We start from the raw sequence: 206,583 nt of genomic DNA on the forward strand, positions 1-206,583 counted from the left end.
CGGGCCGACCGAGACCACGGTGTGGTCGGCACGCCATCGGCTCGATGCCGCCGATCCGTCGCCGGTGATCGGCCGCCCGATCGGCAACACGACGCTGTATGTGCTCGACGCGGATCTCAACCTTGCGCCGGTCGGCGTGGTCGGCGAGCTCTTCATCGGCGGCGAAGGTCTCGCTCGCGGTTACTGGCGTCGCGCGGCGCTGAGCGCGGAGCGGTTCATCCCGGATCCGTTCGGCCCTGCCGGCGCGCGGCTTTACCGGACCGGGGACCTGGCGCGCTGGCGCCCCGATGGCGTGCTCGACCACGTCGGCCGTGCCGATCACCAGGTGAAGATCCGCGGCCATCGCATCGAGCTCGGCGAGATCGAGGCGCGGCTGCGCGAGCAGCCGGGGGTGCGCGATAGCGTCGTGGTGGCTCAGGAGGTCGGCGGCGCCCGGCAACTGATCGGTTATGTCAGCGGCGATGATGTCGACGGTGCAGCGCTGCGCGCGGCGCTTGCCGCTTCACTGCCCGACTACATGGTGCCGTCGCGGTTGATGGTGCTGCCGCAGCTGCCGCTGACGCCGAACGGCAAGGTCGACCGCAACGCGCTGCCGTTGCCCGACGCACGGCCGACCGAGACGCAACGCGTTGCGCCGCGCAATCCGACGGAGGTGGCGCTCGCCGCGATCTGGGCCGAGCTGCTGCACCGGGACGATGTCGGCGTCACCGACAATTTCTTCGAGCTCGGCGGCGACTCCATCATCTCGCTGCAAGTGGTCAGCCGCGCACGAAGGGCCGGGCTCCTGCTGGAGCCGAGAGATGTATTCCGGCACCAGACGATCGAGCAGCTTGCGTCCGTCAGCCGCGAAGCGCGGGAGGATCGGCAGAGCACGGTCGTGCCCCGTGGCGCACTGGCCGGCCTCTCCGACGATGAGCTCGCGCGGCTCGGTCTCGACTGGGACCGCATCGAGGACATCTACCCAATGTCGCCGATGCAGCAGGGCATGCTGTTCCACAGCCTGCGTGACGCCGGCAGCGGCGTCTATGTCAACCAGATCAGCGTCGAGATCCGCGGGCTCGACCCCGAGCGCCTGCGCGCGGCATGGCAGAACGTCTCTGCGCGGCATCCGATGCTGCGGACAGGCTTCCTCTGGCGCGAGCTGTCCGGCTCGCCGCTGCAGGCCGTCCATCACCACGCGGCCGTGCCGTGCCAGATCGACGATTGGCGCGGGCAGGCGATCGACGAGGCCCGGCTGTCGGTGGCCTTGGCGGGCGAGCGCGATGCGGAGTTCGACCTTGCGAGGCCGCCCCTGCAGCGCGTGCGTCTGCTGCGGGTCGACGATGACTGCCACCGCCTGATCTGGACCTATCACCACATCCTGATGGACGGCTGGAGCTCGGCGCGCTTTCTCGGTGAAGTCCTGGAAAGCTATGCCGGACGACAGCTCGCGCCCGCGCCGTCGCACTATCGGGACTACATGGCCTGGCTTGCGACGCGCAATCCGGCAGAAGCTGAAGGCTTCTGGCGCGATCAGTTGGCCGCATTCGAACAGCCAACGCAGCTGGCTGACGCATTCGGCGCCCGCCGGAACGATGCGCATGGCCACCGTCGCTGCTACGTCAGGCGCGACGAGAGCGAAACCGCGGCCTTGAAGGCGTTTGCCCGCCGCGAGCGGGTCACCCTCAATACCCTGATCCAGGGCGTCTGGGCGTTGCTGCTGCAGCGTTACACCGGCCAGAGCACCGTGACCTTTGGCGTCACCGTCGCCGGCCGTCCTGCGAGCCTCAATGGCGCCGAGCAGATGATCGGCCTCTTCATCAATACGCTGCCGATGATCGAGACGCCGCCGTCGGCCGCCACGATCGGCGACTGGCTGCGCGCGATGCAGGCTCGCAACGCCGCGATCCGCAATCATGAGCAGACGCCGCTCTACGACATCCAGGGCTGGGCCGGCCGGCCCGGCGAGGCGATGTTCGACAGCATCATCGTGTTCGAGAACTATCCCGTCGATCGCGGCCTGGTCGGCGACGGCTCACTGCGCTTTTCAGGCCTGCGCCATGTCGACGTGACCAACTACCCGATGGACCTGTCCGTCATGGTCGAGGACACGCTCCAGGTCGAATTCACCTACATGCCGAGCCACTTCACGCCGGATCAGGCGGAACTGATCCGGGCGCAGTTCGAGCATCTGCTCGCGGCTCTGACGCGCGACTCCGCGATGATAGTCGGCGCGATCGATGCGGCCAGCGCCCAGGATTCGGCGCGTGCGTATGCCTGTAACGCCCATGCCGTGTTCGCGCCATCGGTTCCGCTCGTGCATGAGGCGATCCGCCGGCATGCGCTGATCGCCCCCCAGCGAACGGCGCTCAAGATCGGTGCGAGCAGCCTGTCCTACGGGATGCTCGAGCGTCGCGCCAATCGGCTCGCACAGCATTTGATCGCGCAAGGACTCCGGCCTGAGCAGCGCGTCGGCGTGGTGGTCGAGCGCACCGAGGCGACGATGCTGGCGCTGCTCGCGGTGCTCAAGGCAGGCGGCGCCTATGTCCCGCTCGATCCCGAGTTGCCGCCCGAACGCATCGCCTATGTGCTGCATGACAGCGGCGTTGCCTTCCTGCTGTGTGGGGCGCGTGACGTTGCCGCGCCGGATGGGGTGACGCGCATCGATCTTGCGGGATTCGATTTCGAGGCTGGACCGGATCATTCGCCGCAACTGCGCCTGCATGCGGAGAATCTCGCTTATGTGATCTACACGTCCGGTTCGACCGGACGACCGAAGGGCGTTGCGGTCGCGCATGGACCTCTGGCCATGCACTGTCACGCCACCGCTGCGCTCTACGAGATCGACGCCCAATCCTGCGAGCTGCACTTCCTGTCGCTCGCCTTCGACGGCGCGCATGAGCGTTGGCTCACGGTGCTGTCGCAGGGGGCGCGGCTCGTCATGCGCGATGCGGAGTTGTGGACGCCGGAGCAGACGGTCGAGGCCACGCGCGAACACGGCGTCACCCATCTCGGTCTGCCGCCGGCCTATCTGCAGCAGGTCGCCGACTGGGTCGAGCAGACCGGCCATCCGCCGCCGGTGAAGCTGTATTCGTTCGGTGGCGAGGCGATGCCGAAAGCGGGCTTCGACAAGGTGAAGCGCACGCTCAAGCCGCAGATCCTGATCAACGGATATGGCCCGACCGAGACGGTGGTGACGCCGTTGGTCTGGAAGGTCGATGGAAATGCCGACTGCGACAAGGCCTATGCGCCGATCGGCGTCCCCGTCGGCAATCGCACGGCCTACATCCTCGATGGCCAGCTGAATCTGGTGCCAGCCGGTGCGGCGGGAGAACTTTATATCGGCGGCGTCGGTCTTGCGCGCGGCTATCATGCCGGGCCCGGGCTGACCGGCGAACGCTTCGTGCCGGACCCGTTCTCGTCCGCTTCCGGCGCTCGCCTGTATCGCACCGGCGATCTCGCGCGTTGGGACGCGAACGGCGTCATCGAGTATCTCGGGCGCAGCGATGATCAGGTCAAGGTCAGCGGCTTCCGCATCGAGCTCGGCGAGATCCAGTCGGCGCTGCTCTCGGAGCAGGCGGTGGCGCAGGCTGCGGTGCTCGCCGTGCCCGGCCTCGGAGGCAATCAGCTCATCGCTTATGTGGCGCCGAGAAATGCGCGCAATGCCGCTGGTTCATCGGCCGAGCGGCTGTCTGCAAGTCTTGCGGCCTCGCTGCGCCGGAGCCTGCCGGCCTACATGGTGCCAGCCAGGATCATCGTGCTCGACCGTCTGCCGACGCTGTCGAGCGGCAAGGTCGATCGCAAGGCGCTGCCGGCGCCCGAGGCCGCAATGGCACGCAGCTTCGTCGCGCCCGAAAGTCCCGCGGAGATCGCGATGGCCGGGCTGTGGGCCGATGTTCTCGGCGTCGCCCGGGTCGGCGTCACCGACAACTTCTTCGAGCTCGGCGGCAATTCGATCCTGAGCCTGAAGGTGATCGCACGGCTTCGTCGCGAGCCGATCCTCGGCACCGAGATCAAGCTGCGCGATCTCCTGCAGAAGCCGACCATCCGGGCGCTCCTCGGCATGGCTGCGAGCCCAGCGGCGCGGCCGTCGGCCCTGCTGCCGCTGAATGCGCCGGTTGCAGGTCCAGAACCTGTCTTCTGCTTCCACGGCGGCTTCGGCACGGTGTTCGACTATGCGCCGTTGGCGCGCCGCATGGAGGGGCAGCGCCAGCTGGTCGGGCTGCAATGCCGGAGCTTGATCGATCCGTCGTTTGCCGATGGATCGTTGACGGCCATGGCCACCGACTACGCCGATGAGATCCTGAAGGTCCAGAACACGGGGCCTTACCACCTGATCGGCTGGTCCCTCGGCGGGCTGATCGCATCTCTGGTCGCGGCAGAACTGGAACGTCGCGGCCAGGAGGTTGCGAGCCTCGGGCTGATCGACTGCTTTGTTCCAGATCCGCGGCGTCATGTGGAGAAAAGTGGCGATCGGCGCTGGACCGACGAGTTGTTGGGACTTCTCTCGGTGGCAGCGCCCGGCGTGGAATTGGCGGCGATCAGATCGCAGGCTGCCGCGATGCGCGACGCCGGCGAGCCCGCGACGGATGAGACCATCCGGCGCCTGGTCGCGAGCGCGATCGGAACGACGCCGGTGCAGACGCGCGATCGTTTGCTCAGCGCAGATGACATCGTCAGTGCGTTCAACGTTGGCCGTCAGCTCGCGCGGCTGGCCTACGAGGCTGACTGGCCCGCCGATCTCGCTGCCGAACCCGCCTGCTGGTGGACATCCGGGCGCCTGGCGCAGCGCGCTTCGCTGGAGGCGCGGCTGACGGCGGCGGTGGATCTCGGCGTGATCGGAGACGACCACTTCTCGATCCTGGCCAACGACGCCTTCCTGTCGTCGATCTGGTCATGGCTGGAGCCGAACGACGCTGTGCAAGCAGCGCAAGCTCTGCAATCCGAACCGGCAGAATGAGGTGGTCATGGGCCTTCATCCCGATATCGCGGCGTTACTCGACATGATTCAGCTCGGAACGGAATCCGGCGCGCGCATTCCCTTTCCACAGCTCACACCAGAGCAGGCGCGCGCTGATTTTGACGCCTCGTCGCCGCTGCTGGACGTCGATCCGCCGCCGCTCCCGCATGAGAGGCAATTGTCCCTGCCGATGCGCGGCGGCGCGGCGATCGCGGCACGTCTCTATGCGCCACGGACGCCCGACTGCGCCGAGCCGCTGCCCGTGCTGCTCTACATGCATGGCGGAGGATTCGTCGTCGGCAGCCTGGAGTCGCACCAGCCGCTCTGTCGCGGGCTTGCAAGCGACAGCAATGCGGCCGTGCTGTCGATCGGCTACCGGCTCGCGCCAGAGCATCGATTTCCCACAGCGTTCGAGGATTGCGTCGATGCGCTCGCCTGGATCGGACGCGAGGGGCCTGCCGCCGGCCTCGATCCCCGTCGCATCGCGGTCGGTGGCGACAGTGCGGGCGGCACGCTGGCGGCGGCGTTGGCGATCGCCGCACGCGACGATCGAACCCTGCCGCAGCCTTTGCTTCAAGTGCTCGCTTATCCCGGCCTCAGTCCGCAGCAGATCACCGAGTCCTACGCGAAATACGGCTCCGGATTCTTGCTCGAGCGCGAGACCGTGGACTGGTTCTTCAATCACTATCTGCGCAACGACGGCGACCGAATGGATTGGCGCTTTGCGCCACTCGCTGCGCCGGATCTGGCCGGCGTTGCGCCCGCGATGCTGCTGCTGCCCGAGTTCGATCCCTTGGTCGCGGAGGGACGTGACTATGCCGCGCGGCTTCTCGCGGCGGGCGTACAGGTCGATCTGAAGATCTATCCCGGCATGATCCACGAGTTCCTGCGGATGGGCAACGTCGTGCCGGACGCGCTGCAGGCGCGCGGCGACATCGGCGCCCGGCTCGCGCACGCCTTTGCCCAGCAAACCGGAGTTGGCCGCTCATGACGACCTCATCCAATCCCGGGATCGTGCATGCCGGCAGCCTGCTGCGGCCGTACTGGAAGCTCGTGCTCTGCGGAATCCTGCTCGGCTTGGTCGGAGGCGCCAGCGTCGCCAGCCTGCTCGCCGTGGTGAACAGGGGCCTCTATGCCGGCTCCGACGATGTCGGCAGCCTGGTCGCCTCGTTTGCCGGGCTGTGTGTCCTGATCGTGGTCGGATCGGTTGGCTCCGACATCAGCGCCAACGTGGTCGGGCAGCGCATCATCGCCTCGCTGCGCAAATCCTTGGCCGCCAAGATCCTGATGGCGCCGATCGATCAGCTGGAATCCTACCGGACGCACCGGCTGATCCCCGTCCTGACGAAGGACGTCGATGCGATCAGCGATTTCGCCTTCTTCTTCCCGGCGTTCCTGGTCTCCGGCGTCATCGTGGCCGGCTGCCTCGTCTATCTCGCCGTGCTGTCCTGGCCGCTGTTCCTGGTCGTGGCGGCACTGATTGCACTCGGATCGTTTGCGCATTTTCTGGCACGCCGGCGCGGCATGTCCGGGTTCAATCTCGCGCGCCAATATGAGGACGATCTCCAGAAGCACTATCGGACCATCGCCGAGGGCGCCAAGGAACTGCGTCTGCACCGGCCGCGGCGGCATCACGTGCATGTCGACCTGATCCAGCGTACGGTCGAACGGATCAGTGACGTTCAGATCAGCGCCATCAACCTCCTGGTCACCGCGCGCGCGCTCGGGACGGTCCTTTTGTTCCTGGTGATCGGCACCGCGCTCGTGCTGCGGCCGTTGCTATGGCCCGACAGCCCGCCATCGGTCTCCAGCGGCTTCGTCCTGGTGCTGCTGTTCATGCGCGGCCCGATCGATCAGCTGATCGGCATGCTGCCCTCGCTCGGACGTGCGCAGGTCGCGATGCGTCGCATCGCCGAATTGTCCGAGCGCTTCGCAACCGCCGAGCAGGACCTGCTCGCCGAGCCTGTGCAAGACGCCGGTGAACGGATCGACTCCATCGAGCTGCGCGGCGTCTCCTACGCCTTCGCGCCGGCTGCCGGTGGCAAGCCGTTCGTGCTCGGGCCGATGGATCTGCGCATCAGCCGCGGCGAGATCGTCTTCATCGTCGGCGAGAACGGCAGCGGCAAGACGACGCTGATCAAGCTGCTACTCGGGCTCTACGTCCCCGATGGCGGCGTTCTGCTGCGTGACGGCGTACCCGTCGTCAGCGAGACGCGGGACGACTATCGTCAGCTCTTCACCACGGTGTTTTCCGACTATTACCTGTTCGACACCCTGCTGCAGCAGAGTGGCCCCGCGCCCGATTTCGCGCAGCGCTATCTCGATCGTCTCGAACTCGGGCACAAGGTCTCGGTCGAGAACGGAGCGTTCTCGACCACGGACCTGTCGACCGGCCAACGCAAGCGCCTCGCGCTGATCAATGCCTGGATCGAGGGGCGCCCGGTGCTCGTCTTCGACGAATGGGCCGCTGATCAGGATCCGGCATTCCGTCACGTCTTCTATACCGAGCTGCTCGCCGACCTGAAGCGGCTCGGAAAGACGATCATCGTGATCTCGCACGACGACCGCTACTTCCATTGCGCCGACCGGATCGTTCGGCTGCGCAATGGACGGATCGAAGAGGATGAGCCTGCGCAACGCGGCGAAGTGCCGCGGGCAAGGCGTTCGCGGAGGTCACGAGTCAAAGACGACGTCGCGTCGCACGAGCCGACGCGGGCGTGAGCTCGCAGCTTTGTAACTAATCTAGATCGTGAGAGCGCCGGCCGGCTTGTCTTGGACGCTTCGACAAATTTACATCCTGAACGGGAGCGAACGGTGATGAAGCTCGCGCAGGGCAACAGAGTGAGGGGCAGATGACGGTAAGCGCGCGCTTCGATGCAAGAGTTGACGCAAGAGATGATGTAACGGTCGATCCACGAGAAGAGGCCTTTCGGGCCGGTGCCGGCCTCGCGCTGTCGGTCGTCCGCGACAATGCAAGCATCCGCGTGATGGCCGACGGTGAAGCGCTGCTGTCGTTTCGGTTCGATGGTGAGCGGGGCGTGCTGACTGTCTCGAGCGATCCCGGCGATCCCCGGCAGATGGGAAGCGCGCTGTCCGCTGCGGCCGAAGCATCGTTTGCCTGGCATCCGTCGCTTGAAAGGCTCGTGCTCGATCTCGGGGAGCGGCCGGCGGCCGCATCGGAGTTGGCCCGCGACGGCCTCGTGGTGATGGTGGACGGCACACCGGTGCTGCTGCCGGAGATGCTGATGCAGCGGCGCGAGAGCTGGTTGACGGATGCGGCCCGGCCGCCGTTTCCGCTGTCCTACGTGATGACCGACGGCAAACGGCATCCACGACGCCCGCCGAAGCCGGTCGGCCGCGTCTACGGCCGCTTCATCCCATGGCTCTCGGAAGTCGTCAGTTTTCGCGTCGTCGACGTGGAGCGGGACCTCGCGCTCGTCCATCGCTGGCTCAATGATCCCAGGGTGGATGCATTCTGGAACGAGGCGGGAGACCTCGACAAGCACCGCCAGTATCTCTCCAAAATCCTGGCGGACCCGCACATGCTGCCGCTGATCGGCTGCTTCGGCGACCGGCCATTCGGCTATTTCGAGCTTTATTGGGCAAAGGAAAACCGGATCGCGCCGTTCTACGATGCCGGCGACCATGATCGCGGCTGGCACGTCATCGTCGGCGAAGACGCATTTCGTGGCCGGGAGTTCATCACCGCGTGGCTTCCCTCGCTCATGCACTACATGTTCCTCGACGATCCCCGCACCATGCGTATCGTCGGCGAGCCGGCGGCCGCCCACGTCCAGCAGCTGCGCAATCTCGATCGCGCCGGCTTCGCCCAGATCAAGACCTTCGACTTCCCGCACAAGCGAGCAACCCTGGTCATGTTGCTTCGTGAACGTTTCTTCGGCGACCGGCTGTGGCAGCCGGCAGCCAAGGCCGCTGTCCTCGAGACCCAACGCTGACGGAGCATCACCTCATGTCCTACCAACTTGCACCGGAATATGATGTCGTCGGTGTCGGCTTCGGGCCGTCAAATCTGGCGCTGGCGATCGCGCTCGACGATTGCGCCAGGCATCAGCGGCACAGCTGCCGCGCGCTGTTCGTGGAGCGGCAGCCCAAATTCAAATGGCATGGCGGCATGCTGCTCCCCGGCAGCAATATGCAGATCTCGTTCCTGAAGGATCTCGTGTCGCTGCGTGATCCGACCAGCCCGTTCACCTTCATCAACTATCTGCACAAGTCGGGACGGCTGCTCGACTTCACCAACTGCAAGACGTTCTATCCGAGCCGCATCGAATTCAACGACTATCTGGGCTGGGTCGCAGGCCAGTTCAGCAGCATGGTCGCGTATGGCGAGACGGTGGTCGCCGTCGAGCCGGTCGGCGCCGGCCAGTCGGTCGTCGCGCTCCGGGTGGTGACCCGGACGCAGGATGGAACGGAGCGGTCGCGAGTCGCGCGGAATCTGGTGGCTGCCGTCGGTGGCGTGCCGCATGTGCCTGCCATGTTCCGGGCGATCGCCGGGGATCGGAGGATGGTGCATACGAGCGGCTATCTCGAGTCACCGGTCATCGCTGAGATCAAGGGCCGGGCGCCGCGCGTCGCGGTCATTGGCGGCGGCCAGAGCGCTGCGGAGGTCACGCTCGATCTCAGCGAGCGGCATCCGGATGTCCGGATCGATCTCGTGTTCCGCGGGCATGCGCTCAAGCCGTCCGACAGCAGTCCGTTCGTCAACGAGATCTTCAATCCGGATTACACCGATTATTTCCATTCACGCGAGCAGAGCCAGCGCGCCGCGATCATCAGCAGCTTCCGCAATACCAACTATGCCGTGGTCGATCCGGATCTGCTCGATCAGCTCTACCGCATGACCTATCAGCAGCGTGTCTCCGGAGAGCGGAAGCTCGCGCTCCATCCCCGCAGCGAGATTGTCGGCGCCGAAGCCGGCTCCGACGGAATTACGCTCGAGCTTCTGAACAAGGATGAGGATGTCCGGCACCGGGACACCTATGACGTTGTCGTGCTGGCGACCGGTTATGAGCGCTCGCCGATCCCGTCCTTTCTCGATCCGATCAGCCGCTACATCGAGGCCAGCGCGCTGGAGCGCGACTATCGCCTCCAGACCAGCCCGGGCTTTCGTCCGCAGGTCTATCTGCAGGGCTGCTCGGAGATCTCGCACGGCCTGAGCGACACGCTGCTGTCGGTGCTGCCGATGCGCGCCCAGGAGATCACAGCGTCGCTCGTGCCAGGCATGGCCGGCCGACGCAGCCCGGAGCAGGGGCCGCACATGGTCGAGCCGGCCTATTCGTAAGGGGCGGGGGGCGTCGTCCGGGATCGAGCCGGTACGCCCCGCCTTGGTGATGACCGTGGCGCTCCGGGGAGCGGCACGGCGGATGAACATCGGTGGTCGTCGTGATTGCGCATGTTGGAAGGCCGGAAATCCGGATCGGCAAGCAGGCACGGCGAAGGTTGGGAATGGGAAATGGCTGAGCCGCATTTGCCTGAGCGGGTCGTGACTTTATTGATAGCGAGTGACTATGCCCGGCTGGTGGGCCGGACCATGACCGAGCAGCTCGACTACATCGTCGATATCGCGTCATTGCATACGCGCGACGAACTGCTGCGGCGTCTCGGACATGATCGCAATCTGATGCGTCAGGTCGAGAAATGGCTCGGGTTTCACGACCGCCGTTTGCGGCGGCCGGCCGAGAGCATCGACGTTGCGATGTGCGGATTGGAGTTCCGCAAGCGGCGCATCCGGCGGTCGCGGCTTGGCGCACGCCGGCGCCGGCTGGATCCGAAGACCACTCCCAAGGAGCGGGGCTGACCGTCCAGCGGCTGATGAACCACTCACAGGATCGCCGCGTCGGACGCCGACCGGACGCCCCGATCGGCCGTCCGGATTTTCGGACGAGCCTGGAGGCCGCTTTCCGAAAGTTCGGACGGGCTGACTGGGCTGTGGCCCGGTCCGCTCGTTAGTGCTTTGTAAACGCTGGCATATCCGATCGCATGCGGCGGTCGTGCATCGCCGGTCCCCTGGCACGGATGCTGCTTGAAGAGCCGCCAAACGAGCGCCAGCTCGACAACAACAGATGCGAGGGGACGTCCGGATGCCAGCCCACATCCCCATCAGTTTTTGAGGCAGCGAGCAGGCGATTGCGCCTGCGCGGTGTTCGCGCGCGTGCCCTTGCGGCCGCGGCGCGTTCGGACGTGCGGGTCGACGCGGCCGCCACGCTGCCTGGAGAGCATCGCGGACCCCGCCGCAGACGCTGATGTCGGCGGCTGAACGAGACGTAGACCGAACAGGACCAGGGAGAGAAGAGACGATGTCTGCAACCACCACGGCGGCTCCGGCCCCGAAGAAGCCGTTCTACCGGGTCCTCTATGTTCAGGTCCTGGTCGCGATCGTGCTCGGCGTCATCGTCGGCTGGGTGTGGCCGGAGGTCGGCAAGAACGAGTGGATCAAGGCGCTCGGCGACGGCTTCGTCAAGCTGATCAAGATGGTCATCGCGCCGGTGATCTTCTGCACCGTCGTGTCCGGCATCGCGCACGTCTCCGAGGTCAAGAAGGTCGGCCGCGTGGCGGTCAAGGCGCTGATCTATTTCGAGATCGTCTCGACCTTCGCGCTCGCGCTGGGTCTCATCGTCGGCAATTTCATCCAGCCGGGAGCCGGGTTCCAGGGCCAGCAGAGCAACGCAGCGGCGGTCGCCAGCTACGCCAAGCAGGCGAGCGAGATGAAGTCGGTCGACTTCGTTCTCCACATCATTCCGGACACGGTGGTGGGAGCCTTCGCGCAGGGCGAGATCCTGCAGGTGCTGCTGTTCTCGATCCTGTTCGGCATCGCGCTGATGAGCCTCGGTGAGCGCGGGCATACGATGCGCGCCTTCATCGACGACGCGGCGCATGCGATCTTCGGTGTTATCGCAATCGTGGTAAAGGCCGCCCCGATCGGCGCGTTCGGCGCCATGGCCTTCACCATCGGCCGCTATGGCCCGCAGGCGCTCGGCAACCTCGCCGGCCTGATCGCGACCTTCTATCTCACCGCGCTCGCCTTCGTCGTCATCGTGCTCGGCATCATCGCCCGCATTGCCGGATTCTCGATCTTCAAGTTCCTGAAATACATCAAGGACGAGCTCCTGATCGTGCTCGGCACCTCGTCGTCGGAGAGCGCGCTGCCGCAAATGATGGAAAAGCTGGAACGACTCGGCTGCTCCAAGCCGGTCGTCGGCCTGGTCGTTCCGACCGGCTATTCCTTCAATCTCGACGGCACCAACATCTACATGACGCTGGCGACCTTGTTCATCGCGCAGGCGATGAACGTGCATCTCTCCTTCGGCGAGCAGATCACCATCCTGCTCGTGGCCATGCTGACCTCGAAGGGGGCGTCGGGCATCACCGGCGCAGGCTTCATCACCCTGGCCGGCACGCTGGCGGCCGTCCGGCCGGAGCTCGTTCCCGGCATGGCGATCGTGCTCGGCATCGACAAGTTCATGAGCGAGTGCCGCGCGCTGACCAATCTCTGCGGCAATGGCGTCGCCTGCGTGATCGTCGCCTGGTGGGAGGGCGAGCTCGACCGCGACAAGCTCCGCGCCGCGCTCGATCGCGACATCGATCCGTCCGACGTCGAGGTTGCCGTCACGACCGGCTGAGCAACGCGACCGTGCATGCGTCGCCGTTGCTCGCGCGGCGACGCGATGCCGTGCGGCGGCTATCTCGCGGCCCGTCCGGAGCAGAACCGGCGAGCGTGCCGGCGATGCCCAATCGTGATGCGGCCAACATCAAATGATCTGCTAAGGTATCGAGGACATCTAAGTCATCGAGGACTTGGCGCTGACGGTGTGACACCGGCGGCGCCACGGTCACCCTTGGGGAGAGTTGGTGATGGCCGTTGTGGAGTCAGGCGTCCCTCGTGTCGTGATCGTCGGCGGTGGCGCCGGCGGCCTGGAGCTCGCTACCCGGCTCGGCGACAAATATGGCCGCAAGGGCCGGCTCGACGTCACGCTGGTCGAGCGCAACCGCACCCATGTCTGGAAGCCGAAGCTGCACGAGATCGCCGCCGGCAGCATGGACATCTCGGCGCACGAGGTGGACTATCTCGCGCAGGCCTATTGGCACGGCTTTCACTACCGTATCGGCAACATGATCGGGCTCGACCGCGACAAGCGCGAGGTGCTGGTCGCGCCCTATCTCGACGCCGAGGGGCGCGAGGTCACGCCGCAGCGGACCATCCCCTATGACGTGCTCGTCATCGCCATCGGCAGCCAGAACAATGATTTCGGCACGCCGGGGGTGGTCGACCACGCGATCAAGCTGGAGTCGCAACGCGACGCCCGACTCTTCCACGAGCGCATGATCAATGCCTGCATCCGCGCCCATTCGCAATCCTCACCGATCGCCGCGCATCAACTGAAGGTCGCGATCATCGGCGCCGGCGCGACCGGCGTCGAATTGGCGGCGGAACTGCACCGCACGACGCGCGAGGTCGTGGCTTACGGTCTCGACCAAGTCGACGCCGAGAAGGACATCAAGATCACGCTGATCGAGGCCGCGCCCCGCGTGCTCCCAGCGTTGCCCGAGCGGGTGTCGAGCGAGACCGGCAAGCTGCTCGAAAAGCTCGGTGTCGAGGTGCTGGTCGGCGCCAAGGTCGCCGAGGTCGGGGCCGACCGCGTCAGCCTCGCCGACGGCCGCGTCATCCCGGCCGAGCTGATCGTCTGGGCCGCCGGCGTCAAGGCGCCGGACTTCCTCAAGGACATCGCCGGACTCGAGACCAACCGCATCAACCAGCTGGTGGTCAAGCAGACCCTGCAGACCACGCGGGACGAGCGCATCTTCGCGATCGGCGACTGCTCGGCCTGTGCGTGGGGCGAGCGCGGCAATGTGCCCCCGCGAGCCCAGGCCGCGCACCAGCAGGCGTCGCATCTCTACAAGCAGATCCCCCGCTTCATCCGGGGCGAAGCGCTCACCGACTACCGCTACCACGATTTCGGCTCGCTGGTGTCGCTCGGCGAGTTCTCGACCGTCGGCTCGATGATGGGGGCGCTGGTCGGCGGCAATCTGGTGTTCGAGGGCTTGTTCGCCCGCATGATGTATCTGGCGCTGTACAAGATGCACGAATATGCGCTGCACGGCCTCGCCAAGGTCTCGCTCGATACGCTGGCGCGCCTGATCACCCGCCGCACCGAGCCGCATGTGAAGCTGCATTGAGGGGCGAGACCGTTGCGGTGGTGCCGCGGTCCGGCCGCCGCAGGCCCCCACGACGTCCTCGCCGGCCGATTTTGCTGTCGCAAATTCCGGAGCAAGACCTTAGACTTAGGGCCTGATGCGGGCGCGATGGGCGCGGCCCGCCATGCGCTGGATTTGCCTGGCTCAGGAGATGACGGACCTTCCCATCCGGATCGGCCTCGAGGGACATCCCGACGCCGCAACGGTCCGGGGGCGCGCGGGTTGGCGCGTGCGCGGGCTGCTGGCGGTTGCGCTGGTCGGCGCGGCGGCTTGGCTCGGCTATGCCATCGCCTTCTCCCGCGGGCTCGACCAGCGCCACGCGGCGGCCCAGCAGCGGCTGGCGGTCGAGGCCGCGCAGCTGGACGGCTATCTCTCGCGCTTCGAATATCTGCCCTCGCTGCTGGAGACCTCGCCTGACGTCTTCAGGCTGCTCGGCACGCCCGATGATCGCACCCTGCAGCAGACCGTCAGCCTGTACCTGAAGTCGATCAATCTGCTGGCCGGCGCCGACAATCTCTATGTCCTCACCGTCGACGGCGACGCGATCGCCGCCGCCGATTTCGACCAGCCTGGCACGCCGGTCGGCAGCAATCTGTCGTATCGGCCCTATATGCGTCAGGCGCTCGCGACCGGCCGCGGCGCGTTCTTCGGCATCGGCATCACCAGTGCCCGCGCCGGCTATTACCTGTCCTATGCGGTCAAGCGCGAGGGGCGGACGATCGGCGTCGCCGTGGTCAAGGTCAATCTCGACGCGTTCGAGCGCGAGTGGCGCAACCGCGGTGCCGACATGCTGCTGGTCGACGCCCGCGGCGTCACCATTCTCGCCTCGCGCGACGAATGGCGCTTCCGTCCGCTGACGCCGCTCGCCATCGATGCGCTGGAGGAGATCGCGACCTCCAAGCCTTATGGCAGCTCCAGCCTCGCGCCGCTCGGCTGGACCTTCAGGGAGCGCGGGGATCGCGGCGGCCGGGTGACGGCCGAGCGCGGCGCGGTCTACAGCATCGATGAACGGCCGCTGCACGAGCGGCAATGGCAGCTGATGCTGCTCGACGACGAGGCGCCGATCCGGCGTACGGCCTATGTGATCGGCACGTTGTCGGGGCTCGCCTGCATCGTGGCGCTGCTGCTGCTCGGCCTGCTCGCACAGCGACGCAACGAGATCCGGCAGCGGCTCGCGAGCCAGGCCGCGCTGCAGGCCGCCAATGACCGGCTGGAGATCCGGGTGCAGGAGCGTACCGCCGAATTGCGCGCCGCGCAGGACGAGCTCGTGCATGCCGGCAAGCTCGCCGTGCTTGGCCAGATGTCGGCCGGCATGGTGCACGAGATCAATCAGCCGCTGGCGGCGCTGCAGACCGCGTCCGACAACGCGGTGCAATTCATCGATCGCGGAATGATCAGCGAGGCCCGCGGCAATCTCGTCCGCATCGGCGAGCTGGTGCGCCGCTTGGCACGCCTGACCGGCCAGTTGCGCGTGTTCGCCTACAAATCCAATGCGCCTCTCGAGGCTGTCGCGGTCGAGCAGGCGGTGTCGGAGACGCTGAAGATCCTCGGCGCGCGGGTGAAGGATGGCGGCGTCGAGGTGAGCATCGATCTCGCGCCGGACCTGCATGTCCGCGCCGAACAGATCCGGCTTGAGCAATTGCTCTGCAACATCGTTGCGAACGCGCTCGATGCCGTCGAGGGCGCGGCGCAGAAGTCGATCTCCATCCGCGCCGAGCGCGAGGAGGGGCAGTGCCGCATCGCCATCGGCAACAGCGGTCCCGCCATCGCCGCGGACGTTCTGCAGCGCATGTTCGAGCCGTTCGTGACCACCAAACCGGCCGGGAAGGGTCTTGGCCTCGGTCTCGTCATCGCCAACCACATCGCGCGCTCGTTCGGCGGCGAGCTGCGGGCGCGCAACCTCGATCCGTCCGGCGCCGAGTTCGTCCTGCTGGTGCCGCTTGCCGCGTGAGAAGGTCCGCTCATGAGTTCTGAACAGCCTGTTGGCGTGATCTATGTCGAGGACGACGAGGACGTGCGCATCGGCGCCGTGCAGGCGCTGCAACTCGCCGGCCTCTCGGTGACGCCGTTCGCCTCGGTCGAAGCCGCGAGCGCAACCGTCCGCGCCGACATGCCGTTCGTGGTCGTCTCCGACGTGCAGCTGCGCGGCAAGAGCGGCACCGCGTGGCTGTCCGAGCTGCACCGCCTGGATCCGGACCTGCCGGTCATCCTGGTCACCGGCCATGGCGACATCTCGATGGCCGTGGAGGCGATGCGCAACGGCGCCTATGACTTCATCGAGAAGCCGTGCTCGTCGGAGCAACTCGTCTCGGTCGTGCGCCGCGCGCTCGACAAGCGCAGGCTCACGCTCGAGGTGCGCACCTTGCGCTCGGCGCTTGCCGACCGTCAGGGCATCGAGGCGAGCCTGCTCGGACGCTCGCCGCAGATCCAGGAGGTGCGTCGGCTCGTCGCCAATCTCGCGTCGACCAATGTCGACGTCACGATTTACGGCGAGACCGGCACCGGCAAGGATGTCGTGGCGCGCTGCCTGCATAATCACAGCGCGCGGCGTGGCGGCAACTACGTCGCGGTCAATTGCGGCGGCCTGCCGGAATCGCTGGTCGAGAGCGAATTGTTCGGCCACGAAGCCGGCGCCTTCACCGGCGCCACCAAGCAGCGCATCGGCAAGATCGAGTACGCCCATGGCGGCACGCTGTTCCTCGACGAGATCGAAAGCATGCCGCTCAGCGTGCAGGTCAAGCTGCTGCGCGCCTTGCAGGACCGTTCGGTCGAGCGCGTCGGCTCCAACAAGCCTGTGGCGGTGGATTGCCGTGTCGTCGCCGCCAGCAAGGCCAATCTCTACGAGCTCAGCGAGAGCAAGCAGTTCCGGGCCGATCTATATTACCGCCTCGGCGTTGCCTTCATCGAGCTGCCTCCCTTACGCGAGCGGCGCGAGGACATCCCGATCTTGTTCGAACACTTCACGCTGGATGCCGCCAAGCGCTTCGAGCGCGACGCGCCGATCGTGGACGATGCGACCATGTCGCTGCTGCTCGGCTATGCCTGGCCGGGCAATGTCCGCGAGCTGCGCAACGTCGCCGATCGCTTCGTGCTCGGCGTGCTCGACCGGCGCGTGCTGAGCCGATCCGCTGCTGCGTCGTCCGAGCTGTCGCTGCCGCGGCAGTTGGAGAATATCGAGCGGTCGATCATCGAAGATGCGCTCCGCCGCAAGCTCGGCGACGTGCAGGCAACGGCGGCGATGCTGGGCGTCCCCAAGCAGACACTGTACGACAAGATCAAGCGGCTCGCCGTCAATGTCGATGGCATCCGCGAAGGCGCGCCTGCAAGGCCGCAATCCTGATCACGAGCGCGACGATCGGTCACGCGCGCAGGCGCGGCGGCGCTAACCTGGATTAGGACGCCGCAGCTTTAGAGTCGTTTTAAACCGGCGATCCGCGTGCGTTAGGAACGGCCGCACAGGACATCATTGCCGCGAGGTCACTTCGAACAGGAGACCTTTGCATGTACTACTTTGACAAGCGGCTGCAGTATCCGGTGGCGGTGGAGAGTCCTGATCCGATCTTCGCCCGTCAGCTGCAGCAGGCGATCGGCGGCGTCGAAGGCGAGATCCGCGTCTGCCTGCAATATTTCTTCCAGGCTTGGGGCGCGCGCGGTCCCGCCAAATATCGCGATGTGCTGCTCAATACCGCGACCGAGGAGATCAGCCACATCGAGATGCTGGCGACCGCAGTCGCGCTCAATCTCGAGAATGCCCCGGCGACGATGCAGGAGACGACCTTGCAGGCCAATCCGGTGGTCGGCGCCGTGATGGGCGGCGGCGAACGGCCGCGTCACGTCATCGAAGGCATGCTGCACCGGCATCTTCTCTCCACAGGCATGGCGGCTTTCCCGGCGAATTGCGACGGCGTGCCGTTCGACTGCTCGCACATCTATGCCAGCGGCAATCTCGCGGCCGACATGTATTGCAACGTGGCTGCCGAATCGACCGGACGGACGCTCGCGGTGCGGCTTTACAACTCCACCGCCGACCGCGGCATGCAGGACATGCTGAGCTATCTGATCGCGCGCGACACCATGCATCAGCAGCAATGGCTCGCGGTGATCGAAGAACTGGGGCCGGATCAGCTGCCGATCCCGAACAGCTTCGACCGCAGCAAGGAGGCGACCGAGTTCGCCTACATGTTCATGGGCACTGAGCGGAACGGCACGGCCCCCGCGCCCGGCCGCTACAGCGAGGGACCTTCGCTCGACGGGCAGGGCCAGTTCTCGCTGCGTCCCGGCTTCGAGCCGCTCGGGGAGGCGCCCAATCTCGGCCCGGCCCGGCCGGACAGCGCCGCGCAGCGCGAGCAGATGAGCGGGACGCCGAAGACGAACGCGCTCAGCTGATCAGGCGTGACGCGACCGGCGTCGGGCGCCGGTCGTGACAACGCTCAGGAACGAATGCGGCGCGATGCCGGTTGGGAGATGATGACAGGCAGAGACACGAGAGACCTGCGCTCCGGCGCCTACGACCCCGTCAGCAAGGATGGGTTGCCGCAGCCGCAGCAGGTCAAGGACGAAACGACGCCCCGCCAGCAGGAGCAGTGGGGCGCCGACGTCCGCGCCGAGCCGCTTCCGGGGACCGAGCCGGTCTTGCCGGAAGGCCTCACGCGCGAGCGGCGTGCGCCGCTCAATCGCAATACCGGTCGTCGCGACACCGAATAGCGTCGCGACGGCCGCGCGGCTTACTTCGCCGCGATCACCATGATCTCGACGGTGTATTGCGGCGCCGCGAGGCCTGCCTCGACGGTGGCGCGCGCGGGCGTGTTGCCGGCGGAGACCCAGCCGTCCCACACCGCGTTCATTTCGCCGAAGGTCTTGATGTCGGTGAGGTAGATCGTCGCGGACAACAGCTTGGTCTTGTCGGTGCCCGCCTTGGCGAGGTGACCGTCGATGATCGAGAGGATTTCCTCGGTCTGCTTGGTCACGCTCTCGCCCGCGGTCTTCTGCGCGACGACGCCGGCGAGATAGACGGTATTGCCGTGGACGACGACCTGGCTCATGCGCGGGCCGACTTCAAAACGCTGGATGGACATCGAGAGAACTCCTTGGAAAGTCAATTCGGGGCCTCTCCCTAGCGCGTGCGGCGCGGCAGCGCCAGCCGGCTGAGCAGAGCAGGGACGGCAATTGAGCTTCTCTCCGGTCAGCTGGACAACGCCTGGCCGGCAATGTGCCCTCCATCGTCCTTCGAGACGCCCGCCTTTGGCGGGCTCCTCGGGACGAGACCGGGCTTCGTGACGGAGTCCATCGACCTTGTGGCGCGATCCATCCCCTCATGGCGAGGAGCGCCGCTCGCGGCGCGTCTCGAACCATGAGGCCTCAGCACACGACCTTGCGTTGCCGGGGCAACTACAGCACACGGACCGCGGCAATCCGGCATGGCGGCGCCTCGCCGCGCTGCACAGCGGCTTGCCCATGGGGCAGGCAAGCACGGAGCGTTTTCCGCGCTTGCACCGATATTTGAGACATGAAACATTCCCACGCGAGGTTCCTTTTAAACGATTTCGGAGGGGCGTGATGCGGAAACGGTTAATGCTGGCGGCGTTGTCGGCGGTCGCTTTGGCGACGAGTGCAGGGTCGAGCTTCGCGCAGCAGACGATCCGCGTCGGCTGGACCATTCCGGCGGAAGAATCCAAATACTGGATGATGAAGCGCCCGACCGAATTTCCGGATCTCGGCAAGACCTACAACATCGAGTGGACCCAGTTCCAGGGCACGGCACCGATGACCCAGGCGCTGGCGGCCGGCGCGCTCGACTGCGCGACCCAGGCGCCGCTGTCGCTGTCGAACGGCGTGGTCGGCGGCGGTCTCAAGGCCTACATCGTCGCCCAGCATGTCTATGAAAAGCCCGGCGGGTTCTCCGTGTATTGGGCGGTCAAGGACGATTCGCCGATCAAGACCATCGCCGATCTCAAGGGCAAGACGGTCGGCATCTCCGTCATCGGCGGCGGCACGCAGGGGCCGTTCAACCTGCTGCTGAAGCAGGCCGGGCTCGATCCGGCCAAGGACATCAAGCTGGTCGAGGTCGGCTTCGCCGTCGCCGAGGACGCGCTGCGCCAGGGCCGCGTCGACGCCGTCAACATGAACCAGCCGTTCGCCGCGCGCGCCGAGGCCAAGGGCGGCACCCGCAAGCTGTTCCAGCTCTCGGAGGCGATGCCGAACATCGTCCACATCCTCGAGGCCTGCCGCGCCGACTTCGTCGACAAGAATCCGGATCTCGTGAAGGCCTATGTCCGCGACATCACCACCGGCATGAAGAAGGCGCTCGCCAACCGCGACGAGACGCTGAAGGTCGTCTCCGAAGTGATGAAGGTGCCGGTGCCAGTGATCGAGACCTATCTGCTCAAGGACAATGATTTCGGCCGCGATCCGGTCGCCGCGCCGAACTTCCCCGCGATCCAGAAGATGCTCGATATCTACGCCGAGACCGGCATGCTGCCGAAGCTCGACGTCGCCCAGTTCAAGCATCCCACCATCGTCGCGCCGATCCAGTAGGGCGCCTGCGGAGCCTGTATCGATGAGGAAGCTGCGCTCGCGCGTGACGGTGGAGGGGCTCGACCGCGCCCCGCACCGCGCCTTCATGCGCGCCATGGGCCTGGATGATTCCGACATCGCCAAGCCGATGATCGGCGTCGTCAGCCAGAAGGGCGAGCAGACGCCCTGCAACATGACGCACGACTTCCAGGTCGACGCGGCGAAGACGGGCATCTCGGAGGCCGGCGGCACGCCGCGCGAGTTCGCCACCGTCTCGGTGTCCGACGGCATCAGCATGAACCATGAGGGAATGAAGTTCTCTCTGTTCTCGCGCGAGCTGATCGCCGACTCGATCGAGGCCGTGGTGCACGGCCTCGCCTATGACGCGCTGATCGGCTTCGGCGGCTGCGACAAGACCTTGCCCGGCGTCATGATGGGCATGGTCCGCTGCAACGTGCCGTCGATCTTCATCTATGGCGGCAGCGCGCTGCCGGGGAAGTACCAGGGCAAAACGCTCACAGTGCTCGACTCGTACGAGGCTGTCGGCAGCTACATGACCGGCGAGATCGACGCGGCCACGCTCGAGGGCATCGAGCGCTCCTGCCTGCCGACCATCGGCGCATGCGCCGGACAGTTCACCGCCAACACGATGGGCATGGTGTCGGAGGCGATGGGCCTGTCGATGCCCAACGTGTCGATGATCCCCGGCGTCTATGCCGAGCGCGCCCATGTCGCGCGGCAGGCCGGGCGTCTGATCATGCAGATGCTCGCCCGCGGCGGGCCGCTGCCGCGTGACATCGTCACCCGCAAATCCCTGGAGAACGGCGCGGCGATCGTCGCGGCCACCGGCGGCTCGACCAACGCGGCGCTGCACCTGCCGGCGATCGCCAACGAGGCCGGCATCCGCTTCACGCTCGACGATGTCGGCGAGGTGTTTTCGCGCACGCCGCTGATCGGCAATCTCCGGCCCGGCGGCAAGTACACCGCCAAGGACGTCTACGACATCGGCGGCGCGGCTGTCGTGATCCGCGCGCTGATCGAGAGCGGGCATATCGACGGCTCCTGCATCACGGTGACCGGCCGCACGCTTGCCGAGGAATACGGCGCGGCCAATGCGCCGGACGGCGAGGTCGTCTTCGCGCCGGCGAAGCCGATCATGGCGGATGGCGGCGTCGCGGTGCTCAAGGGCAACCTCGCGCCCGATGGCGCCGTCATCAAGGTCGCCGGGCTCAAGAACCTGGTGTTCGAGGGCCGCGCGCGCGTGTTCGAGGACGAGGAGGCCTGCGTCGCCGCGGTGCGCGCGCGCAACTATCAGGCGGGCGAGGTGCTGATCATCCGCAACGAGGGCCCGGTCGGGGGTCCCGGCATGCGCGAGATGCTCGGCGTCACCGCGCTGATCTACGGCCAGGGCATGGGTGAAAAGGTCGCCCTCATCACCGACGGCCGCTTCTCCGGCGCCACCCGCGGCATGTGCATCGGCTATGTCTCGCCGGAAGCTTTCGTCGGCGGTCCGCTGGCGTTGTTGAAGGATGGAGATCCGATCCGCATCGATGCCAAGGCGCGGACGCTCGACGTTCTGCTCGATGAGCGCGAACTCGCCGCGCGCCGTACCGCCTGGACGCAGCGGCCGCCGCGGCATCGCGCCGGAGCGCTGGCCAAATACGCCAAGCTGGTCGGACAGGCGCCGCTCGGCGCCGTCACGCATGAAGGGCCGGCCGAATGGCCCTGGTTCGACCAGGAGCAGCAATGAGCCGTGATGGGGCGACGATTGGCAGGCTTCTTGCTAATCTTTCCGCACCCCGTCATTCCGGGGCAATCGTCGAGGCGCAGACGCGAAGCGGCTGCGTCGCGATGATTGAACCCGAAATCTCGAAATCGTTGAGCATGAACGCGCAAGCCAATCTCGAGATTCCGGGTTCAAGGCCTGCGGCCTTGCCCCGGAATGACGGTGAATGTGGTTTAGATGATTCAGCTGTCCGTCATGCCTGACAACTTGGAGCCTCTCAGCGTGCTGCATCGGAAAGAGAAGCCGACATGGGCGTGACCCCGATCCGACCCGGCCAGCTCGCGGGCGTCCCGCTCGGCCGCCGCGCGGCCACGCCGATCATCGAGATTGATCACGTCTCGCAGGTGTTCAAGACCTCGTCACGTCGTGACCACATCGCGCTGTCCGACATCTCGCTGACGGTGGGCGAGGGCGCTTTCGTCTCGATCCTCGGGCCTTCCGGCTGCGGCAAGTCGACCCTGCTCTACATCGTCGGCGGCTTCGTCAGCCCGACCAGCGGCATCGCGAAGATGAAGGGCAAGCCGATCACCGGGCCGGGCACGGATCGTGGCCCGGTGTTCCAGGAGTTCGCGCTGTTTCCGTGGAAGAGCGTGCTCGGCAACGTCATGTACGGCCCGCTGCAGCAGGGCATGAAGGCCTCCAAGGCCGAGGCGCTGGCGCGAACCTTGCTCGCGATGGTCGGCCTCACCGGCTTCGAGAAGTTCTACCCGAAGGAGCTTTCGGGCGGCATGAAGCAGCGCGTCGCGCTGGCGCGCACGCTCGCCTACGGCCCGGAGGTGCTGCTGATGGACGAGCCGTTCGGCGCGCTCGATGCGCACACCCGCACGCGGCTGCAGAACGATCTTCTCGACATCTGGGAGCGCGACCGCAAGACCGTGCTGTTCGTGACGCACTCGGTCGAGGAGGCGGTCTTCCTGTCGGATAAAGTGGTGATGATGTCGCGCTCGCCGGGCCGCATCCGCGAGGTCATCGACATCGACCTGCCGCGGCCGCGCCGCCGCGAGGAGCTGCTGCTCGATCCGAACTATCAGAGATACATCGTCGAGATCGAGCGCATGTTCGATGCCTCCGGCGACAACGAGCTGCCCTCATGAACGGCATGTTGAAGCCGCTCGCGCCGGTGCTGGCCTGCTGCGGCCTGCTGCTGGCTTGGCAACTCGCCTCGCTCGGATTGAAGAACGACAGCTTTCCGACGGCGTTGGAATCACTGCGCGCGATCCCGCCGATCCTCACCGACAAGGAATCGCTGATCAACATCCTGGCGTCGCTGCGGCGGATGGCGGTCGGCTTTTCGCTGGCGCTGGCGTTCTCGATTCCGCTGGGATTGCTGATGGGCCGCAGCCGTGCCACCGCCGCGTTCTTCAATCCGCTGCTGATGCTGATCTACCCGGTGCCGAAGGCGGCGCTGATGCCGATCATCATGCTGTGGCTCGGCGTCGGCGACGTCTCCAAGACGCTGGTCATCTTCCTGGGTGTCAGCCTGCCCGTGATCTATCACAGCTTCGAGGGCGCCAAGGCGGTCGAGGAGAAGATGCTGTGGTCGGGCGCGGCCATGGGGCTGTCGCCGTCCGAGCGCCTGCTGCGCATCGTTCTGCCGGCCGCACTGCCGGAAATCCTCACCGGCTGCCGCACCGGCCTCGTGCTGGCGCTGATCACGATGGTGACGAGCGAGATGATCGCGCGGCAGTCCGGCGCCGGCAACATCCTGTTCAATGCGCTCGACATGGGACAGTACGATACGGTGTTCGCGATGATCATCATCGTCGGCGCGATGGGGATCTGCCTCGATGCGGCGTTCGAGATCGTGAGGCGCTGGCTGGTGCGCTGGTCGGAGCCGCAATTCGACATGCCCCTGAGCTTCTCATGACGCGCACCTCGAACGATATCCTGCTGGGCGCCGCGCCGATCGCGCTGGTCCTGCTGCTGTGGCAAGGTCTCGTGTCGTTCGGCTATGCGCCGCCGACCCTGCTGCCGCCGCCGGGCCAGGTGTTCCTGCGCATGGCGCAACAGCTGTCGAGCGTGACGTTCCAGCAGGATATCGCCGCGACCTTGTTCCGGCTGTTCGCGGGCTTCGCCATCGCCGTCATCATCGGCGTGTCCCTCGGCATTGCCGCAGCCGTCAGTCCGCCGATCAACGCCGCGGTCAAGCCGATCGTGCGCGTGCTGGCGCCGCTGCCCAAGGTCGCGCTCTATCCGGCCTTCCTGCTGCTGCTCGGCTTCGGCCACGAATCCAAGATCATGCTGGTCGCCGCCGACGCGCTGTTTCCGATCCTGCTGTCGACCTATTACGGCGCCACCACGATCGAGCAGAAGCTGATCTGGTCGGCGCTTGCCGCCGGCACGCCGCCGCGCGACGTGCTGTGGAAGGTGGTGCTGCCGGCCGCCATGCCGTCGATCCTGACCGGCTGCCGCATCGGCCTCGTGATCTCCTGCATCGTCGTGTTCCTCGCGGAGATGATCACCTCGACCGACGGGCTCGGCCACGTGCTCGTCACCGCCGCGCGCACCTTCCAGGCGGTCGACATGTTCGTGCCGCTGATCACGATCTCGCTGCTGGGTCTCATTCTCAACGCCCTGCTGCAGGGTTTGCGCGCTTATCTGCTGCGCGGCTTCCCTTCAGTCTGATAGAACGACAAACAACAATCGGGAGAACGACCATGCTTGCGGATCGCATCGAGGCGAAATGGATCGACGCATTCTGCGAGATCTTCGAGCGCTGTGCCGTGAAGGCCGGCGACACCGCCGCCATCCTGTCGGAGACGCAGTCGCGCCCGCTCAATGTGCACATCGCCGAACTGGCGCTCTTGCGCATGGGCGCGCGGCCGTTCCATGTGGTGGTGCCGACGCCACGCAATCCCCATCCGGTGCCGGTGCGCTCGACCGGCGCTTCGGAAGCCATCGGCAAGCTCGGGCCCGTCGTGACCGCGCTTCAGCAGGCGGGCTTCGTCGTCGACTGCACCATCGAAGGCCTGATGCACGCGGTGGAGACGCCTGAGATCCTGAAAGCCGGCGCGCGCATTCTCGTCATCTCCAACGAGCATCCGGAAGCACTCGAGCGCATGCGCCCCGATGCGGCTCTGGAAAAGCGCGTGCGCGCCGCCGCCAAGATGCTGCGCGGCACGAAACGGATGCGCGTGACCTCGAAGGCCGGGACCGATCTCGACGTCATCATGGAAGGCGCCTCGACGGTCGGCGTCTGGGGCTGGACCGATCGTCCGGGCACCTTGGCGCATTGGCCGGGCGGCATCGTCGTCAGCTTCCCCAAGAGCAAGTCGGTCAACGGCACCATCGTGATGGCGCCCGGCGACATCAATCTCACCTTCAAGCGCTATCTGTCCTCGCCCGTGACGATGACCATGCGGGACGACTACATCACGAACCTGGAAGGCGAGGGCGCCGACGCCGCGATGATGCGCGCCTATCTCGCCTCCTGGGGCGACCGCGAAGCCTATGCCGTCTCGCATGTCGGCTGGGGCATGAACCCCGGTGCGCGCTACGAGGCGCTGACCATGTACGACCAGCGCGACACCAACGGCACCGAGCTGCGCGCCGTCTCCGGCAACTTCCTGTTCTCCACCGGCGCCAACGAATTCGCCGGCCGCTATACGGCGGGGCATTTCGATCTGCCGATGATGGGCACGACGATCGCGCTGGACGGCGTGGCCGTGATCAAGGACGGCGTGCTGCAGGATGTGTTCGGGTAGGTGAGGGGCAGACGCCAACGACAAACCCTCCGTCGTCATCCCTGACGAGCGCGCAACGCGCGCGAACATCCGGGATCCATAACCACGGGGAGAAGTCTGGGGCACGACCGGAGCGACTTGCGTGCCTCTCACGACCGACGGTGGTTATGGGTCCCGGCTCGAGGCCGGGACGACAGAGGTGCGTGCCGATGTCGTCGATCAACACCGGTGAGCGGCCCCGCCGCAGCCCCTGTAGGGAAAGGCAAAGCGGCCGCCCGCAGGGCGGTTGCGTGCCCACCGTGCATCCACGTCATCGGTGCGCATGGTGGGCACGGCGCGTGAGGGGCGTCACGATGCGGCAATAGCGTGCCGCGCCTTTGCCCACCCTACGGCTCGACAATGCTCGCCGTCCTCAATCCACCACCGGCGGCCGGGCCAGCTTGAAATGACGGAGCATGTCGACCAGCGCGCTCAGCCGCTGCTCGCGATACGCCGCGACATCCATGCCGGAATAGTCGAGAAATCCCGAGCCTGTGCGCAGCCCGATGCGTCCCTCCGCCATGTTGCGCTCAATCACCTCGGGTGCGCGGTAGCGGTCGCTTCCGAGCGCGCCTTCGAGATAGCGGCTGGCGTAGTAGAGGATGTCGCCGCCGCCCCAGTCGATGAACTCCAAGAGGCCGAGCACCGCGTAGCGGAAGCCGAAGCCGTAGCGGATCGCCTTGTCGATCTCCTCGGCGCTCGCGACGCCTTCGCCGACCATGCGCGCCGCTTCGTTCATGGCGAGTGCCTGGATGCGCGGCACGATGAAGCCCGGCGTCGCTGCGCACACCACCGGCACCTTGCCGATGCCTTCGAGCAGCGCCTTCAGTCGCGTGGTGACATCGGGATCGGTGAGCTTCCCGGGCGAGATCTCGACCAGCGGGATCAGATAGGCCGGATTGAGCCAATGCGCATTGAGGAAGCGCTCGGGCCTGTTAATCGCGCCGGACAGATCATCCACCAGGATGGTCGACGTCGTGGAAGCGATGATCACGTCCGGCGCCACGGCGCGGGACGCCGCGCCGAGCACCTCGCGCTTGAGATCGACGATCTCCGGCACGCCCTCGAACACCAGCGTCGTCTGCGCCAGCACATCATTGCTCGCTGCCGCTGGAGCGACGGTGACCTTGCCCATCAGCTTGTCCACATCGGGAGGCTCGAGCATCCCGAGCCGCGCCAAGGTCGCGAACGTCGCGCCGATCTCGCCGAGCGCTTCGCGCTCCAGCTTGGCGAATTCCTCGACCGTGCGCGGCTTGATGTCGATCATCGTGACGGGATGGCCGGCATAGGCAAACGCGACGGCAATGCCGCGGCCCATGCGGCCGGCGCCGAGACAGGCGATGTGACCGCGCGCGCTCATGCCGCAAACCCCTCGCGCAGCAGCGCCTGCAATGCATTCCGATCGAGGCTGCCGAGGCCGAGGCTGCCCAGCGTGCGCCCCGTGGCTATGAAATCCTCGCCGCAGATCGCGCCGCCGATTGCCAGGAAGGCGCGGGCGAGCGGCGTTGCGGTGCCGGTCAGCTCCGCCGCCGAGATCAGGAATGACAGTCCGAGCCGAAGATCCTCGCGCATGTAGCGATGTTGCGTCAGCACCAGCTGCTCGCGCCAGTCGCCGGAGTCGGTGAGCCGGTCATGCGAGCCGCGGCCGTACATCCAGATCTCGCCCTCCTTGGCGTAGTGATGCGCCAGTGGGAAATGCGGCGCGCCATAGCCCAGTGCCTCGCGCACCGCGATCCGCTCCGCGTCGAGCGCATCGGTGACCCGGCGGATCGAGGCTTGCGTGCCTTCCTTGTGGATGTCCCAGCGCTCGAAATGCTCGATCGGACCGGCATTCATCACGATCAGCGGCGGATGAATGATGCAGCCGGCATTCATCAGCGCGCCCGACAGCGCGTCGCCGCACGGCTCGATCACGCCCGGAAAGGCCTTGCTGATCACCGCAAGCGCATGCTCAGCCGTCTTCAGCGGGAATACACCCACGGGCAGTCGCTTGGCCCGGATGGTGATCGCTACCTCGAAAGGTCCGTGCTTGCGCGTCAGCCAGGGCAGGGTGCCGGTCTCGGCGTAGCTGACTTGAGCTTTGTTGCCGGCATCGCGCGCCGCCGCCGCGAAGATCATTGTGCCGAACGTCGCCGGTGGCAGGAACACGACCTGCCCGTCGGTCAGATGCGGTGCCAACTGTTTCGCGATATCGGCTTGCGCGAACGCCGGCGCCGGGCAGAGGATCAGCTCCGCGCCCCGGACGGCTTCGCCGATCTCGGTCGTGACCAGCGCGAGCCTGGCCTCATGCCGGCCGTTGACGTCCTTCACGATGATCGTCGAGCCGGCCGCCTTATGCTGCGCCACAGCTTCCGCATCACGGCGCCAGAACCGGACCTCGTGACCTGCGAGCGCGAAATCGGCCGCGGCCGCAAACGAGCCATTGCCGCCGCCGAGCACTGCTATTTTCAAGACTGCATCTCCGATTCGCTAAGTGGGGCCGTCGATCTTGCGCAGCAGATGATGCTGCACCTTGCCGAGCGCAGTGCGCGGCAGGTCGTCGACGAAGACGATGTCGCGCGGCACCTTGAAGCGCGCGAGCTGCGCCTGCAGATGCGCGCGCAACGTCTCGGCGTCGAGCGTGCAGTCCTTGCGCTTGACGACGAAGGCCACTGGGACCTCGTCCCAGCGCGGATCGGGCCGGCCGATCACGCCGCAATCGACGACGTCGGGATGCTCGCCGAGCACACGCTCGATCTCGGCCGGGTAGACGTTCTCGCCGCCCGAGATGATCATGTTGTTCTTGCGCTCGAGCACGAAGAAGTATCCGTCCGTGTCGCGCTGCGCGATGTCGCCGGTGCGGTACCAGCCGTCGTGGATCGCCTGCTGCGTGGCTTTGGCGTTGCCCCAATATTCGAACAACACGTTGGGCCCGCGCACCGCGATCTCGCCGGCCTTGCCCGCTGGCAGCTCATCGCCATCGCGGTCGATGATCTTGGCCTCGCAGCACAGCCCGGGCAGGCCGGTCGAGCCCTCGCGTGAGAGATCGCCGCCGAGCCGGGTGTAGACCGCGATCGGGCAGGTCTCGGTCGAACCATAGACCTGCAGCACCGGCACGCCGCGCGCGGTGATGCGCGCGATCAGTGCCGGCGGCACGATGCTCGAGCCGGTCGAGACCGCCTTGAGTGAGGACAAGTCCGCGTCGGCCCATGCCGGATGCTCGGTGACGGCCTGGATAGTCGCGGGCACCAGGACCGTCAATGTCGGCCGCTCGTCGACGATTGCCGCCAGCGTCGTATCAGGCGTGAAGCGTGCGTGCAGCGTCACCGTGGCGCCGTGGTGCAGCGCCGGCGTGGTCTGGATGTTGAGGCCGCCGACATGAAACAGCGGCAGCACCGTCAGCACGTGATCGTCAGAGGTGAGGCCGTGCATGTGCTGGCTCATCACCCCGTTCCACAGCAGCGCTTCCTGCCGCAGCACGGCGCCCTTCGGCCGGCCCGTGGTGCCCGACGTGTAGACGATCAGCAGCGGGCAGGAGAGATCAATGTGCGGGTTGCGATCGTCGCCCTGGCCGCGGACGAGCAGTTCGTCGAACGTCAGTCCGTTCGCCGGCGTGAAGTCGACGCCGACCGGCACCGTCTCCGGATGCTGCTCCGCCAGCGCCGGCAGCACCGGCGCAAACGCCTGCTCCAGCACGAGCACCTTGGCGGCGGCATCCGAGAGAATGAAGATCTGCTCGGCCACCGCCAGCCGCCAGTTGAGCGGCACCAGGATCGCGCCGAGCCGGGCGCAGGCATAGAGGAGGACCAGATAGTCCGGCCGGTTCAGGCTCAGGATCGCGACGCGGTCGCCGCGCCCGACGCCAAACTCGGACTTCAGCGCTCGCGCTGTCAGCGCAATGCGCTTGCTGAACGCGGCATAGGTCAGTGTCGCGCCTTCGAAACGGATCGCCGGCTTGTCCGGCGTGAACGCGGCGTTGCGTTCGATCAGGCTGCAGAGGTCCACGCTCAATCGTCCGTCTCGCCGGGCTCGTACAAAGCCTCGCGGCCGATGCGGTCGAGGCAGAGCTCGGCGGTCCAAGGCAGCATCAGCGAGCCGCAGCGGCTGTCGCGATAGATGCGCTCCAGCGGCAACGTCTTGAGCATCGACTGGCCGCCGCAGGTGCGGATCGCGAGCGCCGCGAGCTCGTTGGCGCCTTCCATGACCGAGTATTGCGCGGCATAGGCGCGCAGCACCTGCTCCTTGGTCGGGTTGGCGCGGGCTTCGGTGACCGCCTGGAACCAGATGCCCTTGATCTGCTCCAGCTTTATCTGCATCTGCGCCACCGCGATCTGCTTGGTCGGATACATCCGCCGCTTGACAGGCGGCATGCCCGGGACCTCACCGCGCAGATATTTGAGGGTGAAGTCGTAGGCGGCCTGCGCGAGACCCATATAGGTCGGCGACAACGTCATGAACATGTGCGGCCAGCGCATCGCCGCCTGGAAGTAGACGCCGCGCGGCATCAGCGCGGCATCCTCGTCGACGAACACGTCCTTGAAGATCAGCGTGCGCGAGACCGTGCCGCGCATGCCCAGGGGATCCCAGTCGCCGACCACCGAGACGCCCTCGCTCTGCGCAGGAATCGCCAAATACAGCGTGTTGCGCCGTGACGCCTTCTCGCCCTCGCTGATCTCCGTGCATAGCACGCCGTAGTAGTCGGCGTGCCCGGACAGCGAGGCGAAGATCTTCTTGCCGCTAACCAGCCAGCCGCCCTTGACCGGCTTCGCTTCGGTACCGAACGCGACACCGCCCGCCGCAGCCGCGCCGCCCTCGGAGAACGGCTGCGAGTAGATCGCGCCGTCCTCGACGATGCGCTTGTAGTGGATCGCGCGCCGCCGCTGGTGCTCGGCACGGACATCGTCGTCCATGTCGAGATCATCGGCGAGCGGTCCCGACCACAGGGTCGAACAGACATGCATGTTCCAGGTCAGCGCCGTGGCGCCACAATAGCGGCCGATCTCGGCCGCCGCGAGCGCGTAGGTCTGATAGCCGGCACCAAGGCCACCCAGAGCCTTCGGAACGGAGATGCCTAGGAGACCGGCGTGATGCAGGTCCTTGTAGTTCTCGGTGGGGAACGTCGCCTCGCGGTCCCAGATGGCGGCGCGGCCAGCCAGCACGCTCTGCCCAAGCTGCCGGGCTCGGCTGATGATGTCGGCCTGCTCAGATGTGAGCCGATACGCGGCCGGATCGAACATCGGCGCATCGAGCGCTGCACCGGATGCCGTTGCCGTCTTTTGGACCTGGATGGTCATCGTGCCTCCGCAGTGATCGTCGCGTGTGCGTTCAGAAAGGAGTCGAGCGCGGCGTTGAATTCGCCGGGCCGTTCGAGATTGACGAGATGGCCGGCACCTTGAAGCTCGACATACCGAGCGCCAGGAATGAAGCTCGCCATCTTCTCCATCATCGGCGCCGGTGCATTGCGATCTTTTGAGCCCGACAGCACCAGCGTCGGCACATTGAGGTCCTGCAGGGCCTGCCGCCGGTCGAAGCCGAGCAGCGCCAGCATGCTGGCGCGGTAGCTGGCCTCGGGGACGCTCGCCATGCACGACCTCGCGACGTCCATGCCTGCGAGATCCGGATCTTCGCCGACCAGCTCCTTGACCAGATCCGGCGCCAGCAACGCCATGGTCGCGCCGCGATCGAGCGGGCCGAGCCGTGCATCGATGAAGGATTTCTGCCAGTCGCCGTCGGCCTTGCCGAACGCCGGGCTGGTCTGCGCCAGCACCACGGCAGCGGCGGCCTGCGGGTGCTTGGTCAGCCAGTCCTGCACGATCATGCCGCCGATCGAATGGCCGACGAGGATCGGTTGCTTCGCTTCGATCGCTGTCAAGAAATCCTGAAGTGCGTCCGCGAGCGTCGCGATGCTGACCGCGTCCAGCCGCGCCGAATGACCATAGCCGGGCATGTCCCACGCGACCGCATGAAAGTGGACGCCGAAATGGTCGAGCTGGCCGCGCCAGGCGCGCGCAGCGCCACCGATCCCGTGCAGGAAAACCAGGGCCTGCCGATCAGGTGCGCCCGATGCCTCGTAACCGAAGCGCCCGTCTTTCGTGGTCAGGATTTGCGACGCAGGCACGCAGACCTCCGGAGATGAGCCGGAGGCCGCAACGCTGCGTGCTCCAGGCCTTCGAACGCTAGTCGCGGCAACAGAGGTGTCAAGCCGCTTCGGGCGTGTTGTTGCAAAAATTTGAAGTTTAAAATAATCTGGAAGCTGCGACCGTATTGCAGAAGATGAGGAGACGCGCGCATGTCCGGACTGCCTGCAGCAGCGCATGCGATGGTGACAGGCGGCGGCCGCGGGATCGGACGCGAGATCGCGCGTGCCCTGAAGCTCGCCGGCGCAACCGTGACGATCGTCGGGCGCAATCGCGCAACGCTCGATGAGGCCATCGCGGCCGGATGTGCCGACGCCGCCGCCGTAGCCGACGTCGCCGACCAGTCTGCACTGAGCGATGCAGTCGCCGCTGCAGCCGCGCGGCAGCCGATCACCATTCTCGTGGCCAATGCCGGAAGCGCGGAGTCCGCACCCTTCCTGAAGTCCGACGCCGCGCTGTTCCGTCGCATGATGGACATCAACTTGATGGGCGTCGTGCACGCCGTGCAGGCGGTGTTGCCCGCGATGAGAGGCGGTCCTTATGGCCGCATCGTTGCTGTTGCGTCGACGGCTGGCCTCAAGGGCTATCCCTATGTCAGTGCGTATACGGCCGCGAAGCATGCGGTCGTCGGCTTGACGCGGTCGTTGGCCCTGGAGCTGGCTATGACGGGCGTGACCGTGAACGCCGTATGCCCCGGTTTCACCGATACCGACCTCGTTGCCGACAGCGTCGACAACATCATGAAGAAGACCGGCCGCAGCCGCGAGCAGGCGATCGCCGAACTGGCCAAGCACAATCCGCAAGGGCGGCTGATCATGCCGCAGGAGGTTGCCGATACCGTGCTGTGGCTGTGTGGCACCGGCGCCAGGGCGATCACGGGACAGGCGATCGCGGTTGCCGGCGGCGAAGTCTAGGCCGCGTCGTCCAATCAGAACAATCGAACGAAGGGAGCTCACATGTCGAAACCCGCCAATCCCGTTACCGTGCCTCTGGCGGACTATAGGCCGACCCATTTCCTGCTCACCGTGAAGGATCGCGTCGCGACGGTGACGCTGAACCGTCCGGAGCGCAAGAACCCGCTGACGTTCGAGAGCTATCGCGAGCTGACCGACTTCTTCCGAGCCTGTGCGTTCGACGATGACGTCAAGGTGGTGGTCGTGACCGGCGCCGGCGGTAACTTTTCGTCGGGTGGTGACGTGTTCGAGATCATCGGCCCGCTGGTGAAGATGGACACCAAAGGCCTTACTGCGTTCACACGGATGACCGGCGACCTCGTCAAGGCCATGCGCGCCTGTCCGCAACCGGTCGTGGCAGCGGTCGAGGGCATTTGTGCCGGTGCCGGCGCGATCGTCGCGATGGCCTCTGACATCCGGCTCGCCGCGACGGGCGCCAAGGTCGCCTTCCTGTTCAACAAGGTCGGTCTGGCCGGCTGCGACATGGGCGCCTGCGCGATCCTGCCGCGCATCATCGGCCAGTCCCGTGCCTCCGAACTGCTCTACACCGGCCGCTTCATGAGCGCGGACGAGGGCGAGCGGTGGGGCTTCTTCAGCCGCATCGTCGCGCCGACGGATGTGCTGGCGCAGGCCGTCGCGCTGGCCACGGAGATCGCGAATGGTCCGACCTTCGCCAACACCATGACCAAGCGCATGCTGGCGATGGAATGGGCGATGTCGGTCGAGGAAGCGATCGAGGCGGAGGCAGTTGCCCAGGCCTTGTGCATGACGACGGAAGATTTCAATCGCGCATTCGAGGCCTTCGCCGCGAAGTCCAAGCCTGTCTTCCAGGGCAATTGAGCGACCTCGGGAACTGAAGGGGCTTGCCAGGAAATATTTTAGGTCTAAAATAATTTCCATTGGCTCGGCTCTCCAGTGGAGGCGCTCATGAAGATCGCGATCATCGGCGGCGGACCTGCCGGTCTCTATGCGGCGATATTGCTCAAGAAGCAGCGGCCCAAGGCCGACATCGCGGTCTACGAACGCAACCGCGCCGACGACACGTTCGGCTTCGGCGTGGTGTTCTCCGACGCCACGCTCGACAATTTCGAAAAGCACGACCTGCCGAGCTACCAGCGCATCACCCAGGAGTTCGCCTACTGGGATGACATCGCCGTGCACTTCCGCGGCACGGTACACCGCGTCGGCGGCAACGGCTTCTGCGGCTGCTCGCGTCGGACATTGTTGCGAATCCTGCAGGAGCGCGCGCGAGAGCTCGGTGTCACCCTGCACTTCGAGGTCGATCTCGAGGACGAGACGCAGTTCGCGGACGCCGATCTGATGATCCTGTCGGACGGGATCAACAGCCGCTTCCGGCAGAAATACGTCGATCACTTCCAGCCCGAGGTCGACCTGCGCGCCAACAAATTCGCCTGGATGGGCTCGACCAAGCCGCTCGACGCCTTCACCTTCATCTTCCAGGAGACGGAGTGGGGCCCGTTCATCGCCCATGCCTATCAGTACGAGGCGGGGCATTCGACCTGGATCTTCGAGACCGACCCGGAGACCTTCGAAAAGGCCGGCCTGACCGGGCTCGACGAGCGGCAATCCGCCGACCGCATGAAGGATATCTTCGGCTGGTTCCTCGGCGATCATCCGCTGCTGATCAACCGCTCGATGTGGCGCAATTTCCCGATGATCCGCAACAAGCGCTGGGTCAAGGACAACATGGTGCTGCTCGGCGACGCCAAGTCGACGGCGCATTTCTCGATCGGCTCGGGCACCAAGCTCGCGATGGAGGATGCGATCGCGCTGGCTGACGCCATGCAGCGCGCGCCGACCATTCCTGCGGCGCTCGATCTCTACGAGCACGGCCGCCGCGAGGAGGTCGAGAAGACCCAGCACGCGGCCGACGTCTCGCTGGTCTGGTTCGAGCATGTCGATCGTTTCTGGGATTTCGATCCGGTGCAGTTCGCCTTCGGCGTGATGACCCGCTCGAAGGCGATCACCTACGACAATCTCACCTTGCGCGCGCCGGATTTCGTCGCCGAGGTCGACAAGGCCTTTGCGCGCCAGGTTCGGGCCAAGGGCTTCGATGTCGATGTCGACAAGCCGTTGGCGCCGATGTTCCAGCCGCTCAAGCTGCGCGAGATGACGCTCGCCAATCGCGCGGTGCTGTCGCCGATGTGCATGTACTCGGCCGATGAGGGCGTCGCCGGCGATTTCCACCTCGTGCATTACGGCTCGCGTGCGATCGGCGGCGCCGGGCTGCTGTTCACCGAGATGACCTGCGTCAGCCGTGATGCGCGCATCACCCCCGGCTGTGCCGGTCTGTGGAACGACGCACAGGAAGCCGCCTGGACGCGCATCGTCGATTTCGTCCATGCCAACTCGCAGGCCAAATTCGCGCTGCAGCTCGGCCATGCCGGTCGCAAGGGCGCGACCAAGCTGATGTGGGACGGCATTGACCGTCCGCTGGAGCAGGGCGGCTGGGACGTCGTCTCGGCGTCGCCGCTGCCGTATTTCCCCGATAGCCAGGTGCCGCGCGAGCTCGATCGCGCGGCGATGGATGCGATCAAGGCCGATTTCGTCGCAGCGGCCGAGCGCGGCCATCGTTGTGGCTTCGACATGCTCGAGCTGCATTGCGCCCATGGCTATCTGCTCGCGAGCTTCATCTCTCCGCTGACCAACAAGCGGACAGATGAGTACGGCGGCTCGCTCGACAACCGGCTGCGCTTCCCGCTCGAAGTGTTCGCGGCCATGCGTGCCGCGTGGCCGGCGCACAAGCCGATGTCGGTGCGCATCTCCGCGACCGACTGGGCCGAGGGTGGCGTCACCGGTGACGATGCTGTGCTGATCGCGCGCGCGTTCGGCGAGGCCGGTGTCGATCTCGTCGACGTCTCGACGGGTCAGACCGTCCGCGAGGCGAGGCCGATCTACGGACGGATGTTCCAGACGCCGTTCTCCGACCAGGTCCGCAACGAGGCTCATGTCGCGACCATGTGCGTCGGCAACATCACGACAGCCGATCAGGTCAACACCATCCTCGCCGCCGGCCGCGCCGATCTCGTCGCGCTCGGCCGTCCGCATCTCGTCGACCCCGCGTTCACCATGAAGGCCGCGGCCTGGTATGGCGCCGACATGTTCTGCCCGCCGCAATATCTCCCAGGCAAGGAGCAGATCTTCCGCAATAGCGTGCGCGAGCGGCAGGATTTCGAGGAGCTGAAGATTAAGGCTAAACCGAAGACACGGGCGGAGCTGAAGGCCGAGGCTGCGAAGCCGCTTGCGGCGGAGTAAGCCGCTGTGCAACGCTGCCGCCCGGTACGTCCAATGTAGGTGGAGTAGGGGACGATGAAGGCGATCATCGTAGGCGGCGGTATCGGCGGATTGACCACGGCCTTGATGCTGCGGGCGCGCGGCATCGATTGCGAGGTGTTTGAGCAGGCAGAGGCGATCCGCGAGCTCGGTGTCGGCATCAACACCCTGCCGCACGCGATCCGCGAGCTTGCCCAGCTCGGGCTGCTCGACCGGCTCGATGAGGTCGCCATCCGCACCTATGAGCTGTTCTACCTGACCCGGCGTGGGCAGGAGGTCTGGCACGAGACCCGCGGCGTCGATGGCGGCCATGATGTGCCGCAATTCTCGATCCATCGCGGCCGGCTGCAGAGCGTGATCCATGAGGCCGTGATGCAGCGGCTCGGACCGGAGAAGGTCCATACCGGCTGCCGGCTCGGCTCCTTCACGCAGGACGAGGGCGGGGTGACCGCCTATTTCTTCGACCGCAGCGGGTCTCATGTTCACACCGTCCGTGGCGACGTGTTGATCGGCGCGGACGGGATCCATTCCAAGGTCCGGCAGACGCTGTTCCCGAATGAGGGGGCGCCGTGCTGGAACGGCCTGATGCTGTGGCGCGGCGCCACGGACTGGCCGGTGTACCTCAGCGGGCGATCGATGATCATCGCCGGCGGCCTCAACGCCAAGGCGGTGATCTATCCGATCGCGGAGGGCTCGAGCCCCGCGACCCGGCTCACCAACTGGGCCGTGCTGGTGCGCATCGGCGATGCCAACACCGCGCCGCCGCGGCGCGAGGACTGGTCGCGGCTCGGCAAGGCGGACGAGCTGATGCCGCATGTCAACGGCTTCTCCATTCCCCAGGTCGACTTCGCCGCGATGGTGCGGGCGACGCCGGAGTTCTGGGAATATCCCTGCTGCGACCGCGATCCGCTGCCGTACTGGTCGAGTGGCCGCGTCACCTTGCTGGGCGATGCCGCGCATCCGATGTACCCGGTCGGCTCCAACGGCGCCTCGCAGGCCATCCTCGATGCCCGTGCGCTGGCCGATGCCCTGGCCCGCTCCGAGCATCCGCGCCAGGCGCTGATGGCCTATGAGCAGAAGCGGCTGCCGATGACCGCGGAGATCGTGGCGTCGAACCGCCGTGGCGGGCCGGAGGGTGTCATCGATGCGGTCGAGCAGCTCGCGCCGCAGGGGTTCACCGATATCAACACCATCCTGAACTACGAGGCTCGCGAGGGCATCGTGCGGGGCTATGCCAGCCGGGCCGGGTTTGCCGCGCGGATGGTGACGCGGCAGGCGTCGTAAGTCAGCGTCAAACACCGTTCTCCGGGCTGCCCCTCACCCCAGCCCTCTCCCCGTGAAGGACGGGGAGAGGGGGCGCAGTGTCTGCTGCGCGATAGTCTGCAATCAAACTCGCAGTCGACTCACGCCCCCGGAGGGGGCGGGAGGAAGTGGATGTTGTGCTCGGCGGCGAGCTTCACGACGTCGTCGGGGTTCTGCTCGCGCATGTTGTGGATGCCCCAGAACAGCTCGTAGAGGCGCCGCGTCGGCGATACCCAGAACAGCGTCTTCGCGGTCTGCTGCGACTTGTTGAAGATGCCGTGCGGCTTGCCCATCGGCAGCCGCACCGTGTCGCCGGCGGTGGCGTATTCCTCGGCGCCGTCGAGGAAGAAGTCGAGCCGGCCTTCGAGGATGTAGAGATACTCGTCCTGGTCGGGATGGATGTGCGGCGGCACGAAGGTGCCGACCGGGAACGTCGCATGCCAGGAGAAGCTGTGCTCGGTGCGGCTCTTCGGCACGTAGACCTGGCCGAGGATGTTCCAGGAAATGCCCTGGATGCCCTCATTGGCCCGGGTGATGCCGGCGATTTCCGGATGGCTCATGTTGGTTTCTCTCCCTGTCGTTACTTGGCCACGCAATCCTTGGCGTAGCGGTCGGCGTAGTTCTCGAACACCTTCTGCACGATCTCGGTCTGGAACTTGCCGTCCGGGCGCTTGGCGACCTTGGTCAGATAGAAGTCCTGGATCGGATAGCCGTTGGTGTTGAACTTGAAGTTGCCGCGCAGCGAGGCGAAATCGGCTTTCTTCAGCGCGGCCGCGACGGCGTCCTTGTTGCTGAGGTCGCCGTTGACCGCCTTCACGGCGCTGTCGATCAGCAGCGCGGCATCATAGGCCTGCATGGCATAGGTCCCGGGGACGATGTTGTAAGCCGCCTCATAGCCGGCGACGAACTTCTTGCTCTGCGGATTGTCGAAGTTGGGGGCCCAGTTGGCGCCGCCGAACATGCCGACAGCGGCATCCTGCTGCGCCGGCAGCGTGGATTCGTCGACCGTGAAGGCCGAGAGCACCGGCACGGTGTCGGCGAGGCCGGCCTGCTTGAACTGCTTGACCAGGTTCACGCCCATGCCGCCGGGCATGAAGGTGAACACGGCGTCGGGCTTCTGCGAGGAGATTTTTGACAGCTCCGGCTGGAAGTCGAGCGTGTTGAGCGGAACGTAGGATTCCTCGACGATCTCGCCCTTGTAGTCGAGCTTGAAGCCGGCGACGCTGTCGCGTCCCGCCTGGTAGTTCGGAACCAGCAGATACATCTTCTTGTAGCCGCGATCCTGCGCGACCTTGCCGAGCACGGCATGCACCTGGTCGTTCTGATACGAGGTCACGTAGAAATAGGGGCTGCACTCCTTGCCGGCGTAGCTCGACGGGCCGGCATTCGGGCTCACCAGGAAGGTCTTGTTCTCGGTGACCGGCCGGTGGATCGCCTGCAGCATGTTGGAGAAGATCGGGCCGACGACGAAGTCGACCTTGTCGCGCTCGAGCAGGCCCTTGACCTTGGTGATGGCGGCGTCAGGCTTCAGCTCGTCGTCGGCGACGACGACTTCGACGTCCTTGCCGCCCATCTTGCCGCCGAGGTCCTTGATGGCTAGGTTGAAGCCGTCGCGGACCTGTCCGCCGAGCGCGGCCGCGGGGCCGGACAGGGTGACGATGACGCCGATCTTGATCTTGTCGGCGGCCAGCGCCGGCTGCGCCAGCAGGCACGCCGCGACGCCGAGACCGGCCAGCTTCGAACTCACTTTCATGACAACTCCCCCGGGATGCGGAAATTCAGGTCTTGTTTTTGGCACCTGACCGAATGATGGGTCAGACCGCAGCTTGGGACCAAGCCTAGTCTGATGATGCCCCGAGCCGCAAGCGAGCTGCTTGCGGAAAGGGCAGTTTCGGCCGTATGCAAGCGGCGCGCCAATTGCTTGAAGGTTAAAGGAATTGCCTTGCTGATCGTCTGGCGCAAATGACGGTACGTTTTTCCTTGCTCCCACGAGCTCCTGAAGGTCAAACTCACAAGCCGCGCCGACCAGGCTGAGCATACCTCAAATGATTCCGTCCCAACTGAATCCGTCCCCAGTGACTCCGTCCAAGTGAATCCGTCATGACGCTTGATTCCGAGACCAAGGCCGTCGAGCTGCCCGAGGACCACGCGGAGGAGCTGCGGCTGTGGCTGCGCCTGCTCACCTGTACGACCTTGATCGAGGGCGAGATCCGCGGCCGCCTGCGCGAGCGTTTCGACGTGACCCTGCCGCGTTTCGACCTGATGGCGCAGCTCGACAAGGCCCCCGACGGCATGACCCTGTCCGACGTGTCCAAGCGCATGATGGTGTCGAACGGCAATGTCACCGGGCTGGTCGAGCGCCTGGTCGAATCCGGCCATCTCGATCGCCGCACCTCCGACACCGACCGCCGAGTCCAGGTGATCCGGCTGACCAAGCTCGGTCGTGCGGAATTCCGAAAGATGGCCACCGAGCATGAGACCTGGATCGCCGACATCTTCGGTGATCTCACGGAGAAGGACGTGCGCGAACTGATGCGGCTGCTGGCCAAGACCAAGGGCTCCGCGCAGAAGGCCGTGCAGCGCCGGCAGGACTGAAGCCGGCCTGACAAGACGCCGCAGGCCAGCCGCCGCATACGGCAAACGCTCAAACAATTTGCGGGCAGTGCACAATCTTCGGCTCTCTTCCGCTCTTGCGCCAAGATGTTTTAAGTCTAAAATGTTTAGGACTGAAACGTGCCGGGCGTTCTTCCCCTCAGACAGGAGCGTATGATGGCCACTGCCGCCAAGGTTCAGCCCGAAAGCGCCGGGGCGCCGGCGCATAGCGCCCATGTCGACACCTTTGCTCAGGACAATCTGCCGCCGCGCGAGCTGTGGCCCGACTTCGTCTTCAGCCGGCCCGAATTTCAGTACCCGCCGCGATTGAACTGCGTGACGCATTTCCTCGACCGCTGGGTCGAGGAGGGGCGGGGCGATGCCCCTTGCATCATCAGCACCGAGACGAGCTACACCTATCGCGAGCTCCAGGCGCTGGTGAACAAAATCGCCAATGTGCTGGTCGACAAGCTCGGGCTCGTGCCCGGCGGCCGTGTGCTGCTGCGCTCGGCGAACAACCCGATGATGGTCGCGACCTATCTCGCCGCGATCAAGGCGGGCGGCATCGTCGTGGCGACTATGCCGCTGCTGCGGGCCAAGGAGCTGTCCTATCCGATCCAGAAGGCGCAGATCGCGCTTGCCTTGTGCGACGGCAAGCTGGCCGACGAGATGGAAAAGACCCGCGCGGTCGCGCCTGCACTGAAGCAGGTCGTGTATTGGGGCAGTGGACAGCCCGACTCGCTCGAGGCGCTGATCGCCGATGCGAGTCCGGACTTCACTGCGGTCGATACGGCGTCCGACGACCTCTGCCTGATCGCCTTCACGTCGGGCACGACCGGCGATCCCAAGGGCACGATGCACTTCCACCGCGACATGCTCGCGGTATGCGACGGCTATGCCCGCAACGTGCTGCGCGCCAGCCCAACCGACCGCTTCATCGGCACCGCGCCGCTCGCCTTCACTTTCGGTTTCGGCGGCGTACTGTTCCCGATGCATATCGGTGCGTCCTACGTGGTGCTGGAGAGGACGTCGCCCGACGATCTGCTCGCCGCCATCGAGCGCTATAAGGCGACGGTTTGCTTCACAGCGCCGACTGCCTACCGTGCGATGATTGGAAAGCTCGCCGGCCGCGATATTTCCTCGCTGCGCAAATGCGTCTCCGCCGGCGAAACCTTGCCGAAGCCGACCTTCGATGCCTGGCTCAAGGCCACCGGTCTCAAGCTGATGGACGGCATCGGCTCGACCGAGATGCTGCACATCTTCATCAGCGCCGTCGAGGACGAGATCCGTCCCGGCGCCACCGGCAAGCCGGTGCCGGGCTACGAGGCCAAGATCGTCGACGACGAAGGCCGCGACGTGCCGCCGGGCACGATGGGGCGGCTCGCGGTGCGCGGGCCCACCGGCTGCCGCTATCTCGCCGACGAGCGCCAGCGCAAATACGTCCAGAACGGCTGGAACGTCACCGGCGATACCTATGTGATGGATGAGGACGGCTACTTCTGGTACCAGTCGCGCTCCGACGACATGATCGTGTCGTCGGGCTACAACATTGCCGGGACCGACGTCGAGGCGGCGCTGCTGACTCATCCAGCCGTCGCCGAATGCGGCGTCGTCGGCGCTCCCGACGACGCCCGCGGCATGGTGGTGAAAGCTTACGTCGTGCTCGCGCCAGGAGCGCAAGGCACGCCGGCCCTGGTGACCGAACTGCAGGAGCATGTCAAACGCGAGATCGCGCCGTACAAATATCCACGCGCGATCGAGTTCGTGACGCAGCTGCCCAAGACCGAGACCGGCAAGCTGAAGCGGTTCGCCCTTCGGCAGATCGCCCAGGCAGCCGCCGCTTCGGGCACGGCCGCGTAGCAGAGACAAGGAGAGACGTTCGTGAGCACGACCAAAGCGCCCACGCTCGCCGTGGTGAAGCAGGATGATGCGAGCCTGCGCGTGCTGCAGCCGAGCGGCTGGCCGATGCCCAAGGGCTACGCCAACGGCATCAGCGCCGAAGGCCGTATCGTCGTCACCGGCGGCGTGATCGGCTGGGATGCGACCGAGACGCTGGCCGACGGCTTCGTCGCACAAGTGCGTCAGGCGCTGCAGAACATTGCGGCGATCCTGGCCGCAGGGGACGCGCGACCGGAGCATCTGGTGCGGCTCACCTGGTACGTCGTCGACATGGACGAGTATCTCGGCAACCTGAAGGAGCTCGGCCGGATCTACCGCGAGATCTTCGGCAGCCACTATCCGGCGATGGCGCTGGTGCAGGTCGTCAGGCTGGTCGAGAAGGCGGCGAGGGTCGAGATCGAAGCCACTGCGGTCGTGCCGCGCTGATCGCAGCGTCCCTGGCTTCATCCGCATCGATCCGACAAGCCTCATCCGCATTGTTGTCTGCCATGCGATGATGTCACGGAAAGGCACGCGTACTCGTTCTCGCGGCGCTGATGCGCCCGGGCTGTGACGATCGTTCGCCCCTGAGATCGAGGGCGCAGGGAAGGCCGGGTGTCCACCACACCCGCGGCCCCCGTGCGACAGAAAATGCACGGGGCAGGAACCACAGGTGGGCCGAACATGCCGGCCTTCCCTGCGCGATGTTTTGACGGCTTATACGTGGTCTCCCTGGTGCGCCGGGCGTTTTGGCCACCTCCGCGCGAGGCGAAGCCTCGTCGCGTTCGCGACAACGCGCGTAGCGCGTTGCGCGGGTGACACCAGCTTCGGGGTGTCAGGACATCACGACTTCACCGGGCGTGCTGCATCACTCGTCCGCGCAACAAGCGCATGATGCAACGACGTCCACCGCAGCCTGCCTCACGTATCGTGACGACGCGTACGCCCCTCTTCGACGAGGCAGGTTGGGCGCAAGCATCGTGCTGATTTGCCCGACGACACAAGCTCAGCGTGCTGCGACATGGTAACGCGACGGGCAGTCACACAAGACGTCACAGTTCGCGGGCGCCGGTTTCGTTAGTCGAACAATTGTGGCCGCCTGATGAGCCTGCCGCCGAAAGACCGACGTTGGATCGCCATGTCGCAGCCACGAACCTGTTCGAGCGTGGCAGCCCAGTGGCTGGTGAGAGCAGGGGGCAGACTTGGACTGGAAACTCGTGGTGACGACGGCGCTGGCCGCCGGCATCGGTGCGGCGGCCGGAGTGTTCGCATTGACGAGCACCGCAGGCGGCGGCATCGAGCATCAGGCCGACGCCAAGATGCTGGAGATCGGCATCGCCATCCTGCGCGAGCCGGCGCGGGTGGATGATGATCCGATGCGGTCGTGGGCGGTGCGGGTGGTGGAGAAGAAGTCGGGCGTGAGTTTTTCGGACCAGCAGCGCGCGGTGTTGTTGAAGCGTGCGGCGGGAGGACGGTAGCTCCGGGGACGATACGTAGGGTGGGCAAAGGCGCGCCCGAAACCCGATTGTTTGTCCGCGATGTCTGATCGCGACGTGCCCACCCTACGGTTTCGAACTCTCGTCATTGCGAGGAGCGCATCGACGAAGCAATCCAGGGTCGTGGACGGGACTTCGTATTGCCTCGCTTCGCTCGCAATGACGGGGTGAGGGGGGCTTACTGATACGCCGACACGATGTCGCTCACCGCCCGCTCGAGCTGCTGCGCTGTCGCACACGGGCGCACCACGTTGCAGAAGGTCTGATAGCGCGGCATCTCTGAATCGCCCCAGCCCCAGGTGACGCGTCCCTCTGGATTGAGCCAGACGACGCGCTTGGCGCGCTCCGAGATCGCCTTGAGAATGTCGGCGCGTGGATCGAGCTTGTTGCTGCGGGCATCGCCCAGCACGATCACGGTGGTCTGCGGCGTCACCGAGGCCATGAACTGCTTCTCGAAATCGACCAGCGAGGAGCCGTAGTCGGACGAGCCGAAGCCGACCTTGTGCATGATCTCGGCCATGGCCTCCTCGGCCGATTTCTGCTCTAAGATCTCGCTGACCTCGATCAGATGGCCGGAAAAGGCGAACGAGCGGACGTCGCTGACGACGTCGTGCAGGCTATGAATCAACAGCAGGAAGAAATCCGAGACGCGGGCAACCGAGCCTGAGACGTCGCACAGCGCGACGATCTTCGGACGGTCGCGATGCCGGCGTTTCCAGGCGGTGAGGAACGGCACGCTGCCCCAGGCGGCGTTGCGGCGGAGCGTGCGGCGGACGTCGAGATGGCCGCGGCGCTGGCGCTTGCGCGGCTTGCTGTAGCGCTCGCGCAGGCGGCGGGCGATCTGCCGGATCAGGGCGCGCATCGCCGCGACCTGGCGCGGCTCGATGCGCGACAGCTGGGCATTGCGCAGGATCTCGTGGCGCAGGTTCTCGGTTTCCTCGCGGCCGTAGAGCGCGAGCGCTTGCGCGACCGTGTCGCGCACGGTGTCGCGCAAACCGTCGAGCCCGGTCTGCAGCCGCTCGGCCAGCGCCGGATTGGTCTCGGTGAGGGTATCCAGATCGTCGCGGAGCCGCTGAATGCCCATCGTCTCCAGCATGCGGCTGGAGAACAGGCCGCGTTGGGTGAAGTAGCGAATCTCCGACAGGCCGACGGCGCTGGAGGCGTTGGCAATCGCGGCGGAGATGTCGGCCGTGTTCTGCGCGAGCAACATCTGGGCGAGGGGGCCGAGCTCCGCGTTCGTCTCGCCACCCGCCGGTTGTCCGGATGGCGGCGCCGCCTGCGCCGCGTTCGAGGCCGTATCCTGCGCCGCGTCGTCCTTCTCCTCTGCCTGGGCCGGATCGACATGGGCGAAGAACAGGTCGAAGCAGGCGCCGAGCGCCTTCTTCTCGTCCTCGCTCTTGGCGAGCGTCAGCAGCATTGTGTCGCGGAGCACGGTGCGATCGGCGACACCGATGCTCGCCACCGCGCGCATCGCGTCGATGCTCTCGGCCGGTGAAACGTGCACGCCGGCGCCGCGCGCCGCCCGGAAGAACCGATGCAGGTTCTCCTGCATGGCGGCTACCCGAAGATGTTCTGGCGCTGCGCCTTGGCGACGAAGGTCGTCACCTGCGGCAGCGCCACCTCGATGTCGGACTCGTATTTCAGGAGTACGTTGAGCGTGTCCTTCACCACCTCGTGGCCGAGTTCGGCGGCCTGCAAGAGCACCAGCACGCGCGCCCAGTCGATGGTCTCGCTGACCGACGGCTGCTTCTTCAGGTCGAGCGTGCGGATGTCGTGGATGAAGGCGACAAGCTGCCGCCGCAGGGTCTGCGAGATGCCGGGCACGCGGCTCTCGACGATGCGCTCCTCCAGCCGCTGCTCGGGGAAGCCGATGTGCAGATGCAGGCAGCGCCGCTTCAAGGCGTCGCCGAGATTGCGCTCGGAGTTGGAGGTCAGGATCACGGTCGGCGGCTTGGCGGCGGCGATGCTGCCGAGCTCGGGGATCGTGACCTGGAAGTCGGACAGGATTTCCAGGAGCAGCGATTCGAACTCGGCATCCGACTTGTCGATCTCGTCGATCAGCAGCACGCAGCCATTAGGCTCGAGCAGCGCCTGCAACAGCGGCCGCGGCTCGACGAATTCCTTCGAGAAGAACACGTCGCCGAAATCATGCAACTGGCCGAGCGCCGCGTGCAGGGTCTGCGCGCCGCCGAGCACCTCGCCGAGCTTGTCTTTCAGGATCTGGGTGTAGAGCAGCTGCTTGGCGTATTTCCACTCGTAGAGCGCCTTGGCCTCGTCGAGGCCCTCATAGCATTGCAGCCGGATCATCTTCAGCCCGCGCCAGGCGGCGATCGCTTTCGCAAGCTCGGTCTTGCCGACGCCTGCCGGGCCCTCGACCAGGATCGGCTTGTCGATCGCCTGCGACAGATAGACCGCGGTCGCGATCTGGCGGCTGGCGATATAGCCCTGCGCGGCGAGGCCGGCTTCGACGGCCGCGATCGAGGCGATGGCTGAGGAGGGGGCCGGGGAATCAGCCACTGAGACAGCTCCGTTTCCTGGTATCAGGACCCCGGCGCTGAATTGATCGGCGTTCCCGGTCCCTGGACGTTGGCGTCAGGGGAAAACCCTGACTTTTCCTCGCATTGTGTTATGTCCTGGCTACGCGCAGAGAGCGGCCCTGTCCAGTGCGCGGGTGGGTGCCTCAGTCGCATGGCTGCCGGTCGCCAGCGGACCAGCCGAGAACCTTCTCCTGAAAATCACGCCGAGCGGAATATGAACCGATCCATCCTGCATCTCCTCGTCCTGCTGGTCCTCGTGGTCGGAGGCGGCTGGATCATCGGCGCCTCCAACATGCCCGGCGCGTGGTACGGCTCGCTCAACAAGCCCTGGTTCACCCCGCCCGGCTGGCTGTTTCCGATCGCCTGGACGGTGATCTACATCCTGGTCGCGGTGGCCGGCTGGCGCACCTATGAGCAGGTCGAAAGCGGCGCCGTCATGCAGGTGTGGTGGGGCCAGCTGGTGCTGAACTTCGCCTGGTCGCCGGTGTTCTTCACGGCGCATCTGATGTGGGTCGCGTTCGCGATCATCGCCAGCATGTTCGTGCTGATCGTGACGTTCATCGTGATGCAATGGCGCGAGGACCGCACCGCGGCACTGCTGTTCGTGCCCTATGCCTGCTGGGTGGGGTTCGCGTCGGTGCTGAATTTTTCGGTGAATGTGTTGAATTGAGATGGGGCGGCTGATGGGGCGCGGGTGTGGATTGCAGGCCTTTCGCGGGCGCGATGAAGGCCAGTGCCGCAGGCTATCCTCAATGTCGCGTCACACTCCGCTGTCGTCCCTGCGAACGCAGGGACCCATAACCACCGGCCCTCGTTGTTTGCAAAGGAAGGCGACGCAGAGTCTTCTCCAACAATCGGCCGTCCGCGGTATGGGTCCCTGCGTTCGCAGGGACGACAGCGGTGGGTGGGAGAGGCGGCGGGGCGGCCTGACGCCTGCTGGTCGAGCCATCCGCCCATGAACCTCAAGCAGCTCGAATATTTCGTCCAGGTCGCCGAGCTCGGCTCGTTCAGCAAGGCGGCCGCCGTGCTTGATGTCGCACAGCCGGCGCTGTCGCGGCAGGTGCGGGCGCTGGAATCCGAATTGAAGCAGCAGCTGTTTGCGCGCAACGGCCGCGGTGTCGAACTGACCGAAGCGGGCAAGCGGCTGCTCGATCACAGCGTCGGCGTGCTGCAATTGGTGGCGCATGCGCGCGAGGATCTCGGCGCCAGCCGCGACGCGCCGGTCGGCCGCGTCACCATCGGCCTGCCGCCGAGTATCGCGCGGCAATTGACCTTGCCGCTGATCGATCGCTTCCGGAAGGAATATCCGGCGGCGCGCCTTGCCGTCGTCGAGGGCCTGTCGACCCATGTGGTCGAGTGGATCACGTCGGGGCGCATCGATGTCGGCATGGTCTACAATCCGGATGCACAGGCGGGCATCGAGATCACGCCGGTGCTGCAGGAGCCGCTGGCGCTGGTGAGCCACGCGCCGAAGGGCAAGCGCCGCGTCACCGCGCCGCTGCCGATGGCCGAACTGTCGCGTTATAGCCTGATCATGCCCGAGCGCGTGCACGCGATGCGGCGGCTGCTGGAGACCCAGGCGGCGCTGGCCGGCATTAAGCTCGACATCGCCTGGGAGGTGTCGAGCGTGCCGTCGATCATCGATCTCGTCTGCGCGGGCTACGGCCATGCGGTGCTGACGCCGAGCGGCGTTGCGGCTTCAGGGCGCGCCGCTGAGCTGTCCATCCGCCCGCTGACCGAGCCGGCGCCGACCAGCGTGCTGTGCTTCGTGACCTCGGCGCACAAGCGACCGACGCCGCTGGCGCGGCAGACGATGAAGCTGGCCACGGCGCTGATCAGGAAATTGCCGCGGTAGTCGGCTTAGCTCGAGTGCCCCGCATTTTTGACGAGTTACTCGCGGCGAAGACGGTGCGCTCCCTCTCCCCGTTCTTCACGGGGAGAGGGTTGGGGTGAGGGGCAAACGCACGGGAAGTGGGCGTGGTCAGACCTGTACCCCCTCACCCGGATTGCATCTGGCGATGCAATCCGACCTCTCCCCGCAAGCGGGGCGAGGTGCGCCGAGCAAGCCGCACGAGTCTACGTTCCACTCTCCCAGACCCATTCTAAAATCAGCATGGCTCACCCGATATCATATTCCGTTTCAGAATAGCTGATAGAAGCCCTCCGGCGCTGGCGCGGGCCGCCGCGCTCGGTCACATAGCCGGTCAAGCTGCCGAAGCTGCAGGACCCGATCGCGCCGAGAACGCGCGCCTGCGGACCTCGGTTGAAACGCCAGAACAGCACCCCAAGGAAAGCAGAAGCGATGCCCACGACCACCCGCGTCGACGTCCAGGCCTTTCTCGACGACCACCCGTTTTCCGGCTTCCAGTGGCTGATCTTCGCGCTCGGCTTCGTCATCGTGCTGCTCGACGGCTTCGACACCGCCGCGATCGGCTTCATCGCGCCGTCGCTGCTGAAGGAGTGGGGCATCGAGAAGTCGGCGCTCGGGCCGGTGCTGAGCGCGGCGCTGTTCGGGCTTGCCGCCGGCGCGCTGTTCGCGGGTCCCGTCGCCGACCGTCTCGGCCGCAAGCTGGTGCTGGTGGGGTCGGTGCTGATCTTCGGCATCGCCTGTCTCGCCTCGGCCTTTGCGACCAACCTGACCGAGCTCACCGTGCTTCGCTGCGTCACCGGCATCGGCCTCGGCGCGGCCATGCCCAACGCAGTGACGCTGCTCAGTGAGTATTGCCCGGGCCGGCTGCGGGCGACCATGACCAATTTGATGTTCTGCGGCTTCCCGCTGGGCGCGGCCTGCGGCGGCTTCCTCGCGGCCTGGATGATCCCGCAATGGGGCTGGCCCAGCGTGCTGGTGCTCGGCGGCGTCACGCCGCTGGTGCTGACCGTGCTGCTGATCGTGATCCTGCCGGAATCCGTGCACTATCTGCTGTCGCGTGGCGCCTCGATCGAGCGCGTCCGCAAGGTGATGCGCCGGGTCTCGGCGGCGGCCGCCGACGTCGGCCAGTTCGTGATGCTGGAGCCGGAGCATGCCGAGACCACCCGGCGCGTCAATGCGACCGGCATCGGCATGGTGCTGTCGCCGGTGCTGCGCATCGGCTCGCTGATGCTGTGGATCACCTATTTCATGGGGCTGGTGATCTTCTACTCGCTGATCAACTGGATGCCGATCCTGTTCAAGGATGTCGGGCTCAATCCGCAGACGGCGACCTTGATCTCGGCGCTGTTCCCGCTCGGCGGCGTCGGCGCTGTGTTCTTCGGTGTCCTGATGGACCGCTTCAACGCCAACCGCATCGTTGCGGTCGGCTACGCGCTGACGGCGGTGACGATCTTCCTGATCGGGCAGGCGGCCGGCAACATGGGCTTCCTGGTGGTGATCGTGTTCGTCGCCGGCGTCGTCATGAACACAGCGCAGTCGTCGCTGCCGGCGCTGGCGGCCGCCTTCTATCCGACCCAGGGCCGCGCGACCGGCGTCGCCTGGATGATGGGCATCGGCCGCTTCGGCGGTATTGCCGGCTCCTTCCTGGTCGCCGAATTGACCGCACGGCACCTGACCTTCAGCGAGATTTTCACCGTGATCGCAGTTCCCGGCTTGATCGCGGCGCTCGCCCTTGTGGTAAAGCAGGTCGTGGGACCGGGAGGCCGCGCCAGCGGCAAGGATGTCGGCGCCCCCGTGGCGGCGCATTGAACGAATTGTCGCCCGGCTCGCGAGAAAATCTGAGGGAGAGACTGACGTGATCATCGACGTGCACGGCCATTACACGACGGCTCCGAAGGCGCTCGAAGAGTGGCGCAACCGGCAGATCGCGGGCATCAAGGACGCTTCCGTGATGCCGAAGGTCTCCGAGCTCAAGATCAGCGACGATGAGCTGCGCGAGAGCATCGAGAGCAACCAGCTCAAGAAGATGAAGGAGCGCGGCAGCGATCTCACCGTGTTCTCGCCGCGCGCGAGCTTCATGGCCCACCACATCGGCGACTTCCAGGTGTCCTCGACCTGGGCCGGCATCTGCAACGAGCTGTGCTATCGCGTCAGCAAGCTGTTCCCCGACCATTTCATCGGCGTCGCGATGCTGCCGCAGTCGCCGGGCGTCGATCCGAAAACGTGCATTCCCGAGCTGGAGAAGTGCATCAAGGAGTACGGCTTCGTCGGCATCAATCTGAACCCGGACCCCTCGGGCGGCCACTGGACCTCGCCGCCGCTGTCTGACCGGCACTGGTATCCGATCTACGAGAAGATGGTCGAGCTCGACATCCCCGCGATGATCCACGTCTCGACCAGCTGCAACGCCTGCTTCCACACCACGGGCAGCCACTATCTCAACGCCGACACCACGGCGTTCATGCAGTGCCTGACCTCTGATCTGTTCAAGGACTTCCCGACCCTGAAGTTCCTGATCCCGCATGGCGGCGGCGCGGTGCCGTATCACTGGGGCCGGTTCCGCGGCCTCGCTCAGGAAATGAAGAAGCCGCTGTTGAAGGATCACCTGCTCAACAACATCTTCTTCGATACCTGCGTCTATCACCAGCCGGGCATCGACCTGCTGACCGGCGTGATCCCGATCGACAACATCCTGTTCGCGTCCGAGATGATCGGCGCCGTCCGCGGCATCGATCCGGAGACCGGCTTCTACTATGACGACACCAAGCGCTATATCGAGGCCGCCAAGCTGACCCCCGAGCAGCGCCACCAGATCTACGAAGGCAACGCAAGGCGCGTGTTCCCGCGTCTCGACGCCGCGTTGAAGGCCAAGGGCAAGTAATCTAGGACGATTGCGATGAGCACCCCCATGAACAATCTCGGCGTCGTGAAGACGAAAATCACCCGCGCTGACAAGGCGGCGGTGGAGAAGCTGTCGAAGTTCGGCGTCGCCACCATCCACGAGGCGATGGGCCGCGTCGGCCTGATGCAGTGCTATATCAGGCCGATCTATCCGACCGCGAAGATGTGCGGCACGGCCGTCACCGTGCTGCTGCAGCCCGGCGACAACTGGATGCTGCATGTCGCGGCCGAGCAGATCCAGCCCGGCGACGTCGTCGTCGCCGCCTGCACGGTCGAGAACACCGACGGCTTCTTCGGCGATCTCCTGGCCACCAGCTTCCGGGCCCGCGGCGCCCAGGGCCTCGTCATCGACGGCGGCGTGCGCGACGTCGCCGATCTCACCGAGATGCAGTTCCCGGTGTTCTCGCGCGCCATCAGCGCCCGCGGCACGGTCAAGGCGACGCTCGGCTCGGTCAACATTCCGATCGTCTGCGCCGGTGTTGCCGTCAACCCGGGTGACGTGATCGTCGCCGATGTCGACGGTATCGTCGTGGTCCCGGCCGCTGTCGCCCATCAGGCTGCGGATGCAGCTGCGGCGCGCGAGGCCAACGAGGCGGACAAGCGCGAGAAGTTGGCGTCGGGCGTGCTCGGCCTCGACATGTACAAGATGCGCGAGCCCTTGGCGAAGGCCGGGCTCAAATACATCGATTGAGCATGACCGCCGCCTCCAATCAGTGGCATGTCGGGCTGATCGGCTACGGCGAGGTCGGCAAGATCCTCGCCGAGGATCTGCGCAAAGACGGCGTGCGTGTCTCGGCCTATGATTTGAAGCTGGCAGACAGCCGCGGCGACGCGATGCGCAGCCATGCTGACAGCATCGGCGTGACGCTCGCAGCCTCGCATGCCGAGCTGGCCGCGCAGGCCGACTTCATCGTTTCGGCCGTCACCGCGAGCCAGGACGTGGCGGTCGCGGAAGCCTGCGCGCCGGCGATCAAGCCGGGTGCATGGTTCCTCGACTTCAACTCGGCCTCGCCCGGCGCCAAGCAGCGCGCAGCCGCGCTGATCGACGGGGCTGGGGGCCGCTATGTCGAGGGCGCGGTGATGACCTCGGTGCCGCCCTATCGCATCAAGGTGCCGCTGCTGCTCGGCGGTGCCGGTGCGCGCGAGCTGGCGCCGCTGCTCAACGAACTCGGCTTTGCCGCCAAGCCCGCCAGCGACAAGCTCGGCGTGGCCTCGGCGACCAAGATGTGCCGCAGCATCATGATCAAGGGCCTCGAGGCCATGGTGATCGAGAGCTTCACCACCGCCCGTGCCTATGGCGTCGAGGATGCGGTGCTGGCCTCGCTGAAGGAGACCTTCCCAGGCATCGACTGGGAGAAGCAGGGCGCCTATTTCTTTCAGCGCGTGATCGAGCATGGCCGCCGCCGTGCCGAGGAGGTGCGGGAGGTGGCTGAGACCGTGCGCGACATCGGGCTGACGCCGTGGTCGGCGGAAGGCACCGCCGAGCGCCAGGCCTGGGTCGCCGATCTCGCCGATGACGGCCTGTTCGGCACGCGCGGCACCAAGGAGTTTGCGCGTAGCGCAGACTGGCGCACCGAGGCCGATCGCATTCTCAATAAGATCAAATCCAAGGAGTAGGGAACCTCATGGAGTTCCAGAAGACCCCGGGATGGCTGGACTGGTACGACGGCCCGTCGAAGCCGCGCTTCAAGGTGCCGGCCGGCAGCGTCGACGCGCATTGCCACGTGTTCGGCCCCGGTGCCGAATTCCCCTATGCGCCCGAGCGCAAGTACACGCCGTGCGATGCCTCCAAGCACCAGCTTTACGCGCTGCGCGACCATCTCGGCTTCGCCCGCAATGTCGTGGTGCAGGCGACCTGCCACGGCGCCGACAACCGCGCGATGGTCGATGCCCTCGTGCATTCCAACGGCAAGGCCCGCGGCGTCGCGACCGTCAAGCGCAGCGTCACCGATGCCGAGCTACAGGCGATGCACGATGCCGGCGTGCGCGGCGTCCGCTTCAACTTCGTCAAGCGCCTCGTCGACTTCACGCCGAAGGACGAGCTGGTCGAGATCGCCAACCGCATCAACAAGCTCGGCTGGCATGTCGTGATCTATTTCGAGGCCGTCGACCTGCCGGAGCTGTGGGATTTCTTCACCTCGCTGCCGACCACCGTCGTCGTCGACCACATGGGTCGCCCCGATGTGACCAAGCCGGTCGATGGCCCCGAGTTCGAGCTGTTCGTGAAGTTCATGCGCGAGCACAGCAACGTCTGGTCCAAGGTCAGCTGCCCGGAGCGGCTGTCGGTCGCCGGCCCGCGGGCGCTCAACGGCGAGCAGAACGCCTATCGCGACGTGGTGCCGTTCGCAAAACGTATCGTCGAGACCTTCCCGAATCGCGTGCTGTGGGGCACCGACTGGCCGCATCCGAACCTCAAGGACCACATGCCCGACGACGGCCTGCTGGTCGATTTCATTCCCCACATCGCCGTCACCGCGGAGCTGCAGCGAAAACTCCTGGTCGACAATCCGATGCGGCTGTACTGGCCCGAAGAATCCTAAGAGGAGGGAAGCGATGTCGCTCGACAAACCCTATACCGACGTTCCCGGCACGACCATCTTCGACGCGGACATGTCGCGGATGGGCTATCACCTCAACCAGTTCTGCATGTCGTTGATGAAGGCCGAGAACCGCGCCCGCTTCAAAGCCAATGAGCGCGCTTATCTCGACGAATGGCCGATGAGCGAGGAGCAGAAGCAGGCCGTGCTCGACCGCGATCTCAACCGCTGCATCGCGCTCGGCGGCAACATCTACTTCCTTGCCAAGATCGGTGCGACCGACGGCAAGAGCTTTCAGCAGATGGCCGGCAGCATGACCGGCATGACCGAAGACCAGTATCGCGAGATGATGATCAAGGGCGGCCGCTCGGTCGAGGGCAACCGCTACACCGGGGAGAAGAAGTAAATGGCAAAAATCTCCGCAAGCGTCTTCACCTCGCACGTTCCGGCGATCGGCGCGGCCCTCGACCTCGGCAAGACCGACGAGGACTATTGGAAGCCGGTGTTCGCCGGCTACGACTTCGCCAAGCAGTGGGAGAAGGAGCAGAAGCCGGATGTCGTGTTCCTGGTCTTCAACGACCACGCGACCGCCTTCAGCCTGGACATGATCCCGACGTTCGCGATCGGCACGGCGGCCGAGTATCAGCCGGCCGATGAGGGCTGGGGCCCGCGCCCCGTGCCCAAGGTGATCGGACATCCGAAGCTCGCTGCGCACATCGCGCAGTCGGTGATCCAGGATGATTTCGATCTCACCATCGTCAACAAGATGGACGTCGACCACGGCCTCACCGTGCCGCTCAGCCTGATCTTCGGCCAGGTCGATGCCTGGCCGTGCCCGGTGATCCCGTTCGCCGTCAACGTCGTGCAATATCCGGTGCCGTCGGGCCGCCGCTGCTTCATGCTGGGCAAGGCGATCCGCAAGGCGATCGAGAGCTATGACGAGCCGCTCAATGTGCAGATCTGGGGCACCGGCGGCATGAGCCATCAGCTGCAGGGCCCGCGCGCCGGCCTGATCAACCGCGAATGGGACAACGCCTTCCTGGACAAGCTGATCAACGATCCGGAAGCCCTGTCCAAGGTGCCGCATATCGACTACGTCCGCGAGGCCGGCAGCGAGGGCATCGAGCTCGTGATGTGGCTGATCGCGCGCGGCGCCATGAGCGACGTCAACGAGACCAAGAAGGGCAACGCGCCGACCGTGCGTCACCGCTTCTATCATGTGCCGGCCAGCAACACCGCCGTCGGCCATGTGATCCTGGAGAACAACTAAATGGCCAACACGATCAAGGTCGCGCTTGCCGGCGCGGGCGCCTTCGGCATCAAGCATCTGGACGGCATCAAGAACATCGACGGCGTCGAGGTGGTGTCGCTGGTCGGCCGCCGCTTCGACCAGACCAAGGAAGTCGCCGACAAATATGGCATCAAGCACGTCTCGACCGAGCTTGCCGACAGCCTCAAGCTGCCGGAGGTCGATGCCGTCATCCTCTGCACGCCGACGCAGATGCACGCGGCGCAGGCGATCGACTGTCTCAAGGCCGGCAAGCACGTCCAGGTCGAGATTCCGCTCGCCGACTCGCTGAAGGACGCGCAGCAGGTGGTCGAGTTGCAGAAGGAGACGGGCCTGGTCGCGATGTGCGGCCACACCCGCCGCTTCAATCCCAGCCATCAGTTCGTGCACAAGAAGATCAAGGCCGGCGAGTTCCACATCCAGCAGATGGACGTGCAGACCTACTTCTTCCGCCGCACCAACATGAACGCGCTGGGCCAGCCGCGCAGCTGGACCGACCATCTGCTTTGGCACCACGCCGCGCACACGGTCGATCTGTTCGCCTATCAGGCAGGCTCGCCGATCGTGAAGGCCAATGCGGTGCAGGGACCGATCCATCCCAACCTCGGCATCGCGATGGACATGTCGATCCAGCTCAAGGCCGCCAATGGCGCGATCTGCACCTTGTCGCTGTCGTTCAACAATGACGGCCCGCTCGGCACCTTCTTCCGCTACATCGGCGACACCGGCACCTATATCGCCCGCTACGACGATCTGGTGAACGGCAAGGAGGAGAAGATCGACGTCTCCAAGGTCGATGTCTCCATGAATGGCATCGAGCTGCAGGACCGCGAGTTCTTCGCCGCGATCCGCGAGGGCCGCGAGCCGAACGCGTCCGTCGCCCAGGTGCTGCCCTGCTACCAGGTGCTGCACGATCTCGACGAGCAGCTTGCCAAGGGCTGAGCGGAGAGCTGATGCGTTTGCCTCCTCGCGCCTCGCGCGGGGAGGCTGCCTCCGGCGCGTTCTGGAAGAAGCGCGGACGAGCGTTGCGCTTGAATGGCGGCTTCGCTTAACCTTTGGCCTTAGCAAGATGAGGCCGCCCTTGACCGTTCAGTCGCCGCAACCGTTCCCGACCGAGACCTTCACCGACGCCGCGGCTGCGGTGGCCAGGCTCGAGGAAATCTACGAGCGCAACACCGCGTTTCTGCGCGGTCATTTCGAGGCCTATGCCAACGGCGTCGTGCCGGCGACGCGCATCCGCGCAACCTATCCGTTCGTGCGCCTGACGACCGCGAGCCACGCGCGGCTCGACTCGCGCCTTGCCTATGGCTTCGTCGCCGGTCCCGGCGTGCACGAGACCAGCATCACGCGACCGGACCTGTTCCGCGCATATCTCACCGAGCAGATCCGGCTGCTGGTCGAGAACCACGGCGTCCCGGTCGAGATCGGGGAATCCGCCGAGCCGATCCCGGTGCATTTCGCCTACCGCCGCGACATCAATATCGAGACGTCGCTGCCGCGCCACGAGAGCCCGCTGGTGACGCGCTCGCTGCGCGACGTGTTCGATGCGCCTGACCTCGCGACCATGGACGATGCCATCGCCGATGGCACACTCGAGCTCAAGCCGGGCATGCCCGAGCCGTTGTCGCTGTTCCGCGCGGCGCGCGTCGATTACTCGCTGCGGCGGCTCTATCACTACACCGGGACTGATCCGGACCACTTCCAGAACTTCGTGATCTTCACGAACTACCAGTTCTATGTCGACGCCTTCGCCGACTGGGGCCGCCAGCAGCTCGCGGCCGGGGAGGGCGCGGCCGAGGCCTTCGTCGAGCCGGGCAACGTGATCACCCGCAATGTTCGTCTCGGCGGTGGCACGACGGGCTCCGCGCCCGCGCGCACGCCGCAGATGCCGGCGCTGCATCTGGTCGAGCCGGGACACCAGGGCATCACGCTGATCAACATCGGCACCGGGCCGTCGAACGCCCGCAACGTTACCGACCACATCGCGGTGCTCAGGCCGCATGCCTGGCTGATGGTCGGCCATTGCGCGGGCCTGCGCAACACGCAGCGGCTCGGCGACTACGTGCTCGCCCACGGCTATGTCCGCGAGGACCACGTGCTCGACCAGGAGTTGCCGCCGTGGGTGCCGATCCCCGCGCTGGCCGAGGTGCAGGTCGCGCTGGAGGAGGCCGTGGAGACGGTCACCGGCTATTCCGGCTTCGAGCTGAAGCGGGTGATGCGCACCGGCACGGTCGCAAGCGTCGACAACCGCAACTGGGAGATCTCCGGCCCCGCCGTGATCCGCCGGCTGTCGCAGTCGCGCGCCGTCGCGCTCGACATGGAGTCGGCCGCGATCGCCGCCAATGGCTACCGCTTCCGCGTGCCCTACGGCACCTTGCTCTGCGTCTCCGACAAGCCGCTGCATGGCGAGATCAAGCTCGCCGGCATGGCCAGCGACTTCTACCGCCAGCGGGTCGGACAGCATCTCCAGATCGGCCTCAAGGCGCTCGAGCTGTTGAAGCACCAGGAGTCCGAGCGGCTGCATTCGCGCAAGCTGCGCAGCTTCGCCGAGGTCGCGTTTCAGTAGCGGCCGGAGGCCGCTCAGCGGCTCCAGCGCTCGTCGAACGCCTGCCGCGCCTGTTCGACCTCGGGCATCTTCGCGATCGTCCAGGCATAGAGCGCGCGGAACGGTGGCTGCAGAGTGCGGCCGAGCGGCGTGATCTCGTACTGCACCGCGACCGGCGAGTCCGCGATCACCTCGCGTGCGACGAGGCCGTTGCGCTCGAGCCGGCGCAGGCATTGCGTCAGCGCCTTCTGGGTGACGCCCTCGAGCTGCTTCTTGATCGCGTTGAAGCGCAGCGGGCCGCCGTCGAGCACCGCCAGCACCATCATCGACCATTTGTCGGCGATCTGGTCGATCAGCACCCGGCTCGGGCATTCCGAGGAGAAGTGCTGCGGCTTGCAGCGGAGCGGGGCGGTCTCGGACGTCGACGCAACGGTCACGATGGTGGTTTCCTCGGGTATACCTAAGCGACTTGGGGTGCCTGATTGACTTCAGGTTTACGAAGTATACTGGAGCGGTTCCGAACGCAATGGAGCCTTCTGAATGTCCGATCTCGATACCAGCGTGCTGTTTCGTCCGTTTCGCCTGAAGTCGCTGGAGCTGAAGAACCGCATCGTCATGGCGCCGATGACGCGCAACGCCGCGCCGAACGGCATTCCCGGCGAGGCCAATGCCGCCTATTACCGCCGTCGCGCCGAAGGCGGCGTGGGGCTGATTCTCACCGAGGGCACGGTCATCAACCGTCCGGCCTCGCGCAACGAGCCCCAGATTCCCTTCTTCCATGGCGAGGCCGCGCTGGCCGGCTGGCAGAGCGTCGCCAGCGCCGTGCACGCCGCCGGCGGCCGCATCGCGCCGCAGATCTGGCACACCGGTTCGACCAAGGGCATGAGCCGCTGGGAGCCGGATGCGCCGGTCGAGAGCCCGTCGGGCCTGGTGGCGCCGGACAAGCCGCGCGGCAACGTGATGACCGAGAACGACATCGCCGACACCGTCGCCGCCTTCGCGCAGGCTGCTGTTGACGCCAAGCGTACCGGCTTCGACACCGTCGAGATCCATGGTGCGCATGGCTACCTCGTCGACCAGTTCTTCTGGTCGGGCACCAATAAGCGCGAGGACCGTTATGGCGGCCCGACCATCAAGGAGCGCTCGCGCTTCGCCGGCGAGATCGTTGCTGCGATCCGCAAGGCGGTCGGCCCCGACTTCCCGATCATCCTGCGCGTCAGCCAGTGGAAGCAGCAGGACTACGCAGCGCGTCTCGCCGAGACGCCGGCGCTGATGGGCGACTGGCTGCAGCCGCTGGTCGATGCCGGCGTCGATATCCTGCACTGCTCGCAGCGCCGCTTCTGGGAGCCGGAATTCCCTGAGATCGACGGCGAGAAGGGGCTCAACTTCGCCGGCTGGGCGAAGAAGATCACGGGTGCGGCGACGATCAGCGTCGGCTCGGTCGGCCTCGCCGGTGACTTCTTCTCGGCCTTTGCGGGCAAGCCGTCGACGACGGCGGACCTCGATGCGCTGCTCGAGCGCATGGCGAAAGACGAGTTCGATCTCATCGCCGTCGGCCGCGCGCTGATCAGCGATGCCGACTGGGTCGCCAAGATCAAGGCCGGCGACAAGGCTGGGCTGAAGGGCTTCAACGCGGCGGATCTCGGCGCGCTGGTGTGAGCCGCATCGCGGCTGGCTTGCCGCGTTCATTCGCGTCCTCGTCTGGCGGTGTACGTCGCCTTCGCGCTCTTAGTTGAACGCGAGTAGGAGCCAAGAACTCGGTGCACCCTCTCCCCTTGTGGGAGAGGGTGCCGGAGATGCGTAGCATCGGAGGCGGGTGAGGGGTCTCTCTCCGCACGGGAGCTCGCGGAGAGAGACCCCTCACCCGGCTCGCATTCGCTGCGCTCATGCGATCCACCCTCTCCCACAAGGGGAGAGGGTGCACCGCCGTTGTCGCGAAGTAATCGTTCCCCTCCACGAAGTGGAGCGGATGTTGTTGTAGGGTGAGAGACCATCATCTTAGCCGCGCCTTGCACCAGCGTCTCTCACTCCTGCAACTAATGCACCGTCAGCTCCAGATACAGCGGGCTGCGGAAGGTCGAGGACGGCATCCAGGGCAATTGCTCCTGCGTACGGCGATACTCGGGGACGACCTTGTGCAGCTCGTCGAACGCGATTTTGATCGCCATGCGGGCGATCGCGGAGCCCAGGCAGGCATGCACGCCGCCGCCGAAGCCGAGATGGCCGCGCGGCTTCCGCGTGATGTCGTAGACATCGGGATTGGCAAACTGCCGCTCGTCGCGGTTGGCGGAGCCGTAGGCGAGGCAGACGAAATCGCCTTCGCGCATCGTTTGGCCATGCAGCGTGAGATCCTTCTGCAGGCAGCGGCGGAAGCGCTGGGCTGAGGTGTTGAAGCGTAGCGACTCCTCGACCGCGTCGGCCAGCAGATCGGGATTGGCGACCACTGCGCGGCGGGCGTCGGGGTGGTCCGCGAGGTTGTAGGCGAGCATGCTCATGAAGCCGCCGAGCGACTCGATGCCGGCCATGATCAGGGTCGTCGTGGTCAGCAGCACCTCGCGCTCGTCGAGCCGGTCGCCGTCGATCTCGGCCGTGCTGAAATGCGAGATCAGGTCGTTCTGCGGCCGCGCGCGGCGCTCGGCGATGACGCCGGCCGCGTAGTCCTGCATCCAGTTATAGGCGGCGATGTGCTGCGGGCCCTTGGCGCGGCTCACCGGATCGCTCTGCACCATCAGCACCGCCTTGTCGCGCACCGTCTGCTCGTCGCCGAGGGGCAGACCGAGCGCGGCGAACAGCACGCGCACGGTGAACTTCGAGGAGAACGCCTCGATGAAGTCGAAGCGCTCCTGGCCGCGCAGCGCCTCGGCGCTGGTGCGCGCGATGTCGCGGATCGGGCCGGACAGGCTTTCGAGGTTGCGCTTCATGAAGGCGTGCTGGACGAGGCCGCGCAGCCGGTCGTGGCGCGGCGGATCGGTGGTGCCGAGCGTGGCGCCGGCCCGGTTCGGCAGCTCGGTCATCAGGTTGCCCTTGGCCGAGGAATAGGTCTGCCAGTTGGTGCCGGCCGCGGCGACATCGGCGTAGCGCGTGAGTATCCAGACCTGGGCCTGCGGGCTCCAGAAGCAGGGGTGCTCGTCGCGCAGCGTCTTGTAGAACGGGAACGGGTCGGCATCGACCGCAGGCGAATACGGGTCGAACGTGAACATCATGGGCCTCCTCTCCATTGAGTATGGTCGTTGTTGTTCTTTTCGCGATCCTAATCGCGCTCGGGGCGCGGCGCGAGACACGAACGCCGGTCAAGACTTGTACTTTTCCGGCATTCCAGGTTAGCTCCCGACTATGCCTCGCTTTCGCACCAAGCCCTCGATCCCCGCCTTCGCGCTGTATGGCGAAGCGTCCGCGGCGCAGCCGGATATGCTGCATGTCGAGCCGATCCAGGTGCGCAGCAAGCTGTACCGCTGGGAGATCGAGGCGCATACGCATCAGGGACTGCATCAGATCCTCTGGGTCGCCTCCGGTCCGGCCGAAATCGCCTTGGACGAACGCCGCGAGCGTTGCACCGGCCCGGTCGCGGTGATCATCCCACCCGGTGTGGTCCATGCCTTTCGTTTCTCGCGCGAGACCGATGGCTACGTGCTCACCTTCAATCCACGCGCCGTTGTGGAAGGCGACGTGCCGGCGACCGGCGAGGCGCTGCGCGACCTGTTTGCAACCGCACAGATCCTGCACCTCGATCCGCAGGCGGTCGCGACGCGTCGCATCGCCGCGCTGTTCGTCGATCTCGCCGATGAGTTCGCAGCCGCCGACTCGGCGGCCTCGCCGGTGCCGCATTGGCTGGGACGCTCCATCGTGTGGCGGCTGGCGCAGCAGAGCGCGCGGCTGTCGGAGGGCGCGCGGCGCGGCAGCGGGCACGCCGCGCTGTTCACCCGCTTCATCGTGCTGGTCGAGGCGCATCACCGCGATCACTGGTCTGTCGCGCGCTATGCGGACGAACTCGGCATGACGCCGGAGCGGCTGAACCGGCTGACCCGGGCGGAGACCGGACAGTCTGCGCTCGACATCGTGCATGCGCGGCTCGCCCGCGAGGCCTGCCGCCGGCTCACTTATATTGCGGCGCCGGTGTCGAAGCTGGCGTTCGAGCTCGGCTTCAAGGATCCGGCCTATTTCTGCCGCTTCTTCAAACGCCACACTGGCGCCAGCCCGCGCGACTACCGTCGTGCGATGGGCGTTGCCGAAGCCGGGGGCTGAGGCGGCGGGAGCAGGATACCGGCGGCTTGTTCCACCGATGTGCCGGAAAAGTGCAAGAGAATGCAGCGTCCATCCAAGTGAAGCCGCGTGTTCCTTGCTAAAATCCGCGACTGACAAGCAAAGCTAACAAACCTGTTGTCGCGAATCCGGGAGAAGAGGCCCATGAAAGTCCAAGTCTGCATCATCGGCGGCGGCCCGTCGGGCCTGATGCTGTCGCAGCTCCTGCATCTGCAGGGCATCGATACGATCATCCTGGAGAAGTCCAGCCGCGACTACGTGCTGTCGCGCATCCGCGCCGGCGTGCTCGAGCACGGCTTCGCCGAGCTGATGCGCGAGGCGCAGTGCGGCGAGCGCATGGACCGCGAAGGCGAGATCCATCACGGCTTCTACATCGCCCATGACGGCAAGCTCGACCGCGTCGACCTGCACAAATATTCCGGCGGCAACTCGGTGATGGTCTATGGCCAGACCGAGCTGACGCGCGATCTGTACGAGGCCCGCGACAAGCTCGGCGGCAAGGTGGTGCACAATGCGGCCGACGTGACGCCGCACGACATCGCCTCCGACAAGCCTTACGTCACCTATCGCAGCGGTGACGAGGTGATCCGCGTCGACTGCGACTACATCATCGGCGCCGACGGCTTCCATGGCGTCAGCCGCAAGTCGATCCCGCAGGACAAGATCAAGGAATATGAGCGCGTTTATCCGTTCGGCTGGCTCGGCGTGCTCTCGCGCACCAAGCCGGTGTCGCCGGAGCTGATCTATGCCAAGCACGAGCGCGGCTTCGCGCTATGCTCGCTGCGCTCACAGGTGCTGAGCCGCTACTACGTCCAGGTGCCGCTGACCGACAAGGTCGAGGACTGGAGCGACGATGCGTTCTGGGAGGAGCTGAAGCGCCGGCTGCCCGAGGAGATCGCCGCCAAGCTGATCACCGGCCCCTCGATCGAGAAGAGCATCGCGCCGCTGCGCAGCTTCGTCTGCGAGCCGATGCGCTACGGCCGGCTGTTCCTCGCCGGCGACGCGGCCCATATCGTGCCGCCGACCGGCGCGCGCGGGCTGAACTCGGCCGCGTCCGACATCTACTATCTCTATCACGCGCTGCTCGATCATTACAAAAAGGGCGACGACACCGGCATCGACGGCTACTCGCAGCGGGCGCTGGCGCGGATCTGGAAGGCGCAACGCTTCTCCTGGTGGATGACGACGCTGCTGCATCGCTTCCCCGATCGCCTGCCGTACGAGGACAGGCTGCAGGACACCGAGTTCGAATATCTGTTCTCCTCCGACGCCGCGCAGCGGTCGCTGGCCGAGAACTATGTCGGGCTGCCGTTCTAACGGCCGGTCTGCTACAACACCTGTCGCGAATCCGCGCCGGCTTGGCGCGGATCGGGGATTCCGAGCCAACGGGACCTGACAGGGAAGGAATGCCTCATGAGAGGAAGAAGTTTGCCATGCGCGAGCGCGATCGTCGTTCTGACGTCGCTCGCGATTGCCCCGGCTGCTGATGCCGCGGCCTTGATCGGTGACGCCGCCGCAACCTGCGGCGGGCTTGCCGGCACCGCCGACGGCGCGGTGCAGATCGACACCGCCGCGATGCAGACGCCGGCGCCGTTGTCGGTGGCCGAGAAGGCGGGATCGCCCGCCGCCCGCGTCGTGCCGGCCACGCCGGCCTACTGCAAGGTGCTGGGTCATATCGCGCCTGGGGATCCCAACGCGCCGCCGATCAAGTTCGAGGTGAACCTCCCGGCCGATTGGAACGGCCGGTCGCTGCAATATGGCGGCGGCGGCTTCAACGGCGTGCTGATCACCGGGCTCGGGTTGCCGCCGGCCTATCCGTTCGACAAGGACTCGCCGCTGGCGCGCGGCTTCGTGACCTACGGCACCGATTCGGGCCATGAGTCCAAGCAAGGCGAGCCGCCGCAGGCCTTTGCGCTGAACGACGAGGCGTTCGAGAATTTCTCCCATGTCGCCTACAAGAAGGTGCGGGATGCCGCGGTGGGGCTCATCAAGCGCGCCTACGGCAAGGCGCCCGACAAGATGTACTTCATGGGCTCGTCCGAAGGCGGCCGCGAGGCGCTGACCATGGCGCAGCGCTACCCCGAGGATTTCGACGGCATCTTCGCCCGCGTGCCCGTGATCAATTGGGTCGGCCTGCAGCATGCCGGCACGCGCGGCGGGCTGGTGACGATGGGCGAGGGGTGGATCAGCCCGGTGCAGGTCAAGCTGGTGGCGGACGCTGTCCGCGCCAGCTGCGACAAGGCTGACGGCGTCGCCGATAACCTGATCGCCAACCCGGTCGGCTGCAAGGCGAGCTTCAAGCTGGACGGCCTGCGCTGCCTCGACGGCAAGAGCAGCGATGCCTGCCTGAGCGAGGCGCAAATCAAGGCGATTGCCACCTTGCACGCGCCTTACAAGTTCTCGTTCCCGCTGGCCAATGGGCTCGACGACTATCCGGGCTGGGGCATCTCGGGCGAGGATACCGAAGGCTTCGCGTCCGCGGGCGGCTGGATCTCGTGGTGGCTCGGCAAGGCCGCGCCGACGCAGCCTCCGACGCCGGCCAACGGCATCGCGTGGGTGTTCGGCGCGGGCGGCACGCAATATGTGTTCGCGCGCGATCCGAAGCTCGACGTCACCAAATATCGTCCGGAGGACTACAAGGAGCGCCTGCTGCAGGTCTCGCAGCTGATGGACTCCACCGATCCGGATCTCAGCCGCTTCCGCGCCCATGGCGGCAAGCTCGTCATGCTGGAGCACATGGCCGACTATGCGCAGAGCCCCTATGCCGGCATCCGCTATTTCGAGAGCGTCGAGCGCAAGCTCGGCAAGACGGAGACGGCGGAGTTCGCGCGGCTCTACACCGCGCCCGGCGTCGACCACGTCGGCAACGGCGCGCCAGCCAATGTCGACATGCTGAGCGTGCTGGTCGACTGGGTGGAGAGCGGCAAGGCGCCGGGTGATCTCGAAGTCGTCGAGCAGAAGATCGAGGCGCCCGCTTTCGCCGTGACGCGCAGCCTGCCGCTGTGCCGCTGGCCGTCCTGGCCGCGCTACAAGACGGGGCCCGTCGAGCAGGCCGCGAGCTTCGGCTGCTCGGAGTAGTCGCGGGGTCGTGCGCCGACAATCACCGCCGTCGTCCCGGCGAACGCCGGGACGACGACTGAGTGTGACGTGGCGTAGGGTGGGCAAAGCAGCCGCCCGCAGGGCGGTTGCGTGCCCACCGTGTGTCCGAGCAAGCGGAGAAAATGGTGGGCACGGCGCGCGAGCGAGCGTCGCTCGTGGCGCGCAGTGTCGCGTGCGCGCCTTTGCCCACCCTACGGCACCGCCGCTCGGGACAGGTCCGATTCACGGTTCAAACAGCACGGGATCAGCCGACAACAAACATGTCATCGCGGTCTCGCGGCGCATGGCGTCCGAGTTGGTGCAGCGACATCGTCCCTCCAAGTGAGAGGGCGCAGGGAATGCCGGGTGACAGCCTCACCCATGGCCCGCCTGCGAGAAAAATGCAGGCGGCAGGTACCACAGGTGCAGCCGAGCATCCGGCATTCCCTGCGCGGTGTCTTCACGCTTATACGCAGTCGCCCTGGTGCGCCGGCGTGTTGGCCACCTCCGCGCGAGGCGAAGCCTCGTCGCGCTCGCGACAATGCGCTTGCGCGCATTGCGCGGATGACACCAGCTTCGGGGTGTCGGGCCGCTGCGACTTCGCGTCCGCAAGCGATCGTTCGTCCGCACCCTCGTTGCCGAGCATGCTGCGATCTCCCGCGGCCACCGCATCCCCGCCTCGCGTGTCGTGACGATCGCGCGCAACGCCCCTCTCGTTGAGGCGGGATGGCCGGGAGATAAGCACATCTTCCGATAAGGCGAAAGAGAAATCTTCTTGAAATCGGAATTTTTATTCGGCCGATCGGCGGTGGCTCACCGACGGGGGAGGCGTGATCGACACCTGGTTCCAGCGGCGACGCGCGCGTCCTGTTAGGAGTTCCCTCATTCTCCTCGTCAATGACGCGTTAAGCCGCGCGCGCCATGGTCGGCGGGGGAGGAGTTGCCAATGTCTGCCGAACACCACGATGATGCGCGCCGCCTGGAAGCCCTGGCGGAACTCGATATTCTGGACACGCCGCGCGAGCTCGCCTTCGATCGCCTGACCGGACTGTGCCGGAAGATGTTCGACGTGCCGATGTCGACGCTGACCTTCATCGACGGTCATCGCCAATGGTTCAAGGCCGCTGAGGGCATGGCCGAGCAGGAGGGCGATCGTCGGCCGGCGCTGTGCAACTACGCAATCCGGCAGTCCGAGCCCCTCGTCATCCCCGACACCCATCAGGACCCGCGCCTCGACGGCAACGTGCTGGTCTACGGCAAGCCTTTCATTCGGTTTTACGCCGGTGCGCAGCTCCGCATCTCCGGCGCCAATGTCGGTACGCTCTGTGTCATGGACACCAGGCCGCGCGCATTCGGTGCGCTCGAGGTCGAGATGCTCCAGGATCTCGCCGCGATCGCCGTCGACGAGCTGATGCTGCGCAACCTCAGCCTGCGCGACAGTCTGACCGGCGCGCTGTCGCGCCGCGCCTTCCGCTCCGAAGGGGAGCGTCTGCGCGCGCTCGCCGAGCGGCACGGCCATGCGCTCACCTGCGCCTTGCTCGACGTCGACCATTTCAAGTCGGTGAACGACACTCACGGCCATGGCGTCGGCGATGTGGTGCTGACGAAGGTCGTGGAGGCCTGCCAGAACGTCCTGCGCGCCTCCGACGTGATCGGCCGGCTCGGCGGCGAGGAGTTCGGCATCGTCCTGCCGCATACGAGGCTGGGCGATGCGATGGCCGTGCTGGAGAAGATGCGCTCGGCCGTCGCCGCGCTGTCGATCGACAGTCCGTCCGGACCGATCCGGGTCACGGCCAGCTTCGGCGTCGTGGATTTCACCCCCGGTCAGCCGTTCGACGCCATGCTCGAGCGCGCCGACCAGGCGATGTATGCGGCGAAGACCAACGGCCGCAACCAGGTCATCGCGTGGGTCGACGCCGCGCCGTCGCTTGCGCCCACGCTGCGCCGCGTGTTCAAGGCCGGGCAGATCGCCTTCAATGCCGGACGCTCCACCTTCGACTGCACGGTGCGGGCGTTGTCCGAGACCGCCGCGGCGCTGGACGTGATCGCGACCGCGGACGTCCCCGAGCAGTTCAAGCTCGCGATCGCCAACGACGGCTTTTCGCGCGCCTGCCGCATGACCGCGCGCTCGGACAAGCGCGTCGAGGTCGTTTTCGTGTAGATGATCGGCTCGGCTGGGCCGGTCTCATCTGTCTTCTTGCAGAGTGGGAGCGCGGCCAGACCGCGCAACGCAGCAGCAGGACGCAGCATGTTGATCGAGCACGAGACCTTCACCGCCGAAACCGGTCCGCCCCGCGGCCGCTTGTGGAATGAGGGCATATTTCGCTGGTGCAATTTCGTTCAGCTCGAGATCGAGTTGCCGATGGTCGGCGGCGCGATGATCGGATGTGCGCTACGCGAGGTCGACTGGTATTGGGGGCTGTTCAATACGGTGCTGCTGTCGCACACCACCTTCAAGAGCTGCGTCTTCCGCGGCATGTCGTTCGCCGAATGCGAGTTCATCGCCTGCCGGTTCGAAGATTGCAGGTTCGTGCTCAACAATCTGCAGGGACCGTGCAGGTTCAGCAACTGCATCGTCGTCGAGACCGCATTCGACCGATGTGAGTTCGTCGTCGACAATCCGCGTTGCACGCCGGTCTTCGTCGAGACACGCTTTTACGGCTGCACACAGGCCGAGTGCTCCGGGCTCGCAGGCGTGGTCTGAGCCGTCCGATGGCCCGCAACTGCGTTTGACAATCTCCTCCGAGGTCAGTTTACTTGATCGCATAAGTTGACAGGAGGCGACCATGCATCTTCGTCACTTGATGGCTGCGGCGGCGTTCGTGCTCGCCTCGGCGCTTGCAGCGCCCGCTCTGGCGAACGACTTCTTCGCCACCGACATCGACCGTCCCGGCGGGGACTACCGCAGCTTCGACATGTTCGACGACGCACAAGCCTGCCGGCAGACCTGCAATCGCGAGATGCCGCGGTGTCGCGCCTGGACCTATGTCAAGGCGCCGATGTTCTGGCACGGGCCGCGGCAGCCGCCGGCGCGGTGCTGGCTGAAGCGGGTGGTGCCACGGGCGCGCGCCAATCCGTGTTGCATCTCCGGCATTTCGGGCGGCCAGAGGATCGATTAGGGCGCTTCGCAGTGATGCCGATCCTTGTCGAATTGTTCGCCGATCATCGCTGCACATCAAAAATGAGTTGCGTACCTCAAAAATCGCGCTAAGTTCCTCAACCCGAAGGGGAGGAGCATGAACGCACCGCTGACATTGCGGGACATCGCGCGGCAGGCCGGCGTCAGCTTGGCCACGGTCGACCGCGTGCTGCACAACCGGCCCGGCGTGCGCCCGGATACGGTGCGGCGCGTCAAGGACGCGATGGCGCGCAGCGCGTTCCAGCCGCATGCGGCGGCCTCCGAGCTGGCGCGCGCGCGGTCGCGGCGCTTTGCCTTCGTGATGCCGCTCGGCGGCAATCCCTTCATGCAGCAGATTCAGGCGCATCTCGGCGAGCTCGCGAACTGGATGGCCGCGCGGCGGCTGACCGCCGATGTCGTCACCACCGACGTGTTCGATCCGGCCGTGCTGGCCGGCAAGCTCGAAGATCTGGTCGGGCGCGTCGACGGCGTCGCGGTGGTGGCGCTCGATCATCCGAGCGTGCGTGCCGCGATCAACGATCTCGTCGAGTCCGGCGCCAAGGTGGTGACCCTCGTCTCCGACGTGCCGTCGTCGCGGCGGCATCATTATGTCGGGATCGACAACATCGCCGCCGGCCGCACCGCGGGCGCGCTGGTTGGACGTTTCGCCGGCGGCAAGACCGGACGGGTCGCGATCATGGCCGGCTCGCAGGGCCTGCGCGATCACGCCGAGCGCATCTTCGGCTTCAGCCAGGTGCTGGCGGCGGAGTTTCGACAACTCGAGGTTTTGCCCGTCGCTGAGGGGCATGATGCGGACGATCGCTCAGAACACCTCATGCGCAAGCTGCTGGCCGAGCATCACGACATCATCGGGCTCTACAATGTCGGCGCCGGCACCGCCGGCGTCGCCAAGGCGCTGACCGAGTCCGGGCGCGCCGGTGACATCGTGTTCGTCGGCCACGACGTCACCGCGCTGACGCGGAAGCTGCTGCTGTCGGGCGTGATGCATGCGGCGATCTCGCAGAATCCGGGGCATGAGGCCCGTTCCGCGGTGCGTGTGCTGCTGGCGCTGGCGCGCGGCGAGCCGATCCTGAGCGAACAGGAAGCGATCCGCATCGACATCGTGATGCGGGACAATCTGCCGTGACACGGCGACCGCGGCTGGCGCGGTCGGATGGTTCACGGAACGAAGAGAAGAGCAGGCCACTGGTTTCGAGGCGCCGCAGAGCGCTGATGACCGGTGACCCGTGTGGGAGGAGTGGACAGTGTTTCTCGGACTGGATGTCGGCACATCCGGCGTAAAGGCCGTGCTGGAGGACGAGACGGGCGCGCTGGTCGCGAGCGCCGGCCGTCCGCTGTCGCTGTCGCATCCGCAGCCATTGTGGTCCGAGCAGAATCCCGATCACTGGGTCGAGGCCGTCATCGGCGCGGTCGATGATCTCGCCGCGAGCCATCCGCGGCAGATGTCGGCCGTGCGCGGCATCGGCCTGTCCGGCCAGATGCACGGCGCCACTCTGCTGGGGCGCGACGGCCGGCCGCTGCGCCCCGCCATCCTGTGGAACGACGGCCGCTCGCAGGCCGAATGCGCCGAACTCGAGCAGCGCTGTCCGGAACTGCACGCGATCGCCGGCAATCTGGCGATGCCGGGCTTCACCGCGCCGAAGCTGGTGTGGGTGGCGAAGCACGAGCCCGAGATTTTCGCTGACATCACGAAGGTGCTGCTGCCGAAGGCCTATGTGCGCTACCGGCTGTCCGGTGAGATGGCCGAGGACATGTCGGACGCCGCCGGCACCTTGTGGCTCGATGTCGGCGCGCGGCGCTGGTCTGAAAAGCTGCTGGCGGCGACGGGCCTCGGTCTCGATCACATGCCGCGGCTGGTCGAAGGCAATGAGCGCAGCGCGGTGCTGTCGCGCGCGCTGGCGCAACGCTGGGGCATGAGCGGCGAGGTCGTGATCGCCGGCGGCGCCGGTGACAATGCCGCGAGCGCGATCGGGCTCGGCGCGATCACGCCGGGCGATGCGTTCCTGTCGCTGGGCACGTCGGGCGTGCTGTTCCGCGTCACCGATCGTTTCGCACCCGCGCCGGAAGCCGCCGTGCATGCGTTCTGCCATGCGCTCGGGGGGCTCTGGCACCAGATGGGCGTGATGCTGTCGGCCGCTGCGTCGCTGTCCTGGCTGGCGCGGATTCTCGGCGCGCCGGAAGCGGCGCTGCTCGCGCCGCTCGGCGGCAGCGTCGATCGCCCGAGCCCGGTGCAGTTCCTGCCGTATCTCGACGGCGAGCGTACGCCGCACAATGATGCGCATGCGGCGGGGGCCCTGGTTGGCCTGCGCAGCGCCGCCTCGCGCGACGATCTCGTGCAGGCGGTGCTGGAAGGCGTGGCCTTCGCCTCGCGCGACATGCTCGCGGCGCTCGGGCAGAGCGCGCAGGCGATCACCGAGCTCGATCTCGTCGGCGGCGGATCACGCTCGTCGTTGTGGGCGCAGATCATGGCCGACGTGCTCGGCGTGACCGTGCATCGCGTCGAGGAAGGCGAGGTCGGCGCCGCCATCGGTGCGTCCAGGCTCGGCCGTCTCGCCGCGACCGGCGAAGCACCCGCCGATGTCTGCCGCAAGCCGCAGCGGCTGCAGAGTTTCGAACCGCGTGGCCCGCAACGCGCCGCCTATGACGGCGCCTATGCGCAGTGGCGCAATCTCTATCCTGCTCTCAAGGAGAAATCCCCGTGAACGTCCAGGCTCCCTTCTTCCAGACCGGCGCAACCATTGCCTATGGCGGCCCGGAGTCGCGCAGCCCGCTGTCGTTCCGCTGGTACGACAAGGATCGGGTCATCAGGGGCAAGCGCATGGAGGACCATCTGCGCTTCGCCGTCTGCTACTGGCACTCGTTCTGCTGGCCGGGCTCCGATCCGTTCGGCGGCGAGACCTTCCTGCGGCCCTGGCAGCATGGCGACGATGCGCTGGCGCTGGCGCGCGCCAAGGCCGATGTCGCGTTCGAATTGTTCCGGCTGCTCGACGTGCCGTTCTTCACCTTCCACGACGTCGATGCCGCGCCGGAAGGCGCGACGTTGAAGGAGTCCGTCGCAAACCTCAACGCCATCGGCGACGTGTTCGAGCAGAAGATGGCTTCCGCCAAGGTGCGGCTGCTGTGGGGCACGGCCAACCTGTTCTCGCATCGCCGCTACATGGCGGGCGCCGCGACCAATCCCGATCCCGACGTCTTCACCTATGCGGCGGGCCAGGTGCGCGCCGCGCTCGAGGTGACGCATCGCCTGGGGGGCGCCAACTACGTGTTGTGGGGCGGCCGCGAAGGTTATGAGACCTTGCTGAACACCGACATGAAGCGCGAGCTGGATCAGCTCGGCCGCTTCGTCTCGATGGTGGTGGAGCACAAGCACAAGATCGGCTTCAAGGGGCCGCTGCTGATCGAGCCGAAGCCGAAGGAGCCGACCAAGCATCAGTATGATTTCGACGTCGCGACCTGCTACGCGTTCCTGAAGCGCTACGATCTTCTGGCCGACGTCAAGCTCAACATCGAGCAGAACCACGCCATTCTCGCCGGCCATTCGTTCCAACACGAGATCGCGCTGGCGCAGGCGCTCGGGGTGTTCGGCTCGCTCGACATCAACCGCGGCGACGATCTCTTGGGCTGGGACACCGATCAGTTCGCGATGAACGTGCCGGAGCTGGCGCTGGTGTTCCATGACCTCCTCAGAGGGGGCGGCTTCACCACGGGCGGGCTGAACTTCGACGCCAAGATCCGGCGGCAATCGATCGATCCGGACGATCTCCTGCATGCCCATGTCGGCTCGATGGATGCGTGTGCGCGCGCGCTGATCGCGGCCGACGAGATGCTCACGGACAGCGCGCTGACGGCGCCGCTCGCTCAGCGCTATGCCGGCTGGGACGGCGAGGAGGGGCAGGCGATCCTCGCCGGCCGCCGCTCGCTCGCCGAGCTCGCCGACCGCGCCGTCGAGTCCGGCCTGGATCCGCAGCCGCGCTCCGGCCGCCAGGAATATCTCGAAAGCGTGGTGAACCGTTATGTCTGACGCCAGCAACGTGAATGCGTCGATGAGCGGGGGCGCGACGGCTGTCATGGCCGCGGCGGCGCCGGTCCTCGACCTCAGAGGCATCGGCAAGCAGTTCGGCGCCATCCGGGCGCTGCACGGCGTCGACCTCTCGATCAGGCCGGGCGAGGTGGTCGGCCTGATGGGCGACAATGGCGCCGGCAAGTCGACCCTGGTGCGCATCATCGCCGGCAACTTTCCGCCGAGCCAGGGCACGATTCATTTCGACGGCCGCGAGGTGCATTTCCATCGCCCGATGGATTCGCGTAGCGTCGGCATCGAGGTCGTGTATCAGGACCTCGCGCTCGCCAACAATCTCACCGCCGCCGCCAACGTCTTTCTCGGCCGTGAGCTCCGGCGCAATTTCGGTCCGCTCAAGCTGCTTGATCACAAGGGCATGGAGGCGCGCGCGCTGGAATTGTTCCGCGAGCTGCGTTCGGAGACGCGGCCGCATGATCTCGTCAAGGACATGTCGGGCGGCCAGCGCCAGGCGGTGGCGATCGCGCGCACTCGCCTGTCCAATGCGAAGCTGGTGATGATGGACGAGCCGACCGCGGCGATCTCGGTGCGCCAGGTCGAGCAGGTGCTGAGCCTGATCCATCGGCTGAAGGAGCAGGGCATCGCCGTGATCCTGATCTCGCACCGCATGCCAGACATCTTCGCGGTGTGCGACCGCGTCGTGGTGATGCGGCGGGGCGAGAAGAAGGCCGACAAGCCGGTCGCTGAGACCAGCCCCGAGGAAGTCACCGCGCTGATCACCGGCGCCAAGGAGGCGGCGTGATGTCCGTTCCATCCGAGACCAGCCCCGCAAACACCGATGTGACGTTCACCAACGTCGGTGCGATGAGATGGTGGCACCGTGGCGTGTTCGCCTCGCAGACCGCCTATGTCACCTTGGCGCTGGTCGCGCTTATCGTGATCATGAGTTTTGCCAGCCCTTACTTCCTGACCGAAGGCAATCTGCAAAACGTCGCCAAGAACTTCTCCTTCATCGCGATCGCGACGCTCGGCATCACCTTCGTGATCATCACCGGCGGCATCGACCTGTCGGTCGGCTCGCTGATGTGCTTTGCGGCGATGATCACCTCGATGGTGATGACGTCGCTGTCGACGCCGGGCATGCCGCTGTCGTCGCTGTTCGTGCATCTCGCCGCCGACGGCAAGACGGTGGTCGCCAACGTGCCCGGGCTGATCCTGATCGTCTCGGTGCTGGCAGGCCTCGCCGTCTCGCTGATGGTCGGCCTCATCAACGGCGTTTGCGTCGCGCTGCTCGGGCTGTCGCCGTTCGTGACCACGCTCGGCATGCTGTCGATCGTGCGCGGCCTCGGCTACGTCATCTCCAACGGCAAGGGTAGCTTTCCCGGCGGTCCCGACGCCGACTACTTCTATGCGCTGACCCAGGGCGATGTGTATGGCGTGCCCGCGCCGTTCATCTATCTCATCCTGCTGGCGCTGCTGATGGCGCTGGTGCTGCACCACACGACCTTCGGCCGCCACGTGTTCGCGATCGGCGGCAACGAGAAGGCGGCGGAGCTGACCGGCGTCTCGGTGCCGCGCGTCAAGATCGAGGTCTATGTGGTCGGCGCTCTCGCCGCCGGCCTGCAGGGCATCATCATCTCCGGCTGGCTGGGATCAGCGCCGGCCAACATGGCGACGTCCTACGAGCTCAATGTGATCGCGGCGGCCGTGATCGGCGGCGCCAATCTTGCCGGCGGCATCGGCGGCCCGCTCGGCGCCATCGTCGGCTGCGTGCTGCTGGAGGTGATCCGCAACGGCCTCGTGCTGGCGCAGGTCAACTCCTACTGGCAGCAGACCCTGGTCGGCGTGATCATCATCGCCGCGGTGCTGGTCGATCGCATCCGCGCAAGGCTGATGTGATCGCGACTCTTGTGACGAGATACTGGCCGGGATGAGACTGTCACGTCTATCCGCGCCCGGCACAGACAATCATCAAGGATAGACATGGAGGAGGGAAACCATGAAGAAGCTGCTGTATGCGGTCGCATCGCTCGCGATCCTGATGGGGCCGGCCCAGGCCGAGACCAAGTATCGTTTCGCCATCGTGCCGAAGGCGATGAACAACCCGTTCTTCGACGTCGCGCGCGACGGCTGCCTGAAGCGCGCCAAGGAGCTCGGCAATGTCGAGTGCATCTACAAGGGGCCGGTCGAGCACGAGCCGGCCACGCAGGCGCAGATCATCCAGGACTTCATCACCCAGAAGGTCGACGGCCTCGCGATCTCCGTCGCCGACGTCGCGGCGATGACCAAGTCGATCGACGCGGCGACCGCGGCGGGCATCCCCGTCATCACCTTCGACGCGGACGCGCCGGGCTCCAAGCGCCTCGCTTATATCGGCACCAATAACAAGGACTTCGGCCTCGCGCTCGGCAAGCAGCTGCGCGAGCTGCGCCCTGACGGCGGCAAATATGCCGTGGTCTCCGGCGGTCCCGGCGCCAAGAACCTGGCCGAGCGCGTCGACGGCGTGCGTGAGGCGCTGAAGGGCTCGAAGTGGACGGAAGTGGCGGGCTCGCCGACCTTCTGCAACGATGATCCCGCGCTCGCCGTCCAGCAGATGGCCGATCTGCGCACCGCGACGCCCGACCTCGGCGCCATCGTGCCGATCGGCGGCTGGCCGATGTTCGCGCCCGAAGGCTACAAGGCGTTCGTCAACAAGAACAAGAAGGACATCGACGCCGGCAAGCTGACGCTGGTCGTCGCCGATACCTTGAAGATGCAGCTCGAGCTGCTCCGCGACGGCTACTCCAACGCGCTCACCGGCCAGCGCCCGTTCGAGATGGGCGAGAAGTCGATGGACACGCTGCTGGCGATCAAGAAGGGCGAGAAGGTCCCGGAGATCATCTACACCGGTCTCGATCTCGTGACCAAGGACAACGTCGCCAAGCTTTTGAACTGATCTGAGTTCCTCCCGGGGAAAACCTGGCGGTCCGGCATCCGGCTTCGGTCGGCGGCCGGGCCGCCCTTTTTGTTTGGGGTCTGCCCGGGTGTCATCGCGTTGACATCGAAATATACCTGACTTAAGTCAGGTATCATGCTCGATCCGATCGCCCGCGTCCGCCGCTTCAATCGCGCCGTCACCTCGGAGGTGGGCGCGCTCGACACCTCGTTCCTCGGTCGCGGCCGGACGCTCGGCGTGGCCCGCGTGCTCAACGCCATCGGCCATGGCCGTAGCGACGTCGCCGATCTCCGCGATTATCTCGCGCTCGATTCCGGGCTGATGAGCCGCTTCCTGCGCAGCCTCGAGGAGGAGGGGCTGGTGACGACCAAGCCGCATCCCGACGATGCGCGCCGCCGCATCGCCAGGCTCACTGCTGCGGGCCGGCGCGAATTCGAGGCCTATGAGACGCTCTCCAATCGGCAAGCGCAGGCGATGATCGCGCGCCACAGCCAGCCGCACGCCTTGCTCGCAGCCATGGATATGGTCGCCGCAGCTTTGGGCCGCGACCGCATCCGGATCGACGAGGTCGATCCGCGTGATGAGCAGGCGCGCTACTGCCTCAAGGAATACTACGCCGAGCTGTCGCGCCGTTTCGCGCGCGGCTACGACGTCGCGCTCTCGCGCGATCCCGACGCCGTGGACATGATGGCGCCGCGCGGCGCGTTTTTCGTCGCGCTGTCCGATGGCTTGCCGCTCGGTTGCGTCGGTCTGAAAGGTAGCGGTGGCGCGGTCGCCGAGATCAAGCGCCTCTGGGTCGCTCCCGCCGCCCGTGGTCTCGGTGTTGGCCGCCGCCTGATGGACGCGGCCGAGCAGGCGGCACGAAAGCTGTCGATCACGACGCTCAGGCTCGACACCAACAGCGCGCTCGGCGAGGCCCAGCAGCTCTATCGCAAGACCGGCTGGACCGAGATCGAGCGCTTCAACGACGATCCCTATCCGGATCTGTTTTTCGAAAAGCAGCTGCGTTGAGGGCATCAATGCTCATGCGGCCGTGAGCGCGACCTTCATGTTCCTGGCCTCATAGACGCAGGCGCCGTCCGCCAGCACGCGTCCGTCTGCGATGCCGAGCACGAGGCGGCCGCGCTTGACCTGGCGCATGTCGACCTCGTAGCGCACGCACGTCACGTCCGGCGTGATCTGGCCCTTGAAGCTCACCTGGCCGACGCCGGTGGCGCGGCCCTTGCCCGGAGAGCCCGACCAGCCGAGCCAATAGCCGACCATCTGCCACATCGCGTCGAGACCGAGGCAGCCCGGCATGACGGGATCGCCGCGAAACAGGCAGTCGAAGAACCAGAGCTTCGGCGTGATATCCAGCTCGGCGACGATGCGTCCCTTGCCATAGCGGCCGCCGTCCTCACGAAGCTCGGTGAGGCGATCCATCATCAGCATCGGCGGGGCCGGCAGTTGCGCGTTGCCCGGGCCGAAATAGCCGCCCTCGCTGGAGCGCAGCAGATCCTCTCGCGTGTAGGACGATTGCGGCACGTGAAAGTCGCGCGGGTCGGGCAAGGCGTTATCTCCTCGTCTGCAATCGGACGCCGCGGGCCAAGCACCTCCGGCGGCGGTTCCGGTACAGGATGGGAGTGCGGCGGAAGCCTTTCAAGTCCTGGGTGAATTCGAGAGCCTAAGGCCGCGATCGGAGGGGAGTGTCCGTCTGCCGACCACGCCCACCGCATGATGTTCCGGCTGGTGCCGTCTTGCATTGAACCCGACACCATCCCGCCTGCGTCTGACATGAACGGGCCTCGTTCCCGCGACGACGGACCTCTCCGGGCGGGTCGGCGTTAATGGCGCAGCAACGGCTTCATGAATGGATGTCGCTGCGGGGGAAGACGAATCATGACAACAAGCGAGGCAGCGTCATGCTGTGTTCCAGGATTCGACACAATCGTGGCCCGGCGGTCATGCAGCGCTGGTGAGACGTCGCCTCACTTCACTCCAAGATTTGTTCGAGCTTATAACTTGTTCGAGCTTATAGATCGTCCTGCGCCGGTCGCGCGGGGTGCAGATGAACAGCATTGAATCGGGACACGGCATGGTGACACCATCCACGGGACCTCGGGCCATCGCAACGGCACGGCGTCGGGGAGTGGGCTTGATGGCCCTTGCGATCGTGGCGGCAGGGGTCCTGCCGGGCTCTCGCGCCGACGCGCGGCAGGCGCGGCCCGCACCGGCCACCGAGGCGACGGCGCCACGGGCGCATGGTGATCCGATCATGGCGATCGTGTCGATCAAGGCGCAGAAGGTCACATTCTACGATTCGGAGGGCTGGATCTGGCGCGCGCCGGTGTCGACCGGTGTCTCCGGCCGCGAGACGCCGGCCGGCGTGTTCGCCGTGCTGGAGAAGGACAAGGACCATCACTCGACGCTCTATGACGATGCCTGGATGCCCAACATGCAGCGCATCACCTGGAACGGGGTGGCGCTGCATGGCGGGCCGCTGCCCGGCTATGCCGCCTCGCATGGTTGCGTCCGCATGCCCTACGGCTTCGCCGAGAAGCTGTTCGACAGGACCTTTATCGGCATGCGCGTGATCATTGCGCCCGGCGATGTCGCGCCGGTCGATTTTTCGCATCCCGCCTTGTTCGTGCCGAGTGCGGACGCGCTCTCGGGCGCCCCTTCGCGGGCGACCACGCTCGCTCGTGAGGCGGAGGACGCCGCCAAGCTTGCCGACGAAGCCAAGGCCGCCGCGGCCGCCGCCGAGCGTGATGCGAAGTCGCTGAAGGCCTCCTTGCGCAAGCTGGAGCAGGCCAAGGCGCGCAGCGAGGCCGAGTTGAAATCCGCCGACCGGAAACTCGCCGCCGCCAAGACCGATCAGGCCAAGGCCCAGGCCGAGGACGCGAGGCAGAAGGCCGCGACCCAGACCACCGAAACGGCGGCGCAGCTCGAGGCTGCCAAGTCGGACTCCGTCGCCAAGCTAACTGCGGCGGCCACGACGAAGGACGCGGCGAAGGCGGCCGCCGCCAAGAAGACCGAAACCGCCAAGGCGGCGGAGGAAGCGAAGCTCGCGACCGAGCCGGTGTCGGTCTATATCAGCCGGTCGACGCAGATGCTCTACGTCAGGCGCAATACGCACAAGCCGGCACGCGACGGCGGCGGCGAGGTGTTCGATACCTCGCTCGAATCGCCGGTGACGATCCGCGATCCCGACCGGCCGCTCGGCACCCATGTGTTCACGGCCGTGGCGCAGAACGGCGCCGGGCTGCGCTGGACCGCTGTCACGATCGACGATGGCGACGACGCCAAGGACGCGCTCGACCGCATCACCATCCCGAAGGACGTGCTGGCCCGGATCGCGCCGACGGCGGTGCCGCGCTCCTCGATCATCGTCTCGGACGAGCCGCTGTCGAGCGAGACCAACTATCGCACGGAATTTGTCGCGGTCTTGAGCAACCAGCCGCAAGGCGGCTTCATCACGCGCAAGCCGACCACCAATGTCGATGTTGTGGCCAGCGGCGATGAATATGATGATGGCTTCGGAAATATGTTCCAGCGCAGCTGGGACGGTCAGCCGATGACTTCGTCGCGTCGGCGCGGGCCGCCTCCGACCTACTACCGGCCGGTGCAGCCGGGCTGGTGGTAGCAGGCGAGGCCATCTTGACCGCGCGGGACGCGCGGTCAGGTTCGATCAAGCCGGCTTAGTTGCGGCCCGCCGGCACGACGCCCGGCCACTGCATCGCGAACGGCTGAACCTGCTGCGGCTCGGTCTCCGCGGCGCGCGCAACGCGGCGGGCGCGATGCCTGTGCATGCGGGCAATCGAGCTGGTGGCCTCGCGGGCCGTCTCGATGCGGGCGACCTGCTGGCGGATCTCGTTCGTGCTCGTGCGCAGCTGCTCGATGCCCATGTCGCTGGTTGCTGCAGCTGCGCGCAGGCTGCTCAGCTCGGTCGACGTGTCCTCATTGGCGGCGCGCAGCCGGATCGCCTGCCGCTTCAGCAGCGCGATGTCCTGCTCGATCTTGTCGGCGGTGTCACGACGGCGGGACTCGCTCTCGTCGGCGGCGGTGCGCAGCGTTGCCAGGCCGGTCTCGGCGCTGGTGAGGCTGGCGCGAAGCTGGACCAGATCTCCGGACGTGTCGTTCTGGCGATCGCGCAGCCGCGCCGTTTCGGCCTTGAGCTGAGTGAGTTCCGATGTCAGCGCGGCGACGCGCGTCTCCAGCGAGGGTGATCCATTGCCGGGAAAGGTGAAGCTGTTGGCTCCGCCGCCGCTCCACCAGATCACGCCGGCGCTCGCCGCCAGCGCCAGGCTCATCGCAATTCGTAGAGAAGCCGTGCCGCTCTTCGGCGGGACATCCGGCGTGGTGGGTTTGCGCATCGACAGGTCTCCGGGATTTGATTGAGACCATTATGTCCCTATTAAGGTTGCCAATGTTCTAAGCGCGCCGCGCCCGGTTCACTTTTCATCCACGTAGATTTGCGGGGGCGGGCCTGCTCCGGGACGCCCGAGCTACAAACAAGCGCGGGACGATGCTGCGGACTGTCTATGCATCTGAAAGTTGCGTTGTCTTGGAGGGACGCGGTCGCATATCGCTCCAGCCTCGACCTGTTCGTCTTGCGCACATGATCTCTGAATTCGCTTCGCTCTTCCCGTGATCATGCTGTAAATCCCAGCCATGTCCGATACGTCGATATCAGCCGCATCAGAGGCATTCGAACAGCTCGCCGAGGCCATCCGCCATCGCCGCTCTGTGTATGGCCATATCAGCGGGCTGCGCATGGATCGCTTCGCGCCGGGCGAGGCCTGGTCGACCTTGCCCTATCGCCCGGTGTTCGTCGGCGACAGTGACACCGGCGTGATCCATGGCGGCGTGGTCACCGCGATGTTGGACGAGAGTTGCGGCATGGCCGTGCAACTCGCGCTCGACGGCAGCAGGGCGATTGCCACGCTCGACCTGCGCATCGACTATCAGAAGCCCGCGACGCCTGGTCTCGACATCAAGGCGCATGCGGTGTGCTATCGCGTCACCCGCTCGATCGCCTTCGTGCGCGCGACGGCCTATCAGGAGGAGGAGAGCGAGCCGGTGGCAACCGCGACCGCCTGCTTCATGATCGGGGCCAACCGCACCAACATGCTGACCGATCGACCGGCCTTCACCGGCGCGCCGCCGCCGCTCGAAGCGCCCGACGATCCCTCAGGGCCGTTCGCGACCAGCCCGTTCGCGCGCTGCCTCGGCATCCGGTTGGCGGACGACGACACGCTCGTGATGCCGTTCTCGCAGCAGATCATCGGCAATCCCGTGCTGCCCGCGATCCATGGCGGCATGACCGGCGCGTTTCTCGAGACCTCCGCGATCATCACCGTCATGCGCGAGCTCGGCGTGGACGCGCCGCCGAAGCCGATCGGGTTGACCGTCAACTATCTCAGGTCCGGCCGCGCGCTCGACACCATCGCCTCCGCCTCGATCGTCAAGCAGGGGCGGCGCGTGGTCGCCTTCGAGGCCCGCGCCTGGCAGGACGATGCGGCGAAGCCGATCGCAACCGCCTTCGGTCATTTCATGCTGCGGCCGGAGCCGGGGCAGGAGCATGACTGAGCGCGGTCAGGGCTTGCGCAGGATCTTGTCCATCGTCTTGCCCCGCGCCAGCTCATCGATGAGCTTGTCGAGATAGCGGATCTCCCGCATCGTAGGCTCCTCGATCTCCTCGACGCGGACACCGCAGATCACGCCCTTGATCAGGGACCGCGCCGGATTCATCGCAGGCGCCTGCGCGAAGAAGGTCTCGAAATCGGTCCGTCGATCCAGCTGGGCTTCTAGCGCTTTCTGATCGTAGCCCGTCAGCCAGCAGATGATCTGATCGACCTCCGCTTTGGTGCGTCCCTTCTTCTCGCCCTTGGCGACGTAGAGCGGGTACACGCTCGCGAAGCTCATCGTGTAGATGCGGTGTTTCGCCATGATTGCTCCATGTCTTCGGGCGCGCCGAGGCGGCTCGTGCTGGTTCTCATCTGACCGCGGCGTCTTCACTTGTCAGCCCGGCAGGAACATCGGAAAGGTCACGCCGAGCGCCCAGGCCAGGATCAGCCCGAGACCGAGGCCTTCGGCCATCGGCGAGCAGGTCCTGCGGCCGACGCAGCCGCCGATCAGCCCGAACACGATGAAGAACAGCACGATGACCGGGATGATGATCAGCAGGAAGAACAGCCGCCTGAGGTCGAGCGCGACGGCGCCGCCGAGCGAGGCCAGGAAGACGCCGCGGATCCACAGCGTGCGCCACAGCGCGGCGTGGCCGCCCTGGTTGGCGATGCTGTCGGCCAGCATGGCGGGCACGGCGCCGACCGCGATCGCCGCAATGATCGGCAGGCGGGCCGGGATCGGCATGAAGGAGGCGACATAGCGATCGAGCGCGCCGCCAAAGACGATGATCCCGTCAGCTGCCAGTACGACCGCTGCGAGCCAGGCCATGCGGCCGAAGCGGACGCCCTGCAGGCGCAACAGCAGGAGCGACAGCGCGCCGTAAACGAACAGATGCACCGCGAGATAGTCGGCGACCAGCACCGGCAGGAAGCGCGTGTCGACGAATCTCAGCGTGATCGGTGTGAGCACCGCCGGAGCCAGCGTGGCGATCGCCAGGGTTCGCAATGGCAGGACTGGCAACGGCGTATCGCCTTTCGGCAGCAGCTCGGCGAGCGGCCACGCCAGCAGGACAATGCCGGCGAGCAGCAGCGCAATGGCGCTGCCCGTGGCCGCTACCTCGCGGCTGCTGGTGCGGCCGAACACCTGATCGAGCCATGCGTGCGCCTCGCGCAGCGCCGTCGTCGAATACAACACGCTCACATGCTCGACGCCGGGCGCTACCACGGCGCGGCGCGCGCCTGTGGCGGCGGGATCGCCGACCGTGTCGCCCTCGTTGGCGGAGGCATCGGCGAGCTTCAGGTTACGCAGCGCGTCCCGGCGCAGCGCGCTCTCCCACTCGCCGGTGATGATCAGGAGGTTGCGCGGCGCGCTCGCGGTGACCGCTTCGGAGAACATCGAGATTGCCACCGTCGCGGCAATGCGCGCATCGGCCAGCGCCTCGCGCACGATGATGTCGGAGGCCATGGAGTGGCCGAGCAGCGCCACGCGGCCATCGGACCCGGGCAGCGACAGTGCCGCGTTGGTGACGCGGCCGAGTTCGCTCATCAGCTTGCGCGTCGTGCCGTCGATCCGCGTCACGTCGCCGGACATCGGCGTGGGATTGCGGCCATGCCCCTCGAAATCGAAGGAGACGGCGAGATAGCCCGCCTGCGCAAGCGTCAGCGCGTAGGCTTCCATGAACTGGCGCGAGCCCGCGAACCCGTGGGCGATGACCACCACCGGCGCGGGGGGCGCGTCGCGGCGCTGATAGATCGTGATGGGGGTCGTGCCGACCTGGCCTTGCGTGATGGTGAGGCCGGCGCGCACCGCCTCGAGGCGCCAGATGCCGATGATGCCAAGCGCAAGCCCGGCCAGCGCCGCCGCCAGCAGCGCCATTGCGTGCGCGCGCATGGCAATGGATGGGCGCGGGGCGCTTGGCATGGTCTGCTCCATTCCTCCCGATTTGAGCGCAGCATATCTGAGGCAAACAGTAGGCGCGCCTCGAAGACCCTTGCAACGGCGGCATGGCCGCTTTCGAACGAAACCGCGGCCGCTTCGTTGACGACGGCGCCCCGGGAACCATATTCGGTGAGTCTGCCGCGGCAACAAGGAGGATGCATGAAACCGGACGTGATCTGCCTGATGGCCTCCAGTGTCGATGGCCGGACCTGGCCCAGCCGCTGGCGGCCGAAGGGCTCGGGCGACGTGTTCGAGCAGGTGCATGAGAAGCTCGGCGGCGATGCCTGGCTGATCGGACGTGTCACCGGTCAGGAGTTCGCCAAGGGCAAGGCCTATCCGGCGACGACCACCGAGCGCTTCCCGCGCGAGCATTGGATATGCCGGCGCGATTCCAGATCCTATGGCGTGGTGCTCGACGGCCACGGCAAGATCTGCTGGGGTCGCTCCGACATCGGCGGCGATCCGATCGTCGTCGTGCTGACGGAAGCCGTCTCGGATGCGCATATCGCAGGGCTGCGCAGCGAGGGCGTGTCCTATATCTTCGGCGGTGAGACCAAGCTGGATCTGCCGCGCGTGCTCGACATCCTCTCGCGCGAGCTCGGCGTGAAGCGCTTGCTGCTCGAAGGCGGCGGCCACGTCAACGGTACATTCCTGCGCGCAGGGCTGATCGATGAGCTCAACCTCGTGCTGTGCCCGGCCGTCGATGGCGCGAAGGGCGCGCCGATGGTGTTCGATTCCTCGGAGGCCGAGTCCGACCAGCGCGCCCCTTTGACGGCGATGACCCTGGAGAGCACGACGGCGCTGGAAGGCGGCGCGCTTTGGCTGCGCTACAAAATCACCAACGGCGCAGACCTGCCGGCGCAGGCCGGTCATGGCTGAGCACGCGCACGACCACGTCATCGTCGTTGGCGCCGGCGCGGCCGGCTTGATGGCCGCGCGCGAGCTTGCCCGCGCGGGACGGAGGGTGACGTTGCTCGAGGCGCGCGAGCGCTGCGGCGGACGGATCCATTCGCTGCCTGAGAGCGAATTCGGTTATCGCGCGGACGCCGGCGCCGAATTCATTCACGGCGAGGCGCCGGTCACCCATGCCTTGATGGCTGAGGCCGGACTGCGGTCCACGCCGGTCGACGGCGCGCGATGGCACGTGTCTCACGGTGATTTCTCGCAGGACGATCCCGCCGCGGGGCAGATGCGTCTGCTCCACCGCGTGGCCCGGGAGCTCGATCAGGACATCACGGTCACCGAGCTGCTCGACCGTCATTTTGCAGGCGACGCGTTCGCGGCGCTGCGCAGCTCCGTGCTCGGGATGGTGCAGGGCTATGATGCCGCAGATCCGGGTCTTGCGAGCGTCTTCGCGCTGCGCGACGAATGGATGGGCGGTGAGCGCGGCGATCAGGGCCGCATCGTCGGCGGCTACGCGGCTCTGGTCGACTTCCTCGTCGCCGAGTGCCGGCGCCATGGTGTGACGATGCGGTTTCAGGCCGTTGTCAGCGCCGTCGAGAGCTCCGATGACGGTGTTGTCATCCGCTGTGCCGATGGCGGTGTCGAGCGCGGCGATCTCGCCGTCCTGACCGTGCCGCTGCCGCTGCTGCGGACCGTCGCGCTGCCGCCGGCGATGCGTGAACGACAGCAGGCAGCTGAAGCCATCGGCTTCGGAAATGTCATCAAGCTGCTGCTGCGCTTCGAGCGGCGCTGGTGGCTGGAGAACGGCGCACGCGACCTCTCCGACATGCTGTTTGTGCTGTCCGAGGCCAAGGTGCCGGTGTGGTGGACGCAGCATCCGGCCGATGCGGCCGTGCTGACAGGTTGGCTGGCCGGACCGCCGACCAGCGCCTTCGCTGCGTGCGACGAGGCCGCGCTGATCGAGGCCGGCGTTTCGGCGCTCGCGGGCATCTTCGACAAGCCCGTGGAGATGCTCAGGACGCAGCTGGTGGCAAGTCACGCGACCGACTGGAGCAAGGACCCGTTCGCGCGCGGCGCCTATTCCTATGCCACGCTCACGACGCGCGAGGCCCAGGAGATGCTGTCGCAGTGGGACGGCCCGGTGCTGATCTCGGGTGAGGCGCTGTACCGGGGCCGCGACATGGGAACGGTCGAGGCCGCGCTGGCGAGCGGCTGCGAGACCGCGCGGCGTATCCTCGCCGGGATGCGTGCGGGCACGCTTGCGAGGTGAATGCCGGACGTGCATGAAGCCCGGTGTGCGCCCGTCGTGCGCGTCTCGCCGGACAAGAGAGGATCATCATGCTCGACCACGTCGGCTTCCCCGTCTCCGATTTCGCCCGCGCCAAGGCGTTCTACACGGCGGCGCTGGCGCCGCTCGGCTATGTCCTGATGATGGAGATCACCGACGCGCAGACCGGTGGTCATGGCGCTCACGCCGGCTTCGGTGACGGTCGTCCGGATTTCTGGATCGGCACCGGCGGCACGGCCGCGACCTCGACGCATGTCGCGTTCCACGCCAAGGACCGCGCCACGGTCGATGCGTTCTACCAGGCCGCGATTGCGGCCGGCGGGCGGGACAATGGCGCGCCGGGACTGCGGCCGCATTATCACCAGCACTATTATGGCGCCTTCGTCCGCGATCCCGACGGCAACAATATCGAGGCGGTCTGTCATACGCCCGCGTGAGGCGCGACTACACCAGCGCCGGCATGTGCTCGGCTGCTGCGGCAAGGCTCGGGGCGACCACGATCTCGAGCTGCTGGCGCAGCCAGCGATGCATCGGGTCGTCGTGGTGGCGCAGATGCCAGACCATGTACATCGGCATCACAGGGCAGGGGACCGGCACCGGCGCGACGGCGAGGCCGCGCAACATGTAGGCCCGCAGCAGGCTCGGCAGAGTCGCGATCATGCGGCTGCCGCGCAGGAACGGTCCGATGCCGCCGAAGCCTGGCACTTGCGCGACGAAGCGCCTGACGATGCCGCGCTCGGCGAGGACCTCGTCGATGTCAAGCCGGCGGCGCGGCTCGTAGACGACGGTGACGTGGTCGCTGGCGAGATAGTCCTCCAGGCTTTCAGGCGGCTCGCGCTGGCCGGCATCGTAGAACACGCGGTAGCTGTCCTCGAACAGCCGCTTCTGCATGATGTCGCTGCCATCAGGCGGGCGCGGCGTGATGATCAGCTGGCAGTGCTCCTCGCGCAGCATCTCAGGCGTCGGCGCGCCGGAGGGGATGACGCGAAGGCCGAGGCCGGGGGCCTGCGCGCGCGCATAGCGGAGCAGGGAGGGGAGCAGCAGATCGCGCTGCAGGTCGTTGGCGGCGATCGTCACCTGCGCGGAGATCTTCGCAGGTTCGAAGGCGGCGGCGTGGGAGAACGTCCGGAGATCGTCGAGTAGCGCGCGGGCGCGCAGCGCCAGCAGTTGCGCATGCGCCGTCGGCACGATGCCGCGGCCGGATTTGACGAACAGCGGATCGCCGGTGATGGCCCGCAGCTTGTCGAGCAGATGGCTCACGGCCGATTGCGTCACGCCGAGCCGATGCGCGGCGCGCGTCACGGAGCCCTCCTCGATCACGGCGAGCAGGAGCTGCAGCAGATGGCCGTCGAGGTCCAAATGATCGAATTGACTCATGTATCGGATCGGGCAGGCGGGCTTGATCGGCGGTGTCTGCCGGAGATACTGGCGGCATGGACCGCGCCGCGTTTGATCCAGATCAAGCGCGGCCGCTCAGAACGCTTTCAGGGGAGGTTTCAATGTCCGCCACATCGGCCCGGCAGCCCGTGCCCGGCACCACCATCTTCGACGGCGAGCAGGCCCGCAAGGGCTATGCGCTCAACAAGATGTGCTACTCCTTCAACGATGCCGCCAACCGCAAGGCCTTCGTCGCCGACGAGGATGGCTATTGCGCGAAATACGGCCTCAACGCGCAGCAGCGCGCCGCGATCAAGAACCGCAATGTGCTGCAACTGATCGAGGCCGGCGGCAACGCCTATTACCTCGCCAAGTTCGCCGGCATCTTCGGCCTGGACATGCAGGACATCGGCGCGCAGCAGACCGGACTGACCAAGGATCAATTCAAGGCCAAGCTTCTGGCGGCACGGGGGTAAGCATCATGGCAAAGATCGTCGGCAGCATCACCACCTCGCACGTCCCGGCCATCGGCGGCGCGATCGCCAAGGGGCTGCAGCAGGATCCGTATTGGAAGCCGTTCTTCGACGGCTTCCCGCATGTCCGCGAATGGCTCGCCAAGGTGAAGCCGGATGTCGTCGTGCTGGTCTACAACGACCACGGCCTCAACTTCTTCCTCGACAAGATGCCGACCTTCGCGATCGGCGCGTGCGAAAGCTATGGCAATGCCGACGAGGGCTGGGGCATCCCGCAGACCGCGCCGTTCCAGGGCGACAGCGAATTGTCGTGGCACCTGATCGAGCACCTGGTAAAGGAGGATTTCGACCTCACGACCTGCCAGGAGATGGTGGTCGATCATGCCTTCACGCTTCCCATGGCGCTGTGCTGGCCGGACCAGAAATGGCCGGTGCGGGTCGTGCCGGTGGTCGTCAACACCGTGCAGGCGCCGCTGCCCTCGGCGGCGCGCTGCTACAAGCTCGGCCAGGCGCTGGCGCGGGCGATCGAGTCCTGGCCGAAGGACGAGCGGGTCGTGGTGATGGGCACCGGCGGCCTGTCGCACCAGCTCGACGGTGAGCGCGCCGGCTTCATCAACAAGGATTTCGACGAGAAATTCATGGCCAGCATGGTCGACGACCCCGCCTGGGCGACGAAGTACTCAACGGCGGAGCTGGTCGAACTGTCGGGCACGCAGGGCGTCGAGCTGCTCAACTGGATGGTCGCGCGCGGCGCCTTGCCGGAGAAGGTACGCAAGGAGCATGCGAACTATCACATCCCGATCTCGAACACGGCGACGGGGTTGATGGTGCTGGAGCCGGCGTAGCGGCCGTCGTCAATCTCGTTGGTCGGGATGCGATAAATGGCATCCGTTCCGCCAACGACCATCACGCGGTATGGGTCCCGGCTCGCGGCCGGGACGACAGCGGTGGGTTTTGCCCGATCGCGTGACACATCACGGATGGGTTTGGCACGGACCGTGCCACATCAACGGTAAGTTAGGCACGACAGCGCCACATCACCGGTGTCGTCCCGGCGAACGCCGGGACCCATACCGCGGAAGCTCTCGAGGAACGTTTGCTGTTAGTTGCCCGTCGCGAGTAAAACCACCCGTGTGGCTGCCCCTCACCCCGACCCTCTCCCCGTAAGAACGGGGAGAGGGAGCGCAGCGTCTGTGTGGCGCTGGCTCCGCTCCGTGAGAAGCAGCAGCTAAGCCTCCTGCGTCTTCGCGCCCGACTTCAGCGTCTTCATGAACTGCCCGAACGCCGGGCCGAACTCGGCGAACAGCGGCTCGCCCCGATGTTTCAGCAGGACGCCGCCGAGCAGCTTGAGGCCGGTGACGAAGACCTTGCTCTCATTGTCGTCGAACAGGCCGCGGCGCTGGATGCGGGCGATGATCTCGTTGAGATCGTCATGGCTCGTGAAGGTGAAGTCGTAGCTCGGACCGCCGGCGCTGTCGCTGCGCGGTCCGATGTCGGTCACCTCGATGGCGTAGGAGTGGGGCATGTCGATGCTCCTTTGGTCTGTGTCCGAGTGTCAGGTCGCGGCGTCGTCGTCGCCCTCGATCTCGGCGATGGCGCGGTTGAGAATGTCGCTGACGCGCTTCGACTCCGCGTCGCTCCAGCCGCGCCGGTGCATCTTGAGCGCCATCTTCAGTGTCTGAACCGCTTGCAGCACCTGCTCAGACGGACGCATGCCGCCCATTGAACGCGCCAGGATGCGCAGGCGGCTGAGCAGGCCCTCGATGGCCGCCGCGTCATCCTTGAGAGCCTGGCGACCGGCGTCGGTGATTGCGAACAGCTTCTTGCCGCCCTCGGCCGAAGCGGCTTCGATCTGGCCCATGTCCTCGAGCAGGCTGAGGATCGGGTAGACCGAGCCGGGGCTCGGCGAATAGGCGCCGCCGACAAGCTCTTCGACCGCCTTGATCAGCTCATAACCGTGGCGCGGCTTCTCGCCGATCAGCCACAGCAGCAGGCTGCGCAGGTCGCCGGGACCGAAGACACGGCCGCCGCCGCCACGCCCGAATTCCTCACGGCCGCCGCGGCGACCGCGTTCGAACAGGCCTGGTCCGCGCGGACCGAAGCCGCCGCCGCGCCCGCCCATGCGAATGTCGTCGGAAGCCTCGTCGAAGCCGTGACGCCCATGGTGATGTCCACGATGGCCCCAGCCGCGCTCCTGGCGGTCGTCATCGCAGCGCGAGCGGTCGAATGTCCAATGATGATGTCTCATACGATATGATCTCCGTTTCGTACGAACGATATATCGTTTTAAAATGTCGTTTGTCAATGGTGATCGATGTGACTCCCGGGATTGTTAGTTAACTCACTGATTTTATGTAATTTTCAGGACGCCGCTGTCGCCTCGCTGCCATGAACAGCCGCCTCGTGCGCGGTCCCGCGATGGGCGATCAGTGCGTACGCGACGGGCACCACGAACAGCGTGAACAGGGTGCCGATGGCGAGCCCGGTGGCGATCACGAGACCCATGTTGAAGCGCGACACCGCGCCGGCGCCGCTGGCCGCGATCAGCGGGATCACGCCGAGCACCATCGCCGCGGTCGTCATCAGGATCGGCCGCAATCGGATCGTGGCCGCCTCGATGATCGCCTCGGTGCGCTCCTTGCCTTGCTCGCGCAGCTCGTTGGCGACCTCCACCATCAGGATGCCGTGCTTGCTGACGAGGCCCATCAAGGTCACCAGGCCGACCTGGGTATAGATGTTGATGCTGGCGCCACCGATGCCGAGACTGATGAAGATCAGCGCGCCCGCGAGCGACATCGGCACCGACACCAGGATGATGATCGGGTCGACGAAGCTGTTGAAGAGGGCGGCGAGCGCCAGGAAGATGATGATCAGCGCGAACACGAAGGTGGTGACGAAGCCACCGGACTCCTGCTCGAGCTGCCGCGACGCGCCGCCGTAATCGATCGAGTAGCCTGACGGCAGCGACGTCGACAGCTCCTTCAGGCTGGCGAGCGCATCGCCCATCGCGACCCCCGGCATCGCCACGCCCGAGATCGTCGCCGCATTGATCTGCTGGAAGTGGTTGATCGATTCCGGAATGGTCTTGTGCTCAAGCCGGGCGACCGTCGAGAGCGGCACCATCGTGTTGCCGCCGCTGCGGATCGAATAGTCGAGCAGCTGATGATCGGTCAGGCGGTCGTTCTGCCGGACCTGCGGGATCACCTTGTATGAACGGCCCTCCAGGCTGAAATAATCCAGATAGTTGCCGCCCAGCATGGTCGCGAGCGCGCCGCCGAGATCGCTCATCTTCAGGCCGAGATCGGCGGCCTTGTCGCGGTCGAACACGACCGTGGTCTGCGGCTTGTCGATCTTCAGGTCGGTGTCGAGGAAGATGAACTTGCCGCTTGCCAGCGCCTTGGCCATGAACTCGCGCGAGACGTCGTTGAGCTCGGAGAACGCGCCGGTGGTGCCGATGACGAACTGGACCGGCAGGCCGTTGCTGCCCGGCAGCGGCGCGGGCTGGAAGGCGACCGAGCGCGCGCCGGCGATGCCGTTCAGCATCTGCTGGAATTCCGGCTGTAGGGTCTTGGTCGTCGCCTTGCGCTGATCCCAGGGCTTGAGCACCCAGCCGCCGATCGCCTGCGTCGGGGTGTCGATCTGGAAGACGGTGCGCGTCTCGGGGCGCTGCGCGATCAGGCCGAACAGCTGCTGGCCATAGAATTCGCGCTGCTCGAGCGTGGCCGAGGGCGCGGAGTTCGTCAGCGACAGCACGATGCCCTGGTCCTCGTCCGGCGCGAGCTCGCTGGTCGAGCTGACATAGAGCCAGGGGATCATCGCCAGCAGCAGCAGCGCGAACACGACGACCACCGGCTTGGTGGTGAACACGCTCTCGAGCCCGCGGCGGTAGGCGTGCGCGAGACGTTCGAGCACATGGTCGATGGCCCGCACCAGCCGCGCCTCCAAGGTGGTGGCGCCGCGCTCGGTCCGGCGCAGCAGCCAGGCGCAGTTCATCGGCGACAAGGTGAGCGCGATCACCGCCGACACCGTGACGGCACCGGCGAGCGTGAAGGCGAATTCGGTGAACAACGCGCCGGTCAGGCCGCCCTGGAAGCCCACGGGCACATAGACCGCGATCAGCACCACGGTCATCGCGATGATCGGGCTCGCCAGTGCGCGTGCCGACTGGATCGCGGCGTCGACCGGCGAGACACCCTCGTCGATCAGCCGGTGCACCGCCTCGACCACGATGATGGCGTCATCGACGACGAGGCCGATCGCGAGCACCAGCGCCAGCAGGGTCAGGAGATTGATCGAGAAGCCCATCAGCAGCATCAGGCCGAAGGTGCCGATCAGCGACAGCGGGATCGCGATCACCGGGATCAGCACCGAACGCCATGAGCCTAGGAACATGAACACCACGACGATGACGATGGCGATGGCTTCGACCAGCGTATGGACCACCTCGTCGATCGAGGAGTTCACGAAGTCGGTGGAGTCGTAGAGCACCTCGCTGGTGATCCCGTTCGGCAGCTGGCGCTGCAGGTCCGGCAACACCGCCTTCACGCCGTTGATGACGTCGAGGAGGTTGGCGGTCGGCGCCGCCTGGATGCCGATATAGACGGCCGTCTTGCCGTTGAAGCGGGTTGCGCTGTCGTAGTCATCGTTGCCGAGCGTCACGTTGGCGACGTCGCGAAGGCGGATGATGGCGCCATTGACCTGCTTGACGACCAGGTTGCGGTATTGCTCCAGCGAATGCAGGTTGGTCGCCGCGGCGAGATCGACCTGCACCAGGCGGCCCTTGGTGGTGCCGAGACCGGAGATGTAGTCGTTGCCCGACAGCGCCGTCGAGACGTCCGTCGCGGTCAGGCCGTAGGCGGCGAGCTTGTCCGGATCGAGCCAGGCGCGCAGCGCGAATTTCTTGGCGCCGAGCAGCTCGGCAGTCTGCACGCCGGACACGGCCTGCAGCTTCGGCTGCACCACGCGGGTGAGGTAGTCGGTGATCTGGTTCGGCGCCAGCACGTCGCTGGCGAAACCGATATACATGGCGTCGATGGTCTGGCCGACCTTCAGGGTCAGGGTCGGCTGTTGCGTGCCGGTCGGCAGCTGGTTCAGAACCGAGTTCACCTTGGCGTTGATCTCGGTCATCGCCTTGCCGGAATCGTAGTTCAGCCGCAGGTTCACCGTGATGGTGCTGCTGCCGGTGACGCTGGTCGAGGTCATGTAGTCGATGCCGTTGGCCTGGGCGATCGCGTTCTCCAGCGGCGTCGTGATGAAGCCGGCGATGATGTCGCTGTCGGCGCCGGCATAGGCGGTGCTGACAGTGACGATGGCGTTCTGGGTGCGCGGATATTGCAGGATGGCAAGCGTCGTCATCGAGCGCAGGCCGAGCACGAGGATCAGCGCGCTGACCACGAGCGCCAGCACCGGCCGGCGGATGAAGATGTCTGTGAAACGCATGGGGGGCTCTGAGCGTGGGCTTGCGTGCGGTTACTGATCGACGACATCAGGGGCGGCTTCGGCCACCGGGACGTGCGAATTGTCGATCTTCACGGGGCTGCCGTTGCGCAGCTTGATCTGTCCGGCGATCACCACCGTCTCGCCGGGCTTGACGCCGTCGGTGATCGCGATGTGGTCCCCCTTGGCAGGTTTGCTCTTGATAAACATCTGCCGCGCCTTGCCCTGGCCGTCCTTGAGATCGTCGACGACATAGACGAGGTCGCCATAGGGATTGCTGACCACAGCGGTCAGCGGCAGGGTGACGAGCTGCTCGGGCTGGCCTACTCCGATCTCGACCTTGGCGAACATCCCCGGCAGCAGGCGCGCTTTTTCATTGTGCAGGGTGGCGCGGACCTGGACGTTGCGGCTGGTGGAATCGACCTTGGCGTTGATGGCCGAGATCTGGCCGGTGAAGCGCTCGCCGGGAAAGGCATCGACTGAGATGCCGACGTCCTGGCCGATCCTGATGTCGGCGAGCGACTGCTGCGGCAGATAGAAGTCGACGAAGATCGGGTCGAGGCTCTGCAGGGTGACGATGGTGGTGCCGGCGCCGAGATACTGGCCGAGATCGACGGCGCGGATGCCGAGCCGGCCGGCGAATGGCGCCTTCAAGGTCTTCTGCTCGACGATCGCCTTCTGCTGCGTGACCAGCGCCTGCGCGTTCTTCAGGTTGGCGCGGTCGCTGTCGAGCGTCGCCTGGCTCACCGCGTTGAACTTGATCTGCTCCTCGTCGCGCTTGACGACGATGGCGGCGTTCTCGGCGGTGGCCTGCAGCGACTGCAGCTTGGCGACGTCGTCGGTCGCGACGAGCTGGAGCAGTTGCTGACCAGCTTCGACGGCATCGCCGGAATTGAACTGGATGCTCTGCACGATGCCGGAGGCCTGCAGCGCCAGATCCGCGCCGTTGACGGCGCGCAGCGAGCCGACGGCGGTGAGATTGGAGCGCCACGGCGCCGTCGCCGCAACAGCGGTCGAGATCGTCTGCGGCGGGTTGGCCATGGCGCCGATCGCCTTGGCGATCATGATGCCCTTGAACGTCTGGAATCCGTAGAGGCCGCCGAACAGAACGGCCATGGCGGCCAGCATGATCGTCATGCGCTTCGTCATTACATCGCTTCCTGGATGGTCCGATTGGGGCCGGCGAAATAGCCGGGATTGGCGCGCGGCAGCGCCGCTGGAGTCTCGTCCTGGCGGTTCCACCAGCCGCCGCCGAGCGCCTGGAACAGCGCGGCGGTGTCGGTGAAGCGCGTGGCCTGCGACTTGATGCGGGAGACGCGCGCGTTGAGATAGGATTGCTGCGCCGTGATGACGTTGGCGTAAGGCACGGCGCCGCTCTTGAATTGCTCGATCGCCATCGCGAGGCTGTCCGAGGTGGCCTTCTCGGCCGCGGCCTGCGCCTTCAGCGCTTCGGCGTCATACTGAATGGCGCGCAAGGAGTCGGCGACGTTCTGGAACGCGGTGATGACCGTGCTCTTGTAGAGCGAGAGATCCTGCTCGAACGTCGCGACGTCGGCTTCCTTGGTATGGTACAGCGCACCGCCGTCGATCAGCTTCTGGCTGACGCTCGATGCCGCTTCCCACACCAAGGTCGTCGGCGAGAACAGCCGCTCCGGGCCGCTCGCGCCGTAGCTGCCGGAGAGCGTCACCTGCGGCAGCAGGTTGGCGATGCCGACGCCGACCGTTGCGGTGGCCTGGTGCAAGGTCGCCTCGGCCTGCCGGATGTCGGGACGCTGGCGGACGAGCGAGGAGGGCAGCGACACCGGCAGCCTGCGCGGCAGCTTCAGCTCCGCCAGCGTCACATGCTCACCGCGGTCCTGGCTAGGCAGCCGGCCGAGATAAGCCATCAGCTGGTTGCGCTGCTGCGCCAGCTGCTTCTGCAGGGGGGCGAGCGTCGCCTTGGCCTGCGCCAGCGTCGCTTCCTGCGACAGCACGTCGGATTTCGAGATCGCGCCGACGTCGAACTGGCGCTGGATGCGGCCGAGCTGATCGCTCTCGGCCTTGATGATCTCCTCGGTGGCCGCGATCTGGTCGCGCAGCGACGCGTCGGTGATCGCGGCCGTCACGACATTGGCGGTGAGCGCGAGATAGGTCGCCTCCATCTTGAAGCCCTGATAGTCCGCCTGCGCCTGCAGCGCCTCGACCTGGCGGCGTGTGCCGCCCCAGATGTCGAGCGCGTAGCTGACGCTCACCGAGGCTCCGTAGAGCGTGTAGAGCGAGGTCTGACCGGGCCATTGCCCCTGCTGCGTGGTGGAGGCCTGGGTGCGCTCGGCCGATCCGCTCGCGCTCACCTGCGGAAACAGCGCCCCCTGTTGCGACAGCGCGTTCTCGCGCGCGGCGCGCAGCGCGAACTGCGCGGCCTCGATGTCCGGATGGTTGCGGATCGCCTCCTCGACGAAGGCGTTGATCTGGCGCGAATGAAGCAGCGCCCACCACGTGCCGGGCAGGTCGTGTCCCGACGCGAAGCTCTGTGCCTGGCCGCCCGGAGTAGTGGCACTGGCGGTCGCGGCGAGGCGGCGTTCGGACGTGTAGCCGGCCGTTGCCGGCGCATCCGGAGACATGAAGTCGGGACCCATCGCGCAGGATGCGAGCAGCACGCTGCAGCCGACGAGCCCGAGCGGCGCGACAGTCGTGCCGCGTCTCGCGCCGGGCCGCCACCAGGCCAGAAACATTTGGACATCCTTCTTCAAAAAACTAAACCGTTCAGTTCTTTCTTGCCGGAGGATGGTGTCCGTGTCAGGCTTGAGTCAAGTCACGTTGATGCTAGAGAACGGCATGGCCACATCTTCTTCGCACTTGCGTCGTGCCGGCAACACCGCGTCCGGCGCTCGCACGGATATCAAGCACGCGCAGATTCTCCACAGTGCACGAAGCCTGTTTCTGCAGCAGGGATTCGACACCACGAGCGTCGATGCGATCGCGCGGCACGCCGGCGTGTCGAAGGCGACGCTGTATGGCCATTTCACCGACAAGGACGCGTTGCTGCTCGCTTTGGTCGAGGAAGACTGCAGGGCGAGGCGCGAGCCGTTGTGGGTGCGGGACGATCGCCCGATCGATCTCCAACGGGACCTGCGCGAGATCGCCCGCCGCTTCCTGTCGATGTTCCTCGACGGCAGCGGGCTGGCGATGCATCGTCTGATGATGTCCTGCGCGGCGCGCTATCCGGCCATCGCGGAAGCCTTCATGAGAAACGGGCCCGACCGATGCGATGCCGAGGTGGCGTCGTTCTTGCGCGCCGCGCAGTCCGCGGGACTGCTCGATATTGCGAATGTGAAGCTGGCCGCGACGCAGTTTCTCACCCTGATCCAGGGCCGCTTGCCATTGACCTGGGCGCTGTCGCTGCAGGCGCCGAGCGCGGCGGAGTACCGCGCCCAGCTCGAGGGGGGCATCAAAGTGTTCATCGCGGCCTATGCAGGCCCCAAGGCGGATGTCGGGAAGAGCCCGACGCGGCGCTCGAAGGCCGCGTCCAAGCCAGTATCACGTCGCTCGCTCGGATCGGCCGCCGGGCGGACTTGATCCCTCAGGAGGGGATCGATGGAGCCGCCGCGGACCCCGCCCGGAGGTCGCGGCTCCGCTGAGGCCGGCGCAGCCGGCGCTGCGTCCAGATCAGCACGCCCGTGATGAGCAGGGCGAGCAGCACCACCGAGATCAGCACGTTGGCACCGCTGCCGATCAGCGACCAGTTGCCCTCGTGCAGCAGCCGTACCCAGTTGCGCGGCAGCGCGGAGAGGCCGTCGGCGGTCACGGCATAGGCGCGCAGCTCATCGCCTTCGATGATACGCGCGAGCATCCGCCCGCCGCGATTGCCGATCATGTTGACGGTCGCGAGATCATGATCCCGGGCGACGATACTGACCGCCTCCGTCAACGAGACGGGCTTGGCCGAATTCGCCGGCGCACTGAAGAAGCTGTTGCTGGGGTCGAGCAGGACGCCGGTCAATGGGCTCAGCAGAATCAGCGGCAGGGTGAACCAGGCGGCGCCCTTGTGCCAACCGGACAGCGTGTTGCGCAGCCGCGGCAGCCCCATCAGGATGCCGATGATCATGATGACGATCATCCCGATCGTGGAGATCGTCGTGAGACCCTCGATCCCGATCAGGTGCTCATGCGTCATGCGCGCCCACTGAAACACGCCGGCAGCGGCAGGCTTGTCGGTGACCGCGCCGCTGGTCATGTCGAGCTCGGTGCCGGGCCGTCCCTGCAAGGTCAGATGCTGCGTCGTCGGATTGATCGAAATGCCGCGCGCCTTGCCGTCCGGATCATATTGCTTGATCAGCGCGGCCACGCGTGCCGGATCGACGCTGCCGGGCTTCACGGCCGCGACCTGCGCGATCGGCTCGAAGGAGAGAATCAGTCCGGTGACGATGATCACGAGCAGCGGCAGCGCGAAGGTCAGGCTGATCCAGCGGTGGAGTTTGAGTAGCAGCTGCTTGTTCATCGTCGTCTCCAGATGATCGTCATGCACACGCATGGTGTGGCGAGACCGTTGTCCGCAGGCGCTCGCTCCGTGAACGTTTCTCATCGTTTCGCAAGGAGACGACGCCGGCAGACAGTCGTCCGTTCCGCCTTCAATAGCCGAGCGCGGTAGCGGGACGAAGGAGATAACTATTAATTTTAGGTCATACGCGGTTTGATCGACATCATTGCGGCAAAAGCAAATCTCTAGCTACGCAGATGATTTCAATTTGCATCAGATGCCATTGTGTCGCCATCCAGCACCTGCTTGAGGCGCGCCGCGTCCAATCCATTTTCCCAGCGTGCAATGACGATGGTCGCCACGGCATTGCCGATCAGGTTGGTCGGCGTCAGTCCCTGCGACATCAGGCGATGGATGCCGAGCACGAGCGCGACGCTCGCGACGGGAATGGTGCCGGTTGCAGCAAGGGTTGCCGCCAGCACGACAAAGGCCGCGCCGGCGATGCCGGCCGCGCCTTTGGATGTCACCAGCAGGATCAGCAGGAGACCGACCTGGTGGCTGATGTCGAGATGCGTGTTGGTGGCCTGCGCCAGGAAGACCGCTGCGGTGGCGAGGTAGAGGCAGGTGCCGTCGAGATTGAAGGAATAGCCGGTCGGGATGACGAGGCCCACGATGCTGCGCTCGCAGCCGGCGGCTTCCAGCTTGGCCAGCATGCGGGGCAGCACGGTCTCCGATGAGGTGGTGGCGATGCAGACCAGGATCTCGTCGCGGATGTAGCGGATCAGCTTCCACAGGCTGAAGCCGGCGAGGGCGGCGATCGGGCCGAGCACGGCGGCGATGAAGATCAGGCAGGTCAGATAGAAGCTGCCGAGCAGCAGGCCGAGCTTGGCGAGCGAGCCGATCCCGAACTTGCCGACGGTGAAGGCGATCGCCCCGAACGCGCCGAGCGGAGCCGCCCACATCACGATCCGGACGACTCCGAAGATCATCTGGCCGGCGACCTCGATCACGTCGGTCACGGCCTTGGCGCGGTCGCCGAGCCAGATCAGGGCGAAGCCGCACATCACCGAGATGAACAGCACCTGGAGAATGTTGCCCTCGGCGAAGGCGCCGACGAAGGTCTGCGGGATGATGTTGAGCAGGAACGGCACCAGGCCGACCGCCGCGGTCTGCTTGACGTAGGGCTCGATGGTCGCGGAGTTGATCGTCGCGGGGTCGATGTTCATGCCCGCGCCGGGCTGAAACAGGTTCACGGCGGCGAGCCCGATGATCAGCGCCAACGTCGTGATCACCTCGAAATAGACCAGCGCCTTGATGGCGACGCGGCCGACCTTGGCCATGTCGGCCATGTGGGCGATGCCGTTGACGACGGTGCAGAAGATGATCGGTGCGATCAGCATCCGGATCGCCTTGATGAAGGCGTCGCCCAGCGGCTGCATCTGCGCGCCGAGATCGGGCTTGACCGCGCCGAGCAGGATGCCGGCCGCCATCGCGATCAGAACCTGGACCCACAATTCCTTCCACCAGGCGCGGCGGGCGCTGCCGGCGGACGCGGCGAGGGTCGAACTCGAACTGCTCATGTCAGGTCCTGTTGGGGGGGGAGGCGGGAGAGCGCATCTTCATGGAAGCTTCGCGTCATCGCGTCAAATGCAGCCGACGCAAAGTGCATTTGTGATTTGTCCATCATTTCGCTGATATCGTGTTGCAGAAGGATCGCGCCGGCCGCCATCCGACATTCCCACATTTCACGTCATCTCCGAGCCGAGAGGCAAATTGTCTCCTGCGGTCATCGGCTTATCGCGATGTCCTGGCGTGCTGCTTGCGCAGGTGACGCTGTGCCGCCTGCTTCGCCGGAGGTGCAGATCGAGCAGGTTGAAGTCGCGTCGGAGCGAGGCCACTGTCCGGGGCCGGCGCGAGCGGTTCCGTGCAACGAAAAAAGCGTTCTTCGTCAAGCACCTGAGCGCGCAGCATTCAAGCCTGATCCGCAGTTGCCGCGGTTGTCGAGCGCGACGGCGCAATGCTATCGACCGGAGCAAGGACGACCGGACCGCCGGTTGCAACTGATCAGGAGAGGAAACATCATGGCCGACGCGCTCATCATCGACGCCTGCAGGACCCCGCGCGGCATCGGCAAGGCCGGGAAGGGCGCGCTGGCGGGGCTGCATCCTCAGCATCTCGGCGCCACCGTGCTGCGCGCGCTGGCCGAGCGCACCGGCATCAACACCGCTGACGTCGACGACATCATCTGGGGCTGCTCGTCGCAGCGCGGGCCGCAGAGCGGCGATCTCGGCCGCATGTCGGCGCTCGATGCCGGCTACGACATCCGCGCCTCCGGCGTCACGCTCGACCGCTTCTGCGGCTCCGGCATCACCAGCGTCAACATTGCGGCCGCCCAGATCATGGCCGGGCAGGAGGATCTCGTCGTCGCCGGCGGCTGCGAGATGATGTCGATGGAGGGGCGCCGCGGCGAGGGGCCGCTGATGATGGACGCCGGCAATCTGCATCTGCGCGCGCTGCACCCGCAGTCGCACCAGGGCGTCTGCGCCGACGCCATCGCCACGATGGAAGGCATCACCCGCGCCGATGTCGACGCGCTCGGGCTGGAGAGCCAGAAGCGCGCGGCTGCCGCGATCGCCGGCGGCCATTTCAAGAAGAGCCTTGTGCCGGTCCATCGCGAGGATGGCAGCCTCGCGCTCGACCACGAGGAATATCCGCGGCCGCAGACCACCGCCGAAGCGCTCGCTGGGCTGAAGCCGGCATTCCCGGCGATCGCCGACTATGCGCTCGACGACAAGGGCACGACCTATCGCAATCTCATCCTGCAGCGTTATCCCGGACTCGAGATCAATTTCATCCATCACGCCGGAAACTCTTCCGGCGTGGTCGATGGCGCGGCGGCGATCCTGCTGGCCTCGCCGTCCTACGCCAAGGCCCATGGTCTCAAGCCGAGAGGCCGGGTGGTGGCGATGGCCAATATGGGCGACGACCCGACGCTGATGCTGAACGCCCCCGTGCCGGCGACGCGCAAGGTGCTGGCCAAGGCCGGGCTCACGCTCGATGACATTGACCTGTTCGAGATCAACGAGGCGTTCGCCGTCGTGGCCGAGAAATACATCCGGGACCTCAAGCTCGACCGCGCCAAGGTCAATGTGAACGGCGGCTCGATCGCGCTGGGGCATCCGATCGGCGCCACCGGTTCCATTCTGATCGGTACCCTGCTCGACGAGTTGGAGCGCCGGGATCTCAAGCGCGGCCTGGTCACGATGTGCGCGGCCGGCGGCATGGCGCCGGCCATCATCATCGAGCGGGTTTGAGCGCTCACATCTCTCACGCGAGGCATCACGCCCGCTGCGGCCCCCGCAGCGGGCGTCGTCTTTGGATCCGGGGAGCCGGAAGGCGCGCGACGTCCTCTGCGACCTTTTGGGGCACTCCGTCGTTGACGCGGACGCTCCTGAGGGCTCCGCTGCGGTTCCACTTTCCGGACCAGTCAACCACGTTTCGGCTGGAAAGGAATTCGCGCTTGTTCCGCAAATTGCGGCACGCTATTGCCACGCAGAGGCCTCCTCGTAGAAGAAATGGCTCTCGTGCTCTCGACGCTGTCGCATATCATCGATCGCAAGGCTTCGAACCGGGTGGTCACGCGGCTGCGAGCCCTGCTGCGCAGCAACGAGTTCTACCTGATACCGCTGGCCCTGGTGATCGGCGTATCCACCGGCGGTATCGTGACGGTGATGAGCCTGATCGCGCAGTTCGCGCATGTGATCATCTATGGCATCCCGATCGACGTCCGCCTCAGCGCCAACGCCTGGATCAATCCGGTCGTCGCCCTGATCGCGCCGGCCTGCGGCGGGCTCGTCCTCGGCCTGATGGAATGGCAGCGGCGGCGCTGGAAGATCGCGGCCGCCGTCGACCCCGTCGAGGCCAATGCGCTGCGCGGCGGGCGGCTGTCGATGCGCGACAGCCTCGTCGTCAGCAGCCAGACGTTGGTGTCCAACGGCTCCGGCGCCTCGGTCGGCCTCGAGGCGGGCTATACCCAGATCGGCGCCGGCGTCGCCTCGCTGCTCGGTCAGTATCTCACGCTCCGCCGCAACGACCTGCGCCTGATTGTCGGCTGCGGCGCGGCTGCGGCGATCGCGGCTGCGTTCGGCGCGCCGATCACCGGTGCGTTCTATGCGTGCGAGCTGATCGTGGGGGTCTATTCGGTCGCGAGCGCCGCGCCGATCCTGGCGGCCTCGCTGGCGGGGGCGCTGACCTCGCAATATCTCACCGGCGCGCCGTACTCCCTCGAGATCCAAAAGGTCGGCGCCGTCGGCTTCGAGCAGTATATCGCGCTGTTCGTGCTGGCGCTGCTCGTCGCCTTCATCGGCATCGTGGTGATGCGCGCCTCGCCGGCGGTGGAGCGGCTGTTCGTCCGCATCCCGGTCTGGCTGCGGCCGGTGATCGGCGGCGTCTGCGTCGGCGCCATGGCGATCGTGACGCCGCAGGTGCTGGCGGCAGGCCACGGCGCGATGTTGCTCGACCTGCATCGCGAGATGGCGGTCGGCTTCATTGCCACCATCATCGTGCTCAAGCTCGCGGCGTGCCTGATCTCGCTGGCCTCGGGCTTCCGCGGCGGTCTGTTCTTCGCCTCGCTGTTCATCGGCAGCCTGCTCGGCAAGCTGTTCGCGGGGCTGCTCGCGATGGCCGGATTGAGTCTGGCGCTGGACCCGCTGGTTGCGATGCTCACGGGCATGGCGACGCTCGGCGTCGCCATCGTCGGCGGCCCGCTGACGATGTCGTTCCTGGTGCTGGAAATGACCCGCAGCGTCGACGTCACCGCCGTCGTGCTCGGCGCCTGCATCGTGACCTCGGTCTGCGTGCGCGTGCTGTTCGGGCACTCGTTCTCGACCTGGCGGTTGCATCTGCGCGGCGAGACCATCCGCAGCGCCAACGATGTCGGCTGGCTGCGCAACCTCACCGTCGAGCGTCTCATGCGCTCCGACGTCGGCAAGGTGCCGACCACGACCTCGATCGCCGCCTGCCGCCGCGAATTCGCGCTGGGCACGCGGCAGGCCGTGGTCGTCGTCAACAACAGCGACGATTATTGCGGACTGGTGTCGCTGCCCGACCTGTTCTCGGGTGAACTGGATTCGATCGCCGACGAGATCCAGGTGGTCGAGCTGGCGAAATATTTCGATGTCGCGCTGCTGCCCGAAATGAACGTCAAGACGGCGATGAAGATCTTTGACGATTCCGGCGCCGAGGTCTTGGCGGTGCTGGAGTCCGAGAACAGCCGCAAGGTGGTCGGCTTCCTGACCGAGTCGTTTGCGCGGCGCCGCTATGTCGAGGAGATCGACCAGGCCACGCGCGGCGTGCTCGGCGCGCTGTCGTGATCGCGTCGTATCGCCGCGAGATGTGATCGCCGGGCCGGGACGGAGCAGGCTGCCGGCGGCTCGAGACGCGAGGATGACATGATGAGACGGATCAGAACGGCCGTCGTCGGCGCCCTGAGCGCATCGATTGTTTCGTCGGCCGTCGCCGAGCCTGCCGTGCTCAGGGGCAAGGACGCATTCGGCAGCTGGCAGGGCGATACGCCCGGCACGATCAGGCTGATCCGCCCTGCAGACCTGCCGAAGCCCGGCGCAACGGCGTCCGCCGCGAATGTCTCTCGCGTGGTGCAGCGGCCGGCCTCGGCGGTGCCCAAGGTGCCGGACGGCTTCAAGATCGCGCTGTTCGCCGAGGGGCTGAGCGGCCCGCGCATCATCCGCTCCGCGCCGAACGGCGACATCTTCGTCGCCGAGACTCGGGCCGGGCGCGTCCGCGTGCTGCGGCCGAGCGGCGATGGCAGCAAGGTCGAGAGCAGCGAGGTCTTCGCCGACCGCCTCGGCCATCCCTTCGGCATAGCGTTCTATCCAAGCCGCGATCCGCAATGGGTCTATGTCGCGAGCACCGAGCGTGTGATGCGCTTTCCGTATCGCTCCGGCGACCTGAAGGCCTCCGGGCCGATGCAGGTCGTCGTCCCCGATCTGCCGGCCGGCTATGGCCACTCCACCCGTGACATCGTCTTCACAAGGGACGATCAGCGCATGCTGATCTCGGTCGGCTCCGCTGGCAATGTCGGCGAAGCGCTGGGCGAGCCGGCCGGCGGCCTCGCCGCCTGGATCAAGGCGCATCCGCTCGGCGCGGCCTGGGGCGGCGAGACGGATCGCGCCGGCGTGCTGGCGTTCGACCCCGAGGGCCAGAACCGCTCGCTGTTTGCGAGCGGCATCCGCAACTGCGTCGGCCTCGCCGTCCAGCCGGCGACGGGCGCACCGTGGTGCTCGACCAATGAGCGCGACGGGCTCGGCGACGATCTCGTGCCGGACTATGTCACGCGGGTGAAGGAGGGCGCGTTCTACGGCTGGCCCTGGTACTACATGGGCGACAATCCCGACCCGCGCCATGCCGGCGAGCGGCCGGACCTCAAGGGCAAGATCACCGTGCCCGATGTCTTGTTGCAGCCGCACTCGGCCTCGCTCGGCCTGACCTTCTACGACGCCGACCTGTTCCCGCCGGAGTATCGCGGCGACGCCTTTGCTGCTGAGCATGGCTCGTGGAACCGGTCGAAGCGCACCGGCTACAAGGTGATCCGCATCCGGCTGAGGGACGGCGTGCCCACCGGCGAATACGAGGACTTCATCACCGGCTTCGTCGTCAACGACCGCGAGGTCTGGGGACGGCCGGTCGGCGTCACCGTGGCGCGCGACGGCAGCCTTTTGATTTCCGAGGACGGCAACGGCACGATCTGGCGCGTCAGCCGCTGAGTTGTGTCTTGCGGCGCAGGAACCTCCGCAGCGCAACTCGGTTGTGTGCGGGGTTGAATGCCGGAAGACCGCATGAACATCTTCGATCCCAAGGGACCGATCGCCGCCGCCCAGCAGACGATCCTGATCGATTCCGTGATCATCATGCTGGCGATCATCGTCCCGACCTCGATCGCGGTACTGGCCGCCGCCTATTGGTTCCGCAGCTCCAACACACGCGCGCGCTATCGGCCTGATTTCGCCTATTCCGGCGCGGTCGAGCTCGTGGTGTGGTCGATCCCCGCGCTCACGGTGATCCTGCTCGGCGGCGTCGCCTGGATCGGCTCGCACGAGCTCGATCCCGCCAAGCCGGTCGACGGCACCGGGCTTCCCATTCGCATCCAGGCGGTGTCGCTCGATTGGAAGTGGCTGTTCATCTATCCCGACCAGCGCATCGCGACCGTCAACAGCCTGACGGTGCCGATCGGCGCGCCGCTGCAATTCGAGCTGACCTCCGGCAGCGTGATGACCGCGTTCTTCATTCCGCAACTCGGCGGCATGATCTACACCATGAACGGCATGGTGACGCGGCTGAACCTGCGCGGCGACCATGTCGGCACCTACAAGGGTCTCGCCTCGCAATTCAGCGGTGACGGCTTTCCCGACATGATGTTCGACACCAACGTGGTGTCGCAGCCGGATTTCTCCAATTGGGTTTCCAATACGGCGAAGAGCGATCAGGTCCTGGACGAAGCGAGCTACAAGCAGCTCGCAGCGCAGTCGGTCGAAACCGCGCCGAAGACCTATCGGCTCGGTGATCCCGAGCTGTTCGGCAAGATCGCCATGCAGCACATCCCGCCGGCACCGGGACCGCAGCTCAGCGAGAACCAGGCGCGCGAGGAGAGCGGAGCGTCGCATGCCCATTGATCTCCTTGCAGCCGGAGTGGACCGATGTCGGTGACCACCGTCGAGCAATCGCCGGCCTATGCCGATCCGCATCATCTGCGCGCCGCCGACCATCCGGGGCCGGCGCCGAAACGGATCGTGACCGGGTTCGGGTTCTGGATCTTCCTGCTCTCCGACATCGTGATGTTCTCGTGCTTCTTCGCGAGCTTCGCGGTGCTGTCCGGCGGCACGGCGGGCGGTCCGGGCGGGGCCGAGCTGTTCGACATCAGAAACGTCGCGATCGAGACCGCGCTGCTGCTGCTGTCGAGCTTCACCTGCGGCATGGCCAGCATCGCCGCCGAGCGCCACAACGCGCTCTGGTTCCAGATCGCGATGGCCGTGACCGGCCTGCTCGGCGCCGGCTTCCTGCTGCTCGAGATCCGGGAGTTCGCCGATCTCGTCGGCCGCGGCGACGGGCCGAGCCGCAGCGCATTCCTGTCGGCGTTCTTCACCTTGGTCGGCTGCCATGGCCTGCACGTTGCGGCCGGCATCCTGTGGCTGCTGACGATGATGGCCCAGGTGGTCGCCAAGGGATTCCGCGCCGACATCGAGCGCCGCATCCTGTGCTTCGCGCTGTTCTGGCATGCGCTCGACATCATCTGGGTCGCGGTGTTCTCCGTGGTCTATCTGCTCGGGAGTGCGACATGAGCGATCACGCCCAGGATTTCGGTGGGTTCGACGACCGCGGCGATCTCGCGCCGGGCGAACAGCAGCATGGCGACCTGCGTTCGCGCATCCTGTTCTACCTCGCGGGCCTCGGGCTTGCGGTCCTGCTGACGGCGACCTCGTTCTTCATCGCCGGAACCCACCTCGTCTGGCAGCCCTCGATTCCGGTGGCCCTGATCGTGCTGGCGATCGCGCAGATGGGCGTGCATCTCGTGTTTTTCCTGCACATCACCACCGGGCCGGACAACACCAACAACGTGCTGGCGCTGGCCTTTGGGCTGCTCATCGTCTTTCTCGTGGTCGGCGGCTCGCTGTGGATCATGGCGAACCTCAACCACAACATGATGCCGATGGATCAGCTGATGCGGATGCAGCAGTGAGAATTGCTGACATCTGCGAGGTCCGTAGGGTGGGCAAAGGCGCGCCCATGACGTTGGCTTGCCCGCTCTGAATTCGCGCGCGCCGTGCCCACCATCGGCGTCGCGGGAGCCGGGATATCGTGGGCACGCGACCACCGCTTCGCGGCGGCTGCTTTGCCCACCCTACCGACCTCAGCTCCCACCTTACTTCTTCCCCGCCCGGCAATTGAAGGCCCGGCGGAAGCCGGAGGCTTTCGCGTCGTCCTCGGAGCAGAACCAGCGGTCGGGCTCGGTGGTCGCGGGATAGCTCGGGCAACCCTGCAGATGATAGATGCCGATGTTGCCGGTGACGCGAGCGCGCACGGCGAACTTGCCTTTGATCGTGCAGCCCGGCGGCGCGCTCGGTGTTTCCGGGAACAGCACCGCGCGGATCTCCTTGTCGCGATCGGCGCGGCAGGCGGCGCCGAGCAGGGCGCCATCCTTCTTGTCGCTGCGGAACTCGCTCGGAGCGATGAAGCATCCCTTCCACAGTCCGCGCGCGGCGTCCTTGGCGGCGGCGATATCGTCCTTGCCGCGATACTTCACGGCTGGGTCGACGCCGACCGCGTAGCCGGCGCGGGCGACCTGCTGGTTCAGGCTGAGCTTGTCGCCATCGACGGCGCATAGGCCGATCTTGCGGGCCTTGAGCGGCTTGTCCGGACCGAGATCCTCGCAGCGCACCGAGCGGCCGCCGATCAGCTTGCTGAGCTGCTCGCGCGCCTCGACGCCGCAACTCCAGGGATCGGCGTGGTCGTCGATGCAGAGCTGGTCGACCTCCGGCGCGTCGATGCCATCCAGCCGATACACGGTGTCGCCGAGCTGGAGGGTGTCGCCGCTGCGCACCGTCGCCGTCGCCGCCAGCGCCGGGCTCAGTGCGGCCATGGACGCAACCGCAACAACGATCGCTGTCCGAAACCCCGCAGTCATGCCCATCTCGTTCTCCTTGCCCGTGCAGCCATCAGTCCTACCATCTGGAACAACGCATGATCAATTCAGCCAATAAACGCTTGCCGCAGCTGCCGCTCCGCTTCGGCGCAGATGGGCCATGAGCCAGACGCAGCCAAGCCAGGGAATACTCTTTACCGAATCCGTCTAAGAAGCATTCCAGGTTGGGATCGCGGAGATCCGGCAAGAGGGGGCTGAAGAGATGCACACCGACGATCGCTCGGCCATGCGCGCCAAGTTCGCGCCGCCGACCGAAACGCCGCGCCATGCGAGCATGTCGCGGCGCAGTCTGCTGGCAACGGCGGCGCTGCTGATCACGACGTCCGGCGCGGCCGCGAAGGTCGTGACCAAGGTGCTGCCGTGGCGGCCGAACGAGGTCTACCCGGTCACTCCCGTCACGCCGGGAGGCTGGCTGTTCTTCACCGCCGAAGAGGCCGCGGTCGTCGACGCGATCGTCGACCGCCTGATCCCGGCGGACGAGCTGGGCCCCGGCGCCAAGGAGTCGGGCGTCACCACCTTCATCGACCGGCAGCTGACCGGCCCCTATGGCGGTCACGACTGGCTCTACATGCAGGGGCCGTTCGCCACCAATCCGCTGCCGACGCAGGGCCTGCAGTCGCCGCTGACGCCGCGGCAGCAATATCGCCAGGGCCTTGCGGCGCTCGCCGCCTATTGCAAGGCGAATTACAACGGCCGCGGCTTCGCCGACCTGTCGGGCGACGAGAAGGACAAGCTGCTCGCCGGCATGGAGAAGGGCGACGTGAAGTTCGACGGCTTCTCCAGCCGCATGCTGTTCAATGCGGTCCATGGCAACACCATGGAAGGCTTTTTCGCCGACCCGATCTACGGCGGCAACAAGGATATGGCGGGCTGGAAGCTGATCGGCTTCCCCGGCGTGCGCTACGACTTCCGCGACGTGATCGACAATCCAAACAAGCCTTACACGCTGCCTCCGGTGAGCATGCAGGGGCAGCCGGCCTGGGGAGTTCGCTGACATGGCACGCCGTCTTCCTCGCAAGGATGTCGCCATCGTCGGGCTCGGCTGGACCGGCTCGATCATGGCGCTCGAACTGTGCCGCTCCGGTCTCGACGTCGTCGCGATCGAGCGCGGACCGTGGCGCGACACCGCCACCGATTTCAACATCGGCACCGCGCCGGACGAGCTGCGCTATGCCGTCCGCCACGACATCTTCCTGCGCACGCGGCAGGAGACGCTGACGATGCGCAACAATTCGTCCCAGACGGCGCTGCCGATCCGGCGCTGGGGCAGCTTCCTGCCGGGCAACGGCGTCGGCGGCGCCGGCTCGCACTGGAACGGCCAGACCTGGCGGTTTCTGCCCGACGATTTCCGTCTGCGCAGCAAGATGATCGAACGCTACGGCGAAAAGATCATGCCGGAAGGCCACCAGATCCAGGACTGGCCGATGAGCTATGATGAGCTCGAGCCGTTCTACGACAAGTTCGAACATGTGCTGGGCATCTCCGGCAAGGCCGGCAACATCAAGGGACAGACGCAAGCGGGCGGCAATCCGTTCGAGGGCTGGCGCGAGCGCGACTATCCGACGCCGCCGATGAAGCAGGGCTACTCGCAGGAGCTGTTCACGAAGGCTGCGGCCGGCATGGGTCTGCATCCGTTCCCGCGGCCCTCGGCCAACCTGTCGTCGGCCTACACCAACCCCTACGGCTGCAGCATGGCGCCCTGCACCTATTGCGGCTTCTGCGAACGCTTCGGCTGCTCGAACTATTCGAAGTCGTCGCCGCAGACCTGCGTGCTGCCGGCGCTGGTGCGCGAGCCGAATTTCGAGGCCCGCACCGAATGCGAGGTCACCAAGGTCAAGCTGTCGGGCGACGGCAAGATGGCGACCGGCGTGATCTATGTCGACGCCAATGGCGAGGAGTGGGAGCAGCCGGCGGATCTCGTGCTGCTGTGCGCCTACGGCCTGTTCAACGTCCGCCTGATGCTGCTGTCCGGCATCGGCAAGCCCTATGATCCGCAATCGGGCGAGGGCGTGGTCGGCCGCAACTATGCCTACCAGACCGGCTCCGGCGCGACCGCCTTCTTCGACAACGTCAACTTCAATCCGTTTGCGGCGGCGGGTTCGCTCGGCGTGGCGCTCGACGACTACAACAGCGACAATTTCGATCACGGCCCGCATGGCTTCGTGGGCGGCGCCTCGATCACCAACGCCTACACCAACGGCCGGCCGATCATGTACCGGCCGACGCCGCGGGGCACGCCGACCTGGGGTTCGGCGTGGAAGAAGGCGGTGCGCGAGACCTATCAGCGCGTCACCAATGTCGGCGCGCAGGGCAGTGTGATGAGCTATCGCGCCAACTATCTCGACCTCGATCCGACCTACAAGGATCAGCTCGGGCGCCCCTTGATGCGGATGACGTTCGACTATCAGCCGAACGAGATCAAGATGGCCAACTGGATGGCCGAGCGCTGCGAGGAGATCGCCAAGGCGATGGGCGCCAAGACCACGCAGATCAACCGGTTGAACACGCCCTGGAACGTCGTGCCGTATCAGAGCACGCACAACACCGGCGGCACCGTCACCGGATCGGACCCCAAGACCAGCGTGCTGAACCGGTATCTGCAATCCTGGGACGTCTCCAACGTGTTCGTGATGGGCGCGTCGACCTTCCCGCAGAACGCCGGCTACAACCCGACGGGCACGGTGGGGGCGCTCACCTATTGGGCGCTGGATGCCATTCAGAAAAAATATCTGAAATCTCCTGGAGCTCTGGTGCAGCAATGAGCGCGAACATGACGAGGCACTGGACCACGCACAGACATGGGCTGCGGCATCTGCTGGCCGTCGCGCTGCTGACGATTCCGTCGGCGGCGATCGCCGATCCCGACACCTATCTCGAAGCGATGCGCGGCAGGGCGCTGGTGACGGCCGGCGACTGCGTCGCCTGCCACACCGCGCCCGGCGGCGCGCCGTTCGCCGGCGGCTTGGCGCTGCAGACCCCGTTCGGCGCGATCATGACGCCGAACCTGACGCCGGACAACGCCACCGGCATCGGCAGCTGGAGCGCGGATGATTTCGCCCGCGCCATGCATGAGGGCAAGCGGCCGAACGGCACGCGGCTCTATCCGGCATTCCCGTATCCCTCCTACACCAAGGTGACGCGCGCGGATGCGGACGCGATCTTCGCCTATCTGCGCTCGCTCGCGCCGGTCTCGAACGTCGTCAACCGCAACACCTTGCCGTTCCCGTTCAACATCCGGACCTCGATGCTGGCCTGGAACGCGATGTTCTTCACGCCGGGCGAGTTCAAGCCCGATCCGGCCAAATCGGAGACCTACAACCGCGGCGCCTATCTGGTCGAAGGTCTCGGCCATTGCGGGGTCTGCCATACGCCGATGAACGCGCTCGGTGCCAACAAGGCCGACCATGCCTTCGAGGGCGGACGGATCGACAATTGGACGGCGCCGAACATCACCAACGACGCCCAGCTCGGGCTCGGCAAATGGTCGGTCGACGACGTCGTGCAATATCTCAAGAACGGCCAGGCGCGCGGCGTCATTGCCTCCGGCCCCATGAAGGACGTGGTCGAGAACTCGACCTCCAAGATGCCGGACGACGATCTCAAGGCCATGGCCGTCTATCTGAAGGAGCGCGGGGCGGCGGGGGGCGCGACGCCGAGTCCCGTCGCGGCCACTGACGGTCGGATGAAGGTGGGCGAGGCGATCTTCGTCGACACCTGCGCGGCCTGCCATGTCCGCAGCGGCGAGGGCATTCCGCGGGTGTTCCCGAAGCTCGCCGGTGCGACGATCGCGGTCCAGGACGATCCGGCCTCGCTGATCCACGTGGTCATCACGGGCGGGCAGGCCGCTGCCACTGCGACGCATCCGACCGCGCCAACGATGCCGTCCTTCGGCTATCGTCTCAGCGACGAGCAGATCGCGGCCGTCGTCACCTATGTGCGCAACAGCTGGGGCAATGCCGCATCTCCGGTAACCGCGGGTGAGGTGAAGGCCGTTCGCGGCAAGGTGACGGGCGCCGCCGACTAGCGGCCGAGCGGCCTCCTTGCACTGGCGCGGCCCGCTACCCATCTGACGAGGCGAAGGAAATTTCGCCATGTTGGACTTCACCTCAGATCTCGCCGGCGACGACCTGTCGCCGGCGCAAGCGTCGTCTGCTGCCCCGGCCGATGACCGGGCGCTGCTCGACGCCTATTCGAATGCGGTCATCGACGTCACCGAGCGGGTCGGCCCCGCCGTCGTGCGCGTCGAAACCAGCCCAAAAGCCGGCTCCCGCGCCGAGCGCGGCGGGCTCGGCTCCGGCATCGTGATCTCCCCGGACGGGCTCGTGCTGACCAACAGCCATGTGGTCGGCAGCTCGAAGAGCATCCGGCTGCGCGATGTCGAGGGCGTCGTCACCGATGCGCAGGTGCTCGGCGTCGATCCCGACACCGATCTCGCTTTGCTGCGCGCCAACCATGCGCGCGACCTGCGCTATGCCGCGCTCGGCAATTCCAAGAGCCTCCGGCGCGGCCAGCTCGTGGTCGCGATCGGCAATCCCCTGGGCTTCGAGTCGACCGTCACGGCCGGCGTCGTGTCGGCGCTGGGCCGCTCGATCCGTTCGGTGTCGGGCCGGATGATCGAGGACGTCATCCAGACCGATGCGGCGCTCAATCCCGGCAATTCGGGCGGCGCGCTGGTGTCGTCGTCCGCCGAGGTGATCGGCATCAACACCGCCATCATCCAGGGCGCGCAGGGCATCTGCTTTGCGGTCGCCAGCAACACCGCGCAGTTCGTGCTGTCGGAGATCATCCGCCACGGCTACGTCCGCCGCGCCTATATCGGCGTCTCCGGCCAGACCGCGCCGGTGCCGCGGCGTCATGCCGTGCTCGCCGGTGTCGAGAACAAGATGGGCGCGCTGTTGATGCAGATCGAGCCGGACGGACCGGCGGCGCGTGCCGGCCTGCTGCCGGGCGATGTCGTGATCAAGCTCGACGGCGTCGACATCAACGGCGTCGACGATTTGATCCGCGTGCTGGACCGCGACCGCATCGGCCGCACGGTGGCGATGGATGTGCTGCGGCTGGGGAGGTTGCGCGGCATCGACATCCATCCGGTGGAGCGCAAGCCGGCGGTGCGGCAGGCGTCTTGAGCGTCGTGGGACGCTGAGCCGTGGCCACACCCACCGCTGTCGTCCCGGCCTTGAGCCGGGACCCATATCCCCAGGGAGCGGTTTGAGGCAGGCTGGTCATTGGCTTTTTGCCCAACACGTCCGCCGCGGAGTATGGGTCCCGGATCGGCTCCATGCCGCGCTGGCGCGCGTCATGGCTTGTCCGGGACGACAGCGGAGTTCGTAGTCCGTAGGGTGGGTAAAGCGAGCGCCCGTAGGGCGGTCGTATGCCCACCGTGCATCGGCGTGCTCGACAGTCATGGTGGGCACGGCGCGAGAGAGAGTCTGGCTTGCAACGCAGCTTCGAGGCGCGCCTTTGCCCACCCTACGGCTGCGTCGCTTGTGGTTGACTTCACAGTCTCAAACAGCACGGACATAGCATCTCAGTCTCGCGGCGCATCACGCCCGAGTGCTGCGATCAGTTCGTCCCTCGCAACACGCAGAGGGCGCAGGGAATGCCGGGTGAGGGCCTCACCCATGGCCCGCCTGCGAGAAAAATGCAGGCGGCAGGTACCACAGGCAAAGCCGAACACGCCGGCATTCCCTGCGCGATGGGTTGACGGCTGCTTCGCGATCTCCCCGGTGCGCCGGCTTGTTGGCCACCGTATCGCGACAATGCGCTTGCGCGCATTGTGCGGACCTCAGCTTCGGGAGGCCAGGACCACGCGACTTGACCGTCCGCAAGCGCCCGTTCGTCCGCACGTCCGGTGAGAACATGCTGCGAGCTCTCGCGGCCATCGCATCCCCGCCTCGCGTGTCGTGACGATCGCGCGCAACGCCCCTACTGCAGTGAGGCGGGATGCGTGGATAAGATCACGATTTCCGGAAAATAGCAAGTAGATTATTTTTATCGGAAGTCAGTGCGGTGTCCTCCGCTGTCGTCCCCGGGCTTGACCCGGGACCCGGACTCCGCGGCGGGAGTGATAGAGCGATGTGATCGACGTCGGCGCGCAACAAGACAAGCCGGTGGCTATGGGTCCCGGGTCAAGCCCGGGACGACAGTTGTGGGCTTGGCGCCCTTCGGTGGCCATGCACACTCGCAGTCGCGCGGACTCCTTTTCCTGATGCACCGAGATGCATATTCGTGATCATTGCATGCAACGGCCGCTCAAGAAATGAGCTGGCTTGCGGGTGCCTGATCGTTGCCCAGCAACCGGGCAGCATCACCAATCGTCTCAACCTGTTGAAGTAGTTCGTTCTTCTCCAAGGCCGTTGCGCCTCGTCCTATTGTACACAATGGCACACCGCTTGCTTCGTCTTCTGCGAGGCATTCTCGCGAGGAGGCAAGCGGCTGGCATGGCGAACTCATCTGCAGCGGCAAGCGCCACGATCACAGCCGAGCCGGAGCCGATCACGCTCGACCTGTCGAAGACCGCGCTCGTCATCATCGACATGCAGCGCGACTTCATGGAGCCCGGCGGCTTCGGCGAGACGCTGGGCAATGACGTGTCGCAACTGGCCCGTGCCGTGCAGCCGATCGCCAACGTGCTGGCGGCGGCGCGCAAGACCGGCATGCTCGTCATCCATACGCGCGAGGGCCACGAGCCGGATCTCTCCGACGCGCCGCCGGCCAAGGTCGAACGCGGCGCTCCCTCTCTCCGCATCGGCGATCCCGGACCGATGGGGCGCATCCTCATTCGCGGCGAGGCCGGGCACGACATCATTCCCGCGCTCTATCCCACCGACGGCGAGGTCGTCATCGACAAGCCGGGCAAGGGTGCGTTCTACGCCACCGAGATGGGCGACGTGCTGAAGCATCACGGCGTCGAGAACCTGCTGGTGTGCGGCGTCACCACCGAGGTCTGCGTCAACACCACCGTGCGCGAGGCCAATGACCGCGGCTATCGCTGCGTCGTCATCTCCGATGGCTGCGCGTCCTACTTCCCGGAATTCCACGAGATGGGCCTGAAGATGATCAAGGCCCAGGGCGGCATCTTCGGCTGGGTCGCGGACTCCTCCGCGGTGCTGAAGGCCATGGTCTGAGAGGCGAGTGAGAGATCTGAGACGGATGAGTTCGATCATGTAGTCGCTGACGGCAAACAGGGGAGCAAGGCGATGAGCGGAAGCGGGACGACAAGCTCGGTCAAGGCGGATTTCAAGCCGGTGCTCTGGACACCGGGCGATTGGAACGCGTTTTTCGGTTTCGGCACCAACATCCTCGTCAACATGCTCGTTCTCACCGGGCTGTTGCGCTTCGTCCTGAAGATGCCGGACAGCCTGGTGTTCGGCCGCATCCTGCCGGCGCTCGGCCTCATGATGTGCCTGTCGACCCTCTACTACGCGTGGCTCGCTTATCGGCTGGCGCAGAAGACCGGGCGGACCGACGTCTGTGCGCTGCCCTCCGGCGTTAGCGTGCCGCACATGTTCATCGTCACCTTCGTGATCATGCTGCCGATCACCTTGAAAACCGGCGATCCCCTGAAGGGCTGGTCGGCCGGCCTGGTCTGGGTGTTCTTCCAGAGCTTCATCCTGATGATCGGCGGCTTCGTCGCGCCGTTCATCCGCAAGATCACGCCGCGCGCGGCGCTGCTTGGCACGCTCGCCGGCGTCTCCGTCACCTTCATCTCGATGCGCCCGGCATTGGAGATGTACATGACGCCGCAGATCGGCCTCGTCTGCTTCGCGATCATTCTCGTCAGCTGGTTCGGCGGCGTGAAATATCCGAAGGGCCTGCCGGCGGGCCTCGTGGCGATCGCCGTCGGCATGATCATCGCCTGGGGCTCGAACCTGTTCGGCCTCGGCCTCGGCGGGCTCAGCGTCAAGGGCGTCGGCGATGCCTTCGCGAGCTTCGGCTTCTCGGTGCCGCTGCCGGCGTTCGGCACTGTCTTCTCCGGCTTCGAATATCTGGGGATCATCCTGGTGACCGCGATCCCGTTCGGCATCTATGACCTAGTCGAGGCCATGGACAATGTCGAGAGCGCGGAAGCGGCGGGCGACGAATATCCGACCACGCGCGTGTTGACCGCCGACGGCATCGTCAGCCTGATCGGCTGCATGATGGGCAACCCGTTCATCAACGCTGTCTATATCGGCCATCCCGGCTGGAAGGCGATGGGCGGCCGCATCGGCTATTCGGCGGCCACCGGACTGATGGTGATCGTGCTGTCCTGGCTCGGCATCATCTCGGTGCTGCTGGCGCTGGTGCCGGTCGTCGCGATCTCGCCGATCCTGCTCTATATCGGCATGCTGATCGGCGCGCAGGCGTTCCAGACCACGCCGGTGAAACATGCGCCGGCGATCGTGCTCGCCTTCACGCCGCATCTTGCCGCCTGGGCCAAGCTGCAGATCGACACCATGCTGGCGTCCACGGTGACCGCGGCGCAGGCGGTCGGCGGCCTCGCGGCCGACAAGGTCGATGCGGTCAAGACCGCGGCAATCGCGGCGCTGCCGCAGCAGGGGGTGCTGTATCACGGCCTCGAGGTGATGGGCGGCGGCTCGATCCTCGCCGGCCTCGTGCTCGGCGCGATCGGCGTGTTCGTGATCGAGCGCGACTTCACCAAGGCGGCAGCGTTCGCGCTCGCGGGCGCGGTCATGACGTTCTTCGGCTTCATGCACGGCGAGGCCGTCGGCATCGGCGTGACCCCGGCGGTGGCGCTGGCCTATGTCGTGGTCGCGGGCGGACTCTTTGCTCTGGGACGGCTCGGCATGTCCGAGAGCTACGTGCCGCATGCCGACATGCAAGCGGCGCCGGCGGAGTAGGTCGGCTGCGGCACGAAAGCTAATTCGTGCCCCGTCATGCCCGGGCTTGTCCCGGGCATCCACGTCGTTCCCGGAATGCCGCACGACGTGGATGGCCGGGACAAGCCCGGCCATGACGACCTGGAGACAGGCGAGTGCCAAGTTTGCCCTGTCGTAATCGATCGCCGGCGTAGTGGGGAAGGCAATCGCGTATGGCCCGGCCTTCGTTCGGGGCCTCATGGTTCGAGACGCGCCGAAGTCGGCGCTCCTCACCATGAGGGTTGAGAATCCCGCCGCGAAAAAGGCCTCGTCCTGAGGAGCCCGCCGGAGGCGGGCGTCTCGAAGGACGGTCGGGGGCACGCTGCCGGCTGCGAGCTTTGCTCATATGCGATAGCCCGGGCGCTCCTACTTGCGTTCGCGAGACGCCGGTTCTGTTTCCGACGGTCATCCCGGCGGCTGATCGAGATAGTAGCGCAGCAGGTCCTGGCCGGGCTCCGACAGCCACTCGGCCGCGCCGGTGACATAACCCTCGATCAAGCCGCTGGTCCCGATCAGATAGGTGATCGGCATCGCCGGGGTGGCGAAGATCGAGGCCTCGGTGTTGGCCGGATTGGTCGCCTGTGCATGCGGATCGGCGAAGGAGGAGCGGGGCATCGCGATCGCTTCCGCATAGCGGCGGATCGTCTTGATGTCGCGCCGATCGGTGCAGATTGTCCAGACATCGAGCGCCGGCATCCGCGCGCGCTCCAGCGCGGCCAGCGTCGGCAGGTCGATCTTGCAGGCCGCGCACCATGTGGCCCAGAGATTGACCAGCGTGACATGGCCGGGCTTGGGCGCGAGCATCACGTCCTTGCCGCTCATGTCCTGCAGCTTGAGCGGCGGCAGCGGGTTGCGCGGCCGTTCGACGATGAACTGGCTGCGGCCGCTGCGGAACATCGGCGGCCGCGGATCATCAGCCGCGGCACGGACACGCGGCGTCGATATGAGTAGGGTGGTCGCAGCTCCGAGCAGTGCTGCACGGCGCGTGAGCGCGCAGGAGGACACGGACTCAGCCATGGATGTAGGACCAGCCCTTGCGCTGCAGCTCGACGACACGGCCGATGCCGAACGGCACCAGCTTCGCGCCGTCGATCAGCTGGATGGTCAGGTTCTCCTTGCTCTCGGCAATCGCCTTCGACGAGGCGCACATGCTGAAGCCGATATGCGGATACATCTGGCGCAGCGTGGCGATCGGCTCCTTCAACGGCGACTTGTCGTCGCGAAGCACATCTATGCCGCTGCCATTGGCGACGACCTCGATGATGGGCGTCTGTCCGAGACTGGCGAAATGCCGCGTCAGATTACCCGAATAGCTGATGGCGTGGCCCATCACGTGCGGATCGTTGCGGTCGATCAGGATGACGATGCCGGCGTGATGCTGGGCGACGGCCGGCACGGCGGGGGCTGGAGCGCCGAGGGCCGTCGCGCCAGCCAGGAAGCCGCGGCGCGACAGGTCTTGAACAGGTTCGCTCATCGCTACTTTCTTGTCGCAAGGGAAACCGTCGGCCGTGGCAATTCCAAGGCCTTTGGTGGCCGGGTCAGCCGCGCGGCGCGATCGGCGCCTTGCCGTTGCGGCCCCACAGCACGAACAGCGACAGCGCGAGCAGCACGATGTTGAGCGGCGTCACGGCGCCTTCGCCGCGGGAGAGATGGAAGACGAGGGCGAACACCTGGAGCGTAGCGCAGCCAAGAGCGGCCAGCACGGTCAGGCGCGGCATGATGCGGGTCAGTGACGGCAAGAGGATGCCGATGCCGCCGGCGAGATCGATCAGGCCGATGGTCCGGACGAACCCGACCGAATATTCGCCGGCCCAGGGCATCATCTGCGCCAGCTCCGGGATCGGCGTGAACGTCTTCATCACGCCGGAGAAGGTGAACAGGGCAAACACCAGGACCTGGGCGGTCCACAGGCCGATGCGCAGCGCCAGAGAGGGTTGCAGCGGAAGGTCGTTGGTCGTCGTCGCGGACATCAGGGGTCTCCAGGATTGAATCGTACCCCGACACTGGTGATTTCGTCTGGTTTGATCATTATGCTTCCTGTTGAAGCATCATTTCCTCTGGGTTGATAATGGATACGCTGGTCAGTATTCGGGTATTCTGCCAGGTCGCCGAGCTCAAGAGCTTCGCGGCAGCGGCCGATCGCTTGAGCCTATCGCCGGCGATGGCCTCCAAGCATGTCATGCAGCTGGAGCAGCGGCTGTCGACCCGGCTGCTCAACCGCACCAGCCGGCGGGTCGGCCTGACGGAGGCGGGACAGGTCTATTTCGACCAGGTGCGTCCGATGCTCGATCAGCTCGACGAGGCCGAGGCCGTCGTCAGCAAGGCCACGGTGATTCCGCGCGGCACCTTGAAGGTGAGCGCGCCGGTGTGGTTCGCGAATCCGCTGTTCGCCGGCACACTCGCCGCCTATCGCGCGCGCTACCCGGACGTGGTGATCGATCTCGATCTCAGCGGTCGGCTGGTGAATTTGGTCGAGGAGGGGTTCGATCTCGCGTTGCGCGTGTCGGCGACGCCCGGCGACGGGCTGATCGCGCGGCCGCTGGCCCCGGTGCTGATGCAGCTCGTGGCGTCGCCGACTTATCTCGCCACGGCAGGGCGGCCGAAGGCGGTCACCGATCTCAACGGCCATGCGATGCTGAAGTATGCGCTGTATCCGCTGCGGACGATCACAGTGCCCGCCCCGGAGGGCGAGGTGGCGCTGACCTTCAAGGATGTGCTGATCAGTGGCAACGAGACCCTGCTGCATCACGCCGCCGTCGCCGGCATGGGCATGGCCGTGCTGCCGCGCTGGCTGATGGCCGACGACCTCGCCGCGGGCCGGCTCGAGCCGGTGCTGCCGGAGCTGCTGACGATCAAGGCGCCGCTGATGGCGGTCTATCCCAGCCGCAAATATCTCTCGGCCAAGGTCCGCACCTTTATCGACTTCATCGCCGCCGATCCGCTGATGAAGCAGGCGTCGGACGGACCCGCGGCTGCGATCGATCCGGTCGCGGCGCAGGCGAGGAAGGGGCGGAAGAGGGGGGCGTGAGCATCTTGGGTTGCCGAAGGTCTCTCCGCCGTCATGGCCGGGTCAAGCCCGGGCATGACGAGCTACTCATGGGGCCCGCGTTCGAAGCGACATCCTGCGAGCTCGAACTCATCAAATTGCGGCTGACGCGCTGCACGCTCAAGGCCGCACGGCCGGTGCGTCCATCGTCATGCCGTGCGCGCGCGACATCAGATACAGCTCGAGCGAGATCATGTCGGGCGCGTCGAAGTCCAAGGCTTGCGCGCGGACGCCTGTCATGCAGCCGCGCAGGCGCCGCTGCAGCGAGCCCATGCCCTGCCATTCCAGGCGGTAGATCGGATAGCCCGTCGGCTGCGCTTGCGTGATCGCCGAGCCGGCGAGATGCTTGTCCCAATTGTCGTCGTGGCAATTGGCGCAGGCGAGATTGAGCTGGCCCTGGCGTTGGACAAACAGCTCGCGGCCGCGCGCGACCGCTGAGGCGAGGCGCGGATCGTCGCCGGCCGTGATGGGCATCCCGCGCGACTGCTTCGCGATCACAGCGGTCAGCGCCAGCAACTCGCGGCTCTCCGGCGCGAACGGATCGGCCTGCTGATGCTGCCTGCGGCAGAGATTGACGCGCTGGCCGAGATCGACCGGCGCGCCGCTTGCCGCGTTGAAAGCGGGATAGCGCGCGGCGACGCCCTTCATGCTGGCGTCGGCGGCACCGTGGCAATCGCCGCAGGACTTGTTGGCGGCGCCGGCTTTCGTGCTCCACAGCGTCTCGCCATCGAGCACCGACAGCATCGCCGGATTGGCGGTGTCGTCGTCCTGCATCGCCTTGGTGTCCGATGACAGGAAGTCGTAGCCGGAGCGGCGCGCGGATACGGCGATCTCGCCGGCGAGCACGGGCAGGGCGGCGCCGAGCAGGACCATAACGGCAAGCAGTGCGCGCGGCATCAGTCGACCGTGATCACAGCCGACGCATTGGCGACGAAGCCGTTGTCGCCGATCCATTCGAACTCGAAGCGGCCGCTCTCGCTCGCCGTGGTGAAGAACGACAGGAATGGGTTGGCGGCGATGGCCGGATAAAGATCGGCGCGGAAGATCTCGGCGCCGTTGAACCTGCAGGTGAAGCTGGTGATGATGTCGCGCGGGATCGCATCGCCCGCGGCGGTGTGGCGATAGCCCGGCTCCATCACGTGGCTCATCAAGGTCTTGATCTCGATGATCGCGCCGCGCTTGGCTTTGGCGGGGACGTTGACGAGGGCGGCGGGCATCACGGCATCTCCTCGGTGCAGGCGGCGAGGGTGACGATGACGTCGACGGTCGCCGACCAGAATGAGCCGTCGGAGAGCTTTGCGATGGCCACCACTTTCTGGGTGTCTGCGAGCCGGATGCGCGTCGTGACCTGGGCGCGGCCGGCGCTCGGCGTGAGGAAAAAGTTCGCGACGTTGGGCTGCGGGTTCTTCTCGTTGAAGACGTGGATGCTCTTGACGAAATTGTCGGGCGTCATCGGATGATCGACGCTGACCGTCATCGGCACGGTGTTGCCGTTCTCGACGAGTGGCGGAATGTCGAGCCGGACCTTGCCGGTTTGCACATGCGCCTCGCCGACGAGATTGCGGATCGCAGAGGCGAGCATTGCCGGGGTGGCTTGCGCCGGCCTCACGGTGACGAGCGGCAGGGCGCTCGTTGCGGCGACGGTTCCTGCCAGCTGCAGCAGGTGGCGGCGCGAGAGGTGGAGCGGGTCGAACATGCTGCTCATATGGGCTCACTCGCGAAGGGTCGCGAGATAGGCGACGATATCTTCGATCTGCTCGGCCGACAGGATCGGCTTGTCGCGCCAGGCGGAACCGACGCGGGTCAGGCCGTCGAGGCGATAATAGGACGGCATGATCGTCGCCGGATTGACGCTGGAGGCATCGACCAGCCGCAGCCGCAGTTGCGCGGTCGTGGAGCGGCTGCCGGCGCCGGCCAGGCTCGGGGCGAGATCGCCCTGGAAGCGCGCTTCAGGAAACGGGCCGGAGTGACAGAGGATGCAGGTCGAGCTTCGCGCGAGCACCAACGCGCGGCCGCGCGTCGCATCGCCGGGCCGGCCGGTCAGCGATTGCGCGATGCCGTCGCCGGAGATCGTGTACGGCTTCAGCCCCTCGGCGAAGATGGCCGCGGGCAGGGCGGTGATGATCATGGCGATCACCCGGCTAGCCGAACGCATCATGGGTCAGCGCCTTGAACCAGGCCGTCGCAGCATCCGCCTCGGCCGCGCGCGTGGTGCGCGGCGCGTCGACCGGGCTTGCCTTGCCGCCCTCCGCTTCGGCGAACAGATCTCCCTTGGGCTGATAGACGCCCGACAGCGAGAACGCGTAGTCCGGCGCGACGAGGCTGTAGCAGATGCCGGTCAGCAGCGGTGGCGGCTCGATCCGCCGTGCGATCAGGTCGCGCGCGATCACGGCCGCACAGGCTCGTCCTTGCGCCTGCGCCGCGCCGGCCGATTTCGGAATGCCGCCGCCGAGACAGGCGTCGCCGATGATATGGACATCCGGCACGAGCTTCGAGGCGAACGTCGCTGCGTCGATCGGGCACCAGCCGGTGCGATCGACGGTGCCGGCCAGCGCGGCGATGCGGCCGGCCTTCTGCGGCGGGATGATGTTGGCGACATCCGGAGTGTAGTTGCCGAATTCGGTGACCACCGTGCGCGTGGCGGCGTCGACGCCGGTGACGCGGCCGCCCTGTGACAGCGGGATGCGCTCGATCATGCCGGGGTAGAGCTGCTGCCACGCCTGCTCGAACAGCTTCTGTTGCGAGAAGCTATCCTTGGCGTCGAGGATCAGCACCTTCGACTTCGGCTTCCGCGCTTTCAGATAATGCGCGATCAGGCTGGCGCGCTCGTAAGGTGCCGGGGGACAGCGCGACGGATTGGCAGGCACCGCGATCGCCACCGTGCCGCCGTCCGGCATCGCCTCTATCTGCTTGCGCAGCAGCAGGGTCTGCTCGCCGGCCTTGTAGGCGTGCGGCATGACGGCGGACGCTGCTTCGTCGTAGCCTTGCAGCGCCGTGAAATCGAGATCGATGCCCGGCGCGAGCACGAGCCGGTCATAGTCCAGCGTGGTGCCGTCGGCGAGCTTGACCTTGTGCCCGGCCGCATCGATTGCGGTGGCCGCCTGCAGCATCACGCGCACGCCGTCTGCAGCGATCCTGTCGTAGCCGAACTGCTGCGCGCCGATGTCGCGCAAGCCGGCGATGACCTCGTTGCTTTGGGGGCAGGAGGTGAATGTCTTGCTCGACTCGACCAGCACGACGTCGAACCTCTCATCGGACTTGCACAGCGCGCGGGCGCAACTGGTGCCGGCAAAGCCGCCGCCGATCACGACGACGAACGCGCCCATCTTCGCCCGCAGCACGGCGGGCGCGCCCATCATCGCAACGCCCGCCGCGATCAGGCCGCCGACCTCTCTGCGCGTGCGCCGTCGGGATGTTGTCATCATGTCGAACCGACGTGATGGCGGCCCTTGCTGCGAACGGCCGCCGCCGCGCCTCTCATGCGAAGGTGATGTTCTGGTCGCGCAGCGGCACCGAGCGGATGCGTTTGCCGGTGGCGGCGAAGAACGCGTTCAGCACGGCCGGAGCGGCGACGCCGATGGTCGGCTCGCCGACGCCACCCCAGAAGCCGCCGCTCGGGATCATGATCGATTCCACCTTCGGCATCTCGGCGATACGCATCGAGTTGTAGCTGTCGAAATTGGTCTCAACGATGCGCCCGTCCTTCACCGTGCAGCCGCCATAGAACAGCGCCGACAGCCCGTAGACGAACGAGCCCGCGATCTGCCGCTCGACCTGCGCCGGGTTGACGACATAGCCCGGATCGGTCGAGGCGACGATGCGGTGAACCTTGATCTTGGTGCCGTCGATCACCGAGATTTCGGCGGCGCCCGCGACGTAGCTGCCATAGCCGTGCAGCTGCGCCAGCCCGCGGTAGACACCTTCCGGCGCCGGAGTGCCCCAGCCGATCTTCTCGGCCACCGCGTTGAGCACCGCGAGATGCTTCGGGTTCTTCGCCATCAGCTTGCGGCGGAACTCGAGAGGATCTTGCCCTACGGCGTTGGCGAGCTCATCCATGAAGCATTCAAGATAGATCGCGTTCTGGTTCACGTTGACGCCGCGCCAGAAGCCCGGATTGATATGCGGGTTGCGCATCGAATGCTCGATCAGCAAATTCGGCACGGAGTAGCCGATCGTCGCCTCGCCCGAGGGCGCCAGCCCCTGGAAGGTCGCGGGGTCCTTGCCGTTGACGAGCGCATCGGGCCTCAGGCTGAACAGGATCGACTGGCCGGAGATGCGCATGTGCAGCGCGGTCAGGTTGTTGTCGGCGTCGAAGCCGCCGGTCAGCTTGCACTGCGTGATCGGGTGATAGCGGCCATGCGTCATGTCCTCCTCGCGCGACCATAGCAGCTTGATAGGCGTGCCCGGCATCGCCTTGGCGACCTGCACGGCCTGGCGGACGTAATCGGTCTGGCCGCGCCGGCCGAAGCCGCCGCCGAGGATCAGCTTGTGCACCTCGCATTTGTCGGCCGGCAGGCCCGACGCCTCCAGCACCGCGGCGAATGCGGCCTCGCCATTCTGCGTGCCGCACCACACCTCGCAGCGATCGGGCGTGTAGAGCGCGGTCGCGTTCATCGGCTCCATCGTGGCGTGGTTCTGATAGGGATAGTTGTAGACGGCCTCGATCTTCTTCACCGCGCTCGCCAGAGCGGCCTTCGCGTCGCCGTTCTCGTTGCCGACGAAGGCGGGACCGGAGTCCAGGCCTTCCGCCAGCCATTTGCCGATCGACTCCGAGGAGACTTTTGCGTTCGGGCCTTCGTCCCACACGATCGGCAGCGCATCGAGCGCGGTCTTGGCGTGCCACCAGGTGTCGGCGACCACGGCGACCGCGGTGCCGTCGACCGCGATCACCTTCTTGACGCCCTTCATGCCGGCGATCTTGGCCTCGTCGAAACTCTTCAGCTTGCCGCCGGTGACCGGGCAATCCTTGATCGCGGCGTTGAGCATGTTCGGCAGCTTGATGTCGGCGCCGTAGATCATTGCGCCCGTGACCTTGTCGGCGGTGTCGAGGCGCTTCACGCCCTTGCCGATCAGGGTCCAGTCCTTGGGATCCTTCAGCTTGACGTCGGCCGGCGGCGAAAGCTTTGCCGCCGCTTCGGCGACTTTGCCGTAGGTCGTGGTCTTGCCCGAGGCCTTGTGCGTGATGACGCTGTTGGCGGCCGTGCATTCGGCCACCGGCACCTTCCACTCGTCGGCCGCGGCCTGGATCAGCATCATGCGCGCGGCGGCGCCGCCCTTGCGGACGTAGTCCTGCGACGAGCGGATGCCGCGGCTGCCGCCGGTGGAGAAATCACCCCACACGCGCTTGCGCGCGACGTTCTGGCCGGGCGTCGGATATTCGGTCGTGACCTTGCTCCAGTCGCAGGCGAGCTCTTCCGCGACGAGCTGGGCGAGACCGGTCAGCGAGCCCTGGCCCATCTCGGAACGGGCGATGCGGATCACCACGGTGTCGTCGGGCCGGATCACGACCCAGGCGTTGACCTCGGGCGAGCCGTCGGCGGCGCGCACCACCTGCGGCCCGCCGAAGGGAATGTCGAGCCCGAGCGCGAGGCCGCCGCCGAGCGCGGCGGTGCCGATGACGAAGGAGCGGCGGTTGAGACGCGGCGTCACATGCTGGTTCATGCCGGCCTCCTTTAGGCGTTCGCCGCGGCGTGGATCGCCTCGCGCACCTGCGCGAAGGTTCCACAGCGGCAGATGTTGGTGATGGCGTCGTTGATGTCCTGATCGCTCGGCTTCGGATTGTCCTTGAGCAGCGCGGCGACGGCCATGATCATGCCGCTCTGGCAATAGCCGCATTGCGGAACGTCGTTCTCGAGCCAGGCCTGCTGCACCTTGTGCAGGCCATTGTCGCTGCCGAGCCCTTCGATGGTCGTGATCTGCTTGCCGACCGCCTCCGAGACCGTCACGCCGCAGGAGCGCACGGCGGTGCCGTCGAGATGCACCGTGCAGGCGCCGCATTGTGCGATGCCGCAGCCATATTTGGTGCCGGTCAGTCCGGCGTTCTCGCGGATCGCCCACAGCAGCGGCGTGTCCGGCTCGACGTCGAGAGTATAGGATTTTCCATTAATCGTGAGGTTTGCCATCGCAGATCCCTTTCGTTCAACTCGCCAGCTGAACTGAGGGCCGCACTGTGGCGCGAACGATTGCATCGTTCAAATCAAGAATATGCGTTTGCGGCGCGGAAGATTTGTGATGGAGCGGGGTTGTAGTTCGCCCGAACTCATCAGCCCCGCGGCGGCGCAACCGCCAGCCGCAGGAAACTCATCACGCTGCCGAGCGCCGCGAAGCCCGCGCCGAGCGCCAGCGCCAGGGTTGCGCCTTCGCGCCCGGCGAGGCTGAAGCACAGCGCAGCCAGGGCCGCGCCGGTCGTCTGGCCCGTCAGCCGCGCGGTCGCGACGATGCCGCTGGCGCCACCGCTGCGATGGGGCGGGGCGCTTGACATGATGGCCTTCATATTGGGCGCCTGGAAGAAGCCGAACCCGATGCCGCAGATCAGCATCCGCCAGACGATGTTCGGGATGCTCGGGTTCTCCGGCAACATGGCGAGCAGCGCCATGCCGGTGCCGAGCATCACCAGGCCGATGCCGCCGAGCAGTCCGGCGGGAAAGCGATCCGAGAGCCGGCCGGCGATCGGGGCCATGATGGTCACCGCGAGCGGCCAGGGCGTCATGAAGAAACCGGTCTCGACCTGCGAGCGCTGCAAGATGTCCTCGAAATAGAACGGCAGCGACACGAAGCCGAGGCCCTGCACCGAGAAGGAGCACACGGCCGTGGCGGCCGACAGCGCGAACACGCCGCGGCGGAACAGGTCGATCGGAAGCATCGGCGCGGGGTGGTCGGCCTGGCGCCGCGCCAGGATGATGCCGAGCACGAGCGCGCCGACCAGTTCCGCCACCACCATGGCCGGCGTCGCGCCATGCGCGGCGCTGCCGATGCCGGTGATGAAGAGGCCGAGGCAGACGGCGGCCAGGGCGGCGCCGAGGAAGTCGAAGGCATGCTCGGCGCGCGGCGTCCGCGGCAGCATCTTCAGGCCGATGGCGATCGCGATCAGGCCGAACGGCAGGTTGATCGCGAACAGCCACGGCCAGGAGCCGAGCGAGAGAATGGCGGAGGCAATCGTGGGTCCGAAGGTGAAGGAAATGCCGACCACCAGCGCGTTGTGGCCGAGGCCGCGGCCCAGCATCTTGCCGGGATAGACATAGCGCACCAGCGCGGTGTTGACGCTCATGATGCCGCTGGCGCCCAGGCCCTGCAATGCGCGGGCGATCACCAATGTCGGCAGCGACCAGGCCAGCGCGCAGCCGACCGAGGCCAGCGTGAACAGCAGCAGGCCCCCGAGATAGATGCGCTGGTGGCCCACGATCTCGCCGAGTGCGCCGAGCGGCAGCAAGGTCGCGACCAGGGCGATCTGGTAGATGTTGACGACCCAGACCACTTCGGCCGGGGAGACGTGCAGATCGTTGGAGATCGACGGCAGCGCGATGTTGGCGATCGCGACGTCGAGCGAAGCCATCGACAGCGCCGTGAAGATCGCCGCGATCGCCCAAGGGCGCTGGCTTGCAGGCAGGCCATCGGCCGCGCCGTCGCCGGCGAGCTTCGAAGCATGGTGGCGGTTGGACATGGTGGCCTTTTGGGGACCTTCGGTGCGCGCGTCTCCGATGAGCATGTACACGGCAGCGGGCGAGAGCCCCAGCCGCCGCGGGCGCATGGGCGTATGCGCGAGGGTGGAGCCGAGAAGTCGGATGCTTGCAAAGGCCCCCTCGTCTTGCTCCGTCATTCCGGGGCATTCGCGCAGCGAATGAGCCCGGAATCCATGACCACGGACAATAAGTGTGAGGCGAGACGCCCACCACCGGCATGCCCCACACGATGTCCTGTGGGTATGGGGTCCGGCTCGCACTGCGCTTGCGGCCGACTGCGTCGGCCTCAAGCTCCGCGCGCCCCGGAACGACGCCGGGAGAGGGCGGTCCGCCTGCTCGTGGCCGGCTTCGCCGGCGTGTTCGGCGCGGTGCTGACGCGGCAAGCTATTTCGACTATCCTTCGATGGAAGCCCTGAAGACGGGGCATAAAAGGGAGCCCACGGGGAGATCGATGAGCACAGTCAAAGACGCTCTGGCGCAGAAGAGTGGCGCCCTGATCCATGTTCGCTCCCGCGACATGGTCGTCGAAGCCTTGCGCCAGATGCGCGACAACCGGGTCCGCTCGGTGCTGGTCGTCGACGACGATGTGCTGGTCGGCATCGTCACCCAGGGTGACTGCGCCATCAAGGTGCTGCTGCCCGGGCTCGATGCGAAAGAGACGCCGGTCAGCCAGGTCATGACGGCCAACCCGGTGACGGTCAGACCCGACCACCGGCTGGACAGTTGCATGGCGATGATGTCCCAGCGCGGCTTTCGCCATCTGCCCGTTCTGAACGCGGGCAAGGTCGTCGGCGTGATCTCGATCGGCGACGTCGTCAAGAACATCATCCGCGATCTGGAGCACAACGTCGACGACCTGATGGGCTACATCATGAAGGACGGCCCCGGGGGGTGAGAGAGGAGCGTGGTGCAATCCCTAACCCATCTTCGGCAATGACCCAAAGCCGACGTTTTAAGCCGCTCTGGGAATGTCTGCGCTTGACCCATTGCGGACATCAGCTCGACCTATTCGGACCATTCAACCTGATAGCCCGCCGCTCGCATGATTGGCGCGACCTGTTCAGTCCAGAGAAATCCCGCCTCAGACCGATTAACGTATCCGAGTGGTACGAGCGCTTCGAACAGCGGTGACAACCGGGCACCTGCGCCGAAAGGGATGTGCCGCTGGGTCGCGAATCCCCAATATGCCGTTCCGTAGTCGCCGAACAGATCGATTGTCGTGCGGAGCAGCTCCTCGAAGGGAGGACCAAGTTCACGATTGTTGATCGCCACGCGGTACGCATCATCTGGTTCACAATCGATGATGAAGCCCCCGCCACCGTCAAGCGCCCTAAATATCTTGAGTTCCAAGAGGCAGGCAGCCACACCTTCAAACGTCGAATCCGAAAGATGATAATAGATCGGCCCCGAGACCTTAGGCCATTTGAAATCCCAGCCTCTGGCCCAAGAGTCCGCGTGGCGCGCAAGCGCTTGGGCCAACAGGCCGTATGCGTGTTGCTCAGCTTCGTTCATCGCAATAGTACTATCCACTTTGGCATTTGGAATCATCATTTCCGCTTCTGGCCCATCTCGGACCTCCGCGCTGCGCCCAGCGATGTCCGCTCCCGAGACGCAACTCAGGGGAGCGCGTCGCCTACTGCAGTCAGATTGACCTTGATCACGCCCGACGTCAGCGGCCTTCAGGCTAACCTTCAGAGCCTTTGTGCAGGGCTACCCGCCGCCCGGCCGGGCCAACCGCTCGATCGTCTGGTTGTGTCGTGTCAGCAGCTCGCAGGCATGGCCGATCTGCCGATCGCGCAGCGCCTGAAGGATCAGCCTATGATCGCCGTTGCTGCGCGGGCGCCAGCCGGCGGTGCGGGCCATGGTGAGGACGAGGCGGGAGTTGGCGAGACGTAGTCCGTCGAGGCTGGCGAGCAGGCGCGGCATCGCGCAAGGGGTGACCAGGGCGCGGTGGAAGGCGCGGTTCGCGGTTTCGAACTCTTGAATGGTCTCGGCATTGTCGCCCTCGATCAGCGCGAGCTCGATGGCGGCGAGATGCGCCGGCGTATAGCGCGGCGCGGCGTTGCGTAGGGCGATCACCTCGAGCGCGACCCGCATCTCGACGATCTCCTTGGTCGACTTCGCATCGAGCGGCGCCACTCGCACGCCGCGGCGTGGCGCGGCCACCACGAGATAGAGCGCCTCGAGCTGCCGGAACGCCTCGCGCACCGGCACATGGCTGGAGTTGAACTCGCGCGCGATGTGGTCCTGGCGCAGCGGCGCGTCCGGCAGCAGCGCCCCGCTGACGATGCGCTCGGTGATGGCCTCGGCGATGCGATGGGCGGTGGTGAGATTCTCGTCCTGCATATCGATAGATTATCTATTGAAAAAACCGATGCGAGGGAAGCGGGTGTGATCTACCGTTAAGAAGGACGGGTTTTCATAGATAATTTCTATGAAAATCTATAATCTGGCGGAGTGTTAAGTATGACGGTGTTGGGTGGTGACGCGTCGGTCCAGGCGGGAGAGGGGAGTATCGTTCGTCACGACTGGACGCGGGACCAGGCCGAGGCGCTTTACGAGCTGCCGTTTCCGGACCTGATGTTCCTGGCCCAGTCGGTGCACCGCCAGCATTTCGATCCGACCCGGCTGGAGACCGCGAGCCTGCTCAGCATCAAGACCGGAGGCTGTCCGGAGGATTGCGGCTACTGCTCGCAGAGCGCGCACTACGACACCGGCCTCAAGGCCACCAAGCTGATGGACCACCATCAGGTGATCGCGACCGCGCAGCGCGCCAAGGCGGCGGGCGCGGAGCGTTTCTGCATGGCGGCGGCCTGGCGCAGCCCGAAAGACCGCGATCTCGACCAGGTCTGCGACATGGTCAGCGCGGTGAAGGATCTGGGCATGGAAACCTGCGTCACGCTGGGCATGCTGACGCCGCCACAGGCCGAGCGGCTCAAGGCCGCCGGGCTCGACTACTACAACCACAATGTCGACACCTCGCCCGAGTTCTACGACCGCATCATCACGACGCGCACCTTGCAGGACCGCATCGACACGCTGGCGCATGTGCGCGAGGCCGGAATCAAAACGTGCTGCGGCGGCATCATCGGCATGGGGGAAGAGGTCGACGACCGGCTCGGCATGCTGGTGCTGCTGGCCAATCTCGAGGCGCATCCGGACAGCGTGCCGATCAACATGTGGAACGAGGTCAAGGGCGTGCCGGTCAACGACACCGCGGCGCGGCCTGATGGACTCGCGCTGGTGCGGCTGATCGCGGTGGCGCGCATCATGATGCCGCGGAGCGTGGTGCGGCTCTCCGCGGGCCGGCAGTACATGAGCGACGAGCTGCAGAGCCTGTGCCTGCTCGCCGGGGCGAATTCGATCTTCATCGGTGACGTGCTCTTGACTACCGCCAATCCGCAGGCCGAACGCGACGCCGATCTGCTCGCGCGGCTCGGCATGACGTCGTCGCTGGTGGCGCGTCAGAGAGCGGATGCAAGCGAAGCGGCGCATCGACCATCGATTGCGTGATGTCGCAGCGCTAGGCCTCATGGTTCGAGACGCGCCGCCATTGCGACCTCCGCGAGGGCTCGATCGCGTGCGCGGCGCTCCTCCCATGAGGAGTGGGCTCCGCAATCGGAGCTGCACGTGGACGATGAGTAGTGCCCGCATCAAGCAAGCGTTCGATCTCATGCGATGCTCGGCGGCTTCGCCAAGGCGCTTTCCCCTCACCCTGAGGAGTCCGCCTTTTCGGGCGGGCGTCTCGAAGGGCGAGGCCCCCGACCTTCGCCGCATGGTTCTTCGGCTCTGAGCGAGTGCGGCTGATCGATGGAGAGCAGACACAACATGTCTTCCGACAAATTGGCGATCTACGCAAAAGCGCTGCAAGATCTCGCAGCCGACGACCGGCTGCGGCGTCTCAGTCCACGATCCGGTGCCGATTTCTCCTCCAACGACTATCTCGGCCTTGCTCAGTCGCCGCGCATCAAGCGCGCGATCGCCGCGGCGATGGAGGCGGGCACGCCGGTGGGCGCCGGCGGTTCGCGGCTGCTGCGTGGCAATTGCGCCGAGCACGAACGGCTGGAAGCCGAGGCGGCGAGCTTCTTCGGCGCCGACAGCGCGCTGTTCTTCGGCTCCGGCTACCTCGCGAATTTCGCAGTGCTCACCACGCTGCCGCAGCGCGACGACCTGCTGGTCCTGGATGCCTTCGTGCATGCCAGCACGCACGAGGGCGCGCGCGCCGGCCGCGCGGAGATCTGTCAGTTCAAGCACAACGATGCTGATGCCGCCGAGGACAGGATTCTGGCGTGGCGCAGGGACGGCGGCGTCGGCCGGCCATGGATCGTCGTCGAAAGCCTCTACAGCATGGATGGCGACGTCGCGCCGCTGGACGATCTGATCGCCGTGGCCGAACGCCACGACGCCTTCGTGGTGGTCGACGAGGCGCATGCGACCGGCGTGCATGGTCCGCAGGGGCGTGGCCTTGCCGCACGGTTCGAAGGCCGCGACGACATCGTCGTCGTGCACACCTGCGGCAAGGCGCTCGGCGCCTCGGGCGCGCTGGTGACGGCTCATCGCGTGCTCCGCGAGACCCTCATCAACCGCTGCCGTCCCTTCATCTTTGCCACGGCGCCGTCGCCGCTGATGGCCGTGGCCGTCTCGGAGGCGCTGGCGATCCTGCAGGACGAGCCCGAGCGGCGGCAGAAGCTGGCGCAGCTGGTGGCCTTCGCACATCGCGAGATCGTCGCGCGCTTCGGCGAGACATGGTCTTCGTCGCAGATCATTCCCTACGTTGTCGGCGACAATGCGCGCGCGATGGCGCTTGCGCAAAGCTTGCAGCAGCGCGGCTTCGACGTCCGCGGCATCCGGCCGCCGACGGTGCCGGCCGGCACGGCGCGGCTGCGGCTGTCGCTGACCTTGAACGTCGATGAGGCCGCGATCACGGCGCTGCTCGACGCGCTGGTCGAGCTCGAAGGAGAGTCGCGATGGCGCAGCGCATCGTAGTCACGGGGACGGACACCGGCATCGGCAAGACGGTGTTCTCCGCCGGACTGACCGGGCTGCTGGGCGCCCGCTACTGGAAGCCGGTGCAGGCCGGCCTTGCCGAGGAAACGGATTCGCGCCGCGTCCGGCAGCTCGCTGGCCTCGCCGACGACCGAGTGATCCCCGAGCGCTATCGTCTGGCCGAGCCGGCCTCGCCGCATCTGGCTGCGCGGCTGGAAGGGATCAGCATCGATCCGCTCCGCCTGGATCCGCCCGACGCGAACGACATGCCGATCGTGATCGAAGGCGCCGGCGGCGTCATGGTGCCGCTCGATGGCGACACGCTGTATCTCGACGTCTTCGCGCGCTGGCGTCTTCCGATCGTGCTGTGCGCGCGCACCAGTCTCGGCACCATCAATCACTCGTTGCTGTCGTTGGCGGCGCTGCGCAGCCGCCGCATCGACGTGCTAGGCATCGCGTTCATCGGCGAGGCTCATGCGGACAATGAGCAGACGATCTGCCGTCTCGGTGCGGTGAAGCGTCTCGGCCGCTTGCCGTGGCTTACGCCGCTCACCGCAGGTTCGTTGCAGCAGGCTTTCGCAGCTGAGTTTCGGCGGTCGGATTTCGAACGATGACGCGCCAAGCAACCTCGCCGATCTGGCACCCGTTCACGCAGCATGCGCTGCAGCCGGAGATGCTTCCGATCGTCCGCGGCGAGGGCGCCTATCTCTACGCCGCAGATGGCCGCCGCATCATCGATGCCATCGCGTCCTGGTGGGTGGTCACGCATGGCCATTGCCATCCGGCGATCGTGCAGGCGATCCAGGCCCAGGCCGAACGGCTGGACCAGCTCATCTTCGCCGGACATACGCACGAGCCGGCGGAGCAGGTGGCCGCGGGGCTGCTCGAACTCACTCCGCCCGGCCTCGCCCATGTGTTCTTCTCCGACTCCGGCGCCACCAGCGTCGAGGTCGCGCTGAAGATGGCGCTCGGCTATTTCAAGAATATCGGCGAGCCGCGCACGCGCATCGTCGTGATGCAGCACTCCTATCACGGCGACACCATCGGCGCGATGTCGGTCGGCGCGCGCGGCGTGTTCAATGCGGCCTATGAGCCGCTGCTGTTCGATGTGTCGGTCGTGCCGTTTCCGGCAGAGGGGCAGGAACAGGCGACCCTCGATGCACTCGCGGAGATCTGCCGGCGGGATCGTCCGGCGGCCTTCATCGTCGAGCCGCTGGTGCTCGGCGCCGGCGGCATGCTGATCTATCCGGCAGCGGTGCTGCGCGAGATGCACCGGATCTGCCAGGCGTTCGGCGTCCTGTTCATCGCCGACGAAGTCATGACGGGCTGGGGCCGCACCGGGACGCTGTTCGCCTGCGAGCAGGCGGATGTCGCGCCCGACATCGCCTGCTACGCCAAGGGCCTCACCGGCGGAGCGCTGCCGCTTGCGGTCACGCTGTGCAATCACGCGATCTTCGAAGCGCATTGCTCGATCGATCGCACGCGGACGTTTTTCCATTCCAGCTCCTACACCGCCAATCCCATCGCCTGCGCGGCGGCATCGGCCAATCTCGCGCTGTGGCGCCGGCCGGAGGTGCGGGCGCAGATCGCCGGGGTGGCGGACGCGCAGGAGCGTTGCCTGGCCCGCTTCCGCTATGACGAGCGCTTCTCCGATCTGCGGCGCTGCGGCACGATCACGGCGCTCGATCTCCACGCGGATGAGCCGGGTTACCTCGCTGATGTCGGGCCGAAGCTGCAGGCTTTCTTCCGCACCGGCAATGTCCTGCTGCGTCCACTCGGCCATACGATCTACGTGATGCCGCCCTATTGCGTCACCTCAGATGATCTCGACGTGATCTATGCGGCGATCGACGAGGCGGTGGATCACGTGCTCTGAGCGCCGTTCCGCTCTGCGCAATTTGCGCTTCGCGGTTCCCCGCATTAGCATCGCCCCAAGACATCGTTGCGGGGGATACAGCCATGAACGCGCCGGCCAGCGACAACAAGCAGCCCAAGGACGCCACCGCGGCGGTGATCGCGGCGCAGCAGGCGATGCTGGAGGCACTGCCGTTCGGCGACACCGCTGATTTCGACGATGCCGCGCGCGGCTTTCTCGGCACGATCGACGAGGCCAAGGTGACGAATGCGCAAGGGCGCACCGTCTGGAGCCTCGCGCCCTACGGCTTCCTCGATGCGGAGGAGGCCCCGCCGACGGTCAATCCCAGCCTGTGGCGGCAGGCGAAGCTGAACATGCATCACGGCCTGTTCGAGGTCGTTCCCGGCGTCTACCAGGTGCGCGGGCTCGACATCGCCAACATGACCCTGATCGAGGGCGACACCGGCGTCATCGTCGTGGACACGCTGACCTCGATCGAGGGCGCGCGGGCCGCGTTGGACCTCTACTATCAGCACCGCGGCACCAGGCCGGTGACGGCGGTGATGTTCACGCACACCCACACCGATCATTGGGGCGGCGCGCGCGGGGTCGTCGACGAGGAGGCCGTGACCAGCGGCCGCGTGCCGCTGATCGCGCCGAACCTGTTCATCGAGCATGCGGTCTCCGAGAACATCATCGCAGGACCCGCGATGTTGCGCCGGGCGCAATATCAGTTCGGGCCACTGCTCGCGAAGGGTCCGAAGGGCCATGTCGATTGCGGTCTCGGCAAGACGATGGCTGCGGGGGGCGTCGCGCTGCTGCGGCCGACCGACCTGATCATGGCGACCGGCGACACCAGGACCATCGACGGCGTGAGCTTCGAATTCCAGATGGCGCCGAACAGCGAGGCGCCGGCGGAAATGCACTTCTACGTGCCGCGCTACAGGTTGTTGAACCTCGCCGAAAACTGCACGCACAACTTCCACAACCTGCTGCCGTTTCGCGGCGCCGACGTGCGCGATGCGCTCGCGTGGTCGAAATATCTCGGCGAAGCCCTGCAATTGTGGGGCGGCAAGGCCGAGGTGATGTGCGGCCAGCATCATTGGCCGGTGTGGGGCACGAGCCGCGTCGATGCGATGATCCGGGAGCAGCGCGACCTCTACAAATTCGCGCACGACCAGACCTTGCGGCTGATGAATCACGGCCTGACCGCCAGCGAGATCGCCGAGCAGATCGCGCTGCCGAAGAGTCTCGAAAATGCGTGGCATGCGCGCGGCTATTACGGCCACATCCGGCACAATGTGAAGGCGATCTATCAGAAATATCTCGGCTGGTACGACGCCAACCCGGTCAATCTCGATCCGCTGCCGCCAGTCGAGGCGGGGCGGAAATATGTCGCGTATATGGGCGGCGCGGAGGCGTTGCTGGCGCGGGCGCGCGAGGACTTTGCGAACGGCGAATTCCGCTTCGTCGCGCAGGTGGTCGGTCATCTCGTGTTCGCCGAGCCTGACAATGCCGATGCACGCGCACTGCTGGCGGATGCGTTGGAGCAGCTCGGCTACGCCGCCGAGAGCGCGACCTGGCGCAACGCCTATCTGTTCGGCGCGCAGGAGCTGCGCCACGGCATGCCGGAGGTGCCGGCGCGGCCAGCCATGCCGCGCGAGACCCTGGCAGCGCTGCGCACCGAGCAATTGTGGGACGTGCTCGGCGTGCGCCTGAACGGGCCGAAAGCGGACGGCAAGCACATCGTGCTGAATTGGAGCTTCACCGACACCGGAGAGCGCTTCGTGCTGACCTTGCAGAACTGCGCGCTGACCTATGCCGTCGGCGTGCAGGCGTCCACGGCCGATGCGGGCTTCACCCTGGCGCGCGCGACACTGGACGAGATCATCGCCAAGGCCACGACCTTTCCCGAGGCCGTTGCCGCCGGAAAGATCAGCTTCGTCGGCAACCCGATGCGGCTGGCCGAGCTGATGTCGATGATGGACGAATTCCCGCGCATGTTCGAGATCGTCGAGCCGAAGCGAGCCGGGATCTCATAACCTCATCCCGCGAGAACCGAGGTGCCGGACGACTGTCAATCATCCGTTAAGACGGCCGGCCCGGTTCCGCATGCGAGGGACGATTCCTTTAAAGTTTGAAGGATCGGGCGTGCCGTAATTTTACTGAATCTGATGCACCCTGGGCGTGTTGTTCTTGGGGAGCGCACCAATGTCTTTATTGGGGATGGGGACAGACTCCGCGTCAATTTCCGACGCAGTTCATGTCGAGCTTGTGAAGATGTTGCACGGCTCGCTGGTGCCCTTCGTGCTGATGGGGATGTCCCTGACGATCGCGAGCGGGGTCATCGCCTGGCATACGGGTGATGTCGTGACCGGCATGCTGGGAGGTTTCGGCGTCAGCCTGACGATGCTGAGGATGCTCGGCGTGCTGTCTTTTCGGCGGCGGATGGCCGGTGAGCGGCCTCCGACCAAGGATGAGATCCTGCGGCTCCGGCGCCCGTGCGCGATCGCGACGCTCAGCGTCTCACTGGTGCTCGGCTTGCTGGCTGCGCGCAGCCTGCAGCTTGGGGATCCCGCCTGTTCGACCCTGGCGCTCAGCTTCGGCTTTGGCTTCGGCGCCAGCCTCATCGCACGCCTGGCGCTGTTGCCTCAGCTGGCCGTCGCCGCCCTCATCGTGTTGGGTCTTCCGGCGATCATCGTCGCCTTGCTGCAATATGATCTGCCACATCTCGGGCTCGCGCTCGTGATGATCATCTTCATCGTCACCGGATTCGAGCTGCTGCGGCTGAGCTTCAGGTCGTCGATCGGACAGATCCATCTCAAGGAACAGTTCGAGCGGCTGTCCCGCATCGATCCGATGACGGGGGTCCACAACCGGTCCGCGCTGGCCTCGGATCTGCCGGTCCTGATCGCGGATAGCAGCCGCCCGGTGGTTGCGATCTACGCCATCGATCTCGACCACTTCAAGGCGGCCAACGACCGGTTCGGCCATCCTGTCGGCGACGCATTGCTGAAGCAGGTCGCCTCGCGGCTGACGTCGCTGCTCGGTTCTGGCGGGCTGGTCGTCCGGATGGGAGGCGATGAATTCATCCTGGTCGATACGTCTCTGCACTCTCAAGACGCGGCACGGTCATTGGCGCAGCGCATCGTCGACGTCGTCGCGGCACCCTATCACATCGATGGCCACGACGTCGTCATCGGCGTCAGTGTCGGCGCGGCGTTGTCGGACGGCCAGACCTCGAGCGCCGACGTCCTGCTGTCGCGCGCGGACCGGGCGCTGTATCAGGCGAAGGCGGCCAGGGGCGGCTTCGTCCTCGCGGACACGCAGGGACGGGAAGAGGCGGAACGTCCGAGTTCGCGCCATGGACGAGCAGGCGCGGACATGGTGTTCCTGGCTGCGTCCGCAGCGTAGCTCCAGGCCTCAACCGTGACATTCGGCGCGGCCGGACGCGAGGGCCGCACCGCAGCGGTGCTGTCCTCGCGATGGCGCGACGTCGTCTACTCCGCACTGCTGACCAGCCGGATACGTGGCTCGGCCTTGTCGACCAGGCGGCGATAGGCGGCGAGATAGTCGAGCGCCATGCGGCGCGCCGTGAAACGCTGCTCGAACTGCTCGCGGACGCGGGCGCGGTTGAGATCGTGCAGGCGGTTGACGGCTGCCACCGCGCTGAGCTCGTCCTCGACGATGAAGCCGGTGATGCCGTCCTCGATCACCTCGGGCACCGAGCCGCGATTATAGGCAATGACCGGCGTGCCGCAGGCCATCGATTCGATCATCACGAGGCCGAACGGCTCCGGCCAGTCGATCGGCAGCAGCAGGCCGAGCGCGCCTGACAGGAACTCCGGCTTCTCGTGGTCGCCGATCTCGCCGATATATTCGATGAGCGGATTGCCGTTGATCATCGGGGCGATCAGCTGGTCGTAATAGTCCTGGTCGGCGCGGTCGACCTTGGCGGCGATCTTGAGGGGAATGCCACAGCGCATCGCGATCTTGATCGCGCGGTCCACGCCTTTTTCCGGCGCGATGCGTCCGAGCACCGCAAGATAGCTCGGCGTCACCGGCTTCGGCATCAACAGCTTCTCGGGCAGGCCGTGCAGCACGGTGCGGACCCAGTTGGCGTTCGGCACCGGGCGTCGCTGTGCATCGGAGATCGAGACGACCGGAACATCCTTGAAGACGGAGAACACCGGCTGGTGTTCGGGAAGATCGAGCCGGCCATGCAGCGTGGTGAGAAACGGCGTAGGCTGGCGATGGAACAGAGAGAATGGATAGTAGTCGAGATGAAAGTGGAGAACGTCGAACTCCTCCTCGTCGCATCTCTGCCGCACGCCTTCCAGCATCACCATGTGAAGCGCGTTCGGATCGCGCACCGAACCGTCGAGGCGCAGGGCCTTCGGCCAGGTCGGCGAGAGTTTCGCCGACGTCTGCGAATCGCCGCTCGCAAACAGCGTGACGTCGTGCCCGAGCGCAACGAGCTCCTCGGTCAACCAATGAACGACCCGCTCAGTGCCGCCGTACAGCTTGGGAGGCACGGCCTCCGTCAATGGAGCAACCTGCGCAATGCGCATCTCACCGTCTCCTATTTGTGATCATGGATGAAGCCCCCGATGGCACCGGCACTGCCGCAGCAGGAACGTGTGCGCATCTGCGAAGTTCCGCCGTTGTGATCACTCTTTATTCGACACAACGTGTTCCCTCGCGTCTCAATCGTGCCATTCGGTCACTTCATCGCTCACGTCGCGAACCATGCAGGATGAACAGAGCGTCATTGCTGTTGCAGCGCGGAACTGAAGAAACTCTCTGCCGTTCACAGGCCGCACGGGTGTCGCCAACAGTCGCACGGGACAAACATGGATCAGCTATCAGGCTACGCGCACCGGCCGTTCCCCTTCGTCATGCGCTATCTGCGCCAACGTCCAACGGCCCATCTCACCATCTTGTTGTCCGTTGTCGGTGCAGTTGCCTGTTCGGTGGGCACTCAGTACGGCGTCAAGTTCCTCGTCGACAGTCTTTCTGCAGGGCCGCGGGGCAATAGCAATGTCTGGGCGGCGTTTGCCGTGCTGATGGCCTTGATTGCGACCGACAACGTTCTCTGGCGCGTCGCCAGCTGGATCGCGAGCTTCACCTTCGTGAGGGTAACCGGTGATCTGCGTCGTGACATCTTCCGTCATCTTACCGGACATTCGCCGAGCTACTTCGGCGACCGTCTGCCCGGCATGTTGTCGAGCCGGATCACCGCGACGTCGAATGCGGTGTTCACCGTCGAGAACATGTTCGTCTGGAACGTGCTGCCGCCGTGTCTCGCGACCGTCGCGGCCATCATCCTGATCGGAACCGTCAGTGGCCCCATGGCGATCGCGCTGCTGCTGATCGCGGCCATGATGGTGGCCGCGATGTTCCGGCTCGCCGCCGCCGGCAAGCCGTTGCACGACGATTTCGCCGACAAGGCGGCGATGGTCGACGGCGAGATGGTCGATGTGATCTCCAACATGCCGCTGGTGCGTGCGTTCTGCGGCCTGCGCCATGAGCATGACCGCTTCGATGCGACGGTCGACAAGGAACTGGAGGCGCGCGGACGCAGCCTCCGCTACCTCGAGAAGCTGCGCATCCTCCATGCCACGGTCACGATCGTGCTGACGGTTGCCTTGATGGCCTGGGCGATCTCGCTGTGGCAGCGGGGCGGGGCGACGACCGGCGATGTCGTGCTGGTCTGCACGCTGGGCCTCTGCATCCTCAACGCGACGCGTGATCTGGCGGTGGCGCTGGTCGATGTCACCCAGCACGTCGCGCGGATGAGCGAGGCGATCGCGACGCTGCTGCAGCCGCATGAGCTCCGCGATCATCCTGAAGCCGAGCCGCTGGTCAAGAGCGGCGCGGCGATCGCCTTCGACAACATCACCTTCCATTATCCAGGCGGCCACAAGCTGTTCGAAAGCTTCACGCTGCGCCTGCAGCCCGGCCAGCGCGTCGGTCTCGTCGGCCAGTCCGGCGGCGGCAAGTCGAGCCTGTTCACCCTGCTGCAGCGGTTCTACGACCCGCAGGTCGGGCGGATCACGATCGACGGACAGGACATCGCCAAGGTCACCCAGCAGAGCCTGCGCGAGGCGATCTCGGTGGTTCCACAGGACATCTCGCTGTTCCATCGGTCGATCCTGGAGAACATCCGCTACGGCCGGCCGAGCGCCACCGACGACGAAGTTTTGCGGGCGGCGATCGCTGCGCGCTGTGATTTCGTCGAGACGCTGCCGGAGGGATTGCAGACGATGGTCGGCGATCGCGGCGTCAAACTGTCCGGTGGCCAGCGCCAGCGCATCGCGATCGCACGCGCGTTCCTCAAGGATGCGCCGATCCTGCTGCTCGACGAGGCCACCGCCGCGCTCGACAGCGAATCCGAGGAGGCGATCCGCGAGGCGCTGAGCCGGCTGATGCGCGGCCGCACCGTCATCGCGATCGCGCACCGGCTCGCGACATTGCGGAATTTTGATCGTGTGGTGGTGCTGAAATCGGGCAGGATCATCGAGGACGGTGCGCCTGACCGGCTGATGCAAAGCGAGGGTCCGTATCGGGAACTCGTCACCCAGGAGATGAGCCGGCTCGCCAAGTTCGCCGCCTGATCGTTGCGTCGCGTCGCGATCGTGCAAGGCCGATCGCGTGGGCATTCCAACATCGCACGAGGTCACCATGTCGGCCGAAGTCGCAAGCACACTGAGATCGATCGACCGGGCAGACGAGCCGGCCGAGCAGCCCTTCTACATCCCGATGACGGGACCCGCGGCGCGGCCGCGGCGCTCGCTCAAGCATGACGACACCTTCATCGTGCTCGATGGCCATGGCGACATCGGCGCCTCGGCCGGCGGGCCGGACGGCCTGTTCAATTCCGACACGCGCTATCTGGCCCGGCTCGAGCTGACGCTCGACGAGGTCCAGCCGCTGCTGCTCGGGTCCAGCCTGCGTGACGATAATTCGGCGCTCACGATCGATCTGACCAATCCCGACATCTACGATCAGGGTCGGCTGGTGCTGCCGAAGGACATGCTGCACATCGTCCGCACCATCTTCCTGTGGCACGGCACCTTCTATCAGCGCATCGGCCTGCAGAATCACGGCGACCGTCGCGCGAGCTTCGATCTCAAGCTCGCTTTCGACAATGATTTCGCCGACCTGTTCGAGGTGCGCGGCAGCGTGCGGGCGCGGCGCGGCGCCGGCTCGGGCCGGATGATGAGCGCCTCCGACGTGATGCTCGACTATCGCGGCCTCGACGGCGTGACGCGCACCACGGCGCTGCATTTCGATCCGCGTCCGTCCCGGCTCACGATCGACGTCGCGACCTATCATTTCGATCTGGAGCCGCAGCAATCGGCCTCGCTGTTCATCGCGGTGACCTGCAACGCCGCCGCGGGCGAGCAGCCGGGCCGCTTCTTCCGCAGCCTGCTGGCGCACCGCAGGGAGATGCGCCGCTGCACACAAGGCGCCACCAGCATCGAGACCTCGAACGACATCCTCAACGAGGTGCTGTGCCAGGCCGCCGCCGATCTCAACATCCTGATGACGGATACGCCGGAGGGGCGCTACCCCTATGCCGGCATTCCCTGGTACTCGACGACGTTCGGCCGCGACGGGCTGATCACCGCGATGCAGATGCTGTGGGTCGATCCGCGCATCGCGCGCGGTGTGCTGCGCCGGCTCGCCAGATATCAGGCGAAACAGACCGATCCGCTGGCCGATGCCGAACCGGGCAAGATCCTGCACGAGATGCGCGGCGGGGAGATGGCGGCGCTGCGCGAGGTGCCGTTCGCCTGCTACTACGGCAGCGTCGATTCGACTCCGCTGTTCGTCTTGCTGGCCGGCCTGTACGTCGAGCGCAGCGGCGATCTCGAGACCTTGAAGGAGCTGTGGCCGGCCATCGAGCTGGGCCTGAGCTGGATCGACGGACCCGGCGATCCCGACCGCGACGGCTTCGTGGAATATCAGCGTGCTTCCGAGCAGGGCCTGGCCAATCAGGGCTGGAAGGATTCCTACGACGCGGTGTTCCATGCCGATGGCAAGCTGGCTGAAGGCAATATCGCGCTCGCGGAGGTGCAGGGCTATGTCTTCGCCGGCAAGCAGCTGGCGGCGCGTTGCGCGCGGCGGCTCGGCAAGGCCGAGATGGCCGACAGGCTCGACGCCGAGGCCGCGCGGTTGGCCGAACGCTTCGAGGATGCCTTCTGGTGCGAGGAGCTCAACACCTACGCGCTCGCGCTCGACGGCAACAAGCAGCCTTGCCGCGTGCGCACGTCGAATGCCGGGCAGCTCTTGTTCAGCGGCATGGTGCGCGAGGATCGCGCCCGCAAGGTTGCCGCCGACCTGCTGGGGCCGCACTTCTTCTCGGGCTGGGGTATCCGCACCGTTGCGCTGGGCGAGGCGCGCTACAACCCGATGTCCTATCATGACGGCTCGATCTGGCCGCATGACAACGCGCTGATCGCGCTCGGCCTGTCGCGCTACGGCCTCAAGCATGCGGTCGAGCAGGTGTTTCGCGGCCTGTTCGAGGCGGCCTCCTACATGGATCTGCGCCGGCTGCCGGAGCTGTTCTGCGGCTTCCGGCGCGAGAAGCATCGCGGGCCCACGCTTTACCCTGTTGCTTGCGCGCCGCAGGCCTGGGCCAGTGCGACGCCGTTCACGTTGCTCGAGGCCGCGCTCGGGCTGGAGTTCGATGCCGCCCGCGGCGAAATCCGGCTGCGCAATCCGCGACTGCCTCCGTTCCTGGATTGGGTGGTGCTGCACGACCTCCGGCTCGGCGGCTCCGCGATCGATCTGCGCCTGCGTCGCCACGGCGAGGATGTCTCGATGGAGGTGCTGCGGCGTCGGGGGCAGATCCAGGTCTCGCTGGTGCTGGCGCAATGACGCGATCAGCTCATCGTCGTCTCGGTGTTGCAGCCGGGTTCGCTCTTTCAGTGCTGCTGGCCGTGAACGCCGACGCAGCCTGCGCGCAGCAGGCTTCGTCGATCCCAGCTGCCAAGGAGACGGCGGCCCCGGCCAAGGAGCCGGCCCCGCCGCCCTCGGTCACCATCCTCGGCGCGCGGGATGCGCATGGCGTGCTCGGCCGCGACGTGCGCAGCTCGGCCGGCGAGGACATGGGCCACATCGTCGACGTCATCGTCGATCTCACCGGCACGGTGCGCGCGGCGGTGATCGACTTTGGCGGCTTCCTCGGCGTCGGCAGCCGCAAGATCGTGGTCGATTGGACCGCGCTCGATTTCAAGCACATCACCGAGAAGAGCGACCAGGTCACGCTGGATCTCTCCAAGGAGCAGGTGAAGGCGGCGCCCGAGTACAAGGAGGACAAGCCCGTCGTCGTGCTCGGCGCGGCCGGCAAGCTGTCCCCCTGGGATTTCGATCATTGAGTTGATGTGTAAGGCCGTCGTTCCGGCAGAAGCGTGCTGCGGGACGCGTGAGGGACGTGCTGTCCCAAGATCTTTGTCAATTGAGATGTAAAAAGCCATGGCCAATCCACGGCGGTCCAGATCACCTGACCGGGAGCCCGTTCCGGACGTCAAGTCCGAGCCGCGCGGTGACGGCGTGCTGGATCACGGGCAAATGGCCAAGCCTGAGCCCTCGCGGCAGAGCCTGCGCGGGCTCGACTGGTTCATCTTCTTCCTCGCCGACGTGCAGACCGGATTCGGTCCGTTCATCGCGGTGTACCTGACGACCCAGAAGTGGACGCAGGCGCAGATCGGTCTGGTGCTGTCGATCGGCGGCATCGTCGGGCTGATCGGACAGATGCCCGGCGGGGCGATCATCGATGCGGCGAAATCGGAGCGGCGCGTAGCGGGCTTTGCGGTAGCCACCATCGGCTGCTGCGCGCTGGCTTATGCCGTCTGGCCGATCTTTCCGGTGGTGGCCGGCGCGGCCATGCTGCACGCGGCCGCGAGCTGCGTGCTCGGGCCCGCGATCGCCGCGATCAGCCTCGGCCTGGTCGGGCCGCGCGGCATGGCCGAGCGCCTCGGCCGCAATGCGCGCTTCGCCTCGCTCGGCAACGGCGTCGCGGCCGCCATCATGGGCACCTGCGGCTATCTGCTCTCCAGCCGCGCGGTGTTTCTCGTTACCTTCATCCTCGCGTTCCCGACGCTGATCGCGCTGTCGCGGATTCGCGAACGCGAGATCGACATCGCCAGGGCGCACGGTCACGCCGTCGAGGAGGACAAGGAGGTTGCCCGGCTGTCGAGCCTGCTCGGACTGCTGCGTCAGCGCGCGCTGCTGGTCTTTGCCCTCGGCGTGTTCCTGCTGCAGCTCGCCAACGCGGCGATGCTGCCGCTGATGGCCGGCGTGGTGACGACGAAGTCGAGCGAATGGGCGCCGATGCTGATCGCGTTCTGCATCGTCGTGCCGCAGGCGATCGTGGCGCTGACCTCGCCATCGGTCGGCGCGGTGGCGCAGCAATGGGGCAGGCGGCCGCTGCTGATGCTGGGATTTGCGGCGCTCACGATTCGCGGCGCGCTGTTCGCCATGGTGCACGATCCCTACGTGCTGGTCGCGGTGCAGATCTTCGACGGGGTGACGGCGGCCGTCTTTGCCGTGATGATTCCGCTGACGGTGGCCGATGTCGCGTTCGGCAGCGGCCACTTCAATCTGGCGCAGGGGATCGTCGGAACGGCGTCGGGGATCGGCGGCTCGCTGTCCACCGTGGTCGCCGGCTTTGCCAGCGACCGATACGGCAGCGTCACCGCCTTCATGGGTCTGTCAGGCGTGGCGCTGACAGGTCTCGTGTTGATCGCGCTGCTGATGCCGGAGACGGGGCAGCGCGCGCGGACAGCGTGAGGGACGGGCGCTCAGGCGTCCATGCTGCGCAGGCGCTGGCGGTTGCGCAACACGATCTGGCGGGCACCGGAGAAGCCGAGGACACCCTGGCTGTGCAGCTGCGACAGCGCGCGCGACACGGTCTCCAGCGTCAGGCCGAGATAGTCGCCGATATCGCGGCGGCACATCGGCAGCGCCATCATGCCGGCGACCGCGAGGCGGCGGTCCATCTCGAGCAGGAAGGTCGCGACGCGCTCCATCGCGGTCTTGCGGCCCAGCAGCAGCATGTGGTCTTCGGCATGGCGAAGGTCGCCGGCGGTCATGGTCCAGAGCTTGCGGGCGATGGTGACGTCCGTGCCGGCGGCCTGCTCGAGGCTGCGGCGCTTCACCAGGCGCACATTGGTGTCGATGATGGCTTCAGCGGCGAGACGATGCACCGAGCCGAATTCGAGGCCGAACACGTCACCGGGAAGATGGAAGGCGCCGATCTGGCGGCGGCCGTCGGACAGCAGCTTGTAGCTGCGCACGGCACCGGAGATCACCTGGTAGACGTACTCGGCCGGCTCGTCCTCGCCATAGATCTCCTCGTCCTTCTTGTAGGAGAACTCGCTGGCGATCAGCCCGGCATGGCCGGTGATCTCGGCAAACGGATTGGCCGCAGGGGCAACAGGGGAGGGGACGGCATGGGGGGCGTTGGTGTTGACGACCGAGTGGGTAATCGACTGATTGAGCATGACCATCTCCTTGCGGCGGATGGCGATGTGGTACACGGCGCCTCCCGTTAAGGACATTTCGGCCGTTATCTTAAGGGGGTCCCCTTACGGACATGTACGTAGGCGCGGGCCGAATCCGGCGGCCGGAGGCTCAAGGGGCGGTAGCTTGGTGGTCGTTGGCGATCGCCTTGCGGATCCGCTTGACCAGATTGTCGTCGAGCAGCGGCTTCAGCAGGAAATCCTGGATGCCGACCGCTGCGGCGCGCGCCGCCAGCCGGTCGTCGTAATGTCCCGTGATCAGCACCACCGGTGCGGTCGCGCCCTGCTTGCGCAACTTTTCGGCGACTTCGACCCCGTTCAGCTCCGGCATCTTGTAGTCGACCACGAAGCAATCGACCGGCGCGCGATCCGACGCCTTCAGCAGAGCGCTGCCGCTGCGGAACGTGCGGACGTCGAAGCCATCGGCCTCGAGCAGGAAGCGCAGCGAGCCGAGGACGTCAGCATCGTCGTCGGCGACGTAGACCTTGGGTTTGGCGTGAACCGACATGGCACGTGCCGCGCGAATGTGATGTTGATCCGAGGCACAACATTACGTTCGATTCTGTCAAGCACGCTTGATCTAGCTCAATCCTTCAGAGCGCCGGCCCGCATCGCCAGGCGGACCAGCTCGGAGAGGCTGTTGGCGCCCATCTTGGTCATCACGTTGGCGCGGTAGACCTCGATGGTGCGCGGGCTGATGTCGTATTCCCGGGCGATCAGCTTGTTGGAGAGGCCGGCCATCAATCCGTCCATCACCTGGCGCTCCCTCGGGCTCAGGCTGGCAATGCGGCCGAGGATGTCCTGCGTGACCGATTCGTTCTTCGCCGCCGGCTCGGCCTGGCGAATCGCGGTCTCGATCATCGCGACGAGTCGTTCATCCTCGAAAGGTTTCTCCAGGAAGTCGACCGCGCCGAGCTTCATCGCCTCGACCGCGAGCGGCACGTCGCCATGGCCGGTCATGACCAGGATGGGGAAGCTGCTGCCGGTCGCCTTCATGCGCTTGAGCAGCTCGATGCCGTCGATGCCGGGCATGCGCACGTCCGAGACCACGCAGCCGAAGGCGAGCGTCGGCATCCGGTCGAGAAAGGCCTGCGCATGCTCGAACAGCGTGACCTCGAAGCCTGAGGAGTCGAGCAGGAAGTTGAGGGAATCCCGCATCGCCTCGTCGTCGTCGATCACATAGACCTTGGCCCGCTCAGCCATCATGCTCAACCCTGGTTGGGGCCGCGGGCAGGGTGAAGCGGAAGGTCGCGCCGCCTGCCTCGTTGTTTTCGGCCCACATGCGCCCGCCATGGGCCTCGATGATGGAACGGCTGATCGACAGGCCGACTCCCATTCCGGTGTCCTTGGTCGTGAAGAAGGTTTTGAACAGATTGGGCATGACGTCGTCGTGGAATCCCGTTCCGGTATCGGACACGGCAACCTCGATCAAGTCATCGCTGACCCTGCGGTTGGTGGCGGCGAGTTCGCGCCGCTTGGAATGCGACATGGCCTCGAGCGCATTGCGGAACAGGTTGACCAGCACCTGCTGGATCTGAACGCGGTCGGCCAGCACGAGATCGGCATCCGGATTGAGCTGGAATCGCAGCTGGACGTTCTGCTCCCGGGCGCCGGCGAGGCCGAGCGCGCCCGCCTCCTCGATCAGCTTCGACAGGCTCTCGACGCGCTTTTCCGATTCGCCGCGCGAGACGAAGTCGCGCAGACGGCGGATGATCTGGCCGGCGCGAATCGCCTGCTCGGCGGCGCGGTCCATGGCGCTCTCGATCTTGCCGGTGTTCGGATCGCTGCTGCCGGCCAGCAGCCTGCGCGAGCCTTTCATGTAGTTGCTGATGGCGGCCAGCGGCTGGTTCAGCTCGTGCGCCAGCGCCGAGGCCATTTCGCCCATGGCGCTGAGCCGCGACACATGGACCAGCTCCGACTGTAATTCGCGCAAGCGCGCCTGGGTCTGCTGGTGCTCGGTGAGATCATGGGCGAAGCCGGTGAAATAGGGTTTTCCGCCGGACTGCATCTCGCCGATCGACAGGTGCATCGGGAAGGTCGCGCCGTCGCGCCGGCGCCCCGTCACGATGCGGCCGATGCCGATGATGTGCCGCTCGCGGGTGCCGTGATAACGGGTGAGGTAGCCGGCATGGCGCGAGCGGTCCGGCTCCGGCATCAATTCGCTGACGTCGAGGCCGACCGCCTCTTCCTCGGTGTAACCGAACATCCGCTCGGCCGCGGCGCTGAAGAACTGGATGATGCCGCCGCCGTCGATCACGATCATGGCGTCGGGCACGGTGTCCAGGATCGAGCGGAAATGCTGCTCTCGCAACCGCAGCGCCTCCTCCAGGCGCTTTTCCTCGTCGATGTCGAGGGCAATGCCGCGCAGATGACGCGGCTGGCCGTCCTCGTCGGGAACCACGCCGGCGAGGACCCGAATCCAGTGTCCGCCGTTCGGCACCTTGAACGACATGTCGAACCAGGTGCCCTGGTGACGCGCATGCTCGATCGCCGCTTCGACCGGCGCGCGGTCCCCGGGGGCGAGCAGCGCCAGGAAGGACCCATACGTCACGGGCTGATCGGCATCCGCCCCGAACAGCTTGCGCGTCGTGGACGACCAGTAGAAGTCGCCGGTCGCCAGGTCCAGATCCCACGCGCCGAAGCCCAGCGTCCGCGCGTCGGTGGACGGCGCGGACGCGTCGGGAAAGGGTTGAGTCACGCCGCGCACTTCGAAGCCTTCAATCGATTCGCCGTTGTTGCCAAGAGCAGCTCCACAAGAGCTGCTCCACAAGAGCTGATCCACGAGAGCTGCTCCAGGAGGGAGCGGCTGTTGTGGGCGGCCGGGGGAGCCGCCCCCGGTATTCTATACCAGATTGTGCCGTGACAATCCGGGCGGGCCTAGACTTTGGTTCGACAATTCAAGGCTTTCCCCCACTTCGGCCGGTTCCATCGCCGGCCGTCCCCGCCGTGTTCCGATGCCGCACATTGATCTATCTCATCACGGTGGGGCGTTTCACCCTTAAGAGCTGCATGGAAGCAATGTTTGGAGAGGCGGGATGACGCTCGCGACTGTCATGGTGAGTCTGGCGCTCAACCAGCCCAACGAGGCCCGCCTCAAGGTCGCGGGTGATCTCGCCGCCCGATTTGAGGCCGGCGTCATCGGCGTGGCCGCCGCGGAGTTCACGCCGCCGCTGTATTTCACGACCGGCGAGCAGGCCCAGGAGCTGATCGAGCAGGGCGAGGCCGCGTTGCAGAACAGGCTGGTGGAGCTCGAACAGCAATTCCGGACCGTGGTCGGCGACCGCGCGTCGCCATTGAGCTGGCGCGGCGCGCTGGATTTTCCGCTCCGCTACACTTTGGCGCAGGCCCGCGCCGCCGACATCCTGGTGACCGGAAGCGTGCCTCCCGGGGTCACCGATGCGTTCGCGATTGCCAGCCCCAAGGATCTCGTGATGCAGGCCGGGCGGCCGCTGCTCGTGGTTCCCGACAGCGCCGGCTGGCTCGATCTCGGCACCGTGGTGGTGGCCTGGAAGGAAACGCCGGAGGCGCGCCGGGCGCTGAGCGACGCGCTGCCGCTGCTCGTCAAGGCCACCGACGTCGTCGTCGTCGAGATCGTCGAGAACACCTCTGAATATGATTCGTGCGAAGCGCGCCTCGATGACGTCGTCGGGTGGCTCGGCCGTCACAAGATCGTCGCATCGGCCCGCATCGAAGAGCCGGGGCAGGGACGCAACGTGGCGACCAAGCTCGACGCTGTTGCCGCCGACCTGTCCGCCGGGCTGATCGTTGCCGGCGCCTATGGCCATTCGCGATTCCGCGAGCTCGTGCTCGGCGGGGTCACCGAGCATCTCGTGACGCGCACCGAACGTTGCGTGCTGCTGTCGCACTGAAACCCCAACCGCTCCATCCGAGAACAGGATTGCCGCCTTGTACAAATTTCTCGAGGACACCGCCGGCAGCTACATGACGCGGACCATCACGACAGTGACCCGCGACACCACGATTCGCGAGCTGGGCGACATGTTCGATCGCGACGATTTCAACACCTATCCCGTCGTCGAGAACGACGAGGTCATCGGCATCGTCACCAAGTTCGACGTGCTGAAATGCTTCGCGTTCACGCCCAACCAGATGCTGCCGCGCTACAGCGACCTGATGAACCGGACCGTGGCCGACGTGATGACGTCGGAGTTCATCTATGTCCGGCCGGACACCAAGCTGACGCGCGTGCTGCAGCTGATGGTCGAGCACCGCATCCGCAGCCTGCCCGTGACCGACGGCGACAACCGCCTGGTCGGCATCATCGCCCGCGAGGACATCGTTCGGGCGCTGGCGGCCGCGGCCAAGGACTGAGCGTGGACTGAGGGGGAACTGACGGCGTTCGCCGCGCTCCTTGCCTGATACGGAAGTCTAAGATGGATCGTCCCGTACGCCTTTGGCCTGCGGGACGATGTGCTTGTGCGCGCCGCGCAGTGCTTTGTCGGGCAACATTCGGGCTCTTTACCGGCGAACGGGTCGCAAGGTTGATTTCGATCAATTCCACGTGTGGGCGATTATGGTTGCTGGTCTCGTGTTCTTTCAGCGAGATTCCGCATGAGCGCGTCCTCATCAACAAAATCCATGACCATCGGCGAGAGTGGGCTGTCGCTCATTTTCGCCGTCACCGCCTTCTTGTGCGTCTTCGCTGCGGCGAAGGCACTGGATACGGCCTTCGCGTTTCACGCCTCGCTCGCGGCTGCCGCCAGCGCGGCGTCCGTCTTCTTCATCCTCAACCGCTACTTCGAGCGCGGTGACCTGCCGCCGCAGGAGATCAACGGCCGGCCGAACTACAATCTCGGGCCGATCAAGTTCTCCTCGTTCATGGCCATGTTCTGGGGCATCGCCGGCTTCGCCGTCGGCCTCATCATCGCCTCGCAGCTCGCCTGGCCGGCGCTGAACTTCGATCTGCCCTGGACCAGCTTCGGCCGCCTGCGGCCGCTGCACACCTCGGCGGTGATCTTCGCGTTCGGCGGCAACGTGCTGCTGGCGACCTCGTTCTACGTCGTGCAGCGCACCTGCCGTGTCCGCCTCGCCGGTGACCTCGCGCCGTGGTTCGTGGTGGTCGGCTACAACTTCTTCATCCTCATCGCGGGCACGGGCTATCTGCTCGGCGTCACCGAGGGCAAGGAGTACGCGGAGCCCGAATGGTATTCCGACCTGTGGCTGACGATCGTCTGGGTGGTCTACCTGCTGGTCTTCCTGACGACGGTCATCAAGCGCAAGGAGCCGCACATCTTCGTGGCGAACTGGTTCTATCTGGCCTTCATCGTCACGATCGCCGTGCTGCATCTCGGCAATAACCCGGCGCTCCCGGTGTCGTTCTTCGGCTCGAAGTCCTACATCGCCTGGGGCGGCGTGCAGGATGCGATGTTCCAGTGGTGGTACGGCCACAACGCGGTCGGCTTCTTCCTGACCGCCGGCTTCCTCGCCATCATGTACTACTTCATCCCGAAGCGGGCGGAGCGGCCGGTCTATTCCTACCGGCTGTCGATCATCCACTTCTGGGCGCTGATCTTCCTCTACATCTGGGCCGGCCCGCACCACCTGCACTACACGGCGCTGCCGGACTGGACGCAGACCCTCGGCATGACCTTCTCGATCATGCTGTGGATGCCCTCCTGGGGCGGCATGATCAACGGCCTGATGACCCTGTCGGGTGCGTGGGACAAGCTGCGGACTGACCCGGTGCTGCGCATGCTGGTCGTGTCGGTCGCCTTCTACGGCATGTCGACCTTCGAAGGTCCGATGATGTCGATCAAGGTGGTCAACTCGCTCAGCCACTACACCGACTGGACCATCGGTCACGTGCACTCCGGTGCGCTCGGCTGGGTCGGCTTCGTGTCCTTCGGCGCGCTGTACTGCCTGGTGCCGTGGATCTGGAACCGCAAGGGTCTCTACAGCCTCAAGCTCGTGAACTGGCACTTCTGGACGGCCACGCTCGGCATCGTGCTCTACATCTCCGCGATGTGGGTCTCGGGCATCCTGCAGGGCCTGATGTGGCGGTCCTACACGGCGCTCGGCTTCCTCGAATACTCGTTCATCGAGACCGTCGAGGCGATGCACCCCTTCTACATCATCCGTGCCGCCGGTGGCGCGCTGTTCCTGATCGGCTCACTCATCATGGCCTACAATCTCTGGATGACGGTCCGTGTCGGTGAGGAAGAGGTTCAGTCCCCCGTCGCTCTTCAGCCGGCGGAGTGAGGTATCCAACCATGTCATTCTGGCAACGACACCAAGTCTTCGAGAAGAACTCGATCATCCTGGTCATCGGCATCCTGCTGGTGATCGCGATCGGCGGCCTCGTCGAGATCACTCCGCTCTTCTACCTGAAGAGCACGATCGAGGCGGTGGACGGCGTGCGCCCGTATACTCCGCTGGAGCTGGCCGGCCGCAACATCTATGTCCGCGAGGGTTGCTATCTCTGCCACTCGCAGATGGTGCGTCCGCTGCGTGACGAAGTGGAGCGCTACGGCCACTTCTCGCTCGCTGCGGAGAGCATGTACGACCACCCGTTCCAGTGGGGCTCCAAGCGCACCGGTCCGGACCTCGCCCGCGTCGGCAACAAGTACTCCGACGACTGGCACGTCACCCACCTGACCAACCCGCGCGCCATCGTTCCGCAGTCGATCATGCCCGGCTATCCCTTCCTGAGGGAGACCGAGCTGAACGCCGACAACGTCGCCGACCATCTGAAGACGTTGCGGGCCGTGGGCGTGCCCTACACCGAGGACCAGATCGCCAACGCCGCCGCCGACTTGAAGGCGCAGGTCGATCCGGACAATGCCGGCGCGGAGGCGCTCACCAAGCGCTATCCGAAGGCGGTGGTGCGCAACTTCGACGGCAAGGCGGGTGCGCCGACGGAAATGGATGCGCTGGTCGCGTATCTGCAGATGCTCGGCACGCTGGTCGACTTCAAGATCTACAACGAAAAAGCCAATCTGCGCTGAGATCGAGAGGCGAGCATCATGAAGCCCATCCTTGCAGTTGAAAACATCGCGTCGTCACTCGTGACGACGCTGTGGACCCCGATCTTCTTCGCGATCTTCATCGCGATCGTGACCTATGCCCTCTGGCCTCGCAACAAGGCCGCTTTCGACGAGGCGGCGAGCATGCCGTTGCGGGAGGAGTAATTCAACATGGCTGACCACACTGAAGTCGACAGCGTCTCCGGCACCGCCACCACGGGCCATGCCTGGGACGGCATCAAGGAGCTCAACACCCCGCTGCCGCGGTGGTGGGTGATCACCTTCTACATCACCATCGTCTGGGCGATCGGCTACTGGATCGTGTATCCGGCCTGGCCGACCATCACCAGCAACACCACGGGCCTGTTCGGCTACTCGTCCCGCGCGGACGTGGCGGTCGAGCTCGCCAATCTCGAGAAGATCCGCGGCGCCAAGATGGCAGCGCTCGCGACCGCCTCGCTCGCCGACATCGAAAAGGATCCGGCGATGCTGGCCCTGGCGCGTGCCAAGGGCAAGACCGTGTTCGGCGACAATTGCGCCGCCTGCCACGGCACGGGTGCGGCCGGCGCCAAGGGTTTTCCGAACCTGAACGACGACGACTGGTTGTGGGGCGGCTCGCTGGAGCAGATCCAGCAGACCCTGCTGTACGGCGTCCGCTCGGGTCATCCGAAGACCCGTGAAGGCCAGATGCTCGCCTTCGGCAAGGACGGTGTCCTGAAGCCGGCGGAGATCATCACGGTCGCCAACTACGTCCGGGAATTGGCCGGCCTGCCCACGCGGCAAGGTTATGACGCCAAGGCCGGCGCCAAGATCTTCGCCGAGAATTGCGCGGCGTGCCATGGCGACAACGCCAAGGGCAATCCGGAGGTCGGCGCGCCCAACCTCACGGACAAGATCTGGCTGTACGGCTCGGACGAGGCGACCCTGATCGAGACCATCACCAATGGTCGCGCCGGTGTCATGCCGGCCTGGGAAGGTCGTCTCGACCCGACCACGATCAAGGCGATGGCGGTCTATGTCCACTCGCTGGGCGGGGGAAAGTAACGGAAATCCAACGGAACTTTCCTTCCAATTGAGCTGGATCAACTGAGCGGCCGGAGGTGGGCATACCTTCGGCCGCAACTGCGAGAAGACCCCAGCCATGAACCTTACGGTAAAACCCGACGACCTGAAGCCTCAGGAGGCGCAGCCGCAAGTTCTGCAGCCGGTGGACGACTACGGTCCACTGTACGCGCCCACCAAGAAGGTCTATCCGCAGAGCGTTTCGGGCACCTTCCGCCGGATCAAATGGGGCCTGATGGGCTTCTGCCTGGGCGTCTACTATTTCCTGCCGTTCGTGCGCTGGAATCGCGGTCTGGGCGCGCCCGACCAGGCGGTGCTGATCGACTTCCCGAACCACCGCTTCTATTTCTTCTTCATCGAGCTGTGGCCGCAGGAGGTGTATTATTTCACCGGCCTCTTGATCATCGCCGCCATCGGCCTGTTTCTGATGAACGCGATCGGCGGCCGCATCTGGTGCGGCTATCTCTGCCCGCAGACGGTGTGGACCGACCTGTTCTACGCCGTGGAGCGCCTGATCGAAGGCGACCGGCGCGAGCGCATGAAGAAGGACGCCTCCAGCGACCCGATGAAGCTGGAGCGCATCTCCGAGCTCGTCCTCAAGCATTCGATCTGGCTAATGATCGCCTGGTGGACCGGCGGCGCCTGGGTGCTGTATTTCAGCGACGCGCCGACCCTGGTGAAGGACCTCGTCACCTTCCAGGGACCGCCGCTCGCCTATATCTGGATCGCGATCCTGACCGCGACGACCTACACGCTCGCCGGCTTCATGCGCGAGCAGGTCTGTGTCTACATGTGCCCGTGGCCGCGCATCCAGGCGGCGCTGACCGACGAATGGGCGCTGAACGTCACCTATCGCTATGACCGCGGCGAGAACCGCATGTCGGTCAAGAAGGCGGCCGAGCTGCGCGCGCTGGGCCAGCCGGCCGGCGATTGCATCGACTGCAAGCAATGCGTCGCGGTGTGCCCGACCGGCATCGACATCCGCGACGGCTCGCAGATGGACTGCATCCAATGCGGCCTGTGCATCGACGCCTGCGACACGGTCATGACCAAGATCGGCCGTCCGACGCGGCTGATCGGCTATGACAACGACATCAACATCCACCGCCGCCAGGAAGGCAAGCCGCCGGTCTACAAGCTCGTGCGCGCCCGCACGGTCGCCTACGCCGCGATCATCGCCGTCGTTGGCGGCGCGATGGTCTACAAGCTCGCGACCCGCTCGCTGCTCGACGTCAACGTGCTGCACGACCGCAACCCGATCGCGATCAAGCTGTCCGACGGCTCGATCCGCAACGCCTATACGGTGCGCGTCCTCAACAAGCACGGCTTCGATCGCGTGATCGCCATCGACATCGAGGGTCCGGTGAATTCGACGGTCCACGTCGTCGGCGCCGATTCCGTGACGCCCGACCGTCCGATGATCGTGATCGGCCGCGACCAGACCGAGGAGCTGCGCCTGCTGGTCACCGCGCCCGAGGAAAGCAATCCCGAGAAGTCGATCCCGGTGAAGTTCCACATCACCGACATCGGCCTCGGCGTCGTCGCCTCCGCCACCGATAATTTCGTCAGCCCGTAAGCTCGAGGGAGCCCGTCCATGGCCAGCCGTTCCAAACCGTCCTTTCAGCTGACCGGACGCATGGTGCTCGCGATGCTCATCGGTTTCTTCGGGCTCGTGATCGGCGTCAACGTCTACATGATGAAGATGGCGATCTCGACGCTCCCGGGCACCGACGTCGACAGCGCCTATAGCGCCAGCCTCGGCTACGAGAAGGAGATCGCGGCGGCGCGTGACCAGGAGGCGCGGCGCTGGAAGGTGGAGGCGCATATCGAGCGCAGCGCCGCCGGCGCGGCCGTGGTGCAGGTCAACGCCCGTGACGCCAGCGGCAACCCGGTCTCCGGCGTGAAATTCCAGGGCCGGCTCGAGCGCCCGGCCGATAAGCGCGCCGACCAGGAGGTCGATCTCGCCGAGGTCGGCATCGGCGTCTATCGCGGGACCGCCGAGGCGATTGCGCCCGGTCAGTGGGACCTCGTGCTCGAAGGCGATTCCAGCGGCCGGCGGCTGTTCCTGTCGAAGAACCGCGTGCTGCTGAACTGAAGGACGGACCGATCATGCACGTGACGCGTGACTTCTCCCATTACGTCAAGGATCTCGGCGCCGGCCTGAAGCACATCGACCTCGCGGTCGAGGGCGTCAGCTGCGCCGGCTGCATGGCCAAGATCGAGCGCGGCCTGTCGGCACTGCCCGACGTCACCTTGGCGCGGGTCAATCTCACCGACCGCCGCGTTGCGCTGGAGTGGAAGCAGGGCACGCTCGATCCGGCCAAGTTCATCGATCGCCTCGCCGAGCTCGGCTACAAGGCCTACCCGTTCGAGAAGGCCAGTGCGGAAGCGACCGAGGCCGAGGAGTCGCGCTTCCTGCTGCGCTGCCTCGGCGTCGCGGCGTTCGCGACCATGAACGTGATGATGCTGTCGATCCCGGTGTGGTCCGGCAATGTCAGCGACATGCTGCCCGAGCAGCGCGACTTCTTCCACTGGCTGTCGGCGGTGATCGCGCTGCCGGCTGCGGCCTATGCCGGCCAGCCGTTCTTCCGCTCCGCGTGGCGCGCCTTGAAGACCGGCAACGTCAACATGGACGTGCCGATCTGCATCGGCGTGATCCTCGCGTTGGGCATGTCGATCGTCGAAACCTTCCATCACGCCGAGCACGCTTATTTCGACGCCGCGATCATGCTGCTGGCCTTTCTCCTGGTCGGCCGCTATCTCGATCAGAGCATGCGGCGGCGGACCCGCGCGGTCGCCGGCAATCTCGCCGCGTTGAAGGCAGAGACCGCGACCAAGTTCATCGGTCCCGACGAGATTTCCGAGGTGCCTGTCGCCGCCGTCCGCGCCGGCGATCTGGTGCTGCTGCGCCCCGGCGAGCGCTGCGCCGTCGACGGCGTCGTGGTCGAGGGCCGCTCCGAGATCGACCAGAGCCTGATCACTGGCGAGACGCTGTATGTGCCGGCCGAGCAGGGCACCGCGGTCTATGCCGGCTCGCTCAACATCTCCGGCACCCTGCGCGTCCGCGTGTCTGCGGCGGCTGAAGGCACCTTGCTCGCCGAGATCACCCGCCTGCTCGATACCGCGCTGCAGGCGCGTTCGCGCTACATGCGGCTCGCCGACCGGGCTTCGCGGCTGTATGCGCCGGTGGTGCATGCCACAGCGGCGCTGACCGTGCTCGGCTGGGCGCTGGCCGGCGCGAGCTGGCACGATGCCATCGTCACCGGCATCGCCGTGCTGATCATCACCTGTCCCTGCGCGCTCGGCCTTGCCATTCCCACCGTGCAGACGGTCGCGTCCGGCGCGATGTTCAAGTCCGGCGTGCTGCTCAATGCGGGCGACGCGATCGAGCGGCTCGCCGAGGCCGAGCATGTCATCTTCGACAAGACCGGCACGCTGACTCTGCCTGAGCTCGAAGTGGTCAACGCCGCGGACATTCCAGCCGACATCTTCTCCGTGGCCGGCCAGCTCGCATTGTCGAGCCATCATCCGGTCGCGGCGGCGGTCGCCCAGGCCGCCAAGTCGAGGTCGCCTTTGATGGGCGCAGTCGAGGAGCCGGGGCAGGGCGTCCGCGCCGTCGTCGACGGCGTCGAGATCCGGTTGGGACGTCCAGCCTTTTGCGGCGCCGAGGCGCTGGTGGCGCAGCACGCGAGCGTCGATCCCGAAGCCTCCGTCGTCGCCTTCAGCCGTGGCGATCAGAAGTATCTGTTCTCCGTGCGTCAGGGCCTCCGTCCCGATGCCGCGAAGATCGTCGCCGGCCTGCAGCGCCGCGGCATCAAGGTCGAGATCCTCTCGGGCGACCGCGAGGCGGCCGTCGCCGCTGCCGCGAAGGCGCTGGGGATCTCCGAGTGGCGCGCCGGCGTGACGCCGGCCGACAAGATCGCCCGCGTCGAGGAGCTGAAGCGCGCGGGCGTGAAGGTCATGATGGTCGGCGACGGCATGAACGACGCGCCGTCGCTCGCCGCAGCCCATGTCTCGATGTCGCCGATCTCGGCCGCGCATCTCAGCCAGGCCACCGCCGATCTCGTCTTCCTCGGCCGCCCTTTGGCACCGGTGCTCGCTGCGGTGGACTACGCCCGCAAGGCGCTGCACCTGATGCGGCAGAATTTGTGGCTGGCCGTGCTCTACAATGTCCTCGCAGTGCCGCTCGCCATCAGCGGCGTCGTCACGCCATTGATCGCCGCGGCCGCGATGTCGGGCTCGTCGATCCTGGTCATGCTGAACGCGTTGCGGGCCCGCAGGGTCCGTGAGGAGGCCGCGTCATGGAAGTGATGATCATCCTGGTGCCGCTGGCGCTGGCGCTTGGCCTTGCCGGCCTGGTCGGCTTCCTCTGGTCGCTGAAGAGCGGCCAGTATGAGGATCTCGAAGGCGCGGCCTGGCGCGCCATCGCCGACGATGACGAGCCGGCCGCCCCGGCTCAGCCGGAGGCTGCGCCCTCGAGGCCCTGACCCCCGTACCACCCATGTGAGCGCTGACCCTGTCGCATCGATCGCCGGCGTCGTAACAATGACGCGGCAAGGGCGAACAGACCAAGAGTTCACGTGGATGACGAGGCAGACATGGCCGAGGGCGGCGAGACGACGCGCGCGATGATCGATCGCAGCAAGCTTCCCGGGCAGGTGGTCCTGGTGCTGCAGGGCGGCGGCGCGCTCGGCGCGTATCAGGCAGGCGTCTATCAGGCTCTGAGCGAAGCCGGCGTGGAGCCGGATTGGGTGATCGGGACCTCGATCGGCGCCATCAACGCGGCCCTGATCGCCGGCAGTCCGGTGCAGCAGCGTACGGCGCGGCTGCGCGAGTTCTGGATGCGGATGCACGCCCGCCCGATCTGGGGCCACCCCACCGCATGTCCGGAGCTCGACGACAGGCTGTCCTATTGGACGACCCTGATGCACGGGATCCGCGGCTTCTTCACGCCCAACGCGCTGGCCCATGCCGGCGACATGTTTGCGCTCGGGGCCGAGCAGGCGGGCTACTACACCACCGCTCCGTTACGCGAGACGCTGAAGGAGCTGGTCGATTTCGATCTTCTGAACAAGGGGGACCTCCGCCTCACCGTCGGAGCGGCGCATGTTCGGACCAGCCGCATGCGCTATTTCGACAGCCGTGACGGCGTGCTCGATGTCCGTCACATCCTCGCGTCAGGCGCACTCCCGCCGGCCTTTCCGGCCGTCCGCATCGACGGCGAGCTGTACTGGGACGGTGGCATCCTCTCGAACACGCCGACCGAGGTCGTGTTCGACGACAATCCGCGCCGGAATTCGCTGATCTTCGCGGTCAATCTTTGGAATCCCGACGGCCCCGAGCCCGCGACGATGGCGGAGGTGTTCAACCGCCACAAGGACGTCCAATATGCGAGCCGCATGGGCAGCCAGATCGCCCGCCAGGAGCAGATTCACCGGCTCCGCCACATCATCAAGGAACTCGCTGGGCGGCTGCCGCAACAGGCCATCGATGATCCGGCCGTACGCGAGCTCGTCAGCTATGGCTGCCAGACCCGGATGCATGTCGTCCAGCTGCTCGCGCCACAATTGGAGCGCGAGAGCCACGCGAAGGACGTCGACTTCACCGAGCGTGGCATCACCGCGCGCTGGAGCGCAGGCTATCAGCAGACCCGATCAGTGTTGCAGCGAATGCCCTGGATGGGGGAGTTCGACCCGCTGGCGGGCGTAGTGCTGCATGATCCGGACGTTGCGACCGCAGCCGCTGCCGAATGACGGCTGAAACTCTTCAAGCCAGCCGTGTCTTAGTTCGACTGATCTGCATCGTATTACCTTCGTAAAAGGCGCAGTTAAGGGATTAGTCGCCATTTGTTCTTAATCATCATGACGCGGCAGCGGAGCCGCGATCCATGATTGCCGACAGTATCGAGTCACAGCGCGGCAGATGACAATCGATTGGGAATGACCGATGTCCGACCTCGCCACGATGCACAGCGATCCTCTTCAGAGGGAGGCCGGTGCGGTCAGCCTCAAATGGAAGATCCTGGCCGGCAATCTGCTGACCGGCTTGTTTGCCATGGCCTTCGCCTGCATGCTCGCCTGGAGCAGCTGGGGCGATCTCGGCAAGCGTGAGCAGGCCGCGCGGGTCCTCGATGCCTTCGAGCTGGTGATGAAGGTGAATGCTCTGATCCCGCTCGAACGCGGCCAGTGGATTCTGCTCAGCGCGCCCGGAGCCGCCTCGGCCGATGATCTGGCGAAGCTCGACAAAGCAATCGCGGCGACGGACGAGGCGCTCGCCCAAGCCAGGATCGCGGTGCAGACGGCTGGATTGCCGACCAGGAGTATCGATGCCGCTATGCAGACCTTGAAGGGTCTGCGCGGGCCAGGACGAGCCGCGGCGCAACTGCCGGCCGCACAGCGCCCAGCCAATGCCCATATCGAAACGTCCGATCGTCTTGGGCGCGCGGTCGACGAGCTCAGCGCAGCCATCGACGAGACCGCGATCGAGCTCGCAAAGGCCGGCGGCGAGGTCGAGAACCTCCTGCCATCGGCACAGCTCGCGCAGCTGTCGAATTCGATGCGCAGCACGAATGGCGGGCGTTCGTCGGTGCTGCGTTTCTTCATTCAGAACACGAACTGGACGCCGCTTCGTCTCGCCGAGGTGACCGAGACAAGCGGCCAGGTCACGTTGCTGTGGCAGCAGATCGAACTGGCCGCGCGCAGCATCCGCAACGCGCCCGAGGTATCTGCTGCGCTCGAGCATGTCCGCTCGACCTTGATGGGCGATGGCGAGCGCCGCTATCGGCAGATCGTCAGCGCTGCGCGCGATGGTCAGCCCTCGCCGATCACCGTGGAGGAGTGGGTCCGGTTCACCACGCCGATGCTCAACAACGTGCTCGTGCTGCGCGATGCGGCGCTCAAGTCGGCGCATCAGTCGATCGACGGGGCGATCGCTGCGGCACGGTTGCGGTTGTCTGTTGCGCTCGGCGTGCTGCTGCTCGTCGCGGCGGTTTCGGTCGCGGCAGTGATCAGCGTCGTCCGTGGTGTCATCGGCCCGCTGGTCGGATTGACCGGCGTGACGCTGCGTCTGGCCAATGGTGAGCTGAGCGCGGAGATTCCGAGCGACACCCGCAAGGACGAGATCGGCGCCATGGCCCGCGCGCTCAAGATCTTCAAGGATGCCCTGATCGCCAAGAAGGCCTCCGACGAGGCGGCGCAGCGCGATGCCCAGGCGCAGATCGACCGCGCCCGCCGGCTGGACACGCTGACCCGCAGCTTCGAAGCGACCATCGCCGACATCGTCAACACCGTGTCGTCGGCCGCCTCCGGCCTGGAGACGTCCGCCGACACGCTGACCAACACCGCGAACCGTTCCAAGGAGCTCAGCACGGTCGTCGCGGCGGCGTCGGAGGAAGCCTCCGCCAACGTCCAGTCGGTTGCCTCCGCCACCGAGGAGCTCTCCTCTTCGGTGACTGAGATCAGCCGGCAGGTACAGACCTCCGCGCGCATGGCCGGCGATGCCGTGCAGCAGGTGCGCCAGACCAACAGCCGCGTCGCCGAGCTGTCCCAGGCGGCGGCGCGCATCGGCGACGTCGTCGAGCTGATCAACACCATTGCCGGCCAGACCAACCTGCTGGCGCTCAACGCCACCATCGAGGCGGCGCGCGCCGGCGATGCCGGCCGCGGCTTCGCGGTGGTCGCGACCGAGGTGAAGGCGCTGGCCGAGCAGACCGCCAAGGCCACCGACGAGATCTCTCAGCAGATCTCCGGCGTGCAGGCGGCGACCCAGGAATCGGTCAACGCGATCCAGGCGATCAGCTCGACCATCGAGCGCCTTGCCGAGATCGGCGCCACGATTGCCGCGGCGGTCGAGGAGCAGGGCGCGGCGACGCAGGAAATCTCCCGCAACGTGCAGCAGGCGGCGCACGGCACCCAGCAGGTCTCCTCGAACATCACCGACGTGCAGCGCGGCGCGGCCCAGACCGGCTCGGCCTCGGCCGAGGTGCTGTCCTCGGCGCAATCGCTCGCCGGCGACTCCAACCGCCTCAAGCGCGAGGTCGGTAACTTCCTCGAAGCGGTGCGCGCGGCGTAATCGGCCGCACGGCGCAGACGAAAAAAAGCCCGGGCCAACGGCCCGGGCTTTTTGTTGTTCAGATGACGGGCCGTCCTGATCAGGACGCGAGCATCTTCCGATACAGCGCGTTGTAGCAGGCGGCCGAGAGATCCCAGCTGAACGAGCGCGCCATCGCCGACAGCCTCATCGCGTTCAGCTGCTCGGTGCGCCGGAACGCCGAGAACGCCCGCTTGACGCCACCCAGGAACGACTCCGCCGACGGCTTCTCGAACAGGAAGCCGGTCTCGCCGTCGGTGATCGTTTCCGCGAGGCCGCCGGTCTGGTGGCCGATCGGCAGCGAGCCGAAGCGCTGCGCATACATCTGGCTGAGGCCGCACGGCTCGAACCGCGAAGGCATCAAGGTGAAGTCGCTGCCGGCGAAGATGCGCCGCGCCTGGGCATCGTTGAAGCCGATCGCCACGCCGATCGAATCCGGCCGGCGGCGATGCGCATCCATCAGCGCGCGCTCGATCGAAGGCTCACCGGTTCCGGTGACGACGATCTGGCCGCCGGCGCCGACGATCTCGTCGGCGGCCTCCAGCACCAGATCGATCCCCTTCTGATGTACCAGCCGCGCGACGATGCCGAACATCGGGCCGCGCGACACCGCCAGACCGAACTGCTTGCGGACGTAGTCGGCATTGGCCTTCTTGCCGTTCCAGTCGCCGGCGGCAAAGGGCTGCGCCAGCTGCTGGCAATAGCGGGGATCCCAGCTCTCGTCGATGCCGTTGAGGATGCCGGTCAGCTCATGCGCATTGGAGCGCTGGCGCAGCAGGCCCTCGAGGCCGCAACCGAGCTCGGAGGTCGTGATCTCCTTGGCATAGGTCGAGCTGACGGTCGTCAGATGCGAGGCATAGACGAGGCCGCCCTTGAGAAAGGAGAGCTTGTCGTAGAACTCGAGGCCGTCGATGTGGAACGAGGATTCCGGCGCGCCGATCCGGCGCAGCGACTCCCGTGGGAACAGGCCCTGATAGGCCAAGTTGTGGATGGTCAGGATCGATGGCACATCGACCCCGCGCCATGCCAGATAGGCCGGCACCAGCGCCGCCTGCCAGTCGTTGGCATGCACGAGGTCCGCTGCCCAGTTCGTGTCCAGCGTGCCTGCGGCGAGCTCGGCCGCCGCCGCGGCCAGGCGGCCGAAGCGGATGTCGTTGTCCGGCCAGTCGTTGCCGCTCTCGTCGCCGTAAGGGTTGCCCGGCCGGTCATACAGTTCGTCGCAGAGCAGGACGTAGACCGGCAGGCCGTCGCGCGTCGATGACCGGCCGAGCGCGCAACCGGGCATCTCTGCCAGCGGCGCGCAGTGGCCGACGATCTCGATGTGAGTGAGTTGCTCGATCACGTCCCGGTAGCCGGGCAGCATGATCCTGACGTCGGTGTGTGAGCGCAGTGCCCGGGGAAGTGCTGCGGAAACCGCAGCCAGTCCGCCCACCCGGACGAAATCGTCCATTTCGGTCGTAACGAACAGAACCCGCAAGAGATGTCCTCGATCAAGCCCCATGTTCGTCCTATGCAAGAAAGGGTCCAAATTCAGCCATTAACAAAAGGGCGATGCCGCAGCGCCGCGAAAGGCCAAACGCGTTCGACATCGAATGGTTCGATCTAGACAAGACGGGCACGCCGTCCGATGGCTTACGCTTCGTAAATGCGAGGACGGGCCGGCCTTCGGTCGCGTCCGGCACAGAAGAAACGCCGACAACAGGGAGCTACACGCGTGAGTCTAGATCGAGAGCATGAGAGCCGTTTGACAGGATGCTTCGAGGGCCTGCGCGTGCTGGACTTTTCGACCACCATCGCCGGCCCGCACTGTGCCCGCATGCTTGCAGATATGGGTGCGGAGGTGATCAAGATCGAGTCAGCCGAAGGTGAAACCATGCGCATCCGGCCGCCAGTGCGGCATGGCTGCTCCACCGCTTTCGGTCAGCTCAATGTCGGCAAGAAGAGCGTGGTGCTGGATCTCAAGTCGGGCGAGGGCGTCGAGGCCGTGCGTCGGCTGGTCGCATCCGCCGATATCCTGGTCGAGAACTTCCGGCCCGGCGTGATGCAGAGGCTCGGGCTCGACTACGCCATCTTGAGTGCGCTCAACCCGCGGCTGATCTACTGCTCGATCTCGGGCTACGGCCAGACCGGCCCGTCGGCGGAACTTCCCGCCTATGCGCCGGTGATCCACGCCGCCTCGGGCTATGACATGGCGCATCTCGCCTACCAGCCGGGGCGCGACCGGCCGGATTATTGCGGCATCTATCATGCCGACGTGGTCACCGGGACCTACGCCTTCGGCGCCATCGCCTCCGCGCTGTATCAGCGCGAGCGGATCGGGCGTGGCCAGCACATCGACTGCTCGATGCTGGAATCGATGCTGAGCCTGACCTTGAACGAGATCCAATGGTCGCAATTCCCGGTCGTCCAGCCGTCGCGGCCGACCTTCGGCCCGGCGGCATGCCGCGATGGCTACGTCATGATCGCCATCGCCAGCGAGAAGACGTTCCAGAACCTGATGGTGGTGATCGGCCATCCCGAGTGGATGAGCGATGTCCGCTTCGCGAAATATTCCGACCGGCGGGCAAACTGGGGCGCGCTCATGGACGGCGTCGAAGCGTGGTCGGGCCGGCTCAGCGTCGCCGATTGCGTCGCAGCTTTGAACGCGGGCGGCGTGCCGAGTTCGGCCTATCGCAGCGTCGCCGAGGCGCTGGCCGATCCGCAGATCGTGCATCGTGGCGCGCTGGCGGAGGTCGAGGATGACGCCGGCACCTTCAAGGTCGTCAACCTGCCGTTCCGGATGTCGGAGGCGAAGGTCGCGGCCGGACCGCGCTCGGCCAGTCTCGGCGAGCACACCGCTGATGTCCTGCGCGAGGCGTCCGCAATTGCGCGGGACAACGGCTGAGCGCGCTGAGGCAAAAGGCTGCAGGGCTGCCATGAATGCGCGCTATGCGCGCGGCCTTGCTGCTCCCAGCGTTTCCGGCCAATGTTCCCGGCATCGCAAGAACAGTCCGGATCCGCCGGACGCGTCGATGGCGGGAGGAGACGTCGAGGTCAGCTTGCCCCAGCGCAAGCTGTCGTCCGCTTGTCCCGTCACGACGCCGTCCGGTCCCGCCAGCCAACCGGACTACGGGAGTGAAACCATGAAGAGCTTCAAGGTCACCGATTTCAACGCGCCGCTGACCGAGGTCGACGAGCCGACGCCGCAGCCGTTCGGCAAGCAGGTGCTGATCAAGGTGAAGGCGGCCGGCGTCTGCCACAGCGACCTGCACATCTGGGAAGGCGGCTATGATCTCGGCCACGGCCGCAAGCCGCTGTCGCTGAAGGATCGCGGCGTGTCGCTGCCGCGGACCATGGGGCATGAAAGCGCCGGCGAGATCGTGGCCTTCGGTCCCGACGTGACCGAAGCGGAGAAGGGCGGCTTGAAGGTCGGTGACGTCGCGCTGGTCTATCCCTGGATCGGCTGCGGCAAATGCGCGACTTGCCTCGCGGGCGACGAGAACATGTGCCTGAAGCCGGCCTCGCTCGGCGTCTATTGCGACGGCGGCTACGCCGATCACATGACGGTGCCGCATCCGCGCCACCTGATCGACCTCAAGGGCCTCGATCCCGTGACGACGGCGCCCTATGCCTGCTCGGGCGTCACCACCTACAGCGCGCTGAAGAAGGTGGAGAAGGATTTCGACACGCCGATCGTGATCTTCGGCGCCGGCGGCCTCGGCCTGATGGCGCTGTCGCTGCTGAAGGCGATGGGCGGCAAGGGCGCGATCGTGGTAGACATCGACGCGCGTAAGCGCGAGGCCGCGCTGGCCGCAGGCGCGCTGGCCGCTGTCGACGGCAAGGCGCCGGACGCGCTGGAGCAGTTGAACAAGGCGGCGGGCGAGCCGATCCGGGCGGTGATCGACCTGGTCGGCAATGCCGCGACCGCGCAGCTCGGCTTCGACTGCCTGACCAAGGGCGGCAAGCTCGTCATCGTCGGCCTGTTCGGCGGCGGCGCGCCGTGGGCGCTGCCGCTCATCCCGATCAAGGCGGTGACGATCCAGGGCAGCTATGTCGGCAATCTCCGCGAGACCAAGGAGCTGCTCGACCTGGTCCGCGCCAAGAACATCGCGCCGATCCCGGTGACCCCGATGCCGCTCGCCAAGGCCAACGACGCCCTGCACGACCTGCAGAAGGGTCAGCTCGTCGGCCGCGCCGTGCTGACGCCGTAAGCCACGGCTGTATCCTCTCGTCATGGCCGGGCTTGACCCGGCCATCCACGCCGCGGGCGTCGTGTCGCTTGAAAGTGATGGATGCCCGGATCGAGCCCGGGCATGACGGCTCTTCAATCTCGTCTTCGAAAGCGCCGCCCCATGCCCTCCACCAACGCCCTCCATATCGCAGTCCTCCCCGGTGACGGCATCGGTCCTGAAGTGATGGCGCCGGCGCTTGAAGTGTTGCGCAAGGTCGAGGCCAAGGCCGGCCTGTCGTTCCGTTTCACCGAGGCCCAGGCCGGCGCCAACAACTATCTCGCCACCGGCGTCTCGATCGCCGAGTCGACGATCCGGCTGTGCGATGAGGCGGATGCGATCCTGCTCGGCGCCTGCGGCCTCCCGTCGGTGCGCTATCCCGACAACACCGAGATCGCGCCGCAGATCGAGCTGCGCTTTCACTTCGATCTGTATGCGGGCGTGCGGCCGGCGCGGTTGATCCCGGGCGTGCCGAGCCCGATCGTCGGCGCGGCCGAGCGCGGCATCGACTTCGTCGTCATCCGCGAGTCGACCGAAGGCCTGTTCGCCTCGATGGGCAAAGGTGTGGTGACACATGAAGAGGCGCGGGAGACCCTCGTCATCACCCGCAAGACCTCCGAGCGTCTCTTCAACTTCTCCTTCAAGCTCGCCGAACGGCGTAAGGCGCGCGGCCGCCCGGGCACTTTAGGCTGCGTCGACAAGGCCAATGTGTTCAAGGCCTTCGCTTACTTCCGCAAGATTTTCGACGAGGTCGCCGAGCTTCATCCTGACGTGAAGACGGAGCGTCTCTACATCGATGCCTGCGCCCTGATGCTGGTGAAGCGCCCCTGGGATTTCGATGTGCTCGTCACCGAGAACATGTTCGGCGACATCCTGTCGGATCTCGCCGCGGGCCTCGTCGGCGGGATGGGCATGGCGCCCTCGGCCGACATCGGCGATCGCCACGCCGTGTTCCAGCCCTGCCACGGCACCGCGCCTGACATCATGGGGCAGGGCAAGGCCAACCCGACCGCGATGATCCTGTCGGCCGCGATGATGCTCGACTGGCTGGCCGACACCCACGGCATCGAAGGCGCCGCCGAGGCCGCGCAGCGGATCGAGCGGGCGGTCGACGAGGTCTATGCGTCCGGCCTCAAGCCGTTCGAATTCGGAGGCCACGCCGGCACGGTGGACGTCACCAAGGCGGTCCTGGAGGCGCTGTAGAGCATGATCCGGAAAAGTGGGGACCGGTTTTCCGACATGATCATGCTCAGGCAAGAGACGAGATCATGAGGCGTGGAACGCCTCATGATCTAGCGCCCCGTGAAGCTCGGCTTGCGCTTCTCCATGAAGGCGCGGCGGCCTTCGCGGAAATCCTCCGAATCCATGCAGGCGTCGCCGATCCGCTTGATCGCGTCCATGTCGCGGCGGCTCTCGTCCTTCAGCACCTCGGCGATGGTGATCTTGGCGGCCTGCACCGCCAAGGGCGCGTTGCCGGCGATGCTGCGGGCGATGTCGAGCGTGGCGGGCATCAGTTCGTCCGCGGCCATCATCCGGTCGACGAGGCCGATCCGCAGCGCCTCCGCGGCGTCGATCCGCATCCCCGTATAGAGCAGCAGCCGGGCCTGCGACGGCCCGACCAGCGACACCAGGTTGCGCAGGCCGTCATGGCCATAGGCGATGCCGAGCTTGGCAGCGGGGATGCCGAACTGGCTGTCCTCCGAGGCAAAGCGCATGTCGGTGAGCATCGCGATCTGCAAGCCCCCGCCGAGGCAGAAGCCGCGGATGCAGGCGATCGTGGGCTTCGGGTAGGCGGCGAGCAGGGCGCGCTGGGCGGCGCTGCGCTCGGCATAGGCCTCCGAGGCCGCGGCGTTGTGGCGGCTCTGCTCGAACTGGCTGATGTCGGCGCCGGAGACGAACGCCTTGCCGCCGGCGCCGGTCAGCACCACGACGCGGATTTCGGGATCGTCGCGCAAGGCGGTCAGCGCCTCGCCAAGGCCCTGCCACATCTCCAGCGACATCGCGTTGCGCTTGTCGAGATTGTTGAAGGTGACGATGCCGACGCGGTCGTCGATGGTCACGAGAATCTTGCCCTCGGCGAAGGCGGCGGATGATGGGGACATGGCGGGAAATCCAGGACGACAGGGCTCTCAGCCCATGGTTCACCGCGCCGGGTGTGTCGTCAACGCAGATCACCGCAACAGGTCGCAGCATATGAGGCGCGCGGACGACGCGCCGGCATGCCGCCACTTCCTATGACGGCAGATGGGGCTCTTGAGAGGTGACGAAGCCTCGGACCGCGCAGCCATTGCTGGGCGGACTCGAAAGGCCGGGGCATCGGTCGATCGGCCTAGCAGGCCGATGCCGTGAACTCGCCCGAGCCGGCTGAGCGCCTGGCGCCCCCAAGTTGCGCCCTCGAGCGAAGATGGCCCATATCCATCACGAGGAGGCCTGTCAGACGGCCTCGCTTACTCTTCGTTGGCAGCGATCGATTCCATCAGGGACACCAGCTGACGTTGCACCGTCTGGTCCTTGATCTTGCTGTAGGCACGCAGCAACCGCAGGCTGAAGGCGGAGTCCAGGAACAGGAGGCTCTCGACCTCACGGGCCTTGTTGTCGCCGTCGTAGAAGAACGTCACGGGCACGTCGAGCGCGGTGGCGATCTGCTGCAGACGCGCAGCGCCGACCCGGTTGACACCCTTTTCATACTTCTGGACCTGCTGGAAGCTGACGCCGAGCTTTTCGCCAAGCTCTGCTTGGGAGATCTTCTGCTCCACACGCCGCAGGCGAATGCGCTTGCCAAGCTCGATGTCGGGCTTGCCGGCGCTGCGTTGCTTCATCTTCTTTGCCGCTGATTTATTCATACTGATTTTACCGTCCTTCCGTCGGAAATCCCCCGAATAGATGGGTCAGGGGTTCACCCATATATACTGTTTTAAGTTGCTGTGGATGAATGAATTCGTCTTTAAACCACGGGTATTTGCCAGGGTTAAAAGCCTCCACAAGCCAGTCGATCATGTGGCGCACCCTAGGGATGCGCCCGGTGGTGGCGTGGTAAGACAACCAGATGTCGTAGGACCACTTCAGGTCGACCTCCAGGGGGACGATCTTCCCGCCCAGGGCGCTCGCATAGGTTGGGAATACTCCGATACCGGCGCCATGGGCCACGGCCCAATAATTGGCACTGGAGACATTGGTGGTCATCGCGATCAGGTCACGCTGCTCATAGCCGGGGAAGATGGTCGCGAAAGCTGCATTGGCCGCCGCTTCATCCGCTACTTGCAGAACCAACCGGTGTTTCACCAGCTCGTCAATCGTCTTCGGTGTGCCATACGTTTCGAGATATTTCTCGCTGGCAAAGCACATCAGGTGCATGCGGCCGAGCCGGACCAGCTTGACGTCGAGCGCGGCCGGCCGCGACAAATGAATGGCGACGTCGGCCTCGTGACGCGACACGTCGGCCGAGCGCATCGCGCAGTACAGGTCGACCATCACGTTCGGAAAGCTCTGCTGGAATTCCACCAGACGCGGCGCGAGCCAGAACGTGCCGAGGCCCTCGGTCACCGCGACGCGGACCTCGCCGGAGGCCGCGCCCGCAAGGCCGTCGCCGGCGCGCAGCAGCTCGAAGGAGGCAGCTTCCATGCGCTCGACCGCGGAGACCACGAGCGCGCCTTCGTCGGTCAGTCGCGCGCCATGAACGTCACGCGTGAACAGCGTCGCGCCGATCTGGCGCTCGAAATCATCGATGCGCCGCCGGACCGCGTTGATCGAGAGTGTCAATCGTTCCGCGGCGGAGCGGAAGCTGCCCGCCCTGACCACTTCGAGGAAGATCCGCGCAGCATCCCAGTCGGTGAGACTTGCCAGCGCCGATTTGCTGAGGCTTCCCTTGGCCGGAGCGGCACGGCTCGCAGCGGAGCGCGCGGGCGCCTTGCCCGGAGCGGGGCCGGTCGCGACGTCGTCACGCCCCTGGTCGCCACCGGTTCCCGGCGCTGCAGACGAATCGTCATGCGCGGCCGGCGCCAGGGTCACCTGAGCGGTAACCTGGGGGGCAACTGCCTCCTTGCGTTCCTCCTGAGGAACGCCCCGTTCCGCCGCAACGCGCATACAAGCTCTCTCCGCCTGCTAGAGTGACACCGATGAACTACGGAACATGGCGGTGTTTGCGCCATGGATTGGTTGAGACATTGACGCGCGAGACGAGTCTTTCGACCTCTCACATTTGCAGCATGGTCTTACCACCTGCAGATGCGCAGGGGTACACACCATGTATGCCAGGGACACGCTTAGCGCGAATCGTCCCGGACAGCGATGGTTTTTGCGTCGACCACAGCGAAATGGTATTCGAAGATGACCATGCGTCATGCTATCTTGATGAACGGATGGTGGCGCTGACTCATCGAATCCCGGTGATCGACGTTGCGCCTTCGTGTGGTCACGCGCAGAGGCCGGTGGCCGGCTTCGGACGAATCTGCTTCGCACGACAGGCGCAGCAGAGCCGCATGGGGAGCGCGGACGGGGAGCAACAGATGACGTATTGGAAAGCCATCCGTGAGTCGGGATTTGCTCGGCTCCATCTCGCCGCACGCTAGAACGGAACGACGCCCGTGGCCCATTCAGATGACCAAATGCTTGCAGTGCTCGCGTCCCTGGAGCAATGCCGCGCGACCCTCGTCGCGACCGGCAATCGCGAATCGGCGCATTTGATTTCGGTGGCGATCCTCGATCTGCGCATGAAGCTGAACCGATTGAGCGAAGACGATCTGAAGTCGCTGTGCGATGAGATGGTCCAATCTGACAACCCGGACAAGCTGCGCGATCCGAAGCTGCAGCCGGGCCAGCGCCGTCAGCCGCTGCTGCGAGTGGTGAAATAGCATAGTTCGTTATGTGCACAAAGGTGCATTTAGCGCATTTGTGATATGCCGTGATCGCGCTGTGAAAGCGCGAGCGGCGGCTCCTCCGGTTGGATCGTATTTGTCGCCTCCGACGGCCTCTGGCGCAAAGAGGGGCCTCGTTGCTCCAGCCTGATCATCCGCCTTTCAGTCCCAACGCCTTGCTGATGACGATCAGCCTGCGGCGGCCGGCCGCAACTTCGGCGCCTCTGTTGCGTATTCTCCGCATCGGCGGCATGAAGCGTCGTGCCCCCGGCGTCAGGACGCCGCTCATGGGGCGTATCACGGGACTGGCATGATTCAGAACGTATCGATTCCGGCGGCCTTCATCGCCGGCTTGGTGAGCTTCCTGTCGCCCTGCGTCCTGCCGCTGGTTCCGCCTTATCTGGTGTATCTCACCGGCGCCACGATCGAGCATATCGAGAGCGAGGAGCCGCCCGCGGCGTCGCGACGGGCCGTGATGATCTCGGCCGGGCTGTTCGTGCTCGGTTTCTCGACCGTGTTCGTGATGCTGGGCGCCAGCGCCTCGCTGATCGGCGGCCTGATCCGCGCATGGTCGGAGCAGCTGTCGATCCTCGCCGGCATCGTCATCATTGTGATGGGGCTGCACTTCCTCGGCCTGACCCGCATCGCATTCCTGATGCGCGAGGGGCGGCTGCCGATTCCGAAGCCGGTCGGCCTCTGGGGCGCCTATGTCATGGGGCTCGCCTTTGCCTTCGGCTGGACACCGTGCATCGGCCCGATCCTGGCCGCGATCCTGTCGATCGCCGCAGCCGAATCGACGGTCGCCAAAGGCGCCGGGCTCTTGGCGATCTACTCCGCCGGTCTCGGCATTCCGTTCCTGGTCGCGGCCTTCATGATCGAACAGTTCTCGGCGCTGTTCATGCGGATGCGCGGCCACCTCGTGAATGTCGAGCGCGCGATGGGCGTGCTGATGATCGTCACGGGCATCGGCTTCCTCACCGGGGCGGTATCGACCTTCAGCATCTGGCTGCTCGAGACCTTTCCGGTGCTGCAGCGGTTCGGCTAGTCCTCGAGCTTGCAGCTGATGGTGTAGACGACGCCGGGCGGCAGGAAGTCGACCGTGGCTTCTCCGCCGAGCTGATCACGTGCGCTGCGCTCGATCAGGCGCGAGCCGAAGCCGCGCTGGATCGGCGCCGACACGACGGGACCGCCGGTCTCCTGCCACACCAGCCGCAGCCGTGCCGGCAGCTTCTTGGCTGCATCCGCCGGGGTGAACTCCCAGGACAGATCGACCGTGCCGGTGTCGTTGGACAGTGCGCCGTACTTGGCGGCGTTGGTCGCGATCTCGTGCACGATCATCGACAGCACGACGGCGAGCCGCGGCGACAGCGCGACCTTCGGGCCGGAGATCCTGATCCGCTCGGGATTGTTCAGCCGGTAGGGCTTGAGCACGCGGCCGATCACGTCCTCGAGCTCGGAGCCCTGCCATTTCTCCTTGCTGAGCAGGTTGTGCGCTTCCGCCAGCGCGCCGAGGCGTCCTTCGAACTTCTCGCGTTCGGCGCGGCTGGCGCTGCGGAAGCTCTGCACCGCGATCGCCTGCAGGATCGCCAGCGTGTTCTTGACGCGATGGTTGAGCTCCTCGATCAGCAGGTCATGCAGCATCTCGGCGCGTGCGATCGTGGTGGCCATCCGCACCGCGAAGGCAAGACCGATCGCCAGCATGATGCCGCCGATCAGGCTGGTGATGGCGAGGTTGCGCCACAGCGGCGCGACCAGCGAGGTCTCGGTGATCCCGGCGCCGATGATCCAGCCGGTCAGCGTGGAATGGGTGAAGCTCGACAGCAGCGGCACGCCTTCCAGCGAGGTGCTCGACAGCGTCGCCTCGTGCTCGCCGGTCATGCGATCGATCACCGTCGGCGACGCCTTCTTGCCGATCGTCGCAGCCGGATTGGGCACGCGCGCGAACACCGTGGCCTGGCGGTCGAGCAGCGACAATGTCCAATCCGCACTCGGAAGCTGCTTTTCCAGGATGGTCTGAAACATCGCGATCGGCGGGCTGAACGAGATGTCGTAGATGACCTGGCCATCGCGAAACACCGGCACCTCGACGGTGACGATCAGGCTCTTCTTCACGATGCCGTAGAACAGGTCGGAATATTGCGGCCGCCGCGTCTCGAACACGAGCTGGGTGATCTCGCGGTTGCTGCGGAGCGGCAGGTGAGCCGTATCCGTCGTCGCCGAGGAGAACAGCTGGTGTCCCTCGCGATCGGCGACCAGGATGGTGCCGTCCTTGCCGTATTGCTCGAGAAAGCCCATCGCGATCGGACGGAAGCGCTCGAAATCGCCGGTCTTCAAGGCATCGGTGAGGGCGAGGACCTGGATGCCGCCGGTCATGCGCTGCATCTCCGCATCGAGCGTCAGGCGGATGCTGCGCACGGTGTCGAGCACCCGCTGCCGCGCCTCGTTGCGGTCCTGCGTGTAGTTGTGAAAGACGATCCCGCCCGCGAACAGGATGAGCGGCAGCGTGGTCCCCGCGACCAGGAGCGCAAGCCGGACGGGCAGGGAGAGCTTCGGCACGGATGCCCCGTTGGTGGCGTTCGCGATCGCCGTCCCGTGCCGGGGAAGGACAGCCGCAAAGGCGCGGAGGGTGAATGTCTGCAGCGCGCGGATATCAGGCTGCGGCGGCCGCATTCGCAATTGCTTTGCGTGATCGGCCGTTCACATCCCTGTCAGCATAGGAGCACGGCCCGAGCGCGCCAAGCTCAATGCGTCACGATCCCTCGGTTCCTGCAGAGGCTTTCGCGCCACAGCGGCTGCTACACATTGCTCTCGCTGATTGCGGCGTACACCATCGAGCGCAACTCGCGCCGGATCGGATAGGCGCTCGACGGCAGCACCTGGGTCATGAAGATCGTGATCAGCTCTTCAGCCGGGTCGATCCAGAAGGCGGTCGAGGCCGCGCCGCCCCAGGCGTACTCGCCCGCGCTGCCGGCGATCAGCGTCTTGGCCGGGTCCATCGTCACCGAGAAGCCGAGCCCGAAGCCGATGCCGTTATAGGCCGCTTCCGCAAACATCGAGCGCGACAGCGCCGGCAGGTCGACGCCGCCCGGCAGATGGTTCGAGGTCATCAGCTTCAGCGTCTTCGGCCCGAGCAGTCTGACGCCCCCGAGCTCGCCGCCATTGATCAGCGCGCGGCAGAAGGTGAGATAGTCCGCCGTCGTCGCGCACAGGCCGCCGCCGCCGGAGATGAAGTCGGGCGGGCTCAGGAACGTGCTCGTGGCGGGATCGTCCTGCAAGGTCAGGCCGCCCTTCCGGTCGGCCGCGTGGAACGACATCATGCCGGCGGGATCGGCCGAGTAGCATGCGGCCAGCCGGTGCGCCTTGGCCGCGGGGACGTGGAAATCGGTGTCGGCCATCCCGAGCGGCTCGAAGATGCGCTCCCTCAGGAACTGCTCGAACGGCTTGTCGGCAATCTTGCCGACGAGATAGCCTAAGACGTCGGTCGACACCGAGTAGTTCCAGGCTTCGCCGGGCGAGAACTCCAGCGGAATCTTCGCGAGGTCATCGATCATCGACTGCAGCGTGCCGGTCTTCTCGACCGCGCCGATCTTGGCGTCGCGATAGGCGGCATCGACATTGGAGCGCTGCTGGAAGCCGTAGGTCAGTCCCGACGTGTGGCGCAGCAGGTCGACGATCAGCATCGGCCGCGTCGGCGGCCGGCTGATGAAGGCCGGCGCAGTGCCGGCGACGAACACGCCGAGATTCTTCCACTCGGGAATGTATTTCGCGACCGGCTCGTCCAATGCGACCTTGCCTTCCTCGACCAGCATCATGAAGGCGACGGAGGTGATCGGCTTGGTCATCGAATAGATGCGGTAGATCGTCTGGTCGGTGACCGGCACCTTGCGCTCGACATCGGCATAGCCGTGCGAGCTCTGATGCACGATCTTGCCGCGGCGATAGACCATCAGCTGGGCGCCCGGAAAACGGCCGGCGTCGACATAGCGCTGCTGCAGATGCGCATCGATGCGCGCGAGAGCGGCTTTCGACATGCCGACGGTTTCGGGCGAGGCAGGTGTCGGGGCGAGCATCGGGACGTCTCCGCTGTCATCTGGCTTTTTGAGGACTTGCGCGAGGATCATGCGCGCACGGTCATTTGTGCTCCTGATAGCCGAAAAATGCCCCACTTCCAATGGCAGGCCAGGGATGCCTCGTGTACCCTTTGCGCAGGGAGGATCGGTCATGACCCAATTCAACGAAGGCGAGCTCACGGATGCCGTCGTCGCCAGCTTCGAAGGCACGCCGGACGCGCGTACGAAGGTCCTGCTGCAGGAGCTCGTCAGGTCGCTGCACGACTATGTGCGCCGGACGAATTTGACATTCGACGAATGGGCCACCGCGATCGACTTCCTCACCCGCACCGGCCAGACCTGCACCGCGAGCCGGCAGGAGTTCATCCTGCTGTCCGACGTGCTCGGCGTGTCGATGCTGCTCGATGCCATCAATCATCGCGACAGGGCAGGGGCGACGGAGACCACCGTGCTCGGCCCGTTCTATGTCGGCGAGCACAAGGTCACCCCTCACGGCACCGACATTTCCGCGGACCTGAAGGGCGAGAAGATGTTCGTGCAGGCCCGTGTCACCGATCTTTCCGGCGCGCCTCTGGCGGGCGCGTCGGTCGATGTCTGGCATGCTGACGATGAAGGCTTCTACGACTCGCAGCGGCCCGATTATGCCTCCGACGGCCCGTCATCGCGGGCGCGCTTCATCACCGATGCCGATGGGCGCTTCTTCTTCCGCACCATCCTGCCGTGCAGCTATCCGATTCCGACCGACGGTCCGGTCGGGCAGATGATCGTGGGCGCCGGCCGCCACCCGATGCGGCCGGCCCATGTGCATTTCCTGGTCGACGCCAAAGGCCATGAGCCGCTGATCACCCATGTCTTCATCGGCGGCGACGCCTATCTCGACAGCGACGTGGTGTTCGGCGTGAAGGACGAACTGATCGCGCAGGTCGAACAGCGCACCGATCCGGTGATGCCCGATGGCAAGCTCGCGGCGGCGCCCTGGCACCTCATGACCTACGAATTCCGCATGAAGCCCGGTGCCGGAATCGCTCCGAAGCCGATGCTGTCGGATCCCAAGAGCGAGGCAGCGGAGTAGGGTTGAGGTGCCCCGCCCACTTCTTGTGCAACGCACAGGAAGTGGGCGAATCGCAAATTTTAAGAGCGGCCGCGAGCCTCCAAAGCGTTCGGTCGATTTGCCTAGCCTCTTGATTCGTCGAGGCTTCTGCTTTCCTCGCTCCTTGGCATGAAGCTTGAATAGATAGCTTCGACGCCATCGATGCCGTCTGCGCAAACCCCATCCGACATCCGACGCTGCCCCTCCGAGGCTTTCCTCGGAACGCGCCCCTGTGCGCGACCACGCGGTGCCTGGACGGGCCTTCAATCCACCGAGCGCTTTTCAGACAAGGACGACTGCACTCATGACGAAGACCGCCCATCTTGCACGCTCCTCTGGCCTCAGCCGCCGTCAGCTCCTGAAGGCCGGTGCCGGGACCGCAGCGCTGCTCGCCGCCGCGAAGCTGAACCTGCCGGGCGGCGCCTTCGCGCAAGGCGCGGGGCCGGAAGTGACCAGCGCCAAGCTCGGCTTCATCGCGCTGAGCGATGCCGGCCCGCTGTTCGTCGCCAAGGACAAGGGCATCTTCGCCAAATACGGCATGCCGGATGTCGACGTGCAGAAGCAGGCCTCATGGGGCACGACGCGCGACAATCTCGTGCTCGGCTCGGAGGGTAACGGCATTGACGGCGCGCATATCCTCACGCCGATGCCGTATCTGATCTCCTCCGGCAAGGTGACGCAGAACAACCAGCCGACGCCGATGTACATCCTGGCGCGGCTCAATCTCGATGCGCAGTGCATCTCCGTCGCCAAGGAATATGCCGATCTCAAGCTCAGCCTCGACACGGCGCCATTCAAGGCGGCGCTGGAGAAGAAGAAGGCGTCCGGCAAGTCCGTGAAGGCCGCGATGACCTTCCCGGGCGGCACCCACGATCTGTGGATCCGCTACTGGCTCGCGGCCGGCGGCATCGACCCGGACAAGGACATCGAGACCATCGTGGTGCCGCCGCCGCAGATGGTGGCCAACATGAAGGTCGGCACCATGGACTGCTTCTGCGTCGGCGAGCCCTGGAATGCGCAGCTCGTCAACCAGGGCATCGGCTACACGGCCGTGACCACCGGCGAGATCTGGAACAAGCATCCTGAAAAATCCTTCGCGATGCGCGCCGCCTTCGTCGATAAATACCCGAAGGCCGCTAAGGCGCTGACCATGGCGGTCATGGAAGCCCAGCAGTGGGCGGACAAGATGGAGAACAAACAGGAGCTTGCGACCATCATGGCGAAGCGGCAGTGGATGAACTGCCCGGTCGAGGACGTCGCCGGGCGCTCGGCCGGCAAGTTCGACTACGGCACCGGCAAGGTGGTCGAGAACTCGCCTCATATCATGAAGTACTGGCGCGACTTCGCCTCCTATCCGTTCCAGAGCCACGATCTCTGGTTCATCACCGAGGACATCCGCTGGGGCAAGTACGAAGCCGGCTTCGACGCCAAGTCGCTGATCGCCAAGGTCAACCGCGAGGACATCTGGCGCGAGGCCGCCAAGGAGATGAACCTGCCGGCCGCCGAGATCCCGACCTCGAAGTCGCGCGGCAAGGAGACGTTCTTCGACGGCAAGGTGTTCGATCCCGAGGATCCCGCCGCCTACCTGAAGTCGCTGTCGATCAAGCGCGTCGACGCCTGATCAGGACCTTAGCCCGCGCGCCGATCGCGCGCGCGGCTCCTCTCATTGCACGGAGAAAAGCTTCCGATGTCCATGCCGGCTTTGACCAATGACAGAGCGTCCAATGTTGTCCCGACTGCATCAGCGTCCTCCACGGCGTCCGTGGTGACGATGACCCCGAAGCAGGCGCCTGCCGCCGAGCGCTATGTGAAGATGGCGCGTGAGGTCGCGGTGCGCGTCGTGCCGCCGCTGATCGTGCTGGTGCTGTTCATGCTGGTCTGGGAGCTGCTGTGCCGCCGCGCCGGCTCGGCGCTGCCGCCGCCGTCGCGCGTGTTCTCTGACACTCGCGAGCTGATCTTCGATCCGTTCTTCGACCATGGCGGCATCGACAAGGGCCTGTTCTGGCATCTCGAGGCGAGCCTCCGCCGCGTCGCGATCGGCTACGCCATCGCCGCAATCGTCGGCGTCGCGCTGGGCACGCTGATCGGCCAGTCGGTGTGGGCGATGCGCGGACTCGATCCGATCTTCCAGGTGCTGCGCACGATTCCGCCGCTCGCCTGGCTGCCGCTGTCGCTCGCCGCGTTCCGCGACGGCCAGCCTTCGGCGATCTTCGTCATCTTCATCACCTCCGTGTGGCCGATCATCATCAACACCGCGGTCGGCATCCGCAACATCCCGCAGGACTATCGCAACGTCGCCGCCGTCGTGCAGCTCAATCCGCTGGAGTTCTTCGCCAAGATCATGATCCCGGCGGCCGCGCCCTACATCTTCACGGGCTTGCGTATCGGCATCGGCCTGTCCTGGCTCGCGATCGTCGCGGCGGAGATGCTGATCGGCGGCGTCGGCATCGGCTTCTTCATCTGGGACGCGTGGAATTCCTCGCATATCAGCGAGATCATCCTGGCGCTGTTCTATGTCGGCATCATCGGCTTCGTGCTGGACCGGCTGATCGCGGTGGTCGGCAAGATCGTCACCCGCGGCACCGCGACGAACTGAGAGGGATCGGATCATGGCCTATCTGAAGCTCGACCACGTCGACAAGGTTTTCACCCGCGGCGCCGCGACCACCGAGGTGCTGAAGGACATCAATCTGACGATCGAGAAGGGCGAGTACGTCTCGATCATCGGCCACTCCGGCTGCGGCAAGTCGACGATGCTCAACATCGTCGCGGGCCTCACCACCGCGACCACCGGCGGCGTGCTGCTGGAGGAGCGCGAGGTGAATTCCCCGGGCCCCGACCGCGCCGTCGTGTTCCAGAACCACAGCCTGCTGCCCTGGCTGACCGTTTATGAGAACGTCCGCCTCGGCGTCGACAAGGTGTTCGCGAGGACCAAAACCCGCGCCGAGCGCGATGCCTGGACCATGCACAATCTCAACCTCGTGCAGATGGCCCATGCCAAGGACAAGCGTCCGAACGAGATCTCCGGCGGCATGAAGCAGCGCGTCGGCATTGCGCGTGCGCTGGCCATGGAGCCGAAGGTGCTGCTGCTCGACGAGCCGTTCGGCGCGCTCGACGCGCTGACGCGCGCGCATCTGCAGGACTCGGTGATGGCGCTGCATCAGAAGCTCGGCAACACCATCCTGATGATCACCCATGATGTCGACGAGGCCGTGCTGCTGTCCGACCGCATCGTGATGATGACCAACGGTCCGAGCGCGCATATCGGCGAGGTGCTGGAGGTGGCGCTGCCGCGGCCGCGCAAGCGGCTCGATCTCGCGACCAACCCGACCTACGTGAAGTGCCGCCAGCGCGTGCTCGAATTCCTCTACGAGCGGCATCGTTTCGTCGAAGCTGCGTGATGATCGAAGGCGGAGGGCGGATCGAACCGCTTTCCGCCTCCGGCGACCAACGGGTTCTCGTTTCATCAAAAGGGTTTCCCATGACGCCGTCCCAGATCGCTTTGGTTCAAGACAGTTTTGCCAAGGTCGCGCCGATCTCCGATCAGGCCGCGACGATCTTCTACGACCGCCTATTCGAGGTGGCGCCGCAGGTGCGCGCGATGTTTCCCGACGATCTCACCGGGCAGCGCAAGAAGCTGATGGCCACGCTGGCGGTCGTCGTGAACGGCTTGTCGAACTTGCCTGCGATCCTGCCGGCGGCGAGCGCGCTGGCGAAGCGCCATGTGGACTACGGTGCAAAGCCCGAGCACTACCCGGTGGTCGGCGCCGCGCTGCTTTGGACGCTCGAGAAGGGGCTCGGCTCCGCCTGGACAGCCGAGGTCGCTGATGCCTGGACCTCGGCTTACGGCACGTTGTCGGGCTTCATGATTTCGGAAGCCTATGGCAAGGCGCAGGCGGCGGAGTAGGTCAATTGAGTGAGCCGCTCGTCATCGTCGGTAACGGCATGGCCGCCGCGAAGCTGGTCGAGGAGCTGTCGCAAACGGCGCTCGGCCGGTATGCGATCGCCGTGATCGGCGAGGAGCCACGGCTCGCCTACAACCGCGTGCTGCTGTCGTCGGTGCTGGCCGGCGAGGCGGCGTCGCACGAGATCGAGCTCAAGCCTGCCGAATGGTGGCGTGCGCGCGGTGTCACGCTGAAATATGGCGCGCGCGTCACCGGCATCGATGTTGGCCGCCGCGAGCTAACAATCGAGAACGACGAGAACGTGGCGTTCTCGCGCCTGGTGCTCGCCACCGGCTCGCTGCCGCTGCGGCTGCCGGTGCCCGGCAGCGATCTGCCGGGCGTTCACACGTTTCGCGACAGCCGCGATACCGACGTCTTGCTGAGCCTGGCTGCGAAGAAATCGCGCGTCGTCGTGGTCGGCGGCGGGCTGCTCGGCCTGGAAGCTGCCTATGGTCTGGCGCGCGCCGGCGCCCAGGTGACGCTGCTGCATCTGATGGACCGCCTGATGGAGCGGCAGCTCGATGTCACAGCGGCCGCGCTGCTGAAAGTACTGGTCGAGCGCAAGGGTATCGAAGTCTTGCTGCAGGCGAGCACGGCGGCGATCCATGGCGAGGCCCTTGTCGAAAGCGTCGAGCTCGCCGATGGGCGGCGCATCGCAGCCGACGCGGTGATCTTCGCTGCCGGAATCAAGCCCAACATCGTGCTCGCCAGGGAGGCGGGGCTTGCCGTCAATCGCGGCATCGCCGTCGACGACGTCATGCAGACCTCGGCGCCCGGGATCTTCGCGCTCGGCGAATGCGCCGAGCATCGCGGGACCTGCTACGGCCTGGTGGAGCCCGCCTATGAGCAGGCGCGGGTGCTGGCGCGGCATCTCGCCGGCCGCAAGGCGGCCTATTCCGGCAGTGTCGTGTCGACCAATCTCAAGGTATCCGGCGTTGCCGTGTTCTCGGCCGGCGACTTCATCGGCGCCGAGGGCAGCGAGGCGATCGTGCTCAACGATGTCAGGCGCGGCATCTACAAGAAGCTGGTCATCGCCGACGGGCGGCTGACCGGTGCCGTGCTGATCGGCGACACGCAGGACGCGCTCTGGTATCGCGACTTGATCCGCAGCCGTGAACCAATTGCGTCGATCCGGACCGAGATGATGTTCGGCCGCGTGGGGACGCGGCCGAAGGCTGCGTGAAGGGGGCTCGCACGACGATGACCACTGTCGATCCGAAGCTGCGCACCGTGCGTACCGCCTGTCCTTATTGCGGCGTCGGCTGCGGCGTGCTCGCGACGCCCGATGGCAGCGGCGGCGCGGCCATCTCCGGCGATCCCGCGCATCCCGCCAATCTCGGCCGTCTCTGCTCGAAGGGCTCGGCGCTCGGCGAGACGCTGGGCCTCGAGAGCCGGCTGCTCTACCCGATGGTCCGCTGCAAGCACGGCATGGAGCGGGTCGCCTGGAGCGATGCGCTCGATCACGTTGCGAACAGGCTGAAGCACATCGTCGCCCGCGACGGCGAGGACGCGGTGGCGTTCTATCTCTCGGGCCAGATGCTGACCGAGGACTACTACGTCGCCAACAAGCTGATGAAGGGCTTTCTCGGCTCGGCCAATGTCGACACCAATTCGCGGCTGTGCATGGCGTCCTCGGTCGCCGGCCATCGCCGCGCCTTCGGCGCCGACACCGTGCCCGGCACCTATGAGGACCTCGACCAGGCCGATCTCCTGGTGTTCGTCGGCAGCAATGCCGCCTGGTGCCACCCCGTGCTCTACCAGCGCATGCTGGCGAACAAGCAGAATCGCGGCGCCAAATTCGTCGTCATCGATCCCCGCCGCACCGATACGTCGAGCGAGGCGGATCTCTTCCTCGGCCTCAAGCCCGGCACGGATTCCGCGCTGTTCTCCGGCCTCCTGGTGCATCTCGCCGACAGCGGCGCGCTCGATCGCGACTACATCGCCGATCACACGGCTGGTTTCGACGAGACGCTGGCGCGCGCCCGCAATCTCGCCGGCAGTGCCGGCGCCACTGCGCTCGCCACGGGCCTGTCGGAGGCCGATGTCGCGGCGTTCTTCAAGCTGTTCAGCGAGACTCCGAAGGTCGTCACCTTGTATTCCCAGGGGGTTAACCAGTCGGCGCAGGGCACCGACAAGGTCAACGCCATCATCAACTGCCATCTTGCCGCGGCACGGATCGGCAAGCCCGGCATGGGGCCGTTCTCGCTGACCGGCCAGCCCAATGCGATGGGCGGCCGCGAGGTCGGCGGTCTCGCCAACCAGCTCGCCGCCCATATGGGCTTCACGCCGCCGGACATCGATCGTGTCAGACGCTTCTGGAAGGCCTCCGACATCGCCACCCATGAGGGCCTGAAGGCGGTCGCGATGTTCGAGGCGATCGCGCGCGGCCAGATCAAGGCGCTGTGGGTGATCGGCACCAATCCGGCGGTATCGCTGCCAGACGCCGATCTCGTACGCGCTGCGCTCAAGAAGCTCGAGCTGTTCGTCGTCTCGGAAAACGTCCGCTCCAACGACACCGTCGATGTCGGCGCGCATGTGCTGCTGCCGGCGCAGGCGTGGGGCGAGAAGTCGGGCACCGTCACCAACTCCGAGCGCCGCATCTCACGCCAGCGCGCGTTCATGGCTCCGGCGGGCGAGGCCAAGCCCGACTGGTGGATCCTGAGCGAGGTCGGCAAGCGGCTCGGCCACGCCGCCGCCTTCAACTACACCTCAGCCGCGGACGTGTTCCGCGAGCATGCCGCGCTGTCGGCGTTCGAGAACGACGGCAGCCGCGACTTCGACATCGGTGGTCTCGCGACGCTGTCGGACGAGGAATACGACACGATGGCGCCGGTGCAGTGGCCGGTGCGCGCGGGCAAGCCGCCGTCGCCGCGCTTCTTCGCCGACGGCGCGTTCTACACCAACGATCGCAAGGCGCGCTTCGTCGCGCCGGAGGTGCCGGCGCTGCGCGGCGAGACGACGGCGGCGCGTCCGCTGCGTCTCAACACCGGGCGCATCCGCGACCAGTGGCATACGATGACGCGCACCGGCCTCAGCCCGCGCCTCGGCGCACACCTTCCGGAGCCGTTCGTCGAGGTGCATCCGGACGACGCGCTGCGCTACGGCCTGATGCATGACGGTTTTGCCAAGGTCACGACCGAGCACGGTCAGTGCATTCTCAAGGTCGTGGTCAGCGAGCGCCAGCAGCGCGGCATGCTGTTCGCGCCGATCCATTGGAACGCGACCAATTCCTCGCATGGCCGCGTCGGCGCGCTTGTCGCCTCGCATACCGATCCGTTCTCCGGCCAGCCCGAGGCCAAGGCGACGCCGGCCGCGATCAGCCCCTATGAATACGTGTTCCGCGGCTTCATCCTGTCGCGCACCGAGCTGACGCTGCCGCCGAACTTGTGGTGGGCGCGGGCGACAGTGCCCGGTGGCTTCGGCTATCTGTTCGCGGACAATGGCGACCTGATGCGCTGGCCTGGCTGGTTCAAGGCGCGCGCCACCGACGATGTCGCCGACTACATGGATGTCGGCGGCGGGGTCTATCGCGCCGCGTGCTTCGACCGCGACCGCATCGCCACCTCGGTGTTCGTCGGCCCCGGCCACGACGCCGGCGATTGGAACGTCGTGAAGACGATGTTCGCCGCCGATCGCCTCGACGATGAGCAGCGCCGCATGCTGCTGTCGGGACGCGCGCCGGATGGCGCCAGTGGCGGCCCGATCGTCTGCGCCTGCTTCGGCGTCGGCCGCGACACCATCTGCGACGCGATCGCGTCAGGCGCGCGCACACCCGCCGCGATCGGCGCGCAGCTCAAGGCCGGCACCAATTGCGGCTCCTGCATCCCCGAGATGAAGCGGCTGATCGCGCAGACGCCGGCGCAGGCGGACGTGTCGGTGAAGGTGGCGAGCTAGCCAAGCCCATCGTCATTCCGGGGCGAGGCCGTAAGGCCTCGAACCCGGAATCTCGAGATGGTGGAGACGAGCCGGTGCAAACCAAGCTCGAGATTCCGGGCTCGACGCCGGCGCGTCGCCCCGGAATGACGTTCCTGGCGAGCCCCAATCGACGCCGCCCGCTGTGTCCTCTATGCTTCCTTCCATGAAGCACAAGACATTCGGAACCGGCGGCGCGGGCGTGTCCGTCATCGGGCAGGGCACCTGGTATCTCGACCACGCCGATCGCAAGCGCGCCATCACGACGTTGCAGCGCGGACTCGATCGCGGCATGACGCATATCGACACCGCCGAGATGTATGGCGAGGCGGAGCTCGTGATCGCCGAAGCCATCGCCGGCCGCCGCGACGAGGTGTTCCTGGTCTCCAAGGTGCTGCCGAGCAACGCCTCGCGCAAGGGCACCATCAGCGCCTGCGAACGCTCGCTGAAGCGGCTGAAGACCGACCGGCTCGACTGCTATCTCTTGCATTGGCCGGGCTCCTATCCGCTGGAGGACACCGTCGCCGCGTTCGAGGAGCTCAAGGCCGCCGGCAAGATCGCGTCCTGGGGCGTCAGCAATTTCGACGTCGACGATCTCGACGAACTGCTGGACGTGGCCGGTGAGGGCAGGATTGCCTGCAACCAGGTCCTCTATCACCTGCAGGAACGTGCCATCGAGCATGCCGTCATCCCGTGGTGCGGCCAGCACGGTGTCGCGGTGGTGGCCTATTCCCCGTTCGGGCACGACGACTTCCCCGACCCGCACAGTCCCAGCGGCGACGTGCTGCAGCGGATCGCGCAGCAGCACAAGGCGACGCCGCGCCAGATCGCGCTCGCGTTCCTGACCCGCGCCTCCTCGCTGCTCGCGATCCCCAAGGCGTCGCGCCCGGAACATGCCGAGGAGAACGCCTTAGCCGGCGACATCGAGCTCACCGCCGCCGAGATCGCCGCGATCGATCGCGCCTTTCCGCGCGGGCCGAAGCCGCGGGGCTTGCCGATGCTGTAATGCAGCATCACGGAGTATTACGGAGTTTTGCTAACGCGACGCGATGAGCGCATAGATGCTGCCCGCTTTCAACGGGTTGTCCCGGCCGCGTGATTGGCGTTTTGTCGCCTCTCACCGAATCGTGCCGCCTCTCAACATCCGAGTTCGACCGTGACCCCGCCCCCGAGTGCGGCAGCCGCCGCGCGACTCGACGACGTGCCGACACAAGTACAGCCGAAGCCGACCACCGCGCGCAAGCGCGCTCCGGCGCGGGCCGACCGGCCGTTCCGCGGCATCGCGCTGATCCTGCTGTCGACCGTGTTCCTCGGCACCTCGGACGTCACGGCGAAATATCTCTCCAAGACGTTGCCCTCGATCGAGATCACCTGGATCCGCTTCGTCGTGTTCGCGCTGATCATGATGCCGGCGATGATCCCGGGCTCGCCGCTGTTTGCGATGCGCACCGAACGGGTCAAGTTCCATCTGCTGCGCGGCGTCGCGCTGCTCGGCTCCTCCATCATGTTCATCTCCGGCCTGCGCTATCTGCCGATCGCCGAGGCCTCGGCCACCGGCTTCGTCGCGCCGCTGTTCGTGACCGCGCTGTCGATCGTCTTCCTCAGCGAGAAGGTCGGCCTGCGCCGCTGGATCGCGACCGCGGTCGGCCTGTTCGGCGTGCTGGTCATTCTGCGCCCCGGCACCGGCGCCTTCCATCTCGCCGCGCTGTTCCCGATTGCGTCCGCCTTCGCGTGGGCCTGCACTCTGATCATGACGCGCATGATGAGCGGCCGCGAGCACGCCATCACCATCATGACCTATTCGTCGATCGCCGGCGTCTGCCTGCTCTCGGCCATGGTGCCGTTCGTCTGGACAACGCCGTCCTGGCAGGACATCGGCTTCGGCGTGCTGGTCGGCGTCGCCTCGACCATGGGGCAGTGGATCGTCGTGCTCGCCTTCCGATACGCCGATGCCTCGGTGCTGGCGCCGTTCTCCTACACCCAGCTGCTCTGGGTCAGCATCCTCGGCTTCCTGGTGTTCGGCGAACTGCCGGATGTCTGGACCATCGTCGGCGCCGCCTTCATCGTTTCCAGCGGCCTCTACACCGCCCACCGCGAGCGCGTCCGCCGCTCGCAACTGCTGCAGGTCGCCGGCGAAAGCTCGCCGAATCCGTGAGCGGCGTTCCGTCGCTCGGCTCCGCCGCAGAATGAGACTGTGCGCGGCTTGGAGCCGGCGCGCGCTGGTGCTAGGTGTGCCCCCGAGCAATAACAACAACAGGGGAGCACGCCGCCATGATCACGTTGACGCCCGAGACCGTCCTGCCTGACGACGGCGCCAGCGGAACGCTGGTCGGCCGTATCTGGCGCCCCGATGTCGACGGTCCGGCCGTGGTCGCTGTGCGCGAAGACGGCGTGTTCGATGTGACCTCGGCTTTCCCCACCGTCACGGCGCTGTGCGAGCACGATGATCCGGCCGCCGCCTTGCGTGCCATGAAAGGCGAGCGCATCGGCGATCTCGCCGCCATCCTCGCCAATACGCCGCCCGATCGCCGCAATCCCGCAAAACCCTGGCTGCTCGCGCCCGTCGATCTGCAGGTCCTCAAAGCCGCCGGCGTCACCTTCGCGATCTCGATGCTGGAGCGCGTCATCGAGGAGCGCGCGCGCGGCAACCCGGCCTCGGCGGACGCGATCCGACAGGAGGTGGTGCGGCTGGTCGGCGACGATTTTTCCAAGCTCAAGCCGGGCTCGGAGCAGGCGATGCACCTCAAGCAGGTGCTGATCGAGCAGAACGCCTGGAGCCAGTATCTCGAGGTCGGCATCGGTCCCGATGCCGAGGTCTTCACCAAGGCGCCGACCCTGTCGTCGGTCGGCACCGGCATGGATGCCGGGCTGCATCCGAAGTCGACCTGGAACAATCCGGAGCCGGAGGTCGTGCTGGTGGTGTCCAGCCGCGGCGCCATCGTCGGCGCGACGCTCGGCAACGACGTCAATCTGCGCGACTTCGAGGGCCGCTCGGCGCTGCTGCTGTCGAAGGCCAAGGACAACAACGCGTCCTGCGCCATCGGCCCGCTGCTGCGCCTGTTCGACAAGAGCTTTGGGCTCGACGACGTCAGGAAGATGGACGTCGCCTTGACCGTGACCGGCAGCGACGGCTTCGAGCTCGATGGGCATTCGTCGATCTCGAAGATCAGCCGCGACCCGACCGATCTCGTCGCCCAGACCATCGGTGCCGTGCATCAATATCCCGACGGCTTCGCGCTGTTCCTCGGCACGATGTTCGCCCCCGTGAAGGACCGCGACGCGCCGGGGCAGGGTTTTACGCACAAGCGCGACGACATCGTCACCATCTCCGCCCCGCAACTCGGCCGCCTCGTCAACCGCATGCGCAACAGCGACGAATGCGAACCGTGGACGTTCGGTGTGGGCGCGCTGATGCGCAGCCTGGCGAGGCGGAAGCTGATCTGAGGGATGTTTCTTGGTACTCCGTCATGCCCGGGCTTGTCCCGGGCATCCACGCTTATCCGCGTATGCTGAACGACGTGGATGGCCGGGACAAGCCCGGCCATGACGACGTTGAGACGGACGAGGACTAATCTGCTGTCCTCTCATGCGGCTGACTTTTTGCAGATACCAGGCCGCAGTTCTCACACATGCCCCGACGCCATCTGGCCGGCGGCGCGGCGCGGGCGTTCCTGCGCTTGCGCATGTTCGCCCAGCGCCCGTTCGCGCACCAGCGACAGCGCGTGGTCGCGCTCGGCGGCGGTGCTGCGGCGGGGCTCGGGCCGGCGCGGGGCGAGATCGTCGTCGATCGGATCCTTCGGCACCAGTGACAGGGCCTTGGCGAACGGATCGAGCAACGCGTCGTGCCCCTTGCCGCTGTCGCGGCTTGGCTCGGGCTCTGCCGGCCGCCGCGCCACCAGCGTCTTGATGCGGCCGATCAGCCCCGACGGCGCCTCGTGCGGCGCCGAGTCGAACGGATCGGCATAGAACGTCGCGCCGGCCTTCTCGACCATCCCGGCGAGCGCGGTGACCATGCGCGGCGAGCCGCAGGCATAGACGACATCGGAGGCCGTCAGCGTCGGCATGTGCGGCTCGATGCGGCCGGTGCGGATCGACGGATGATTGATCGGGCCTTCCTCCACGGTCGGGACGATCGCGACGTTCGGCAGCCGCGCGAGCTGCGCCAGGATCGGCGTCATGTAGAGCTGGGGCAGTTTCTTGGCGCCGGCGATGATCACCATCGGGCGGCTGCGGTTCTCGCGCAGCGCCATCGCGGCGATCGCCCAGATCGGCGCAAAGCCGGTGCCGCTGCCGGCGAGGACGAGACGACCGGTACCGCCGGGACGCAGGAAGGCATGGCCATAGGGCCCCTGGATGCGCAGCCTATGACCGGGACGGATGCCGCTGCCAAGCGCTTGCGTCACGCGGCCGCCGCGCACCTTCTTGATGTTGAGATGGATGACGCGGCCGCCGATGCGGCCGTCGAACGAGGCGGTGGGGCTGTAGGCGCGCGCCGGATAGCCGGCGAAGGTGAACTTGAAGTACTGGCCGGGCAGATAGCTGATGCTCTTCTCCGGCGCGATCATCAGCTCCATGATATCGGGCGCAACCTCGCGCAGGCCGACGAGGCGTGCCTTGCTGACGTCGATCTCCGGCACGTCCTCGACATCGACGTCGAGGTCGGACACCACGCGCGCCTGGCACGCATAGATCATGCCCTGCGTATGCGTCTCGCCGCATACCGTCTGGCCCTTGGCGACGTGAACCATGCAGGTGCCGCAGGTGCCGGCGCGGCAGTCGAACGGAATCTCGACGCCGTTGGCCAGCGCGCCATCGAGCAGCACGTCGCCTGCGCGGACGCGAAACTGGCGGCCTTTGACGGTGACGGTCCTGAAGTTCGACATGCTCTGCTCCTCGATCGAATACGCTTGTGACTGTGGGACGGTTCGCGCCGCGGGATCACGCCTTGCCGGGCGAGACGCGGATCAGGTTCTTGTTGGCCGTGCTCTCGAACCGGCTCGACCAGTAGTTCGACGCCATCACCGGACGCTTCAGCCAGCTCACCTTCGGATTGCGCAGCACCAGGAACCAGAAGAAGAACGGCGTGGTGACGAGATGCGACACCAGCGGAAACCAGTCCGGCAGCAGCGACGCCGGGCCGGGCAGGCGGTACCAATAGTAGGTGCTGATCGCGGCCGCCGCGAAGATGCGATGCATCTTGGTGCGTTGGGCAGGCTTGTAGCGCAGCACGTGCTCGCCGACCTTGAACACGGCATAGCTGATGATCGCCGCGATGAACGGCCAGGCATAGGCGGTGATGATCTCGGCCTGGCCGACCTGCTCCGGCGGATAGTCCGGCACCTGGAACCAGCCCCAGACGAAGCCGGGAAAGCTGCCGATCAGGAAGTTGCCGAGGAACTGCTGCACCTTCGTGGGCACGCCCGCGGTCGGCGTCAGCTCCGGCGTCGAGTCGGGGCAGGGGTTGCTGCACGCTTCGCAGATGTTGCAACGGGCGTTCTTGAAGGTCAGGGCCGGGTTGGTGCCATAGAGGCGCTCGACGGGATGGATCGGGCACAGCGAGGTGCACCAGCCCGAGCGCATCTCGAACACCGAGCCCATCGCGAACGCCATGAACGCGGCCGACAGCAGCATCAGCGCGGTCAGCGGGCCGTCGACGTTGAGCCCGATGCGCCGCATCGGCACGACGATGAACAGCAGGGTCACGCCGATCACCGCCAGCGTCGCCGCGCCCCATTCGGGCATCCGGATGTTTTGCGAGATGCCCATCTTATTCGGCAGCAGATGGAAGGTCGCCATCGGGCAGATGTTGCGCCACAGCCCCGGCGAGATCGTCACCAGCGCCGGCGCGATCGGGATCAGCAGATTCCACATCAGGGCGATGCCGAGCGGCGGGAAGAACAGCAGCAGGTTCACCAGGAGAACGCCGACGACCAGCATGACCGTCTGCATCGTCAGCCAGAACCGCCGTTCGGCGCGACCGGTGCTGCGGCTGCCCGGCTGTGCCGCCGGCTGATAGCGGGCGGGAGCCACATTGACCGCCACATGCGTGAGCGGCCGGGTCTGTCGTTGGTGCGACGTGTAGTCGTATTGGGCCGAACGTTGAGCGCTGTTGTTCTGCATTGCTTTCCAGGACGCTGGTTTCTCTGTACGGGCGCGCTGGTGTGACGACGTGAGGCCGGACCTATCAGTCCGTCAGGCCTGTTAGTTCGCGTCATCAGCGCATGCTGTACCGCAGAATCTGACGGCGAGATGTGGCGCTTTTTGACGGCCAATATGGACGTCCCTGGGCCATGCTGCGGTCGGCCTGCGGCCGTTTGATCTGGATCAAACCGAGGAACATCAAGGATTTGATCGGGATCGAGAGATGCTTTTCGAAGCCGTTTGATCTGGATCAATGACGGCCTCGGCTGTGACTCATCGCGGGCGGAATCGAGGCGGTGATTGCGCGGCGCCATCGCGGGCCTCATGGTGCCTCACCCTGAGGAGCCCGCCGAAAGGCGGGCGTCTCGAAGGGCGAGGCCCCAACTGCAGAGCGAGGCAGCTCTCTGGCTGCCCGACGGGCAAATCGGGGCGCGCGCGAAAATCCTGTCCAGGCCTGCGCTGAAAAATAAACCGCTTGCTTACTTCGTAAAATCAGCATTACTCTCCCGCTCGTTCCGTTGCGTCGGAGGGGACGTATCGCGGTCGTCACGGACGTCGGCAGCGGAATGCGGTGGGCGTGGGTCGTTGCAGCGTGAGCAGTCGCGCGGACGAACAATGATGCACGCACGGTCAAGTCGCGCGGTCCTGGCACCCCGAAGCTGGTGTCCCGCGCAATGCGCGAGAAGCGCGTTGTCGCGATACGGTGGCCAAAAGCCGGCGCACCGGGGAGAACGCGAAGCAGCCGTCAAAACCATCGCGCGGGGAAGGCCGGGCGTTTCCGGCCAGACCTGTGGTTCCTGCCGCCTGCATTTTTTCCGCAGGCGGGCCACGGGCGCGGCCAGCGCCCGGCCTTCCCTGCGCCCTTCTGTACTGAAGGGCCGTGAGGTCAGCACAACTCGGGCGCAAGGCGTCGCGGGACAGCGAATGCATGTGACAATCGAATTGTCGTTACGGGCGCTAGCGATGACCAGAACTATCACGCAGCATTCCGTCGTCGTCCCGGCGAAAGCCGGGACCCATAACCACAGGGAGAGGTTGTTGTGCGCGATGGTCGACCAGCCGTTCCTCACCACACACGCTGCGGAGTATGGCTCCCGGCGTCCGCCGGGACGACGATGGAGGGTGATGAAGCTGCGCGCCTCACACCGGCAGTGCGATGGAATACTTCACCTGACTCAGTGCAAAGCTGCTCTCGATCGAGGCGATGCCGTCGAGCCTTGTCAGCTTGGTCTTCAGGAAGGCCTCATACGACGACAGGTCCGCCGCCACCACGCGCAGCATGTAGTCGCGATTGCCAGTCATCAGATAGCATTCGAGCACCTCGGGCCAGGCGGAGATCGCCTTTTCGAACCGCTTGAGATCCTCCTCCTTCTGCCGCGCCAGCTTGATGGAGATGAAGACCGAGACGTGCAGACCCAGAGCCTTCTGGTCGACGGTGGCGATGTAGCGGGTGATGACGCCGCGCTCCTCCAGAAGCTTGACGCGGCGATGGCAGGGCGAGACCGAGAGGCCGACCTTGTCGGCGAGCTCCTGCATGGTGATGCGGCCGTCGGCCTGGAGGTGGCTGAGGATCTTGCGGTCGATGGCGTCGAGCTCGGGCATTGGGATGTCGTCCCGGAAAAGATCGGTCTGATGGGAAAATATCCCAATGTTGACCGACCGTGCGCGAAAATTTGAGAATTATGGCCGCCTTGGCGGGATTAGAGTCAACGAATCCACCGAACGCCCCTGGGAGCCGCGCGCCATGGCCAAGCCATCCGCATTGACGCCATCCGCATCGTCAGACCGTCTCGACATCCTGAACGCGCTGACCCGCAAGGCGCTGTGGCTGTCGTCCTGGACCATCCACCACGCCAACCACATCCGGCCGAACACCGATGGCCTCAAGGTCGGCGGCCATCAGGCGTCGTCGGCCTCGCTCGCGACCATCATGTCGGCGTTGTACTTCTCGGTGCTGCGCCCCGAGGACCGCGTCGCGGTGAAGCCGCATGCGAGCCCCGTCTTCCACGCCATCCAATATCTGTTCGGCCGGCAGACGAAGGAGAAGCTGGAGAACTTCCGCGGCTTCAAGGGCGCGCAGTCCTATCCGTCGCGCACCAAGGACGTCGACGATGTCGACTTCTCGACCGGCTCGGTCGGCCTCGGCGTCGCGCAGACGCTGTTCTCGTCGCTGGTGCAGGACTACGTCAAGGCGCATGGCTGGATGAAGGACCGCCGCGAGGGCCGCATGATCGCGCTCGTCGGCGACGCCGAGATGGACGAGGGCAACATCTTCGAGGCGCTGGCCGAGGGCTGGAAGCACGGTCTGCGCAACACCTGGTGGATCGTCGATTACAACCGCCAGAGCCTCGATGCCGTGGTGCGCGAGGGCCTGTGGGAAAAGTTCGAGACCATGTTCCGCAATTTCGGCTGGGACGTGGTGATCGTGAAATACGGCCGGCTGATGCGCGAGGCGTTCGCGGAGCCCGGCGGTGAGGCGCTGCGCCGCTGGATCGACAACTGCCCGAATGCGCTCTACGCGGCGCTGTGCTTCCAGGGCGGCGCGGCCTTCCGTAAGCATATCCAGGACGAGATCGGCGATCAGGGCGACGTCACGCGGCTGCTCGATAAGCGCAGCGACGACGAACTGCTGGCGCTGATGTCCAATCTCGGCGGCCACGACATGGCAAGCATGCTGGAGGCGTTCGAGTCTATCGATCACGACCGTCCGGTCTGCTTCATCGCCTACACCATCAAGGGTGTCGGCCTGCCGTTCCAAGGGCACAAGGACAACCACGCCGGCCTGATGACCGTGACGCAGATGGAGACGTGGCGCGCGCAGCAGAACATCCGCCCGGGCCATGAATGGGACAAGTTCGAGGGCCTGACGCAGGACGCCGCGACATTGGAGGCCTTCCTCGCCGCCGTTCCGTTCAACCGCGACGGCCGCCGGCTCGATGACGCCGTCTTCGACGTGCCCAGGCTGACCTTCACGGCCGCAGCGCAGATGTCGACGCAGCAGGGCTTCGGCCTGATCCTCAACGATCTCGCGCGCAGCGACAGCGCGATGGCGTCGCGCATCGTGACCTCGTCGCCCGACGTGACCGTCTCGACCAATCTCGGCGCCTGGGTCAACCGCCGCGGCCTGTTCGCGCATGCCGAGAAGGCCGACCTGTTCCGCAGCGAGAAGATCCCGTCGACCTTCAATTGGGCGGCCTCGCCGAAGGGCCAGCACATCGAGCTCGGCATCGCCGAGATGAACCTTTTCATCATGGCCTCGGCGCTCGGCCTGTCGCATTCGATCAACGGCGCCCGGCTGCTGCCGATCGTCACGCTGTACGATCCCTTCATCGAGCGCGGCCTCGATGCGCTGAACTACGCCTGCTATCAGGATGCGCGTTTCATGGTCGTCGCGACGCCGTCGGGCGTGACCTTGGCGCCTGAGGGCGGGGCGCATCAGTCGATCGCGACGCCGCTGATCGGCATGGCGCAGGACGGCTTGTCGTCGTTCGAGCCGGCCTTCGTCGACGAGCTCGCCGCGATCATGAAATGGGGCTTTGCCCACATGCAGGCCGCGCCGGGCGAGGGCGGTTCGGTTTACTTGCGGCTGTCGACCCGCCCGGTCGACCAGCCGCAGCGCATCATGACGCCGGAGATGGAAGCCGACATCGCCGCCGGCGCCTATTGGCTGCGCAAGCCCGGGCCGAACGCGGAGGTGATCATCGCCTATACGGGGACGGTCGCGCCGGAAGCGATCGAGGCGACCGGATTGATCGGCGAGTCCCGCCGCGACGTCGGCCTGCTCGCGATCACCTCGGCCGACCGCCTGCATGCCGGCTGGACGGCGGCGCGCAGCCTGCGGCGGCATCGCCGCGGCGTGCAGCATCTCAGCCATATCGAGCAGCTGCTCGCGCCGCTGCCGCGCGATTGCGGCATCGTCACCGTCATCGACGGCCATCCGGCGACGCTGGGCTGGCTCGGCTCTGTGCGCGGTCATCGCGTCGAGGCACTGGGCGTGGAGAAGTTCGGCCAGACCGGCACGATCGACGATCTCTATCGCCACAACGGCATGGATGCGAACGCGATCATCGACGCCGCCGAGAGCCTCACCGGCGCGCCGGTGCGGCATCGCAAGATGGCGGTGTGAGAGGGGCCGAAAACAAGGACGCCGCCTCGCTCACCTGGGGTGAAGGAGACGGCGTCGCAACTTGGATCAAATGTCTACGTGCTGAAAGGCCACGCAATAAGAACAGGCGAAAATATCGGTTCTGAAATCGTGTCCGGCGCCCTTTCGAGATGCCGGGATGTCTATGACGAGGAGATTAGCCACGGCGATCCAACGGCGATGTGAAGCAGTTCACATCTTGGAAATGAATCTTCGGCGACGGGAATTCTGCCCTCCGGAATGATGGCCGGTGAGCGGCGAAAGAGGGGAGCCGCGCTTGTTGCGACGCAAAATGGAGCGGCGACGAAACGCAGGTCCGTCGGCTTGCGCCGGTCGCGGCCTTGCTCCTATATCCGCGGGACGCAACCCCGGTCCCCGCATGTGGCGGGTTCATCCCGCGGATCGCGCGTGCCAGGATGCCGGTCCGCGCGCAGCCGCTCCCCCATATGCTTCCACGTGAAGAGGTTTTCCGATGGTCAATCGCCTGCAATTCTACATCGACGGCGCCTGGGTCGATCCGGTCGTCAAGAAGTCCACCCCGGTCGTCAATCCCGCGACCGAAGAGGCGATGTACGAGGTTGCGCTGGGCTCCAAGGCCGATGTCGACAAGGCCGTCGCCGCCGCCAAGCGCGCCTTCGAGACCTTTTCGCAGACCTCGCGCGAGGAGCGCGTCGCGCTGCTCGAGAAGATCATCGCGATCTACAAGGGCCGCATGAAGGAGATCGGTGCCGCCGTTTCCGACGAGATGGGCGCGCCGCTGCCGATGGCGGAGAAGCTGCAGGCCGGTGCCGGCCTCGGCCATCTGATGTCGACGCTCGACGTCCTGAAGAAGTACGAGTTCGAGGAGACGCTGCCGTCGTCCGTGGTGGTGCGCGAGCCGGTCGGCGTGGTCGGCATGATCACGCCCTGGAATTGGCCGCTCAACCAGATCGCCTGCAAGGTCGCGCCGGCGCTGGCCGCCGGCTGCACCATGATCCTGAAGCCGTCCGAGTTCACCCCGACCTCGGCGCTGATCTTCGCCGAGATCCTGCATGAGGCCGGCGTGCCGAAGGGGGTGTTCAACCTGATCAACGGCCTCGGGCCGGAGGTCGGCGCCGCCATGAGCGAGCATCCGGACATCGACATGATCTCGTTCACCGGCTCGACCCGCGCCGGCATCGACGTCGCCAAGCGCGCCGCGCCGACCGTGAAGCGCGTCAGCCAGGAGCTCGGCGGCAAGTCGCCGAACGTGATCCTGGAGGGCTCCGACCTCACCAAGGCGGTGACCGGCGGTGTCATGCACATGTTCAACAATTCCGGCCAGTCCTGCAACGCGCCGTCGCGCATGATCGTGCCGGCCGCGCGGATGAAGGAAGTGGCTGCGATCGCCAAGGGCGTCGCCGACAAGACCAAGGCCGGCGATCCGCGCGGCGAGGGCACCACGATCGGCCCGGTCGTCAATCGCGGCCAGTGGGACAAGATCCAGGCGCTGATCAACAAGGGCATCGAGGAGGGCGCGACCCTCGTCGCCGGCGGTCCGGGCCTGCCCGAGGGCGTCAACAAGGGCTTCTACGTCCGTCCGACCATCTTCGCCGACGTCAAGCCCGAGATGACCATTTCGCGCGAGGAGATCTTCGGACCGGTGCTGGTGATCATCGGCGCGCAGGACGAGTCCGAGGCGGTGAAGATCGCCAACGACACGCCCTATGGTCTCGCCGGCTACGTCACCGCGCCGACGATCGAGAAGGCCCGCGAGGTCGGCCGCAAAATCCGCGCCGGCAACGTCAACCTGCAGGGCGTCCCGAACGACCGCACCGCGCCGTTCGGCGGCTACAAGCAGTCCGGCAACGGCCGCGAATGGGGCCGCTTCGGTCTCGAAGAGTATCTCGAGGTCAAGGCCGTCGCGGGCTACAACGCGGCCTGATCGGTGAGAGTGCGTAGGGTGGGCAAAGCGCAGCGTGCCCACCCTCTACGCCATGAACAAGAACGGTAGGCACGGCGCTCCGCGCCTTTGCCCACCCTACGACGTGGAATGTCAACCGCCGAGCGCGCCCTGCGTGTTCACGTAGAGCGCGTAGATCGACTGGCTGGCGGCCATGAACAGGCGGTTGCGCTTGAGGCCGCCGAAGCAGACATTGGCGCAGCGCTCGGGCAGGGCGATGCGCCCGATCGGCGCGCCATCCGGCGCGAACACCATGACGCCGTCGAGCTCGGGCGAGCCCATGCCCCAGCCGCACCAGAGATTGCCGTCGACGTCGCAGCGCATCCCGTCCGGCGTGCCCGGCCCGGCGTCGATATGGACGCGCTTGTTGGACAGCGTCCTGCCGTCGGCCGAGACGTCATAAGCGAGGATCTTGCGCGTGGGCACGCCGCGGGATTCGACAACGTAGAGGATGGATTCATCCGGCGAGAAGCACAGCCCGTTCGGCCCCAGAACGCCCTCGGCGACGATGCTCGCCTGGCCGGTGGTACCGTCGATCCGGTACACGTGGGTGTCGATCTCCGGCTCGGCCTTGTAGCCCTCGTAATTGCCGAGCAGGCCGAAGGTCGGATCGGTGAACCAGATCGAGCCGTCGGATTTGACGACGACGTCGTTCGGCGCGTTCAATCGCTTGCCGTCGAAGGAGTCCATCAGCACCGTGATGGAGCCGTCATACTCGGTCCGCGTGACCCGGCGCCCGCCATGCTCGCAGGTGACGAGCCGTCCCTGGCGATCCCGGGTATTGCCGTTGGCGAAATTCGACGGCTTGCGGAAGATCGAGACCGCGCCGGTCTCCTCCTCCCATCTGAGGATGCGCTGGTTGGGAATGTCGCTGCACAGCAGATAGCGCCCGTCGCCGAACCACACCGGCCCCTCGGCCCAGCGCAGCCCCGTCGCGATCCGCTCGACGGCGGAAAGCTTGAGCCAATATTTCTCGAAGCGGGGATCCAGCGCCTGGATCGCCGGATCAGGATAGAAGGTGGCAGGGCGCCAGCCCTGCGTGTGAGCGTTTCCATCGGACATTTGGCTGGTCCCGTTATTGTGCCGTTGCGATCTCTGCTATCATCGGGCGGTAACGACCGCAAACCTGCGGACCCAACACGAGGGATGAAATGCCACGTATCTTGATGACCGGTGCGAGCGGTGGAATCGGCAGTTCCTTGCGGAAGCTGCTGCCGCCGATCTATCCGGACCTGCTGCTCAGCGACCTCAAACCGCCAGCCGATCTCTCCAGCCAGGAGACCTTCAAGGCGGCCGATCTTGCCGACCTCGCCCAGGTCGAGTCGCTGTGCGAAGGCGTCGACGGCATCATCCATTTTGGCGGCTATTCGGTCGAAGGCCCCTGGAACGACATCCTGCAGGCCAACATCATCGGCGGCTACAATTTGTTCGAGGCCGCGCGCCGCAAGGGTGTGAAGCGTGTGGTGTTCGCGTCGTCGAACCACGCTGTCGGTTTTTATCCGCGCCACCGCAAGATCGACAACGACGTGCAGCCGCGCCCCGATGGCCGCTACGGCGTCAGCAAGGTGTTCGGCGAGGCGCTCGGGTCGCTCTATGCCGACAAGCATGGGCTGCAGGTCACGTGTCTGCGCATCGGCAATTTCGGCGAGAAGCCGCTCGACAAGCGCCGGCTGTCGATCTGGCTGAAGCCGGAGGATCTCGTTCAGCTCTGCCGCATCGGCCTTGAGCATCCGGACATTCATTTCGAGGTGCTGTACGGCGCCTCTCTCAACGAACGCGCCTGGTGGGACAACCAGCGCGCCTACGATCTCGGCTATCGCCCGACGGGCCGCGCCGAGGATTTTCGCGAGCACGCGTTGGCCGAGCAGGCCAAGCTGCCCGCCGATCCGATCGGGGACTATTTCCAGGGCGGCGCGTTCTGCACCACGGAGTTCGACGGTGACACCAGCCGGATCATCGACTGGGGTTGACCCGAGCTCGTCATTCCGGGGCGCGTCCGCAGGACGCGAACCCGGAATCTCGATATGGGAGTTTGAATCAATTCTGGATTCCGGGTTCGCGCGTTGCGCGCCCCGGAATGACGGTAAATGAAAGAAAAGAAGACAATGACTGACGGACTGCGCAAGGGACTGACTGCCTACGGCGATGCCGGCTTCTCGCTGTTCCTGCGCAAGGCCTTCATCAAGGCCGCCGGCTATTCCGACGACGCGCTCGATCGCCCGATCGTCGGCATCACCAACACCTACAGTGACTACAATCCCTGCCACGGCAACGTGCCGCAGATCCTGGAGGCGGTGAAGCGCGGCGTCATGCTGTCGGGCGCGATGCCGTTCGTATTTCCGACCATCTCGATCGCCGAGAGCTTCGCGCATCCGACCTCGATGTATCTGCGCAATCTGATGGCGATGGAAACCGAGGAGATGATCCGCGCCCAGCCGATGGATGCTGTGGTCGTCATCGGCGGCTGCGACAAGACCTTGCCGGCGCAGATCATGGCTGCGGTCTCGGCCGATCTGCCGACGGTTGTCATTCCTGTCGGGCCGATGGTGGTCGGGCATCACAAGGGCGAGGTGCTCGGCGCCTGCACCGACTGCCGCCGTCTCTGGGCCAAGTATCGCGCCGGCGAGATGGACGACAGCGAGATCGAGGCTGTGAATGGTCGACTCGCGCCGTCGGTCGGCACCTGCATGGTGATGGGCACGGCCTCGACCATGGCCTGCATCACCGAGGCGCTCGGCCTGTCCCTGCCGATGAGCGCGACCATTCCCGCGCCGCATGCCGAGCGCTTCCGTTCGGCCGAAGCCAGCGGCCGGGTCGCGGCCGAGATGGCCAAGGCGAAGGGACCGAAGCCGAGCGAGTTGCTGACGTCGTCCGCCTTCAAGAACGCGCAGGTGGTGCTGCAGGCGATCGGCGGCTCGACCAACGGCCTCGTGCACCTCACCGCGATTGCCGGCCGTACGCCGCACAAGATCGATCTCGACGCCTTCGACCATATCGGCCGTGAGGTGCCGGTGCTGGTCGATCTCAAGCCGTCTGGCGATCACTATATGGAGCACTTCCACCACGCCGGCGGCGTGCCGAAGCTGATGAAGCAGCTCGGCGATCTCATCGATCTCGATTGCAACTCGATCACCGGCCAGTCCCTGCGTGACATCGTCGCCGCGGCGGAGGATGTTCCCGGGCAGGACGTGATCCGCTCGCGCGCCGACGCGATCAAGCCGGAAGGTGGCCTTGCAGTGCTGCGCGGCAATCTTGCTCCTCGCGGCGCCGTCATCAAGCACTCGGCGGCCAGCCCCAAGCTGCTGCAGCACACTGGCCGCGCCGTCGTGTTCGAGTCGGTCGAGGACATGACCCTTCGGGTCGATGATCCCGATCTCGATGTCTCCGCTGACGACGTCCTGGTGCTGCGCAACGCAGGACCCAAAGGGGCGCCGGGCATGCCGGAAGCAGGCTATCTGCCGATCCCGAAGAAGCTCGCGCGCGGCGGTACCAAGGACATGGTGCGCATTTCCGATGCGCGGATGAGCGGCACGGCGTTCGGCACCATCGTGCTGCACATCACGCCTGAGTCCGCCGTCGGCGGGCCGTTGGCGCTGGTGCGAACCGGCGACATGATCCGGCTCGACGTCCCCAAGCGCAGCATCGACCTGCTGGTCGACGACGCCGAGCTCGACCAGCGACGCGCATCGCTCCAGCAAGCCGGCGCGCCGGAATGGGCCGAGCGCGGCTACGCGCATCTGTTTCATGAAACGATCCTGCAGGCTGATGACGGCTGCGATTTCGACTTCATGCGCCGGAAAGGGAAGGGGTGAGCGCAGTCCTACTTTCCCTTGCTGGTGAACCGCTTCACGGCGGCGCGGAATTCGTCGGTGTGCATGCAATTGATGATCGCATCGCGCTCGGCGGCCAGCTGGTCCTCGACCGAGCTGGTCGGCGAGCGATGGATCAGCGCCTTGGTCGCGGCGATGCCCGCCGGCATGTTCTGCGCCAGCCGCTGTGCCAGCGCATCGGTGGTGGCAGCAAGTTCAGAGGCGGGGACGACTTTCGCAACCAAGCCCCACTCATGGGCTTGTGCGGCCGTAAAGCTGTCCTCGGCCAGGAAGATCTGCAGCGCGCGCCGGACGCCTGCGGTGGCGACGACGCCGACCGTGCCGCCGCCATCGGGCGAGACGCCGAGCTTCGCATAGGCCGGGGTGAAGCGCGCTTCCTCCGCGGCGATGCAGAGATCGGCTGCGAAGGCCAGCGACATGCCTGCACCTGCTGCCGAGCCGTGCACGCTGGCCAGCACGATCTTCGGCATGCGCCGCAGGCTCGCGATGAAGGCGTGGTAGTGATGCAGCAGCTCGCTCACGACCGGCGTGATGGTGTCGGCGTCAGCCGCGGCTCCGATGGTCTGCAGGTCGCCGCCGGCGCAGAAGGCGCGGCCTTCGCCCTTCAGGACCAAAACACGGACACTGGCATCGGCCTCGACCTGCGCCGCGAGTTGCTCCAGGCGTTGCGCGATGGCGAGGTTGATGGCGTTGAATGCCGTCGGGCGATCGAGCGTGATGGTCGCGATCGGACCGGCGATGCTCAGGCGAGCGGGTTCCGCGGCTGCGTCCGACATTCATTCCTCCCTGGTATGGTTGTTGCCGCATTTTGAGCGCACAGCCGCCCGGTGACAATGCCGGGGAAGTCTGCGACAACGCGGTTCCGCTGGAACGACGGGAGGTAAACCCGGAGCAGACAAGGCGCGCAAACACGGGAAGTGGACAGAATGGGGCAGGGTGCTGTGACCAAGGGACCGGTGGTGATCGTAGGCGCGGGGCATGCGGGCTTTCAGCTTGCGACCTCGCTGCGGCAGGCAGGCTTTGCCGATCCGATCCACCTGATCAACGACGAGCCGCATCTGCCGTATCAGCGCCCGCCGCTGTCGAAGGCGTATCTCAAGGGCACCGGGGGTCCTGAGACGCTGATGTTCCGGCCGCAGAAGTTCTACGCCGACCAGACCATCGATCTCGTCTATGACCGCGCCGTCGCCGTTCAGCGCGAGCAGCGCAAGCTGCTGCTCGCCTCCGGCAAGGCGCTCGACTACGGCCACCTCGTGTTTGCGACCGGTGCGCGCAACCGGCTGCTCGACCTCCCCAATGCCAATCTTCCGGCGGTGCGCTACTTGCGGATCCTGGATGACAGCGAAGCGCTCAGGGCCTTGCTCGGTGATGCCAAGCGCGTCGTCGTGATCGGCGCCGGCTTCATCGGACTCGAATTCGCGGCGACCGCGCGCATCAAGGGCCTCGAGGTCGACGTGCTCGAGCTCGGGGCGCGGGTGATGGCGCGGGCGGTGACGGCGGAAATCTCCGACTACTTCCAGAAGCAGCATGCCGACGCCGGCGTGCGCATTCATCTGGGTGTGCAGTCCACCAGCATCGAGGCCGACGGCAACAAGGTCACCGGCGTCAGCCTGAGCGATGGCCGGCACATTCCCGCCGATCTCGTCGTGGTCGGCGTCGGCGTGCTGCCGAATGTCGAGCTCGCGGCGGAAGCGGGACTGCAGGTCGCCTCGGGCATCGTGGTCGACGAATATCTGCTCACCAGCGATCCGCACATTTCGGCAATCGGCGATTGTGCGCTGTTCGCAAGCCAGCGTTTCGGCGGCACCCTGCGGCTGGAGTCGGTGCAGAACGCGACCGATCAGGCCCGCTGCGTCGCCGCGCGGCTGACCGGCGACGTCAAGCCGTATGACGGGCAGCCCTGGTTCTGGAGCGATCAGGCCAATGACAAGCTGCAGATCGCGGGGCTCACCACGGGCTATGACCAGGTCGTGCTGCGCGGGGATCCGGCGCAAAAGGCATTCTCCGCATTCTGCTACAAGGAGGGCCGGCTGGTTGGGATCGAATCCGTCAACAAGGCGGGTGACCACATGTTCGGTCGCAAGCTGCTCGCAGCGGGCGGCACGATCGATCCGAACAAGGCTGCCGACGTGGGCTTCGACCTAAAGAGCGCTCTCGCCTAGAGCAGCGCGCGCACCTCCTCTGCCGTCGGCATCGATGGGCCGGCGCCCATCCGCTGCACCGAGATCGAGGCGGCGATATTGGCATAGGCGATGCCGTCAGCAAGCGCCGCGCCCTGCGATAGCCGCGCCGCCAGCGCGCCGACGAAGCAATCGCCGGCGCCGGTGGTGTCGACCGCCTTGACCACGCGGCCTTCGACCAGCTTCGCGTCGCCGCCACGAACGGCGATCGCGCCGCGCGCGCCCAGGGTGACGCAGATGGTTTGGTCCGCACGCGGATTGAGCACCTGCACGGCGTCGACGACCTGCTGCGGCGTCGGCGCCTCGCTGAGTTCGACACCGGCCAGGAATCCGAGCTCGGTCTCGTTGAGCACGAGGACGTCGACCAGCGCGAACAGTCCCTCAGCGAAGACGCTGGCGGGAGCGGGGTTGAGCATCGTCGTGGCACCGGCGGCTTTCGCCCCCTTGAAGAAGGCCGCGATCGTGGCTTGTGGAATCTCGAATTGGCTCACCGCCACGTCGCCAGCTTTCAACGCGATCTGTGCCACATCCTCAGCGCCCACCTCGGCGTTGGCGCCGGGGATCACCACGATCGTGTTGTCGGCATTCGCCAGCGTGATGATCGCCGTCCCAGTCGCCGCGCTGGCGCTGTCCTTGACCGCCGCGAGATCGATGCCTTGATCGGCGAGGAACGTGCGCAACTGCTCGCCGAACCCATCGCGGCCGAGCCGGCCGATCAGCGAGGTCGGCGCGCCGAGTTTGGCGGATGACACCGCCTGGTTGGCGCCCTTGCCGCCAGGGAAATACATCACCGACTGGCCCGCGACGGTTTCGCCGATGCGGGGATGGCGCTCGGCCGTCGCCACCACATCCATGTTGATGCTGCCGGCGATGACGACGCGCCCCATCGGCTCTCTCCCCCAAAACCGCTAGACGCGGGCTTCGAATTCTTGTCTCACCAGCGCGATGTCTGCGAGCGTCGGCAGGCCGGCCTCGTTGCCGAGCTTCTGGATCTTGAATGTCGAGGCCGCGCGGGCGAACTCGAAATGCTCCTTCCAGCTCTTCGCCGGATTGGCGAGATAGGAGTACATATAGGCGCCGTGGAATACGTCGCCGGCGCCGTTGGTATCGATGACGCGCTCGCGCGGGATCGGATAGGCGGGCAAAGTATGCACCGCGCCGACCTCGTCGTACCACAACAGGCCCTTCTCGCCCTGGGTCACGCCGCCGATGCGGCAGCCGCGGCTCTTGAGATAGTCGAGCATCTTCTCCGGCGTGAGGTCCATCTGCTCGCAGAGCCGCTCGGCGACGATGGCGACGTCGATGTATTCCAGCAGCTCATGGGTGTTGGTGCGCAGGCCGCCGCCGTCGAGCGAGGTCAAAATGCCGGCCTCACGGCACAGCTTGGCATAATGCAGCGCCGCATCCGGCTGGTGGCCGTCAACATGCAGTGCCCGGCAATTGCCGAGATTGAGCAGCGGAAACGGATGGATGTGGGCGTCATCGCGGCAGCGGACGATGGCGCGCTTGCCGTCCTTCGGCATGATGAAGGACAGCGAGGAGGCGTTCACCTTCCGTGGATGTACGGAGATGCCGTATTTCGCGGTCATGTCCTGGAACATCCGTCCGAGCCAGTCATTCGCAATCGTTGCGATCAGGTCCGGCACGATGCCCAGCTTGGCGCAGCAAAATGCCGCAGTGACCGCATTGCCGCCGAACGACACCGCATAGTCGGAGGCGACGTGCTTCTCGTCCCCGGTCGGCATGTGGTCGGTGATGAACGTCACGTCGATGTAGGTCTGTCCGATAAAGAGGGCCTGCATTGCCATTTCTGTCTCACTATGGGGTGATCGCGGCCCCGGCGCCGCAGATTAGCAAGCGGTTAAAGCGGATCAACGCTGAAATTCTTCGTCAAATCGTCACCATGGTGGTTGAGATCGGCCTTTGCAACCGGAGGCCCCCTGCCGCCGGTGCACGGGTCGCGCTATGGTTGCCGGCCTGCAGGAGCAGATTCGGGAGTGGAAGATGACTGTCTATGCGGGTCCGGTCTTTGAGATGGCGACCAATCAGTTCAACGTGATTGCCGACCATCTTGGCATCCCAGGCGACGAGCGCGACCGGTTGCTGCTGCCCAAGCGGGCGATCACCGTGTCGTGTCCGATCCACAAGGACGACGGCACCATTGCCGTCTACGAGGGATACCGTGTCCAGCATCTCCTGACCATGGGGCCGACCAAGGGCGGCACCCGCTTTGCGCCGACCGTCGATATCGGCGAGGTCGCCGCGCTCGCGATCTGGATGAGCTGGAAATGCGCCCTGGTCGGGCTGCCCTATGGCGGCGCCAAGGGCGGCATCAATGTCGATCTTTCCAAGCTGTCGAAGCGGGAGCTCGAATCGCTGTCGCGCCGCTACATGCAGGAGATGATCCCCTTCGTCGGCCCGCACACCGACGTGATGGCGCCGGACATGGGCACCAATGAGCAGGTGATGGCGTGGTTCATGGACACGTACTCCATGTATCAGGGCCAGACCGTAACCGAGATCGTCACCGGCAAGCCGGTGTTCTCCGGCGGCACGCTCGGGCGCCGCGAAGCGACGGGACGGGGTGTCGCCCATACGTCGCGCCGGGTCATGGACCTCTTGGGGATCGATCCCGCCAAGTCCACTGCCGTCGTGCAGGGCTTCGGCAATGTCGGCTCCTATGCCGCGCTCGGCTTCCACCAGATGGGCCTGAAGGTGATTGCGGTGAGCGATCATACCGGCGCGCTCCACGACCCGCGCGGCCTCGACATCCCCAAGCTGATGGAGTACGCGAGCGCGCGCGGCAGCATCGCGGGCTTCTCCTCCGAGCTCGCTTTCGATCCGAACGAAATCCTTACGCTCGCCTGCGACATCCTGGTGCCGGCCGCGGTCGAGCGCGTCATCGACGCCAAGGTGGCGGCCAAGCTGAAATGCCGCGTCCTCGCGGAGGCCGCGAACGGTCCGACCACGCCGGACGCCGACCTGGTGCTCGACCAGCGGCGCGACGAGATCTTTCTCATTCCCGACATTCTCTGCAACTCCGGCGGCGTCATCGTCAGCTACTTCGAGTGGGTGCAGGATCTGCAACAGCTGTTCTGGGAGGAGGACGAGGTCATGCGGCGCGAGTACCAGATCCTCGACCGCGCCTTCGAGCGAATGGTCGCCCGCGCCAAGGCTGACGACATCTCCCATCGGACGGCGGCGATGGCGATCGGCGTCGAGAAGGTACGCAATGCCAAGAACACGCGAGGGCTGTTTCCGTGATCACCGGTCTCGACCACGTCGTCGTCCTGCTCGAGGACATCAAGGCCGGCAGCGCCGCATTCGAGACGCTGCTGGCGCGCAAGCCGTCCTGGCAGAACTCGGGCGAGGGCGCCGACCGCGTGCTGTTCACGCTCGACAACATGACCCTGGAATTGATGGCGCCGGCGGGCCAGAGCCCCGGTGCCGACCGCATCCGTAACGTCATCAAGATCTGGGGCGAGGGGCTCGCGAGCATCTGCTTCGCCACTGATGACATCGGCAAGATGCATCGAAGGCTGGAGCGCGTGGCGCTGAAGCCCGATCCGATCGCCGAGGTCGACAACACCGATCGAACATCCGGCCAGACGCTGCACTGGAAGCGCACCCGCGCCATGACCGACCTGACGCGCGGCGTGCGCATGTTCTTCCTCGAGCTCGGCCAGCCGCGGCCGGTGTCGGGGAAGACCGCCGACAGCGCAGTGCTCGGCCTCGATCATATCGTGGTCTCCACCGAAGATCCCGAGCGCGCGGCTGCGCTCTACGGCGCAAGGCTCGGCCTGGACATGGCGCTCGACCGCAGCCACCAGGAATGGGGCCAGCTGATGTTCTTCCGCTGCGGCGACCTGATCGTCGAGGTCGTGAAGCGCCCTGTCGCCGGCAACGACAAGGCCAACGACAAGCTCTGGGGCCTGAGCTGGCGCGTCGCCGACATCGAGGCCACCCGCGCCCGCCTGCTCGCCGCCGGCCTGCAGGTCTCCGAGCCCAGGGCAGGGCGCAAGCCCGGCACGCGGGTGATGAGCCTCTACAGCGGCACCTGCGGCATTCATACGCTGATCCTGGAGAAGGCGCCGCGGTCGGCGGAGTGAGGCGGTTGGCTCGGAAGTAACAGTTGGTGCGCCCCGCCCGCGTCGCGCTGGGCTGAGGCATGCTCTGGTCCTCGGATCGTACTCTTTGATCCTCACCCTGAGGGCCCGCCGAAGGCGGGCGTCTCGAAGGGCGAGGCCCGGATCGGGCCTCATGGTTCGAGACGCGCCTGCGGCGCTCCTCACCATGAGGGGGTGGCACCCAAGGGGGTCCTGCACACGGACCATGAACACGCCGAGGCGTGTTCATGGAGAGGATTGAGATCGCAGTGTGCCTTTCCAGCGCGTGCAGGGCTGTTGTTTCTGGCGATACGCAGCCGTCCGGGCGAACGATCCTGCTCATTTGTTACTCCGTCATGCCCGGGCTTGTCCCGGGCATCCACGTCGTTCTCAGCGTGCCGGACGACGTGGATGGCCGGGACAAGCCCCGCCATGACGGCGTGGAGGGAGACGAGCGCATAATGGCCTCTCCGCGCGCGTGATGAGGATGCCCATTGCGACGTCGGCCGAGCCCCAGGTCGACGTCACGTGATATAGATCGCCGCAGTTTTCGGAGCTGTTCCCGCCGATGATGTCGCTGTATGATTCCGCTGCCGCCGCGCGTCCTCGCCGCGTCTTCATGCTCGGCGCGACCGGGACGATCGGCCGTGCCACTGTGCGCGCGCTCGTCGCGCGCGGGCACGAGGTGGTCTGCTTCGTCCGTTCGCGCGGCGATGCCATGACGATCCCGGGCGCCGTCGTCAGAACCGGCGATGTCACCGATCCCGCCTCGCTCGTGCGCGACGGTTTTCGCGGCGAGCGCTTCGACGCCGTCGTCTCCTGCATGGCCTCGCGCACCGGCGTGCCCGGGGATGCCCAGGCCATCGACTATCAGGCGCATGTGAACGCGCTGGAGGCGGCGCGTCAGGCCGGCGTCACGCAGTTCGTGCTGCTGTCCGCCATCTGCGTGCAGAAGCCGCTGCTGGCGTTTCAGCAGGCCAAGCTCGCGTTCGAAGCCCGCCTGATGGCCGCGGGTCTCGCTTACTCCATCGTCCGTCCCACCGCGTTCTTCAAGTCGCTGTCGGGCCAGGTCGCGCGCGTGCAGCAGGGCCGGCCCTATCTCGTGTTCGGCGATGGCCGTCTCACCGCCTGCAAGCCGATCAGCGACGCCGATCTCGGCGACTATCTCGCCGGCTGTCTCGATGACGAAAGCCGCCGGAATCGCGTGCTGCCGATCGGCGGCCCCGGACCCGCCATCACGCCGATCGAGCAGGCCGAGCACCTGTTCGCGCTGCTCGGCCGCAAGCCGAACATCCGGCGCGTGCCGGTGGCGCTGCTGGACGTCATCATCGGCGGGCTCGACCTTGCCAAGCGCGTCATGCCGCCGCTTGCGGAGAAGGCGGAGCTCGCCCGCATCGGCCGCTACTACGCAACCGAGTCGATGCTGGTGCTCGACCCAGCCACCGGCCGCTACGACGCCGACGCCACGCCATCCACCGGCTCCGAGACGCTGTTCGACTACTACGCCAGGCTGATCCGCGGCGAGGCGATGGCCGAGCGCGGTGATCATGCAGTATTCTGAAGTCGTCGGCGCTGTGTTGAGCACGACCCTCTCCGTCGTCATGGCCGGGCTTGACCCGGCCATCCATCACTCTTCGCGAGAAGGATGGATGGCCGGGTCAAGCTCGGGCATGACGAGTAACGAGTAGGGCGGCATGGACGCCTCGTTAAAGGCGGCGTCATTGCGAGGAGCGAAGCGACGAAGCAATCCAGAGTCGCGTGCACGGCCCTGGATTGCTTCGCTTCGCTCGCAATGACGACGGTAAGAGTCTTGTCTGAGCGGTCAGACATGCATTCACCATCTCGCGGCGCGTTTCGCGTCCGAGCTTTTGCGCTTCGTCCTGCCCTCTTCGAAAAGAGGGCACGGGGAATGCCGGGCGCTGGCCGCACCCATGGCCCGCCTGCGGAAAAAATGCAGGCGGCAGGAACCACAGGTTCAGCCGAGAACA

At 66.1% G+C, this 206,583-nt stretch carries 176 protein-coding genes; 119 read left to right on the forward strand and 57 right to left on the reverse strand.

Annotation, left to right across the window (positions count from 1 at the left end; genetic code table 11):
- Positions 1–19 precede the first annotated feature (19 nt).
- The 12 genes from NLR35_RS23105 to NLR35_RS23160 all read left to right on the forward strand — a co-directional run bounded on the left by NLR35_RS23105 (position 20) and on the right by NLR35_RS23160 (position 18,856).
- Complete coding sequence (locus NLR35_RS23105) at positions 20–4,939, forward strand: amino acid adenylation domain-containing protein (protein WP_374940847.1); 4,920 nt, start codon at positions 20–22, stop codon at positions 4,937–4,939.
- Between the two features lie 7 nt (positions 4,940–4,946).
- The gene (locus tag NLR35_RS23110; protein WP_257168836.1) at positions 4,947–5,930 is read left to right on the forward strand and encodes an alpha/beta hydrolase; all 984 of its coding nucleotides are present in this window, start codon (positions 4,947–4,949) and stop codon (positions 5,928–5,930) included.
- The gene (locus tag NLR35_RS23115) at positions 5,927–7,660 is read left to right on the forward strand and encodes a cyclic peptide export ABC transporter (protein ID WP_257168837.1); all 1,734 of its coding nucleotides are present in this window, start codon (positions 5,927–5,929) and stop codon (positions 7,658–7,660) included. The genes NLR35_RS23110 and NLR35_RS23115 overlap by 4 nt, the downstream gene beginning before the upstream one ends.
- Before the next feature lie 131 nt (positions 7,661–7,791).
- The gene (locus NLR35_RS23120) at positions 7,792–8,895 is read left to right on the forward strand and encodes a GNAT family N-acetyltransferase (RefSeq protein WP_257168838.1); all 1,104 of its coding nucleotides are present in this window, start codon (positions 7,792–7,794) and stop codon (positions 8,893–8,895) included.
- A gap of 14 nt (positions 8,896–8,909) precedes the next feature.
- Positions 8,910–10,241 (forward strand): lysine N(6)-hydroxylase/L-ornithine N(5)-oxygenase family protein, encoded by a 1,332-nt coding sequence (locus tag NLR35_RS23125; RefSeq protein ID WP_257168839.1) that lies wholly within the window; start codon positions 8,910–8,912, stop codon positions 10,239–10,241.
- 171 nt (positions 10,242–10,412) lie between these two features.
- Entirely contained in the window at positions 10,413–10,757 is a 345-nt protein-coding gene (locus tag NLR35_RS23130; protein WP_306577705.1) for a hypothetical protein, read from the forward strand.
- A gap of 499 nt (positions 10,758–11,256) precedes the next feature.
- Positions 11,257–12,579: a dicarboxylate/amino acid:cation symporter gene (locus NLR35_RS23135; protein ID WP_257168840.1), complete on the forward strand. Its 1,323-nt coding sequence runs from the start codon at positions 11,257–11,259 to the stop codon at positions 12,577–12,579.
- A gap of 232 nt (positions 12,580–12,811) precedes the next feature.
- Positions 12,812–14,134, forward strand: coding sequence for an NAD(P)/FAD-dependent oxidoreductase (locus NLR35_RS23140; protein ID WP_257168841.1), 1,323 nt, complete (start codon positions 12,812–12,814; stop codon positions 14,132–14,134).
- Positions 14,135–14,303: 169 nt separating this feature from the next.
- On the forward strand, positions 14,304–16,103 hold the full coding sequence (locus NLR35_RS23145) for an ATP-binding protein (RefSeq protein WP_257168842.1): 1,800 nt from the start codon (positions 14,304–14,306) through the stop codon (positions 16,101–16,103).
- Between the two features lie 12 nt (positions 16,104–16,115).
- Complete coding sequence (locus NLR35_RS23150) at positions 16,116–17,492, forward strand: sigma-54 dependent transcriptional regulator (protein ID WP_257168843.1); 1,377 nt, start codon at positions 16,116–16,118, stop codon at positions 17,490–17,492.
- A 161-nt stretch (positions 17,493–17,653) separates the two neighbouring features.
- Complete coding sequence (locus NLR35_RS23155) at positions 17,654–18,538, forward strand: manganese catalase family protein (RefSeq protein ID WP_257168844.1); 885 nt, start codon at positions 17,654–17,656, stop codon at positions 18,536–18,538.
- Positions 18,539–18,619: 81 nt separating this feature from the next.
- A complete protein-coding gene (locus NLR35_RS23160) occupies positions 18,620–18,856 on the forward strand; it encodes a hypothetical protein (protein WP_257168845.1) in 237 nt (78 codons plus the stop codon).
- Positions 18,857–18,876: 20 nt separating this feature from the next.
- Here the strand turns inward: NLR35_RS23160 and NLR35_RS23165 are convergent, their stop codons facing one another.
- Positions 18,877–19,227, reverse strand: a complete 351-nt coding sequence (locus tag NLR35_RS23165) for a RidA family protein (protein WP_008965519.1) — start codon at positions 19,225–19,227, stop codon at positions 18,877–18,879.
- A gap of 481 nt (positions 19,228–19,708) precedes the next feature.
- Between NLR35_RS23165 and NLR35_RS23170 the strand changes: the two genes are divergently transcribed.
- From NLR35_RS23170 to NLR35_RS23200, 7 genes are read left to right on the forward strand one after another with little or no spacing between them, the layout of a single operon-like run.
- Positions 19,709–20,686: an ABC transporter substrate-binding protein gene (locus NLR35_RS23170; protein ID WP_257168846.1), complete on the forward strand. Its 978-nt coding sequence runs from the start codon at positions 19,709–19,711 to the stop codon at positions 20,684–20,686.
- 22 nt (positions 20,687–20,708) lie between these two features.
- Positions 20,709–22,415, forward strand: a complete 1,707-nt coding sequence (ilvD, locus tag NLR35_RS23175; RefSeq protein WP_257168847.1) for a dihydroxy-acid dehydratase — start codon at positions 20,709–20,711, stop codon at positions 22,413–22,415.
- Positions 22,412–22,654, forward strand: a complete 243-nt coding sequence (locus NLR35_RS23180) for a hypothetical protein (RefSeq protein WP_257168848.1) — start codon at positions 22,412–22,414, stop codon at positions 22,652–22,654. Before ilvD ends, NLR35_RS23180 begins: the two co-directional genes overlap by 4 nt.
- A 45-nt stretch (positions 22,655–22,699) precedes the next feature.
- On the forward strand, positions 22,700–23,545 hold the full coding sequence (locus NLR35_RS23185; RefSeq protein ID WP_257168849.1) for an ABC transporter ATP-binding protein: 846 nt from the start codon (positions 22,700–22,702) through the stop codon (positions 23,543–23,545).
- A complete protein-coding gene (locus tag NLR35_RS23190; protein WP_257168850.1) occupies positions 23,542–24,318 on the forward strand; it encodes an ABC transporter permease in 777 nt (258 codons plus the stop codon). The genes NLR35_RS23185 and NLR35_RS23190 overlap by 4 nt, the downstream gene beginning before the upstream one ends.
- Positions 24,315–25,076, forward strand: a complete 762-nt coding sequence (locus NLR35_RS23195) for an ABC transporter permease (protein WP_257168851.1) — start codon at positions 24,315–24,317, stop codon at positions 25,074–25,076. The genes NLR35_RS23190 and NLR35_RS23195 overlap by 4 nt, the downstream gene beginning before the upstream one ends.
- Positions 25,077–25,108: 32 nt before the next feature.
- The gene (locus tag NLR35_RS23200) at positions 25,109–26,155 is read left to right on the forward strand and encodes a peptidase M29 (RefSeq protein WP_257168852.1); all 1,047 of its coding nucleotides are present in this window, start codon (positions 25,109–25,111) and stop codon (positions 26,153–26,155) included.
- 391 nt (positions 26,156–26,546) lie between these two features.
- On the opposite strand, the gene NLR35_RS23205 is transcribed toward NLR35_RS23200, so the two are convergent.
- Genes NLR35_RS23205 through NLR35_RS23225 form a run of 5 tightly spaced genes read right to left on the reverse strand, consistent with a single transcriptional unit; the run spans position 26,547 to position 32,270 of the window.
- The gene (locus NLR35_RS23205) at positions 26,547–27,533 is read right to left on the reverse strand and encodes a 3-hydroxybutyryl-CoA dehydrogenase (protein ID WP_257168853.1); all 987 of its coding nucleotides are present in this window, start codon (positions 27,531–27,533) and stop codon (positions 26,547–26,549) included.
- Positions 27,530–28,624 carry an NAD/NADP-dependent octopine/nopaline dehydrogenase family protein gene (locus NLR35_RS23210; RefSeq protein ID WP_257168854.1) on the reverse strand — a complete coding sequence of 365 codons (1,095 nt, stop codon included), beginning with the start codon at positions 28,622–28,624 and terminating at the stop codon, positions 27,530–27,532. The genes NLR35_RS23205 and NLR35_RS23210 overlap by 4 nt, the downstream gene beginning before the upstream one ends.
- 18 nt (positions 28,625–28,642) lie before the next feature.
- Complete coding sequence (locus NLR35_RS23215) at positions 28,643–30,157, reverse strand: long-chain fatty acid--CoA ligase (protein ID WP_257168990.1); 1,515 nt, start codon at positions 30,155–30,157, stop codon at positions 28,643–28,645.
- Between the two features lie 2 nt (positions 30,158–30,159).
- Entirely contained in the window at positions 30,160–31,446 is a 1,287-nt protein-coding gene (locus NLR35_RS23220; protein ID WP_257168855.1) for an acyl-CoA dehydrogenase family protein, read from the reverse strand.
- Complete coding sequence (locus tag NLR35_RS23225; RefSeq protein WP_257168856.1) at positions 31,443–32,270, reverse strand: alpha/beta hydrolase; 828 nt, start codon at positions 32,268–32,270, stop codon at positions 31,443–31,445. Before NLR35_RS23225 ends, NLR35_RS23220 begins: the two co-directional genes overlap by 4 nt.
- Before the next feature lie 171 nt (positions 32,271–32,441).
- On the opposite strand from NLR35_RS23225, the gene NLR35_RS23230 reads away from it, so the two are divergent.
- The 4 genes from NLR35_RS23230 (at position 32,442) to NLR35_RS23245 (ending at position 37,820) form a co-directional block, all read left to right on the forward strand.
- Positions 32,442–33,203 (forward strand): SDR family NAD(P)-dependent oxidoreductase, encoded by a 762-nt coding sequence (locus NLR35_RS23230; RefSeq protein WP_257168857.1) that lies wholly within the window; start codon positions 32,442–32,444, stop codon positions 33,201–33,203.
- 42 nt (positions 33,204–33,245) lie between these two features.
- The gene (locus tag NLR35_RS23235) at positions 33,246–34,082 is read left to right on the forward strand and encodes an enoyl-CoA hydratase family protein (RefSeq protein WP_257168858.1); all 837 of its coding nucleotides are present in this window, start codon (positions 33,246–33,248) and stop codon (positions 34,080–34,082) included.
- A gap of 87 nt (positions 34,083–34,169) precedes the next feature.
- Positions 34,170–36,518, forward strand: a complete 2,349-nt coding sequence (locus NLR35_RS23240) for a bifunctional salicylyl-CoA 5-hydroxylase/oxidoreductase (protein WP_257168859.1) — start codon at positions 34,170–34,172, stop codon at positions 36,516–36,518.
- Positions 36,519–36,572: 54 nt separating this feature from the next.
- A complete protein-coding gene (locus NLR35_RS23245) occupies positions 36,573–37,820 on the forward strand; it encodes a flavin-dependent oxidoreductase (RefSeq protein WP_257168860.1) in 1,248 nt (415 codons plus the stop codon).
- Between the two features lie 119 nt (positions 37,821–37,939).
- Here NLR35_RS23245 and NLR35_RS23250 read toward each other — a convergent pair whose 3' ends face one another.
- Positions 37,940–38,398, reverse strand: coding sequence for a cupin domain-containing protein (locus tag NLR35_RS23250; protein ID WP_006612947.1), 459 nt, complete (start codon positions 38,396–38,398; stop codon positions 37,940–37,942).
- A gap of 20 nt (positions 38,399–38,418) precedes the next feature.
- Positions 38,419–39,591 (reverse strand): ABC transporter substrate-binding protein, encoded by a 1,173-nt coding sequence (locus tag NLR35_RS23255; protein WP_257168861.1) that lies wholly within the window; start codon positions 39,589–39,591, stop codon positions 38,419–38,421.
- 347 nt (positions 39,592–39,938) lie between these two features.
- On the opposite strand from NLR35_RS23255, the gene NLR35_RS23260 reads away from it, so the two are divergent.
- From NLR35_RS23260 to NLR35_RS23275, 4 genes are all read left to right on the forward strand, one after another.
- Positions 39,939–40,433 (forward strand): MarR family winged helix-turn-helix transcriptional regulator, encoded by a 495-nt coding sequence (locus NLR35_RS23260; RefSeq protein WP_006612945.1) that lies wholly within the window; start codon positions 39,939–39,941, stop codon positions 40,431–40,433.
- A 174-nt stretch (positions 40,434–40,607) separates the two neighbouring features.
- Positions 40,608–42,290 (forward strand): benzoate-CoA ligase family protein, encoded by a 1,683-nt coding sequence (locus NLR35_RS23265; RefSeq protein WP_257168862.1) that lies wholly within the window; start codon positions 40,608–40,610, stop codon positions 42,288–42,290.
- 21 nt (positions 42,291–42,311) lie between these two features.
- Positions 42,312–42,755 carry a RidA family protein gene (locus NLR35_RS23270; RefSeq protein WP_257168863.1) on the forward strand — a complete coding sequence of 148 codons (444 nt, stop codon included), beginning with the start codon at positions 42,312–42,314 and terminating at the stop codon, positions 42,753–42,755.
- Positions 42,756–43,510: 755 nt separating this feature from the next.
- Positions 43,511–43,786: a hypothetical protein gene (locus NLR35_RS23275; protein WP_257168864.1), complete on the forward strand. Its 276-nt coding sequence runs from the start codon at positions 43,511–43,513 to the stop codon at positions 43,784–43,786.
- Positions 43,787–43,982: 196 nt separating this feature from the next.
- Here NLR35_RS23275 and NLR35_RS23280 read toward each other — a convergent pair whose 3' ends face one another.
- Together NLR35_RS23280 and NLR35_RS23285 are read right to left on the reverse strand one after the other, a co-directional pair.
- The gene (locus NLR35_RS23280) at positions 43,983–45,356 is read right to left on the reverse strand and encodes a VWA domain-containing protein (RefSeq protein ID WP_257168865.1); all 1,374 of its coding nucleotides are present in this window, start codon (positions 45,354–45,356) and stop codon (positions 43,983–43,985) included.
- Between the two features lie 5 nt (positions 45,357–45,361).
- A complete protein-coding gene (locus NLR35_RS23285; RefSeq protein WP_257168866.1) occupies positions 45,362–46,321 on the reverse strand; it encodes a MoxR family ATPase in 960 nt (319 codons plus the stop codon).
- A gap of 276 nt (positions 46,322–46,597) precedes the next feature.
- On the opposite strand from NLR35_RS23285, the gene NLR35_RS23290 reads away from it, so the two are divergent.
- From NLR35_RS23290 to NLR35_RS23340, 11 genes are all read left to right on the forward strand, one after another.
- Positions 46,598–47,011, forward strand: coding sequence for a TspO/MBR family protein (locus NLR35_RS23290; protein WP_257168991.1), 414 nt, complete (start codon positions 46,598–46,600; stop codon positions 47,009–47,011).
- A 285-nt stretch (positions 47,012–47,296) separates the two neighbouring features.
- On the forward strand, positions 47,297–48,196 hold the full coding sequence (locus tag NLR35_RS23295; protein WP_257168867.1) for a LysR substrate-binding domain-containing protein: 900 nt from the start codon (positions 47,297–47,299) through the stop codon (positions 48,194–48,196).
- A 447-nt stretch (positions 48,197–48,643) separates the two neighbouring features.
- On the forward strand, positions 48,644–50,020 hold the full coding sequence (locus tag NLR35_RS23300; protein ID WP_257168868.1) for an MFS transporter: 1,377 nt from the start codon (positions 48,644–48,646) through the stop codon (positions 50,018–50,020).
- A 46-nt stretch (positions 50,021–50,066) separates the two neighbouring features.
- Positions 50,067–51,092, forward strand: a complete 1,026-nt coding sequence (locus NLR35_RS23305) for an amidohydrolase family protein (protein ID WP_257168869.1) — start codon at positions 50,067–50,069, stop codon at positions 51,090–51,092.
- A gap of 15 nt (positions 51,093–51,107) precedes the next feature.
- Positions 51,108–51,803, forward strand: a complete 696-nt coding sequence (gene ligK / locus NLR35_RS23310; RefSeq protein ID WP_257168870.1) for a 4-carboxy-4-hydroxy-2-oxoadipate aldolase/oxaloacetate decarboxylase — start codon at positions 51,108–51,110, stop codon at positions 51,801–51,803.
- 2 nt (positions 51,804–51,805) lie between these two features.
- On the forward strand, positions 51,806–52,729 hold the full coding sequence (locus NLR35_RS23315) for an NAD(P)-dependent oxidoreductase (protein ID WP_257168871.1): 924 nt from the start codon (positions 51,806–51,808) through the stop codon (positions 52,727–52,729).
- 8 nt (positions 52,730–52,737) lie between these two features.
- Positions 52,738–53,652 carry an amidohydrolase family protein gene (locus NLR35_RS23320; protein ID WP_257168872.1) on the forward strand — a complete coding sequence of 305 codons (915 nt, stop codon included), beginning with the start codon at positions 52,738–52,740 and terminating at the stop codon, positions 53,650–53,652.
- Between the two features lie 13 nt (positions 53,653–53,665).
- Positions 53,666–54,055 carry a protocatechuate 4,5-dioxygenase subunit alpha gene (gene ligA / locus NLR35_RS23325; protein ID WP_257168873.1) on the forward strand — a complete coding sequence of 130 codons (390 nt, stop codon included), beginning with the start codon at positions 53,666–53,668 and terminating at the stop codon, positions 54,053–54,055.
- Positions 54,056–54,919: a class III extradiol dioxygenase subunit beta gene (locus NLR35_RS23330; protein ID WP_257168874.1), complete on the forward strand. Its 864-nt coding sequence runs from the start codon at positions 54,056–54,058 to the stop codon at positions 54,917–54,919.
- Positions 54,920–55,879, forward strand: a complete 960-nt coding sequence (locus NLR35_RS23335; protein ID WP_257168875.1) for a Gfo/Idh/MocA family oxidoreductase — start codon at positions 54,920–54,922, stop codon at positions 55,877–55,879.
- 127 nt (positions 55,880–56,006) lie between these two features.
- A complete protein-coding gene (locus tag NLR35_RS23340; protein WP_257168876.1) occupies positions 56,007–57,503 on the forward strand; it encodes an AMP nucleosidase in 1,497 nt (498 codons plus the stop codon).
- 14 nt (positions 57,504–57,517) lie between these two features.
- Here the strand turns inward: NLR35_RS23340 and NLR35_RS23345 are convergent, their stop codons facing one another.
- Positions 57,518–57,841, reverse strand: a complete 324-nt coding sequence (locus NLR35_RS23345; protein WP_374940852.1) for a winged helix-turn-helix transcriptional regulator — start codon at positions 57,839–57,841, stop codon at positions 57,518–57,520.
- Between the two features lie 181 nt (positions 57,842–58,022).
- Between NLR35_RS23345 and NLR35_RS23350 the strand changes: the two genes are divergently transcribed.
- On the forward strand, positions 58,023–59,141 hold the full coding sequence (locus NLR35_RS23350) for an NADH:flavin oxidoreductase (protein ID WP_257168878.1): 1,119 nt from the start codon (positions 58,023–58,025) through the stop codon (positions 59,139–59,141).
- 377 nt (positions 59,142–59,518) lie between these two features.
- On the opposite strand, the gene NLR35_RS23355 is transcribed toward NLR35_RS23350, so the two are convergent.
- Positions 59,519–60,682 (reverse strand): cytochrome P450, encoded by a 1,164-nt coding sequence (locus tag NLR35_RS23355; protein WP_257168879.1) that lies wholly within the window; start codon positions 60,680–60,682, stop codon positions 59,519–59,521.
- A gap of 133 nt (positions 60,683–60,815) precedes the next feature.
- On the opposite strand from NLR35_RS23355, the gene NLR35_RS23360 reads away from it, so the two are divergent.
- The 3 genes from NLR35_RS23360 (at position 60,816) to NLR35_RS23370 (ending at position 64,820) form a co-directional block, all read left to right on the forward strand.
- Positions 60,816–61,724 (forward strand): helix-turn-helix domain-containing protein, encoded by a 909-nt coding sequence (locus tag NLR35_RS23360; RefSeq protein WP_257168880.1) that lies wholly within the window; start codon positions 60,816–60,818, stop codon positions 61,722–61,724.
- Between the two features lie 162 nt (positions 61,725–61,886).
- Positions 61,887–63,059 carry a 4-hydroxybenzoate 3-monooxygenase gene (pobA, locus tag NLR35_RS23365; protein WP_257168881.1) on the forward strand — a complete coding sequence of 391 codons (1,173 nt, stop codon included), beginning with the start codon at positions 61,887–61,889 and terminating at the stop codon, positions 63,057–63,059.
- Between the two features lie 96 nt (positions 63,060–63,155).
- Positions 63,156–64,820: a tannase/feruloyl esterase family alpha/beta hydrolase gene (locus NLR35_RS23370; RefSeq protein ID WP_257168882.1), complete on the forward strand. Its 1,665-nt coding sequence runs from the start codon at positions 63,156–63,158 to the stop codon at positions 64,818–64,820.
- A gap of 466 nt (positions 64,821–65,286) precedes the next feature.
- On the opposite strand, the gene NLR35_RS23375 is transcribed toward NLR35_RS23370, so the two are convergent.
- The gene (locus tag NLR35_RS23375) at positions 65,287–65,466 is read right to left on the reverse strand and encodes a hypothetical protein (RefSeq protein ID WP_257168883.1); all 180 of its coding nucleotides are present in this window, start codon (positions 65,464–65,466) and stop codon (positions 65,287–65,289) included.
- A gap of 300 nt (positions 65,467–65,766) precedes the next feature.
- On the opposite strand from NLR35_RS23375, the gene NLR35_RS23380 reads away from it, so the two are divergent.
- The 10 genes from NLR35_RS23380 (at position 65,767) to NLR35_RS23425 (ending at position 75,923) form a co-directional block, all read left to right on the forward strand.
- Positions 65,767–66,981: a sensor domain-containing diguanylate cyclase gene (locus tag NLR35_RS23380; protein WP_257168884.1), complete on the forward strand. Its 1,215-nt coding sequence runs from the start codon at positions 65,767–65,769 to the stop codon at positions 66,979–66,981.
- Between the two features lie 87 nt (positions 66,982–67,068).
- The gene (locus NLR35_RS23385; RefSeq protein ID WP_257168885.1) at positions 67,069–67,524 is read left to right on the forward strand and encodes a pentapeptide repeat-containing protein; all 456 of its coding nucleotides are present in this window, start codon (positions 67,069–67,071) and stop codon (positions 67,522–67,524) included.
- Positions 67,525–67,606: 82 nt separating this feature from the next.
- On the forward strand, positions 67,607–67,939 hold the full coding sequence (locus tag NLR35_RS23390) for a PAN domain-containing protein (protein WP_257168886.1): 333 nt from the start codon (positions 67,607–67,609) through the stop codon (positions 67,937–67,939).
- A 117-nt stretch (positions 67,940–68,056) separates the two neighbouring features.
- Positions 68,057–69,085: a LacI family DNA-binding transcriptional regulator gene (locus NLR35_RS23395; RefSeq protein WP_257168887.1), complete on the forward strand. Its 1,029-nt coding sequence runs from the start codon at positions 68,057–68,059 to the stop codon at positions 69,083–69,085.
- 118 nt (positions 69,086–69,203) lie between these two features.
- Positions 69,204–70,661 carry a xylulokinase gene (gene xylB / locus NLR35_RS23400; protein WP_257168888.1) on the forward strand — a complete coding sequence of 486 codons (1,458 nt, stop codon included), beginning with the start codon at positions 69,204–69,206 and terminating at the stop codon, positions 70,659–70,661.
- The gene (gene xylA / locus NLR35_RS23405; RefSeq protein WP_257168889.1) at positions 70,658–71,980 is read left to right on the forward strand and encodes a xylose isomerase; all 1,323 of its coding nucleotides are present in this window, start codon (positions 70,658–70,660) and stop codon (positions 71,978–71,980) included. Before xylB ends, xylA begins: the two co-directional genes overlap by 4 nt.
- Positions 71,981–72,026: 46 nt before the next feature.
- A complete protein-coding gene (locus tag NLR35_RS23410; RefSeq protein WP_257168992.1) occupies positions 72,027–72,779 on the forward strand; it encodes an ATP-binding cassette domain-containing protein in 753 nt (250 codons plus the stop codon).
- Positions 72,779–73,876 carry an ABC transporter permease gene (locus NLR35_RS23415; protein WP_257168890.1) on the forward strand — a complete coding sequence of 366 codons (1,098 nt, stop codon included), beginning with the start codon at positions 72,779–72,781 and terminating at the stop codon, positions 73,874–73,876. Before NLR35_RS23410 ends, NLR35_RS23415 begins: the two co-directional genes overlap by 1 nt.
- Positions 73,877–73,976: 100 nt before the next feature.
- Positions 73,977–74,912, forward strand: coding sequence for a sugar-binding protein (locus NLR35_RS23420; protein ID WP_009030255.1), 936 nt, complete (start codon positions 73,977–73,979; stop codon positions 74,910–74,912).
- A 135-nt stretch (positions 74,913–75,047) separates the two neighbouring features.
- Positions 75,048–75,923, forward strand: a complete 876-nt coding sequence (locus NLR35_RS23425) for a bifunctional helix-turn-helix transcriptional regulator/GNAT family N-acetyltransferase (protein WP_257168891.1) — start codon at positions 75,048–75,050, stop codon at positions 75,921–75,923.
- Between the two features lie 12 nt (positions 75,924–75,935).
- Here the strand turns inward: NLR35_RS23425 and fabA are convergent, their stop codons facing one another.
- Positions 75,936–76,460, reverse strand: a complete 525-nt coding sequence (gene fabA / locus NLR35_RS23430; RefSeq protein ID WP_257168892.1) for a bifunctional 3-hydroxydecanoyl-ACP dehydratase/trans-2-decenoyl-ACP isomerase — start codon at positions 76,458–76,460, stop codon at positions 75,936–75,938.
- Between the two features lie 526 nt (positions 76,461–76,986).
- Between fabA and NLR35_RS23435 the strand changes: the two genes are divergently transcribed.
- Complete coding sequence (locus NLR35_RS23435) at positions 76,987–78,534, forward strand: L,D-transpeptidase (RefSeq protein WP_257168893.1); 1,548 nt, start codon at positions 76,987–76,989, stop codon at positions 78,532–78,534.
- Between the two features lie 55 nt (positions 78,535–78,589).
- Here the strand turns inward: NLR35_RS23435 and NLR35_RS23440 are convergent, their stop codons facing one another.
- Positions 78,590–79,264 carry a hypothetical protein gene (locus NLR35_RS23440; RefSeq protein WP_257168894.1) on the reverse strand — a complete coding sequence of 225 codons (675 nt, stop codon included), beginning with the start codon at positions 79,262–79,264 and terminating at the stop codon, positions 78,590–78,592.
- Between the two features lie 298 nt (positions 79,265–79,562).
- Here NLR35_RS23440 and NLR35_RS23445 point away from each other — a divergent pair, with 298 nt between their 5' ends.
- Positions 79,563–80,480 carry a PaaI family thioesterase gene (locus NLR35_RS23445; RefSeq protein ID WP_257168895.1) on the forward strand — a complete coding sequence of 306 codons (918 nt, stop codon included), beginning with the start codon at positions 79,563–79,565 and terminating at the stop codon, positions 80,478–80,480.
- Positions 80,481–80,486: 6 nt separating this feature from the next.
- On the opposite strand, the gene NLR35_RS23450 is transcribed toward NLR35_RS23445, so the two are convergent.
- Entirely contained in the window at positions 80,487–80,840 is a 354-nt protein-coding gene (locus NLR35_RS23450; RefSeq protein WP_257168896.1) for a DUF2200 domain-containing protein, read from the reverse strand.
- 72 nt (positions 80,841–80,912) lie between these two features.
- Complete coding sequence (locus tag NLR35_RS23455) at positions 80,913–82,439, reverse strand: alpha/beta hydrolase (RefSeq protein WP_257168897.1); 1,527 nt, start codon at positions 82,437–82,439, stop codon at positions 80,913–80,915.
- A gap of 177 nt (positions 82,440–82,616) precedes the next feature.
- On the opposite strand from NLR35_RS23455, the gene NLR35_RS23460 reads away from it, so the two are divergent.
- The 3 genes from NLR35_RS23460 (at position 82,617) to NLR35_RS23470 (ending at position 85,085) form a co-directional block, all read left to right on the forward strand.
- On the forward strand, positions 82,617–83,336 hold the full coding sequence (locus NLR35_RS23460; RefSeq protein ID WP_257168898.1) for a dihydrofolate reductase family protein: 720 nt from the start codon (positions 82,617–82,619) through the stop codon (positions 83,334–83,336).
- Positions 83,329–84,630: an NAD(P)/FAD-dependent oxidoreductase gene (locus NLR35_RS23465; protein ID WP_257168899.1), complete on the forward strand. Its 1,302-nt coding sequence runs from the start codon at positions 83,329–83,331 to the stop codon at positions 84,628–84,630. Before NLR35_RS23460 ends, NLR35_RS23465 begins: the two co-directional genes overlap by 8 nt.
- A 68-nt stretch (positions 84,631–84,698) precedes the next feature.
- A complete protein-coding gene (locus NLR35_RS23470) occupies positions 84,699–85,085 on the forward strand; it encodes a VOC family protein (protein ID WP_257168900.1) in 387 nt (128 codons plus the stop codon).
- 7 nt (positions 85,086–85,092) lie between these two features.
- On the opposite strand, the gene NLR35_RS23475 is transcribed toward NLR35_RS23470, so the two are convergent.
- Complete coding sequence (locus NLR35_RS23475) at positions 85,093–86,025, reverse strand: LysR family transcriptional regulator (protein ID WP_257168901.1); 933 nt, start codon at positions 86,023–86,025, stop codon at positions 85,093–85,095.
- Positions 86,026–86,147: 122 nt separating this feature from the next.
- Here NLR35_RS23475 and NLR35_RS23480 point away from each other — a divergent pair, with 122 nt between their 5' ends.
- Positions 86,148–86,501, forward strand: coding sequence for a protocatechuate 4,5-dioxygenase subunit alpha (locus NLR35_RS23480; RefSeq protein WP_257168902.1), 354 nt, complete (start codon positions 86,148–86,150; stop codon positions 86,499–86,501).
- Between the two features lie 5 nt (positions 86,502–86,506).
- Positions 86,507–87,343: a class III extradiol dioxygenase family protein gene (locus NLR35_RS23485; protein ID WP_257168903.1), complete on the forward strand. Its 837-nt coding sequence runs from the start codon at positions 86,507–86,509 to the stop codon at positions 87,341–87,343.
- Positions 87,344–87,726: 383 nt separating this feature from the next.
- Here NLR35_RS23485 and NLR35_RS23490 read toward each other — a convergent pair whose 3' ends face one another.
- From NLR35_RS23490 to NLR35_RS23510, 5 genes are all read right to left on the reverse strand, one after another.
- Positions 87,727–88,023: a DUF3861 domain-containing protein gene (locus tag NLR35_RS23490; RefSeq protein ID WP_257168904.1), complete on the reverse strand. Its 297-nt coding sequence runs from the start codon at positions 88,021–88,023 to the stop codon at positions 87,727–87,729.
- Positions 88,024–88,053: 30 nt separating this feature from the next.
- Positions 88,054–88,746 carry a PadR family transcriptional regulator gene (locus NLR35_RS23495; RefSeq protein WP_257168905.1) on the reverse strand — a complete coding sequence of 231 codons (693 nt, stop codon included), beginning with the start codon at positions 88,744–88,746 and terminating at the stop codon, positions 88,054–88,056.
- A gap of 113 nt (positions 88,747–88,859) precedes the next feature.
- Positions 88,860–91,937, reverse strand: a complete 3,078-nt coding sequence (locus NLR35_RS23500) for an efflux RND transporter permease subunit (RefSeq protein ID WP_257168906.1) — start codon at positions 91,935–91,937, stop codon at positions 88,860–88,862.
- Positions 91,938–91,967: 30 nt separating this feature from the next.
- Positions 91,968–93,083, reverse strand: coding sequence for an efflux RND transporter periplasmic adaptor subunit (locus tag NLR35_RS23505; RefSeq protein WP_257168907.1), 1,116 nt, complete (start codon positions 93,081–93,083; stop codon positions 91,968–91,970).
- Complete coding sequence (locus NLR35_RS23510; RefSeq protein ID WP_257168908.1) at positions 93,083–94,645, reverse strand: efflux transporter outer membrane subunit; 1,563 nt, start codon at positions 94,643–94,645, stop codon at positions 93,083–93,085. The genes NLR35_RS23505 and NLR35_RS23510 overlap by 1 nt, the downstream gene beginning before the upstream one ends.
- A 52-nt stretch (positions 94,646–94,697) precedes the next feature.
- Between NLR35_RS23510 and NLR35_RS23515 the strand changes: the two genes are divergently transcribed.
- A complete protein-coding gene (locus NLR35_RS23515; protein WP_257168993.1) occupies positions 94,698–95,489 on the forward strand; it encodes a TetR/AcrR family transcriptional regulator in 792 nt (263 codons plus the stop codon).
- 4 nt (positions 95,490–95,493) lie between these two features.
- Here NLR35_RS23515 and NLR35_RS23520 read toward each other — a convergent pair whose 3' ends face one another.
- A complete protein-coding gene (locus tag NLR35_RS23520) occupies positions 95,494–96,411 on the reverse strand; it encodes a PepSY-associated TM helix domain-containing protein (RefSeq protein ID WP_257168909.1) in 918 nt (305 codons plus the stop codon).
- A 242-nt stretch (positions 96,412–96,653) separates the two neighbouring features.
- Positions 96,654–97,970: a C4-dicarboxylate transporter DctA gene (gene dctA, locus NLR35_RS23525; RefSeq protein WP_257168910.1), complete on the reverse strand. Its 1,317-nt coding sequence runs from the start codon at positions 97,968–97,970 to the stop codon at positions 96,654–96,656.
- 501 nt (positions 97,971–98,471) lie between these two features.
- Between dctA and NLR35_RS23530 the strand changes: the two genes are divergently transcribed.
- From NLR35_RS23530 to cyoD, 6 genes are all read left to right on the forward strand, one after another.
- The gene (locus NLR35_RS23530) at positions 98,472–99,704 is read left to right on the forward strand and encodes an acetyl-CoA C-acetyltransferase (protein ID WP_257168911.1); all 1,233 of its coding nucleotides are present in this window, start codon (positions 98,472–98,474) and stop codon (positions 99,702–99,704) included.
- A 261-nt stretch (positions 99,705–99,965) separates the two neighbouring features.
- Positions 99,966–101,762, forward strand: coding sequence for a chloride channel protein (locus tag NLR35_RS23535; RefSeq protein ID WP_306577703.1), 1,797 nt, complete (start codon positions 99,966–99,968; stop codon positions 101,760–101,762).
- A gap of 78 nt (positions 101,763–101,840) precedes the next feature.
- Entirely contained in the window at positions 101,841–103,172 is a 1,332-nt protein-coding gene (locus tag NLR35_RS23540; protein WP_257168912.1) for a sorbosone dehydrogenase family protein, read from the forward strand.
- Between the two features lie 72 nt (positions 103,173–103,244).
- Positions 103,245–104,078, forward strand: a complete 834-nt coding sequence (locus tag NLR35_RS23545) for a COX aromatic rich motif-containing protein (RefSeq protein ID WP_257168913.1) — start codon at positions 103,245–103,247, stop codon at positions 104,076–104,078.
- A gap of 24 nt (positions 104,079–104,102) precedes the next feature.
- The gene (gene cyoC / locus NLR35_RS23550) at positions 104,103–104,744 is read left to right on the forward strand and encodes a cytochrome o ubiquinol oxidase subunit III (RefSeq protein ID WP_257168914.1); all 642 of its coding nucleotides are present in this window, start codon (positions 104,103–104,105) and stop codon (positions 104,742–104,744) included.
- Positions 104,741–105,142, forward strand: coding sequence for a cytochrome o ubiquinol oxidase subunit IV (gene cyoD, locus NLR35_RS23555; RefSeq protein ID WP_257168915.1), 402 nt, complete (start codon positions 104,741–104,743; stop codon positions 105,140–105,142). Before cyoC ends, cyoD begins: the two co-directional genes overlap by 4 nt.
- A 183-nt stretch (positions 105,143–105,325) precedes the next feature.
- Here cyoD and NLR35_RS23560 read toward each other — a convergent pair whose 3' ends face one another.
- Positions 105,326–106,093, reverse strand: a complete 768-nt coding sequence (locus tag NLR35_RS23560) for a thermonuclease family protein (protein ID WP_374940848.1) — start codon at positions 106,091–106,093, stop codon at positions 105,326–105,328.
- 214 nt (positions 106,094–106,307) lie between these two features.
- Here NLR35_RS23560 and NLR35_RS23565 point away from each other — a divergent pair, with 214 nt between their 5' ends.
- The 6 genes from NLR35_RS23565 (at position 106,308) to NLR35_RS23590 (ending at position 114,948) form a co-directional block, all read left to right on the forward strand.
- Positions 106,308–107,099 carry a gluconate 2-dehydrogenase subunit 3 family protein gene (locus NLR35_RS23565; protein ID WP_257168917.1) on the forward strand — a complete coding sequence of 264 codons (792 nt, stop codon included), beginning with the start codon at positions 106,308–106,310 and terminating at the stop codon, positions 107,097–107,099.
- Position 107,100: 1 nt separating this feature from the next.
- Entirely contained in the window at positions 107,101–108,867 is a 1,767-nt protein-coding gene (locus NLR35_RS23570) for a GMC family oxidoreductase (RefSeq protein ID WP_257168918.1), read from the forward strand.
- Positions 108,868–108,875: 8 nt separating this feature from the next.
- Positions 108,876–110,129 (forward strand): cytochrome c, encoded by a 1,254-nt coding sequence (locus NLR35_RS23575; RefSeq protein ID WP_257168919.1) that lies wholly within the window; start codon positions 108,876–108,878, stop codon positions 110,127–110,129.
- Positions 110,130–110,196: 67 nt separating this feature from the next.
- The gene (locus tag NLR35_RS23580; RefSeq protein ID WP_257168920.1) at positions 110,197–111,231 is read left to right on the forward strand and encodes a S1C family serine protease; all 1,035 of its coding nucleotides are present in this window, start codon (positions 110,197–110,199) and stop codon (positions 111,229–111,231) included.
- Positions 111,232–112,545: 1,314 nt separating this feature from the next.
- On the forward strand, positions 112,546–113,232 hold the full coding sequence (locus NLR35_RS23585; RefSeq protein WP_257168921.1) for a cysteine hydrolase family protein: 687 nt from the start codon (positions 112,546–112,548) through the stop codon (positions 113,230–113,232).
- 72 nt (positions 113,233–113,304) lie between these two features.
- Entirely contained in the window at positions 113,305–114,948 is a 1,644-nt protein-coding gene (locus NLR35_RS23590) for a regulator (protein ID WP_257168922.1), read from the forward strand.
- A gap of 423 nt (positions 114,949–115,371) precedes the next feature.
- Here NLR35_RS23590 and NLR35_RS23595 read toward each other — a convergent pair whose 3' ends face one another.
- The 3 genes from NLR35_RS23595 to NLR35_RS23605 form a co-directional block, all read right to left on the reverse strand.
- Complete coding sequence (locus tag NLR35_RS23595; protein WP_374940849.1) at positions 115,372–115,983, reverse strand: TlpA family protein disulfide reductase; 612 nt, start codon at positions 115,981–115,983, stop codon at positions 115,372–115,374.
- The gene (locus tag NLR35_RS23600) at positions 115,976–116,440 is read right to left on the reverse strand and encodes a hypothetical protein (RefSeq protein WP_257168923.1); all 465 of its coding nucleotides are present in this window, start codon (positions 116,438–116,440) and stop codon (positions 115,976–115,978) included. Before NLR35_RS23600 ends, NLR35_RS23595 begins: the two co-directional genes overlap by 8 nt.
- A 64-nt stretch (positions 116,441–116,504) precedes the next feature.
- Positions 116,505–116,936 carry a DoxX family protein gene (locus tag NLR35_RS23605; RefSeq protein ID WP_257168924.1) on the reverse strand — a complete coding sequence of 144 codons (432 nt, stop codon included), beginning with the start codon at positions 116,934–116,936 and terminating at the stop codon, positions 116,505–116,507.
- 98 nt (positions 116,937–117,034) lie between these two features.
- On the opposite strand from NLR35_RS23605, the gene NLR35_RS23610 reads away from it, so the two are divergent.
- Positions 117,035–117,994 (forward strand): LysR family transcriptional regulator, encoded by a 960-nt coding sequence (locus NLR35_RS23610; RefSeq protein ID WP_257168925.1) that lies wholly within the window; start codon positions 117,035–117,037, stop codon positions 117,992–117,994.
- Positions 117,995–118,132: 138 nt separating this feature from the next.
- On the opposite strand, the gene soxA is transcribed toward NLR35_RS23610, so the two are convergent.
- The 8 genes from soxA to NLR35_RS23650 form a co-directional block, all read right to left on the reverse strand.
- The gene (soxA, locus tag NLR35_RS23615) at positions 118,133–118,912 is read right to left on the reverse strand and encodes a sulfur oxidation c-type cytochrome SoxA (protein WP_374940853.1); all 780 of its coding nucleotides are present in this window, start codon (positions 118,910–118,912) and stop codon (positions 118,133–118,135) included.
- Entirely contained in the window at positions 118,909–119,229 is a 321-nt protein-coding gene (gene soxZ / locus NLR35_RS23620; protein WP_257168927.1) for a thiosulfate oxidation carrier complex protein SoxZ, read from the reverse strand. Before soxZ ends, soxA begins: the two co-directional genes overlap by 4 nt.
- A complete protein-coding gene (locus tag NLR35_RS23625; protein ID WP_257168928.1) occupies positions 119,229–119,717 on the reverse strand; it encodes a SoxY-related AACIE arm protein in 489 nt (162 codons plus the stop codon). The genes soxZ and NLR35_RS23625 overlap by 1 nt, the downstream gene beginning before the upstream one ends.
- A gap of 6 nt (positions 119,718–119,723) precedes the next feature.
- Positions 119,724–120,140, reverse strand: coding sequence for a sulfur oxidation c-type cytochrome SoxX (soxX, locus tag NLR35_RS23630; RefSeq protein ID WP_257168996.1), 417 nt, complete (start codon positions 120,138–120,140; stop codon positions 119,724–119,726).
- 13 nt (positions 120,141–120,153) lie between these two features.
- The gene (locus NLR35_RS23635; protein WP_257168997.1) at positions 120,154–121,434 is read right to left on the reverse strand and encodes an NAD(P)/FAD-dependent oxidoreductase; all 1,281 of its coding nucleotides are present in this window, start codon (positions 121,432–121,434) and stop codon (positions 120,154–120,156) included.
- A gap of 55 nt (positions 121,435–121,489) precedes the next feature.
- A complete protein-coding gene (locus NLR35_RS23640; RefSeq protein WP_257168929.1) occupies positions 121,490–123,673 on the reverse strand; it encodes a molybdopterin cofactor-binding domain-containing protein in 2,184 nt (727 codons plus the stop codon).
- Positions 123,674–123,684: 11 nt separating this feature from the next.
- A complete protein-coding gene (locus tag NLR35_RS23645) occupies positions 123,685–124,134 on the reverse strand; it encodes a (2Fe-2S)-binding protein (protein WP_257168930.1) in 450 nt (149 codons plus the stop codon).
- Positions 124,135–124,274: 140 nt separating this feature from the next.
- A complete protein-coding gene (locus NLR35_RS23650) occupies positions 124,275–125,672 on the reverse strand; it encodes an MFS transporter (protein WP_257168931.1) in 1,398 nt (465 codons plus the stop codon).
- Positions 125,673–126,142: 470 nt separating this feature from the next.
- Here NLR35_RS23650 and NLR35_RS23655 point away from each other — a divergent pair, with 470 nt between their 5' ends.
- The gene (locus NLR35_RS23655; protein WP_257168932.1) at positions 126,143–126,586 is read left to right on the forward strand and encodes a CBS domain-containing protein; all 444 of its coding nucleotides are present in this window, start codon (positions 126,143–126,145) and stop codon (positions 126,584–126,586) included.
- A 110-nt stretch (positions 126,587–126,696) separates the two neighbouring features.
- Here the strand turns inward: NLR35_RS23655 and NLR35_RS23660 are convergent, their stop codons facing one another.
- Positions 126,697–127,242 carry a hypothetical protein gene (locus NLR35_RS23660; RefSeq protein WP_257168933.1) on the reverse strand — a complete coding sequence of 182 codons (546 nt, stop codon included), beginning with the start codon at positions 127,240–127,242 and terminating at the stop codon, positions 126,697–126,699.
- 159 nt (positions 127,243–127,401) lie between these two features.
- A complete protein-coding gene (locus NLR35_RS23665; protein ID WP_257168934.1) occupies positions 127,402–128,037 on the reverse strand; it encodes a GntR family transcriptional regulator in 636 nt (211 codons plus the stop codon).
- 120 nt (positions 128,038–128,157) lie between these two features.
- Between NLR35_RS23665 and bioB the strand changes: the two genes are divergently transcribed.
- From bioB to NLR35_RS23695, 6 genes are all read left to right on the forward strand, one after another.
- The gene (bioB, locus tag NLR35_RS23670; protein WP_257168935.1) at positions 128,158–129,204 is read left to right on the forward strand and encodes a biotin synthase BioB; all 1,047 of its coding nucleotides are present in this window, start codon (positions 128,158–128,160) and stop codon (positions 129,202–129,204) included.
- A 315-nt stretch (positions 129,205–129,519) separates the two neighbouring features.
- On the forward strand, positions 129,520–130,677 hold the full coding sequence (locus NLR35_RS23675) for an 8-amino-7-oxononanoate synthase (RefSeq protein WP_257168936.1): 1,158 nt from the start codon (positions 129,520–129,522) through the stop codon (positions 130,675–130,677).
- A complete protein-coding gene (bioD, locus tag NLR35_RS23680) occupies positions 130,659–131,291 on the forward strand; it encodes a dethiobiotin synthase (protein ID WP_257168937.1) in 633 nt (210 codons plus the stop codon). The genes NLR35_RS23675 and bioD overlap by 19 nt, the downstream gene beginning before the upstream one ends.
- Entirely contained in the window at positions 131,288–132,553 is a 1,266-nt protein-coding gene (locus NLR35_RS23685; RefSeq protein ID WP_257168938.1) for an adenosylmethionine--8-amino-7-oxononanoate transaminase, read from the forward strand. The genes bioD and NLR35_RS23685 overlap by 4 nt, the downstream gene beginning before the upstream one ends.
- 155 nt (positions 132,554–132,708) lie before the next feature.
- Positions 132,709–134,574, forward strand: a complete 1,866-nt coding sequence (locus tag NLR35_RS23690) for an alkyl/aryl-sulfatase (protein ID WP_257168998.1) — start codon at positions 132,709–132,711, stop codon at positions 134,572–134,574.
- A gap of 145 nt (positions 134,575–134,719) precedes the next feature.
- Positions 134,720–135,946, forward strand: a complete 1,227-nt coding sequence (locus NLR35_RS23695; protein WP_257168939.1) for a GGDEF domain-containing protein — start codon at positions 134,720–134,722, stop codon at positions 135,944–135,946.
- 86 nt (positions 135,947–136,032) lie between these two features.
- On the opposite strand, the gene NLR35_RS23700 is transcribed toward NLR35_RS23695, so the two are convergent.
- Positions 136,033–137,103 (reverse strand): glycosyltransferase family 4 protein, encoded by a 1,071-nt coding sequence (locus NLR35_RS23700; RefSeq protein ID WP_257168940.1) that lies wholly within the window; start codon positions 137,101–137,103, stop codon positions 136,033–136,035.
- A gap of 282 nt (positions 137,104–137,385) precedes the next feature.
- On the opposite strand from NLR35_RS23700, the gene NLR35_RS23705 reads away from it, so the two are divergent.
- From NLR35_RS23705 to NLR35_RS23720, 4 genes are all read left to right on the forward strand, one after another.
- Positions 137,386–139,149: an ABC transporter ATP-binding protein gene (locus NLR35_RS23705; RefSeq protein WP_257168941.1), complete on the forward strand. Its 1,764-nt coding sequence runs from the start codon at positions 137,386–137,388 to the stop codon at positions 139,147–139,149.
- A 67-nt stretch (positions 139,150–139,216) separates the two neighbouring features.
- Positions 139,217–141,418 (forward strand): amylo-alpha-1,6-glucosidase, encoded by a 2,202-nt coding sequence (locus NLR35_RS23710; RefSeq protein ID WP_257168942.1) that lies wholly within the window; start codon positions 139,217–139,219, stop codon positions 141,416–141,418.
- A complete protein-coding gene (locus NLR35_RS23715) occupies positions 141,415–141,918 on the forward strand; it encodes a PRC-barrel domain-containing protein (protein ID WP_257168943.1) in 504 nt (167 codons plus the stop codon). Before NLR35_RS23710 ends, NLR35_RS23715 begins: the two co-directional genes overlap by 4 nt.
- Before the next feature lie 97 nt (positions 141,919–142,015).
- Entirely contained in the window at positions 142,016–143,332 is a 1,317-nt protein-coding gene (locus NLR35_RS23720; protein ID WP_374940850.1) for an MFS transporter, read from the forward strand.
- A gap of 11 nt (positions 143,333–143,343) precedes the next feature.
- On the opposite strand, the gene NLR35_RS23725 is transcribed toward NLR35_RS23720, so the two are convergent.
- The 4 genes from NLR35_RS23725 to fixL all read right to left on the reverse strand — a co-directional run bounded on the left by NLR35_RS23725 (position 143,344) and on the right by fixL (position 146,770).
- A complete protein-coding gene (locus NLR35_RS23725; RefSeq protein WP_257168999.1) occupies positions 143,344–144,045 on the reverse strand; it encodes a helix-turn-helix domain-containing protein in 702 nt (233 codons plus the stop codon).
- 130 nt (positions 144,046–144,175) lie between these two features.
- Positions 144,176–144,571, reverse strand: a complete 396-nt coding sequence (locus NLR35_RS23730) for a response regulator (RefSeq protein WP_257168945.1) — start codon at positions 144,569–144,571, stop codon at positions 144,176–144,178.
- 77 nt (positions 144,572–144,648) lie between these two features.
- Positions 144,649–145,266, reverse strand: a complete 618-nt coding sequence (gene fixJ, locus NLR35_RS23735; protein ID WP_257168946.1) for a response regulator FixJ — start codon at positions 145,264–145,266, stop codon at positions 144,649–144,651.
- On the reverse strand, positions 145,259–146,770 hold the full coding sequence (gene fixL / locus NLR35_RS23740; protein ID WP_374940854.1) for a sensor protein FixL: 1,512 nt from the start codon (positions 146,768–146,770) through the stop codon (positions 145,259–145,261). The genes fixJ and fixL overlap by 8 nt, the downstream gene beginning before the upstream one ends.
- Positions 146,771–147,098: 328 nt before the next feature.
- Between fixL and NLR35_RS23745 the strand changes: the two genes are divergently transcribed.
- The 12 genes from NLR35_RS23745 to NLR35_RS23800 all read left to right on the forward strand — a co-directional run bounded on the left by NLR35_RS23745 (position 147,099) and on the right by NLR35_RS23800 (position 160,178).
- Positions 147,099–147,932 (forward strand): universal stress protein, encoded by an 834-nt coding sequence (locus tag NLR35_RS23745; RefSeq protein ID WP_257168948.1) that lies wholly within the window; start codon positions 147,099–147,101, stop codon positions 147,930–147,932.
- 37 nt (positions 147,933–147,969) lie between these two features.
- Positions 147,970–148,395, forward strand: a complete 426-nt coding sequence (locus NLR35_RS23750; RefSeq protein ID WP_257168949.1) for an HPP family protein — start codon at positions 147,970–147,972, stop codon at positions 148,393–148,395.
- A 240-nt stretch (positions 148,396–148,635) separates the two neighbouring features.
- On the forward strand, positions 148,636–150,282 hold the full coding sequence (gene ccoN / locus NLR35_RS23755) for a cytochrome-c oxidase, cbb3-type subunit I (protein ID WP_257168950.1): 1,647 nt from the start codon (positions 148,636–148,638) through the stop codon (positions 150,280–150,282).
- 11 nt (positions 150,283–150,293) lie between these two features.
- Entirely contained in the window at positions 150,294–151,028 is a 735-nt protein-coding gene (ccoO, locus tag NLR35_RS23760) for a cytochrome-c oxidase, cbb3-type subunit II (protein ID WP_257168951.1), read from the forward strand.
- An 18-nt stretch (positions 151,029–151,046) separates the two neighbouring features.
- Positions 151,047–151,211, forward strand: a complete 165-nt coding sequence (locus NLR35_RS23765) for a cbb3-type cytochrome c oxidase subunit 3 (RefSeq protein ID WP_257168952.1) — start codon at positions 151,047–151,049, stop codon at positions 151,209–151,211.
- Between the two features lie 6 nt (positions 151,212–151,217).
- A complete protein-coding gene (ccoP, locus tag NLR35_RS23770; RefSeq protein ID WP_257168953.1) occupies positions 151,218–152,090 on the forward strand; it encodes a cytochrome-c oxidase, cbb3-type subunit III in 873 nt (290 codons plus the stop codon).
- A gap of 97 nt (positions 152,091–152,187) precedes the next feature.
- Positions 152,188–153,684, forward strand: coding sequence for a cytochrome c oxidase accessory protein CcoG (gene ccoG, locus NLR35_RS23775; RefSeq protein ID WP_257168954.1), 1,497 nt, complete (start codon positions 152,188–152,190; stop codon positions 153,682–153,684).
- An 18-nt stretch (positions 153,685–153,702) separates the two neighbouring features.
- On the forward strand, positions 153,703–154,203 hold the full coding sequence (locus NLR35_RS23780) for a FixH family protein (RefSeq protein ID WP_257168955.1): 501 nt from the start codon (positions 153,703–153,705) through the stop codon (positions 154,201–154,203).
- Positions 154,204–154,217: 14 nt separating this feature from the next.
- The gene (locus NLR35_RS23785; RefSeq protein ID WP_257168956.1) at positions 154,218–156,419 is read left to right on the forward strand and encodes a cation-translocating P-type ATPase; all 2,202 of its coding nucleotides are present in this window, start codon (positions 154,218–154,220) and stop codon (positions 156,417–156,419) included.
- Complete coding sequence (ccoS, locus tag NLR35_RS23790) at positions 156,410–156,595, forward strand: cbb3-type cytochrome oxidase assembly protein CcoS (RefSeq protein WP_257168957.1); 186 nt, start codon at positions 156,410–156,412, stop codon at positions 156,593–156,595. The genes NLR35_RS23785 and ccoS overlap by 10 nt, the downstream gene beginning before the upstream one ends.
- A 111-nt stretch (positions 156,596–156,706) precedes the next feature.
- Entirely contained in the window at positions 156,707–157,861 is a 1,155-nt protein-coding gene (locus tag NLR35_RS23795) for a patatin-like phospholipase family protein (protein ID WP_257169000.1), read from the forward strand.
- A gap of 193 nt (positions 157,862–158,054) precedes the next feature.
- Positions 158,055–160,178 carry a methyl-accepting chemotaxis protein gene (locus tag NLR35_RS23800; protein ID WP_257168958.1) on the forward strand — a complete coding sequence of 708 codons (2,124 nt, stop codon included), beginning with the start codon at positions 158,055–158,057 and terminating at the stop codon, positions 160,176–160,178.
- A 79-nt stretch (positions 160,179–160,257) separates the two neighbouring features.
- On the opposite strand, the gene glgA is transcribed toward NLR35_RS23800, so the two are convergent.
- Complete coding sequence (gene glgA / locus NLR35_RS23805) at positions 160,258–161,673, reverse strand: glycogen synthase GlgA (RefSeq protein ID WP_257168959.1); 1,416 nt, start codon at positions 161,671–161,673, stop codon at positions 160,258–160,260.
- 237 nt (positions 161,674–161,910) lie between these two features.
- On the opposite strand from glgA, the gene NLR35_RS23810 reads away from it, so the two are divergent.
- The 3 genes from NLR35_RS23810 to NLR35_RS23820 all read left to right on the forward strand — a co-directional run bounded on the left by NLR35_RS23810 (position 161,911) and on the right by NLR35_RS23820 (position 165,607).
- Positions 161,911–163,080: a CaiB/BaiF CoA transferase family protein gene (locus tag NLR35_RS23810; protein ID WP_374940851.1), complete on the forward strand. Its 1,170-nt coding sequence runs from the start codon at positions 161,911–161,913 to the stop codon at positions 163,078–163,080.
- A 238-nt stretch (positions 163,081–163,318) separates the two neighbouring features.
- Positions 163,319–164,386: an alcohol dehydrogenase gene (locus NLR35_RS23815; RefSeq protein ID WP_257168960.1), complete on the forward strand. Its 1,068-nt coding sequence runs from the start codon at positions 163,319–163,321 to the stop codon at positions 164,384–164,386.
- Positions 164,387–164,527: 141 nt separating this feature from the next.
- A complete protein-coding gene (locus NLR35_RS23820; RefSeq protein WP_257168961.1) occupies positions 164,528–165,607 on the forward strand; it encodes an isocitrate/isopropylmalate dehydrogenase family protein in 1,080 nt (359 codons plus the stop codon).
- Between the two features lie 89 nt (positions 165,608–165,696).
- Here the strand turns inward: NLR35_RS23820 and NLR35_RS23825 are convergent, their stop codons facing one another.
- The 3 genes from NLR35_RS23825 to NLR35_RS23835 all read right to left on the reverse strand — a co-directional run bounded on the left by NLR35_RS23825 (position 165,697) and on the right by NLR35_RS23835 (position 168,487).
- Entirely contained in the window at positions 165,697–166,506 is an 810-nt protein-coding gene (locus NLR35_RS23825; RefSeq protein WP_257168962.1) for an enoyl-CoA hydratase, read from the reverse strand.
- 345 nt (positions 166,507–166,851) lie between these two features.
- Positions 166,852–167,247, reverse strand: a complete 396-nt coding sequence (locus NLR35_RS23830) for a helix-turn-helix domain-containing protein (RefSeq protein ID WP_006611929.1) — start codon at positions 167,245–167,247, stop codon at positions 166,852–166,854.
- Positions 167,248–167,254: 7 nt separating this feature from the next.
- Positions 167,255–168,487 carry a LysR family transcriptional regulator gene (locus tag NLR35_RS23835; protein WP_257168963.1) on the reverse strand — a complete coding sequence of 411 codons (1,233 nt, stop codon included), beginning with the start codon at positions 168,485–168,487 and terminating at the stop codon, positions 167,255–167,257.
- A gap of 521 nt (positions 168,488–169,008) precedes the next feature.
- On the opposite strand from NLR35_RS23835, the gene NLR35_RS23840 reads away from it, so the two are divergent.
- Complete coding sequence (locus NLR35_RS23840) at positions 169,009–169,254, forward strand: hypothetical protein (protein WP_035646355.1); 246 nt, start codon at positions 169,009–169,011, stop codon at positions 169,252–169,254.
- Positions 169,255–169,567: 313 nt separating this feature from the next.
- A complete protein-coding gene (locus NLR35_RS23845; protein ID WP_257168964.1) occupies positions 169,568–170,302 on the forward strand; it encodes a cytochrome c biogenesis CcdA family protein in 735 nt (244 codons plus the stop codon).
- Here NLR35_RS23845 and NLR35_RS23850 read toward each other — a convergent pair.
- Together NLR35_RS23850 and NLR35_RS23855 are read right to left on the reverse strand one after the other, a co-directional pair.
- The gene (locus NLR35_RS23850; protein WP_257168965.1) at positions 170,299–171,813 is read right to left on the reverse strand and encodes an HWE histidine kinase domain-containing protein; all 1,515 of its coding nucleotides are present in this window, start codon (positions 171,811–171,813) and stop codon (positions 170,299–170,301) included. The genes NLR35_RS23845 and NLR35_RS23850 overlap by 4 nt on opposite strands.
- Positions 171,814–172,052: 239 nt before the next feature.
- Complete coding sequence (locus NLR35_RS23855) at positions 172,053–173,327, reverse strand: serine hydrolase (protein ID WP_257168966.1); 1,275 nt, start codon at positions 173,325–173,327, stop codon at positions 172,053–172,055.
- Between the two features lie 151 nt (positions 173,328–173,478).
- Between NLR35_RS23855 and NLR35_RS23860 the strand changes: the two genes are divergently transcribed.
- From NLR35_RS23860 to NLR35_RS23905, 10 genes are all read left to right on the forward strand, one after another.
- Positions 173,479–174,399, forward strand: a complete 921-nt coding sequence (locus NLR35_RS23860; protein ID WP_257168967.1) for an intradiol ring-cleavage dioxygenase — start codon at positions 173,479–173,481, stop codon at positions 174,397–174,399.
- A 322-nt stretch (positions 174,400–174,721) separates the two neighbouring features.
- Positions 174,722–176,038: a CmpA/NrtA family ABC transporter substrate-binding protein gene (locus NLR35_RS23865; RefSeq protein ID WP_257168968.1), complete on the forward strand. Its 1,317-nt coding sequence runs from the start codon at positions 174,722–174,724 to the stop codon at positions 176,036–176,038.
- 66 nt (positions 176,039–176,104) lie between these two features.
- Positions 176,105–177,013 (forward strand): nitrate ABC transporter permease, encoded by a 909-nt coding sequence (gene ntrB, locus NLR35_RS23870; RefSeq protein WP_257168969.1) that lies wholly within the window; start codon positions 176,105–176,107, stop codon positions 177,011–177,013.
- A 10-nt stretch (positions 177,014–177,023) separates the two neighbouring features.
- Positions 177,024–177,818, forward strand: coding sequence for an ABC transporter ATP-binding protein (locus tag NLR35_RS23875; protein ID WP_257169002.1), 795 nt, complete (start codon positions 177,024–177,026; stop codon positions 177,816–177,818).
- 80 nt (positions 177,819–177,898) lie between these two features.
- Positions 177,899–178,324, forward strand: a complete 426-nt coding sequence (locus tag NLR35_RS23880) for a globin family protein (protein ID WP_257168970.1) — start codon at positions 177,899–177,901, stop codon at positions 178,322–178,324.
- A 5-nt stretch (positions 178,325–178,329) separates the two neighbouring features.
- On the forward strand, positions 178,330–179,544 hold the full coding sequence (locus NLR35_RS23885; protein ID WP_257168971.1) for an NAD(P)/FAD-dependent oxidoreductase: 1,215 nt from the start codon (positions 178,330–178,332) through the stop codon (positions 179,542–179,544).
- A 17-nt stretch (positions 179,545–179,561) separates the two neighbouring features.
- Entirely contained in the window at positions 179,562–182,255 is a 2,694-nt protein-coding gene (locus tag NLR35_RS23890) for a nitrate reductase (protein WP_257168972.1), read from the forward strand.
- A 184-nt stretch (positions 182,256–182,439) separates the two neighbouring features.
- Positions 182,440–183,279, forward strand: coding sequence for an aldo/keto reductase (locus NLR35_RS23895; RefSeq protein ID WP_257168973.1), 840 nt, complete (start codon positions 182,440–182,442; stop codon positions 183,277–183,279).
- A gap of 195 nt (positions 183,280–183,474) precedes the next feature.
- The gene (locus NLR35_RS23900) at positions 183,475–184,428 is read left to right on the forward strand and encodes a DMT family transporter (protein WP_257169003.1); all 954 of its coding nucleotides are present in this window, start codon (positions 183,475–183,477) and stop codon (positions 184,426–184,428) included.
- 116 nt (positions 184,429–184,544) lie between these two features.
- Positions 184,545–185,717: a fumarylacetoacetate hydrolase family protein gene (locus NLR35_RS23905; RefSeq protein WP_257168974.1), complete on the forward strand. Its 1,173-nt coding sequence runs from the start codon at positions 184,545–184,547 to the stop codon at positions 185,715–185,717.
- A 179-nt stretch (positions 185,718–185,896) separates the two neighbouring features.
- On the opposite strand, the gene NLR35_RS23910 is transcribed toward NLR35_RS23905, so the two are convergent.
- The 3 genes from NLR35_RS23910 to NLR35_RS23920 form a co-directional block, all read right to left on the reverse strand.
- Positions 185,897–187,156 carry a 2Fe-2S iron-sulfur cluster-binding protein gene (locus tag NLR35_RS23910; RefSeq protein WP_257168975.1) on the reverse strand — a complete coding sequence of 420 codons (1,260 nt, stop codon included), beginning with the start codon at positions 187,154–187,156 and terminating at the stop codon, positions 185,897–185,899.
- Between the two features lie 55 nt (positions 187,157–187,211).
- Complete coding sequence (locus NLR35_RS23915; RefSeq protein ID WP_257168976.1) at positions 187,212–188,393, reverse strand: ferredoxin; 1,182 nt, start codon at positions 188,391–188,393, stop codon at positions 187,212–187,214.
- A gap of 1,161 nt (positions 188,394–189,554) precedes the next feature.
- Positions 189,555–190,016 (reverse strand): Lrp/AsnC family transcriptional regulator, encoded by a 462-nt coding sequence (locus tag NLR35_RS23920; RefSeq protein ID WP_257168977.1) that lies wholly within the window; start codon positions 190,014–190,016, stop codon positions 189,555–189,557.
- A 142-nt stretch (positions 190,017–190,158) separates the two neighbouring features.
- Here NLR35_RS23920 and NLR35_RS23925 point away from each other — a divergent pair, with 142 nt between their 5' ends.
- Both NLR35_RS23925 and NLR35_RS23930 read left to right on the forward strand, forming a co-directional pair.
- Positions 190,159–192,540, forward strand: coding sequence for a transketolase (locus NLR35_RS23925; RefSeq protein WP_257168978.1), 2,382 nt, complete (start codon positions 190,159–190,161; stop codon positions 192,538–192,540).
- A 490-nt stretch (positions 192,541–193,030) separates the two neighbouring features.
- A complete protein-coding gene (locus NLR35_RS23930; RefSeq protein WP_257168979.1) occupies positions 193,031–194,461 on the forward strand; it encodes an aldehyde dehydrogenase family protein in 1,431 nt (476 codons plus the stop codon).
- A gap of 111 nt (positions 194,462–194,572) precedes the next feature.
- Here the strand turns inward: NLR35_RS23930 and NLR35_RS23935 are convergent, their stop codons facing one another.
- Positions 194,573–195,541, reverse strand: coding sequence for an SMP-30/gluconolactonase/LRE family protein (locus NLR35_RS23935; protein WP_257168980.1), 969 nt, complete (start codon positions 195,539–195,541; stop codon positions 194,573–194,575).
- Positions 195,542–195,630: 89 nt separating this feature from the next.
- On the opposite strand from NLR35_RS23935, the gene NLR35_RS23940 reads away from it, so the two are divergent.
- Both NLR35_RS23940 and NLR35_RS23945 read left to right on the forward strand, forming a co-directional pair.
- On the forward strand, positions 195,631–196,449 hold the full coding sequence (locus tag NLR35_RS23940) for an NAD(P)-dependent oxidoreductase (RefSeq protein WP_257168981.1): 819 nt from the start codon (positions 195,631–195,633) through the stop codon (positions 196,447–196,449).
- A 135-nt stretch (positions 196,450–196,584) separates the two neighbouring features.
- Complete coding sequence (locus tag NLR35_RS23945) at positions 196,585–198,291, forward strand: IlvD/Edd family dehydratase (RefSeq protein ID WP_257168982.1); 1,707 nt, start codon at positions 196,585–196,587, stop codon at positions 198,289–198,291.
- A gap of 8 nt (positions 198,292–198,299) precedes the next feature.
- Here NLR35_RS23945 and NLR35_RS23950 read toward each other — a convergent pair whose 3' ends face one another.
- Positions 198,300–199,085: an enoyl-CoA hydratase/isomerase family protein gene (locus NLR35_RS23950; protein WP_257168983.1), complete on the reverse strand. Its 786-nt coding sequence runs from the start codon at positions 199,083–199,085 to the stop codon at positions 198,300–198,302.
- A gap of 150 nt (positions 199,086–199,235) precedes the next feature.
- Between NLR35_RS23950 and NLR35_RS23955 the strand changes: the two genes are divergently transcribed.
- Positions 199,236–200,471 carry an NAD(P)/FAD-dependent oxidoreductase gene (locus NLR35_RS23955; protein WP_257168984.1) on the forward strand — a complete coding sequence of 412 codons (1,236 nt, stop codon included), beginning with the start codon at positions 199,236–199,238 and terminating at the stop codon, positions 200,469–200,471.
- Here NLR35_RS23955 and NLR35_RS23960 read toward each other — a convergent pair.
- The gene (locus NLR35_RS23960; RefSeq protein ID WP_257168985.1) at positions 200,468–201,376 is read right to left on the reverse strand and encodes a ribokinase; all 909 of its coding nucleotides are present in this window, start codon (positions 201,374–201,376) and stop codon (positions 200,468–200,470) included. The two genes, NLR35_RS23955 and NLR35_RS23960, sit on opposite strands and share 4 nt — an antisense overlap.
- 21 nt (positions 201,377–201,397) lie before the next feature.
- Positions 201,398–202,291: a sugar kinase gene (locus NLR35_RS23965; protein ID WP_257168986.1), complete on the reverse strand. Its 894-nt coding sequence runs from the start codon at positions 202,289–202,291 to the stop codon at positions 201,398–201,400.
- A gap of 202 nt (positions 202,292–202,493) precedes the next feature.
- On the opposite strand from NLR35_RS23965, the gene NLR35_RS23970 reads away from it, so the two are divergent.
- The 3 genes from NLR35_RS23970 (at position 202,494) to NLR35_RS23980 (ending at position 206,156) form a co-directional block, all read left to right on the forward strand.
- On the forward strand, positions 202,494–203,753 hold the full coding sequence (locus NLR35_RS23970) for a Glu/Leu/Phe/Val dehydrogenase (RefSeq protein WP_257168987.1): 1,260 nt from the start codon (positions 202,494–202,496) through the stop codon (positions 203,751–203,753).
- Positions 203,750–204,598 carry a VOC family protein gene (locus NLR35_RS23975; RefSeq protein WP_257168988.1) on the forward strand — a complete coding sequence of 283 codons (849 nt, stop codon included), beginning with the start codon at positions 203,750–203,752 and terminating at the stop codon, positions 204,596–204,598. Before NLR35_RS23970 ends, NLR35_RS23975 begins: the two co-directional genes overlap by 4 nt.
- Before the next feature lie 616 nt (positions 204,599–205,214).
- Positions 205,215–206,156: an NAD(P)H-binding protein gene (locus tag NLR35_RS23980; protein ID WP_257169004.1), complete on the forward strand. Its 942-nt coding sequence runs from the start codon at positions 205,215–205,217 to the stop codon at positions 206,154–206,156.
- Positions 206,157–206,583: the final 427 nt, after the last annotated feature.

The organism is Bradyrhizobium sp. SRS-191, from assembly GCF_024586915.1.
GTDB lineage: Bacteria > Pseudomonadota > Alphaproteobacteria > Rhizobiales > Xanthobacteraceae > Bradyrhizobium.

What these genes read in the sequence shown, in the direction of transcription:
- NLR35_RS23190 (WP_257168850.1), top strand. Translation starts at nt 23,542, where the DNA reads ATGAACGGCATGTTGAAGCCGCTCGCGCCGGTGCTGGCCTGCTGCGGC.
- NLR35_RS23530 (WP_257168911.1), top strand. Translation starts at nt 98,472, where the DNA reads ATGGCCGACGCGCTCATCATCGACGCCTGCAGGACCCCGCGCGGCATC.
- NLR35_RS23715 (WP_257168943.1), top strand. Translation starts at nt 141,415, where the DNA reads ATGACGCGATCAGCTCATCGTCGTCTCGGTGTTGCAGCCGGGTTCGCT.
- NLR35_RS23235 (WP_257168858.1), top strand. Translation starts at nt 33,246, where the DNA reads ATGTCGAAACCCGCCAATCCCGTTACCGTGCCTCTGGCGGACTATAGG.
- NLR35_RS23705 (WP_257168941.1), top strand. Translation starts at nt 137,386, where the DNA reads ATGGATCAGCTATCAGGCTACGCGCACCGGCCGTTCCCCTTCGTCATG.
- NLR35_RS23970 (WP_257168987.1), top strand. Translation starts at nt 202,494, where the DNA reads ATGACTGTCTATGCGGGTCCGGTCTTTGAGATGGCGACCAATCAGTTC.
- NLR35_RS23450 (WP_257168896.1), bottom strand. Translation starts at nt 80,840, where the DNA reads ATGGCGAAACACCGCATCTACACGATGAGCTTCGCGAGCGTGTACCCG.
- ligK (WP_257168870.1), top strand. Translation starts at nt 51,108, where the DNA reads ATGAGCACCCCCATGAACAATCTCGGCGTCGTGAAGACGAAAATCACC.
- NLR35_RS23515 (WP_257168993.1), top strand. Translation starts at nt 94,698, where the DNA reads ATGGTGTCCGTGTCAGGCTTGAGTCAAGTCACGTTGATGCTAGAGAAC.
- NLR35_RS23930 (WP_257168979.1), top strand. Translation starts at nt 193,031, where the DNA reads ATGGTCAATCGCCTGCAATTCTACATCGACGGCGCCTGGGTCGATCCG.
- NLR35_RS23125 (WP_257168839.1), top strand. Translation starts at nt 8,910, where the DNA reads ATGTCCTACCAACTTGCACCGGAATATGATGTCGTCGGTGTCGGCTTC.
- NLR35_RS23150 (WP_257168843.1), top strand. Translation starts at nt 16,116, where the DNA reads ATGAGTTCTGAACAGCCTGTTGGCGTGATCTATGTCGAGGACGACGAG.
- NLR35_RS23685 (WP_257168938.1), top strand. Translation starts at nt 131,288, where the DNA reads ATGACGCGCCAAGCAACCTCGCCGATCTGGCACCCGTTCACGCAGCAT.
- NLR35_RS23355 (WP_257168879.1), bottom strand. Translation starts at nt 60,682, where the DNA reads ATGTTCACGTTCGACCCGTATTCGCCTGCGGTCGATGCCGACCCGTTC.
- NLR35_RS23155 (WP_257168844.1), top strand. Translation starts at nt 17,654, where the DNA reads ATGTACTACTTTGACAAGCGGCTGCAGTATCCGGTGGCGGTGGAGAGT.
- NLR35_RS23565 (WP_257168917.1), top strand. Translation starts at nt 106,308, where the DNA reads ATGCACACCGACGATCGCTCGGCCATGCGCGCCAAGTTCGCGCCGCCG.
- NLR35_RS23540 (WP_257168912.1), top strand. Translation starts at nt 101,841, where the DNA reads ATGATGAGACGGATCAGAACGGCCGTCGTCGGCGCCCTGAGCGCATCG.
- NLR35_RS23640 (WP_257168929.1), bottom strand. Translation starts at nt 123,673, where the DNA reads ATGAACCAGCATGTGACGCCGCGTCTCAACCGCCGCTCCTTCGTCATC.
- NLR35_RS23200 (WP_257168852.1), top strand. Translation starts at nt 25,109, where the DNA reads ATGCTTGCGGATCGCATCGAGGCGAAATGGATCGACGCATTCTGCGAG.
- NLR35_RS23480 (WP_257168902.1), top strand. Translation starts at nt 86,148, where the DNA reads ATGTCCGCCACATCGGCCCGGCAGCCCGTGCCCGGCACCACCATCTTC.
- NLR35_RS23250 (WP_006612947.1), bottom strand. Translation starts at nt 38,398, where the DNA reads ATGAGCCATCCGGAAATCGCCGGCATCACCCGGGCCAATGAGGGCATC.
- NLR35_RS23115 (WP_257168837.1), top strand. Translation starts at nt 5,927, where the DNA reads ATGACGACCTCATCCAATCCCGGGATCGTGCATGCCGGCAGCCTGCTG.
- NLR35_RS23690 (WP_257168998.1), top strand. Translation starts at nt 132,709, where the DNA reads ATGCTGGAGGCACTGCCGTTCGGCGACACCGCTGATTTCGACGATGCC.
- NLR35_RS23170 (WP_257168846.1), top strand. Translation starts at nt 19,709, where the DNA reads ATGCGGAAACGGTTAATGCTGGCGGCGTTGTCGGCGGTCGCTTTGGCG.
- NLR35_RS23815 (WP_257168960.1), top strand. Translation starts at nt 163,319, where the DNA reads ATGAAGAGCTTCAAGGTCACCGATTTCAACGCGCCGCTGACCGAGGTC.
- NLR35_RS23470 (WP_257168900.1), top strand. Translation starts at nt 84,699, where the DNA reads ATGCTCGACCACGTCGGCTTCCCCGTCTCCGATTTCGCCCGCGCCAAG.
- dctA (WP_257168910.1), bottom strand. Translation starts at nt 97,970, where the DNA reads ATGAGCAGTTCGAGTTCGACCCTCGCCGCGTCCGCCGGCAGCGCCCGC.
- NLR35_RS23340 (WP_257168876.1), top strand. Translation starts at nt 56,007, where the DNA reads ATGAGGCCGCCCTTGACCGTTCAGTCGCCGCAACCGTTCCCGACCGAG.
- NLR35_RS23445 (WP_257168895.1), top strand. Translation starts at nt 79,563, where the DNA reads ATGTCCGATACGTCGATATCAGCCGCATCAGAGGCATTCGAACAGCTC.
- NLR35_RS23825 (WP_257168962.1), bottom strand. Translation starts at nt 166,506, where the DNA reads ATGTCCCCATCATCCGCCGCCTTCGCCGAGGGCAAGATTCTCGTGACC.
- NLR35_RS23720 (WP_374940850.1), top strand. Translation starts at nt 142,016, where the DNA reads ATGGCCAATCCACGGCGGTCCAGATCACCTGACCGGGAGCCCGTTCCG.
- NLR35_RS23655 (WP_257168932.1), top strand. Translation starts at nt 126,143, where the DNA reads ATGAGCACAGTCAAAGACGCTCTGGCGCAGAAGAGTGGCGCCCTGATC.
- NLR35_RS23320 (WP_257168872.1), top strand. Translation starts at nt 52,738, where the DNA reads ATGGAGTTCCAGAAGACCCCGGGATGGCTGGACTGGTACGACGGCCCG.
- NLR35_RS23205 (WP_257168853.1), bottom strand. Translation starts at nt 27,533, where the DNA reads ATGAGCGCGCGCGGTCACATCGCCTGTCTCGGCGCCGGCCGCATGGGC.
- cyoD (WP_257168915.1), top strand. Translation starts at nt 104,741, where the DNA reads ATGAGCGATCACGCCCAGGATTTCGGTGGGTTCGACGACCGCGGCGAT.
- NLR35_RS23935 (WP_257168980.1), bottom strand. Translation starts at nt 195,541, where the DNA reads ATGTCCGATGGAAACGCTCACACGCAGGGCTGGCGCCCTGCCACCTTC.
- NLR35_RS23730 (WP_257168945.1), bottom strand. Translation starts at nt 144,571, where the DNA reads ATGTCGGTTCACGCCAAACCCAAGGTCTACGTCGCCGACGACGATGCT.
- ccoP (WP_257168953.1), top strand. Translation starts at nt 151,218, where the DNA reads ATGGCTGACCACACTGAAGTCGACAGCGTCTCCGGCACCGCCACCACG.
- NLR35_RS23945 (WP_257168982.1), top strand. Translation starts at nt 196,585, where the DNA reads ATGACTGACGGACTGCGCAAGGGACTGACTGCCTACGGCGATGCCGGC.
- NLR35_RS23490 (WP_257168904.1), bottom strand. Translation starts at nt 88,023, where the DNA reads ATGCCCCACTCCTACGCCATCGAGGTGACCGACATCGGACCGCGCAGC.
- NLR35_RS23245 (WP_257168860.1), top strand. Translation starts at nt 36,573, where the DNA reads ATGAAGGCGATCATCGTAGGCGGCGGTATCGGCGGATTGACCACGGCC.
- NLR35_RS23415 (WP_257168890.1), top strand. Translation starts at nt 72,779, where the DNA reads ATGTCCGTTCCATCCGAGACCAGCCCCGCAAACACCGATGTGACGTTC.
- NLR35_RS23375 (WP_257168883.1), bottom strand. Translation starts at nt 65,466, where the DNA reads ATGCTCGGCAACGAGGGTGCGGACGAACGATCGCTTGCGGACGCGAAG.
- NLR35_RS23545 (WP_257168913.1), top strand. Translation starts at nt 103,245, where the DNA reads ATGAACATCTTCGATCCCAAGGGACCGATCGCCGCCGCCCAGCAGACG.
- NLR35_RS23220 (WP_257168855.1), bottom strand. Translation starts at nt 31,446, where the DNA reads ATGACCATCCAGGTCCAAAAGACGGCAACGGCATCCGGTGCAGCGCTC.
- NLR35_RS23385 (WP_257168885.1), top strand. Translation starts at nt 67,069, where the DNA reads ATGTTGATCGAGCACGAGACCTTCACCGCCGAAACCGGTCCGCCCCGC.
- NLR35_RS23880 (WP_257168970.1), top strand. Translation starts at nt 177,899, where the DNA reads ATGACGCCGTCCCAGATCGCTTTGGTTCAAGACAGTTTTGCCAAGGTC.
- NLR35_RS23160 (WP_257168845.1), top strand. Translation starts at nt 18,620, where the DNA reads ATGACAGGCAGAGACACGAGAGACCTGCGCTCCGGCGCCTACGACCCC.
- NLR35_RS23425 (WP_257168891.1), top strand. Translation starts at nt 75,048, where the DNA reads ATGCTCGATCCGATCGCCCGCGTCCGCCGCTTCAATCGCGCCGTCACC.
- ccoN (WP_257168950.1), top strand. Translation starts at nt 148,636, where the DNA reads ATGAGCGCGTCCTCATCAACAAAATCCATGACCATCGGCGAGAGTGGG.
- NLR35_RS23440 (WP_257168894.1), bottom strand. Translation starts at nt 79,264, where the DNA reads ATGCGCAAACCCACCACGCCGGATGTCCCGCCGAAGAGCGGCACGGCT.
- NLR35_RS23955 (WP_257168984.1), top strand. Translation starts at nt 199,236, where the DNA reads ATGGGGCAGGGTGCTGTGACCAAGGGACCGGTGGTGATCGTAGGCGCG.
- pobA (WP_257168881.1), top strand. Translation starts at nt 61,887, where the DNA reads ATGAAAGTCCAAGTCTGCATCATCGGCGGCGGCCCGTCGGGCCTGATG.
- NLR35_RS23120 (WP_257168838.1), top strand. Translation starts at nt 7,792, where the DNA reads ATGACGGTAAGCGCGCGCTTCGATGCAAGAGTTGACGCAAGAGATGAT.
- NLR35_RS23495 (WP_257168905.1), bottom strand. Translation starts at nt 88,746, where the DNA reads ATGAGACATCATCATTGGACATTCGACCGCTCGCGCTGCGATGACGAC.
- NLR35_RS23500 (WP_257168906.1), bottom strand. Translation starts at nt 91,937, where the DNA reads ATGCGTTTCACAGACATCTTCATCCGCCGGCCGGTGCTGGCGCTCGTG.
- NLR35_RS23950 (WP_257168983.1), bottom strand. Translation starts at nt 199,085, where the DNA reads ATGTCGGACGCAGCCGCGGAACCCGCTCGCCTGAGCATCGCCGGTCCG.
- NLR35_RS23460 (WP_257168898.1), top strand. Translation starts at nt 82,617, where the DNA reads ATGAAACCGGACGTGATCTGCCTGATGGCCTCCAGTGTCGATGGCCGG.
- NLR35_RS23625 (WP_257168928.1), bottom strand. Translation starts at nt 119,717, where the DNA reads ATGAGCAGCATGTTCGACCCGCTCCACCTCTCGCGCCGCCACCTGCTG.
- soxX (WP_257168996.1), bottom strand. Translation starts at nt 120,140, where the DNA reads ATGATCATCACCGCCCTGCCCGCGGCCATCTTCGCCGAGGGGCTGAAG.
- NLR35_RS23835 (WP_257168963.1), bottom strand. Translation starts at nt 168,487, where the DNA reads ATGCGCGTTGCGGCGGAACGGGGCGTTCCTCAGGAGGAACGCAAGGAG.
- NLR35_RS23505 (WP_257168907.1), bottom strand. Translation starts at nt 93,083, where the DNA reads ATGACGAAGCGCATGACGATCATGCTGGCCGCCATGGCCGTTCTGTTC.
- NLR35_RS23180 (WP_257168848.1), top strand. Translation starts at nt 22,412, where the DNA reads ATGAGCCGTGATGGGGCGACGATTGGCAGGCTTCTTGCTAATCTTTCC.
- ccoS (WP_257168957.1), top strand. Translation starts at nt 156,410, where the DNA reads ATGGAAGTGATGATCATCCTGGTGCCGCTGGCGCTGGCGCTTGGCCTT.
- NLR35_RS23370 (WP_257168882.1), top strand. Translation starts at nt 63,156, where the DNA reads ATGAGAGGAAGAAGTTTGCCATGCGCGAGCGCGATCGTCGTTCTGACG.
- NLR35_RS23130 (WP_306577705.1), top strand. Translation starts at nt 10,413, where the DNA reads ATGGCTGAGCCGCATTTGCCTGAGCGGGTCGTGACTTTATTGATAGCG.
- NLR35_RS23510 (WP_257168908.1), bottom strand. Translation starts at nt 94,645, where the DNA reads ATGTTTCTGGCCTGGTGGCGGCCCGGCGCGAGACGCGGCACGACTGTC.
- NLR35_RS23535 (WP_306577703.1), top strand. Translation starts at nt 99,966, where the DNA reads ATGGCTCTCGTGCTCTCGACGCTGTCGCATATCATCGATCGCAAGGCT.
- NLR35_RS23700 (WP_257168940.1), bottom strand. Translation starts at nt 137,103, where the DNA reads ATGCGCATTGCGCAGGTTGCTCCATTGACGGAGGCCGTGCCTCCCAAG.
- NLR35_RS23915 (WP_257168976.1), bottom strand. Translation starts at nt 188,393, where the DNA reads ATGCAGAACAACAGCGCTCAACGTTCGGCCCAATACGACTACACGTCG.
- NLR35_RS23465 (WP_257168899.1), top strand. Translation starts at nt 83,329, where the DNA reads ATGGCTGAGCACGCGCACGACCACGTCATCGTCGTTGGCGCCGGCGCG.
- NLR35_RS23595 (WP_374940849.1), bottom strand. Translation starts at nt 115,983, where the DNA reads ATGGCTGAGTCCGTGTCCTCCTGCGCGCTCACGCGCCGTGCAGCACTG.
- NLR35_RS23940 (WP_257168981.1), top strand. Translation starts at nt 195,631, where the DNA reads ATGCCACGTATCTTGATGACCGGTGCGAGCGGTGGAATCGGCAGTTCC.
- NLR35_RS23110 (WP_257168836.1), top strand. Translation starts at nt 4,947, where the DNA reads ATGGGCCTTCATCCCGATATCGCGGCGTTACTCGACATGATTCAGCTC.
- NLR35_RS23580 (WP_257168920.1), top strand. Translation starts at nt 110,197, where the DNA reads ATGTTGGACTTCACCTCAGATCTCGCCGGCGACGACCTGTCGCCGGCG.
- NLR35_RS23610 (WP_257168925.1), top strand. Translation starts at nt 117,035, where the DNA reads ATGGATACGCTGGTCAGTATTCGGGTATTCTGCCAGGTCGCCGAGCTC.
- NLR35_RS23905 (WP_257168974.1), top strand. Translation starts at nt 184,545, where the DNA reads ATGATCACGTTGACGCCCGAGACCGTCCTGCCTGACGACGGCGCCAGC.
- NLR35_RS23165 (WP_008965519.1), bottom strand. Translation starts at nt 19,227, where the DNA reads ATGTCCATCCAGCGTTTTGAAGTCGGCCCGCGCATGAGCCAGGTCGTC.
- NLR35_RS23195 (WP_257168851.1), top strand. Translation starts at nt 24,315, where the DNA reads ATGACGCGCACCTCGAACGATATCCTGCTGGGCGCCGCGCCGATCGCG.
- ccoO (WP_257168951.1), top strand. Translation starts at nt 150,294, where the DNA reads ATGTCATTCTGGCAACGACACCAAGTCTTCGAGAAGAACTCGATCATC.
- NLR35_RS23140 (WP_257168841.1), top strand. Translation starts at nt 12,812, where the DNA reads ATGGCCGTTGTGGAGTCAGGCGTCCCTCGTGTCGTGATCGTCGGCGGT.
- NLR35_RS23925 (WP_257168978.1), top strand. Translation starts at nt 190,159, where the DNA reads ATGGCCAAGCCATCCGCATTGACGCCATCCGCATCGTCAGACCGTCTC.
- NLR35_RS23395 (WP_257168887.1), top strand. Translation starts at nt 68,057, where the DNA reads ATGAACGCACCGCTGACATTGCGGGACATCGCGCGGCAGGCCGGCGTC.
- NLR35_RS23820 (WP_257168961.1), top strand. Translation starts at nt 164,528, where the DNA reads ATGCCCTCCACCAACGCCCTCCATATCGCAGTCCTCCCCGGTGACGGC.
- NLR35_RS23410 (WP_257168992.1), top strand. Translation starts at nt 72,027, where the DNA reads ATGGCCGCGGCGGCGCCGGTCCTCGACCTCAGAGGCATCGGCAAGCAG.
- NLR35_RS23795 (WP_257169000.1), top strand. Translation starts at nt 156,707, where the DNA reads ATGGCCGAGGGCGGCGAGACGACGCGCGCGATGATCGATCGCAGCAAG.
- NLR35_RS23845 (WP_257168964.1), top strand. Translation starts at nt 169,568, where the DNA reads ATGATTCAGAACGTATCGATTCCGGCGGCCTTCATCGCCGGCTTGGTG.
- NLR35_RS23920 (WP_257168977.1), bottom strand. Translation starts at nt 190,016, where the DNA reads ATGCCCGAGCTCGACGCCATCGACCGCAAGATCCTCAGCCACCTCCAG.
- NLR35_RS23455 (WP_257168897.1), bottom strand. Translation starts at nt 82,439, where the DNA reads ATGCCAAGCGCCCCGCGCCCATCCATTGCCATGCGCGCGCACGCAATG.
- cyoC (WP_257168914.1), top strand. Translation starts at nt 104,103, where the DNA reads ATGTCGGTGACCACCGTCGAGCAATCGCCGGCCTATGCCGATCCGCAT.
- NLR35_RS23865 (WP_257168968.1), top strand. Translation starts at nt 174,722, where the DNA reads ATGACGAAGACCGCCCATCTTGCACGCTCCTCTGGCCTCAGCCGCCGT.
- NLR35_RS23420 (WP_009030255.1), top strand. Translation starts at nt 73,977, where the DNA reads ATGAAGAAGCTGCTGTATGCGGTCGCATCGCTCGCGATCCTGATGGGG.
- NLR35_RS23560 (WP_374940848.1), bottom strand. Translation starts at nt 106,093, where the DNA reads ATGGGCATGACTGCGGGGTTTCGGACAGCGATCGTTGTTGCGGTTGCG.
- NLR35_RS23280 (WP_257168865.1), bottom strand. Translation starts at nt 45,356, where the DNA reads ATGCAGGAGAACCTGCATCGGTTCTTCCGGGCGGCGCGCGGCGCCGGC.
- NLR35_RS23890 (WP_257168972.1), top strand. Translation starts at nt 179,562, where the DNA reads ATGACCACTGTCGATCCGAAGCTGCGCACCGTGCGTACCGCCTGTCCT.
- NLR35_RS23980 (WP_257169004.1), top strand. Translation starts at nt 205,215, where the DNA reads ATGCTCGGCGCGACCGGGACGATCGGCCGTGCCACTGTGCGCGCGCTC.
- NLR35_RS23635 (WP_257168997.1), bottom strand. Translation starts at nt 121,434, where the DNA reads ATGACAACATCCCGACGGCGCACGCGCAGAGAGGTCGGCGGCCTGATC.
- NLR35_RS23255 (WP_257168861.1), bottom strand. Translation starts at nt 39,591, where the DNA reads ATGAAAGTGAGTTCGAAGCTGGCCGGTCTCGGCGTCGCGGCGTGCCTG.
- bioB (WP_257168935.1), top strand. Translation starts at nt 128,158, where the DNA reads ATGACGGTGTTGGGTGGTGACGCGTCGGTCCAGGCGGGAGAGGGGAGT.
- NLR35_RS23665 (WP_257168934.1), bottom strand. Translation starts at nt 128,037, where the DNA reads ATGCAGGACGAGAATCTCACCACCGCCCATCGCATCGCCGAGGCCATC.
- NLR35_RS23360 (WP_257168880.1), top strand. Translation starts at nt 60,816, where the DNA reads ATGCCTCGCTTTCGCACCAAGCCCTCGATCCCCGCCTTCGCGCTGTAT.
- bioD (WP_257168937.1), top strand. Translation starts at nt 130,659, where the DNA reads ATGGCGCAGCGCATCGTAGTCACGGGGACGGACACCGGCATCGGCAAG.
- NLR35_RS23765 (WP_257168952.1), top strand. Translation starts at nt 151,047, where the DNA reads ATGAAGCCCATCCTTGCAGTTGAAAACATCGCGTCGTCACTCGTGACG.
- NLR35_RS23315 (WP_257168871.1), top strand. Translation starts at nt 51,806, where the DNA reads ATGACCGCCGCCTCCAATCAGTGGCATGTCGGGCTGATCGGCTACGGC.
- NLR35_RS23380 (WP_257168884.1), top strand. Translation starts at nt 65,767, where the DNA reads ATGTCTGCCGAACACCACGATGATGCGCGCCGCCTGGAAGCCCTGGCG.
- ccoG (WP_257168954.1), top strand. Translation starts at nt 152,188, where the DNA reads ATGAACCTTACGGTAAAACCCGACGACCTGAAGCCTCAGGAGGCGCAG.
- NLR35_RS23860 (WP_257168967.1), top strand. Translation starts at nt 173,479, where the DNA reads ATGACCCAATTCAACGAAGGCGAGCTCACGGATGCCGTCGTCGCCAGC.
- NLR35_RS23295 (WP_257168867.1), top strand. Translation starts at nt 47,297, where the DNA reads ATGAACCTCAAGCAGCTCGAATATTTCGTCCAGGTCGCCGAGCTCGGC.
- ntrB (WP_257168969.1), top strand. Translation starts at nt 176,105, where the DNA reads ATGTCCATGCCGGCTTTGACCAATGACAGAGCGTCCAATGTTGTCCCG.
- NLR35_RS23605 (WP_257168924.1), bottom strand. Translation starts at nt 116,936, where the DNA reads ATGTCCGCGACGACGACCAACGACCTTCCGCTGCAACCCTCTCTGGCG.
- NLR35_RS23185 (WP_257168849.1), top strand. Translation starts at nt 22,700, where the DNA reads ATGGGCGTGACCCCGATCCGACCCGGCCAGCTCGCGGGCGTCCCGCTC.
- ilvD (WP_257168847.1), top strand. Translation starts at nt 20,709, where the DNA reads ATGAGGAAGCTGCGCTCGCGCGTGACGGTGGAGGGGCTCGACCGCGCC.
- NLR35_RS23800 (WP_257168958.1), top strand. Translation starts at nt 158,055, where the DNA reads ATGTCCGACCTCGCCACGATGCACAGCGATCCTCTTCAGAGGGAGGCC.
- NLR35_RS23675 (WP_257168936.1), top strand. Translation starts at nt 129,520, where the DNA reads ATGTCTTCCGACAAATTGGCGATCTACGCAAAAGCGCTGCAAGATCTC.
- NLR35_RS23135 (WP_257168840.1), top strand. Translation starts at nt 11,257, where the DNA reads ATGTCTGCAACCACCACGGCGGCTCCGGCCCCGAAGAAGCCGTTCTAC.
- NLR35_RS23435 (WP_257168893.1), top strand. Translation starts at nt 76,987, where the DNA reads ATGGTGACACCATCCACGGGACCTCGGGCCATCGCAACGGCACGGCGT.
- NLR35_RS23600 (WP_257168923.1), bottom strand. Translation starts at nt 116,440, where the DNA reads ATGAGCGAACCTGTTCAAGACCTGTCGCGCCGCGGCTTCCTGGCTGGC.
- NLR35_RS23240 (WP_257168859.1), top strand. Translation starts at nt 34,170, where the DNA reads ATGAAGATCGCGATCATCGGCGGCGGACCTGCCGGTCTCTATGCGGCG.
- ligA (WP_257168873.1), top strand. Translation starts at nt 53,666, where the DNA reads ATGTCGCTCGACAAACCCTATACCGACGTTCCCGGCACGACCATCTTC.
- NLR35_RS23475 (WP_257168901.1), bottom strand. Translation starts at nt 86,025, where the DNA reads ATGAGTCAATTCGATCATTTGGACCTCGACGGCCATCTGCTGCAGCTC.
- NLR35_RS23335 (WP_257168875.1), top strand. Translation starts at nt 54,920, where the DNA reads ATGGCCAACACGATCAAGGTCGCGCTTGCCGGCGCGGGCGCCTTCGGC.
- NLR35_RS23570 (WP_257168918.1), top strand. Translation starts at nt 107,101, where the DNA reads ATGGCACGCCGTCTTCCTCGCAAGGATGTCGCCATCGTCGGGCTCGGC.
- NLR35_RS23260 (WP_006612945.1), top strand. Translation starts at nt 39,939, where the DNA reads ATGACGCTTGATTCCGAGACCAAGGCCGTCGAGCTGCCCGAGGACCAC.
- NLR35_RS23520 (WP_257168909.1), bottom strand. Translation starts at nt 96,411, where the DNA reads ATGAACAAGCAGCTGCTACTCAAACTCCACCGCTGGATCAGCCTGACC.
- soxZ (WP_257168927.1), bottom strand. Translation starts at nt 119,229, where the DNA reads ATGCCCGCCGCCCTCGTCAACGTCCCCGCCAAAGCCAAGCGCGGCGCG.
- NLR35_RS23650 (WP_257168931.1), bottom strand. Translation starts at nt 125,672, where the DNA reads ATGTCCAACCGCCACCATGCTTCGAAGCTCGCCGGCGACGGCGCGGCC.
- NLR35_RS23575 (WP_257168919.1), top strand. Translation starts at nt 108,876, where the DNA reads ATGACGAGGCACTGGACCACGCACAGACATGGGCTGCGGCATCTGCTG.
- NLR35_RS23785 (WP_257168956.1), top strand. Translation starts at nt 154,218, where the DNA reads ATGCACGTGACGCGTGACTTCTCCCATTACGTCAAGGATCTCGGCGCC.
- NLR35_RS23300 (WP_257168868.1), top strand. Translation starts at nt 48,644, where the DNA reads ATGCCCACGACCACCCGCGTCGACGTCCAGGCCTTTCTCGACGACCAC.
- NLR35_RS23660 (WP_257168933.1), bottom strand. Translation starts at nt 127,242, where the DNA reads ATGATGATTCCAAATGCCAAAGTGGATAGTACTATTGCGATGAACGAA.
- fixJ (WP_257168946.1), bottom strand. Translation starts at nt 145,266, where the DNA reads ATGGCTGAGCGGGCCAAGGTCTATGTGATCGACGACGACGAGGCGATG.
- NLR35_RS23585 (WP_257168921.1), top strand. Translation starts at nt 112,546, where the DNA reads ATGGCGAACTCATCTGCAGCGGCAAGCGCCACGATCACAGCCGAGCCG.
- NLR35_RS23960 (WP_257168985.1), bottom strand. Translation starts at nt 201,376, where the DNA reads ATGGGGCGCGTCGTCATCGCCGGCAGCATCAACATGGATGTGGTGGCG.
- NLR35_RS23390 (WP_257168886.1), top strand. Translation starts at nt 67,607, where the DNA reads ATGCATCTTCGTCACTTGATGGCTGCGGCGGCGTTCGTGCTCGCCTCG.
- NLR35_RS23485 (WP_257168903.1), top strand. Translation starts at nt 86,507, where the DNA reads ATGGCAAAGATCGTCGGCAGCATCACCACCTCGCACGTCCCGGCCATC.
- NLR35_RS23910 (WP_257168975.1), bottom strand. Translation starts at nt 187,156, where the DNA reads ATGTCGAACTTCAGGACCGTCACCGTCAAAGGCCGCCAGTTTCGCGTC.
- NLR35_RS23840 (WP_035646355.1), top strand. Translation starts at nt 169,009, where the DNA reads ATGCTTGCAGTGCTCGCGTCCCTGGAGCAATGCCGCGCGACCCTCGTC.
- NLR35_RS23330 (WP_257168874.1), top strand. Translation starts at nt 54,056, where the DNA reads ATGGCAAAAATCTCCGCAAGCGTCTTCACCTCGCACGTTCCGGCGATC.
- NLR35_RS23745 (WP_257168948.1), top strand. Translation starts at nt 147,099, where the DNA reads ATGACGCTCGCGACTGTCATGGTGAGTCTGGCGCTCAACCAGCCCAAC.
- NLR35_RS23855 (WP_257168966.1), bottom strand. Translation starts at nt 173,327, where the DNA reads ATGCTCGCCCCGACACCTGCCTCGCCCGAAACCGTCGGCATGTCGAAA.
- NLR35_RS23830 (WP_006611929.1), bottom strand. Translation starts at nt 167,247, where the DNA reads ATGAATAAATCAGCGGCAAAGAAGATGAAGCAACGCAGCGCCGGCAAG.
- NLR35_RS23725 (WP_257168999.1), bottom strand. Translation starts at nt 144,045, where the DNA reads ATGCTCAATCAGTCGATTACCCACTCGGTCGTCAACACCAACGCCCCC.
- NLR35_RS23645 (WP_257168930.1), bottom strand. Translation starts at nt 124,134, where the DNA reads ATGGCAAACCTCACGATTAATGGAAAATCCTATACTCTCGACGTCGAG.
- NLR35_RS23350 (WP_257168878.1), top strand. Translation starts at nt 58,023, where the DNA reads ATGTCCGATCTCGATACCAGCGTGCTGTTTCGTCCGTTTCGCCTGAAG.
- NLR35_RS23590 (WP_257168922.1), top strand. Translation starts at nt 113,305, where the DNA reads ATGAGCGGAAGCGGGACGACAAGCTCGGTCAAGGCGGATTTCAAGCCG.
- NLR35_RS23965 (WP_257168986.1), bottom strand. Translation starts at nt 202,291, where the DNA reads ATGCAGGCCCTCTTTATCGGACAGACCTACATCGACGTGACGTTCATC.
- NLR35_RS23710 (WP_257168942.1), top strand. Translation starts at nt 139,217, where the DNA reads ATGTCGGCCGAAGTCGCAAGCACACTGAGATCGATCGACCGGGCAGAC.
- NLR35_RS23145 (WP_257168842.1), top strand. Translation starts at nt 14,304, where the DNA reads ATGACGGACCTTCCCATCCGGATCGGCCTCGAGGGACATCCCGACGCC.
- NLR35_RS23780 (WP_257168955.1), top strand. Translation starts at nt 153,703, where the DNA reads ATGGCCAGCCGTTCCAAACCGTCCTTTCAGCTGACCGGACGCATGGTG.
- NLR35_RS23895 (WP_257168973.1), top strand. Translation starts at nt 182,440, where the DNA reads ATGAAGCACAAGACATTCGGAACCGGCGGCGCGGGCGTGTCCGTCATC.
- NLR35_RS23230 (WP_257168857.1), top strand. Translation starts at nt 32,442, where the DNA reads ATGTCCGGACTGCCTGCAGCAGCGCATGCGATGGTGACAGGCGGCGGC.
- NLR35_RS23265 (WP_257168862.1), top strand. Translation starts at nt 40,608, where the DNA reads ATGGCCACTGCCGCCAAGGTTCAGCCCGAAAGCGCCGGGGCGCCGGCG.